General features: G+C 72.7%; 166 protein-coding genes, 5 tRNA genes, 1 rRNA gene, 1 pseudogene and 1 riboswitch. Of the genes and pseudogenes, 121 read left to right on the plus strand and 52 right to left on the minus strand.

The genetic code is table 11. From position 1 onward, the window contains the following. Positions 1 to 745 precede the first annotated feature (745 nt). The 7 genes from AB0L29_RS08860 to AB0L29_RS08890 all read left to right on the plus strand — a co-directional run bounded on the left by AB0L29_RS08860 (position 746) and on the right by AB0L29_RS08890 (position 2,703). The gene (locus AB0L29_RS08860; RefSeq protein WP_365824849.1) at positions 746 to 1,477 is read left to right on the plus strand and encodes an HAD family hydrolase; all 732 of its coding nucleotides are present in this window, start codon (positions 746 to 748) and stop codon (positions 1,475 to 1,477) included. A gap of 94 nt (positions 1,478 to 1,571) precedes the next feature. Beyond that, a tRNA-Gln gene (locus tag AB0L29_RS08865) sits at positions 1,572 to 1,643 on the plus strand. 40 nt (positions 1,644 to 1,683) lie between these two features. Further along, a tRNA-Glu gene (locus tag AB0L29_RS08870) sits at positions 1,684 to 1,756 on the plus strand. 41 nt (positions 1,757 to 1,797) lie between these two features. Further along, positions 1,798 to 1,870 (plus strand) — tRNA-Glu (locus tag AB0L29_RS08875). A 21-nt stretch (positions 1,871 to 1,891) separates the two neighbouring features. Continuing rightward, positions 1,892 to 1,963 (plus strand) — tRNA-Gln (locus tag AB0L29_RS08880). A 28-nt stretch (positions 1,964 to 1,991) separates the two neighbouring features. Then, positions 1,992 to 2,064, plus strand: a tRNA-Glu gene (locus tag AB0L29_RS08885). Between the two features lie 156 nt (positions 2,065 to 2,220). After that, positions 2,221 to 2,703, plus strand: a complete 483-nt coding sequence (locus tag AB0L29_RS08890) for a DUF4188 domain-containing protein (protein WP_365825157.1) — start codon at positions 2,221 to 2,223, stop codon at positions 2,701 to 2,703. 107 nt (positions 2,704 to 2,810) lie between these two features. On the opposite strand, the gene ndgR is transcribed toward AB0L29_RS08890, so the two are convergent. Beyond that, positions 2,811 to 3,527 carry an IclR family transcriptional regulator NdgR gene (gene ndgR / locus AB0L29_RS08895; protein WP_023546516.1) on the minus strand — a complete coding sequence of 239 codons (717 nt, stop codon included), beginning with the start codon at positions 3,525 to 3,527 and terminating at the stop codon, positions 2,811 to 2,813. Between the two features lie 198 nt (positions 3,528 to 3,725). On the opposite strand from ndgR, the gene leuC reads away from it, so the two are divergent. The 4 genes from leuC to AB0L29_RS08915 all read left to right on the plus strand — a co-directional run bounded on the left by leuC (position 3,726) and on the right by AB0L29_RS08915 (position 7,045). Continuing rightward, on the plus strand, positions 3,726 to 5,156 hold the full coding sequence (gene leuC, locus AB0L29_RS08900) for a 3-isopropylmalate dehydratase large subunit (protein WP_365824851.1): 1,431 nt from the start codon (positions 3,726 to 3,728) through the stop codon (positions 5,154 to 5,156). A 6-nt stretch (positions 5,157 to 5,162) separates the two neighbouring features. Beyond that, positions 5,163 to 5,756: a 3-isopropylmalate dehydratase small subunit gene (gene leuD / locus AB0L29_RS08905; RefSeq protein WP_365824853.1), complete on the plus strand. Its 594-nt coding sequence runs from the start codon at positions 5,163 to 5,165 to the stop codon at positions 5,754 to 5,756. A gap of 278 nt (positions 5,757 to 6,034) precedes the next feature. Continuing rightward, a complete protein-coding gene (locus AB0L29_RS08910; protein ID WP_365824855.1) occupies positions 6,035 to 6,265 on the plus strand; it encodes a hypothetical protein in 231 nt (76 codons plus the stop codon). Between the two features lie 135 nt (positions 6,266 to 6,400). Continuing rightward, on the plus strand, positions 6,401 to 7,045 hold the full coding sequence (locus tag AB0L29_RS08915) for an HU family DNA-binding protein (RefSeq protein WP_365824857.1): 645 nt from the start codon (positions 6,401 to 6,403) through the stop codon (positions 7,043 to 7,045). An 84-nt stretch (positions 7,046 to 7,129) separates the two neighbouring features. On the opposite strand, the gene AB0L29_RS08920 is transcribed toward AB0L29_RS08915, so the two are convergent. Both AB0L29_RS08920 and cofC read right to left on the minus strand, forming a co-directional pair. Then, complete coding sequence (locus AB0L29_RS08920; RefSeq protein WP_365824859.1) at positions 7,130 to 7,333, minus strand: hypothetical protein; 204 nt, start codon at positions 7,331 to 7,333, stop codon at positions 7,130 to 7,132. 9 nt (positions 7,334 to 7,342) lie between these two features. Continuing rightward, positions 7,343 to 7,981 carry a 2-phospho-L-lactate guanylyltransferase gene (gene cofC / locus AB0L29_RS08925; protein ID WP_365824861.1) on the minus strand — a complete coding sequence of 213 codons (639 nt, stop codon included), beginning with the start codon at positions 7,979 to 7,981 and terminating at the stop codon, positions 7,343 to 7,345. Positions 7,982 to 8,137: 156 nt separating this feature from the next. Here cofC and AB0L29_RS08930 point away from each other — a divergent pair, with 156 nt between their 5' ends. From AB0L29_RS08930 to AB0L29_RS08940, 3 genes are read left to right on the plus strand one after another with little or no spacing between them, the layout of a single operon-like run. Then, a complete protein-coding gene (locus tag AB0L29_RS08930; protein WP_365824863.1) occupies positions 8,138 to 8,914 on the plus strand; it encodes a lysophospholipid acyltransferase family protein in 777 nt (258 codons plus the stop codon). Then, positions 8,911 to 9,921, plus strand: a complete 1,011-nt coding sequence (locus AB0L29_RS08935) for an NAD(P)H-dependent glycerol-3-phosphate dehydrogenase (RefSeq protein ID WP_365824865.1) — start codon at positions 8,911 to 8,913, stop codon at positions 9,919 to 9,921. The genes AB0L29_RS08930 and AB0L29_RS08935 overlap by 4 nt, the downstream gene beginning before the upstream one ends. Positions 9,922 to 9,980: 59 nt before the next feature. Further along, complete coding sequence (locus tag AB0L29_RS08940; RefSeq protein ID WP_365824867.1) at positions 9,981 to 11,138, plus strand: D-alanine--D-alanine ligase family protein; 1,158 nt, start codon at positions 9,981 to 9,983, stop codon at positions 11,136 to 11,138. A gap of 7 nt (positions 11,139 to 11,145) precedes the next feature. Here AB0L29_RS08940 and AB0L29_RS08945 read toward each other — a convergent pair whose 3' ends face one another. Continuing rightward, entirely contained in the window at positions 11,146 to 11,655 is a 510-nt protein-coding gene (locus AB0L29_RS08945) for a DUF3515 domain-containing protein (RefSeq protein WP_365824869.1), read from the minus strand. A gap of 20 nt (positions 11,656 to 11,675) precedes the next feature. Further along, on the minus strand, positions 11,676 to 11,909 hold the full coding sequence (locus AB0L29_RS08950) for an Lrp/AsnC ligand binding domain-containing protein (protein WP_324937439.1): 234 nt from the start codon (positions 11,907 to 11,909) through the stop codon (positions 11,676 to 11,678). A 206-nt stretch (positions 11,910 to 12,115) separates the two neighbouring features. Here AB0L29_RS08950 and AB0L29_RS08955 point away from each other — a divergent pair, with 206 nt between their 5' ends. Both AB0L29_RS08955 and thiD read left to right on the plus strand, forming a co-directional pair. Beyond that, positions 12,116 to 13,081: a thiamine-phosphate kinase gene (locus AB0L29_RS08955; protein WP_365824871.1), complete on the plus strand. Its 966-nt coding sequence runs from the start codon at positions 12,116 to 12,118 to the stop codon at positions 13,079 to 13,081. Further along, positions 13,078 to 13,890 carry a bifunctional hydroxymethylpyrimidine kinase/phosphomethylpyrimidine kinase gene (gene thiD / locus AB0L29_RS08960; RefSeq protein ID WP_365824873.1) on the plus strand — a complete coding sequence of 271 codons (813 nt, stop codon included), beginning with the start codon at positions 13,078 to 13,080 and terminating at the stop codon, positions 13,888 to 13,890. Before AB0L29_RS08955 ends, thiD begins: the two co-directional genes overlap by 4 nt. 143 nt (positions 13,891 to 14,033) lie before the next feature. Here the strand turns inward: thiD and rpmB are convergent, their stop codons facing one another. Then, complete coding sequence (rpmB, locus tag AB0L29_RS08965) at positions 14,034 to 14,219, minus strand: 50S ribosomal protein L28 (protein WP_004924906.1); 186 nt, start codon at positions 14,217 to 14,219, stop codon at positions 14,034 to 14,036. A gap of 269 nt (positions 14,220 to 14,488) precedes the next feature. Here rpmB and AB0L29_RS08970 point away from each other — a divergent pair, with 269 nt between their 5' ends. Next, a complete protein-coding gene (locus AB0L29_RS08970) occupies positions 14,489 to 16,315 on the plus strand; it encodes a DAK2 domain-containing protein (protein WP_365824875.1) in 1,827 nt (608 codons plus the stop codon). Between the two features lie 31 nt (positions 16,316 to 16,346). Here the strand turns inward: AB0L29_RS08970 and AB0L29_RS08975 are convergent, their stop codons facing one another. After that, complete coding sequence (locus AB0L29_RS08975) at positions 16,347 to 19,400, minus strand: tetratricopeptide repeat protein (protein WP_365824877.1); 3,054 nt, start codon at positions 19,398 to 19,400, stop codon at positions 16,347 to 16,349. Further along, positions 19,397 to 21,235: an HSP90 family protein gene (locus tag AB0L29_RS08980; RefSeq protein ID WP_365824879.1), complete on the minus strand. Its 1,839-nt coding sequence runs from the start codon at positions 21,233 to 21,235 to the stop codon at positions 19,397 to 19,399. The genes AB0L29_RS08975 and AB0L29_RS08980 overlap by 4 nt, the downstream gene beginning before the upstream one ends. A 189-nt stretch (positions 21,236 to 21,424) precedes the next feature. On the opposite strand from AB0L29_RS08980, the gene recG reads away from it, so the two are divergent. The 8 genes from recG to mutM all read left to right on the plus strand — a co-directional run bounded on the left by recG (position 21,425) and on the right by mutM (position 28,817). Beyond that, positions 21,425 to 23,662 (plus strand): ATP-dependent DNA helicase RecG, encoded by a 2,238-nt coding sequence (gene recG, locus AB0L29_RS08985; protein WP_365824881.1) that lies wholly within the window; start codon positions 21,425 to 21,427, stop codon positions 23,660 to 23,662. A 50-nt stretch (positions 23,663 to 23,712) separates the two neighbouring features. Next, positions 23,713 to 24,300, plus strand: coding sequence for a 16S rRNA (guanine(966)-N(2))-methyltransferase RsmD (rsmD, locus tag AB0L29_RS08990; RefSeq protein WP_365824883.1), 588 nt, complete (start codon positions 23,713 to 23,715; stop codon positions 24,298 to 24,300). Between the two features lie 26 nt (positions 24,301 to 24,326). Further along, on the plus strand, positions 24,327 to 24,806 hold the full coding sequence (gene coaD / locus AB0L29_RS08995; protein ID WP_365825159.1) for a pantetheine-phosphate adenylyltransferase: 480 nt from the start codon (positions 24,327 to 24,329) through the stop codon (positions 24,804 to 24,806). 120 nt (positions 24,807 to 24,926) lie between these two features. Then, positions 24,927 to 25,979: an ATP synthase F0 subunit B gene (locus tag AB0L29_RS09000; protein ID WP_365824885.1), complete on the plus strand. Its 1,053-nt coding sequence runs from the start codon at positions 24,927 to 24,929 to the stop codon at positions 25,977 to 25,979. A gap of 134 nt (positions 25,980 to 26,113) precedes the next feature. Beyond that, the gene (locus AB0L29_RS09005) at positions 26,114 to 26,758 is read left to right on the plus strand and encodes a YceD family protein (protein WP_365824887.1); all 645 of its coding nucleotides are present in this window, start codon (positions 26,114 to 26,116) and stop codon (positions 26,756 to 26,758) included. 2 nt (positions 26,759 to 26,760) lie between these two features. Continuing rightward, entirely contained in the window at positions 26,761 to 26,934 is a 174-nt protein-coding gene (gene rpmF / locus AB0L29_RS09010; RefSeq protein WP_003951102.1) for a 50S ribosomal protein L32, read from the plus strand. A gap of 19 nt (positions 26,935 to 26,953) precedes the next feature. Then, positions 26,954 to 27,760, plus strand: coding sequence for a ribonuclease III (gene rnc / locus AB0L29_RS09015; protein WP_365824889.1), 807 nt, complete (start codon positions 26,954 to 26,956; stop codon positions 27,758 to 27,760). Positions 27,761 to 27,956: 196 nt separating this feature from the next. After that, complete coding sequence (gene mutM, locus AB0L29_RS09020) at positions 27,957 to 28,817, plus strand: bifunctional DNA-formamidopyrimidine glycosylase/DNA-(apurinic or apyrimidinic site) lyase (RefSeq protein WP_365824891.1); 861 nt, start codon at positions 27,957 to 27,959, stop codon at positions 28,815 to 28,817. Here the strand turns inward: mutM and AB0L29_RS09025 are convergent. Next, positions 28,807 to 29,217, minus strand: a complete 411-nt coding sequence (locus tag AB0L29_RS09025) for a helix-turn-helix domain-containing protein (protein ID WP_365824893.1) — start codon at positions 29,215 to 29,217, stop codon at positions 28,807 to 28,809. The genes mutM and AB0L29_RS09025 overlap by 11 nt on opposite strands. 148 nt (positions 29,218 to 29,365) lie before the next feature. Between AB0L29_RS09025 and AB0L29_RS09030 the strand changes: the two genes are divergently transcribed. Next, positions 29,366 to 29,950, plus strand: coding sequence for a flavodoxin family protein (locus AB0L29_RS09030; RefSeq protein ID WP_365824895.1), 585 nt, complete (start codon positions 29,366 to 29,368; stop codon positions 29,948 to 29,950). A 69-nt stretch (positions 29,951 to 30,019) separates the two neighbouring features. Here AB0L29_RS09030 and AB0L29_RS09035 read toward each other — a convergent pair whose 3' ends face one another. Then, entirely contained in the window at positions 30,020 to 31,303 is a 1,284-nt protein-coding gene (locus tag AB0L29_RS09035) for a CAP domain-containing protein (RefSeq protein ID WP_365824897.1), read from the minus strand. A gap of 161 nt (positions 31,304 to 31,464) precedes the next feature. Between AB0L29_RS09035 and AB0L29_RS09040 the strand changes: the two genes are divergently transcribed. The 5 genes from AB0L29_RS09040 (at position 31,465) to ftsY (ending at position 39,263) form a co-directional block, all read left to right on the plus strand. After that, a complete protein-coding gene (locus AB0L29_RS09040; protein WP_365824899.1) occupies positions 31,465 to 31,746 on the plus strand; it encodes an acylphosphatase in 282 nt (93 codons plus the stop codon). Between the two features lie 366 nt (positions 31,747 to 32,112). Further along, complete coding sequence (locus AB0L29_RS09045) at positions 32,113 to 32,316, plus strand: hypothetical protein (protein ID WP_365824901.1); 204 nt, start codon at positions 32,113 to 32,115, stop codon at positions 32,314 to 32,316. Between the two features lie 207 nt (positions 32,317 to 32,523). After that, entirely contained in the window at positions 32,524 to 36,078 is a 3,555-nt protein-coding gene (gene smc / locus AB0L29_RS09050) for a chromosome segregation protein SMC (protein WP_365824903.1), read from the plus strand. Between the two features lie 235 nt (positions 36,079 to 36,313). Further along, on the plus strand, positions 36,314 to 37,732 hold the full coding sequence (locus tag AB0L29_RS09055) for a sugar porter family MFS transporter (RefSeq protein WP_365824905.1): 1,419 nt from the start codon (positions 36,314 to 36,316) through the stop codon (positions 37,730 to 37,732). Positions 37,733 to 38,057: 325 nt separating this feature from the next. Then, positions 38,058 to 39,263 carry a signal recognition particle-docking protein FtsY gene (gene ftsY / locus AB0L29_RS09060; protein WP_365824907.1) on the plus strand — a complete coding sequence of 402 codons (1,206 nt, stop codon included), beginning with the start codon at positions 38,058 to 38,060 and terminating at the stop codon, positions 39,261 to 39,263. A gap of 80 nt (positions 39,264 to 39,343) precedes the next feature. Here ftsY and AB0L29_RS09065 read toward each other — a convergent pair whose 3' ends face one another. After that, a complete protein-coding gene (locus AB0L29_RS09065) occupies positions 39,344 to 40,009 on the minus strand; it encodes a bifunctional DNA primase/polymerase (protein WP_365824909.1) in 666 nt (221 codons plus the stop codon). Between the two features lie 458 nt (positions 40,010 to 40,467). Between AB0L29_RS09065 and AB0L29_RS09070 the strand changes: the two genes are divergently transcribed. The 5 genes from AB0L29_RS09070 (at position 40,468) to ffh (ending at position 48,152) form a co-directional block, all read left to right on the plus strand. Further along, the gene (locus AB0L29_RS09070; protein ID WP_365824911.1) at positions 40,468 to 41,967 is read left to right on the plus strand and encodes a hypothetical protein; all 1,500 of its coding nucleotides are present in this window, start codon (positions 40,468 to 40,470) and stop codon (positions 41,965 to 41,967) included. A gap of 336 nt (positions 41,968 to 42,303) precedes the next feature. After that, a complete protein-coding gene (locus tag AB0L29_RS09075) occupies positions 42,304 to 43,644 on the plus strand; it encodes an ammonium transporter (protein ID WP_365824913.1) in 1,341 nt (446 codons plus the stop codon). Next, entirely contained in the window at positions 43,641 to 43,979 is a 339-nt protein-coding gene (locus tag AB0L29_RS09080; RefSeq protein WP_030231663.1) for a P-II family nitrogen regulator, read from the plus strand. The genes AB0L29_RS09075 and AB0L29_RS09080 overlap by 4 nt, the downstream gene beginning before the upstream one ends. A 29-nt stretch (positions 43,980 to 44,008) precedes the next feature. Beyond that, positions 44,009 to 46,513, plus strand: coding sequence for a [protein-PII] uridylyltransferase (locus AB0L29_RS09085; RefSeq protein WP_365824915.1), 2,505 nt, complete (start codon positions 44,009 to 44,011; stop codon positions 46,511 to 46,513). Positions 46,514 to 46,595: 82 nt separating this feature from the next. Continuing rightward, entirely contained in the window at positions 46,596 to 48,152 is a 1,557-nt protein-coding gene (gene ffh / locus AB0L29_RS09090; RefSeq protein WP_365824917.1) for a signal recognition particle protein, read from the plus strand. Between the two features lie 171 nt (positions 48,153 to 48,323). Here the strand turns inward: ffh and AB0L29_RS09095 are convergent, their stop codons facing one another. Further along, positions 48,324 to 49,178: a methyltransferase domain-containing protein gene (locus AB0L29_RS09095; protein ID WP_365824918.1), complete on the minus strand. Its 855-nt coding sequence runs from the start codon at positions 49,176 to 49,178 to the stop codon at positions 48,324 to 48,326. Positions 49,179 to 50,747: 1,569 nt separating this feature from the next. Here AB0L29_RS09095 and AB0L29_RS09100 point away from each other — a divergent pair. From AB0L29_RS09100 to AB0L29_RS09180, 17 genes are all read left to right on the plus strand, one after another. Continuing rightward, positions 50,748 to 51,350, plus strand: coding sequence for a hypothetical protein (locus tag AB0L29_RS09100; protein WP_365824920.1), 603 nt, complete (start codon positions 50,748 to 50,750; stop codon positions 51,348 to 51,350). A gap of 380 nt (positions 51,351 to 51,730) precedes the next feature. Continuing rightward, entirely contained in the window at positions 51,731 to 52,150 is a 420-nt protein-coding gene (rpsP, locus tag AB0L29_RS09105) for a 30S ribosomal protein S16 (protein ID WP_365824922.1), read from the plus strand. Positions 52,151 to 52,152: 2 nt separating this feature from the next. After that, positions 52,153 to 52,392 carry an RNA-binding protein gene (locus tag AB0L29_RS09110; protein WP_005479813.1) on the plus strand — a complete coding sequence of 80 codons (240 nt, stop codon included), beginning with the start codon at positions 52,153 to 52,155 and terminating at the stop codon, positions 52,390 to 52,392. A 109-nt stretch (positions 52,393 to 52,501) separates the two neighbouring features. After that, complete coding sequence (gene rimM / locus AB0L29_RS09115; protein WP_365824924.1) at positions 52,502 to 53,053, plus strand: ribosome maturation factor RimM; 552 nt, start codon at positions 52,502 to 52,504, stop codon at positions 53,051 to 53,053. Next, positions 53,053 to 53,886, plus strand: coding sequence for a tRNA (guanosine(37)-N1)-methyltransferase TrmD (gene trmD / locus AB0L29_RS09120; RefSeq protein ID WP_365824926.1), 834 nt, complete (start codon positions 53,053 to 53,055; stop codon positions 53,884 to 53,886). Before rimM ends, trmD begins: the two co-directional genes overlap by 1 nt. A 133-nt stretch (positions 53,887 to 54,019) precedes the next feature. Beyond that, positions 54,020 to 54,370: a 50S ribosomal protein L19 gene (rplS, locus tag AB0L29_RS09125; protein ID WP_365824928.1), complete on the plus strand. Its 351-nt coding sequence runs from the start codon at positions 54,020 to 54,022 to the stop codon at positions 54,368 to 54,370. A 60-nt stretch (positions 54,371 to 54,430) separates the two neighbouring features. Further along, positions 54,431 to 55,150 carry a signal peptidase I gene (gene lepB, locus AB0L29_RS09130; RefSeq protein ID WP_365824929.1) on the plus strand — a complete coding sequence of 240 codons (720 nt, stop codon included), beginning with the start codon at positions 54,431 to 54,433 and terminating at the stop codon, positions 55,148 to 55,150. Next, positions 55,143 to 56,234, plus strand: a complete 1,092-nt coding sequence (lepB, locus tag AB0L29_RS09135; protein WP_365824931.1) for a signal peptidase I — start codon at positions 55,143 to 55,145, stop codon at positions 56,232 to 56,234. Before lepB (AB0L29_RS09130) ends, lepB (AB0L29_RS09135) begins: the two co-directional genes overlap by 8 nt. Continuing rightward, positions 56,122 to 57,099, plus strand: a complete 978-nt coding sequence (gene lepB, locus AB0L29_RS09140) for a signal peptidase I (protein ID WP_365824933.1) — start codon at positions 56,122 to 56,124, stop codon at positions 57,097 to 57,099. The genes lepB (AB0L29_RS09135) and lepB (AB0L29_RS09140) overlap by 113 nt, the downstream gene beginning before the upstream one ends. 106 nt (positions 57,100 to 57,205) lie before the next feature. Then, positions 57,206 to 57,982, plus strand: coding sequence for a signal peptidase I (gene lepB / locus AB0L29_RS09145; protein ID WP_365824935.1), 777 nt, complete (start codon positions 57,206 to 57,208; stop codon positions 57,980 to 57,982). Further along, positions 57,972 to 58,496: an NUDIX hydrolase gene (locus AB0L29_RS09150; protein ID WP_365824937.1), complete on the plus strand. Its 525-nt coding sequence runs from the start codon at positions 57,972 to 57,974 to the stop codon at positions 58,494 to 58,496. Before lepB (AB0L29_RS09145) ends, AB0L29_RS09150 begins: the two co-directional genes overlap by 11 nt. 56 nt (positions 58,497 to 58,552) lie before the next feature. Beyond that, entirely contained in the window at positions 58,553 to 58,861 is a 309-nt protein-coding gene (locus AB0L29_RS09155; RefSeq protein ID WP_003965949.1) for a DUF2469 domain-containing protein, read from the plus strand. A gap of 223 nt (positions 58,862 to 59,084) precedes the next feature. Further along, positions 59,085 to 59,447, plus strand: a complete 363-nt coding sequence (locus tag AB0L29_RS09160) for a YraN family protein (protein ID WP_365824939.1) — start codon at positions 59,085 to 59,087, stop codon at positions 59,445 to 59,447. Between the two features lies 1 nt (position 59,448). Further along, positions 59,449 to 61,074 (plus strand): YifB family Mg chelatase-like AAA ATPase, encoded by a 1,626-nt coding sequence (locus AB0L29_RS09165; protein ID WP_365824940.1) that lies wholly within the window; start codon positions 59,449 to 59,451, stop codon positions 61,072 to 61,074. Next, on the plus strand, positions 61,071 to 62,231 hold the full coding sequence (gene dprA / locus AB0L29_RS09170) for a DNA-processing protein DprA (protein WP_365824942.1): 1,161 nt from the start codon (positions 61,071 to 61,073) through the stop codon (positions 62,229 to 62,231). The genes AB0L29_RS09165 and dprA overlap by 4 nt, the downstream gene beginning before the upstream one ends. A 272-nt stretch (positions 62,232 to 62,503) precedes the next feature. Continuing rightward, positions 62,504 to 63,346 carry an RNA polymerase sigma factor WhiG gene (gene whiG, locus AB0L29_RS09175; protein ID WP_365824944.1) on the plus strand — a complete coding sequence of 281 codons (843 nt, stop codon included), beginning with the start codon at positions 62,504 to 62,506 and terminating at the stop codon, positions 63,344 to 63,346. A gap of 81 nt (positions 63,347 to 63,427) precedes the next feature. Beyond that, positions 63,428 to 63,985: a helix-turn-helix domain-containing protein gene (locus AB0L29_RS09180; protein WP_365825161.1), complete on the plus strand. Its 558-nt coding sequence runs from the start codon at positions 63,428 to 63,430 to the stop codon at positions 63,983 to 63,985. A 250-nt stretch (positions 63,986 to 64,235) separates the two neighbouring features. On the opposite strand, the gene AB0L29_RS09185 is transcribed toward AB0L29_RS09180, so the two are convergent. Beyond that, the gene (locus AB0L29_RS09185) at positions 64,236 to 64,904 is read right to left on the minus strand and encodes a M23 family metallopeptidase (protein WP_365824946.1); all 669 of its coding nucleotides are present in this window, start codon (positions 64,902 to 64,904) and stop codon (positions 64,236 to 64,238) included. Positions 64,905 to 65,178: 274 nt separating this feature from the next. Between AB0L29_RS09185 and rpsB the strand changes: the two genes are divergently transcribed. The 11 genes from rpsB to AB0L29_RS09240 all read left to right on the plus strand — a co-directional run bounded on the left by rpsB (position 65,179) and on the right by AB0L29_RS09240 (position 76,702). Further along, positions 65,179 to 66,066 (plus strand): 30S ribosomal protein S2, encoded by an 888-nt coding sequence (gene rpsB, locus AB0L29_RS09190; protein ID WP_365824948.1) that lies wholly within the window; start codon positions 65,179 to 65,181, stop codon positions 66,064 to 66,066. Positions 66,067 to 66,222: 156 nt separating this feature from the next. After that, complete coding sequence (gene tsf, locus AB0L29_RS09195; RefSeq protein ID WP_365824950.1) at positions 66,223 to 67,059, plus strand: translation elongation factor Ts; 837 nt, start codon at positions 66,223 to 66,225, stop codon at positions 67,057 to 67,059. 190 nt (positions 67,060 to 67,249) lie between these two features. Then, on the plus strand, positions 67,250 to 68,008 hold the full coding sequence (pyrH, locus tag AB0L29_RS09200; RefSeq protein WP_365824951.1) for a UMP kinase: 759 nt from the start codon (positions 67,250 to 67,252) through the stop codon (positions 68,006 to 68,008). A gap of 213 nt (positions 68,009 to 68,221) precedes the next feature. Beyond that, complete coding sequence (frr, locus tag AB0L29_RS09205; RefSeq protein WP_044388432.1) at positions 68,222 to 68,779, plus strand: ribosome recycling factor; 558 nt, start codon at positions 68,222 to 68,224, stop codon at positions 68,777 to 68,779. Further along, entirely contained in the window at positions 68,779 to 69,927 is a 1,149-nt protein-coding gene (locus tag AB0L29_RS09210) for a phosphatidate cytidylyltransferase (protein ID WP_365824953.1), read from the plus strand. Before frr ends, AB0L29_RS09210 begins: the two co-directional genes overlap by 1 nt. A 166-nt stretch (positions 69,928 to 70,093) precedes the next feature. After that, the gene (locus AB0L29_RS09215) at positions 70,094 to 70,666 is read left to right on the plus strand and encodes a GNAT family N-acetyltransferase (RefSeq protein ID WP_365824955.1); all 573 of its coding nucleotides are present in this window, start codon (positions 70,094 to 70,096) and stop codon (positions 70,664 to 70,666) included. Positions 70,667 to 70,725: 59 nt separating this feature from the next. Further along, on the plus strand, positions 70,726 to 71,832 hold the full coding sequence (gene rlmN / locus AB0L29_RS09220; RefSeq protein WP_365824956.1) for a 23S rRNA (adenine(2503)-C(2))-methyltransferase RlmN: 1,107 nt from the start codon (positions 70,726 to 70,728) through the stop codon (positions 71,830 to 71,832). Positions 71,833 to 71,867: 35 nt separating this feature from the next. Then, positions 71,868 to 71,973, plus strand: a riboswitch (TPP riboswitch). A gap of 80 nt (positions 71,974 to 72,053) precedes the next feature. Then, positions 72,054 to 73,142 (plus strand): thiamine ABC transporter substrate-binding protein, encoded by a 1,089-nt coding sequence (locus AB0L29_RS09225; RefSeq protein WP_365824958.1) that lies wholly within the window; start codon positions 72,054 to 72,056, stop codon positions 73,140 to 73,142. Beyond that, positions 73,118 to 74,788, plus strand: a complete 1,671-nt coding sequence (locus tag AB0L29_RS09230) for an iron ABC transporter permease (protein ID WP_365824960.1) — start codon at positions 73,118 to 73,120, stop codon at positions 74,786 to 74,788. The genes AB0L29_RS09225 and AB0L29_RS09230 overlap by 25 nt, the downstream gene beginning before the upstream one ends. Further along, on the plus strand, positions 74,788 to 75,822 hold the full coding sequence (locus tag AB0L29_RS09235; RefSeq protein WP_365824962.1) for an ABC transporter ATP-binding protein: 1,035 nt from the start codon (positions 74,788 to 74,790) through the stop codon (positions 75,820 to 75,822). Before AB0L29_RS09230 ends, AB0L29_RS09235 begins: the two co-directional genes overlap by 1 nt. 82 nt (positions 75,823 to 75,904) lie before the next feature. Beyond that, positions 75,905 to 76,702, plus strand: a complete 798-nt coding sequence (locus AB0L29_RS09240) for a maleylpyruvate isomerase family mycothiol-dependent enzyme (RefSeq protein ID WP_365824964.1) — start codon at positions 75,905 to 75,907, stop codon at positions 76,700 to 76,702. A 60-nt stretch (positions 76,703 to 76,762) separates the two neighbouring features. Here AB0L29_RS09240 and AB0L29_RS09245 read toward each other — a convergent pair whose 3' ends face one another. The 7 genes from AB0L29_RS09245 to AB0L29_RS09275 all read right to left on the minus strand — a co-directional run bounded on the left by AB0L29_RS09245 (position 76,763) and on the right by AB0L29_RS09275 (position 83,579). Further along, positions 76,763 to 77,518, minus strand: a complete 756-nt coding sequence (locus tag AB0L29_RS09245) for an LAETG motif-containing sortase-dependent surface protein (protein WP_365824966.1) — start codon at positions 77,516 to 77,518, stop codon at positions 76,763 to 76,765. 146 nt (positions 77,519 to 77,664) lie between these two features. Next, positions 77,665 to 78,786, minus strand: a complete 1,122-nt coding sequence (locus tag AB0L29_RS09250; RefSeq protein ID WP_365824968.1) for a Rossmann fold nucleotide-binding protein — start codon at positions 78,784 to 78,786, stop codon at positions 77,665 to 77,667. A 25-nt stretch (positions 78,787 to 78,811) separates the two neighbouring features. Beyond that, positions 78,812 to 79,228: a VOC family protein gene (locus tag AB0L29_RS09255; protein WP_365824970.1), complete on the minus strand. Its 417-nt coding sequence runs from the start codon at positions 79,226 to 79,228 to the stop codon at positions 78,812 to 78,814. 96 nt (positions 79,229 to 79,324) lie between these two features. After that, positions 79,325 to 80,725: a hypothetical protein gene (locus tag AB0L29_RS09260; RefSeq protein ID WP_365824972.1), complete on the minus strand. Its 1,401-nt coding sequence runs from the start codon at positions 80,723 to 80,725 to the stop codon at positions 79,325 to 79,327. Beyond that, positions 80,707 to 81,456, minus strand: a complete 750-nt coding sequence (locus AB0L29_RS09265; protein WP_365824974.1) for an ATP-binding cassette domain-containing protein — start codon at positions 81,454 to 81,456, stop codon at positions 80,707 to 80,709. Before AB0L29_RS09265 ends, AB0L29_RS09260 begins: the two co-directional genes overlap by 19 nt. A 228-nt stretch (positions 81,457 to 81,684) precedes the next feature. After that, the gene (locus AB0L29_RS09270) at positions 81,685 to 83,058 is read right to left on the minus strand and encodes an aspartate aminotransferase family protein (protein ID WP_365824976.1); all 1,374 of its coding nucleotides are present in this window, start codon (positions 83,056 to 83,058) and stop codon (positions 81,685 to 81,687) included. Positions 83,059 to 83,060: 2 nt separating this feature from the next. Then, positions 83,061 to 83,579 carry an Lrp/AsnC family transcriptional regulator gene (locus tag AB0L29_RS09275; RefSeq protein ID WP_365824978.1) on the minus strand — a complete coding sequence of 173 codons (519 nt, stop codon included), beginning with the start codon at positions 83,577 to 83,579 and terminating at the stop codon, positions 83,061 to 83,063. Between the two features lie 182 nt (positions 83,580 to 83,761). Between AB0L29_RS09275 and AB0L29_RS09280 the strand changes: the two genes are divergently transcribed. The 4 genes from AB0L29_RS09280 (at position 83,762) to AB0L29_RS09295 (ending at position 87,991) form a co-directional block, all read left to right on the plus strand. Further along, a complete protein-coding gene (locus AB0L29_RS09280) occupies positions 83,762 to 85,201 on the plus strand; it encodes a gamma-aminobutyraldehyde dehydrogenase (RefSeq protein WP_365824980.1) in 1,440 nt (479 codons plus the stop codon). Between the two features lie 221 nt (positions 85,202 to 85,422). After that, positions 85,423 to 86,388, plus strand: a complete 966-nt coding sequence (locus tag AB0L29_RS09285; protein ID WP_365824982.1) for a hypothetical protein — start codon at positions 85,423 to 85,425, stop codon at positions 86,386 to 86,388. A 54-nt stretch (positions 86,389 to 86,442) separates the two neighbouring features. Then, a complete protein-coding gene (locus AB0L29_RS09290; protein ID WP_365824984.1) occupies positions 86,443 to 87,150 on the plus strand; it encodes a hypothetical protein in 708 nt (235 codons plus the stop codon). After that, positions 87,122 to 87,991, plus strand: coding sequence for an inositol monophosphatase (locus tag AB0L29_RS09295; protein WP_365824986.1), 870 nt, complete (start codon positions 87,122 to 87,124; stop codon positions 87,989 to 87,991). Before AB0L29_RS09290 ends, AB0L29_RS09295 begins: the two co-directional genes overlap by 29 nt. A 35-nt stretch (positions 87,992 to 88,026) precedes the next feature. Here the strand turns inward: AB0L29_RS09295 and AB0L29_RS09300 are convergent, their stop codons facing one another. Next, positions 88,027 to 89,424 carry an SLC13 family permease gene (locus AB0L29_RS09300; RefSeq protein ID WP_365824988.1) on the minus strand — a complete coding sequence of 466 codons (1,398 nt, stop codon included), beginning with the start codon at positions 89,422 to 89,424 and terminating at the stop codon, positions 88,027 to 88,029. A gap of 136 nt (positions 89,425 to 89,560) precedes the next feature. On the opposite strand from AB0L29_RS09300, the gene AB0L29_RS09305 reads away from it, so the two are divergent. Then, entirely contained in the window at positions 89,561 to 95,407 is a 5,847-nt protein-coding gene (locus AB0L29_RS09305) for a TIR domain-containing protein (protein ID WP_365824990.1), read from the plus strand. Positions 95,408 to 95,797: 390 nt separating this feature from the next. Here AB0L29_RS09305 and AB0L29_RS09310 read toward each other — a convergent pair whose 3' ends face one another. Both AB0L29_RS09310 and AB0L29_RS09315 read right to left on the minus strand, forming a co-directional pair. Further along, a complete protein-coding gene (locus tag AB0L29_RS09310; RefSeq protein ID WP_365824992.1) occupies positions 95,798 to 96,514 on the minus strand; it encodes a glycerophosphodiester phosphodiesterase in 717 nt (238 codons plus the stop codon). Positions 96,515 to 96,524: 10 nt separating this feature from the next. Continuing rightward, complete coding sequence (locus tag AB0L29_RS09315) at positions 96,525 to 97,646, minus strand: adenosine deaminase (protein ID WP_365825163.1); 1,122 nt, start codon at positions 97,644 to 97,646, stop codon at positions 96,525 to 96,527. 431 nt (positions 97,647 to 98,077) lie between these two features. Here AB0L29_RS09315 and AB0L29_RS09320 point away from each other — a divergent pair, with 431 nt between their 5' ends. Then, complete coding sequence (locus tag AB0L29_RS09320) at positions 98,078 to 98,659, plus strand: DUF4190 domain-containing protein (protein WP_365824994.1); 582 nt, start codon at positions 98,078 to 98,080, stop codon at positions 98,657 to 98,659. Between the two features lie 95 nt (positions 98,660 to 98,754). On the opposite strand, the gene AB0L29_RS09325 is transcribed toward AB0L29_RS09320, so the two are convergent. Then, entirely contained in the window at positions 98,755 to 99,324 is a 570-nt protein-coding gene (locus AB0L29_RS09325) for an NADAR family protein (RefSeq protein ID WP_365824996.1), read from the minus strand. Positions 99,325 to 99,525: 201 nt separating this feature from the next. On the opposite strand from AB0L29_RS09325, the gene AB0L29_RS09330 reads away from it, so the two are divergent. The 6 genes from AB0L29_RS09330 to AB0L29_RS09355 all read left to right on the plus strand — a co-directional run bounded on the left by AB0L29_RS09330 (position 99,526) and on the right by AB0L29_RS09355 (position 106,731). Beyond that, positions 99,526 to 101,061, plus strand: coding sequence for a gamma-aminobutyraldehyde dehydrogenase (locus AB0L29_RS09330; protein ID WP_365824998.1), 1,536 nt, complete (start codon positions 99,526 to 99,528; stop codon positions 101,059 to 101,061). A gap of 70 nt (positions 101,062 to 101,131) precedes the next feature. Beyond that, positions 101,132 to 102,379 (plus strand): spermidine/putrescine ABC transporter substrate-binding protein, encoded by a 1,248-nt coding sequence (locus AB0L29_RS09335; protein ID WP_365825000.1) that lies wholly within the window; start codon positions 101,132 to 101,134, stop codon positions 102,377 to 102,379. Between the two features lie 5 nt (positions 102,380 to 102,384). Continuing rightward, positions 102,385 to 103,551 carry an ABC transporter ATP-binding protein gene (locus tag AB0L29_RS09340; protein WP_365825002.1) on the plus strand — a complete coding sequence of 389 codons (1,167 nt, stop codon included), beginning with the start codon at positions 102,385 to 102,387 and terminating at the stop codon, positions 103,549 to 103,551. Then, entirely contained in the window at positions 103,551 to 104,480 is a 930-nt protein-coding gene (locus tag AB0L29_RS09345) for an ABC transporter permease (protein WP_365825004.1), read from the plus strand. The genes AB0L29_RS09340 and AB0L29_RS09345 overlap by 1 nt, the downstream gene beginning before the upstream one ends. Continuing rightward, complete coding sequence (locus AB0L29_RS09350) at positions 104,481 to 105,281, plus strand: ABC transporter permease (protein ID WP_365825006.1); 801 nt, start codon at positions 104,481 to 104,483, stop codon at positions 105,279 to 105,281. 22 nt (positions 105,282 to 105,303) lie between these two features. Beyond that, a complete protein-coding gene (locus AB0L29_RS09355; RefSeq protein ID WP_365825008.1) occupies positions 105,304 to 106,731 on the plus strand; it encodes an FAD-dependent oxidoreductase in 1,428 nt (475 codons plus the stop codon). A 31-nt stretch (positions 106,732 to 106,762) separates the two neighbouring features. On the opposite strand, the gene AB0L29_RS09360 is transcribed toward AB0L29_RS09355, so the two are convergent. After that, positions 106,763 to 107,506: a phosphatase PAP2 family protein gene (locus AB0L29_RS09360; RefSeq protein WP_365825010.1), complete on the minus strand. Its 744-nt coding sequence runs from the start codon at positions 107,504 to 107,506 to the stop codon at positions 106,763 to 106,765. Positions 107,507 to 107,916: 410 nt separating this feature from the next. Next, a complete protein-coding gene (gene gabT / locus AB0L29_RS09365) occupies positions 107,917 to 109,251 on the minus strand; it encodes a 4-aminobutyrate--2-oxoglutarate transaminase (protein ID WP_365825012.1) in 1,335 nt (444 codons plus the stop codon). A 284-nt stretch (positions 109,252 to 109,535) separates the two neighbouring features. Between gabT and AB0L29_RS09370 the strand changes: the two genes are divergently transcribed. The 3 genes from AB0L29_RS09370 (at position 109,536) to AB0L29_RS09380 (ending at position 115,329) form a co-directional block, all read left to right on the plus strand. Then, positions 109,536 to 111,953 carry an ATP/GTP-binding protein gene (locus AB0L29_RS09370; protein WP_365825014.1) on the plus strand — a complete coding sequence of 806 codons (2,418 nt, stop codon included), beginning with the start codon at positions 109,536 to 109,538 and terminating at the stop codon, positions 111,951 to 111,953. Positions 111,954 to 112,075: 122 nt separating this feature from the next. Continuing rightward, complete coding sequence (locus AB0L29_RS09375) at positions 112,076 to 113,743, plus strand: PucR family transcriptional regulator (protein ID WP_365825016.1); 1,668 nt, start codon at positions 112,076 to 112,078, stop codon at positions 113,741 to 113,743. Positions 113,744 to 113,883: 140 nt separating this feature from the next. Then, a complete protein-coding gene (locus AB0L29_RS09380; RefSeq protein WP_365825018.1) occupies positions 113,884 to 115,329 on the plus strand; it encodes an aldehyde dehydrogenase family protein in 1,446 nt (481 codons plus the stop codon). A 79-nt stretch (positions 115,330 to 115,408) separates the two neighbouring features. Here AB0L29_RS09380 and AB0L29_RS09385 read toward each other — a convergent pair whose 3' ends face one another. After that, positions 115,409 to 118,243, minus strand: a complete 2,835-nt coding sequence (locus AB0L29_RS09385; protein ID WP_365825020.1) for a glycoside hydrolase family 3 C-terminal domain-containing protein — start codon at positions 118,241 to 118,243, stop codon at positions 115,409 to 115,411. A gap of 373 nt (positions 118,244 to 118,616) precedes the next feature. Between AB0L29_RS09385 and AB0L29_RS09390 the strand changes: the two genes are divergently transcribed. The 7 genes from AB0L29_RS09390 to AB0L29_RS09420 are packed head-to-tail and all read left to right on the plus strand — an operon-like array spanning position 118,617 to position 127,552. After that, positions 118,617 to 120,311 carry an extracellular solute-binding protein gene (locus AB0L29_RS09390; protein WP_365825022.1) on the plus strand — a complete coding sequence of 565 codons (1,695 nt, stop codon included), beginning with the start codon at positions 118,617 to 118,619 and terminating at the stop codon, positions 120,309 to 120,311. Positions 120,312 to 120,337: 26 nt separating this feature from the next. Beyond that, positions 120,338 to 121,378 (plus strand): ABC transporter permease subunit, encoded by a 1,041-nt coding sequence (locus AB0L29_RS09395; RefSeq protein WP_365825024.1) that lies wholly within the window; start codon positions 120,338 to 120,340, stop codon positions 121,376 to 121,378. After that, positions 121,375 to 122,310: a carbohydrate ABC transporter permease gene (locus AB0L29_RS09400; RefSeq protein ID WP_365825026.1), complete on the plus strand. Its 936-nt coding sequence runs from the start codon at positions 121,375 to 121,377 to the stop codon at positions 122,308 to 122,310. Before AB0L29_RS09395 ends, AB0L29_RS09400 begins: the two co-directional genes overlap by 4 nt. A gap of 46 nt (positions 122,311 to 122,356) precedes the next feature. Then, positions 122,357 to 122,623: a hypothetical protein gene (locus AB0L29_RS09405; protein WP_365825028.1), complete on the plus strand. Its 267-nt coding sequence runs from the start codon at positions 122,357 to 122,359 to the stop codon at positions 122,621 to 122,623. Continuing rightward, entirely contained in the window at positions 122,623 to 124,590 is a 1,968-nt protein-coding gene (locus AB0L29_RS09410; RefSeq protein ID WP_365825030.1) for a beta-galactosidase, read from the plus strand. The genes AB0L29_RS09405 and AB0L29_RS09410 overlap by 1 nt, the downstream gene beginning before the upstream one ends. Beyond that, positions 124,587 to 126,803 carry a glycoside hydrolase N-terminal domain-containing protein gene (locus AB0L29_RS09415; RefSeq protein WP_365825032.1) on the plus strand — a complete coding sequence of 739 codons (2,217 nt, stop codon included), beginning with the start codon at positions 124,587 to 124,589 and terminating at the stop codon, positions 126,801 to 126,803. Before AB0L29_RS09410 ends, AB0L29_RS09415 begins: the two co-directional genes overlap by 4 nt. 35 nt (positions 126,804 to 126,838) lie before the next feature. Continuing rightward, a complete protein-coding gene (locus AB0L29_RS09420) occupies positions 126,839 to 127,552 on the plus strand; it encodes a hypothetical protein (RefSeq protein ID WP_365825034.1) in 714 nt (237 codons plus the stop codon). 89 nt (positions 127,553 to 127,641) lie between these two features. Here AB0L29_RS09420 and AB0L29_RS09425 read toward each other — a convergent pair whose 3' ends face one another. The 3 genes from AB0L29_RS09425 to AB0L29_RS09435 form a co-directional block, all read right to left on the minus strand. Then, a complete protein-coding gene (locus tag AB0L29_RS09425) occupies positions 127,642 to 128,190 on the minus strand; it encodes a TetR/AcrR family transcriptional regulator (protein WP_365825036.1) in 549 nt (182 codons plus the stop codon). 99 nt (positions 128,191 to 128,289) lie between these two features. Beyond that, entirely contained in the window at positions 128,290 to 129,702 is a 1,413-nt protein-coding gene (locus tag AB0L29_RS09430; protein WP_365825038.1) for an MFS transporter, read from the minus strand. A 26-nt stretch (positions 129,703 to 129,728) separates the two neighbouring features. After that, on the minus strand, positions 129,729 to 130,643 hold the full coding sequence (locus tag AB0L29_RS09435) for a fumarylacetoacetate hydrolase family protein (RefSeq protein WP_365825040.1): 915 nt from the start codon (positions 130,641 to 130,643) through the stop codon (positions 129,729 to 129,731). A gap of 509 nt (positions 130,644 to 131,152) precedes the next feature. Between AB0L29_RS09435 and AB0L29_RS09440 the strand changes: the two are divergent. Continuing rightward, a pseudogene (locus tag AB0L29_RS09440) lies at positions 131,153 to 131,407 on the plus strand (nitroreductase family protein); the annotation flags it as partial. Between the two features lie 310 nt (positions 131,408 to 131,717). Here the strand turns inward: AB0L29_RS09440 and AB0L29_RS09445 are convergent. Then, a complete protein-coding gene (locus AB0L29_RS09445) occupies positions 131,718 to 133,769 on the minus strand; it encodes a TIM-barrel domain-containing protein (RefSeq protein ID WP_365825042.1) in 2,052 nt (683 codons plus the stop codon). 78 nt (positions 133,770 to 133,847) lie between these two features. Further along, positions 133,848 to 134,861, minus strand: a complete 1,014-nt coding sequence (locus AB0L29_RS09450; RefSeq protein ID WP_365825044.1) for a LacI family DNA-binding transcriptional regulator — start codon at positions 134,859 to 134,861, stop codon at positions 133,848 to 133,850. 386 nt (positions 134,862 to 135,247) lie between these two features. Between AB0L29_RS09450 and AB0L29_RS09455 the strand changes: the two genes are divergently transcribed. The 3 genes from AB0L29_RS09455 to AB0L29_RS09465 all read left to right on the plus strand — a co-directional run bounded on the left by AB0L29_RS09455 (position 135,248) and on the right by AB0L29_RS09465 (position 139,840). Then, positions 135,248 to 137,188: an acyl-CoA dehydrogenase family protein gene (locus AB0L29_RS09455; RefSeq protein ID WP_365825046.1), complete on the plus strand. Its 1,941-nt coding sequence runs from the start codon at positions 135,248 to 135,250 to the stop codon at positions 137,186 to 137,188. A 94-nt stretch (positions 137,189 to 137,282) separates the two neighbouring features. Then, the gene (gene dxr / locus AB0L29_RS09460) at positions 137,283 to 138,539 is read left to right on the plus strand and encodes a 1-deoxy-D-xylulose-5-phosphate reductoisomerase (protein ID WP_365825048.1); all 1,257 of its coding nucleotides are present in this window, start codon (positions 137,283 to 137,285) and stop codon (positions 138,537 to 138,539) included. Between the two features lie 8 nt (positions 138,540 to 138,547). Then, positions 138,548 to 139,840, plus strand: coding sequence for a site-2 protease family protein (locus AB0L29_RS09465; protein ID WP_365825165.1), 1,293 nt, complete (start codon positions 138,548 to 138,550; stop codon positions 139,838 to 139,840). A 96-nt stretch (positions 139,841 to 139,936) separates the two neighbouring features. On the opposite strand, the gene AB0L29_RS09470 is transcribed toward AB0L29_RS09465, so the two are convergent. Beyond that, positions 139,937 to 140,329 carry a hypothetical protein gene (locus AB0L29_RS09470; protein ID WP_365825050.1) on the minus strand — a complete coding sequence of 131 codons (393 nt, stop codon included), beginning with the start codon at positions 140,327 to 140,329 and terminating at the stop codon, positions 139,937 to 139,939. A gap of 154 nt (positions 140,330 to 140,483) precedes the next feature. Here AB0L29_RS09470 and AB0L29_RS09475 point away from each other — a divergent pair, with 154 nt between their 5' ends. The 5 genes from AB0L29_RS09475 to AB0L29_RS09495 all read left to right on the plus strand — a co-directional run bounded on the left by AB0L29_RS09475 (position 140,484) and on the right by AB0L29_RS09495 (position 145,555). Then, the gene (locus AB0L29_RS09475) at positions 140,484 to 140,777 is read left to right on the plus strand and encodes a hypothetical protein (protein WP_365825052.1); all 294 of its coding nucleotides are present in this window, start codon (positions 140,484 to 140,486) and stop codon (positions 140,775 to 140,777) included. 245 nt (positions 140,778 to 141,022) lie between these two features. Next, entirely contained in the window at positions 141,023 to 142,180 is a 1,158-nt protein-coding gene (ispG, locus tag AB0L29_RS09480; RefSeq protein WP_365825054.1) for a flavodoxin-dependent (E)-4-hydroxy-3-methylbut-2-enyl-diphosphate synthase, read from the plus strand. A 120-nt stretch (positions 142,181 to 142,300) separates the two neighbouring features. Next, positions 142,301 to 143,149, plus strand: a complete 849-nt coding sequence (locus AB0L29_RS09485; protein ID WP_365825056.1) for a GNAT family N-acetyltransferase — start codon at positions 142,301 to 142,303, stop codon at positions 143,147 to 143,149. 98 nt (positions 143,150 to 143,247) lie between these two features. After that, complete coding sequence (locus AB0L29_RS09490; RefSeq protein ID WP_365825058.1) at positions 143,248 to 143,814, plus strand: GNAT family N-acetyltransferase; 567 nt, start codon at positions 143,248 to 143,250, stop codon at positions 143,812 to 143,814. Positions 143,815 to 143,854: 40 nt separating this feature from the next. Continuing rightward, complete coding sequence (locus AB0L29_RS09495; protein ID WP_365825060.1) at positions 143,855 to 145,555, plus strand: proline--tRNA ligase; 1,701 nt, start codon at positions 143,855 to 143,857, stop codon at positions 145,553 to 145,555. Positions 145,556 to 145,592: 37 nt separating this feature from the next. Here the strand turns inward: AB0L29_RS09495 and AB0L29_RS09500 are convergent, their stop codons facing one another. The 3 genes from AB0L29_RS09500 to AB0L29_RS09510 all read right to left on the minus strand — a co-directional run bounded on the left by AB0L29_RS09500 (position 145,593) and on the right by AB0L29_RS09510 (position 147,585). Further along, positions 145,593 to 146,504, minus strand: coding sequence for an aminoglycoside phosphotransferase family protein (locus AB0L29_RS09500; RefSeq protein ID WP_365825062.1), 912 nt, complete (start codon positions 146,502 to 146,504; stop codon positions 145,593 to 145,595). Between the two features lie 68 nt (positions 146,505 to 146,572). Further along, positions 146,573 to 147,040 (minus strand): ferritin-like domain-containing protein, encoded by a 468-nt coding sequence (locus AB0L29_RS09505; RefSeq protein ID WP_365825064.1) that lies wholly within the window; start codon positions 147,038 to 147,040, stop codon positions 146,573 to 146,575. After that, a complete protein-coding gene (locus AB0L29_RS09510; protein WP_365825066.1) occupies positions 147,037 to 147,585 on the minus strand; it encodes a hypothetical protein in 549 nt (182 codons plus the stop codon). The genes AB0L29_RS09505 and AB0L29_RS09510 overlap by 4 nt, the downstream gene beginning before the upstream one ends. 203 nt (positions 147,586 to 147,788) lie before the next feature. Between AB0L29_RS09510 and rimP the strand changes: the two genes are divergently transcribed. The 9 genes from rimP to AB0L29_RS09555 all read left to right on the plus strand — a co-directional run bounded on the left by rimP (position 147,789) and on the right by AB0L29_RS09555 (position 159,832). Continuing rightward, positions 147,789 to 148,286 (plus strand): ribosome maturation factor RimP, encoded by a 498-nt coding sequence (gene rimP / locus AB0L29_RS09515; RefSeq protein WP_365825068.1) that lies wholly within the window; start codon positions 147,789 to 147,791, stop codon positions 148,284 to 148,286. A 30-nt stretch (positions 148,287 to 148,316) separates the two neighbouring features. Beyond that, a complete protein-coding gene (nusA, locus tag AB0L29_RS09520) occupies positions 148,317 to 149,303 on the plus strand; it encodes a transcription termination factor NusA (protein ID WP_365825070.1) in 987 nt (328 codons plus the stop codon). 158 nt (positions 149,304 to 149,461) lie between these two features. Then, positions 149,462 to 149,758, plus strand: coding sequence for a YlxR family protein (locus AB0L29_RS09525; RefSeq protein ID WP_365825072.1), 297 nt, complete (start codon positions 149,462 to 149,464; stop codon positions 149,756 to 149,758). A gap of 163 nt (positions 149,759 to 149,921) precedes the next feature. Continuing rightward, positions 149,922 to 152,957: a translation initiation factor IF-2 gene (gene infB, locus AB0L29_RS09530; RefSeq protein WP_365825074.1), complete on the plus strand. Its 3,036-nt coding sequence runs from the start codon at positions 149,922 to 149,924 to the stop codon at positions 152,955 to 152,957. A gap of 204 nt (positions 152,958 to 153,161) precedes the next feature. Then, entirely contained in the window at positions 153,162 to 153,455 is a 294-nt protein-coding gene (locus AB0L29_RS09535; RefSeq protein WP_365825076.1) for a DUF503 domain-containing protein, read from the plus strand. Between the two features lie 39 nt (positions 153,456 to 153,494). Beyond that, entirely contained in the window at positions 153,495 to 153,944 is a 450-nt protein-coding gene (gene rbfA / locus AB0L29_RS09540) for a 30S ribosome-binding factor RbfA (protein ID WP_365825078.1), read from the plus strand. Then, positions 153,941 to 154,846: a tRNA pseudouridine(55) synthase TruB gene (gene truB / locus AB0L29_RS09545; RefSeq protein WP_365825080.1), complete on the plus strand. Its 906-nt coding sequence runs from the start codon at positions 153,941 to 153,943 to the stop codon at positions 154,844 to 154,846. Before rbfA ends, truB begins: the two co-directional genes overlap by 4 nt. Positions 154,847 to 155,280: 434 nt before the next feature. Beyond that, entirely contained in the window at positions 155,281 to 158,727 is a 3,447-nt protein-coding gene (locus AB0L29_RS09550; RefSeq protein ID WP_365825082.1) for a trypsin-like peptidase domain-containing protein, read from the plus strand. A 142-nt stretch (positions 158,728 to 158,869) separates the two neighbouring features. Beyond that, positions 158,870 to 159,832, plus strand: coding sequence for a bifunctional riboflavin kinase/FAD synthetase (locus AB0L29_RS09555; protein WP_365825084.1), 963 nt, complete (start codon positions 158,870 to 158,872; stop codon positions 159,830 to 159,832). A gap of 4 nt (positions 159,833 to 159,836) precedes the next feature. On the opposite strand, the gene AB0L29_RS09560 is transcribed toward AB0L29_RS09555, so the two are convergent. From AB0L29_RS09560 to eccE, 8 genes are all read right to left on the minus strand, one after another. Beyond that, positions 159,837 to 160,826: an ABC transporter ATP-binding protein gene (locus AB0L29_RS09560; RefSeq protein ID WP_365825086.1), complete on the minus strand. Its 990-nt coding sequence runs from the start codon at positions 160,824 to 160,826 to the stop codon at positions 159,837 to 159,839. Beyond that, a complete protein-coding gene (locus tag AB0L29_RS09565) occupies positions 160,823 to 161,815 on the minus strand; it encodes an ABC transporter ATP-binding protein (RefSeq protein WP_365825088.1) in 993 nt (330 codons plus the stop codon). Before AB0L29_RS09565 ends, AB0L29_RS09560 begins: the two co-directional genes overlap by 4 nt. Next, positions 161,812 to 162,723 carry an ABC transporter permease gene (locus tag AB0L29_RS09570; RefSeq protein ID WP_365825090.1) on the minus strand — a complete coding sequence of 304 codons (912 nt, stop codon included), beginning with the start codon at positions 162,721 to 162,723 and terminating at the stop codon, positions 161,812 to 161,814. Before AB0L29_RS09570 ends, AB0L29_RS09565 begins: the two co-directional genes overlap by 4 nt. Next, positions 162,720 to 163,757, minus strand: a complete 1,038-nt coding sequence (locus AB0L29_RS09575) for an ABC transporter permease (RefSeq protein WP_365825092.1) — start codon at positions 163,755 to 163,757, stop codon at positions 162,720 to 162,722. Before AB0L29_RS09575 ends, AB0L29_RS09570 begins: the two co-directional genes overlap by 4 nt. Positions 163,758 to 163,769: 12 nt before the next feature. Beyond that, positions 163,770 to 165,623, minus strand: a complete 1,854-nt coding sequence (locus AB0L29_RS09580; protein WP_365825094.1) for an ABC transporter substrate-binding protein — start codon at positions 165,621 to 165,623, stop codon at positions 163,770 to 163,772. 321 nt (positions 165,624 to 165,944) lie between these two features. Beyond that, complete coding sequence (locus AB0L29_RS09585; RefSeq protein ID WP_365825096.1) at positions 165,945 to 169,286, minus strand: SCO5717 family growth-regulating ATPase; 3,342 nt, start codon at positions 169,284 to 169,286, stop codon at positions 165,945 to 165,947. A gap of 480 nt (positions 169,287 to 169,766) precedes the next feature. Further along, positions 169,767 to 170,546, minus strand: coding sequence for a hypothetical protein (locus AB0L29_RS09590; protein ID WP_365825098.1), 780 nt, complete (start codon positions 170,544 to 170,546; stop codon positions 169,767 to 169,769). Continuing rightward, positions 170,546 to 171,949 carry a type VII secretion protein EccE gene (gene eccE / locus AB0L29_RS09595; protein WP_365825100.1) on the minus strand — a complete coding sequence of 468 codons (1,404 nt, stop codon included), beginning with the start codon at positions 171,947 to 171,949 and terminating at the stop codon, positions 170,546 to 170,548. The genes AB0L29_RS09590 and eccE overlap by 1 nt, the downstream gene beginning before the upstream one ends. 219 nt (positions 171,950 to 172,168) lie before the next feature. On the opposite strand from eccE, the gene eccB reads away from it, so the two are divergent. Both eccB and mycP read left to right on the plus strand, forming a co-directional pair. Then, a complete protein-coding gene (eccB, locus tag AB0L29_RS09600) occupies positions 172,169 to 173,698 on the plus strand; it encodes a type VII secretion protein EccB (RefSeq protein ID WP_365825102.1) in 1,530 nt (509 codons plus the stop codon). A gap of 29 nt (positions 173,699 to 173,727) precedes the next feature. Next, positions 173,728 to 174,996 (plus strand): type VII secretion-associated serine protease mycosin, encoded by a 1,269-nt coding sequence (gene mycP / locus AB0L29_RS09605; RefSeq protein WP_365825104.1) that lies wholly within the window; start codon positions 173,728 to 173,730, stop codon positions 174,994 to 174,996. Between the two features lie 59 nt (positions 174,997 to 175,055). On the opposite strand, the gene AB0L29_RS09610 is transcribed toward mycP, so the two are convergent. The 4 genes from AB0L29_RS09610 to AB0L29_RS09625 form a co-directional block, all read right to left on the minus strand. Beyond that, positions 175,056 to 175,577 carry a hypothetical protein gene (locus tag AB0L29_RS09610; RefSeq protein WP_365825106.1) on the minus strand — a complete coding sequence of 174 codons (522 nt, stop codon included), beginning with the start codon at positions 175,575 to 175,577 and terminating at the stop codon, positions 175,056 to 175,058. Between the two features lie 1,093 nt (positions 175,578 to 176,670). Next, entirely contained in the window at positions 176,671 to 177,291 is a 621-nt protein-coding gene (locus AB0L29_RS09615) for a hypothetical protein (protein ID WP_365825108.1), read from the minus strand. 4 nt (positions 177,292 to 177,295) lie between these two features. Then, the gene (locus AB0L29_RS09620; protein ID WP_365825110.1) at positions 177,296 to 179,608 is read right to left on the minus strand and encodes a hypothetical protein; all 2,313 of its coding nucleotides are present in this window, start codon (positions 179,606 to 179,608) and stop codon (positions 177,296 to 177,298) included. A 105-nt stretch (positions 179,609 to 179,713) separates the two neighbouring features. Further along, on the minus strand, positions 179,714 to 180,235 hold the full coding sequence (locus AB0L29_RS09625; protein WP_365825112.1) for a hypothetical protein: 522 nt from the start codon (positions 180,233 to 180,235) through the stop codon (positions 179,714 to 179,716). A 607-nt stretch (positions 180,236 to 180,842) separates the two neighbouring features. On the opposite strand from AB0L29_RS09625, the gene AB0L29_RS09630 reads away from it, so the two are divergent. The 5 genes from AB0L29_RS09630 to AB0L29_RS09650 all read left to right on the plus strand — a co-directional run bounded on the left by AB0L29_RS09630 (position 180,843) and on the right by AB0L29_RS09650 (position 185,285). After that, positions 180,843 to 181,286 (plus strand): hypothetical protein, encoded by a 444-nt coding sequence (locus tag AB0L29_RS09630; RefSeq protein WP_365825114.1) that lies wholly within the window; start codon positions 180,843 to 180,845, stop codon positions 181,284 to 181,286. A 2-nt stretch (positions 181,287 to 181,288) separates the two neighbouring features. After that, on the plus strand, positions 181,289 to 183,073 hold the full coding sequence (locus AB0L29_RS09635; protein WP_365825116.1) for a hypothetical protein: 1,785 nt from the start codon (positions 181,289 to 181,291) through the stop codon (positions 183,071 to 183,073). A 72-nt stretch (positions 183,074 to 183,145) separates the two neighbouring features. Beyond that, the gene (locus tag AB0L29_RS09640) at positions 183,146 to 184,408 is read left to right on the plus strand and encodes a S8 family serine peptidase (RefSeq protein ID WP_365825167.1); all 1,263 of its coding nucleotides are present in this window, start codon (positions 183,146 to 183,148) and stop codon (positions 184,406 to 184,408) included. Between the two features lie 140 nt (positions 184,409 to 184,548). Further along, positions 184,549 to 184,896 (plus strand): WXG100 family type VII secretion target, encoded by a 348-nt coding sequence (locus AB0L29_RS09645; protein WP_365825118.1) that lies wholly within the window; start codon positions 184,549 to 184,551, stop codon positions 184,894 to 184,896. A gap of 89 nt (positions 184,897 to 184,985) precedes the next feature. Next, positions 184,986 to 185,285 carry a WXG100 family type VII secretion target gene (locus AB0L29_RS09650; RefSeq protein WP_365825119.1) on the plus strand — a complete coding sequence of 100 codons (300 nt, stop codon included), beginning with the start codon at positions 184,986 to 184,988 and terminating at the stop codon, positions 185,283 to 185,285. Between the two features lie 173 nt (positions 185,286 to 185,458). On the opposite strand, the gene eccCa is transcribed toward AB0L29_RS09650, so the two are convergent. Beyond that, entirely contained in the window at positions 185,459 to 189,433 is a 3,975-nt protein-coding gene (gene eccCa / locus AB0L29_RS09655) for a type VII secretion protein EccCa (protein ID WP_365825121.1), read from the minus strand. 314 nt (positions 189,434 to 189,747) lie between these two features. Between eccCa and eccD the strand changes: the two genes are divergently transcribed. After that, positions 189,748 to 191,250, plus strand: a complete 1,503-nt coding sequence (gene eccD / locus AB0L29_RS09660) for a type VII secretion integral membrane protein EccD (RefSeq protein WP_365825123.1) — start codon at positions 189,748 to 189,750, stop codon at positions 191,248 to 191,250. A gap of 88 nt (positions 191,251 to 191,338) precedes the next feature. On the opposite strand, the gene AB0L29_RS09665 is transcribed toward eccD, so the two are convergent. Next, complete coding sequence (locus AB0L29_RS09665) at positions 191,339 to 191,632, minus strand: DUF397 domain-containing protein (RefSeq protein ID WP_365825125.1); 294 nt, start codon at positions 191,630 to 191,632, stop codon at positions 191,339 to 191,341. Positions 191,633 to 191,913: 281 nt separating this feature from the next. On the opposite strand from AB0L29_RS09665, the gene rpsO reads away from it, so the two are divergent. The 5 genes from rpsO to AB0L29_RS09690 all read left to right on the plus strand — a co-directional run bounded on the left by rpsO (position 191,914) and on the right by AB0L29_RS09690 (position 197,424). Then, positions 191,914 to 192,201 carry a 30S ribosomal protein S15 gene (gene rpsO / locus AB0L29_RS09670; protein ID WP_003997419.1) on the plus strand — a complete coding sequence of 96 codons (288 nt, stop codon included), beginning with the start codon at positions 191,914 to 191,916 and terminating at the stop codon, positions 192,199 to 192,201. Between the two features lie 382 nt (positions 192,202 to 192,583). Next, complete coding sequence (locus AB0L29_RS09675) at positions 192,584 to 194,803, plus strand: polyribonucleotide nucleotidyltransferase (RefSeq protein ID WP_365825127.1); 2,220 nt, start codon at positions 192,584 to 192,586, stop codon at positions 194,801 to 194,803. Next, positions 194,800 to 196,179 carry a pitrilysin family protein gene (locus AB0L29_RS09680; RefSeq protein ID WP_365825129.1) on the plus strand — a complete coding sequence of 460 codons (1,380 nt, stop codon included), beginning with the start codon at positions 194,800 to 194,802 and terminating at the stop codon, positions 196,177 to 196,179. The genes AB0L29_RS09675 and AB0L29_RS09680 overlap by 4 nt, the downstream gene beginning before the upstream one ends. A gap of 25 nt (positions 196,180 to 196,204) precedes the next feature. After that, on the plus strand, positions 196,205 to 196,957 hold the full coding sequence (gene dapB, locus AB0L29_RS09685; RefSeq protein WP_365825131.1) for a 4-hydroxy-tetrahydrodipicolinate reductase: 753 nt from the start codon (positions 196,205 to 196,207) through the stop codon (positions 196,955 to 196,957). 14 nt (positions 196,958 to 196,971) lie between these two features. Continuing rightward, complete coding sequence (locus AB0L29_RS09690) at positions 196,972 to 197,424, plus strand: hypothetical protein (RefSeq protein WP_365825133.1); 453 nt, start codon at positions 196,972 to 196,974, stop codon at positions 197,422 to 197,424. A gap of 72 nt (positions 197,425 to 197,496) precedes the next feature. Here AB0L29_RS09690 and AB0L29_RS09695 read toward each other — a convergent pair whose 3' ends face one another. Together AB0L29_RS09695 and AB0L29_RS09700 are read right to left on the minus strand one after the other, a co-directional pair. Further along, on the minus strand, positions 197,497 to 198,051 hold the full coding sequence (locus AB0L29_RS09695; protein ID WP_365825135.1) for a hypothetical protein: 555 nt from the start codon (positions 198,049 to 198,051) through the stop codon (positions 197,497 to 197,499). Between the two features lie 110 nt (positions 198,052 to 198,161). Next, positions 198,162 to 198,392 carry a hypothetical protein gene (locus AB0L29_RS09700; RefSeq protein WP_365825137.1) on the minus strand — a complete coding sequence of 77 codons (231 nt, stop codon included), beginning with the start codon at positions 198,390 to 198,392 and terminating at the stop codon, positions 198,162 to 198,164. Between the two features lie 175 nt (positions 198,393 to 198,567). Here AB0L29_RS09700 and thyX point away from each other — a divergent pair, with 175 nt between their 5' ends. The 4 genes from thyX to AB0L29_RS09720 form a co-directional block, all read left to right on the plus strand. Further along, positions 198,568 to 199,308 carry an FAD-dependent thymidylate synthase gene (thyX, locus tag AB0L29_RS09705; RefSeq protein WP_365825139.1) on the plus strand — a complete coding sequence of 247 codons (741 nt, stop codon included), beginning with the start codon at positions 198,568 to 198,570 and terminating at the stop codon, positions 199,306 to 199,308. Between the two features lie 209 nt (positions 199,309 to 199,517). Next, complete coding sequence (dapA, locus tag AB0L29_RS09710) at positions 199,518 to 200,417, plus strand: 4-hydroxy-tetrahydrodipicolinate synthase (protein ID WP_365825141.1); 900 nt, start codon at positions 199,518 to 199,520, stop codon at positions 200,415 to 200,417. Between the two features lie 154 nt (positions 200,418 to 200,571). Then, positions 200,572 to 202,257, plus strand: coding sequence for a ribonuclease J (locus AB0L29_RS09715; RefSeq protein WP_365825143.1), 1,686 nt, complete (start codon positions 200,572 to 200,574; stop codon positions 202,255 to 202,257). A gap of 500 nt (positions 202,258 to 202,757) precedes the next feature. Continuing rightward, positions 202,758 to 202,828: ribosomal RNA gene (locus tag AB0L29_RS09720) — 16S ribosomal RNA — on the plus strand; the annotation flags it as partial.

Here is a 202,828-nt window from a genome sequence, read left to right on the forward strand (position 1 = left end):
CCGGCAGACCCCCCCCCCCCGCGCCCCCCCCCCCCCGGGGCGCCCCCCCCCCCCCGCCCCCCGGGCCCGCCCCCCCGCGCTGTTCCGGGGGAGGGGACCGCGACCCGTTCACGAGGACTCGCGGCCGTGGCCCCCGGCGGGGCGACGGCCCTGTCGTGCGCCGTGCCGGCCACGCCGGTCCGGACGGCCTGGCCGCCGGCGCGGCCGGCACCAGGGGCACCGGCGCGGCCGCCCGGAAGCACCACTCCACCGGCGCCACGGCCACGGTCACCCTCCCCGAGGGCCACACCCACAAGGCCGGCGGCGGGCCGGAGCGCGGTCACCCAGAACGCCGCGGGCCGCCCTGCGCGCCGCCGCCGACGGCACCACCCGGAACCCGCCCGTCACCGGCCTGCCGCCCGGCGCCGGACCCACCGGCACCGCCGGCACCGCCGGCGCCGGTGTCACCCGGCGGCCCGGTCCGCCGCGTCGCCGTCGTGCACCGCCCGGCCGGCCCGGCCGATCCCGCACCGCCGCCGGGACGGTCGTGCGCGCCCCCGGCGGCGCCTCCACGGCCGCCGCCGTCCGAGCCTCCTGGAACGGCCCGCGGGGCGACGGCCGCCGGGCCGCCGGCGCCTCCACCCGGAAGCCGGCCGCCGAGCCCCGCGACGGTCACGGTCCCGGCGCGGCCCCGGCCCGGCCCCCGACCGGCACGAGCGCCGTGAACCGGCCCCCGGACCGGGCGCCGCCGGGATACCGTCGGGCCATGAGCATTCGCGCCGTGGTCTGGGACGTCGACGACACCCTCTTCGACTACACCACCGCGGACCGCGCGGGCATGCGCGCGCACCTGGCGGCCGAGGGCCTGCTCGACGCGTACGGCACCGCCGAGCAGGCCCTCGCGTTGTGGAGGGAGGCCACCCACCGGCACTGGGCCCGGTTCTCGGCGGGGGAGACGACCTTCGAGGGGCAGCGCCGCGACCGCGTCCGCACCTTCCTGGAGGCACGGCTGAGCGACGACGAGGCCGACGCCTGGTTCCGGCGCTACGTCGCCCACTACGAGGCCGCCTGGGCCCTCTTCCCCGACGTCCTGCCCGTCCTGGACGCCCTGGCCGCCAGCCACCGGCACGCGGTGCTGTCCAACTCCAGCCTCACCGTCCAGGACCGCAAGCTGCGCGTCCTCGGTGTCCACGACCGCTTCGAGACCATCCTGTGCGCCGCCGAGCTCGGCGTCTCCAAGCCCGAGGCCGGGGCGTTCCTGGCGGCCTGCGAGGCACTGGGGCTGCCGCCGCACCAGGTCGCGTACGTCGGCGACCACCCGGAGATCGACGGCCGCGGCGCCGCCGACGCCGGACTGCTGTCCGTCTGGATCGACCGCACCACCGCGTACGCGGACGGTGACCCGGCCGGCGGCCCGCACCGCATCGCGTCCCTCGCCGAACTGCCCTCCCTGCTCGGCTCCGATACTCGTTTTGGAGCCCCGTCCACCTTCGGGTAATGTTCTTCCTGCGCCGCCGGGGAGCGGGCCGCAAGGCCGGAGAACCCCCAAGCGCAGAACTAGAACAAGATCCCCTTTGGGGCTTGCGTTCCAGTGGCCTATGGTGTAATTGGCAGCACGACTGATTCTGGTTCAGTTAGTCTTGGTTCGAGTCCAGGTAGGCCAGCTCGCAGAGCTCATCTGCAACCCGCGGATCACATCCGCAAGCCCCCGTTGTGTAGCGGCCTAGCACGCTGCCCTCTCAAGGCAGTAGCGCCGGTTCGAATCCGGTCGGGGGTACTGGTTCCGAAGGGATCGACGATCCCGTCGGGACTGCTAGGGCCCCCGTTGTGTAGCGGCCTAGCACGCCGCCCTCTCAAGGCGGTAGCGCCGGTTCGAATCCGGTCGGGGGTACTGACTGGTCTAAACCATCATTGGTCTATGGTGTAATTGGCAGCACGACTGATTCTGGTTCAGTTAGTCTTGGTTCGAGTCCAGGTAGACCAGCTCGGATCTGCGGAAACGCAAGATCCACGCCCCCGTTGTGTAGCGGCCTAGCACGCCGCCCTCTCAAGGCGGTAGCGCCGGTTCGAATCCGGTCGGGGGTACATCGATGAAGGGCCCTCCCCTCGGGGAGGGCCCTTCGGCGTGTTCGGGCGAGTGCGCGTTCCCGGATCCTGTTGCGCCCTCCGTTGGGGAGTGGCACTATCCAATAAGGATAGTGACGCTATCCAAAAAGTTTCGGCGTGGAGGCGGAGGACGTCATGGGCAAGCCGATCGAAGGGCGCACGACTGCCGCGGGCGAGGGCGAGATCGTCGTCTTCCTCATCGGGATGCGCATCAACAGCTTCGCGGCACTGCGGAGTTGGGTGCCCGTGGCCAGGGCCATGGGACCGATGATCAGGGAGCTCTCCCGCGACGAGGACAGCGGGCTGCTGGGCCACCAGTTCCTGCTGGGCTTCCCGAGGGTGTTCTACCTGGTGCAGTACTGGGAATCCCACGACAAGCTCTTCGCGTACGCCTCGGCGCCGGACAGGGCGCACCGCCCGGCCTGGGCCGCCTTCAACCGGCGGCTGCGCGAGGGGAGGGGCAGGGTCGGCTTCTGGCACGAGACGTACGTCGTGCCGGCCGGGGCCCACGAGTCGGTGTACGTGAACATGCCCGAGTTCGGGCTGGGGCGGGCCACCGGAGTCGTGCCGGTGGGACGCCGCGGGGAACGTGCGGCCGATCGGCTCAGGATGAAGTGACCGGCACGGCGCGAGGCGGGCCCGGGGCGGGGACGCGCCCGGGGGCGGGACCGCCGCGGCGTTGAGGCGGCCGGCCCCCGGAGGCGTCGGACGGTGCGGCGCGGCGGTCAGCCCGAGCGGCGCAGGGCCTCGGAGAGGCGCGCGGCGGCGTCGATGACCGCCTGGGCGTGCATACGGCCCGGGTGGCGCGTCAGGCGTTCGATCGGACCGGAGACCGAGACGGCGGCCACCACGCGGTTGGAGGGGCCGCGCACGGGTGCGGAGACGGACGCGACGCCCGGCTCGCGCTCGCCGATCGACTGGGCCCAGCCGCGCCGCCGGACGCCCGAGAGGGCCGTCGCCGTGAAACGGGCGCCCTGCAGACCGCGGTGCAGCCGCTCGGGCTCCTCCCAGGCCAGCAGGATCTGCGCGGAGGAACCGGCCTTCATCGTCAGCGTCGAGCCGACCGGGACCGTGTCCCGCAGACCGGACAGGCGCTCCGCCGCGGCGACGCAGATGCGCATGTCGCCCTGGCGGCGGTAGAGCTGCGCGCTCTCGCCCGTGACGTCCCGGAGGTGGGTGAGCACCGGGCCGGCCGTCGCGAGCAGGCGGTCCTCGCCCGCCGCCGCGGCCAGCTCCGCCAGGCGCGGGCCGAGGATGAACCGGCCCTGCATGTCGCGCGCCACCATGCGGTGGTGCTCCAGGGCCACGGCCAGACGGTGGGCCGTGGGTCGTGCCAGTCCGGTGGCGCCGACCAGTCCCGCGAGGGTGGCCGGACCCGATTCCAGAGCGCTCAGGACGAGTGCCGCCTTGTCCAGAACGCCGACGCCGCTACTGTTGTCCATGAAACGATACTTGCGTCTCACTCTGTGAAACGCAAGTTCAATTTTCCGTGGAACGCGCCACCCTGGAAGACACGAAGTCACAGCGGCCCGTGACGTAAGGGCCTGGCGGCGGATGCCCGGAAACAAGGGGCGCGGGCGCCGCCTCCCCAAGATCTCTAGTTGGGTCGGCGCACGTCTTCGCCGGCCGGAGGGAAAGCGATGGGTAGGACACTCGCGGAGAAGGTCTGGGACGACCATGTCGTCCGGCGCGCCGAGGGCGAGCCCGACCTCCTCTACATCGATCTGCACCTGCTGCACGAGGTGACCAGCCCGCAGGCCTTCGACGGCCTTCGCAAGAGCGGCCGGAAGGTCCGCCGCCTCGACCTCACCATCGCCACCGAGGACCACAACACCCCCACCCTCGACATCGACAAGCCCATCGCCGACCCGGTCTCCCGGGCCCAGCTGGAGACCCTGCGCAAGAACTGCGCCGAGTTCGGTGTCCGGCTGCACCCGCTGGGCGACGTCGAGCAGGGCGTCGTCCACGTCGTCGGCCCGCAGCTGGGCCTGACCCAGCCCGGCACCACCGTCGTCTGCGGCGACTCCCACACCTCCACGCACGGCGCCTTCGGCGCGCTGGCGTTCGGCATCGGCACCTCCCAGGTCGAGCACGTGCTGGCCACCCAGACGCTGCCGATGACCCGCCCGAAGACCATGGCGATCACGGTCAACGGCGAACTGCCCGAGGGCGTCACGGCCAAGGACCTCATCCTGGCGATCATCGCGAGGATCGGCACGGGCGGCGGCCAGGGCTACGTCCTGGAGTACCGCGGCGAGGCCATCGAGAAGCTCTCGATGGAGGCCCGGATGACCATCTGCAACATGTCGATCGAGGCCGGCGCCCGCGCGGGCATGATCGCTCCCGACGAGACGACCTTCGCCTACCTCAAGGGCCGCCCGCACGCCCCCGAGGGCGCCGACTGGGACGCGGCGGTCGCGTACTGGAAGACGCTGAGGACCGACGACGACGCCGAGTTCGACGCCGAGGTGGTCATCGAGGCCGCCGAGCTGTCGCCGTTCGTCACCTGGGGGACCAACCCGGGGCAGGGCGCACCGCTTTCGGCGTCCGTCCCCGACCCCGCTTCGTACGAAGACGCTTCGGAGCGCCTCGCCGCCGAAAAGGCCCTGGAGTACATGGGGTTGGAGGCCGGGCAGCCGCTGCGCTCCATCAAGGTGGACACCGTCTTCGTAGGCTCCTGCACCAACGGCCGCATCGAGGACCTGCGCAACGCCGCCGAGATCCTGCGCGGCCGCAAAGTCGCCGACGGCGTACGGATGCTGGTCGTCCCGGGCTCCGCGCGGGTGGGCCTGCAGGCCGTCTCCGAGGGCCTGGACGTGGTCTTCAAGGAGGCCGGCGCCGAGTGGCGGCACGCGGGCTGCTCGATGTGCCTGGGCATGAACCCCGACCAGCTCGCCCCGGGGGAGCGCTCCGCGTCCACCTCCAACCGCAACTTCGAGGGCCGGCAGGGCAAGGGCGGCCGTACCCACCTGGTGTCTCCGCAGGTCGCGGCGGCCACCGCGGTCCTCGGCCACCTCGCCTCCCCGGCCGACCTGGCCGACGCCGACACCCGTACGCCCGCTGGAGTCTGATCAGTCATGGAAGCATTCACCACGCACACCGGCCGGGCCGTCCCGCTGCGCCGCAGCAACGTCGACACCGACCAGATCATCCCCGCCCACTGGCTCAAGAAGGTCACGCGGGACGGGTTCGAGGACGGGCTGTTCGAGGCCTGGCGCAAGGACCCGGAGTTCGTGCTCAACCGGCCCGAGCGGCAGGGCGCGACCGTCCTGGTCGCCGGCCCCGACTTCGGCACCGGCTCCTCCCGCGAGCACGCCGTGTGGGCGCTGCAGAACTACGGCTTCAAGACCGTGATCTCCTCACGCTTCGCGGACATCTTCCGCGGCAACTCGCTCAAGAACGGGCTGCTCACGGTGGTCCTGGAGCAGAAGATCGTGGACGCGCTGTGGGAGCTCACCGAGCGGGACCCGCAGACCGAGATCACCGTCGACCTGGTCGCCCGCGAGGTGCGCGCCGAGGGCGTCACCGCCTCCTTCGAGCTGGACGAGAACTCCCGCTGGCGGCTGCTGAACGGCCTCGACGACATCTCGATCACCCTGCGGAACGAGGACGACATCGCCACCTACGAGGCCCGCCGCCCGTCCTTCAAGCCGCGGACCCTCCCGGTCTGACCCGCGGCACGGTCCCGGGCAGCCGGACAGGTCGAGTTTCGGCCACCCAACATCCCCCGCCGTACCCCCGATCGTCCCCGATCGGGGGTACGGCCGTATTCGCACCCGGACGGCCCTGCGCACCGCCCCGCTGACGCTCAACTTCCCACGTTACGGCGGTGGTTGCCGGGGTAGGCGAGGAGTGCAGCCGTGGCTTCCACCGGTGCCCGGACGGCTGCCGAAGGCGGCAGTTGCACCCTGCGCAGGCGACAACTTGCCCTAGATGGCACAATCTGTGCATGGAACACGACGGCCAACTCGAGCTCTATGCGGCGGTCGCGGTCCGGCTCAAGGAAGCGCACGCGAAGGTGCGCGCACTGCAAGTCCCGGAGGGCGTACGGATGGCGCTGACCCGGAAGCTGCTGGTCATTACGGCCGCGGCCAAACACGATCTTGTCGGTGCGGCAAGGCGGCTGGAGCGGTTCACCGCGGACCTCGACGAGGGGCTTCTCCCCGGCGAGGAACGCTGAGCGGTCCGAGGCGGCCGAGCCTGCTGCGGCACAAGGGTGATAAGCCCGTTTCGTGTTTGATTTGCGGTATATATCTGCCTAACGTGCGAAAAGCTTGAACAGTTTCGTTCTGGCGATGTCTCCGAAGGGGAAGACGTGAACAAGGCGCAGCTCGTAGAAGCGATTGCCGACAAGATGGGCGGCCGCCAGCAGGCCGCCGATGCTGTCGACCATGTACTGGACGCCATCGTCCGCGCGGTCGTCGCGGGTGAACGGGTCTCGGTCACCGGCTTCGGTTCCTTCGAGAAGGTCGACCGTCCGGCCCGCTACGCCCGCAATCCCCAGACGGGCGAGCGGGTTCGGGTCAAGAAGACCTCGGTTCCCCGCTTCCGCGCGGGTCAGGGCTTCAAGGACCTGGTCAGCGGCTCGAAGAAGCTCCCGAAGGGCGACATCGCGGTCAAGAAGGCGCCCAAGGGCAGCCTGTCCGGCGCGCCGGCCACCATCTCCAAGTCCGTGGGCAAGAAGGCCGCGGCCAAGAAGACGGCGGGTGCGGCGAAGACGACGACGGCGAAGAAGACGACGGCCAAGAAGGCGACCACCAAGACGGCCGCCGCCAAGAAGACCACGGCGAAGAAGGCGCCCGCCAAGAAGACCACGGCGACCGCCAAGACCACCGCCGCGAAGAAGACCACCACCGCCAAGAAGGCCCCGGCGAAGAAGGCGACGGCCAAGAAGGCGCCCGCCAAGAAGACGGCGGCGCGCAGCACCGCCAAGAAGACCACCGCCGCCCGCAAGAAGTAAGGGCAGGCCGCAGGGGCACCCACACGCCGGGCCGGACTCCGCCGCGGAGTCCGGCCCGCGGCGTGTCCGCGGTGCCCAGGGCGTTCAGAGTGTCTGAAGGGTCACGAGAGTGATCCGCAGGCCGTCCCGCGGGCCCTCCACCTCGATGCGCACCCGCTGTCCCGGCCTGAGCAGCCGCAGGCCCCCCGCGTCGAACGCCGCCGCGTCGAAGGGCACCGGGGTGCCGTCGTCCAGCAGCACCTGCCCGCTGCGGCTTTCGGGGTCGTACGTGTAAGCGGTCGCCTGCATGGCGGCAGCCTACTGCCCGGGTGCCGCCAGCCGCGCGGCGACCGCGGCCGTGCGGGGACCCACGCCCAGGGCGAGCGCGGCGCGCAGGTCGTCGCCGGTGTCCACGTCCTGGCGTACGGAATCCACGCCGGCGAGGCACAGTTCCACGGCACCGGAGGCGCGGTGGCGGGCCCGGGAACCGGGGCCGAAAGCGGGGAGCAACGCCCGGCCCGGGGCGGCGGCCAGCAGCGTCGTGCCGATTGCGGCCGCATCCGGAAGAAATGCCCGGGGGAATTCCGCGGCCGCGTCCAGTACTCGTGACAATTCCAGCGGGCGCAATGCCGGCAGATCTGCGTTCAGGGCCGCCAGGGGACTTTCGGGACGGGCGGACCGCACGACCGCCGCCGCGTGGGCGAGAGCGGCGTTCAGGCCGCCGCCCGGCTCGTCGGGGACGATCCGGGCGCCCAGGGCGGCCAGCTCCCGGCCGGCCCGCGGGTCGTCCGTGACGACCACCACATCCTTCACCGCGGGGCACGCCAGCGCGGCGCCCGCCGTGTCCAGTGCGAACGCGAGCGCCAGGCCCGGCCGCAGCCCGTCGTCCGCGGTGTCCGAGAGCCTGCTCTTGGCCTTCGCCAGCGGCTTCAGGGGTACGACCAAGGTCCACAGCACGAGCGTCCCGTCCCTCTCTTGTCGCGGCCATTGTCACCCCGGTCATCGGGGAGGCGTCGTGCCGGGGCGTACCGTGTCCTCGACAGACCGGCGGCCCGGGGCGACACTTGTGCGGCTCCCCTGGCCCCGTTCCAGGCCCTAGAGGAAGGTGTCCGCGTGCCCCGCCGCAGAATCGGCTTCTGGTACCGCTTCGCCGCGGTGATCTGCAAACCGCCGCTGGTGGTTCTGCTCAAGCGGGACTGGCGTGGAATGGAGCACATTCCGGCTGAGGGGGGATTCATCACCGTGGTGAACCACAATTCCCACATCGATCCCCTCGCGTACGGGCACTTCCAGTACAACACCGGCCGCGTCCCGCGATTCCTCGCCAAGAGCGGGCTTTTCGGGAAGGGATTCGTCGGTGCCGCGATGCGCGGCACCGGGCAGATCCCCGTCTACCGCGAGAGCACGGACGCGCTCAGCGCCTTCCGCGCCGCCATCGACGCCGTGCAGCGCGGCGAGTGCGTGGCCTTCTATCCCGAGGGCACCCTCACCCGCGACCCCGACGGCTGGCCCATGACCGGCAAGACCGGTGCCGCGCGGGTCGCCCTGGAGACCAAGTGCCCGGTGATCCCCGTCGCCCAGTGGGGCGCCAACGAGGTGCTGCCGCCGTACGCCAGGAAACCGCGCCTCTTCCCGCGCAAGACCCACCGCGTCCTGGCCGGGCCGCCGGTGGACCTCTCCCGCTTCTACGACCGGGAGATGACCCCGGAGCTGCTCAAGGAGGCGACCGAGGTCATCATGGCGGCGATCACCCGCCAGCTGGAGCTGATCCGCGGCGAGCGGGCGCCCGCCACTCCCTACGATCCGCGCCGGGAGCGGATCGAGCAGCGGCGCCGGACTCAGGCGCAGACGCAGGGCGGGCGCGTGCGGGAAAAGGGGCTGGGCAAGTGAGCAAGCCGGTCAAGGCGGCCGTCTTCGGCACCGGATCGTGGGGCACGGCGTTCGGCATGGTCCTCGCCGACGCGGGGTGCGAGGTCGTGCTGTGGGGCCGCCGCCCCGAACTCGCCGAGGCGGTCAACTCCACCCGGACCAACCCCGACTACCTGCCCGGCGTCGAACTCCCGGAGAGCGTGCGGGCCACCACCGACGCCGCCGAGGCCGCCGACGGCGCCGACTTCACCGTCCTCGCGGTCCCCTCGCAGACGCTGCGCGGCAACCTCGCCGACTGGACGCCGCTGCTCGCCCCCGACACGGTCCTGGTGTCGCTGATGAAGGGCATCGAACTCGGCTCCGCGATGCGGATGAGCGAGGTCGTCGACGACGTCGCCAAGGTCGGCCGGGACCGGATCGCCGTGGTCACCGGGCCCAACCTGGCCCGGGAGATCGCCGCCCGCATGCCGGCCGCCGCCGTGGTCGCCTGCACCGACGAGACCGTCGCCCAGCGCCTCCAGGCCGCCTGCCACACGCCCTACTTCCGTCCGTACACCAACACGGACGTGGTGGGCTGCGAGCTCGGCGGAGCGGTGAAGAACGTGATCGGGCTGGCCGTCGGCATCGCGGACGGCATGGGGCTCGGCGACAACGCCAAGGGCTCGCTCATCACGCGCGGGCTCGCCGAGACCACCCGGCTCGGTGTCGCCCTCGGCGCCGACCCGCTGACCTTCTCCGGACTCGCCGGCCTGGGCGACCTGGTGGCCACCTGTTCCTCGCCGCTGTCGCGCAACCACACCTTCGGCACCAACCTCGGCAAGGGCATGACCCTGCAGGAGACCATCGCGGTCACCAGGCAGACCGCCGAGGGCGTCAAGTCCTGCGAGTCGGTGCTCGATCTGGCCCGCCGGCACGGCGTCGACATGCCGATCACCGAGACGGTCGTCGGCATCGTGCACGAGGGCAAGCCTCCGGTGGTGGCCCTGAAGGAGCTGATGTCGCGCAGCGCGAAGCCGGAACGACGCTGAGCGACGCGAGGCGGCGGGCGCTGTCTCCGCGCCCTACCACCGGGTACTCTCATCGCGATATGAGCACCGAGAACCTCCCCCAGAGTCCCGAGCAGCCGTCTCGCAAGCCGCGTGTGGCCGTCGTGTTCGGTGGACGCAGCTCCGAACACGGGATCTCCGTGGTCACCGCCGGCGCCGTTCTGCGGGCCATCGACCGGACGAAGTACGACGTCCTGCCGATCGGCATCACCCAGGACGGCCGCTGGGCGCTCACCGCCGACGAGCCCGGGCGCATGGCGATCGTCGACCGCAGGCAGCCCAGCGTCGAGCAGCTCGCCGAGTCGACCGAGGGCGGCGTGGTGCTCCCCGTCGAGCCCGGCAACCGCGAAGTCGTCTACAGCGAACCCGGTTCGGTGCCCAAGGCGCTCGGCGAGGTCGACGTGGTCTTCCCGGTGCTGCACGGCCCGTACGGCGAGGACGGCACCCTGCAGGGACTCCTGGAGCTCTCCGGCGTCCCGTACGTGGGTTCGGGTGTGCTCTCCTCGGCCGTCGGCCAGGACAAGGAGTACATGAAGCGGGTGTTCACCTCGTTCGGGCTCAAGGTGGGTCCCTACGTGGTGATCCGGCCGCGGGAGTGGGAGCGCGACGAGTCCGCCGCCCGCAGGAAGATCGTCGACTTCGCCGGCGAGCACGGCTGGCCGCTGTTCGTGAAGCCCGCGCGCGCGGGCTCGTCGATCGGCATCACCAAGGTCGACGACCTCTCCGGCCTGGACGAGGCGATCGCCGAGGCCCGGCGGCACGACCCGAAGATCCTCGTGGAGGCCGCGCTGCGCGGTCGCGAGATCGAGTGCGGCGTGCTGGAGTTCGAGGACGGCCCGCGGGCCTCCGTGCCGGCCGAGATCCCGCCGCCCGAGGCGCACGCGTACTACGACTTCGAGGCCAAGTACATCGACTCCACCCCCGGCGTCGTGCCCGCCCCGCTGACCGAGGAGGAGACCGCCGAGGTCCAGCGGCTCGCCGTGGAGGCGTTCGAGGCGGCCTCCTGCGAGGGCCTGGTGCGGGCGGACTTCTTCCTCACCGAGGACGGCGAGTTCGTGATCAACGAGATCAACACGATGCCCGGCTTCACGCCCATCTCGATGTACCCGCAGATGTGGCAGGCGAGCGGGATCAGCTACCCCGAGCTGGTGGACCGCCTGGTGCAGGCGGCGCTGCGCCGCTCGACCGGCCTGCGCTGAAGCACGCTCAGGAGGCGATCCCCTCGGGGATCGCCTCCTTGACGGCCGGGGCGAGGTCGATCAGGACGCCGCTGGTGTCCTGACCCCTGGGCACGTGCACCTCGACGTACGCCTCACGGTTGGCGGTGGTGAAGCGGAACGCGCCGTCGTCCTGCCTCTCCATCAGCCAGTCGACGCCGTCGACGCCCCCGGGGAGCGCGTCCGGGTCGCGCCCGTCGGCCACCTCGGGGTCGGCCATCTTCGGCGGCCGTGCGACACCGCACCGCAGTATGATCGCCGGGCTGCCCCAGCCCGCGGTCAGCGCGGACGCGGGCTCGGGGTCGTCGCGGCTCTCACCGTCCACCTTCGCCGGCAGTGCCTTGTCCAGGTTCCGGCACAGCTTCGTGGCCTTCGCGTCCGGGCTGGGAACCGCCGCCGACCCGGTGCCGTCTGCTGAGGAGCAGCCCGCGGCGGCGATCAGCAGGGCGAGCGGGGGCAGGCCGAGGGTGAAACGGTGCCGGTGACGGAAGGAGTTCACCGGCACAGCGTAGACGGGGGCTACAGATGCACGACCGGGCAGGTCAGGGTGCGGGTGATGCCGTCCACTTGCTGGACCTTGGCGACCACCATGCGGCCCAGGTCGTCGACGGTGTCGGCCTCGGCCCGCACGATCACGTCGTACGGCCCCGTCACGTCCTCGGCCTGGATCACTCCAGGGATCTTGCTGATCGTCTCCGCGACGGTCGACGCCTTGCCGACCTCCGTCTGGATCAGGATGTACGCCTGTACCACGGAACCTCCAGGGCGGCCACGAGGATCATGTGGGGAAAAGGAACGCCACGGTATCGCGTCGCCGCTCGCCGCGGGGAGACCTGCGGGAACCGGGTCTTGCGCGCCGGGGTGGAGGCACGGCAGATATGGACGGTCACTTCGACCGTAGCGAGGGCGCAAGGGACTCGCGACCGGGCACGGACAGGGACAGAAGGGGAGAAAGGGCAATGAAGGGCACTGTTGGTGAGCTCGGGGAGTTCGGGCTCATCAGGGAGCTCACCTCCCGTCTCACCACCACCCCGGCGGTCCGGGTCGGCCCCGGCGACGACGCCGCGGTGGTGGCCGCGCCCGACCGCAGGGTCGTGGCCAGCACCGACATCCTCGTGGAGGGGCGGCACTTCCGCCGCGACTGGTCCACCGCCTACGACGTGGGCCGCAAGGCCGCCGCGCAGAACCTCGCGGACATCGCCGCCATGGGAGCCGTGCCGACCGCGCTGCTGCTCGGTCTGGTCGTGCCCGCCGAACTGCCGGTGACCTGGCCGACCGAGCTGATGGACGGTCTGCGCGACGAGTGCCAGGTCGCGGGCGCCGCCGTGGTCGGCGGCGACGTGGTGCGCGGCGACACCATCACGGTGTCGATCACCGCGCTCGGCGACCTGCGCAACCAGGAGCCCGTGACGCGGGCCGGAGCGCAGCCCGGCGACCTCGTCGCGGTGACCGGCTGGCTGGGCTGGTCGGCCGCCGGGTACGCGGTGCTGTCGCGCGGGTTCCGCTCGCCGCGGGCGTTCGTCGAGGCACACCGGCGCCCCGAGCCGCCGTACCACGCGGGGCCGGCCGCCGCCGCGCTCGGCGCGACCGCGATGTGCGACGTCAGCGACGGGCTGATCGCGGACCTCGGGCACATCGCCGAGGCCAGCAAGGTGCGCATCGACATCCGCTCCGGGGCGGTCGACATCCCCTCCCAGATGAACGACATCGGGCAGGCCGTCGGCGTCGACCCCATGCAGTGGGTGCTGACCGGGGGAGAGGACCACGCGATCGTGGCGACCTTCCCGCCGGACGTGAAGCTGCCCGCCCGCTGGAAGGTCATCGGCGAGGTCCTCAACCCCTCGGCACTGCCCCAGGTCACCGTCGACGGGGCGCCGTGGACGACCCAGGGCGGCTGGGACCACTTCGGGGACATCGAGTCGTGAGCGCCGCGAACGTGCCGCCGCCGCGGGTGCTGACGGTCGCGGGCTCCGACTCCGGCGGGGGCGCGGGCATCCAGGCCGACCTGAAGACCATGCTCGCGCTCGGCGTGCACGGCATGAGCGTGGTCACGGCGGTGACCGCGCAGAACTCCGTGGGCGTGCAGGGCGTCTGGGAACTGCCGGTGGAGGCGGTGCGGGCCCAGTACCGCAGCGTCGTCGACGACATCGGCGTCCAGGCGGTCAAGACCGGGATGCTCGCCTCGGCGGAACTCGTCGAGGCGGTGGCCGAGTTGATCGCCGGGACGGACGCGCCGGCGGTGGTCGACCCGGTGGGGGTGTCCAAGCACGGGGACGCGCTGCTGGCGGCCTCGGCGCTGGACGCCGTGCGGACGAGGCTGCTGCCGGTCGCCACGGTCGCCACGCCGAACCTCGACGAGGTGACCCAGCTCACCGGGGTGCGCGTCGGGTCGGAGCGGGACCTGCGGCGGGCGGCGGCCGCCGTGCTGGCGTACGGGCCCCGATGGGTGGTGATCAAGGGCGGGCACCTGTCGGGCGCGGCCGTGGACCTGCTCACCGACGGGTCCGAGGAGCACTGGCTGCGGGCGCCGAGGCACGACAACCGGCACACCCACGGCACGGGCTGCACGCTCGCCTCGGCGATCGCCTCCCAGCTCGCGAAGGGGCGGTCCGTGCCCGAGGCGGTGGCGGCGGCCAAGGAGTACGTCACCGGGGCGATCGCGGCCGGGTTCGCCCTCGGCGGCGGGATCGGGCCGGTGGACCACGGGTGGGCGCTCGGCGGGGACGCCCGCTGAGCCGGCCCGGCGGTGCCGCGCCCGGGCACGGCAGAGAGCCGGCCCACCGTGAGGTGGACCGGCTCAGTGCAGCGAACCAGCAGAGGCCGCGCGTGAGGGGGCTCCCCCTGGCTCGAGTGAAGTCGAGAGCTGGGGGATGAGCGTCAGCGCGAGACCTTGCCGGCCTTGATGCACGAGGTGCAAGCGTTCACGCGCTTCGGCGTCCCGCCGACCACGGTACGCACGCGCTGGATGTTCGGGTTCCAGCGACGGGGCGTACGGCGGTGCGAGTGCGAGATGTTGTTGCCGAAGCCCGGCCCCTTGCCGCAGACGTCGCAGTTGGCAGCCACGGGTCACTCCAAAGACTTCAGATGCACTTACGGTTAATCCCGGCATGCCGGGATCGAGATCCTAGGGCTCCAGGAGCCGGCAGGGATCTGAGTGGCGCTGCCAGGGGGAAAGGCCCGACCAGGATCGGGCAACCGGAGCAGCATACAACGACTGCGCCCGTGCAACGAAACTACCACGGCGGCCCGGGGCCCGGCCTCGGCCCTCTTCCGCCGGGCACCGCCCCGGGGTCTACGCTGCGTGCCACGTCCAGCAGCTCAGGGAGGCGCAGGTGGCGCAGGTGCCGCAGACATTCTTCGATGCTCTCGCGGTGCGCGCCTGGTGCGGTCTCGCGCTCGAGGCGCTGGGGCGGGCGCGCGAGGAGATCGACGCGATCAACGTCTATCCCGTGGCCGACGGGGACACCGGAACGAACCTGTACCTGACCGTCGAGTCGGCGGTCGGCGCGGTCGAGGCGGTCTTCGCGGGGCACGGGGCCGGTCCCGGCGACGCCGGGGGGCCCACGCTCGCCGAGGCCGCGCGGGCGATGGCGCACGGGGCGCTGATCGGCGCCCGCGGGAACTCCGGGACGATCCTGGCGCAGCTGCTGCGCGGGATGGCGCAGGTGCTCGCCGCCGAGGAGGGGACGGTCCGCGCCGACGCCCGGGGCCTGCGGCTCGCCCTGCGGCACGCCGCCGACTCCGCCCGGCAGGCCGTGGCCCACCCCGTCGAGGGCACGGTCCTCACGGTCGCCTCGGCCGCCGCCGACGCGGCCGGCGGCGTCGAGGGCGACTGCGGGGCGGTCGCCCGGGCGGCCTACGAGGGGGCGTGCACGGCCCTCGCCGCGACACCGGGGCAGCTGGCCGTCCTGGAGCGGGCCGGGGTGGTCGACGCCGGCGGCCGGGGCCTGGTCGCGGTGCTCGCGGCACTGGTGGAGACGTTCACGGGGGAGGTTCCCAGGGCGGTGGCGAGGGGGCCGGTCGCCGGGGAGCACGCGCGCGTGGCCCCCGGGGACGGGGCGGCCGGGCACGGGCACGCGCGCGCGAAGGCCCCCGGGCGGGCGGGGCCGGACACTCTCGTGGGACTCCCCGCCCCGGCGGCACCCCCTGCCCCCGTGGCGTGCGCCGGCGGGGCCGGCCCCGCCGGCGGCCTCGGCGAGGGCGCCGAAGCCGTGCCCGCGCCGGCCGGCCACGGCGGTCCGGCCTTCGAGGTGATCTACCTGCTGGAGGCCGGGGACGCCGCCGTCGCGCGCCTGCGGGAGCGGCTCGACGCCCTCGGGGACTCGCTGGTCGTGGTCGGCGGCGACGGGCTGTGGAACGTCCACGTGCACGTCGACGACGCCGGTGCCGCCGTCGAGGCGGGCGTCGAGGCCGGGCGGCCGTACCGGATCCGGATCACGCACTTCGGCGCCGGCGACGTGCACACCGCCGGCGCCGGGCGGTCGCCCCGGGAACGCGTCCAGCGGGCCGTCGTGGCCGTGGTGCCCGGCGAGGGCCTGGCCGGGCTGTACACCGAGGCCGGCGCGACCACGGTGCTGGCGCGGCCGGGGGAGCCGCCCGCGAGCGGGGAGCTCGTGGAGGCCGTGCGGCGGGCGCACGCGCGCGAGGTCGTGCTGCTGCCCAACGACGCCGAACTGCGCCACACCGCCGCCGCGGCGGCCGAGCAGGCCCGCGCGGAGGGCATCCGCGTGGCCCTCATCCCGACCCGCTCCGCGGTGCAGGGGATCGCGGCGCTCGCCGTGCACGAGCCGGAGCGGCGCTTCGACGAGGACGTCGTGTCGATGACCTCGGCGGCGGGCGCCACCCGCTACGCCGAGGTCACCGTCGCGGAACGGCAGTCCTGGACCATGGCCGGCATCTGCCAGGCCGGCGACGTCCTCGGGCTCGTCGACGGCGACGTGGCCGTGATCGGCTCGGACGTCACGGCCACCGCCGAGACCGTCGTGGACCGCATGCTCGCGGCCGGCGGCGAGATGGTCACCCTGGTCCTCGGCGACGAGGCGCCCGACTCCGTCGCCGAGCACCTGCAGGCCCGGGTCCGCGAGAGGTACCTCGCCGTCGACACGGTGGTCTACCGGGGCGGACGGCAGGGAGCGCTGCTGCTCATCGGGGTCGAGTAGCCGCCGCGTAACCTCAGTCCGCCGCGTAACCTCAGTCCGCCGGGTCCGCCGGGTCCGCCGGGTCCGCCGGGTCCGCCGGGTCCGCCGGGTCCGCCGGGTCCGGCGCGTCTGGTGCGTCCGTCGTCTCCGACACGAGGTGGAGCAGCTGTTCCGCCTCCGCCCGCCGGGCCCGTACCGCCTCGCCGCCGTCGGGGCCGTCGTACGCCTCGCAGGCCGCCAGTACGCCGCGCGCGCGTGCCGCCGCCTCGGCCGGGCGGCCCAGGTCGGCCTCCAGCCGGCCCGCGGCGAGCTCCGCGCCGGTGCGGCCGGGCAGGGCGGCGTCCCCGAGGGAGGCGAACACCCCGGCCGCCCGCACCGCCTGCGACAGGGCCTCCTCCAGCACGGCACGGACCGCGGCGTCCCCGGCGTCCCGCGCCCCCTGCGCCCTCCCGGCGGCGGAGTGGGCCAGCAGGTCGCCGAACTGCCGGTGGGTGTGGCCCAGTTCGGCGACGAGCCGCCGCCGGGACTCCTCCCCGGCCGCCGGGTCCGGTGCCGAGGCCAGCGCCGCCTCGCACTCCCGCACCGCGTCCGCCATCAGGCCGCGGGCCCGGTCCGGGCCGTCCTCCAGGCGCAGCACCAGCCACGCGCGCGCACGCAGGGAGCGGACCAGGCCGTGGACGTCGCCGAGCTCGCGCCACAGGTCGCCCGCGCGCGCGTACGCCCGCTCCGCCTCCTCGGCCAGCCCCGCCTCCCCGAGGGACTCACCGGCGAGGTGGGCGAGGGTCGCGTGGTCCTGCTGCTCGGGCCAGTGCCGGGCGATCTCGGCGGCCTGCAGACGCCGTTCGGCGGCCGCCCGGTGCTCGCCGAGCTCGCTCAGGCAGTCGCCGAGCCACCACTGCGCCTGGACGATCGCGCCGTCGCCGTGCGTCTCGGCCGTCAGGTCGGGCAGCACCGACTCCAGGACCTCCGCGGCCTCGGCCCACCGCCCCTGCCGCAGCAGGAACCCGCCGAGCTGGTGCCGCGCCCAGGCGCCCAGGACCGCCCCCTCGCCGGCCTCGTCGGCCCAGTGCGCCGCCTCCAGGGCGTGCCCGGCGGCCTCCCCGGCCGCTCCCCGCCCGCCGAGCACCTCGGCGAGCTGCAGGTGCAGCTGGGCCCGTCCGGCCGGCTCCACGTGCGGCCCGCCGTGCTCCAGGGCCGCCCTCAGGGCCCGCTCCGCCTCGGCCATGTCGCCGAGGTGGTGGGCGAGGGAGGCCAGCCGGGCCTCGTACTCCACCGCGAACCACGGCAGCCCCGCCTCGACGAACTCGGCCGCGGCCCGCGCGAACAGCCGCGCCGCCTCCGCCAGGTCCCCGCCGCGGCCCGCCAGCTCGGCGAGCATCGCCCGCGCCTCCGCGGCCCGCGCGGCGAGCCGCACGTCCTCCCCGGTGCGCTCCCCGACGAGCGCGAGCACCTCCCGGGCGGCGGCCTGTGCGTCGGCCTGTGCGCCGGCCAGGCCCTGTTCCCGCCCGGGCTCCTCGCACGCGTGCACCCGACGCATCAGGATCCGCGCCCGCGCCATCACCACGGACGCCGTCTGCAGGACCTGTGTGCCGCCCCGCGCGTACAGCGCGAGGACCGTGTCGTAGGGCTCGGCGACCGCGGCCAGCGCCTCGTCCACGTCCCCCGCCAGGGCGCGTGCGTACGCCGCACGCGCGCGTGCCGCCAGCGCCTCCCCCGGGTCGCCCGCCTCCGCGTACAGCGCGGCGGCCCGCTCGAAGAGCCCGGCTCCCCCGGGGCCCAGGCCCATCGCCTCGTGGTCGGCGATCTCCGCCCGGTCGCGCGGGTCCAGCCGGGTGTCCCGCGCGGCCCGGGCGACCGCCGCCCACGCCTCCACGGCGTGCGGCTGAAGGGTGTCCGACAGCCGCCGCGCCTCGGCGAGCAGCGCCGGCAGATCCGCCTCCCCGGCGGGCGCGGCCACCGGGGGAGCCGCCACCGGAGCGGCCGGGGCCGGACGCGCCGACCGCACCCCCAGCGGCAGCCGTTCCACCAGCGGCCGCCGGTCCATGCGCGCGCGTGCCCGCTCGCCGACGTACGGGGTGCCGTTGCGCTCGTCGAAGCGCGCGGCGAGCGCGAGGGCCTCCGCACGCGCGTGCGCGGCGAGTTCGCGCGCGGTCCACGCCCGCCCGGCCGGCCCCGGCACCTGCCGCCCGCCGAGCCCGAGACCGGTCAGGCGGTCCATGAGCAGGGCCACCACGCACAGGAAGTCCAGCTTGCTGCGCGGATCCCCGTCGTCCGTGAAGTACGCCGGCCGCTCGGCGAGCAGTTCCAGGCCGCGTGCCTCGTTGCCGGTCAGCGCGCAGAACTCCACGTGGTCCGCGTACGCGCCGCGCATGCTCTCCATGGCCCGTACGAGCCGGAAGCCCCGCAGGTGGTTGGCGCGCGCCTCGTCCGGGCGGCCCAGCCGCAGCAGCGGCACCAGGGAGGAGGCGAGCACGGTGTGCGGTTCGTGGGCGCAGGTGAACTCGCCCTCCAGCACCGGCCGCCACAGGTCGAGCGCCTCGGCGTCCCGGCCCCGCTGCGACTGCCACCAGCCCTGTCCGTGCAGCTCGCACGCGTGGCAGTCGGCCATGCCGTCGCGTTCCGCGGCCAGCCACGCGGCGTACGCCCGCTCGGCGCGCCCGACGTCCCCGATGTGCGCGGCCACGCTGAACTCCGCGCTGCGCACGGCTCGCTCGGAGTACCCGGCGAGCCGGTAGCGGTGCTCCATCTCACCGAGCCACTTCTCGATGGAGGCGAGCGGGACGTGCGGCTGGCCGAGCATGCCGGCCGACACCCACTTGAAGACCCAGTGCAGGGAGTGGGTCTCGTACTCGTCGAAGTCCTCGGGGCGTTCGTCCCACATGCGCAGCAGCCGCGCGAACGGGACGAACATCTTGTCCTTCTCGGAGCTGTAGTTGTAGACCTTCAGCTGGTGTCCGAGCGCCTCGATCACGGCGAGCGGGATGTTCAGCCTCTCGGCCTCGGCGAGCAGCCGCTCCGCGCGCGCGTTGCGGGCCGGTCCCTCCGGTTGCTCGGAGTTCTCCGCCATCGCCCGGCGGAGCGCGTCGAAGTCCGTGATCTCACTCATCGGTGACCGTCCTCGCGGTGCGTGGCCCATTCCAGCAGGCCGATGAAGGCGCGGTTCAGCAGCGCCGAGTCGGCGGGCCGCAGCGGCCGCTGCGCCATCAGCAGGGCCTGCCCGTACAGGGACTCGGCGGCGGTGCCGATCAGCTCCGCGTCGGGCAGCGCGCTGATCCGCCGTACCAGCGGGTTGAGGTGGTTGAGCACCAGACGTGCGCGCGGGGCGCTGCCGCGCAGCGAGCCCAGGATGCCCGCCCACAGGTCGTCGGCCTGCGCCTCGGCCTCGGCCCGGGCCTGTTCGTGCCGGGCCTGACGGTCGTCCAGGTGCAGCGCGGGCACGGACAGCGGGTGGAAGGCCCGCAGGACGACGTCGCAGCCCAGCGGGTCCAGCCTGGCCCGCGCGGCCGCCAGGAAGCCCGACAGGGCCAGTTCCTCGGCCGGGTCGACGGCGTCCAGGTGCGCGGTCACGGTGTCCGCGTCCAGCTCGGCGACGACCGTGCCCGGCCGCACCGACGGCAGCGCCTCGACCAGTTCGCCGTCGTAGGTGTAGCCGCCGTTGACCACCCCGATGCCCTGCGCGGACGCGATCGGCGCGACCTGGCGGTACTCCTCCACGGTCCGCGTGAAGTGCACCACCGGGTGGCGCTGCGCGAACTCCTCCAGCGACAGCCGCCCGTCGGTCGTCTCGAACGGCAGCCACGGCAGCATCGTGCGCAGCATCTCCCGGTCGTGCCGGGCCAGGGACTTCACGCCCAGGTGGTGCACCGACAGGAAGGCCGAGAGCCGTTCCGGATCACCGGCCGCCAGCCCCGTCAGCCAGGCGCGGATCCTTTCGCCCAGCACCTCCCGCACGCCGGCCAGCGTCTCGTCCTCGTACAGCGACTCGCGCGAGGCGGTGGGCCGCAGGCTGTCGGTGTCGAGCACGCAGCGCACGAAGAACGCCCAGTCGGGCAGCAGCTGTTCGGCCCGCTCGGTCAGCAGCATGCCCTTCAGGTGCACGCGGTGGCCCGCGCGCTGGGCCGGGCTGACCGCCGACGGCAGCACGTAGGCGACCCCGCGTACGCCGGCCAGCGGCACCGACAGGTCGATGGTGTCCAGCGGCGTGAACCCGAACAGGTCGTGGCAGTGCCGGGCGAGGGCCGCCCGGCGGGCGGCGGGGCCCGGGTACGGGCGGTCCCAGGGCGCGGGCAGGTCGGTGACCGCCTCGTCGCCCACCCGCACGTCGTACGGCAGCAGCGAGCCGAAGTCCCGCGCCAGCGCCAGCACGCGCCCGGCCTCCAGCCACTCGGCGGCACCCGCGCGCGCCACGAGGTGGACGGTGGTGCCCGGTTCGGGCCGCTCGGCCTGCGGCAGCGTGCGCACGGTGTAGGAGCCGTCGTCGCGGGCCGTCCACTCCACGGGCGGAGCGCCGGGGGTACGGGCGCTGCGGCTGACGACCCGGATCCGCTCCGCCACGACGAAACAGGCCAGCAGGCCGATGCCGAACTGCCCGAGGAAGCCGGAGCGGGCCTCCTGCAGGCCCTCGGCGCGCTTGGAGCTGCGCCCGATGGTGGCGAGCAGGTCGTGCACGTCCGCCTCGGTGAGCCCCACGCCGGTGTCCTCCACCCGCAGGGCGCCGTCCCGCGCGTGCAGCCGCACGCGGGCCGGGGCGCCGGGCTCCTCGGCGCGGCGGGCGGTGATGGCGTCCACGGCGTTCTGCAGCAGCTCGCGCAGGTACACCTTCGGGCTGGAGTAGAGGTGATGGGAGAGCAGGTCCACCAGACCGCGCAGGTCGACCTGGAACGTATGAGGGGACTGGGGCGGCTGGGGCGCCTGGGATGACTGTGAGATCTGGGAATCCATCGTCGCAGCGCCGGTGGGGGGACTCGCGACGGCGCGGGGTCGGGCGGTCCCGGTGAGGCGGTGACCGCGAGGGATGGCCGGAGCGCGTCATCCTAGGGCCCGAAGGAGCCGTCCGACCAGGGGTTTCCCCAGACGTGTGCGCCGTCTTCCGCCCGGCCGGCCACGGCGTTGTCAGTGCCGTGGTGTGCAATGGATCTCGTGCCCGCACTGCGAGAACCACTGGAACAACCCCTGAAGTCGGTGCTCGGCCCCGCCACCGCGAAGGTGATGGCCGAGCACCTCGGCCTGCGCACCGTCGGCGACCTCCTCCACCACTACCCGCGCAGATACGAGGAGCGCGGCCAGCTCACCCACCTCGCCGACCTCCCCATGGACGAGCACGTCACGGTGGTCGCCCAGGTCGCCGACGCCCGCCTGCACACCTTCGCCTCCGCCAAGGCCCCGCGCGGCAAGGGCCAGCGCCTGGAGGTGACCATCACGGACGGCAGCGGCCGGCTCCAGCTCGTCTTCTTCGGCGCCGGCGTCCACAAGCCCCACAAGGAGCTCCTGCCGGGCACCCGCGCGATGTTCGCCGGCAAGGTCTCCGTCTTCAACCGCCGCCTCCAACTCGCCCATCCGGCCTACGAGTTGCTGCGCGGCGACGGTGACGGGGGGGAGGAGACCGTCGAGACCTGGGCGGGCGCCCTGATCCCCCTCTACCCCGCCACCGCCAAGCTGGAGTCCTGGAAGATCGGCAAGGCCGTCCAGACGGTCCTGCCCAGCGCCCGCGAGGCCCTCGACCCGCTGCCGCCCGCCCTGCGCGAGGGCCGGGGCCTGATCCCCCTGCCCGAGGCCCTGCTCAAGATCCACCGCCCGCACACCAAGGCGGACATCGCCGACGCCCGCGCCCGCCTCAAATGGGACGAGGCCTTCGTCCTCCAGGTCGCCCTGGCCCGCCGCCGGCACGCCGACGCCCAGCTCCCGGCCGTCCCCCGCCGGCCCCGCCCCGACGGCCTCCTCACCGCCTTCGACGCCCGCCTCCCCTTCACCCTGACCGAGGGCCAGCAGAAGGTCTCCCGGGAGATCTTCGACGACCTGGCCACCGAGCACCCGATGCACCGGCTGCTCCAGGGAGAGGTGGGCTCGGGCAAGACGCTGGTCGCCCTGCGCGCCATGCTCGCCGTCGTCGACTCGGGCGGCCAGGCCGCGATGCTCGCGCCCACCGAGGTGCTCGCCCAGCAGCACCACCGGTCGGTCGTCGAGATGATGGGGGAGCTGGCCGAGGGCGGGATGCTCGGCGGGGCCGAGCAGGCCACGAAGGTCGTCCTGCTGACCGGCTCGATGGGCGCCGCCGCCCGCCGCCAGGCCCTGCTCGATCTGGCCACCGGCGAGGCGGGCATCGTCATCGGCACGCACGCGCTGATCGAGGACAAGGTGCAGTTCCACGACCTGGGCCTGGTCGTGGTGGACGAGCAGCACCGGTTCGGCGTCGAGCAGCGCGACGCCCTGCGCGGCAAGGGCAAGCAGCCGCCGCACCTGCTGGTCATGACCGCCACGCCCATTCCGCGCACGGTCGCCATGACCGTCTTCGGCGACCTGGAGACCTCCGTCCTGGACCAGCTCCCGGCCGGGCGTTCGCCCATCGCCAGCCATGTCGTCCCCGCCGCCGACAAGCCCCACTTCCTGTCCCGGGCCTGGGAGCGGGTCCGGGAGGAGGTGGCCGGCGGGCACCAGGCGTACGTCGTCTGCCCCCGCATCGGCGACGAGGAGGACGAGCCCGGGAAGGCGGGCCGGAAGAAGCCCCCCGCCTCCCCGGAGGACACGGCCGACAAGCGCCCGCCGCTCGCCGTCCTGGACGTGGCCGACCAGCTCGCGAAGGGGCCGCTGAAGGGACTGAGGGTCGAGGTCCTGCACGGCCGGATGCAGCCCGACGACAAGGACGCGGTGATGCGCCGCTTCGCCGCCGGCGAGACCGACGTCCTGGTCGCCACGACCGTCATCGAGGTCGGCGTCAACGTCCCCAACGCCACCGTCATGGTGATCATGGACGCCGACCGCTTCGGCGTCTCCCAGCTGCACCAGCTGCGCGGCCGGGTCGGCCGCGGTTCGGCCCCCGGCCTGTGCCTGCTGGTCACCGAGATGCCGGAGGCGAGCCCCGCCCGTCAGCGCCTGAACGCGGTCGCCGCCACCCTCGACGGCTTCGAGCTCTCCCGCATCGACCTCGAGCAGCGCCGCGAGGGCGACGTCCTCGGCCAGGCCCAGTCCGGCACCCGCTCCTCCCTGCGCATGCTCGCCGTCATCGAGGACGAGGAGATCATCGGCGAGGCCCGCGAGGAGGCCACCCGGCTCGTCGCGGCCGACCCGGACCTGGAGCACCTGCCCGGCCTGCGCACCGCGCTGGACGCCCTGCTGGACGAGGAGAGGGAGCGGTACCTGGAGAAGGGCTGACAGACTGGGAACGGCCACCACCCGCGCACACCGACAAGGACCAACAGGACATGACCCGCGTGATCGCCGGCCGGGCCGGCGGACGCCGCCTGGCCGTCCCGCCGGGGCACGGCACCCGCCCCACCTCCGACCGCGCGCGCGAGGGCCTGTTCTCCACCTGGCAGTCCCTGCTGGGCGGCCCCCTGGACGGCGAGCGCGTCCTCGACCTGTACGCCGGGTCCGGCGCCGTCGGCCTGGAGGCCCTGTCCCGCGGCGCGGGCCACACCCTGCTCGTGGAGGCCGACGCCCGGGCCGTGCGCACGGTCCGGGAGAACGTGAAGGCCCTCGGCCTGCCCGGCGCCGAGGTCAGGTCGGGCAAAGCGGAACAGATCATCCGTACGTCGTCGCCGCCCCGGCCGTACGACATCGTCTTCCTCGACCCCCCGTACGCCGTGTCCGACGGCGATCTTCGCGAGATTCTGCTCACACTCCGCTCGCAGGGGTGGCTCGCGGAGGAAGCCCTCGTCACCGTGGAGCGCAGCACCAGAGGCGGCGAATTCCGGTGGCCGGAGGGTTTCGAGGCGCTCAGGGCCCGTCGCTACGGCGAGGGAACGTTTTGGTACGGTCGCGCCGCCTCTACGTGCGAAGACGCACGATGACCGGACCGGAGAGCGAGGGATCACAAGTGCGCCGCGCCGTCTGTCCCGGGTCGTTCGACCCGATCACCAACGGACATCTCGACATCATCGCCCGCGCCTCCAGGCTCTACGACGAGGTCTACGTCGCGGTGATGATCAACCAGGCCAAGAAGGGCCTGTTCGGGATCGACGAGCGGATCGACCTGATCCGCCGGGTCACCGCCGAGTACGCCAACGTGCGGGTCGAGGCCTTCCACGGCCTGCTGGTCGACTTCTGCAAGCAGCGCGACATCCCCGCCATCGTCAAGGGCCTGCGCGCGGTCAGCGACTTCGACTACGAGCTGCAGATGGCCCAGATGAACAACGGCCTCTCCGGCGTCGAGACCCTCTTCATACCCACCAACCCCACCTACAGCTTCCTGTCCTCCTCCCTGGTCAAGGAGGTCGCCACCTGGGGCGGCGACGTCTCCCACCTGGTGCCGGAGGAGGTCCTCCAGGCCCTCGGCGCCAAGCTGCGCAAGGGCTGACGCGGCGCCGCCGGACCCCCGCGGTCCGACGGACCCTCACCCGCTGTCCCGCGGACGCCCCAGGGCCGTACAGTCGTCCCGTCCGTCTCCATCACAGCTGTAGAGAGTGGCGAGCACACGGTGGACGTGCAGAAGAAGCTCGACGAGATCGTCACCCTGGTCTCCGGGGCCCGGTCGATGCCCATGTCGGCCTCGTGCGTGGTCAACCGCGCGGAACTGCTCTCGATGCTTCAGGAGCTGCGGGCGGCGCTGCCCGACTCCCTCGCCCGGGCCCAGGAGCTGATCGGCGACCGCGAGCAACTGGTCGAGCAGGCCCGCCAGGAGGCCGAGCGGATCATCAAGGACGCGCACGCCGAGCGGGGCTCCCTGATCTCCGACACCGAGATCGCCCGCCGCTCCCAGGCCGAGGCCGACCGGATCCTCGCCGAGGCCCGCCAGGAGGCCGAGGAGATCCGCGCCGAGGCGGACGACTACGTCGACTCCAAGCTCGCCAACTTCGAGGTCGTCCTCACCAAGACCCTCGGCTCGGTCGGCCGGGGCCGCGAGAAGCTGCTCGGCACGGGCCCCGGCCTGGACGAGAACGGCTACGAGGACGAGGACGCCCCCGAGCGCAGCCACGACCCGCAGACCCTGCGCCGCACCGCCGACGAGTACGTCGACGCCAAGCTCGGCGCCTTCGAGGCGGTCCTCGCCAAGACCCTGGAGGCGGTCGGCCGCGGCCGGCAGAAGCTGCACGGCCGGATCGCCACCGACGACCTCGGCGCGCTGGCCGCCGACACCAGCACCCTCCAGCACTCCAGCGACGCGGACTACCTGGCCGGCCTGGCCGCCGTCGCGGACACCCCGGCCCAGCAGCCCCCGCAGCCCGCCCAGCAGCCCGCCGCGGCCTACGGCTACCAGCAGCAGGACCCGTACGGCGGCTACCAGCAGCAGGCCTACGGCCAGCAGGACCCGTACGCCTACCAGCAGGCCGACCCCTACGCCTACCACGGTTACGACGCCCAGCAGGCCGCGTACGACCCGAACCAGGCCCAGCAGGCGCCACAGGGCGACCAGGGGAACCAGGGGCACCAAGGACACCAGAACCACGCCCTCGACGAGACCAGCCTCTTCGACACCAGCATGATCAGCGCCGAGCAGCTGCGGGCCTACGAACAGGGACGCGGCCAGTAGACCGGCGCCGGATTGGGCCGTGAGCGAAAGGTCCAGTATCCTGGCTCTTCGGTCGCGCGTACGTCCGCGATCAACGCTGCCCCGGAACACCGGAGGGCGGCGTCCCCCGTGAGCTCGGAAGATCGAAAGCAGGAATGGCCCTGAACGCCCGCCTCGACCACCGCAACCCCCTCGTGTTCGACACGCACGAGCTGGGCCGGCGGCCTGGTGCGCTGCAGCGCCTGACCCGCACGGTCGACGCCCCCCGGGACCTCGGTATCCAGGGAGTCATCGGAGTGCCGGAAGGCGCCCCGGTGGAGCTCGAACTCCGCCTCGAGTCGGTCATGGAGGGGGTGCTCGTCACAGGCACCGCCCGTGCACGGGCCGAGGGGGAGTGCGTAAGGTGTCTGGAGCCGCTGGAGCTGGAGCTCGAAGCGGACTTCCAGGAGATGTTCTCGTACCCTGACGCCGACGACCGGGGCCGCCCCAAGGCGGAGCCGGCCGACGACGCCGAGGAAGACGAGGACAGGCTCTTCATCGAGGACGGCCTGTTCGACCTCGAACCCGTGCTGCGTGATGCGGTGGTGCTCGCACTGCCGATGCAGCCGGTGTGCCGGGAAGACTGCCCCGGCCTGTGCGCCGAGTGCGGAGCACGGCTGGCGGACGACCCGGACCACCACCATGACGCCGTCGACATCCGTTGGGCGGCTTTGCAGGGACTCGCCGACACCATGTCGGACGGCGAGAAGGACGAGATGAGCGGCGCCGAAGCGGGCGTCGACGAGAAGCAGGAGAAGTAGCCGTGGCTGTTCCGAAGCGGAAGATGTCGCGCAGCAACACGCGCCACCGCCGGTCGCAGTGGAAGGCTGCGGTCCCCACCCTGGTTGCGTGCGAGCGCTGCCACGAGCCCAAGCAGCAGCACATCGCGTGCCCGTCGTGCGGCACCTACAACAAGCGCCAGGTCCTCGAGGTCTGAGCGGCTGGTGAGAGGCACTGTGTCCACGCCGAAGAAAAACTCTGCGGACAACCAGGCCTCGTCCCACACGCTTCTGGAAGGGCGGCTCGGCTACAAGGTCGAGTCCGCCCTTCTGGTGCGAGCACTCACCCACCGTTCGTACGCGTACGAGAACGGCGGTCTGCCCACCAACGAACGGCTGGAGTTCCTCGGGGACTCCGTGCTCGGCCTGGTGGTCACGGACACGCTGTACCGCACCCACCCCGACCTGCCCGAGGGCCAGCTGGCCAAGCTGCGGGCCGCGGTGGTCAACTCGCGTGCGCTCGCGGAGGTGGGCCGCAGCCTCGACCTGGGCTCCTTCATCCGGCTGGGCCGCGGTGAAGAGGGCACGGGCGGGCGGGACAAGGCGTCCATCCTCGCCGACACCCTGGAAGCGGTGATCGGCGCGGTCTATCTCGACCAGGGCCTGGACTCGGCGGCGGAGCTGGTGCACCGCCTGTTCGACCCCCTGATCGAGAAGTCCTCCAACCTCGGTGCCGGCCTGGACTGGAAGACGTCCCTCCAGGAACTCACCGCGACCGAAGGGCTCGGTGTCCCCGAGTACCTGGTCACGGAGACCGGCCCCGACCACGAGAAGACCTTCACTGCTGCCGCCCGCGTCGGAGGCGTCTCGTACGGCACCGGCACCGGCCGCAGCAAGAAGGAGGCGGAGCAGCAGGCCGCCGAGTCCGCGTGGCGGTCCATCCGGGCCGCGGCGGACGAGCGCGCGAAGGCGGCGGCGGTGCAGCTCACCGCGGTCGTCGAACCCGCCGACGGGGAGGCCGGCGCCCCGTCGGCCTCCGCCTGACGAGCACCGGCAGGCGCCGCCCCGCACCGCGGTGAGCGGCGCCGGGGTGCGCGACCGCGCAGCCGTGCGCGGACCCGTGCCGGCGCGCACGGACCAACAGAGCACCCGAGCGCCCGCCCCTGCCCGGGGCCGGGCGCCCGGCTCGCACACCGGTCACCGGTCCCTCACCGTCACCGGTCCGTCTCCGGGGGAGCCCATGCCCGAGTTGCCCGAGGTCGAGGTCGTACGGCGCGGCCTGGAGCGGTGGGTCGCCCACCGGACCGTCGCCGAGGCCGAGGTGCTGCACCCGCGGGCGGTGCGCCGTCACCCGGCCGGTGCCGACGACTTCGCGCAGCGGCTCAAGGGGCATCGCATCGGCACGCCCAGCCGCCGCGGCAAGTACCTGTGGCTACCGCTGGAGGACACCGGCCAGGCGGTCCTGGCCCACCTCGGCATGAGCGGCCAGCTGCTCGTCCGGCCGCACGAGGCGCCCGACGAGAAGCACCTGAGGATCCGGGTGCGCTTCGCGGACGACCTGGGGACCGAGCTGCGCTTCGTCGACCAGCGCACCTTCGGCGGCCTGTCGCTGCACGACACCGGCCCCGAGGGCCTGCCCGACGTCATCGCGCACATCGCCCGCGACCCGCTCGACGAGCTCTTCGACGACGATGCCTTCCACCGGGCCCTGCGCCGCCGGCGCAGCACCGTCAAGCGGGCCCTGCTGGACCAGTCGCTGATCAGCGGCGTCGGCAACATCTACGCGGACGAGGCGCTGTGGCGCGCCCGCATCCACTACGAACGCCCCACGGCCACTTTCACGCGCCCCCGCACCCTCCAGCTCCTCGGCCACGTACGGGACGTGATGAACGCCGCCCTCACGGCGGGCGGCACCAGCTTCGACAGCCTCTACGTCAACGTCAACGGCGAGTCGGGCTACTTCGACCGCTCGCTCGACGCCTACGGCCGGGAGGGCCTGCCCTGCCGGCGCTGCGGCACGCCGATGCGGCGGCGGCCCTGGATGAACCGGTCCAGCTACTTCTGCCCGAAGTGCCAGCGGCCGCCCCGCCTCACGCCCTGAGGCCCTCGGCCCGGCCGGCGTCGTAGCGCTCCCGCGCCGCCAGGACGTCGTCCATGCTGCCCTCCAGGAAGTGGATGAGGGACAGCAGGCGCCGCGCGACCTCGTGGCCGAGCGGGGTCAGTTCGTAGTCCACGCGGGGCGGGTTGGTCGGCTGCGCCTCGCGGTGCACCAGGCCGTCGCGCTCCAGCGCGTGCAGCGTCTGGGACAGCATCTTCTCGCTCACGCCGTCCACCCGGCGGCGCAGTTCGTTGAACCGGAGCGAGCCCTCGTGCAGGGCGCCGAGCGTGAGCGCGCCCCAGCGGCCCGTGACGTGCTCCAGCGTGCCGCGCGAGGGACAGCTCTTGGCGAACACGTTGTACGGGAGGTTCTGCTCCTCGGTGCGCTCCTGCGTGACGCTCATGTCCCCAGCGTACGCGAGCACAGCACTAACCGACAGGTTGCACTAACCAAAAGTTAGTGCTTTCCTTTCGTTGGTTCCGGTGGAGGGCTGCCCCACCGAGCCGTCCCGTGCCGTTTTGCCCCGTCAAGCCTGCTGAGGAGCGTCCATCGTGACCACCCCCGTCGTCTCCATCGCCTACCACTCCGGCTTCGGACACACCGCCGTCCTCGCCGAGGCCGTCCGCTCCGGCGCCGCCGACGCCGGTGCCGAGGTGCATCTGATCGAGGTCGACGAGATCACCGAGGAGCAGTGGGCGATCCTCGACGGCTCGGACGCCGTCGTGTTCGGCTCGCCGACCTACATGGGCACGGCGTCCGGCGCCTTCCACGTCTTCGCGGAGGCGACCTCCAAGCGCTGGGCCGCGCAGGCGTGGCAGGACAAGCTGGCCGCCGGCTTCACCAACTCCGCGTCCAAGAGCGGCGACAAGCTGCACACCCTGCAGTTCTTCCAGATCCTCGCCGCGCAGCTCGGCATGCACTGGATCAACCTCGGCCTGCTGCCCGGCTGGAACAGCAGCACCGGATCCGAGCACGACCTCAACCGCCTCGGCGTCTTCGCCGGCGCCGCCGCCCAGACCAACGCCGACGAGGGCCCGGAGGCCGTCCACAAGGCCGACATCGCCACGGCCGAGCACCTGGGGCGCCGGGTGGCGCAGACGGCCCGGGTCTTCCTCCGCGGCCGGACCGCCGCCTGAGGACCACCGGGGTCCGTCCGGCGCCCCCCGGCCCACCTCACGGGCGGACCGGGGGCTTGCCGGGCGGCCCTAGTAGCCGAAGTTCTGGGTCCACCACGGGCCGCCCGACCCGAAGTGGACGCCCACGCCCAGCGTCTTGAAGTCGCAGTTGAGGATGTTGGCCCGGTGCCCCGGGCTGTTCATCCAGGCATCCATCACGGCCTGGGCGTCCGCCTGGCCCCGGGCTATGTTCTCGCCGCCGAGGCCGGTTATCCCCGCCTTCTCCGCCCGGTCCCAGGGCGTCGCGCCGTCGGGGTCGGTGTGGTCGAAGAAGCCGCGCGCGGCCATGTCCTCGCTGAAGTCCTGCGCCAGCCCGGTGAGCGCGCTGCTCGCGGCCACCGGGCTGCAGCCCACCTTGGCCCGCTCCTCGTTCACCAGCCTGAGCACCTCGGCGCCGGCGACGGCCTCCGCGGAGGTGAGCTCCGGGGAGCCGGGCGTCCGCGGCTTCTTCGAGGCCTCGCGCGTCGGCGAGGACGTCCGCGGCTGCTCCGGCGTCGCCTTCGGCTTCCTGCTCGCGGTGGCCGCCGGCTTCTTCCTCTCCTTCTCCTTCTCCGGCGTCGCGGTCGGCGCGGCCGGCGAGGACGAGGACGAGGGGGAGGACGGGGAGGAGGGCGCGGGCGAGGTGGAGCGCTCGGTGCCGGGGCCGGCCGGAGCGCTGCCGTACTGGTCCTCGGCGCTGCCCGACGTGCCGCCCAGCTCGGCCGGCGCGTTCGTCGGCAGGGTCCCGGCCTGCACGTTGTCGCTGCCGCTGCTGCCGCCGAGCTTGTAGTTGTCGAGGCCGGGCACGGCGCCCGTGGCGACCGCGACCGTCCCCAGGGCGACCGCGGCGGAGACGCCCAGCAGCCCGGTGCGCACCGGCGTCGCGGCCTTCTTCTTCCGGCGCCGGTGCGCACCCGCGCGCCGGGCCCCGCCGTCGGGCGCGAAGCCGTCAGCGGTGAAGTCGGTGGAGGTGAAGTCGGTGGCGGTGAAGTCGGTGGAGGTGAAGCCCTCGACGACGAAGTCGTCGGTGGTGAAGCCCTCGGTCCTGAAGCTGTCGCCCGGCAGGACGGCGGTGTCGGCGGCCGGGGAGCGGCCCCCGCCCGCGAGGTGGCCACCCGTACCGTCCTCCGGCGCGAAGAGGTAGGCCTCGCTCTTCGCGTAGGTCTCGGCGTACGCCTCGGGGTTCAGATAGGGCGCGATGCCCATCGTGGGGCGGTCACCGGCGTACGAGCCCAGCAGGTCGTGGCTCCCGGGCGAAGAGCTGTCGGCTTGGGTGACCCCCGTGGCGCGGCCCGTGGCGGCGCGGCCGGCGTCGGAGCGTCGGTGGCGTCCCATGTCCTGGCCTTCCTCGTTCTCGCGGTCGACTCGTTCTGGCGATCAACACAGAACTCACACGAACGAGTGAGTTTCATATGAGATTCATTGGGTCCGGACGGTACCGCATGTCGTGAGGGGAGGATGGGCCCGAGGGGACATTGACCGGTTAGGTTGCCCCCATGAGCGAGGAAGTGCGACTGGTCGCCTGGGTGCGAGGACGTGTCCAAGGTGTGGGTTTCCGCTGGTTCACGCGGGCCAAGGCCCTGGAGATCGGCGGCCTGAGTGGTTTTGCTCTCAATTTGGGCGACGGGCGGGTCCAGGTGGTCGCGGAGGGCCCGCGCGAGGACTGCGAAGCCCTTCTGAAATGGCTCCAGGGCGGCGACACGCCCGGACACGTGGACGGCGTCACCGAGATCTGGGACACACCGCGCGGCGGCTACGACGGCTTCTCGATCCGCTGACGGCGCTCCCCGGGCGGCCCCCGGATCCGCCGCGGACGGCCGCCCGGAACGGAAACGTCCTGGTGATTGCCGAGAACCGCTTGCCCTGACGGGCTCCGCGCGCAAGGATGATCGCCACGCCCCGAGGCCCCGCAGGAGTCGCACCGCCGCCCTTTCCGGCCGCGTGCCCCCGGCTCGCCCACCCGTACGGGGTGTGATCGTGTTGACCGTCAAACTTTTTGGTGAGACGCTGAAAACCCGCGCACCTTAGCTGTTTGGCATGGCTGAACGGCAGCACAACTCCAGGCCTGCCAAGCAACCGCGGGTGCACATCCCTCACGACCCACACCGCTTCGGTCGGTCACTCATTGTGGAGGACCATCCATCATGGCAAAGGCGCTTCTCGGTTACGTCGGCGGCTCCGACCCTCGACTCCTCGCCGAGATGCGACGGCTCCAGCAGCGCGTCCAGGACCTGGAATCCGAGCTCGTACGGATCCAGGCGGAGAAGGACGCCCTGCAGGCTGCCGCTTCTCACGACAGGATCATGGAGAGCGTTGACGCACACGAGGCGGAGCCTGCGCTCACCTGATCACTGCACCGCTCCACAACAGCACAGCAGTGGTCGGGTTGCCCGTCACAACCGCCACGTTGAAGTGCAAGGGACGCCTCGGCGTCCCTTCTTTCTTTCCCCCGCGCATCTTTTCACCGTCTTCAACGTCTGGTCTGCCCTGGGTGTTCAACGGCGAAACCGCACGTTCATGGAGTGAGACATTCCCGGGAGGTAGAGTCCAGCGGCGTGCACCTCAAGGCCCTGACCCTTCGGGGGTTCAAGTCGTTCGCCTCGGCCACCACGCTCCGGTTCGAGCCCGGGATCACGTGCGTCGTCGGACCGAACGGCTCGGGCAAGTCCAACGTCGTGGACGCGCTCAGCTGGGTCATGGGCGAGCAGGGCGCCAAGTCGCTGCGCGGCGGCAAGATGGAGGACGTCATCTTCGCCGGCACCACCGGCCGCCCGCCGCTGGGCCGCGCCGAGGTGTCGCTGACCATCGACAACTCCGACGGGGCGCTGCCCATCGAGTACTCCGAGGTCACCATCACGCGGATCATGTTCCGCAACGGCGGCAGCGAGTACCAGATCAACGGCGACACCTGCCGCCTGCTCGACATCCAGGAACTGCTCTCCGACTCCGGCATCGGCCGCGAGATGCACGTCATCGTCGGCCAGGGCCAGCTCGACTCCGTCCTGCACGCCGACCCCATGGGCCGCCGCGCCTTCATCGAGGAGGCGGCCGGCGTCCTCAAGCACCGCAAGCGCAAGGAGAAGGCGCTGCGCAAGCTCGACGCGATGCAGGCCAACCTCGCGCGTGTGCAGGACCTGACCGACGAGCTCAGACGGCAGCTCAAGCCCTTGGGACGCCAGGCCGCGGTCGCGCGCCGGGCCGCCGTCATCCAGGCCGACCTGCGCGACGCCCGGCTGCGCCTGCTCGCCGACGACCTGGTACGGCTGCGGGAGGCACTGAAGGCCGAGGTCGCCGACGAGGCCGCCCTCAAGGCCCGCAAGGAGGCCGCCGAGGAGGAGCTGACGAAGGCGCTCCGGCGCGAGGCCCTGCTGGAGGACGAGGTCCGGCGGCTCACACCGCGTCTGAAGCGCGCCCAGCAGACCTGGTACGAGCTCTCCCAGCTCGCCGAGCGGGTGCGCGGCACGATCTCGCTGGCCGACGCGCGCGTGAAGAGCGCCACCTCCGCACCGGTGGAGGAGCGGCGCGGGCGCGACCCCGAGGACCTGGAGCGCGAGGCCGCCCGCGTCCGCGAGCAGGAGGCCGAACTGGAGGCCGCCCTGGAGGCGGCCCGGCGCGCCCTGGACGACACGGTCGCCCACCGCGCCGAACTGGAGCGCGAGCTCGCCCAGGAGGAACGGCGCCTGAGGGACGCGGCCCGCGCCATCGCCGACCGCCGCGAGGGCCTGGCCCGGCTGACGGGCCAGGTCGGGGCGGCCAGGTCCCGTGCCGCCGCCGCCCAGGCCGAGATCGAGCGGCTGGCCGCGGCCCGGGACGAGGCCCGGGAACGGGCCGCGGCCGCCCAGGAGGAGTACGAGGCCCTCGAGGCGGAGGTCGACGGACTCGACGCCGGCGACCGGGAGCTCGCCGAGCGGCACGAGGCGGCCAAGCGGCAGCTCGCCGAGGCCGAGGCCGCCCTCACCGCCGCCCGCGAGGCGGCCACCGCGGCCGAGCGCAGGCGGGCCGCCACCCAGGCCCGGCACGACGCCCTGGCCCTGGGCCTGCGCCGCAAGGACGGCACCGGCGCCCTGCTCGCGGCGCAGGACCGTCTCCCCGGCCTGCTCGGCCCGGCCGCCGAGCTGCTCACCGTGACCCCCGGGTACGAGGCCGCCCTGGCCGCCGCCTTCGGGGCCGCCGCCGACGCCCTCGCCGTGCGCACCCCCTCCGCGGCCGCCGACGCCATCCGCCTGCTGCGCAAGCGGGACGCCGGCCGCGCCGCCCTGCTGGTCACCGGCGCCCCCGGCGACGTACCGCACGAACCGCCCGCCGACGGGCCGCCGTACGCCGCCGACCTGGTGCGCGGCCCCGCCGAGCTCCTGCCCGCCGTGCGGCGGCTGCTGCGCGGGATCGTGGTCGTCGCCACCCTGGAGGACGCCGAGGACCTGGTGCACGCGCGGCCCGACCTGACCGCCGTCACCGTCGAGGGCGATGTGCTCGGGCCGCACTTCGCGCAGGGCGGGTCGGCCGGCGCGCCGAGCCTGCTGGAGGTGCAGGCATCCGTGGACGAGGCCGCCGCCGAGCTGGAGGAGCTGGCCGTGCGGTGCGAGGAGCTGGCCGAGGCCCAGCACCGGGCCGCCGAGCGGCGCGGGGAGTGCGCCGCGCTCGTCGAGGAACTGGGGGAGCGGCGCCGGGCCGCGGACCGGGAGAAGTCGGCCGTCGCCCAGCAGCTCGGCCGGCTCGCCGGGCAGGCGCGTGGTGCAGCCGGGGAGGCCGAGCGGTCCGCGGCCGCCGCCGCGCGGGCGCAGGAGGCCCTGGACAAGGCCCTGGCGGAGGCCGAGGAACTGGCCGAGCGGCTCGCCGTCGCCGAGGAGATGCCGATCGAGGAGGAGCCCGACACCTCGGTGCGCGACCGGCTCGCCGCGGACGGCGCCAACGCCCGGCAGACCGAGATGGAGGCCCGTCTCCAGGTCCGTACGCACGAGGAACGCGTCAAAGGGCTGGCCGGACGGGCCGACTCGCTGGACCGGGCCGCCCGCGCGGAGCGCGAGGCACGCGCGCGTGCCGAGCAGCGGCGCGCCCGGCTGCGGCACGAGGCGGCCGTGGCGGAAGCCGTCGCCTCCGGTGCGCGCCAGCTGCTCGCGCACGTCGAGGTCTCCCTCGCGCGGGCCGACGCGGAGCGCACCGCGGCCGAGGCCGCCAAGGCGCGCCGTGAGCAGGAGCTCGCCCGGGCCCGCGCCGAGGGGCGCGACCTGAAGGCCGAACTCGACAAGCTGACGGACTCGGTGCACCGCGGGGAGGTGCTCGGCGCCGAGAAGCGGCTGCGGATCGAACAGCTGGAGACGAAGGCGCTGGAGGAGCTGGGCGTCGAACCGGCGGGGCTGGTGGCGGAGTACGGTCCGCACCAGCCCGTGCCGCCCTCGCCCCCCGCCGAGGGCGAACAGCTGCCGGAGGACCCGCAGCACCCGCGCAACCGGCCCAGGCCCTTCGTCCGGGCCGAGCAGGAGAAGCGGCTCAAGGCCGCCGAACGCGCCTACCAGCAGCTCGGCAAGGTCAACCCGCTGGCCCTGGAGGAGTTCGCCGCGCTCGAGGAACGCCACCAGTTCCTCAGCGAGCAGCTGGAGGACCTGAGGAAGACCCGTGCCGACCTGCTCCAGGTCGTCAAGGAGGTCGACGAGCGCGTCGAGCAGGTCTTCACCGAGGCCTACCGGGACACGGCCCGGGAGTTCGAGGGCGTGTTCTCGCGCCTGTTCCCGGGCGGCGAGGGGCGGCTGGTCCTGACCGACCCCGACAACATGCTCACCACGGGCGTGGACGTCGAGGCGCGTCCGCCGGGCAAGAAGGTCAAGCGGCTGTCGCTGCTGTCGGGCGGGGAGCGGTCGCTGACCGCCGTCGCGCTGCTCGTGTCGATCTTCAAGGCGCGGCCGAGCCCGTTCTACGTCATGGACGAGGTCGAGGCCGCGCTCGACGACACCAACCTCCAGCGGCTCATCCGGATCATGCAGGAGCTGCGGGAGACCTCGCAGCTGATCGTGATCACCCACCAGAAGCGCACGATGGAGGTCGCCGACGCGCTCTACGGCGTCTCCATGCAGGGCGACGGTGTGTCCAAGGTCATCAGCCAGCGCCTGCGCTGACGGGGTATCCGACAGGCGTGGTCTGCACCTGTCATGAGCTGCGAGGCTCTAGATCACTTCAACTCTTGAACACGGTGTCGACACGCTTCGTTCAAATTTCACAGCAGCCCCCCTATTGACTTCGAAACTTGAAGGCATAGTCTCTGCAACGTTGCTTTTACCTTCAGGTACCTTTCAGGCGCCTGGAAGGGCTGACCCCCATCCGGCAGCGTTGCCGGTGGCCCGAGGAGTACACGTGACCAGCACAGCGCAGGCACCCAAGTCCGGAGCCGGGACGGCTCATCCCGAACATCTCGGGCACGTCATCTTCATCGCGGCCGCGGCCGCGATGGGCGGTTTCCTCTTCGGCTACGACAGCTCCGTGATCAACGGCGCCGTCGAGGCCATCCGCGACCGCTACGACATCGGCTCGGCGGCCCTCGCGCAGGTCATCGCCATCGCCCTGATCGGCTGCGCCGTCGGCGCCGCGACCGCCGGCCGCATAGCCGACCGCATCGGCCGCATCCGGTGCATGCAGATCGCCGCGGTCCTCTTCACCATCAGCGCCGTCGGCTCCGCGCTGCCCTTCTCGCTGTACGACCTCGCCTTCTGGCGCGTCGTCGGCGGCTTCGCCATCGGCATGGCCTCCGTGATCGGCCCGGCCTACATCGCCGAGGTCGCCCCGCCCGCCTACCGCGGCCGGCTCGGCTCCTTCCAGCAGGCCGCGATCGTCGTCGGCATCGCGGTCTCGCAGCTGGTCAACTGGGGCATCCTGAACGCCGCCGACGGCGACCAGCGCGGCGAGCTCATGGGCCTGGAGGCCTGGCAGCTCATGCTCGGCGTGATGGTCGTCCCCGCCGTCCTCTACGGCCTGCTCTCCTTCGCCATCCCCGAGTCCCCGCGCTACCTGATCTCCGTCGGCAAGCACGAGCGCGCCCGCGAGATCCTCGCCGAGGTCGAGGGCAAGGACGTCGAGCTGGACTCCCGCGTCGCCGAGATCGAGCTCGCCATGAGGAGCGAGCACAAGTCGAGCTTCAAGGACCTGCTCGGCGGCTCCTTCTTCTTCAAGCCGATCGTCTGGATCGGTATCGGCCTGTCGGTCTTCCAGCAGTTCGTCGGCATCAACGTCGCGTTCTACTACTCCTCGACGCTGTGGCAGTCGGTCGGCGTCGACCCCACCGACTCGTTCTTCTACTCCTTCACCACGTCGATCATCAACATCGTCGGCACCGTGATCGCGATGATCTTCGTCGACCGCATCGGCCGCCGTCCGCTGGCGATCATCGGCTCGGTCGGCATGGTGGCCGGCCTCGCGCTGGAGGCCTGGGCGTTCTCCTTCGACCTCGTCGACGGCAAGCTCCCGGAGACCCAGGGCTGGATCGCCCTGATCGCCGCCCACGTGTTCGTCCTCTTCTTCGCCCTGTCCTGGGGCGTGGTCGTCTGGGTCATGCTCGGCGAGATGTTCCCGAACCGGATCCGTGCCGCCGCCCTGGGCGTGGCCGCCGCCGCGCAGTGGATCGCCAACTGGGCGATCACCGCGAGCTTCCCGTCGCTGGCCGACTGGAACCTCTCCGTCACCTACGTGATCTACACGGCCTTCGCCGCGCTCTCCATCCCCTTCGTCCTGAAGTTCGTGAAGGAGACGAAGGGCAAGGCCCTGGAGGAGATGGGCTGATCCCGCCCCGCGAACTCGGGGAGGAGGGCCAAGTCCCCGCTGCCCCTCTCCCCGTAACCCCGCCGCCGCCCCGGCTCGGCCACTGCCCGAGCCGGGGCGGCGGCGCGTGCACGCCCGGGCACCGGACGGACGCCGGGCGTGCCGGGAGCGGCGCGGGGCGCGACGGGGCCGGGACGTGCCAGGACGACGGGCCGGGGACGCGGCCCCGTGACCGGGGCGGTGCGCGCGGGCCTCGCCGGCCTGATGTGCCCCGGGCCGTCGGATGACGGTGTGTCAGACCGCCGTAGGGGTGTCGGCGCACCCCATGGCTGATACTGGACGGGTTATGGACATCGTCATCCTTGCTGTAGTCATCGCCGTGGTCGTGATCGGCGCGCTCGGCGGGCTCCTGGTCGGCACTCGGCGCAGGAAGCACCTGCCCCCGCCGCCCCCCGCCGCGCCCGACATCACCGCCCCTCCGACCGAGCCGCACGTCGGCGACGAGGCCGAGACGCCGCGGGACGAACCCCGGCGCACCATCGAGGAGGTGGACCTCCCGGGCGGGGGCACCGCTCCCGTCGTGGTGGAGGAGCCGCCCACCGTCGAGGCTCCCGGGATCGAGATCCCGGAGCCCACCGCGGGGCGCCTGGTACGCCTGCGCGCCCGCCTCTCCCGCTCGCAGAACGCCCTCGGCAAGGGCCTGCTCACCCTGCTGTCGCGCGAGCACCTCGACGAGGACACCTGGGAGGAGGTCGAGGACACGCTGCTCACCGCCGACGTCGGCGTGCAGCCCACCCAGGAGCTGGTCGAGCGGCTGCGCGCGCGCGTGAAGGTGCTCGGCACCCGCAGCCCCGAGGAACTGCGCGGACTGCTGCGCGAGGAACTGGTCGCACTGGTCGATCCCGGGATGGACCGCACCGTCAGGACCGAACCGGAGGGCCGCAAGCCGGGCATCGTGATGGTCGTCGGCGTCAACGGGACCGGCAAGACCACCACCACCGGCAAGCTCGCCCGCGTCCTGGTGGCCGACGGCAACACCGTCGTCCTCGGCGCCGCCGACACCTTCCGCGCCGCCGCGGCCGACCAGCTCCAGACCTGGGGCGAACGCGTCGGCGCCCACACCGTGCGCGGACCGGAGGGGGGCGACCCGGCCTCCGTCGCTTTCGACGCGGTCAAGGAGGGCAAGGAGATGGGCGCGGACGTCGTGCTCATCGACACCGCCGGCCGCCTGCACACCAAGACCGGCCTCATGGACGAGCTCGGCAAGGTCAAGCGCGTGGTGGAGAAGCACGCCCCGCTGGACGAGGTGCTGCTCGTCCTCGACGCCACCACCGGTCAGAACGGCCTGGTCCAGGCCCGGGTCTTCGCCGAGGTCGTCGACATCACCGGCATCGTGCTCACCAAGCTGGACGGCACCGCCAAGGGCGGCATCGTGGTCGCCGTGCAGCGCGAGCTGGGCGTGCCGGTGAAGCTGGTCGGACTCGGCGAGGGGGCGGACGACCTGGCGCCGTTCGAGCCGGAGGCGTTCGTGGACGCGCTGATCGGAGACTGACCCACGGACATGCGTACGCGGTCGCGGGAAGCGCCCGCCCCCAGGCGGAACGGGGCGGGCGCTTCTGCGTGGACGTACGGTCAGGCGCGCGACCGGTGGGCGAGGTACGCCAGCGTCCCGAGGACCAGCCGTGCCTGCGGCGGCCGGGAGGCCGAGTCCAGCGCGGGGGAGCGCAGCCAGCGCACCGGGCCGAGGCCGCCCCGGTCGGACGGCGGTGCCGTGATGTACGTCCCCGGGCCGAGGCCGCGCAGGTCGAGGGAGGCCGGGTCGTCCCAGCCCATGCGGTAGAGCAGCCCGGGCAGGCCGGCGGCGGAGCCGGGGGCGACGAAGAAGTGGGCGCGGCCGTCCGGGGTCGCGGCGACCGGGCCGAGGGGCAGGCCCATGCGCTCCAGGCGGACCAGGGCGAGACGCCCGGCGGGCTCGGCCACCTCGATCACGTCGAACGCCCGGCCGACCGGCAACATCACCGCCGCGCCCGGGAACGCGCCCCAGGCCTCGGTCACCTCGTCCAGGGTCGCCCCGGCGGGGACCTCCGGCGCGAAGCCCAGCGGATGCGCCCCCGGCGACCGGCAGTCGCGGCGGCCGCAGGAGCAGGCGCCGGCCTCGGCCCGCGCGCCCGGCACCACGTCCCAGCCCCACAGCCCGGTGTACTCGGCCACGACGGTGCCGTCCGAGGAGCGGCCGCGACGGCGCGAGCCGGGCCGGATGTCGCGGATGCCCCGACTGATGCCGATCGTGAAGCCCATGCCCCCTCCAACGGGTCCGCCGCACCGGCGGTTACGCAGCGGACGCGGAACGTGACTCTCTGTTCTTGTCTTCCTGTTTCCCGTTCCCCGTACCACCCCACTCGGGCAGCGCCTGGAAGCGTGCGGGGTGGTGCGACTGACGGTGCGCGCCCCCGGGCGCACCGCTGCATCCGCTCCCGGATGTATGTGTCAAGTGAATCGCGAGAAGGCCACTGTGAGTTCATTCGAAGGGGTGGCGAATGGTGGCGATTGTGAAATCGCCATGGCTGGACGGGTGATCGCGGGGTTACTCTGTGTGCACGCACCCTGGGGGGCACATGCGGGCATGGGTATGCCGGAGGCAAGTCGCCTTTCCGTTCGAAGGGTGGCAACCGCCGGACGGGCGGCCGGCGAAACCGGCATTCTGATAGGGCTTGGCGCACTCAGCGACAAGCGGTCTCGGGGATGGGGGCGTTCCAGTGAGCGGCAACAGCGGAAGCGGAACGAGCGCTGGACACGCCGCGCACACCGACAAGCGCCCGAACGAGCTGCTCGGCTCGTGGTTCGTCCGCAGCGGCTGGTCCAAGGGCGAGCTGGCCCGCCAGGTCAACCGCAGGGCGCGCCAGCTGGGCGCCAACCACATCTCCACGGACACCTCGCGCGTGCGCCGCTGGCTGGACGGCGAGAACCCGCGCGAGCCGATCCCCAGGATCCTGTCCGAGCTGTTCTCCGAACGCTTCGGCGTCGTGGTGTCCGTGGAGGACCTGGGACTGCGCACCGCCCGGCAGTCACCCTCCGTGACCGGCGTCGACCTGCCCTGGACGGGCCCGCAGACCGTGGCCCTGCTCAGCGAGTTCTCGCGCAGCGACCTGATGCTGGCGCGGCGCGGCTTCCTCGGGAGCTCGCTGACGCTGGCCGCGGGCCCGGCCCTCATCGAACCCATGCAGCGCTGGCTCGTCCCCTCGCCCCCCGCCCCCCGGCCGGAGCCCGAGCCCGCGCCCTCCGCCTCGGGCCGGATCCGCGGCCGGCTCTCCCAGCCGGAGCTGGAGCTGCTGGAGTCCACCACCGAGATGTTCCGCCAGTGGGACGCCCAGTGCGGCGGCGGCCTGCGCCGCAAGGCGGTCGTCGGCCAGCTGCACGAGGTGACGGACCTCCTCCAGGAATCCCAGCCGGAGGCCACCGCCCGCCGGTTGTACAAGGTCGCCGCCGAGCTCGCCGAACTGGCCGGCTGGATGTCCTACGACGTCGGGCTGCAGCCCACCGCGCAGAAGTACTTCGTCCTCGCGCTGCACGCCGCCAAGGAGGCGGGGGACCGGCCGCTCGGCTCGTACATCCTCTCCAGCATGAGCCGGCAGATGATCCACCTCGGGCGCCCCGACGACGCCCTGGAGCTGATCCACCTCGCGCAGTACGGCAGCCGGGACTGCGCGAGCCCGCGCACTCAGTCGATGCTGTATGCGATGGAGGCCCGCGCCTACGCCAACATGGGGCAGCCCGGCAGGTGCAAGCGGGCGGTCCGGATGGCCGAGGACACCTTCGCCGAGGCCGACGAGTGGGACGAGCCGGACCCCGACTGGATCCGCTTCTTCTCCGAGGCCGAGCTGTACGGGGAGAACTCCCACTCCTTCCGCGACCTCGCCTACGTCGCCGGCCGCAGCCCCACGTACGCCTCCCTGGCCGAGCCCTTGATGCAGCGGGCGGTGGAGCTGTTCGCGCAGGACGACGAGCACCAGCGGTCCTACGCGCTGAACCTGATCGGCATGGCCACCGTGCACCTGCTGCAGCGCGAGCCCCGGCAGGGCACGGCCTTCGTCGCGCAGGCCATGCAGGTCGCCAAGAAGGTCCGCTCCGAACGCGTCAACACCCGTATCCGAAAGACGGTCGACACGGCCGTACGCGACTTCGGCGGGATCGCCGAGGTCGTCGACCTCACCGAGCGGCTCGCCGCCGAGCTGCCCGAGGCCGCCGAAGCGGTCTGACACCCCGCGGGACGCCTCCGAGCCCCGGCCGCGGCCGGCCCTCCCGAACTGCCCGACTCGGCTCCCCCAGCCAGGTCACCGGAGGGCCGGCCGCGGTCGGCCCGTGCGCTCCGCGGCCCCCGGCGCCGAGGGCCGCGCCACGACGGCGATCCGGCTGACGGACATCTCGCAGTTCATCGACCCGTAACACGCACGGCGCCTTCGTCACGGCCGCGAAACAACGAGGGGCTTCCACCGAAACCGCGCTGCGCCAATCTCGTGGCGCATAACCGGCCACCCCTCCATCCCGCCCAGGCTTCGCCCGCACGGGGCCGTACCAACGACGAGGAGACGCCGATGGCACCAGCCATCACGCTTGCCGCGGAGACGGAGCTCTCCGCCGCCAACACAGGCTTCATGCTCATCTGTTCCGCCCTGGTGATGCTCATGACCCCGGGCCTGGCCTTCTTCTACGGAGGCATGGTCCGCGTCAAGAGCACGCTGAACATGCTGATGATGAGTTTCATCAGCCTGGGGATCGTCACCGTCCTGTGGGTGCTGTACGGCTTCTCCCTCGCCTTCGGCACGGACTCCGGCAGCCTCGTCGGATGGAACTCCGACTGGGTGGGCCTCAGCGGCATCGGCCTGACCGAGCTGTGGGACGGCTACACCATCCCGGTCTTCGTCTTCCTGGTCTTCCAGCTCATGTTCGCGGTCATCACGCCCGCCCTGATCAGCGGTGCCCTCGCGGACCGCGTGAAGTTCAGCGCCTGGGCGCTGTTCGTGGCGCTGTGGGCCACGGTCGTCTACTTCCCGGTCGCGCACTGGGTCTGGGGCGAGGGCGGGTGGGCCTTCGAGCTGGGCGTGATCGACTTCGCCGGCGGCACGGCGGTGCACATCAACGCCGGTGCCGCGGCGCTCGGCGTGATCCTGGTCATCGGCAAGCGCGTCGGTTTCAAGAAGGACCCGATGCGTCCGCACAGCCTGCCGCTGGTCATGCTCGGCGCCGGCCTGCTGTGGTTCGGCTGGTTCGGCTTCAACGCCGGCTCCTGGCTCGGCAACGACGACGGCGTCGGCGCGCTGATGTTCGTCAACACGCAGGTCGCCACCGCCGCCGCCGTACTGGGCTGGCTCGCCTACGAGAAGATCCGCCACGGCGCGTTCACCACGCTGGGCGCCGCCTCCGGCGCGGTCGCGGGCCTGGTCGCCATCACCCCGGCCGGCGGCGCGGTCTCCCCGCTCGGCGCGATCGCCGTCGGCGTCGTCGCCGGCGTGCTGTGCGCCATGGCCGTCGGCCTGAAGTACAGGCTGAACTACGACGACTCCCTCGACGTGGTCGGCGTCCACCTCGTCGGCGGCATCCTCGGCTCCCTGCTCATCGGCTTCTTCGCCACCGGCAAGGGCCAGTCCGACGTGGCGGGCCTGTTCTACGGCGGCGGCCTGGACCAGTTCTGGAAGCAGTGCGCCGGCGTCTTCGGCGTCCTCGCCTACTCCCTGGTCGTCTCCGCGGTCCTCGCCTTCCTCCTCGACCGGACCATCGGCATGCGGGTCTCCGAGGACGACGAGGTCACCGGCATCGACCAGGCCGAGCACGCCGAGACCGCATACGACTTCAGCGGCGCCGGCGGCGGTGCCGCCCGCACGACCGCCGCCCCGGCCCCCGTCGTCGCCGCAGAGAGCAGGAAGGTGGACGCATGAAGCTCATCACCGCCGTCGTGAAGCCGCACCGGCTCGACGAGATCAAGGAGGCCCTGCAGGCCTTCGGAGTACACGGCCTGACGGTCACCGAGGCCAGCGGCTACGGCCGTCAGCGGGGCCACACCGAGGTCTACCGCGGTGCCGAGTACACCGTCGACCTCGTCCCCAAGATCCGCATCGAGGTGCTGGTCGAGGACGACGACGCCGAGCAGCTGATCGACGTCGTCGTCAAGGCGGCCCGCACCGGCAAGATCGGTGACGGCAAGGTCTGGTCGATCCCGGTCGAGACGGCCGTACGGGTCAGGACCGGCGAGCGCGGTCCGGACGCGCTCTGACGACGGCAGGACGAGACGGGAGTCGCCGGGTGGCGGGTACGGACGTGCACGACGGAGCAGAGGAATCGGGACCCGGCGGCTACGCGGCGGCCCGGCTGCGCCTCCTCGGTGAGGGGGCGCGGTCCGGGCCGCCGCGCCGTGCGGCCCTCGCCGGACTGACGGACCAGTGGCTCTCCGGCCTGTTCACCGCGGGCGCCGAAGGGCTGCGCGGGGTCTCCCTGGTCGCCGTCGGCGGCTACGGCCGCGGCGAGCTGTCCCCGCGCAGCGACCTGGACCTGCTCCTGCTGCACGACGGCAGTGACGGCAAGGCGGTCGCCGCGCTGGCCGACCGGCTCTGGTACCCCGTGTGGGACCTCGGCCTCGCCCTCGACCACTCGGTGCGCACGCCCTCGGAGGCGCGCAGGACCGCCGCCGAGGACCTCAAGGTCCAGCTCGGCCTGCTGGACGCCCGGCACCTCGCAGGCGACCTCGGCCTCACGGCCGGCCTGCGGACCGCCGTGCTGGCCGACTGGCGCAACCAGGCGCCCAGACGCCTCCCCGAGCTCCAGCAGCTGTGCGCCGAACGGGCCGAGCGCCAGGGCGAGGTGCAGTACCTGCTGGAGCCGGACCTGAAGGAGGCGCGCGGGGGGCTCCGGGACCTCACCGCCCTGCGCGCCGTCGCCGCCTCCTGGCTGGCCGACGCCCCGCGCGAGGGCCTGGCCGACGCCCGGCGCCGGCTCCTCGACGTGCGCGACGCGCTGCACCTGGCGACCGGGCGGGCCACCGACCGGCTCGCGCTCCAGGAGCAGGACCAGGTGGCCGCCGGGCTCGGCCTGCTGGACGCCGACACGCTGCTGCGACAGGTCTACGAGGCGGCACGGGTCGTCTCGTACGCCAGTGACGTCACCTGGCGCGAGGTGGGGCGCGTGCTGCGGTCGCGCGCGGTGCGGCCACGACTGCGCAGACTGGTGGGGGAGCGAAGCGACTTCCTCAGAAGGGCGGTGGGGGGCGACGGGAGGGCACTGGGCGGCGGGAAGCCGGCCGCCGAGCGCTCCCCGCTGGCCGAGGGGGTGGTGGAGCAGGACGGCGAGGTGGTGCTCGCCCGTACCGCACGCCCCGAACGCGACCCCGTGCTCCCGCTGCGCGCCGCGGCCGCCGCCGCGCAGGCCGGGCTCCCGCTCTCCCCGCACGCCGTACGCCGCATGGCGGCCACCGCGCGCCCCCTGCCCACGCCCTGGCCCGCCGAGGCGCGCGAGCAACTGGTCACCCTGCTCGGCTCCGGCCGCCCGACCGTCGAGGTCTGGGAGGCGCTGGAGGCCGAGGGCCTGATCACCCGGCTCCTGCCCGACTGGGAGCGGGTCCGCTGCCGCCCGCAGCGCAACGCCGTGCACGTCTGGACGGTGGACCGCCACCTGATCGAGACGGCGGTCCGCGCCTCGGAGTTCACCCGCCGCGTCAGCCGCCCCGACCTGCTGCTGGTCGCCGCGCTGCTGCACGACATCGGCAAGGGCTGGCCCGGCGACCACTCGGTCGCGGGCGAGATCATCGCCAAGGACGTGGCCGCCCGCATCGGCTTCGACCACCACGACGTGGCGGTGATCGCCACCGTCGTACGCCACCACCTGCTGCTCGTCGAGACGGCCACCCGGCGCGACCTGGAGGACCCGGCCACCGTGCGCCTGGTCGCCGAGGCCGTCGGCTCCCAGGGCGCCCTGGAGCTGCTGCACGCCCTGACCGAGGCGGACGCCCTGGCCACCGGCCCGGCCGCCTGGTCCTCCTGGCGCGGCTCGCTCGTCGCCGACCTGGTCGGACGGGTCTCGGCGGTGCTCGCCGGCGTCCGGCCGGCGGACCCCGGCTCCGCCGCGCCGACGGCCGGGCAGGAACGGCTCGCCCTCGAGGCCGTCGCCACCGGCGGGCCGGTGCTGGCGCTGCGCGCGCAGCCCGGTTCCGCCCAGGAGCCCGGCGAGACGCCGGGAGACCCCGAGCCGCTCGGTGTGGAGCTGCTGATCGCCGTCCCCGACCAGCCGGGCGTGCTGCCCGCGGTGGCCGGCGTCCTGGCCGTGCACCGGCTGACCGTGCGGACCGCCGAGCTGCGGTCGCTGGACCTGCCGGACGGCGTCGAGGGCTCGGTCCTGCTGCTGGACTGGCGGGTCGCCGCCGAGTACGGCTCCCTGCCGCAGGCCGCCCGGCTGCGCGCGGACCTGGTGCGGGCGCTGGACGGCTCCCTGGACATCGCGGGCCGTCTGGCCGAGCGGGACGCCGCCCACCCGCGCCGCCGGGGCGTGGTCGCGCCGCCGCCGCGCGTGACGGTCGCCTCCGCCGCGTCCCGGCTGGCCACGGTGATCGAGGTGCGCGCCCAGGACGCGCCGGGACTGCTGTTCCGTATCGGCCGGGCGCTGGAGGACGCGGGCGTACGGGTGCGCAGCGCCCACGTCTCGACCCTGGGCGCCAACGCCGTGGACGCCTTCTACGTGACCGGACCGGAGGGCGCGCCCCTGCCGGGCGAGGAGGCCGTGTCGGTGGCGCGGAAACTGGAGGAGGCCCTGCGCGGGTGAGGGGACCCCGGCGACTCGTCCCGCCGGGATACCCTGGAGGGCGATTCCCCAGCAGCCACCGACCCCGAGGACCGCGAGCGCCGTGTTCGACACTCTCTCCGATCGCCTGTCAGCGACTTTCAGGAACCTGCGCGGCAAGGGACGGCTCTCCGAGGCGGACATCGACGCCACGGCGCGCGAGATCCGTATCGCGCTTCTCGAGGCGGACGTGGCCCTGCCGGTCGTCCGCGCGTTCATCAAGAACGTCAAGGAGCGCGCCCTCGGCGCCGAGGTCTCCCGGGCCCTGAACCCCGCCCAGCAGGTCCTCAAGATCGTCAACGAGGAACTGATCACCATCCTCGGCGGCGAGACCCGGCGCCTGCGCTTCGCCAAGCAGCCGCCGACCGTGATCATGCTGGCCGGTCTGCAGGGCGCCGGCAAGACCACCCTGGCGGGCAAGCTCGGCAAGTGGCTCAAGGAGCAGGGCCACTCGCCGCTGCTGGTCGCCTGCGACCTCCAGCGCCCGAACGCCGTGAACCAGCTCAGCGTGGTCGCCGAGCGCGCGGGCGTCGCCGTCTACGCGCCCGAGCCGGGCAACGGCGTGGGCGACCCGGTCAAGGTGGCCGAGGACTCCGTCGAGTTCGCCAAGTCCAAGCTCCACGACATCGTGATCGTGGACACCGCCGGCCGCCTCGGCATCGACGCCGAGCTGATGCGGCAGGCCGCGGACATCCGGGACGCCGTCTCGCCGGACGAGATCCTCTTCGTCGTCGACGCGATGATCGGCCAGGACGCGGTCAACACCGCCGAGGCCTTCCGCGACGGCGTCGGCTTCGACGGCGTGGTGCTCTCCAAGCTCGACGGTGACGCCCGCGGTGGCGCGGCCCTGTCGATCGCCTCGGTGACCGGCAAGCCGATCATGTTCGCGTCGAACGGTGAGAAGCTCGAGGACTTCGACGCCTTCCACCCCGACCGGATGGCCTCCCGCATCCTCGACATGGGCGACCTGCTCACCCTGATCGAGCAGGCGGAGAAGACGTTCAGCCAGGAAGAGGCCGAGAAGATGGCCTCCAAGCTGGCGTCGAAGAAGGGCCAGGACTTCACCCTGGACGACTTCCTGGCCCAGATGGAGCAGGTCAGGAAGATGGGCTCCATCTCCAAGCTGCTCGGCATGCTCCCGGGCATGGGCCAGATCAAGGACCAGATCCAGAACCTCGACGAGCGTGACGTCGACCGCACGGCCGCCATCATCAAGTCGATGACCCCGGCCGAGCGCCAGGACCCGACGATCATCAACGGCTCCCGGCGGGCCCGTATCGCCCGCGGCTCCGGTGTCGAGGTCAGCGCGGTGAAGGGCCTGGTCGAGCGGTTCTTCGAGGCCCGCAAGATGATGTCCCGGATGGCCCAGGGCGGCATGCCGGGGATGCCTGGCATGCCGGGCATGCCGGGCATGGGTGGCGGTCCCGGCCGGGCGAAGAAGAAGCAGAAGCAGGCCAAGGGCAAGCAGCGCTCCGGCAACCCGATGAAGCGCAAGCAGCAGGAGCAGGAGGCCGCGGCGCGCCGCGCCGCCGGCGCGCAGGGCGGGGGCGCCTTCGGCCTGCCGCAGCAGGGCGGCAAGGACTTCGAACTCCCGGACGAGTTCAAGAAGTTCATGGGCTGACGGCCCGTCGCGCACATCACCGGGGGCACCCCTGACGCGTTCGCGCGAGGGGTGCCCTCAACCGTGCGGGCACGTCACGCGGACGACCGCCGGTCCCCTGCTCCGGCGTTTGCCACCGCCCTCACGGGCTCGGTGCCGGCCCCGGCTTCCCGCGCCGGGACGTCCGGGCCGTCACGGTGTCCGGGCGATCAGGTACCGGAACACGTTCGGCATCCACACGGTCCCGTCCCGCCGCTGGTACGGGTGCAGCGCCTCGGCCAGCTCCTTGTCGACCTGCACCTGGTCCGTCGCCGTGATCGCCGCGTCGAACAGCCCCGTCGACCTCAGCCCCCGGACCGCGCTGTCGACGTCGGCGTACCCGAAGGGGCACGCCACCCGCCCGGAGCCGTCCGGACGCAGACCGGCCCGCTGGGCGACCTCCTCCAGGTCGTCGCGCAGGGCGACACGCCAGCCGGCCGTGCCGCGCACCGGCTCCGTCAGCTTGGACGCCACCCGCAGCACGGACGCCGTGGCGCACCGTTCCGGCGGGCCCCACCCGGCCAGCACCACGGGCGCCCCGCGCTCGGCGAGCGGCGTCGCCTCCGTGAGCAGCTCGCCCAGCCCCTCCGCGTCGCCCGCCAGGCACCCGATCGGCTCGAAGGCGGTCACCAGCGTGTACGCGGGCGCGTCCGTGCCGTCCGCCGCCCCGGGCGAGCCGTCCACCAGCCGGGCCCGCGCACGCGCGCGCATGTCCCACGCCTCGGGCTGCAGCCGCTGCCGCGCGAGATCCAGCCGTTCCGCGGAGGTGTCGACACCCGTGACGGCGGCGCCCCGGGAGGTGGCCATCAGCAGGGCCAGTCCGGACCCGCAGCCGAGGCCGAGCAGCCGCGTGGCAGGGCCCACTTCCAGTCGCTCGTAGACGGCCTCGTAGAGCGGTACGAGCATCCGCTCCTGGATCTCGGACCAGTCACGCGCGCGTGCACGCAGGTTCACGCGGGGTGCCGTCCCCGTGTGAGGCCGGTGCTGCCGCACGAGCGTAGGTGTCATAGGTAAGCGCCCCAATCCGACGAGAGTTTGCCGCTGTCCTCGATTCCTGGCCCCCGTACAGTGCGCTCGCACTCCCCGTATGCCAGGAAACTCCGCACTCGACCCGGCGTCCAGTGGAAAGCGGCCTCTGCTCGGTAATCGCATGTGCCGGTGGCGAGATTTCACATTCCGGCAACCCGGCCCCGTGCGATCGCGTCACGGCAAAGGCGTCCGCCCTCGTCCCGCGGGCGCCGATTTCCCCCGCCGCGGTCAAGAGCTGACCGGCGGGGCGGTGGGAAATGCGTCCGTGCCCGTTCCCGCGGACGGCGGAGTTCCTCCGGCAGGAGGGGCACACCGCGCACGCCACCCATGGGGACACCCGGAACCATGGCGCGTACATCCACCCTCCACGAGGAGGAGCGGGCCGGCTCCATGGCCGACGTCCTGGGAATCGGCGTGACGCCGGGGAGTCGGGAAGGGGGGACGGCGAACGAACGCTCCGCCGGCGCCGCCGGCACGCTCACGCTCGAAGCGATGACGAGCGGCGGCGGGCGACGGCGGGGCCCTCGGACGGGCACCGGCCACGAGCGCGGCCGGAACCCCGCCGGGACCTTTCCGACCCGGTACCCGACCCGATACCCGACCCGGTACCCGTCCAGGGACGGCCGCCGGGAGTGCGCCCGGCAGGCCTCCTGGGACTCCTCCACGCGCGTGGCGGATGGCCTGAACGTGCCGCACGGTGGTGACCGTGGGTTGCGCGTCCCGCCGCGCCTCGCGCCGGCCCGGGCGGTGCACCTCGCCGTCAAGGGCGACGACGCGGTTCCGGCCAAGGTCCACGGGCTCGGCGATCACCTGAGGGCGGCTGGCCTCCGCGGCCGCGCCGACGACCGCACCGGCACCCCCTCCGGCCGCCGCGCCGTCGGCCGGGAGCCCGGGGGCGTCCCGCCCGCGCCGGGGCCGGGCCCCGTGACCTGGAGCGCGGCACCGCCCTGCCGGCCCGCCGCGTTCCGGGCGGCAGGGAGCCGGTCCCCCCGGACTCCCTCGTGCCGCCGCTCCCCGCGATCGCGTGGAGGATCGGACGCTGCCGCTGCGCCGGTCCCGCGAGCGCCGCGAGTCCCGCACGTCCGGCGCGCCGACGGCCGAGGGGCCGGTCGAGGCCGCCGCCGGCGGCGGCCGGGCACGCGTCCCGCGGGCGGTGCCCGGCGAGGAGGGCGAGGCCAGGCCGGCCGGGTGCGCGGTGACCGTACGGCGTCCGGCCGCCGAGGGCGGGGCGGTGCCGGACGCCGACGACGCGCCGGGTAACGTCACTGCCGTCGCGCGCGCTCACCGACGTACGAGCCGGGCGCGGGAGAGCGGCCGAAACGCCCCTTGCGCGAGCGCGGGCCGCACGCGCCCCGGAGCACGGACACGGCCTACGCGCCGGGGCGTACGTCAGGCTACGTACCGGCTTGGTACGAGCTGTGCGGCTTCTCCGCAGATCAGCGCACCCGCCCTCGTCGGGAGGCATCAGCGCCAACTGACGGGTACGTGCAAATTATTTGGGATGCCCCGGAATAGGAACACAGCGGCACCCCGGCTCGTTGTCATTACGTGAGCACGACACCACCTGTTCTCGCCGCAGAGCTGGCGCAGGCGTGGGCCGACATTCAGCGGTACCACCCCGAGCTGCCCGATCTTGCCGCGCCCGAGTCACTGATCGGAGAGTCCTCGTCCGCCTGCGGGCACGAGCTCTCCTTCGAACGACTGCTTCACGAGGCAGTCCACGGCATCGCCGCCGCGCGCGGAGTACGCGACACCTCCCGCGCCGGCCGGTACCACAACCGCAGATTCCTCGCGATCGCCGAGGAGCTGGGCCTGGACCACCCCGAGGAACCGCATCCCAGCAGCGGCTTCTCCCTGGTCACGCTCACGCCCGAGGCGAAGCGCCGCTACCGCCCGACCATCGAGCGCCTGCAGCGCGCCCTGAAGGCCCACTCCGCCGCGACCTCGTCGGACACGGCCCGCACCTTCCGCGGCCCCGCCGCCCGGCACGGTTCCTCCGGCGGCGGTGTCCGCGTGAAGGCGGTCTGCGACTGCGGACGCAACGTCCGGGTCGTCCCGTCGGTCCTGGCCCAGGCCCCGATCGTGTGCGGCGGCTGCGGCAAGCCGTTCCGCATCCCGGAGGCCGTGGGAGCGGGGGCCGTGGCGAGCTGACCCTCCCGCGCCTTCGGACACCGGCATCTCGTGGGTGCCGGTCGAACGCGGGCTCCGGGGTGCCGCTCGGCGGGGGGACGGCGGGCAGCCGAAGCCGTCCGTCCGCGAGCGGCGTCCCGCGACGCAGGCGCGCACCCGGCGCGCCGTCACGTCGGCGCCGGGTGCCGGTCAAGCGCGCCCTCACCCTCTCGCCCCACCCCCTCACCGCACCCTCGGCCGAGGCGACCCGCCGGGTATGGCACAATGGCTAGCTGTACTCGACAGCCGCACAGGACCCCTCTCTCCTCCGGCTGACGCGTCCATCGGGCACTCGGGTACCGCAACCCCACGCGGCCGTCTCGCCGTGCCCAACCACGTCAAATCCAGGAGATCCCACTCCCGTGGCAGTCAAGATCAAGCTGAAGCGTCTGGGCAAGATCCGTTCGCCTCACTACCGCATCGTCGTCGCCGACTCCCGTACCCGCCGTGACGGCCGGGCCATCGAGGAGATCGGCAAGTACCACCCGACGTACAACCCGTCGGTCATCGAGGTCGACGCCGAGCGCGTGGCGTACTGGCTCTCCGTCGGCGCTCAGCCGACCGAGCCCGTGCTCGCGATCCTGAAGAAGACCGGCGACTGGCAGAAGTTCAAGGGCGAGCCCGCCCCGGCTCCGCTGCTGACGCAGGCCGAGAAGCCCGCGCGTCCGTCGTTCGAGGCTCTCGCCGGCGAGGACGAGGGCAAGGGTGAGGCGATCACCCCGAAGAAGAAGGCCGAGAAGAAGGACGAGGCCGACGCCGAGTCCGAGTCGACCGAGGCCTGAGCATGCTCGAGGAGGCTCTCGAGCACCTCGTGAAGGGCATCGTCGACAACCCTGACGATGTGCAGGTCGCCTCGCGCGACCTGCGCCGTGGACGTGTGCTCGAGGTCCGGGTCCACCCCGACGATCTCGGCAAGGTGATCGGTCGCAACGGCCGTACCGCACGCGCTCTGCGCACCGTCGTGGGCGCCATCGGCGGCCGCGGCGTCCGTGTCGACCTCGTCGACGTGGACCACGTCCGCTGACGTTCGCAGCACCGGCTCGGGCCGGGGAGGGCCACTGGGCCGTCCCCGGCCCGCAGTCGTATGAGCCGCCCGGCGGCTCGGAGTCGTTCCGACAGGAGAACCAAGCACAGTGCAGCTGGTAGTCGCTCGCATCGGCCGCGCCCACGGCATCAAGGGCGAGGTCACCGTCGAGGTGCGCACCGACGAGCCGGAGCTCCGGCTCGCCCCCGGCGCCGTCCTGGCCACCGACCCGGCCTCGGCCGGACCGCTGACCATCGAGGCGGGCCGGGTCCACAGCGGCCGCCTCCTGCTGCGCTTCGAGGGCGTGCGCGACCGCACCGCCGCCGAGGCCCTGCGCAACACCCTCCTCATCGCCGAGGTCGACCCCGACGAGCTCCCCGAGGGCGAGGACGAGTACTACGACCACCAGCTGATCGACCTCGACGTCGTGACCGGCGACGGGGTCGAGGTCGGCCGGATCACCGAGGTCTCGCACCTGCCCCACCAGGACCTCTTCGTGGTCGAGCGCCCCGACGGCACCGAGGTGCTCGTCCCGTTCGTCCAGGAGATCGTCACCGAGATCGACCTGGAGGAGCAGCGGGCCGTCATCGACCCGCCGCCGGGCCTGATCGACGACCGCGCGGAGATCGCCTCCCCCCGGGACTCCGAGGAAGAGGCGTAATGCGGCTCGACGTCGTCACGATCTTCCCCGAGTACCTCGAACCGCTGAACGTCTCCCTCGTCGGCAAGGCACGCGCGCGCGGACAGCTGCACGTGCACGTGCACGACCTGCGCGCCTGGACGTACGACCGCCACCACACGGTCGACGACACCCCCTACGGCGGTGGCCCCGGCATGGTCATGAAGACCGAGCCCTGGGGGGACGCGCTCGACTCCGTCCTGGCGGACGGGTACGAGACCGGCTCCCACGGACCGGCCCTCATCGTGCCCACCCCCAGCGGACGCCCCTTCACCCAGGAACTCGCCGTCCACCTCTCCGAGCGTCCCTGGCTGATCTTCACGCCCGCCCGCTACGAGGGCATCGACCGGCGCGTCGTCGACGAGTACGCGACCCGCATGCCGGTGTACGAGGTCTCCATCGGCGACTACGTCCTGGCTGGCGGCGAGGCGGCCGTCCTGGTCGTCACGGAGGCCGTGGCGCGGCTGCTGCCCGGCGTCCTCGGCAACGCCGAGTCCCACCGCGACGACTCCTTCGCCCCCGGCGCCATGGCCAACCTCCTGGAGGGCCCCGTCTACACCAAGCCGCCCCTGTGGCGCGGACGGGACATCCCGGAGGTGCTGCTCAGCGGCCACCACGGGCGGATCGCCCGCTGGCGCCGCGACGAGGCCCTGCGGCGCACCACGGCCAACCGGCCCGACCTCATCGAGCGCTGCGACCCCAAGGCCTTCGACAAGAAGGACCGCGAGATGCTGTCCGTCCTGGGCTGGGAACCGGACCCGCAGGGGGAGCCCCACGGCCGATTTTGGCGCAGGGTCGAGGGCGTGGAAGAATAGGCCGCTGTTGTGCGCCGTCCGGCGTGCGCCCCTGCCGCAGGGGGAGAAGACGCCCGCCCCGACGCGCACCGTTGTGATCCGAACCTCTAGTTCCCGTTGATGACCTGCGGCATCAGCGAAGAAAGCAGACGAAATGTCTCACCTGCTCGACTCCGTCGACGCCGCGTCGCTGCGCAGCGACGTCCCGGACTTCCGTCCCGGCGACACCGTCAACGTCCACGTCCGCGTCATCGAGGGCAACCGCTCCCGTGTGCAGCAGTTCAAGGGCGTAGTCATCCGCCGCCAGGGCTCCGGCGTGCGCGAGACCTTCACGGTCCGCAAGGTCTCCTTCTCCGTCGGCGTCGAGCGCACCTTCCCGGTGCACACCCCGATCGTGGAGAAGATCGAGCTCGTCACCCGGGGTGACGTCCGCCGCGCCAAGCTGTACTACCTGCGCGAGCTGCGCGGCAAGGCGGCGAAGATCAAGGAGAAGCGCGAGAACTGAGCGCTTCCCGGGGAACGCCGTCCCCGGGTCCACAGCCGGGCCGGATAGCATCTGGCTCCGATGGACACCGAAGCACAGCCGACGGAGCGCGACCGCTCCTCCCGCCCTTCCGACTCCGGGGAGACCTCCCCGAAGACGCCGGGGCCGGAGGGACGGTCGCGTTTCGCGTTGGTGCCGCGGATCACGCGCTGGCTGCCGGGCGGGCGGATCACCCTCGCCGCGCTGGTCTTCCTGGTCTTCCTGCTGCTGCTCAACACGTTCGTGCTGCGCCCCTTCCAGATTCCCAGCGGATCCATGGAGCAGGGATTGAGGATCGGGGACCGCGTTCTCGTAAACAAGTTGGCGTACCGTTTCGGTGCCGACCCGCGGCGCGGCGACATCGTCGTGTTCGACGGCACCGGGTACTTCGGGCACGCCGACTACATCAAGCGCGTTGTCGGGGTGGGGGGAGACCACGTGGTCTGCTGCGACAAGGAGGGGAGGCTCCAGGTGAACGGCCGGTCGGTCGACGAGTCGGCCTTCCTGTATCCCGGTGACCGCCCGTCCGCGGTGCGCTTCGACGTCGTCGTGCCGGACGGCACCCTGTTCGTCCTCGGCGACCACCGCGGCGACTCCAGCGACTCCCGCGACCACCTCGGCTCCCCCGGCGGCGGCATGATCCCGGTCGGCGAGGTCGTCGGACGCGCCGACTGGATCGTCTGGCCCCTCTCCCACGCCACCCGCCTGCAGCGTCCCGACGCCTACGCGCGCGTGCCCGCCGTGGGGGGCGCCCATGGGTAGCCGCGGCAAACCGCGCGGGATCCCCGCGAGCCCCGCCGAGAACCTGCTGCCCACCGGTGCCCGGCGGGCAGCAGGCTCCGTCAGCGGCCGTACCCGCGCCGAGCGGCGCAAGCTCCAGCGCAAGGTCAAGCGCAGGCGCAGGCGCAGCGTGGTCAAGGAGATACCCCTCCTGATCGGCGTCGCCGTCCTCATCGCGCTCGTGCTGAAGACGTTCCTCGTCCAGGCCTTCGTCATCCCGTCCGGGTCCATGGAGCAGACGATCCGGATCGGCGACCGGGTCCTGGTCGACAAGCTCACCCCGTGGTTCGGCTCCAAGCCGCAGCGCGGGGACGTCGTCGTCTTCAAGGACCCCGGAGGCTGGCTCAAGGACGAGCAGACCACCACCCCGAAGAACGACCCCGTCGTCGTCAAACAGGTCAAGGAAGGGCTCACCTTCATCGGCCTGCTGCCCTCCGACAACGAGAAGGACCTCATCAAGCGGGTCGTCGGCGTCGGCGGCGACCGGGTCAGGTGCTGCGACGCGCAGGGCCGCGTGACCGTCAACGGCATCCCGCTGGACGAGGACTACCTGTACCCCGGCAACGCCCCCTCCAGCACGCAGTTCGACGTCACCGTCCCCCGGGGCCGGCTGTGGGTGATGGGCGACCACCGTTCCAATTCCGCCGACTCCCGTTCCCACCAGGACACCGACTACGGCGGCACGGTCTCCGAGGACGAGGTGGTGGGGCGGGCCATGCTCATCGCCTGGCCGCTGAACCACTGGAGCACCCTGGAGGAGCCGGAAACGTACGCGGCGGTGTCCGACGCGGCCGCCGGGTCGACCGCCGCCCCCCACCCGTCGCATAGGGTTGCCTCCGACGATCCGAACGGAATGATCCAGCTCCCGAGCCCTGCGGAACTCCCGCTCGTTATGGGAGTGGTGGGCCTGCGCCGTGTGTGGGGCGGGCGGCGGCACAGAGTAAGGAGTTGGCGTGGGGGATGTGGCGGTCGGCGCACGGTCCGGACACGACGGGGAGGAACACCGCGGTGGTCCCGCGGAATCCGCCGTCCCGGCCGCGGACAGCGCCGTGACCTCCGGGAGTGACTCCGGGGCAGTCGAGGACGGCACGGTGACGGGCGAGCAGAGCAGGACCGAGGACGGGGGACCGGGCGGCACGCCTCCCCGCCAGAGGAAGCAGCGCTCCTTCTGGAAGGAACTGCCCATCCTGATCGGTATCGCGCTGGTGCTGGCGCTGCTGATCAAGACGTTCCTGGTGCAGGCGTTCTCCATCCCCTCCGACTCGATGCAGAACACCCTCCAGCAGGGCGACCGCGTCCTGGTCGACAAGCTCACCCCCTGGTTCGGCTCCGAGCCCGAGCGCGGCGAGGTCGTCGTCTTCCACGACCCCGACAAGTGGCTGGCGGGCCAGCCCACGGCCGACCCCAACGCGCTGCAGGCGTTCCTCAGCTGGATCGGGCTCATGCCGTCCGTGGAGGAGAAGGACCTCATCAAGCGCGTCGTCGGCGTCGGCGGCGACACCGTCGAGTGCAGGGACACCGGCCCGCTGAGGGTCAACGGCAAGGCGCTCGACGAGCCCTACGTCTACCCGGGCAACACGCCGTGCAGCATGGACGACCAGGGCGGCCAGTTCAAGGTCAAGGTCCCCGAGGGCTACATCTGGGTCATGGGGGACCACCGGCAGAACTCCCGGGACTCGCGCTACAACCGCGCGGACAAGCACAACGGCATGGTCCCGGTGAAGGACGTCGTCGGCCGCGCCATCGTCATCGCCTGGCCGGTCAACCGCTGGGACACCCTGCCGGTGCCGGACACCTTCGACCAGCCGGGACTGGGCGAGCAGTCCGCGGCCGCCGCGCTGCCGGCCGCCCCCGGCGCGCTCGCCCTGGCCGGCGTCGTACCGGTGGCCCTGTGGCGCCGTCGGCGGACCGCGGTCGCCGGGACCCGCTGAGGCCCGCCGGGCGCGGCACGGCCCCGACGAGCCCTCGTGACGCCGCGCCCTCGGCCGCGGTGGAAGGGCTGACCGGGCCGGGTACCGCCGGGTAGGGTGCGGATCCATGGGTGGTGAGAGCACGACGCGTCCGGCTCCGCGCGGCGGCGGTACGCATCAGGGCCCGGTGGGCAGCCGGGCCGGGCAGCGGCTGTCCGGGCTGGCCGTGGCGCTGGGACTGGTGCTGTTCCTCGGCGGATTCGCCTGGGCAGCGGTGGTCTACCGGCCGTACACCGTGCCGACCGGCTCGATGTCCCCGACGATCGACGCCGGCGCCCGGGTGCTGGCGCAGCGCGTCGACGGCGCCGAGGTGCGCCGGGGCGACGTCGTCGTCTTCAAGGACGCCACCTGGGCCGACATGCCGATGATCAAGCGGGTGGTCGCCGTCGGCGGCGACACCGTCTCCTGCTGCCGGGACGGCAGGCTGAAGGTCTCCGGCAAGGAGATCGACGAACCGTACCTGCCCCGGGGCGAGGCCGCCGAGTCCGGCGGCTTCCCGACCGTGACCGTTCCCGAGGGACGGCTGTTCCTGCTGGGTGACGAGCGCGGCAGCTCCGTGGACTCCACCGCCCACCTCACCGACGCCGCCGACGGCACCGTGGCGCGCGGCGCCGTGGAGGCCCGGGTCGACGCCGTCGTGTGGCCCATGAACGGCACGCTGCAGCGCCCCACCGGCTTCGAGAAGCTCGGCGCCCTCTCCCCGTCCGGCCCGCTGCGCACGATCGTCGCCCTGGTGGTCGCCGGCGCCGTGCTCGTGCTCGGCGGAGCCGCGTACGGCCCGATCGCCAAGCGTGCGGGTGCGGGGCGCGGCCGGACGGACGCGGAGCCCGCCGGTGTCCGCTGAGGCCGTGCCGACGGGGCAGGACGCGTACGTGGGCGGGCTGCGCAAGGTCGCCCGGGTCGTCCTGCTCGACCCGCGGGACCGCATCCTGCTGCTGCACGGGCACGAGCCGGACGATCCGTCCGACGACTGGTGGTTCACGCCCGGCGGCGGTGTCGAGGGCGACGAGACCCGTGAACAGGCCGCCCTGCGGGAACTCGCCGAGGAGACCGGCATCACCGAGGTCGAGCTCGGGCCGGTGCTGTGGCGGCGGAGGTGCTCCTTCCCGTTCGCGGGCCGCCGCTGGGACCAGGACGAGTGGTACTACCTGGCCCGTACGGACCGCACGGCGATCCGGGCCACCGCGCTGACCGAGCTGGAGCGGCGCAGTGTCGCCGGAGCGCGCTGGTGGACGTGTCGGGAACTGACCCGGGCACATGAGACGGTGTATCCGACCAGACTCGCCGGGCTGCTGCGCACGCTGCTCGACGAAGGTCCTCCGGCCAGGCCGGTGACCCTCGACCCGGAAATCGTCTAAGGGCTCACGGGACTGGCGCACAATGGTGGGATCGCACGGCTGAAGGGGAACATGCCATGAGCGCCGAGGACCTCGAGAAGTACGAGACCGAGATGGAGCTCAAGCTCTACCGGGAGTACCGCGATGTCGTCGGTCTGTTCAAATACGTGATCGAGACCGAGCGGCGCTTCTACCTGACCAACGACTACGAGATGCAGGTGCACTCGGTCCAGGGCGAGGTGTTCTTCGAGGTGTCGATGGCGGACGCCTGGGTGTGGGACATGTACCGGCCGGCGCGCTTCGTGAAGCAGGTCCGCGTCCTGACGTTCAAGGACGTGAACATCGAGGAGCTCAACAAGAGCGATCTGGAGTTGCCGGGCGGCTGACGCGCCCGGGCGGCCGGTGCTTCCGGCCGGTCGGCACTCCGGGGCGGGCGGTGTCCCGGGCGGAGGTGTCCCGGGTGGGTGGCGCTCCCGCGTCGCCGATCAGTGCGGGCCGCTGACGTTCACGCGCACGGGCGACGGCGTTGTCCACAGGGCCGGAGTTGTCCACCAAGATCCAACAGTTCGCCGGGCCGCCCGCATCGTTGGCGCCGGAGGTGGTGCCGACATGAACGCACGACGTGCACTCGGCAGGTACGGCGAGAGCGTGGCCGCGCGGCGGCTGGCCGCGGACGGCATGGCGGTTCTGGAGCGCAACTGGCGCTGCGGCCGGGCGGGCGAGATCGACATCGTGGCGCGGGACGGCGACGTCCTCGTCGTCTGCGAGGTCAAGACCCGCAGGACGGGTTCCTTCGAGCACCCGATGGCCGCGGTGACCCCGGACAAGGCGCGGCGGCTGCGCGATCTCGCCGAGCGCTGGATCCAGACCCACGGGGGAGCGCCGCCCGGCGGCGTCCGCATCGACCTGGTCGGCGTGCTGCTGCCGGCGCGCGGCGGGCCCGTCGTGGAGCACGTGCGGGGGGTGGCCTGAGATGGGGTTCGCGCGTACCTGCTCGGTGACGCTGGTGGGCGTCGAAGGCGTGGTGGTCGAGGTGCAGGCCGACCTCGAACCGGGCGTCGCGGCCTTCACGCTGGTGGGCCTGCCCGACAAGAGCCTGACGGAGAGCCGGGACCGGGTGCGGGCCGCGGTGGTCAATTCCGGCGCCGCCTGGCCCCAGAAGAAACTGACGGTGGGCCTGAGCCCGGCGTCCGTGCCCAAGAGCGGCAGCGGCTTCGACCTCGCCGTCGCGGCGGCCGTCCTCGGGGCGGCCGAGCGCATCGATCCCCGGGTGCTCGCCGACATCGTGATGATCGGGGAGCTGGGGCTGGACGGGCGGGTCCGGCCGGTGCGCGGAGTCCTGCCGGCGGTGCTGGCGGCGGCGGACGCCGGGTACGAGCAGGTCGTCGTGCCCGAGTGCGCCGCCGCCGAGGCCTGCCTCGTGCCCGGGGTGTCGGTGCTGGGTGTGCGCAGCCTGCGCCAGCTGATCGCCGTCCTCGCGGACGAACCCGTGCCCGAGGAGGACCCGGACGAGCAGGGACGCCCCGATCCGCTCCTCGCCGGCCTGCGGATGCCCGGCGCGGGCACGGCCACCGGCATGCGGAGTGTCGGCGCGGCCCAGCACGACCACGGCCACGACCTGGCGGACGTCGTGGGCCAGGCCTCGGCGCGCACGGCGGTGGAGGTCGCCGCGGCGGGCGGGCACCACCTGTTCCTGGAAGGGCCGCCCGGCGCCGGCAAGACGATGCTCGCGGAGCGGCTGCCCGCCCTCCTGCCCCGGCTCGGCCGGCAGGAGTCGCTGGAGGTCACGGCGGTGCACTCGGTGGCGGGCCTGCTGCCCGCGGGCAAACCCCTGATCGATGTCGCTCCCTACTGCGCCCCGCACCACTCGGCCACGATGCAGGCGCTCGTCGGCGGCGGCCCCGGCACCGCACGCCCCGGAGCCGTGTCACTGTCCCACCGCGGGGTCCTCTTTTTGGACGAGACGCCGGAGTTCAGCGGCCGGGCGCTGGACGCCCTGCGCCAGCCGCTGGAGGCGGGGCACGTCGTGATCGCGCGCAGCGCGGGTGTCGTGCGCTTCCCGGCGAAGTTCCTGATGGTGCTCGCGGCCAACCCCTGCCCGTGCGGACGCTTCTCCCTGAGGGACGCCCTGTGCGAGTGCCCGCCCTCGGCGATCCGCCGTTACCAGGCGAGGCTGTCCGGCCCGCTGCTCGACCGGGTCGACCTCCGCGTCGAGGTGGACCGCGTCACGCGCAGCGAACTGACCGCCTGCGGCGCGCGGGGCGAGTCCACCGCGGTGGTCGCCGACCGGGTGCGGGCGGCTCGCGAACGGGCCGCGGCACGCCTCGCCGGCACCCCGTGGCGCACCAACAGCGAGGTCCCCGGCCGGGAGCTGCGCAGCCGCTGGTCCGCCGCGCCCGGTGCCATGGACGAGGCCGAGCGCAGCCTGGAGCGGGGCGTGCTCACCGCCCGCGGGCTCGACCGCGTCCTGCGCGTCGCCTGGACCGTCGCCGACCTCGCCGGTCACGACCGGCCCGACGCGGCGGACGTCGCCCTGGCCCTGCAACTGCGCACCGGGGTGCCGCGAGGCGTCCCCCTGGCCGTCGGGGCGCCGAGGTGAGCGCCGTGGGCGAACCGGACGGGGAGCTGCTCGCCCGGGTCTTCCTCACCCGGGTCGTCGAGCCCGGTGACCAGGCCGGCGGGCGGTGGGTGCGGGAGTTCGGGGTACGGGAGGTGGTCCGGCGGCTGCGGGAGGGCGACCGGCCCCTGCCGGGGGTGAGCGGCAGACGGTGGGCGGGGCTGCGGGCGAGGGCCGAGCAGGCCGAGCCGGGCAGGGACCTCGCTGCCGCCCGGGAGGCCGGAGTGCGGTTCGTGGTTCCGGGGGACGCCGAGTGGCCGGGGCAGCTCGACGATCTGGGAGACGCCCGGCCCCTGGGGCTGTGGGTGCGCGGCCTGCCCAGTCTGCGGATGTGGGCGCTGCGGTCGGTGGCCGTCGTGGGAGCGCGGGCCTGCACCGAGTACGGGGCGCACATGGCGGCCACCCTCGCCGGCGGACTCGCCGAACAGGGATGGGTCGTCGTCTCCGGCGGTGCCTACGGCGTCGACGGCGCCGCCCACCGCGGCGCCCTGGGCGCGGGCGGGGCCACCGTCGCCGTCCTGGCCTGCGGCGTCGACCGGCCCTATCCGCGCGGCCACACCGAGCTGATCGCCAGGATCGCCGAGCAGGGTCTGGTGATCGGCGAGCTGCCGCCCGGGGAGCACCCGACGCCGAGCCGGTTCATCCTCCGCAACCGGGTCATCGCCGCACTCACCAGAGGCACCGTGGTCGTCGAGGCGGCCCACCGCAGCGGCTCGCTCGTCACGGCGCGCGCGGCGCAGCGACTGGGCCGTCACACGATGGGAGTACCCGGCCCGGCCACCAGCGGCCTGTCCGCGGGCGTGCACGAACTGCTCCGCGCGGAGGCGCACCTGGTCACCGATGCCGCGGACGTCGTCGAACTGGTCGGCGAGATCGGAGAGCTCGCCCCGGAGCGCCGCGGACCGGTGCTGCCGCGGGACCTGCTGGCACCCGCCACCCGGCAGGTGCTCGCCGCTCTGCCGGCCCGCCGGGCGGCCCCGGCGACGGAGATCGCGCGCTGTGCGCAGACCTCGGCGGACGACGCGATCGCCAGACTGTACGAACTCAGGGCACTCGGTTACGTCGAACGACACGGCGACGGCTGGAAGTTGACACGCCAGGCGGTGATCTCGGCCCGAGGCGCTCGCGGCCGGTGCTGACCGAGCGTGTTCGGCCGTACGGGGGAATCCCGACACGCCCTGGCAATTTGCCCAATTGGGGTGTTCATGCGATCACGCTGAGCTACCGGAGCGACCCGGTGGGGCGTGCCACGGAACGTATCTGCGTACGCCCCGACCCTCGTTCCTCGCGCACCGCGACACCTCAGTCACGCTACGCTCACGAGGATCCCGACACGGACAGGCAATCCCGACATCGGACAGACGGCCCACCCGGGCACCCCACTCCACGGCAGAACGGCACAAGGCGACGAATGCCCCAGCACACCTCCGGGTCCGACCGGGCGGCGATCCCCCCAGCCGCCCGCGACGGTGGCAGCGTGCGGCCGCCCGCCCCCTCGACGCTCGACGAGCTGTGGCGGTCGTACAAGGCGACGGGGGACGAGCGGCTGCGGGAGCAGCTGATCCTGCACTACTCGCCGCTCGTGAAGTACGTCGCGGGCCGGGTCAGCGTGGGCCTGCCGCCCAACGTCGAGCAGGCGGACTTCGTCTCCTCCGGGGTGTTCGGGCTGATCGACGCCATCGAGAAGTTCGACCCCGGCCGGGAGATCAAGTTCGAGACGTACGCGATCACCCGGATCCGGGGCGCGATGATCGACGAGCTGCGCGCGCTGGACTGGATCCCGAGGTCGGTGCGGCAGAAGGCGCGGAACGTGGAGCGGGCGTACGCCACTTTGGAGGCGCGGCTGCGGCGGACGCCGACGGAGAGCGAGGTCGCAGCCGAGATGGGCATCGCGATCGACGAACTCCACGCTGTTTTCAGCCAGTTGTCGCTGGCGAACGTCGTGGCCCTGGAGGAGCTGCTGCACGGCGGGGGCGAGGGCGGCGAGGGCCTGAGCTTCATGGACACGCTGGAGGACACCACGGCCGACAACCCGGTCGAGGTGGCCGAGGACCGGGAGCTGCGGCGCTTCCTGGCACGGGCCATCAACACGCTGCCCGAGCGGGAGAAGACCGTCGTCACGCTGTACTACTACGAAGGGCTCACCCTCGCCGAGATCGGGAACGTGCTCGGCGTGACCGAGAGCCGGGTCAGCCAGATCCACACCAAGTCCGTGCTGCAGCTGCGGGCGAAACTGGCGAGCTTCGGCCGCTGACCCGGGGAAGCGCGCAGTGACTCCCGTCGGCGGTGGCGCGTCCGTAAAGTGGTCGGCGTGCCAAGGATTCGAGCGGCCTCCGTGGCCGAGCACCGGTCGATGCAGCGTGCCGCCCTGCTGGACGCGGCACGCTCCCTGCTGTCCGAGGGCGGGACGGAGGCGCTGACCTTTCCGGCTCTCGCCGAGCGGACGGGCCTCGCGCGATCGTCCGTGTACGAGTACTTCCGGTCACGCGCGGCGGTGGTCGAGGAGCTCTGCGAGGTCGACTTCCCCGTCTGGGCCGCGGAGGTGGCGGCGGCGATGGCCGCGGCGGACGGGCCCGAGGCCGAGGTCGAGGCGTACGTGCGCAAGCAGCTGGAGCTCGTCGGGGACCGGCGGCACCGGGCCGTGGTGGCCATTTCGGCCAGTGAGCTCGACGCGGGGGCCCGGGAGAAGATCCGGGCGGCGCACGGCGGGCTCGTCACGATGATCGTCGAGGCGCTGCGCGAGCTGGGGCACGCGGAGCCCCGGCTGGCCGCGATGCTGCTCCAGGGCGTGGTCGACGCGGCGGTGCGGCGCATCGAGCTGGGAGCGGCCGAGGAGCCCTCGGTGATCGCGGAGGCGGCGGTCGGCATGGCCCTGCGGGGTGTGCGGGGCTGACGCCGGCCGGGAGCGGACCGGGTCGGGCGTACGCGCTCCGGCGCTGCGGACGCGGCCCGGACACTGCCCGTGCCCGGCCGTGCCGTGCCGGGCCCGGGATGCCTCCCGGGCCGTTGAGACCCTGAGAAGGCACGGACCGTGGCGGCGGCGGGCAAGGCGCGCCTGCCCGCCGCCGCTCGCACGGAGGCGGCACGCGTGCCCGCGGCTCCGCTCCGGGGAGGCACGCGTGTCCGCACCCCGCGAGCCACGGCTACGAGGGCGGCGGAACACCCAGGACCGGCAGCAGCCTCGACGGACCCCCGCGCAGCAGCCACGGCGGCAGCACCGAGAGGGGGTCCAGGTAGGTCTCGCCCCTGAGGAGGCCCCAGTGCACGCACGGGGCCGTGCAGTGGGAGCCGGCCGGCTGGACCGTGCCGAGCACTTCGCCCGGCCCCACCTCCTCGCCCTCCGCCACCGACGCCGTCACCGGTTCGTACGTGGTACGCAGGGGCGGCTCGCCCGTTCCGGCCAGTTCCACCGAGACGACCCCTCTGCCCGCCACCCGGCCCGCGAAGGAGATCCGGCCCGCCGCCACCGCCCGTACCGGCGCGCCGGGCGGTGCCGCCAGGTCCACGCCCCGGTGGCCCCGGCCGTAGACCGTCGCCGGGGGCTCCCAGCCGCGCAGGACCGGAGGGCGCGTACCGACGGGCCAGGCCCGCCCGACGGCCGGCACCCCCGCGTTCGGCACCCCCGCGCCCGGCGCCCCTGTGCCTGGCACCCCGGAGTCCGCGTCCGGCCCCCCGGAGTCCGCGCCCGGCGTGACCGGGCCGGCCGCGCCGGAGAAGGACAGGGGCGGAGGCGGGGCCAGCAGGGCCGTCACCGTCAGGGCCGACAGCAGCACCAGCCGCGTACACACCCGCGCACATCGCTTCGCTCGCATGCGGACAGCGTCCCCGCGTCCCGCGATCCCGGCCGGTGGCTGTGGACCGGTGTCCGGTTGTGGACAACGGCGTCACCCGGGGCCCCGCGGGTCCCGTACACTTCTGGTGGCGACCCGGGCCACCGGGTCGACTTCGCACGCCCCGATATGGCCACCGGAAACGGTCCGTATCAGCGCCCCTCGGTCCTTCGTGGCAACGGCGCACTGCGGGCGTCAGGCGCGGGAGCCGTCCGGCACCCGCGGCACAACCGAGAAACACGAGGAGAGTACGGCCATGGCCGTCGTCACGATGCGGGAGCTGCTGGAGAGCGGCGTCCACTTCGGTCACCAGACCCGCCGTTGGAACCCGAAGATGAAGCGCTTCATCTTCACCGAGCGCAACGGCATCTACATCATCGACCTGCTCCAGTCGCTGTCGTACATCGACCGCGCCTACGAGTTCGTCAAGGAGACCGTCGCCCACGGCGGCACGGTCATGTTCGTCGGCACGAAGAAGCAGGCGCAGGAGGCCATCGCCGAGCAGGCCACCCGCGTCGGCATGCCCTACGTCAACCAGCGCTGGCTGGGCGGCATGCTCACCAACTTCTCGACCGTCTACAAGCGTCTGCAGCGCCTGAAGGAGCTGGAGCAGATCGACTTCGAGGACGTCGCGTCCTCCGGTCTGACCAAGAAGGAGCTCCTGGTCCTCTCGCGTGAGAAGGCCAAGCTGGAGAAGACCCTCGGCGGTATCCGCGAGATGCAGAAGGTGCCCAGCGCCGTCTGGATCGTGGACACCAAGAAGGAGCACATCGCGGTCGGCGAGGCCCGGAAGCTCAACATCCCGGTCGTCGCCATCCTCGACACCAACTGCGACCCCGACGAGGTCGACTACAAGATCCCGGGCAACGACGACGCGATCCGCTCCGTCACCCTGCTCACCCGCGTGATCGCCGACGCCGTCGCCGAGGGCCTGATGGCCCGCTCCGGTGTCGCCGAGGCCGGCAAGGGCGACAAGGCCGCGGGCGAGCCGCTCGCCGAGTGGGAGCGCGACCTGCTCGAGGGTGAGAAGAAGGCGGACTCCGAGGAAGCCGCTCCGGCTGCCGAGGCTCCGGCCGCCGAGGCCCCGGCTGCCGAGGCCGCCCCCGCCGAGGGCGAGAAGGCCGCCGAGGGCGAGCAGGCCTGACCGTCAGCGTCAGCGTTGACGGCGGGAGCGGATGACATGAAATCCGCTCCCGCCGTTCACCCGTAGGTCGGCGGCAGGACAGCGACCTCCGTCCCCATGGAGGCCGCACCCCGCAGATCTTCGATCCTCCAGACTTCGAGAAAGATTCACAGACTCATGGCGAACTACACCGCCGCCGACGTCAAGAAGCTCCGCGAGCTCACCGGCGCCGGCATGATGGACTGCAAGAAGGCGCTGGACGAGGCCGAGGGCAACGTCGAGAAGGCCGTCGAGGCGCTGCGCATCAAGGGCCAGAAGGGCGTCGCCAAGCGCGAGGGCCGCTCCGCCGAGAACGGCGCCGTGGTCTCGATCATCGCCGACGACAACTCCTCCGGTGTCCTCGTCGAGCTGAAGTGCGAGACGGACTTCGTCGCCAAGGGCGACAAGTTCCAGGCCGTCGCCAAGGCCATCGCCGAGCACGTCGCCAAGACCTCCCCGGCCGACATCGAGGCCCTGCTCGCCTCCGAGATCGAGCCCGGCAAGACCGTCCAGGCGTTCGTGGACGAGGCCAACGCCAACCTCGGCGAGAAGATCGTCCTGGACCGCTTCGCGCAGTTCGCCGACGGCTTCGTGACGGCGTACATGCACCGCACGATGCCCGACCTGCCCCCGCAGATCGGTGTCCTCGTCGAGCTGGACAAGCCGAACGCCGAGGTCGCCAAGGGCGTCGCCCAGCACATCGCCGCCTTCGCGCCGAAGTACCTCTCCAAGGAGGACGTCCCGGCCGAGGTCGTCGAGGCCGAGCGCCGCATCGCCGAGGAGACCACCCGCGCCGAGGGCAAGCCCGAGGCCGCCCTGCCGAAGATCGTCGAGGGCCGCCTCAACGGCTTCTTCAAGGACGCCACGCTGCTGGGCCAGCCGTACGCGCTCGACAACAAGAAGTCCGTCCAGAAGGTGCTGGACGAGGCCGGTGTCACCCTGAAGCGCTTCACGCGCATCAAGGTCGGCATCTGAGTCCGGACCCCGACGGGCGCGCGACCCCGATAGGGTCGACGGCAGTCGTCCGGGTACCCGGTCACGCACACGCGCGTGCCCGACGACAGCAGATCTGACGAGGAGGCCATTGCCGCATGGGATGCGAACCACGCCCCACCGGCAATGGCCTTCTTCGTATGTGCAACACGTGAAAGAGGCGGGAACCCCCATGACCACCAAGGCCCAGAAGAGCGACGACGGCAAAGTACCCGGCCGGTTTCTGCTGAAGCTGTCCGGAGAGGCCTTCTCCGGCGGTGGGGGCCTGGGCGTCGACCCCGACGTGGTGCACGCCATCGCGCGCGAGATCGCGGCCGTGGTCCGCGACGGCGCGCAGATCGCCGTCGTCATCGGCGGCGGCAACTTCTTCCGCGGTGCCGAACTGCAGCTGCGCGGCATGGACCGGGCCCGCTCCGACTACATGGGCATGCTCGGCACCGTGATGAACTGCCTCGCCCTGCAGGACTTCCTGGAGAAGGAGGGCGTGGACTGCCGGGTGCAGACCGCCATCACCATGGGGCAGGTCGCCGAGCCGTACATCCCGCTGCGTGCCGTACGGCACCTGGAGAAGGGCCGCGTGGTCATCTTCGGTGCCGGCATGGGCATGCCGTACTTCTCCACCGACACCACCGCCGCCCAGCGCGCCCTGGAGATCGACGCCGAAGCGCTGCTGATGGGCAAGAACGGTGTCGACGGGGTCTACGACTCCGACCCCAAGACCAACCCCGACGCCGTGAAGTTCGACCACCTCGGCTACGGCGAGGTCATCACGCGCGACCTGAGGGTCGCCGACGCCACGGCCATCACGCTGTGCCGCGACAACAAGCTCCCGATCGTCGTCTTCGAGCTTCTGGCGGAGGGCAATATCGCGCGCGCCGTCAAGGGTGAGAAGATCGGCACGCTGGTGGGTGACCAGGGCAGCCGGGACTGACCGGATGAACCATCCCGTCCCCCGGACACCCCTCCACGGGACGCCCGTCCACCGGACGCCACCTGTCCGGGGGACGGACGGGACGGAGCCGGGCCGGGGGATGGACAATGTCCTGCCGGTCGGGAACCGTGCAGGAAGAAGACGCGACGCAGCCGGCCGCCGCCCCGACGAGGAACCGCAGCCGGGCCTACTCAAGACACGCAGGAGCAAGTGGTGATCGAAGAGACCCTCCTCGAGGCCGAGGAGAAGATGGAGAAGGCCGTCGTGGTCGCCAAGGAGGACTTCGCCGCGATCCGCACCGGCCGTGCGCACCCCGCGATGTTCAACAAGATCGTGGCCGACTACTACGGCGCGCCGACGCCGATCAACCAGCTGGCCTCGTTCTCCGTGCCCGAGCCGCGCATGGCCGTGGTGACCCCCTTCGACAAGAGCGCGCTGCGCAACATCGAGCAGGCGATCCGCGACTCCGACCTGGGCGTCAACCCGAGCAACGACGGCAACATCATCCGGGTGGTGTTCCCCGAGCTGACCGAGGAGCGCCGCCGCGAGTACATCAAGGTCGCCAAGGGCAAGGGCGAGGACGCCAAGGTCTCGATCCGCTCCGTGCGCCGCAAGGCCAAGGACGCCATCGACAAGCTGGTCAAGGACGGCGAGGTCGGCGAGGACGAGGGCCGCCGTGCGGAGAAGGAGCTCGACGACACCACCGCGAAGTACGTCGCCCAGGTGGACGAGCTCCTGAAGCACAAGGAAGCGGAGCTGCTCGAGGTCTGATGAACGACTCTTCCTGGGGCGCGCCGCCATACACCGGGTACTGGGGGCCCACCGGGCAGGGACCTGCCCAGGGGGCCGTCCCCCCGGCGGGTCCCGCCTACGATGCGCGTGACGCGCAGCAGACTCGCCCCATGCCCATCGTGCCCGACGTACCCGATCACGGCGGAGACCAGGATGACGACCGGGGGGCCGCTCGGCTGAGCGGCCCGCTGTTCCGGGACGAGGCGTTCCGCGACCACACGTCACAGGCACACCCTTACGGGGAGGTGCCGCACAAGCAGGATCCGGAGCCCATGCCCGACGCCCCGCAGCCGGCACCCCGGCCGCAGAAGAAGAGCGCGGGACGCGATCTGAGTGCCGCGATAGGGGTCGGGGTCGGGCTGGGCGTGGTGATCGTCGCGTCGCTCTTCGTCGTCAAGGCCGTCTTCGTCGGCGTGGTCGCGGTCGCCGTCGTGGTGGGCCTGTGGGAACTGACCAAGCGGCTGGAGGAGCGCAAGGGCATCCGGGCGCCCCTGGTGCCGCTCGCGCTCGGCGGCGCCGCGATGGTCGTCGCCGGGTACGTGCGGGGTGCCGAGGGCGCGTGGGTCGCCATGGCGCTCACCGCGCTGGCCGTGCTGGTCTGGCGGATGACGCAACCGCCCGAGGACTACCTCAAGGACGTCACGGCGGGTGTCTTCGCGGCGTTCTACGTGCCGTTCCTGGCCACGTTCGTCGCGATGATGCTGGCGGCCGGGGACGGGCCGTGGCGGGTGCTGACGTTCCTGGTGCTCACGGTGGTCAGCGACACCGGTGCGTACGCCGTCGGCTGGCGGTTCGGCAAGCGCAAGCTCGCCCCCCGTATCAGTCCCGGCAAGACCCGCGAGGGCCTGCTCGGCGCGGTGGCGTTCGCGATGGCGGCCGGCGCGCTGTGCATGCACTTCCTGATCGACGGCGGTGCCTGGTGGCAGGGCCTGCTGCTCGGTCTCGCGGTCGCCGCCAGCGCCACGCTGGGCGACCTCGGCGAGTCCATGATCAAGCGGGACCTGGGCATCAAGGACATGGGCTCGCTGCTTCCCGGCCACGGCGGGATCATGGACCGGCTGGACTCGCTGCTGCCCACCGCGCCCGTGGTGTGGCTGCTGTTCGTGCTCTTCGTCGGATCCGGGTGAGCCGGACGCTCCGCTGAGCCCCCGCCCCTTCGCCGGGCGGGGGCTCGCTGCCGTCTTCGGTGCGCTCGCGTTCCCGGCCCCGCTCCCCGCCGACCGCCAGGAGCCGGCCGCCCGGCGGTCCCGGGGAGCGGCGGACCGGCCGGGCACACCGTGACATCGTGGTGCCATGACCCTCGACGTCCGCCCGGCCACGGTCTTCGACGACGTCCGCACCGTGCTCGGCCCCAAATCGCCCGGAGCCAACGTCTGCTGGTGCCTGAGCTACCGGCTCCCCTCCAAGCTCAACAACGAACTGCGGGGACCGGCCCGCGGCGCGTACGTCGCCGGGCTGTGCCGCGCCGACCCGCCTCCGGGCGTGCTCGCCTACGAAGACGGCGAACCGGTGGGCTGGGCCGCGGTGGCACCGCGCTCGGACACCTCCTTCGCCCGCAACCGGAAGATCCCGCACGTCGACGACCTGCCGGTCTGGTCGCTGTGGTGCATCCGGGTACGCCCCGGCCACCGGAAGAAGGGGATCTCGCACGCCCTCATCGCCGGCGCGGTCGAGTTCGCGCGTGCCCACGGCGCACCGGCGGTCGAGGCGTACCCCCTCGACAACGGCGACGCCAGGGTCGACCTGACGATGGCCTACGCCGGGATCCGGAGGAACTTCGAGCGGGCCGGGTTCGTCCACGTCGCGGACACCACCTCGGTGCTGGCCGGCCATCCCCGGGTCCTGATGCGGCTCGACCTGCGCTGACGGGCCCCGGTCCCCGGGCCCCCGGGTCACGGCGTTCGATCTGCGACACTGGTTGAGCCATGCCTAAGCCCGGAGAACTCACTTTCGTCGCCCCGCGCGGAGCCAAGAAGCCGCCGCGGCACCTCGCCGACCTCACGCCCGCCGAACGCAAGGAGGCGGTCGCCGCGATCGGTGAGAAGCCGTTCCGCGCCAGACAGCTCTCGCAGCACTACTTCGCGCGGTACGCGCACGAACCGGAGCAGTGGACCGACATCCCCGCCGGTTCACGCGCCCGGCTCCAGGAGGCGCTGCTGCCGGAGCTCATGACGGTCGTGCGCCACCTGTCGACCGACCAGGGCACCACGCGCAAGACGCTGTGGCGGCTGTTCGACGGGACGCTCGTCGAGTCGGTGCTGATGCGCTACCCGGACCGGGTGACGATGTGCATCAGCTCGCAGGCGGGATGCGGGATGAACTGCCCGTTCTGCGCCACCGGGCAGGCGGGTCTGGACCGGAACCTGTCCACCGCCGAGATCGTGCACCAGATCGTGGACGGCATGCGGGCCCTCAGGGACGGCGAGGTGCCGGGCGGGCCGGCGCGGCTGTCCAACATCGTCTTCATGGGCATGGGCGAGCCGCTCGCCAACTACAACCGGGTGGTGGGCGCGATCCGGCGCCTGACCGACCCCGAGCCCGACGGGCTGGGCCTGTCCCAGCGCGGGATCACCGTGTCGACCGTCGGTCTCGTCCCGGCCGTCCACCGGTTCGCCGACGAGGGCTTCAAGTGCCGCCTCGCCATCTCGCTGCACGCCCCCGACGACGAGCTGCGCGACACCCTCGTCCCGGTGAACACGCGGTGGAAGGTGCGCGAGGTGCTCGACGCCGGGTTCGAGTACGCCGCCAAGTCCGGGCGGCGGCTGTCCATCGAGTACGCGCTGATCCGGGACATCAACGACCAGGCCTGGCGCGGTGACCGGCTCGGGCGGCTGCTCAAGGGCAGGCCGGTGCACGTCAACCTCATTCCGCTGAACCCGACGCCCGGGTCGAAGTGGACCGCGTCCCGGCCCGAGGACGAGAAGGCGTTCGTGGAGGCCATCGCCGCCCACGGTGTGCCGGTGACGATCCGGGACACCCGTGGTCAGGAGATCGACGGGGCCTGCGGTCAGCTCGCCGCGAGCGAGCGGTAACCTGACCACCGTAAAACCCGCGTAAGAACATCTGCATATTCCGACAGGGGAGCGCCACAGCGCTGAGAGTGCGGCACCGGCCGCAGACCCTCCGAACCTCGCCCAGGTCATTCTGGGTAGGGAGATCGGTCATCACTCGAGCTGTTGCGCCCTGCCCGGGACTCCTGCCAGGGGTCCCGGGCAGGGCCGCGTCTCTTCCTGGTCACTCCAGGAGGAATGAAGTGGGCATCACCAAGAAGCGGTTCACGGCCGTGGTCGTCGCGCTGGGCATGACCGGCGCCCTGGCCGCGTGCGGGTCGTCGGAGGGGGACCGGGAGTCGTCCGGCGACTCCCGGACCGTGACCCTCGTCAGCCACGACTCGTGGGCCGCCTCCAAGGACGTCGTCGCCGCGTTCGAGAAGCAGTCCGGCTACCGGGTCAGGGTCCTTGAGACCGGCGACGCCGGACAGACCGTGAACAAGGCGATCCTGACCAAGGACAACCCGCAGGGCGACGTCCTCTTCGGCGTCGACAACACCCTGCTGTCCCGTGCGCTCGACAACGGGCTGTTCCAGCCGTACGAGGCGAAGGGCTCCGAGAGGATCGAGCCCCGGTACCGGGTCGGCGGGGACGAGCACCGGGTCACACCCGTCGACACCGGCGACATCTGCGTCAACTACGACAAGAAGTACTTCGCCGACCGCGAGCTGGACCCGCCGCGGACCTTCGACGACCTGGTCGAGCCCGAGTACAGGAACCTCCTGGTCACCGAGAACGCCGCCGCCTCCTCACCCGGCCTCGGCTTCCTGCTCGGCACGGCCGCGGAGTACGGCGACGACGGCTGGCCGGACTACTGGAAGAAGCTCAAGGCCAACGGCCTGAAGGTCGTCGACAGCTGGGAGCAGGCCTACAACGAGGAGTTCTCCGGCTCCAGCGGAGGCAGGAAGGCCAAGGGCGACCGGCCGCTCGTCGTGTCGTACGCCTCCTCGCCGCCGGCCGAGGTCGTCTTCGCCGACCCCAGGCCGGGCGAGGCCCCGACCGGGGTGGCCGAGGGCACCTGCTTCCGCCAGGTCGAGTACGCCGGACTGCTCGCCAACGCCAGGAACGCCGAGGGCGGCAAGGCGCTCCTCGACTTCCTGATCAGCAGGCGGTTCCAGGAGGACATGCCGCTCAACATGTTCGTCTACCCGGTCACCGGGGACGCCCGGGTGCCGGCGGAGTTCACCGAGTACGGACCGCAGGCCGAGGACCCCGAGACGCTGGACCCGGACAAGATCGCCGACAAGCGTGACGAGTGGGTCAAGTCGTGGACGTCGCTCGTACTGAAGTAGCCGTCCGCAAGGACCGGCGCGGGAACGCGGCGCGGCTCGGGCTGATGGCCGTGCCCGTCGCGTTCTTCGCGGTCTTCTTCGCCTACCCCGTCGCCGCCATCGTCGCGCGCGGCCTGAGCACCGACGGGGCCTGGCACCCCGGCCGGATCGCGCAGGTGCTGGCGCAGTCCGACGTCCGGCAGGTGCTGTGGTTCACCACCTGGCAGGCGCTCGTGTCCACCGCGCTCACGCTGCTGGTCGCGCTCCCCGGCGCGTACGTCTTCGCGCGCTTCGACTTCCCGGGGAAGCAGGCCCTGCGGGCGGTCGTGACCGTGCCGTTCGTGCTGCCGACGGTCGTGGTCGGGACGGCGTTCCTGGCGCTCGTCGGGCGCGGCGGCCTCCTGGACGAACTGTGGGGGGTCCGGCTCGACACCACCGTGTGGGCGATCCTGCTCGCGCACGTCTTCTTCAACTACGCGGTCGTCGTACGGACGGTCGGCGGGCTGTGGGCGCAGCTCGACCCGCGGCAGGAGGAGGCCGCGCGGGTGCTCGGCGCGTCGCGGTTCACGGCGTGGCGCACGGTCACCCTGCCCGCGCTCACGCCCGCCGTGGCCGCCGCCGCGCTCATGGTCTTCCTGTTCACCTTCACCTCCTTCGGCGTGGTGCAGATCCTGGGCGGTCCCGTCTTCTCGACCCTGGAGGTCGAGATCTACCGGCAGACCACCGACGTCTTCGACCTGTCCACGGCGGCCGTGCTGACGATGATCCAGTTCGTGGCGGTGAGCGCGATCCTCGCCCTGCACGCCTGGACCGTACGGCGCCGGGAGACCGCGCTGCGGCTGGTGGACGCGTCCGTGACCGCGCGCCGGCCGCGCGGGGCCGGGCAGTGGGCGCTGCTGGCCGGGGTGCTCCTCACCGTCGCCGTGCTGCTCCTGCTGCCGCTGGCGGTCCTGGTCCAGCGATCGCTGGACGCGCCCGGCTTCGGGTACTACCGGGCGCTGACCCGGGAGGAGGGCGGGATGTTCCTCGTCCCGCCGATCGACGCGATCGGCACCTCGCTCCGGTACGCCGTCGCCGCCACCGCCCTCGCCGTGCTGATCGGCGGGCTCGCCGCGGCCGCGCTCACCCGGCGGGACGCGGGGCGCATCGTGCGCGGCTTCGACGCGCTGCTGATGCTGCCGCTCGGGGTGTCCGCGGTGACCGTCGGCTTCGGCTTCCTGATCGCGCTGGACGAACCCCCGCTGGACCTGCGCGGTTCCTGGATCCTGGTGCCGCTCGCGCAGGCGCTGGTCGGTGTCCCCTTCGTGGTGCGGACCCTGCTGCCGGTGCTGAGGGCGGTGGACGTACGGCTGCGGGAGGCGGCGGCCGTGCTCGGGGCGTCGCCCTGGCGGGTGTGGCGCGAGGTGGACCTGCCCCTGGTGCGGCGGGCGCTGCTGGTCGCGGCCGGGTTCGCCTTCGCGGTGTCGCTCGGGGAGTTCGGGGCGACGGTGTTCATCGCCCGGTCCGAGGACCCGACGCTGCCGGTCGCCGTGGCGCGGCTGCTCGGGCGGCCCGGTGAGCTCAACTACGGGCAGGCGATGGCCCTGTCGACGATTCTGATGATCGTGTGCGCGGTGGCGCTGCTGGTGCTGGAGCGGCTGCGGACCGACCGGACCGGGGAGTTCTGATGCTGCTGAGCCTGCAGGCCGCGACCGTCCGCTTCGGGGGGCGGGCCGTTCTCGACGCCGTCGACCTCCAGGTCGCCGAACACGAGGTCGTGTGCGTGCTCGGGCCCAGCGGCAGCGGCAAGTCGACGCTGCTGCGGGCGGTCGCCGGGCTGCAGCCCCTGGACTCCGGGCGGGTGCTGCTCGGCGGACGCGACCAGGCGGGGGTGCCCGCGCACCGGCGCGGGGTCGGCCTGATGTTCCAGGACCACCAGCTCTTCCCGCAGCGGGACGTGGGCGGCAACGTCGCCTTCGGGCTGCGCATGCACGGGGCGTCCCGGGCCGAACAGGACGTCCGGGTGAGGGAGCTGCTGGAGCTCGTCGGACTGCCGGGGGCGGCCGGCAGGGCCGTGGCGTCGCTGTCCGGCGGGGAGCAGCAGCGGGTGGCGCTGGCCCGGGCGCTGGCCCCAGGCCCCCGGCTGCTGATGCTCGACGAGCCGCTCGGCCAGCTCGACCGGTCGCTCAGGGAGCGGCTGGTGGTCGAGCTGCGGGAGCTGTTCGGCCGGCTGGGCACCACCGTGCTCGCCGTGACCCACGACCAGGGCGAGGCCTTCGCGCTCGCCGACCGGGTGGTGGTGATGCGGGACGGGCGGATCGCGCAGTCCGGCACGCCGCTCGACGTCTGGCAGCGGCCGGCCGACGCGTTCGTGGCCCGGTTCCTCGGCTTCGGCAACGTCGTCGAGGCCGTGGTCGGGGACGGAGCCGCGGTGACGCCGTGGGGCAAGGTCCCCGTGCCGCAGGACGCCCCGCAGGGCACGCGGACGCTGCTCGTACGGCCCGCCGGGGTCCGCCTGGTGCCCGCCGACGCGGGCCTGCGCTGCAGGGTGACGGCACGCACCTTCCGGGGCACCCACGTCGCCGTCCACCTCCAGCCCGAGGACGCCCCGCGCCTGGAGGCGGCGTGCGCGCTGCGGTCGGCGCCGGAGGTCGGGGACGAGGTCGGGGTGGAGTTCGACGCGGCCGACGTCGTGGTGCTCGGCGGATCCGCGCGGCCCTGAGCGTCCTGTGCGTCCTGTGCGGCCGGCCCGGGCCGTGGAAAAGGGCGGGCGCGGCCGGAACGCCCGCTCGTAGGGTGACCGCATGACGCTGCTCGAACATGACCGCTACTGCGACGAGATCGCCCACCAGGTGGGGCAGTTGAGGGCCGTGGTGACCTCCGGCGCCGACCTGTCCGCCACGGTGCCGACCTGCCCCGACTGGTCCCTGGAGGACCTCGTGCGGCACACCGGCGGCGCCCTGCGCTGGGTGGAGCTGCTGGTGCGCACGCGGGCCGGGGAGGAGATTCCCGTGGAGCGGGTGCCGGGACGCGCGGGTCCAAAGGCCCGGGGCGACGCCGCCGCGCTGGACGCGTGGCTGGCGGAGTCCGGCGTGGCGGTCGTCGCCGCGCTCAAGGAGGCCGGGCCCGACGCGAAGGTGTGGAGCTGGGCCGGGATCCCCACCGCCGGGTTCTGGGCCCGCCGGATGACGCACGAGATCACCGTGCACCGCGCGGACGCCGCGCTCGCCGCCGGGCTGCCCTACGGGGTCGCGCCCGAGGTCGCCGCCGACGCGCTCGACGAGTGGCTGCAGATCGTGGAGTTCGTCCAGCGCACGGTGCCCGGCCACGCGGCGCGGGAGCTGCGCGGTGCCGGCCGCAGCATCCACCTGCACGCCACCGACACCGCGGCCGGCCTGAACGCCGAGTGGCTGATCGAGCTCACCGAGGACGGTGTCGCCTGGCGCCGCGGGCACGAGAGGGCGACGGTCGCGCTGCGCGGCCCGCTCACCTCCGTCCTGCTCGCCTTCTACCGCCGGCTGCCGCTGGACGCGCCGGAGCTGCAGGTGCTCGGCGAGCGGGAGTTGCTGGAGTTCTGGCTGGAGCGGGCGACGTTCGGGTGAACGGCGCGGTGGCCCGCCTCCGTGGACGGAGGCGGGCCACCGGGGTGGTGTCCGAGGGGGTCAGCGGTCGCTGCTCGCCCCGCGGCGGCGCATGCCGAAGAAGACAGCACCTCCGCCGACCAGGACCAGGACGGCCGCGATGCCGGCGATGACGCCGGTGTTGGAGTCGGCGCCGGTCTCGGCGAGGTGGGAGTCGCCGACCGCGGGCGAGGGGGCGTTGCTGGAGGTGCCCGCGGGAGCGGTGCTCTCGCTCCGCGAGGGCTCCGAGGGCTCCGAGGGCTCCGAGGGCTCAGAGGGCTCCGACGACGGGGCCGGGACGCCGGGGGTTTCCCCGGCGGGGGCCGAGGCGGAGTCCGACGGGGCCGGCGTGGCCGGGGGCTCCTCCTGCTTCTTCCCGCAGGCCGTGGCCGGGGTGACCAGGTTCGGCTTGATGTCCTCGTTGACGTAGCCCGCGGCCTTGACGTGGATGCGGTACTCGGCGTTCGGCTTCCAGTCCTCCTCGAAGGTGATGGTGGTGCCTTCGCGCGAGCCCTTGACCACCTGCTCGCCGACCTTCTTCACGTCGGCGCCGTTGTTCTCGAGGAACACCGAGACGGTGGCCGGGATGCCGGACGGGTCCACGTCGGTGACGGTGATGACGCCCTTGCCGCCGTCGCACTTCGCCTCGGCCGAGAACTCGCTGATGTCGCAGGCCAGTGCGGTGCCGGCGGCACCGAACGCGAGCGCGGCCGAGGCGGAGACGACGCCGAGGACGCGCACGGCACGGGCGACGGTACGGTGCGATGCCGTACGGCGGGATATGGACAGAACTGCCACGTTTGTCCTTTACAGAATGCGCAAATGCGGGGGGTGGAGGGAGCGCCGGCATGGCATTGGCGCTCCCGAGAGCTCACAGGTCTATAAGCGCAGCATAAGCAGTGTCAACGCGAGGGCGGACAGCGGGCGTTGGCTTTACCGGTTTATTAACCGCCCAGATGTTTCAACGCCTCCGGGACCTCCTCGATCCGGTCCACCAGCGCGATGCGCGCCTGCATCGACCGCCCCCGCGCGAGCGACTGCAGCAGCGGCCAGGCCGGCAGCCTCCGCGTCCAGTGCGCGCGGTCCACGAGCACCATGGGCGTGGGCTCGCCCCGGGACTCGTAGTAGTTCGGCGTCGCGTTGTCGAAGACCTCCTGGACGGTGCCGGCCGCGCCCGGCAGGAAGACCACGCCCGCGTTGCAGCGGGCCAGCAGGCCGTCCTCGCGGGTGGCGTTGGCGAAGTACTTGGCGATGTGCGAGGCGAAGGGGTTCGGCGGCTCGTGGCCGTAGAACCAGGTCGGGATGCCCACGGAGGGGCCGCCCTTCGGCCAGCGGGCGCGCACCTCGAACGCGGCGCCCGCCCAGTCGGTGACCGACGGGACGAACGAGGGGGCCTTGGCGAGGAGCGGCAGGGCCTCCGCCAGCATCCCGTCGGCGAACGGCGCCGCGTACGCACCGAGGTTCGCCGCCTCCATCGCGCCCGGGCCGCCGCCGGTGGCGACCGTGAGACCGGCGCGGGCCAGTTCCCGGCCGAGCCGCGCCGCACCGGCGTACTCCGGCGTGCCGCGCTCCATCGCGTGGCCGCCCATCACGCCCACCACCCGCGCGCCCGCGAGGAGTTCGTCGAGCGCGTCCGACATGGAGTCGTCGTGGACCGCGCGCAGCATCGAGGCGTAGACGTCCCCGTCCGCCCTGGTCCGCCGGAACCAGGCGTAGGCACGGGCGTCGGGCGTGGCCTCGTAGCCGTCCGCCAGCGAGGCGAAGAGCTCGTCGGGGGAGTAGAGCAGGCCCCGGTACGGGTCGAACGGCAGGTCCGGGACCGGGGGGAAGACCAGGGCGCCGTCCGCGCGGATCTTCGCGGCGGCCTCCTCGCGCATCCGGCAGCCGAGGAAGACGGCACCCGCCGTGTCCGTGCCGAGCAGCTCGCGCGTACGGTCCGTCAGGTCGACGGCCTGCACACGGAATCCGGCGAGGGTGCCGCGCGCCGCGACGGTCGCGTCGAACTCCTCGAGCGTCTCGATCTCACGGTCGTCGCGGTGGGCCGCATGGGCGGGCATCGTCTGCACCCGCCCATGCTAGGCACAGCGGCCCTCAGCCCTCGACGGCCGCCGGGTCCATCCACACGACCTCCCAGGTGTGGCCGTCGAGGTCGTCGAAGGCGCGGCCGTACATGAAGTCCATCTCCTGGACCCTGTCCGAGGCGGTGCCGCCGGCGGCGACCGCCTTCTCGACCAGCTCGTCCACCTTCTCGCGGCTCTTGGCGCTCAGACACAGCAGCACCTCGCTGGTCCTCGTGGCGTCCGCGATCTCCTTGTTCGTGAAGGTCGAGTAGAACGGCTTGGTCAGCAGCATGGCGACGATGGTGTCGCTGATCACGACGGAGGCGGCGTTGTCGTCGCTGAACTGCGGGTTGATCGTGTAGCCGAGCTCCGTGAAGAACTTCTTCGACGCGTCGAGGTCGTTCACGGGCAGGTTCACGAAGATCATCTGCTGGTACGTCGAGGTCATCGGCGTCTCTCCCATCGTGTGCGTGGTGTTCGATGGGGTAGACCGGGCGCCGCGGCCGGACTCATCGGCCGCCGCGGACTTTTTTCCCACGGCTCCTCAGCGGGTCAGCGGCAGGGCCGCCAGCTCGGCGACGGCCAGGGTGAGCGGGCCGAACAGGGCGAGCAGCGCGCCCGCGCGCACGGCGGCGACCCCGCGCAGCATCCCGGCGGGCGCCCCGAGGCGCAGCAGGGCGGCCGTGGTGTCGGCACGGGTCTGCCTGGCCTCCACGGCGGCGGTGAGCAGCGTGGCCAGGGTGCAGCCGGCGACGAGGAGCACGCCGAGGACGGTGAGCGGACCGAGGGACAGGCGGCCCGCGTCGTTCAGCGAGGCCATGGCGTACACGGCCGAGGCCACGGCGCAGACGATGCCCAGGGGACGGCCGATGCGGCCGGCCTCCGCCATGAGGACGCGGCCGGCGAGGAGCCGGAGGGCGCCGGGGCGTACGGACTGCAGGAGGAGCCCGCACAGGTGGGTGAGGCCGGGACCGGCCAGGGCCAGGCCGAGGACGGCGAGGGTCCAGCCGACGAGGACGCCGGGCCGGCCGGCGGGCGGGGTGACGCCGGCCCGGCTCGCGTAGGTCTCCACGGCGAGGCCCACGGCCAGTACGGCGACGCCCCAGGGCAGATTGGCGGGGGCGTCGGTGCAGACGCCGTGGCCGGCCGGCGGACCCGGCGCCGCCGACGGGGCGCCGCCCGCGTGACCGAGTGCCGGCGGGGCGCCGCCCTTCTGCGGGGCGGGGGCCGTCCCCGCGTCAGGACCGGCCGCCGCTCCGTGGTCCGGTGCGGGCGCGGCGCCGTGAGGTGCCCGCGTCCCGGCAGCCGTGCGCGCCTCGCCCCGCAGCTGCGCGCCGAAGCGGCCGTACGCCCCGAACGTCTGCCGCGCCACCGCGAAGCGGTACGCCCCGAAGCGGCCGAACCCGCGGACCGGGCCGTGGGCCGGCGAGGGGCCCGTCCCCTTCGGGCGCAGGGCCACCGCCACCGCCCCCGACGCGGTCGCCGGCACCACCGCCAGCAGGGTCAGGGCCGCCGGCAGCGGCAGGGGCTGGTCCGCGGCGAGGAAGTCGGCGGCGCCGCCGAAGGGCGTGCCCGCCAGGCCGCCGCGCAGGTGGACGAAGAACAGCAGGGCCAGCGCCGAGCCCAGGGAGCAGTACAGGGCCGTCGTCGCCGCGGAGAGGGCCATCAGGCGGGCCGGGCCCAGGCCGATGGCGGACAGGCCGGGGCGCGGCCGGGTGCCCGGGTCCGTGCGGGCCACCGCCACCGCGAAGTGGATCGTGGCGGCCAGCGGCACGGTGCACCAGGCCAGCCGCAGGAGGGAGGTGCCGGGGGAGGCGGGGTGGCCCATCGTGTAGCCGAGGGTGCCGAGCAGGAGGAACCCCGTGCCCGCCGAGGCCGCCGCGACCAGGAGGCGGCGCAGCCGGACGGCGGGGTGGGCGCTGCGGGTCAGACGGAGAGCGACCACGCGGTCCGGCCCTCCGTCCCTGCGGTGTCGGGGACCGGCGGCAGGTGCACGGTCTTCACGCACCGTCCGTCCAGCAGCGCCACCGTGCGGTCGGCGAGCGCGGCGGTCCCCGGGTCGTGGGTGGCCAGGACGACCGTGATGCCGTGCGAGCGGGCCGCCGTCGTCAGCGTGCGCAGGACGTGCGCGCGGTCCGCGCGGTGCAGGGGGGCCGTCGGCTCGTCGGCGAACAGGACCGAGGGGGCGGGGGCCAGGGCGCGGGCGATGCAGACCCGCTGCCGCTGCGCCTGGGTCAGCTCGTGCGGGCGCCTGCGGGCCCGGTCGCCGACGTCGAGGCGTTCCAGCCACTCCAGGGCGGCCTTCTTGGCGCGGCGCCGGCCGGTGCCGCGCAGCATCAGGGGGAGGGCGGCGTTCTCCCAGACGTCGAGCTCCGGGACGAGCGCGGGGACCGGGTCGATCCAGCCGAAGCGGTCGCGGCGCAGCCGTTCCCGGGCCAGGGGGCCCATGGTGTGGACGGGGGCGCTGTTGAACCAGACCTCGCCGCGCCGGACGGGCAGCAGGCCGGCCAGGCAGTGCAGCAGCGTCGTCTTGCCGCTGCCGCGCGGGCCGCCGACGGCGAGGATCTCGCCCTCCCGGACGCCGAGCGACACGCCGCTGAGCGCGGGCGTGCCGTCGTCGTGCTGGAAGTGCAGGGCACGTGCCCGGAGCACGTCGTTGTCCGGCGGGGCCACCATGCGTACACCTCGGTTCGGATCGAGAATTGCCGTGCGGAATGCCGTTTGGACTCCGCGCAGTCCCCCGTGCGGGGGAACGAAGGCAGGACCGATCGGTCACTGGCACGCTAGGCAGGCAGGGGCGGGAGGCCGGACAGCACGCGGCCCCGGGCGCCCGTTTCTCACTCGAACGGGCGGCACCGGGGCCGTGGATGATCATTCCTACGGAAGATCACAGCCGTGTGCGGCTCACAGCTTCGTCCACGCCTCCGACAGCGTGGCGCGCAGGATCTGCTCGATCTCGTCGAACGTCCCCTGGTCGGAGATCAGCGGCGGGGCGAGCTGGACGACCGGGTCGCCGCGGTCGTCGGCGCGGCAGTACAGGCCGTTCTCGAACAGCTTCTTGGACAGGAAGCCGTACAGGACGCGCTCGGTCTCGTCCGCGTCGAAGGACTCCTTGGTGTCCTTGTCCTTGACCAGCTCGATGCCGTAGAAGAAGCCGTTGCCGCGGACGTCGCCGACGATCGGCAGGTCGTGCAACTTCTCCAGGGTGGCGCGGAAGGCGCCCTCGTTGTCGAGGACGTGCCGGTTGAGGCCCTCGCGCTCGAACAGGTCGAGGTTGGCCAGGCCCACCGCGGCGGAGACCGGGTGGCCGCCGAAGGTGTAGCCGTGCAGGAAGGTGTTGTCGCCCTGGTAGAAGGGCTCGGCGATGCGGTCGGAGACGACGCACGCGCCGATGGGGGAGTAGCCCGAGGTCATGCCCTTGGCACAGGTGATCATGTCCGGGACGTAGCCGAACTTGTCGCAGCCGAACATGGTGCCCAGGCGGCCGAAGGCGCAGATGACCTCGTCGGAGACGAGCAGCACGTCGTGCCGGTCGCAGATCTCGCGCACGCGCTGGAAGTAGCCGGGCGGGGGCGGGAAGCAGCCGCCCGCGTTCTGCACCGGCTCCAGGAAGACCGCGGCGACCGTGTCCGGGCCCTCGAAGAGGATCTGCTGCTCGATCTGGTCGGCGGCCCAGCGGCCGAAGGCCTCCGGGTCGTCGCCGTGGACCGGGGCGCGGTAGATGTTGGTGTTGGGGACCTTGTGCGCGCCCGGCACGAGCGGCTCGAAGGGGGCCTTCAGGGCGGGCAGGCCGGTGATGGACAGGGCGCCCTGCGGGGTGCCGTGGTAGGCGACCGCGCGGGATATGACCTTGTGCTTGGTGGGCTTGCCGACCAGCTTGAAGTACTGCTTGGCGAGCTTCCAGGCGGTCTCGACGGCCTCGCCGCCGCCGGTGGTGAAGAAGACCTTGTTCAGGTCGCCCGGCGCGTGGTGGGCCAGGCGCTCGGCCAGCTCGACGGCCTTGGGGTGGGCGTAGGACCAGACCGGGAAGAACGCCAGCTCCTGCGCCTGCTTGAAGGCGGTCTCGGCGAGCTCGGTCCGGCCGTGCCCGGCCTGCACCACGAACAGACCGGCCAGACCGTCGAGGTAGCGCTTGCCCCTGTCGTCGTAGATGTGGGTGCCCTCGCCCCGGACGATGGTGGGGACGGGGGAGCTCTCGTACGAGGACATGCGGGTGAAGTGCATCCACAGGTGGTCGTACGCGGTCCGGCTGAGGTCCTTCGGGCTGTCGGTGCTCACGGTTATCGGGTTCCCCACATGTAGGTCTGCTTCTTGAGCTTGAGGTAGACGAAGCTCTCGGTGGAGCGCACTCCGGGGACGGCCCGGATGCGTTTGCTGATGACGTCCAGGAGGTGGTCGTCGTCCTCGCAGACGATCTCCACCATCAGGTCGAAGGAGCCTGCGGTCATCACCACGTACTCGCACTCGGACATGGCGGCCAGCGCGTCGGCGACGGACTCCACGTCGCCCTCGACGTTGACGCCGACCATCGCCTGCCGGCGGAAGCCCACCGTGAGCGGGTCCGTGACGGCGACGATCTGCATGACGCCCTGGTCGAGCAGCTTCTGGACGCGCTGGCGCACGGCGGCCTCGGACAGGCCGACGGCCTTGCCGATGGCGGCGTACGGCCGGCGGCCGTCCTCCTGGAGCTGCTCGATGATGGCGAGGGAGACGGCGTCCAGCTGGGGGGAGCTGCCGTTCCTGGACTCGCGGGAGCCCTTCTGGTCTGCGCTTCGACTGGCCACGAGGTCACTGTGCACGAGGTCTCGACAGTTTCGCAAGCCTTGATCAATGAAATCCGTTGTTTACGGCATCACAGCTTGCGGATTTCGCAGAAGCGGCCGGTCCGGGGGTGTTGAAAACGTCGGGGCACCGATTAGGGTGGGTGTCTCAGAGGTTGGACACCTTGGACACCCCACCAGGAACACCAGGAGGGCCTGCAGTGAGCACCGAGCTGCGTCGTCTGCGCAACTACATCGGCGGTGAGTTCCGTGACGCCGCCGACGGACGGACCACCGAGGTGGTCAACCCCGCGACCGGCGAGGCGTACGCGACCGCTCCGCTGTCCGGGCAGGCGGACGTGGACGCCGCCATGGCGGCCGCCGCCGAGGCCTTCCCCGGCTGGCGCGACACCACCCCCGCCGAGCGGCAGAAGGCCCTGCTGAAGATCGCCGACGCGTTCGAGGAGCGCGCCGAGGAGCTCATCGCGGCCGAGGTGGAGAACACGGGCAAGCCCGTCGGGCTGACCCGCTCCGAGGAGATCCCGCCGATGATCGACCAGATCCGCTTCTTCGCGGGCGCGGCGCGGATGCTGGAGGGCCGTTCGGCCGGTGAGTACATGGAGGGGATGACCTCCATCGTCCGCCGCGAGCCGGTCGGCGTCTGCGCCCAGGTCGCGCCGTGGAACTACCCGATGATGATGGCCGTGTGGAAGTTCGCCCCGGCGATCGCCGCGGGCAACACGGTCGTGCTGAAGCCGTCGGACACCACCCCGGCCTCCACCGTCCTGATCGCCGAGATCCTCGGCTCGATCCTGCCCAAGGGCGTCTTCAACGTCATCTGCGGCGACCGCGAGACCGGTCGCATGATGGTCGAGCACCCCGTCCCGGCGATGGCCTCCATCACCGGCTCCGTGCGCGCCGGCATCCAGGTCGCCGAGGCCGCCTCCAAGGACGTCAAGCGCGTCCACCTGGAGCTGGGCGGCAAGGCGCCGGTCGTCGTCTTCGAGGACACCGACATCGCCAAGGCCGTCGAGGACATCTCGGTCGCCGGCTTCTTCAACGCCGGCCAGGACTGCACGGCCGCCTGCCGCGTCCTCGTCCACGAGGCCATCCACGACGAGTTCGTCTCCGCCCTGGCCAAGGCCGCGGCCGACACCAAGACCGGCATGCCCGACGACGAGGACGTGCTCTTCGGCCCGCTGAACAACCCCAACCAGCTCAAGCAGGTCGAGGGCTTCATCGAGCGGCTGCCCGCGCACGCGCGCGTGGAGGCCGGCGGCAAGCGCGTCGGCGACCGGGGCTACTTCTACGCGCCGACCGTCGTCTCCGGTGTCAGGCAGGACGACGAGATCATCCAGCAGGAGGTCTTCGGCCCGGTCATCACCGTGCAGTCCTTCTCGGACGAGGACCAGGCGGTGGAGTGGGCCAACGGCGTCGAGTACGCCCTCGCCTCCTCGGTGTGGACCAAGGACCACTCCCGCGCCATGCGGATGTCCAAGAAGCTCGACTTCGGCTGCGTGTGGATCAACACCCACATCCCGCTGGTCGCCGAGATGCCCCACGGCGGCTTCAAGAAGTCCGGCTACGGCAAGGACCTGTCCGGCTACGGCTTCGAGGACTACACGCGGATCAAGCACGTCATGACGTCGCTGGACGGGTGAGCGCGCCGCACGCGGAGCCGGACGCCCCGGGCGCCGTTCGCCCGTGAGCCGTCCGGGCCGAGCGCGGGCCCCGACGGCCCGTCACCGCCCCCGCACCCACCGGTGGGTGCGGGGGCGGCGTGCGTCCGGCCCGTGATTCCTTTCCGCGAAGGCCGGTTGACGCATGGCTGCCGGAGCGCCGTCGCTCCTACCATGGAGGCCGCCGTCGGGGAGGGGGGGACGTGACGCGCAGCACACCGCAGCCGCCGGGGCGTCGGCTGGAGGACCGGCTCGCGTGGGCGGTCAGGAACGCGGACGGCGTCGTCGCCATCGCCGTCGCCCTGGTCATCGGCCTCCTGGACGTCTTCGACGAGGACTTCAAGCCGAACATCGTCTCCGGTGCCACCCTGCTGGTCCTGGCCGCGCTGGTCTACGGATCGCTGACCGAGCGCCGGCGGCGGATGGCCGACATCCGCTCCGCGACCGAGGGGACGAGCCGGGCGATCGAGGACCTGGCCATGGTGCGCACGCTGTCCGGCGCGGAGGTGGGCCTCGCGCACGAGCAGGCGCGACGGACCACCGCCCGCTGGGTGTTCAAGGGCGGCACCGGCACCTACCTGCGCGCCGTCACCCTGCCCGAGTGCGTCCTGGAGGCGCAGCGGCAGCGCCGCTCCCTCAGCATGAAGATCGACATCATCAACCCGGCCGACGAGCGGGTCTGCGAGGCCTACGCGCGCTTCCGGCGCACCTTCGGCGACCGCCCCGGGGGCGGCGGGTTCCCGGAGTGGACCACCGAGCGCACCCGCAAGGAGTCGTACGCCACCGTGGTGGCCGCCGTCTGGCACCGGCAGCGGCTGGACACCCTGGAGATCGACGTGCACCTGTCCTCCGTGGCACCGGCCCTGCGCTTCGACCTGTCCGACAGCTGCCTGATCATCACCCAGGACGATCCCCGCCGGGTGGCCCTGTACGTGGAGCGGGGCCGTCCGCTGTACGACTACTACGTGACCGAGCTGCACCAGAGCCGGGAACAGGCCGTCAGACTCGTTCTGCGGGAGGCCACCCCGCTGAGCGACGAGCCGACCGTGGACGAGGTCAGACGTCTGCTCGACCGGCTCGGCCTGCCGCTGCCGGCGAGTTTCACCGACCGCGATGTCGGCGACATCATCGACAAGGCGCTGCGCGCGGAGGATCCCTACCGCAGGTGAGCGCGGAGGGTTCCCGCCGCGGGTGAGCGGCGCACCGTCAGCCGAGGGGGAGCGATGGACTACCCGGCCCTGGAACGGGCCGCCCGGCGGGGAGCCGCCGCCGAGCTGATGCGCCACGCCGCATCCGAGCTGGAGCACGTCGTCTCGGGCCGCCGCGCCCTGCGCGCGGTGCGCCATCCACTGGGATTCGTCTGCCTGCCGCTCCTGCGCGACGGCGCGCGGGGAGTCTGCGTCCATGTGTTCGGGGGACTCGGGGAGGCCGGGGGACCGGCGGACGCCGGGCCGCCCGGCACGCCGGATCCCTCACCGGACGCGTCCCAGGTGCATGCGCACAGCTGGGAGCTGACCAGCACGGTGCTCTACGGGCGGCTGGACAACCGGCGCATGCGGGTCCACGAGGAGCGCGACGAACCCACCCACCGCGTCTTCGAGGTGCACAGCGACCCGTCGGGCGTGGACGAACTGCGGCCCACCGAACGGCTGGTGCGCTGCCGGCCGGGCGCCGAGCAGACGAGCGCCCGGGGCCAGACGTACGCCCTGCCGGCGGGCGAGTTCCACACCACCGTGGTGCCCGGCGGCCGCCCGACGGCCACCCTCGTGCTGGGACGGACCCTGCCCGGCCGGGCAGACCTCTCGCTGGGGCCGCTGCAGGCCCCGGGCCGCCGGGTCGTGCGCAGGACGTGCGACCCGGCCCGGACCGCCCGGATCGCGCGGGCCGCCCTCAGGAGGATCCATGAGCCCGAACCCGAACCACCTGCCTGACCCGTCGGACGGCTTCGCCCGCGAGCACCGCACGGCGGTGGCCGCCGCCGAGGAGGCCGGGGCGCTGCTGCGCTCCCGCATCCCGGACGGCTTCGCCGTCCGGCCCAAGGGCGGACTCGGCGACGTCGTCACCGACCTGGACCTGACGGCCGAACACCTCGTGGTGACCCGGATCCGGGAGCGCTTCCCGCACGACCGGATCCTCGCCGAGGAGTCCGGGGAACACCCCGGCGACGGCGGCGGCCGCACCTGGCTGGTGGACCCGCTCGACGGCAGCAACAACGTCGTGATCGGACTGCCCATCTACGGGGTGGGTGTCGCCCTGTGCGTCGACGACGCGCCCGTGGTCGGCGTGGTGCACGACCCGGTGACCGACCGCACCTGGTCGGCGCTGCTCGGCGGCGGCGCGCACGGGCCGGGCGGACGGCTCACCGGGGCCGCCGCCGGCCGTCCGCTCCCACCGGCGGGACCGCTGCTGGCCTGGACCCAGGGACACGCAGTGCGCCGCGACGACCCCGCGGCCCGCGCGCTCAGGCACACCCTGGAGATCCGCTCCCGGCGGCTGCTCCAGCTGTGGGCGCCGCTGCTGGCCTGGGCCATGCTGGCCCGCGGGGACATCGACGGCTTCGTCGGCTACCGCGCCGAGGCCATCGACCTGCCGGCCGGGGCGCTGCTGGCCCGCGAGGCCGGGGCGGCCGTGCGGCACCTGGACGGCCGTGAGTTCGGCGGCGGTTTCACCGGGCCCGACACCGAGCGCTCCTTCGTCGCGGGGCGGCCGGAGATCCTGCCGTACCTGCTGGACCTGGTGGCGGAGACCGCCGCCGCGCCGGTTCGGCCGTAGGGTCCGCCCACCCGCGGGAGCGGGCGGCCGGGCGGCTACCGGGTCAGCGCCAGCGCCGCCACCGACGCCGCCACGGCGGCCAGGGCCAGCACCGCGCCCGTCCCCATCAGCCGCCCCACCGGCACCCGCACCCCGTACGCGTGGCACCGCTCGTACCACAGCAGGGTCGCCAGCGAGGCCCACGGCGTCACCACCGGTCCCACGTTGGTGCCGATGAGCAGCGCGAGCAGCTGGTCGTGGTTGCCGGCCGGGACGGCCGCCTCGCCGGCCAGGTAGACGGGCAGGTTGTTCAGGACGTTCGACAGGCCCCCGCCGACCGCCGCCGCCCGGACCAGGCCCCAGACACCGCCGTCGGAGCCGACCGCGCCGGCCAGGACGTCGTGCAGGCCGTGGGCGTTGACCGTCTCCACGACCAGGAACATCCCGGGCACCATCACCAGCAGCCGCCACGGGACCAGGGACGGCCGCAGCTCCTCGCGGCGGCGCACCGCGAAGGCCGCCACGGCGACGGCCGCGGCGGCCGCGGACGCCATCCACAGCTCCACGTCGGCGACCAGGATCGCGAGCAGGAAGCCGCCGCAGGCGAACCCGCAGGCCCGGAAGAGCACCGGATCGACGGGCCGGTGCACCCCGGGCGGCCGGTAGCGGCCGGCGTTCCCGTCCCGGCGGGCCCGCGCCCCGGCGTCCCCCGCCCGCACGTCCTCGGCGCGGGCCGCCCCGGGCCCGCCGACGGGGACGCGGGCACGGCCCGGGGCGCCGGCGCCGGTACGGCCGGACCCGTCCGTGCCGGCGGGACCGGACCGGCCCGAACCGTCCGCTTCCGCGTCCCCCGCTTCCGTGTCCCCCGCCCCGGCGTCCCCCGCCCGCTTCCCGCGCCGCCAGTAGAACGCCCACAGGCAGGCCATGGTCACCGCGACGGCGGCGAGCTGCGGTGCCCACATGCGCCCGGCCAGTCCCAGGGGGGACAGCGCGACCCGGCCCGCGGCCAGCAGGTTCGTCAGGTTGGACACCGGCAGCAGCAGGCTCGCCGTGTTGGCCAGCCACACGGTGGTCATCGCCAGCGGCACGGCCGCGATGCCGACGCGGGAGGCGAGCGCCAGCATCACCGGGGTCAGCAGGACGGCGGTGGTGTCCAGGTTCAGGGCGATCGTGGTGACGGAGGCGAAGGCCACGCACAGCAGGAACAGGGCCGGATAGCTGCCCCGCCCGGCCCGTGCCACACGGGCCGCCACCACGTCGAACACCTCGGCCCTGCTGGTCAGTTCGGCCAGCACGATCACCGTGCCCAGGAAGGCCAGCAGCGGGGCGATCCGGGTCATCGCGTCGGCCGCCGGCTCCGTGGGCAGCAGCCCCGAGGCCAGGCACAGCAGCCCGGTCGCCGACAGGCCGATCGCCACCCGGTCCAGCACATGCAGACGCAGAAAGAGACGCACGGATGGAAGGGTCGCACATCCGTGCCCCACCGGGACCGGGCACGACCGGCGACGGCCGTTTCCGGCAGCCGGTTCACGCCACAGGGGTGACCGGAAAACAGCCCGTATCGGGCGGCTTCCACGGCATCATGGAGGGATGGTGGCTCGTCAGGTCCCGGGGGAGACCGGGCCATTGGACTTCTTCGTCAGTTACTCGCCGGCGGACGAACGCTGGGCGTCGTGGATCGCCTGGACCCTGGAGGAGGCCGGGTACCGCACGGTCCTGCAGGCCTGGGACTTCGTGCCGGGCACCAACTTCGTGGACTTCATGGACCGCGGGGTCAGCGAGTCCGCCGCCGTCATCGCCGTCCTGTCCCGCAACTACGAGCGCTCCCGGTACGGCCGGATGGAGTGGCAGGCCGCCCTGCGCGCCGACCCCGACGCCCCGGAGCGCCGGCTGCTCACCGTACGCGTCGAGGACATCCCCGTCGAAGGCCTGCTGGCCACCATCACCTACGTCGACCTCGTGCCGGTCACCGACCCGGGGGCCGCCCGCGACCTGCTCCTCACCCGGGTCCGCCAAGCCCTGGACGGCCGCGCCCGGCCCAGCCTGCGCCCCGACTACCCGGGCGGGGACGGCCACCCGGGGCACCCGGCCCCGGCGGTGCCGGCCACGCCGCCCTCCCCGAGACCCCTCGGCCGCCCCGGCTGGGCCGGGCGTCGCAGGCCCGCCACGGCGCCGGTCTACCCGCGCGTCTCCCCGGACGCCCGGACGCGCGAGGCGGTCACCGTGCTCCACCTGGCCGGGCCCGCCTTCGGCCGCGGCCAGGACCCCGCCGACGCGCAGGCCGCGCTCTGGGGCGACCTGCTCGAACTCACCGACGCCGGGGCGCCCGCCCCCGACCTGCTGGTGGTCACCGGCGACCTGACCGCCTCCGGCGGCCCCCGGGAGTTCGAACAGGCCCTGGCCTTCCTCACCGGGCTGCGGGCGCTGCTCGGCCTCGAACCGCACCGGGTCGCCGTCGTCCCCGGCGGCCGGGACGTCAACCAGGCCGCCTGCCGGGCCTACTTCAGCACCTGCGAGGCCGACGAGATGCCGCCCCGGCCGCCGTACTGGCCGAAGTGGCGGCACTTCGCCCGGCTCTTCCAGGAGCTCTACCAGGGCCTCGACGCGGTCTTCGACAGCGACCAGCCGTGGACCCTCTTCCCCGTGCCCGAACTGCACACCGTGGTGGCGGGCCTGAACTCCTCGATGGCCCACAGCCACCGCCTCGACGACCAGTACGGCATGGTCGGCCCCGAGCAGGCCGCCTGGTTCGCCCAGGCGCTGCGCCCGTACGAGGAGGAGGGGTGGCTGCGCATCGGCGCCCTGCGCCACGCGCCCGGGGCGGGCCGGGCCGGTGCGCCGCGCGGCGGTGCGCCGGACCCGGCCGGCCCGCTGCGCGACGGCGAGGTGCTGGCCCGGCTGACCGCGCCCCGGCTCCATCTGCTGCTGCACGGCCCGGCCGGCCCCGGCGCGCCGCCGGCCCTGGACACCGCGTCCGGTGAGGTGCCGCTCCTGGGCGCCGCCGGACCGGGCCGGCACCAGCTGCTCCGCGTCGGCCGCGACGGCCTGACGGCCTGGCAGGCCCCGGGCGAGCCGCGGCGGCGCCGGGCCGAGTGGCGGCGCGCCCACCGGGCGTTCGGACCGGCCCCCTCCGCGGACGGCCCGCCGCCGGACGGCACGGGACCGGACGGTGCGGCCGGACCCGAGCCGGAGCCGCGCGCGGTGCGCTCCCCGGCCGAGGTCCTGCTCGACCGGGTCGCGGAGGTCTGCCGCACCCGCCACGAGGGCGCCCAGATCCGTCCGGTGACCGGCCCGGTGCCGCAACTGCTGGTCACCTGGACCGAGTCGGGCTTCGTCCGGCAGCAGCGGGTGGCCGTGCACACCGGCACCCCGACCGCGCAGGACGTCGAGCGGTTCGTGGCCCTCGTGCACGCCGCGGACGCCGAGACCGAGGCCGAACTCGTCCACGACGGCCCGCCGCCCGCCCGCGAGCTGCGCGACCAGGCCCGCCGCCGGGGCGTGAGGGTGCGCAGCTTCACCGAGTTCCAGGGCCTGCTCGACCTGCGCGGGTACGTCGCCGCGCAGAGCGAGCGGCTGCGCACCGACCCCCGCTACCCGCCCGGCATGTACCTGCCGCAGCGGTACCGGGAGGTGGAGCGCCTCGGCGCCGAGGACCGCGACGGCCTGGTCGACGACATGCTCCGGCTCCTCGACTCCGACCAGGGCCGGTTCCTGCTGCTGCTCGGCGACTTCGGGCACGGCAAGACCTTCGCGCTGCACGAGCTGGCCCGCCGCATCCCGGCCGAACTGCCGCACCTGGTGCCGCTGCTGGTGGAACTGCACGCCCTGGACCGGGCCTACTCCTTCGAAGGCCTGGTCGCCGCCCACCTGGCCGCCCACGGCGTCGACAACATCGACCTGCGCGCCTTCCGGTACATGCTCCACCAGGGCCGGATCGTGCTGCTCTTCGACGGCTTCGACGAGCTGGTCAACCAGGTCAGCTACGACCGCGCCGCCGAACGCCTCCAGGTGCTGCTGGACTCCGCGGTGGACAGCGCCAAGATCGTGGTCAGCAGCCGCACCCAGCACTTCCGCTCCCAGGACCAGGTGCTGACGGCCCTCGGCGAACGCGTCGGCCTGCTCCCGCAGCGCCGGGTGCTGGCCCTCCAGGAGTTCACCCCCCGCCAGATCCGCGCCTACCTGGTCAACCGCTACGACGGCGACGAACGCGCCGCCGACCGCCGCCTGCGGCTGCTGGACGCCATCCCCGACCTGCTCGCCCTGTGCCGCAACCCCCGGCTGCTGGGCTTCGTCGCCGACCTCGACGACGACCAGCTGCGCGCGGTCGCCGGAGCCGGCCGGGCGCTCAGCCCCGCCGGGCTCTACCAGGAGGTGCTCACCGCCTGGCTGTGCTTCGAGGAGCAGCGCGGCGCCGGCGGCCCCGGCCGCGCCCCCGGACTCGACCTGGACCAGTTGTGGAACGCGGTCACCGTGCTCGCCCTGCGGCTGTGGGAGAGCGGCCAGGACGCGCTGCGGCTCGACGAGCTCACCGACATCGCCGAGACCCTGACCGGGCTCGCGGACAGCCGGCTGTCGGTGCCGCAGACCGCGCACGCCATCGGCTCGGGCAGCCTGCTGGTGCGCAGCGAGGAGGGCGTCTTCCGGTTCATCCACGGCTCGGTGGTGGAGTGGCTGATCGCCCGCGAGTGCGCCCTGCGGCTGGCCCGGGGGGACGCGGCGCTGCTGACGAGACGCCAGCTGAGCCAGCTCGCGGTGGAGTTCCTCTGCGACCTCGCCGACCACCGGCTCTGCCAGGAGTGGGCCGAGCGGGCGCTGGGCGACACCGCCGCCGACGCCCCGGAGCCGGTCCTGCGGGGCGAGGAGGTCGCCCGCGCCAACGCCGTGAGGATCCTCACCCGGCTGCGGGTGCCCGCCCACACCGACCTGCGCGGCGCCTCCCTGGCCGGGGAGGACCTGTCCTACCGCGACTTCTCCGGCGTCGACCTCACCCGCGCCGACCTCACCGACGCCCGCCTGGTCGGCGCCAACCTCTCCGGCGCCGTGCTGCGCCACGCCCGGCTGACCGGCGCCCGGCTCGACGGCGCCGACCTGACCGGCGCCGACCTGCGCGGCGCCGACTTCAGGCGGGCCCGGCTGATCCGCGCCGACCTCACCGGGGCCCGGGTCGAGGGCAGCGCGTGGCGGCGGGCGGCGCTCGTCGGCGCCACCACCGGGCCCGGCCTGCCGGACGCCCCCGAACTGGCCACGGCCGCGATCGCCCCGGGCATGGCGGTCGACTCCGGTTTCCGGCCCTCCGCGGTCGGGGTGCCGTACGGCTACGACATGCGCACCAGTCGGCTCCCCGAGCCCATCTCCTACAGCCCGGACGGCGAACTCCTCGCCGTGGGCAGCGAGGACGGCGGCGTACTGGTCTGCGACGCCGCCTCCGGCACACCTCTGCGCACCCTGCAGGGCCACACCGGCCGGGTCTACGCGGTCAAGTTCCGCGACCGGGTCCTGGCCACCGGCAGCGCCGACGGCACCGTACGGCTGTGGGACCCGGTCTCCGGGCGCTGCCGGCACCGGCTGGAGATCCACCCGGCCGGGGTCTGGCCGGTCGTCCTGAACGCCGCCGGCACGCTGCTGGCCACCGGCGACGCCGACGGCGTGGTCACCGTGTGGGACACGGCCTCCGGCACCCCGCTGCACCGGCTGCCCGGTCACGCGGCGCCCGTCTACACGGTGGCCTTCGCGCCGGACGACACCGTCCTCGTCACCGGTGACGCCTCCGCCGCCGTACGGCTGTGGGACCTCGCCGACGGGCGGCGGCCGGACGACCTGCCGGGCCACCGCGGCGCGGTGTTCCGGGCCCGGTTCAGTCCCGACGGGACGCTGCTGGCCACCGGCGACATGGGCGACGGACGGGCCGGCACGGTCCGGGTGTGGGACCTCGCCGGCCGCCGGGTGCTGCACACGTTCACCGGTCACGCCGGCCGCGTCTACACCCTGGACTTCCACCCCGGCGGCCGGTTCCTGGTCAGCGGCGACACCGAGGGGGAGGTGCGGCTGTGGGACCTGGCCGCAGGCAGCCCCGCCGGACTGCTCGGCGGCTGCCGCGGTGCCGTGTACCAGGTGCTGTTCGACCCCGACGGGATGCTGCTCGCCGCCGGGGACAGCTCGGGGGTCGTCCGGCTGTGGCGCATGGCCCCGGAGGGCGATCCGGTCGCCGTGCCGCTGAACCGGCAGCCCCCGGAGCACCGCGGCTCGGTGTGGGTGTGCAAGTTCCGCCCGCACGGCGACGGCGGCGTCCCGGACACCGGCGCGCTGCTGGTGACCGGCGGCAACGACGGTGTCGTACGGCTGTGGGACCCGGCCGGCGGCCAGGGCCGGCGCATCCTGCGCGGTCACGGCCGGCGGATCGGCACCCTGTCGTTCAGCGCCGACGGCTCGATGCTGGCGGCCGGCGGCAACGACGGGGTCGTCCGCCTGTGGGACCCCGCCTCAGGGCGCCGGCTGCGGGAACTGGCCGGCCGCAGCGACCGCCTGGTCTCGGCGGTGTTCAGCCCCGTGGGCCCGCTGCTGGCCACGGCGAGCAGCGACGGCGACATGTACCTGTGGAACGCCGTCACCGGCGAGTACCAGCGCGAGATGGACGCCGAGACCGAGCACGTGTGGGCCGAGGCGTTCAGCCCCGACGGCGAACTGCTGGCCACCGCCAACGACGACGACACCGTACGGCTGTGGTACCGGGACACCGGGGCCCACGTCGCCACCGTCGCCGAGCACTACGGCCGGGTCCGCTCGATCGCCTTCCGGGCCGACGGCGCGGTCCTGGCCACCGGCTGCGACGACCGCAGGGTGCGGATCTGGGACGTGGCCGCCCGGCGCGTCACCGCCGTCCTCGACGGGCACACCGACCGGGTGTACGCGGTGGCCTTCGGGTCGGACGGCTCCTGGCTGGCCAGCGCCTCGTGGGACGGCCGGGCCGTCATCTGGCGGGACGGGGCGGCCCTGCACCGGCTGACCGGCCACACCGGCCGGCTGTGGACCGCCGCGGCGCACCCGCTGCGCCCCCTGCTCGCGACCGCCGGCGACGACCGCACGATCCGCCTGTGGGATCCGCACACCGGCCGTGAGACCGCCGCCCTGACCGGCCACACCGGCCGTGTCCTGGCGGTCGCCTTCAGCCCCGACGGCTCCCTGCTGGCCAGCGGCGGCGAGGACGGCACGGTACGGCTGTGGAACGTCCCCGCCGACGCCCCGGCCACGCTGCGCGCCACCCTGATCGGGATGCCGGGCGGCTGGGCCGCGCTGTCCCCGGCCGGCGGCTACAAGTACGAGGGCGACGTCACGGGCGAGTTCTGGCACGCGATCGGCATGTGCCGCTTCGAACCCGGCGAGCTCGACGGCCACCTGCCGGGGGTGCGGCAGGTGGCCGCGGACGAGCCGCTGGAGTGAACACGGGGGGGCGGCGGCGCCCGTCCGGCGACCGGCCCCCCGCTTTCGGGCGCGTTCGAACGCGGGCGTGCGCCGCCGCCGTGGGCGACGGAGCCGCCCTGCCGAGGGGCGCCCGCGCACGGCCGGTCCTCTTCGCCGTCGGCCCGGTGACCGGCGGCGCCGCGGCCTTCCCCCTCGGCCACGGCGTGATCCCCTTCCGGCGGAGGGCGGCCGACACGTCCTTCGGGGTGTGCGGCGTGGTCCCGCTGTACGTCGCAGGGCACGGACCGTCCGGCACCGGTGGTCCGAGGACCGTCGCGCGGTACGCCGGCCGCGCCGCCGACCGGACTGCGGATGGGCGAGGGGGCGGACGCACAGGTGATCGCGCCCCCACGCGCGTACTTCCGGGGCCTAGCCGGCGCGGGTCCCGCCGGCGGCGGCGTCCCGCAGGGCGCACAGCGTGTCGATGCGGTTGGTGGTGATCGAGTCCACGCCCAGGGCCAGCAGGCGGCGCATCGAGCGGCGGGTGTCCGGGGTCCAGACCGACAGCAGGTGGCCGCCGGCGTGGACGCGGTCCGCCAGCGGCCGGCTCACCAGGCCGAAGCGGTAGTTGAGCCAGCGCGGGCGGACCGCCTCCAGCAGGACGGGCCGGGGCGGTGCCTGCGTCGTCCAGGTCAGGGCGATCTCGGCGGCCGGGTCGGCGGCGCGCACGGCGAGCATGGCGGGGGCGCCCGCGCAGTAGTACACGCGGTCCCGCGCCCCGCACTCCCGTACGGTGTCCACGACCCGGCGGGCCGCCCGCACGTCGGGCGCACCCGGCAGGTCCAGCATCACCCGGTGGCCGTCGGTCGCGGCCAGCGCCTCCGCCAGGGCCGGCACCCGGCCGCCGGTCAGCCGGCGCACCTCCTCCCACGACAGCGACGACAGCGGACGGTCGTGCTCCCACAGCCGCTTCAGCGTCTCGTCGTGCAGCAGCACCGGCACGCCGTCCCGGGTGAGCCGCACGTCGACCTCGACGGCGTCCGCGCCCCGGGCGAGCGCGGAACGCAGCGAGGCGACCGTGTTCTCGCGGACGCGGTAGGGGTCGCCGCGGTGGGCCACGGCGGTCACGTTCTGCGGGGCGTTCACGGCGGGCGGGTCAGGAGGCGAGCCGGGACGCGGTGTAGGCGTCGATCTCGGCGGCCAGCCGCGCCTTGCCGGGCGCGTCGAGGAAGGACGCCTCGACGGCGTTCTTCGCGAGGTCGGCCAGGCCCCGCTCGTCGAGGCCGAGGAGGCGGGCGGCGACCGCGTACTCGTTGTTCAGGTCGGTGCCGAACATCGGCGGGTCGTCGGAGTTGACGGTCACCAGGACCCCGGCCCGCACGAACTCCGCGATCGGGTGCTCCTCGAGCGTGCGGACCGCGCGGGTGGCGATGTTGGAGGTCGGGCACACCTCCAGCGGGATGCGGTGCTCGGCGAGGTGCGCCAGCAGCTTCGGGTCCTGCGCGGAGCTGGTGCCGTGGCCGATGCGCTCGGCGCGCAGGTGGGTGAGGGCGTCCCACACCGTCTCCGGACCCGTCGTCTCGCCGGCGTGCGGCACGGAGCGCAGGCCGGCGTCGATCGCCCGGTCGAAGTACGGCTTGAACTGCGGTCGCGGCACGCCGATCTCGGGCCCGCCGAGCCCGAAGGAGACCAGGCCCTCGGGCCGCAGCCGGTCGTCGGTGGCCAGCCGGGTGGTCTCCTCGGCGGCCTCGAGACCGGCCTCGCCGGGGATGTCGAAGCACCAGCGCAGGACGGTCCCGAACTCGGCCTCGGCCGCCTTGCGGGCGTCCTCGATGGCGTCCATGAAGGCGCGCTCGTCGATGCCGCGGTGGGTCGAGGAGAACGGGGTGACGGTCAGCTCGGCGTAGCGCACCTGCTGCCGGGCCAGGTCGCGGGCCACCTCGTACGTCAGCAGCCGCACGTCCTCCGGGGTGCGGATGAGGTCGACGACGGACAGGTACACCTCGACGAAGTGGGCGAAGTCGGTGAAGGTGAAGTAGTCGGCCAGCGCCTCGGGGTCCGTGGGGACCCTGGAGTCGGGGTGGCGGGCGGCGAGTTCGGCGACGATGCGGGGGGAGGCGGAGCCGACGTGGTGCACGTGCAGTTCGGCCTTGGGCAGTCCGGCGATGAAGGCGCGCAGGTCGCGGGCGGTTCCGGCGGCGTGCGTGGTGGGACGGTCGGTCAAGGTTCCTCCCCGGGAACGGCGTCCTGGGCCGGGGCGCGGCGGGACGCGGATGATCGGCTGATCGGTGACTCGGGGATCATCGTAGGCCGGGGGCGCACCGGCGTGGGGAGGGCCGTAGCATGACGGAACGTTCGACGGAGGGGGACCCGCGTATGTCCGACGACGCGCAGACGCCGGACGCGCCGGGAGACGGCGCGCAGCGGCCGACCGGAGCGCGGGGCGACGCTCCTGGTGCGGGCGGTTCCGGGGCCCCCGGTGTCCCGGGCACCTCCGGTGCTCCTGGCGCTTCTGGTGCCTTTGGGGTCTCCGGTGCTTCCGAGGGTTCCGGCGCTCCTGGTGTTTCCCCCGCCCCCGGCCGGCCCGCCGCCGGGCCCGGCCCGTGGGCGCCGCCGGCGCACGACGCCCGGGCCGGCCGCGCCGGAGCCGACGGCCCCGGGCACACCCTGGCGTCGGGCGAGCTCCCGGCCTGGCCGTCCCCGCCGTCGGTGCACGACCAGCAGACGGTCACCTCGATGCCGGCGATGGGCGACGCGGGCACCCCGCCCCCGGCACCGGCCTCCAGGCCGCCGGCCGCCCCGCCGCCGGCGCGGCCGTGGGCCGGCCCGTCCGCCCCGCCCGCCCCCGCGAACGGCCCGGCCGACCCCTTCGCCGCCCCGGCCGGGCCCCCGCCCGCCCCGTGGGGCGAGCCGGTCCCACCGCCGCCCGTCGCCCCCGACGGACCCGGCCGGCTGCCCTACGGCCCCCCGGGCGGCTACGGCCACCCGCCGGCGGCCCGGCCGGGCCACGGCGGGCAGGGCCCCTACGGCTGGCCCGGCGCGCCGGTGCCGAGCAACGGGCCGGGCACCGCCGCACTCGTGCTCGGCATCATCGCGGCCGCCGGCTTCTGCCTGTGGCCGCTGGCCGTCGTGCTGGGCGTCCTGGCCGTGGTCCTCGGCGTGATCGGCCGGAAGAAGGCCGCGCGCGGCGAGGCCACGAACCCGGGCCACGCCCTGGCCGGGATCATCTGCGGAGCCGTGGGCCTGGTCGTGGCCGCCGGCTTCGGCGTGCTGGTCCTCACCGCCTCCTGAACGCCCGCGGCCCCGGTGGGACCCGGCGGACGGGGAAGGACCCGGCCGCCCCGGCCGCCCCGGCCATCACCGTCACGACGCGCGCCTTCCGCCCCTCAGCGCCCGCGCAACCGCTCCCGCGCCTCCATCAGCGCGAAACCCAGCAGGTTCGAACCCCGCCACCGCCGCGGATCCGCCGCGGCCTCGTCGTGCGCGGCCAGGCCGATGCCCCACACGCGGTCCACCGGGCTCGCCTCGACCAGCACCCGCGTGCCCGTGCCGAGCAGGAACGCCCGCAGGTCCGCGTGCGCGGCGAACTTGTGGACGCTGCCCTCCACGACGATCCGGAAGCGCTCCCGCTCCCACGCCGCCTCGTCGAAGCCGCGCACCAGCCGCCCGGCCTCCTTGGCCGACGAGGGATGGTCCGCCGCCAGCACCCGCCGCTCGGCCTCCGCGTCGCCGAACAGCCGGGCCTTCTCGGCCATCATCCAGTGCTCGGCGGTCGCGTAGGTCAGGCCGTCCACCGTGAACGGCGACGGCCACCACTGGCTGAGGCAGCTCGCCCCGACCCGGCCGTCCGGCCGCGGCCGGTGCCCCCAGAAGTGCAGATACTTGACTGTGGTCCCCGCGCGGACCTCGTCGACCAGCGCCTCACGCGACCTGATCGCCCCCGTGATCTCTGCCATGCGCGCGAGTCTGGCACGTACCCCTGACACTCCGTCCCGCTTTTCGCAGCCCACTCGCCCCCCTGCTCGACAGATTCCGTCGCGTAACCAAAAGGCAACAACGGAATCACTTGTTGGAGTCCGCCTCCTCTGTCAGGATCGGCACTCAAATCGAGCTTGAGCTACGCCGGCCCCCGTCACGGGGACGCGGAGGAGAGCGACATGCACAACCCGGGCAACGCCACCCCGGAACGATTTCCGGCCCAGGACCGCCTCGCGGAGGGCGCGCAGTACATCGCGGGCCGTTCGACGAAGGGCACCTCCGGCCGGACGCACACGGTCGTCGACCCGGCGACCGGCGAGGACGTCTACACGTATGAGCTGGCCGGCACCGCCGACGTCGACGCGGCGGTCGCCGCCGCGCGCGAGGCCTTCCCCGGCTGGGCGGCGGCCACCCCCGGCGAGCGGTCCGACGCCCTGCACCGCTTCGCCGCCGTGCTGGCCGAGCGCGCCGAGGACTTCGCGCGCGCCGAGTCCTTCCAGTGCGGCAAGCCGCTGAAGCTGACCCGGGAGTTCGACGTCCCCGGGACCGTCGACAACACCGCCTTCTTCGCGGGCGCCGCCCGGCACCTGCAGGGGCAGTCCGCCGGCGAGTACTCCGGCGACCACACGTCGTACGTGCGCCGCGAGCCGATCGGCGTCGTCGGCTCCGTCGCGCCCTGGAACTACCCCTTGCAGATGGCGGCCTGGAAGATCCTCCCGGCGATCGCCGCGGGCAACACCGTCGTGCTCAAGCCCGCCGAGCTCACACCGCTGACCTCCCTCCTCTTCGCCCGGGCCGCCACCGACGCCGGGATACCGGACGGGGTGGTCAACATCGTCACCGGCACCGGGAAGGAGGCCGGCGAGCACCTCGTCGGCCACCCCGACGTGGCCATGACGTCCTTCACCGGCTCCACCGCCGTCGGCAGGCGCGTCGCCGCGATCGCCACCGCCACCGTCAAGCGCCTCCACCTGGAGCTCGGCGGCAAGGCACCCTTCGTGGTCTTCGACGACGCCGACCTGGAGGCGGCCGTGCACGGCGCGGTCGCGGGCGCGCTCGTCAACACCGGCCAGGACTGCACGGCGGCCACGCGCGCCTACGTGCAGCGGCCGCTGTACGAGGCGTTCGTCGAGCGGACGGCCGCGCTCATGGAGACCGTCCGGCTCGGCGACCCCTTCGCGCCGGGCACCGACCTCGGCCCGCTGGTCTCGCACGCCCAGCGCGACCGGGTGGCCGGCTTCGTCGACCGGGCGCGTGCGTACGCGCGCGTGGTGACCGGCGGCGAGGCGCCGGGGGGAGAGCTCGCCAAGGGCGCCTACTACCGGCCCACCCTCATCGCCGGCGCGCCCCAGGACAGCGAGGTCGTGCAGTGCGAGATCTTCGGGCCGGTCCTGGCCGTGCTGCCCTTCGGCACCGACGACGAGGGGATCGCGCTGGCCAACGACACGCCCTACGGCCTGGCCGCCTCCGCCTGGAGCCGGGACGTCTACCGGGCGAACCGCGCCACCCGTGAGATCCGGGCCGGGTGCGTGTGGATCAACGACCACATCCCGATCATCAGCGAGATGCCGCACGGCGGCTACCGGGCGTCCGGCTTCGGCAAGGACATGTCCTCCTACTCCTTCGAGGAGTACACGCAGGTCAAGCACGTCATGTTCGACAATACGGCGGTCGCCGCGAAGGACTGGCACCGCACGATCTTCGGGGACCGATAGTCAGACAGGAGCACGGTCGCCCGACCCGCGGCCGACCACCTCCGAAACCTCCCGAAAGGGCACCACGAGCATGGAGCAGTACGAGCCCGACCGCCTGTCACCGGCCCAGGTGGCCGCCATGCGGCGCAGTTTCCGCAACGGCCGGGCCGCCCTCACCCGCCGTTCCCTGCTGCGCGCCTCCGCCGGCGGCGCGCTCGCGGCCGGCGGGCTCGGGACGCTGAGCGCCTGCGGCATCCCCCCGGCGGGCAGGACGCAGGGCGGCACGACGAGCGAGGACCACTCGGCGAAGGAGAAGACCGTCAGCTTCTCCAACTGGACCGAGTACATGGACGTCGACGACAGCGGCAAGCACCACCCGACGCTGGAGGCGTTCACCGAGCGGACCGGCATCGAGGTCAGGTACACCGAGGACATCAACGACAACAACGAGTTCTTCGGCAAGATCAAGCCGCAGCTCGCCGCGGGCCAGGACACCGGCCGCGACCTGATCGTCCTCACCGACTGGCTGGCCGGACGGCTCATCCGGCTGGGCTGGGTGCAGAAACTGGACCCCTCGAACCTGCCGCACGCCTTCACCAACCTGTCGCCGCAGTTCCGCAACCCCGACTGGGACCCGGGCCGCGCCTACTCCTACCCCTGGCAGGGCATCTCCACCGTCATCGCCTACAACAAGAAGGCCCTGGACGGCGTCGAGGTGACATCGGTCTCCGACCTGCTCGACAACCCCAGGCTGAAGGGACGCGTCGGCTTCCTGACCGAGATGCGCGACACGGTCGGCATGACCCTGCTCGACATGGGCAAGGACCCGGCGGACTTCACCGACGACGACTACGACGCGGCGATCGCCCGGCTGCAAAGGGCCGTCGACAAGGGCCAGATCCGCCGCTTCACCGGCAACGACTACACCTCCGACCTCACCAAGGGCGACTTCGCGGCCTGCCTGGCCTGGGCCGGCGACGTCGTCCAGCTCAAGGCGGACAGCCCCGACGTGGACTTCCTCGTCCCGGACAGCGGCTACCTGACGTCCAGCGACAACCTGCTGATCCCCAACAAGGCCCGTCACAAGACGAACGCCGAGCGGCTCATCGACTACTACTTCGAGCCGAGGGCCGCCGCCGAGCTCGCCGCCTACATCAACTACGTCTGTCCCGTCGACGGCGTGAAGGAGGAACTGGCGAAGATCGACGAGGAGGCGGCGGACAACCCGCTGATCCTCCCCGACCGGGCCATGCAGGCCAAGTCCCGTGCCTTCCGCTCCCTGAGCTCGAAGGAAGAGACGGCCTATGAAGAGAAGTTCGCGAAGCTCACCGGGGCGTGACGACGATGAAGACGACGACAGACCACGGCGGCGCCGTCCGCCTCGCCGGGATCAGCAAGACCTACGGCTCCTTCACCGCCGTGCATCCCCTCGACCTGACCGTGCCCGAGGGCTCCTTCTTCGCCCTGCTCGGCGCCTCGGGCTGCGGCAAGACCACCACCCTGCGCATGATCGCCGGCCTGGAGGAACCCACCACCGGCACCGTGTCGCTGGGCGAGCAGGACGTGACGGCCCTGCCGCCCTACAAGCGCCCGGTGAACACGGTCTTCCAGTCCTACGCCCTCTTCCCGCACCTCGACATCTTCGAGAACGTCGCCTTCGGCCTGCGCCGGCGCGGCATCAGGAGCGTGAAGAAGCAGGTCGAGGAGATGCTGGAGCTCGTCCAGCTCGGCGAGCAGGCCCGCAAGAAGCCGCACCAGCTCTCCGGCGGCCAGCAGCAGCGCGTCGCCGTGGCCCGCGCGCTGATCAACCACCCCAGGGTGCTCCTGCTCGACGAGCCGCTCGGCGCCCTGGACCTGAAACTGCGCCGCCGGATGCAGCTGGAGCTCAAACGCATCCAGACCGAGGTCGGCATCACGTTCGTGCACGTCACGCACGACCAGGAGGAGGCCATGACCATGGCCGACACGGTCGCCGTGATGAACGCGGGCCGCGTCGAACAGCTCGGCTCGCCCAGCGACCTGTACGAGAACCCGCGCACCACCTTCGTCGCCAACTTCCTCGGCACCTCCAACTTCATCGAGGCCGAGGTCGACTCCGGGAGCGGCGACGAGATCGTGCTGAAGGCGGGCGGCGGCAAACTGGTCCTTCCCCGGGCCCGGTGCTCCGTGCCCACGACGGCCGGCGGCAGGGTGCTGGCCGGCGTCCGCCCGGAGAAGATCTCCCTCACCCACGCCGACGACGCGGGCGGGATCCCGGCCGGCCGCAACCGCATCACCGGCCGGATCGCCGACTCCAGCTTCACCGGCGTCTCCACGCAGTACGTCGTCGACAGCCCGGTCTGCGCGGACTTCGAGGTCTACGCCCAGAACATCGACCGCGACCCGCGGCTGGTGCCCGGCGCCGAGGTGGTCCTGCACTGGAACCCGGCGCACACCTTCGGTCTCGACGCGGCGCAGTCCCCGCTCGCCGGGACGGCCGGCGCCGCGGGCACCGAGGAAGAGGTCGCCTGATGGCCACGCTCACCGAGGCGCCCCCGCCCCTGACACCCGTCGCGCCGAAGGCCGGCAAACCGCGCGGGCGGGGCCGCCGGACGCCGTACTGGCTGCTGCTGCCCGGCATCCTGTGGCTGCTGGTCTTCTTCGCGCTGCCGATGGTCTACCAGGCCTCCACGTCCGTGCAGACGGGCTCCCTGGAGGAGGGCTACGAGGTCACCTGGCACGTCGCCACGTACTGGAACGCGCTGAGCGGGTACTGGCCGCAGTTCGTCCGCTCGGTGCTCTACGCGGGCACCGCGACCGCGCTGTGCCTGCTGCTCGGCTACCCGCTGGCGTACCTGATCGCCTTCCGCGCCGGCCGCTGGCGCAACCTGATCATGATCCTGGTGATCGCGCCGTTCTTCACCAGCTTCCTGATCCGCACCCTGGCCTGGAAGACGATCCTCGCCGACGGCGGCCCGGTCGTCGGCGCCCTGAACACGCTGCACGTCCTGGACGTCACCAGCTGGCTGGGCCTGACCGCCGGCGACCGGGTGCTGGCCACCCCGCTGGCGGTCATCTGCGGCCTGACGTACAACTTCCTGCCGTTCATGATCCTGCCGCTGTACACCTCGCTGGAGCGGATCGACCCGCGCCTGCACGAGGCGGCGGGCGACCTGTACGCGCGGCCCTGGACCACCTTCCGCAAGGTCACCTTCCCGCTGTCGACGCCGGGCGTGGTCTCCGGCACGCTGCTGACCTTCATCCCGGCCGCGGGCGACTACGTCAACGCCGACCTGCTCGGCTCCGCCGACACCCGCATGGTCGGCAACGTCATCCAGACCCAGTTCCTGCGGGTCCTGGACTACCCGACGGCCGCGGCCCTCTCCTTCATCCTGATGGCCGCGATCCTGCTCGTGGTCACCCTCTACATCCGCAGGTCCGGCACGGAGGATCTGGTCTGAATGCCTTTCGTCGACTGGCTCAAGCGCCGGCTCGTGGTCATCGCGGGACTGCTGACGCTCGCCTATCTGCTCCTGCCCAACGTCGTCGTGACGCTGTTCTCCTTCAACCGGCCCGAGGGGCGCTTCAACTACGAGTGGCAGCGGTTCTCCCTGGACGCCTGGAAGGACCCGTGCGGGGTGTCCGGGCTGTGCGGTTCGCTGTCGCTCAGCCTCCGGATCGCGTTCTGGGCGACGCTCGGCGCCACCGTCCTCGGCACGATGATCGCGTTCGCCCTGGCCCGCTACCGCTTCCGGGCGCGCGGCGCCGTCAACTCGCTGATCTTCCTGCCGATGGCGATGCCCGAGGTCGTCATGGCCGCCTCGCTGCTCACCCTGTTCCTCAACATGGGCGCCCGGCTGGGCTTCTGGACGGTCCTGATCGCGCACATCATGTTCTGCCTGAGCTTCGTGGTGACGGCGGTCAAGGCGCGCGTGATGTCGATGGACCCGAGGCTGGAGCAGGCCGCGCAGGACCTGTACGCCGGCCCGTTCCAGACCTTCGTCCGGGTCACGCTGCCGATCGCCGCCCCCGGCATCGCGGCGGGCGCGCTGCTGGCCTTCGCGCTCTCCTTCGACGACTTCATCATCACGAACTTCAACGCGGGCTCGGCCGTCACCTTCCCGATGTTCGTGTGGGGATCGGCGCAGCGCGGCACGCCCGTGCAGATCAACGTCGTCGGGACGGCCATGTTCGTCGTCGCCGTCCTGCTCGTCCTGGCCTCCATGGCCGTCGGCAACCGCAGAAACAAACAGAAGGCGTAAGCCCTTGTAGGGAGTTGAAATCATGGCCCCGAGCGCCATGAGCAGTGCGAACAACTGGACCGAATCCCTTTCCGAGGCCCAGCCGGTCCCGTACTGGCTGGACGACCCCGGCAGGCCCCGCCCCGAACCCGCCCTCACCGCCTCCGAGACCTGCGACCTGCTGGTCGTCGGCGGCGGCTACAGCGGACTGTGGACCGCGCTGATCGCCAAGGAGCGCGACCCGCAGCGGGACGTGGTGCTGGTGGAGGGCCGCGAGGCGGGCTGGGCCGCCTCGGGCCGCAACGGCGGCTTCTGCGCCGCCTCTCTCACCCACGGCCTGCCCAACGGCCTGACCCGCTGGCCGGACGAGATCCACAAGCTCCAGGAGCTGGGCGCCCGCAACCTCGACGAGATCGAGGCGGCGGTCGCCCGCCATTCCATCGACTGCGACTTCGAACGCACCGGCGGGATCGACGTCGCCACCGAGACGTACCAGGCGTGGGAACTGCGCGACCGGTACGAGGAGACGGCCCGCCGGGGCCTGGCCGACGGCGTCGAGTTCCTGGACGCCGACGCGGTACGGGAGCAGGTGGACTCCCCGACCTTCCGGGCGGGCCTGTGGGACCGCCGGGGCGTGGCCATGCTCAACCCCGCCCGGCTCGCCTGGGGCCTGAAACGGGCGTGCCTGGACCTCGGCGTCCGCGTCTACGAGCACACCCCCGCGCTCACCCTGGAGCCGTACGGCGCCGGGATGGCCGTACGCACCCCCTACGGCCGGGTCCGGGCCCGCCGGGTGGCCCTCGGCACGAACGTCTTCCCGAACCTGGTCCGACGGGTCCGCCCGTACACCGTCCCGGTCTACGACTACGCCCTGATGACCGAGCCGCTCACGGCCGGCCGGCTGGCGTCGATCGGCTGGCGGAACCGGCAGGGGCTCGGGGACAGCGCCAACCGGTTCCACTACTTCCGCCTGTCCGCGGACAACCGCATCCTGTGGGGCGGCTACGACGCGGTCTACCCGTACGGCGGCCGGGTGCGCGCCGAGTACGACGACCGCCCGGAGACCTACGCCAAGCTCGCCGGGCACTTCTTCACCTGCTTCCCGCAGCTGGAGGGCGTCCGCTTCACGCACGCCTGGGGCGGGGCGATCGACACCTGCTCGCGCTTCTCGGCGTTCTTCGGCACGGCGCACCGGGGGAGGGTGGCGTACGCGGCCGGGTACACCGGTCTCGGCGTCGGCGCCACCCGCTTCGGCGCCGAGGTGATGCTGGACCTGCTGGCGGGGGAGCGCACGGAGCGCACCTCGCTGGAGATGGTCCGCAGGAAGCCGCTGCCCTTCCCGCCGGAGCCGTTCGCCTGGACGGGCATCGCGCTCACCAAGTGGTCGCTGGCGCGGGCGGACGCGCACGGCGGCCGGCGCAACCTGTGGCTGCGGGCGATGGACCGGCTGGGCCTGGGCTTCGACAGCTGACCCGGCGGAACGCGGGCGGATGCGGCCCGGTTCACCCGGACGGGGTGCCCGGACCCGCGCCGTGCCCGCCCGGAGCCCTCCCTCCCCCCGGCGACGCGGGCGGGTCGGCCGGGACCGGTCCGGGGCCGGGAGTCCCGGCGGACGTCCGACGGCCGCTCGGACCGACGGCCCTGGCGAACAGGGTGAGCAGCACCGCGGACAGGCACCAGCCGGCCACGACGTCCAGCGGCCAGTGGTAGCCGTGGCGGACGAGCCCGAAACCGGTCCCGAGGCTGACGACGACCCAGGCGGCGACGAGGGCGCGGCGGGCGAGGGCGCCGCGCAGCCAGGGAAGGAGGACGAGCGCCGCGGCGCCGTAGGCGACGGCGGCGGTGACCGTGTGCCCGGAGGGGTAGTAACCGGTGCCGGGGGGCACGGCCGGGGTGCCGGGGCGGTCGGTCAGTTCCTTGAGGGGCACCACCAGGGCCGGGACCAGGGCCGTCACCAGCGCCGCCGCGACGGACGGCAGCCACCAGCGGTCCACACCGGTGGCGCGGGCGCGCCGGGCGGCGTACACCAGGGCGGCCGTGAGGACCGGGATTGCGACCGGGACGTTCCCCAGGTCGGAGAGGACCCCGGAGAGGCGGTCGGGGTGGAGCAGGGCGCGGCTGACGCGCGCGTCCGCGCGCAGCAGCGGGCCGCCGGCGACGACCTGCCAGGTCGTCAGGGCGAAGAGCAGGGACGGGATCCCGAGGAGCGGGACGAGGGCGGCCGGTCGCCCCGAAGCTGTCGACATGGCGCACAGCTTCTCAGCGGGAAGCGGGAAGCGGAAAAGAAGGAAGGAGGCCGGCCGCCCCGGAACAAGGGGGGATGGTTCCGGGGCGGCCGGCCGGACCGGAACGTCGCGCGCCCCGGGGGGTCTGGGGCGGGCGACCGTCCGATCGTGAGGAGATTCCAGAGCCTCGGGCTCCGGTTGTGTGCGCGAGGGCACGACCAGGTCGCGGCTGGGGAGGCCCCGGCCCGGCGCCGCCCACAGTCCCCTGTGGGCGGGGTGTATCTCTCATCTGGGTAGAACGTACGACAGGGGATGCGGCCGCGACAGGGCGAAAGGGCTCCTGTCATGCACCTCGCACACGTTCTTCACACGCCCTGCCGCTCGCCGCCCCGGCCGCCCGGCCGGGGCGGCTCACCTGCCCCGATGGCGGCTCAGATGCGCGCGAACGCCTGCTCGATGATGTCCAGGCCCTCGTTCAGCAGGTCCTCGCCGATGACCAGCGGGGGCAGGAAGCGCAGCACGTTGCCGTAGGTGCCACAGGTCAGGACCAGCAGGCCCTCCTGGTGGCAGGCCTTGGCGAGCGCGGCGGTCGCCTCCGGGTTCGGCTCCTTGGTCGCGCGGTCCTTGACCAGCTCGATGGCGATCATGGCGCCACGGCCGCGGACGTCGCCGATGATGTCGAACTTGTCCTGCATCGCGGTCAGGCGGGCCTTCATGGTGGCCTCGATCGCCTTCGCCCGCGCGTTGAGGTCGAGCTCCTTCATCGTCTCGATCGCGCCGAGCGCACCCGCGCAGGCGACCGGGTTGCCGCCGTAGGTGCCGCCCAGGCCGCCCGCGTGCGCGGCGTCCATGATCTCGGCGCGGCCGGTCACGGCGGCCAGCGGCAGACCGCCGGCGATGCCCTTGGCGGTGGTGATCAGGTCCGGGACGATGCCCTCGTCCTCGCAGGCGAACCACTGGCCGGTGCGGCAGAAGCCGGACTGGATCTCGTCCGCGACGAAGACGATGCCGTGGTCGGACGCGAACTGGCGGATGGCCGGGAGGAAGCCCTTGGCCGGCTCGATGAAGCCGCCCTCGCCGAGCACCGGCTCGATGATGATCGCGGCGATGTTCTCCGCGCCGACCTGCTTGGACATCTGGTCGATGGCCTGGGCGGCGGCCTCGGGACCGGCGTTGTGAGGACCGGTCGGCCAGCGGTAGCCGTACGCCACCGGCACGCGGTACACCTCGGGCGCGAACGGGCCGAAGCCGTGCTTGTACGGCATGTTCTTCGCCGTCAGGGCCATGGTGAGGTTCGTGCGGCCGTGGTAGCCGTGGTCGAAGACGACCACCGCCTGGCGCCTGGTGTAGGCGCGGGCGATCTTCACGGCGTTCTCGACGGCCTCGGCACCGCTGTTGAACAGCGCCGACTTCTTGGCGTGGTCGCCCGGGGTCAGCTCGGCCAGCGCCTCGGCGACGGCGACGTACCCCTCGTACGGCGTGACCATGAAACAGGTGTGGGTGAAGTCGGCGAGCTGGGCGGTCGCCCGGCGCACGACGGCCTCCGCGGAGGCGCCGACGCTCGTCACGGCGATGCCGGAGCCGAAGTCGATCAGACGGTTGCCGTCGACGTCCTCGATGATGCCGCCGCCCGCGCGCGCCGTGAAGACGGGCAGCACGGAGCCCACGCCCTGCGCGACCGCGGCGGTGCGGCGGGCCTGCAGCTCCTGCGACTTCGGGCCGGGGATGGCGGTGACGACGCGGCGCTCCTGCGGAAGTGCGGTCATGCGGGGCTCCTGGGGATTGCTGGGTTCTCCGTAGGCGGTCTCACGGACGCTCGCCTTCTTTTCTCGCAGGCTAGGACGGGCGCCGGGGGACGGGCATGCTCCATGTGGGCGTTGTCGGGGAGCCCGGTTGTCCGCGGTGGACATAGCGGCCCCGGCGGGCGGATCGGGGACGAGGTGCCCGCGCCACGGCCGCGCCCGGCCGCGCCACCGGTGAACTCCCCCCGCCCGGGCGTTAGATTGGCCCGGCGATGGTGGACGCGGCGGCCGGTCAGGGGGCAGGGGCGATGGACAGCGACGGGACGCGGGACGCGCGCGGCACGCATGCGGACCCCGTGCCGCGTCCGGCGGGGCCGCCGGACGCGCCGGCGGTACCCCCGCGGCCGAGCCGGGCACCGGGTGCGCCACCTGTTCCCGAGCAGGCTCCCCCGTCCTCGTCCGCCGTCGCCGCCTGGCTCGACGCGGCGAGGTCGGCCGCCCGGCCCGGGATCTGGCGGTACGGCTACCGTCCGCCGAAGGACGCCCCGCAGCGGCTTGCTCCGGTGACGGTCGCCGGCATGCTGGTCCCGCTCGTCCTGGCGGTCGGGGCGTGGTCGTTCTGGAGGCGCGGCTACGTCCCGTACAAGAGCGTCCCGCTGCGGATGTTCACGCCGGACGACTGGTGGTGGGGCGGCACGACGGCCACGCCCAAGCCGGTCGAGGGACGGACCGTGACGCTCCCGGGGTACGACGCCCTGATGGTGTACGACGGCGTCTTCTTCGCCGCGCTCGTCCTCGCGGTGGCCGTGCTCGGCAGCTGGCGGACCATCGTCCGCCACTACGTGAGCCGCCTGCGCCAGCCGGTGCGCGCCCTGGCCGCCGCCGTCCTCGCCCTCGTCGCCCTCGCCCTCGTCTTCCCCGAAGCCTTCCCCGGCGTCGGATGGTCCCCGGTGCCGGTCGTCGATCCGCTGCTCTCCCTGACCGTGCTGGTCACGGACAGCTACGACCTGATGGCCTCCACCCTCTTCACGAACACGCTGTACGCGGCCGTCGCGCTGCTCGTGGTGTGGCCGTTCGCCCGCCTCGGCGCCTGGTGGCCGTACGCGAGGGAACGGCTCGCGCCCCGCCGGGAGGACACCGCCCCCGGCACCCCCGTGCCCGACCGTCCCCGCTCCCAGTGGCCCGCCCTGCGCGACGCCGGCCAGCACGAGGCCGCCGAGCTGCTCACCGCCGAGGTCACCGGCGGCCGTATGAACGACGTCGACTGCGTCCGCATCGAGCACGCCTTCGACGCCGCCCGGCGCAGCGCCACGCTGGACGCCTTCCGCGGCACCGTCCTGCGCCAGGGCGGCGCGGCCTGGACGCACCCCTCCGGCGCCCGGGACCTGCCCCGCCGGACCGCCCGCCACGACCTGCTCGCCGGCCAGGTGCGCATCGGCCGCTGGGTGGCGACCGAGCGCGCCCCGCGGCCGTACCACGACGCCGGGGCGGCCCTCGGCCCGGACGTGCTCGGCACCTCGCTGCTCGCCATCGGCCCCTCCGGGTCCGGCAAGACCCGCACCCTCGTCGAGCCGGTGACCGAGGCGCTCGCGCTGCAGGCGCTCACCGGGCGCTGCGCCGTCGTCGCCGTCTCCGCTGCCGGGAGCCCGCTCGGCGCGGACGACGCCTTCGACGTGATCGTGCGGATCGGTGATCCGTCCTCGGTGCACGACCTCGACCCGTACGCCGAGTCCGGCGATCCGGACGAGGCGGCCGGGATCCTCGCCGAGGCGCTGGTGGGCGATCTCGACACGGTCGGCACGCAGGGTGCCGCCACCGCACTGGCGCAGCTGCTCGGCCCCTTCCGGGCGGTGCACGGGCGGTTCCCCTCGCTGCCGGAGCTGCACGAGCTGCTGGAGGGAGAGGAGCGGACGCTGGTCCCGCTGCGGGAGGCGCTCGCCGCGAGCGGGAACGACCTCATGCGCCGCGAGCTCGAGGCACGCGTCCGGCAGACGGGCACGCCGGGCGACGCGGGCCGGGCCCTGGCCGACCGGCTGGCGCTGCTGAACCGGCCGGTGTTCGCGGACTTCTTCGGCGGGGGCGGCCCGGGCCGGCCGTTCTCCCTGCGGGCGGTCGCCCACCACCCCCTGCGGGTGCGCGTCGACCTGCCCGAGCGCGGCCACGAGGAGGCCTGCCGGCTGATCACCCGGCTGGTCCTCGCGCAGTTCCACGCCGTCGTCCGGGAGGGCCGGCGTGCGCACTTCGCCTGCCTGGTCCTGGACGACGCGACGGGCACGGTCACCGCGGAGTCGGTGCGCCGCATCCAGCGGCTGCGGTCGCAGAACGCGGGCGTGCTGCTCACCCTGCGCACCATCGCCGACGTCCCCGAGGCGCTGCACGGACCGCTCTACGGGGCGGTGGGCTGCCGCATGGCCTACTGCGGCGTCACGACGTGGGACGGCAGCCGGTTCGCGCAGAGCTGGGGCACCGAGTGGGTGGAGACGACGGAGGTCGCCAAGCACACGGTCTTCGCCGACCAGCCGATGACCCGGGCCTTCCACGCGCTGCGCAAGCTGGTGACGGGCAAGGCGGTGACGACGGACGCGGTGACCGTGCGGCAGGTCGAGCGGGAGCGGTGGTCGGCCTCCGAGCTCGCGCACGCGGTGCCGCCGGGGCACGCGGTGCTGTCGCTGACCACGGTGCGGGGCGAGCACGCGCCGCCGCTGCTGGTGGACCTGCGGGGCTGAGGCCTTCCCCCGCGCGAGGGCAGCGGGATCGTACGGTGAGGCAGAATCGACACAGGCCGTTCATACGCCGCGGCCAAAAGATCGCAGTGATCACACAGCCCTGACGCAGACCTGAAGGCCCCATGCCCCCGACGCTCGCCTCGCTCGTCCACCACTCCGCGCTCAAACTCACCGTGCGCGCGGGCGAGGACCGCCTCGACGTGCCCGTGCGCTGGGCGCACGTCAGCGAGCTCGCCGACCCCGTGCCCTACATGGAGGGCGGGGAGCTGCTGCTGATCACCGCGCTCAAACTGGACGCGGAGGACCCCGAGGCGATGCGCCGGTACGTGCGGCGGCTGGTCGGCGCCGGCGTCGTCGGACTCGGCTTCGCGGTCGGCGTCAACTACGAGGAGGTCCCCGAGGCCCTGGTCGACGCGGCCGAGGAGGAGGGGCTGCCGCTGCTGGAGGTGCCGCGCCGCACCCCGTTCCTCGCCATCAGCAAGGCCGTGTCCGCGGCGATCGCCGCGGACCAGTACCGGGCCGTGACGGCCGGGTTCGCGGCGCAGCGCGAGCTGACCAGGCAGGCGCTGACCGACGGGCCGGAGGGGCTGCTCGCCGCCCTCGCCGCGCAGGTCGACGGCTGGGCCGCGCTCTACGACGCCTCCGGCGCCGTCGTCGCCGCCGCACCGGAGTGGGCCGGGCGGCGGGCCGCGCGGCTCACGGCGGACGTGCGGCGGCTGCGGGAGCGGCCCGCGCCCGCCTCGGCGGTGGTGGGCGGGCCGGACCACGAGGACCGGGTCGAGCTGCACTCCCTGGGCACCGGGCGGCGCCCGCGCGCCGCGCTCGCCGTGGGCACGGCCGCCGCCCTCGGCACCGCCGAGCGGTACGCCGTCCACGCGGCCATCGCCCTGCTGACGCTCACCACCGAACGCTCCCGGTCCCTGCAGGCGGCCGAGCAGCGGGTCGGCACGGCGGTGCTGCGCATGCTGCTGGCCGGGGAGCCGGACCACGCCCGCGCGGTCGCCGGTGACCTGTACGGCGACCTGCTGGACGCGCCGTTCCGGATGATCGTCGCGGAGTCGGTGCCGGCGTCGGCCGCGCTGGCCCAGACCGACGCCCAGGCGCGCAGGCCCGCGGCGAAGCCCGCGTCGGCCGCCGCGCTGGCCGCCGCCGACACCCACGGGGACCCCCTGGGGACCCTCGCCGACGTCGTGGAGTCCGCGGCGGCCCGGGCGGGCGAGGCGGTGCTCGTGGTGCCGGAGGGCGAGCGGCTGGTGGTGCTGGCCGCGGACGGGGGCGCGGCCGTCGCCGCCTGCGGGGACTATGCGGCGGCGCGGGAGGCGGCACGGACCGGCACGGTGCCGGAGCAGGCCGCGGGCGAGGGCGAACTCGTCGCCGGACTGTCCGCGCCCGCCGGGCCCACCGCCGCCGCCACCGCGTACAGGCAGGCCGAGCAGGCGCTGTCGGTGGCGCGGCGGCGCGGGCGCGTGCTCGTGGAGCACGAGCAGCTGGCGGCCGGGTCGGTGCTGCCGCTGCTGGCGGACGACGCGGTGCGGGCGTTCGCCGACGGGCTGCTGCGGGCGCTGCGCGAGCACGACGCGACGGGGCGCGGGGATCTGGTCGCCTCGCTGCGGGCGTGGCTGTCCCGGCACGGGCAGTGGGACGCGGCGGCGGCCGACCTCGGAGTGCACCGGCACACGCTCCGCTACCGCATGCGGCGGGTCGAGGAGATCCTCGGGCGGTCGCTGGACGACCCGGACGTGCGCATGGAGCTGTGGCTGGCGCTGAAGGCGACGTCCACGGACCAGTAGGACGGCCGGGCACGCCAATCCGGCGCACGCCCGCCCCCCACTGTGACACCCCGGACAAACACCCCCCGGCCGGTGCCGCCCTACCGTGGACCCAGCAGGCCAAGCAACCATCTCCAACGCGGAAGGGCCGGGACTCGTACATGACTTCCACCTACGCCTTCTGGCTCGCCGGCCGCCAGGCCACCGGCGAGGACAGCTTCGACGTCACCTCCCCGTGGGACGGCCGTGTCGTCGGCAGCGTCAGCGTGCCCACGGACGCACAGGTCGAGGAGGCCGTGGCCGCCGCGTACGCCGTGCGGGACGAGTTCGCCGCCACCCCGGCGCACGTGCGCGCCGCCGCCCTCGACCACGTCAGCAGGCGCCTCGCCGAGCGCACCGAGGAGATCGCCCGGCTGATCTCCGCCGAGAACGGCAAGCCGGTCAAGTGGGCCCGCGGCGAGGTCGGGCGGGCCGTGTCCGTCTTCCGGTTCGCGGCCGAGGAGGCCCGGCGGTTCAACGGCGGCGAGGCCCAGCGCCTCGACACCGACCTCGGCGGCCAGGGGCGGCTCGCCCTCACCCGGCGCTTCCCGAAGGGCGTCGTGCTCGGCATCGCGCCCTTCAACTTCCCGCTCAACCTGTGCGCCCACAAGGTCGCCCCGGCCATCGCCGCCGGCGCGCCCATCATCCTCAAGCCCGCCCCGGCGACCCCGCTGTCCGGACTGGTCATCGGCGAGCTCCTCGCCGAGACCGAGCTTCCGGCCGGTTCCTGGAGCATCCTGCCGGTCCCCAACGACCGCATGCCCGCCCTCGTCCAGGACGAGCGCCTGCCGGTCATCTCCTTCACCGGCTCCGAGAAGGTCGGCTACGCGATCATGGACTCGGTGCCGCGCAAGCACTGCACCCTGGAGCTGGGCGGCAACGGCGCGGCCGTCGTCCTCGCCGACTGGGCGAGCGACGAGGACCTCGACTGGGCGGCGAACCGCATCGCCACCTTCTCCAACTACCAGGGCGGCCAGTCCTGCATCTCGGTGCAGCGCGTGATCGCCGACGCCTCGGTGTACGACCGCCTGCTGCCGCGCATCGTCGCCGCCGTCGAGGCCCAGGTCACCGGCGACCCCACCGACGACGCCACCGACGTCGGCCCGCTGATCAGCGAGGACGCCGCGCAGCGCGTCGAGGCGTGGGTCCAGGAGGCCGTCGGGGCCGGGGCCACCCTGCTCACCGGCGGCAAGCGGGACGGCGCCTCGTACGCGCCGACCGTGCTGACCGACGTGCCGGCCGACGTCACGATCTCCTGCGAGGAGGTCTTCGGTCCCGTCCTGACCGTGCAGAAGGTGGACGGCGAGGCCGAGGCCTTCGCAGCCGTCAACGACTCCAAGTACGGCCTGCAGGCGGGTGTGTTCACCCACGACCTGCAGACCGCCTTCCGCGCCCACCGCGCCCTGGAGGTCGGCGGCGTGGTCATCGGCGACGTGCCGTCCTACCGCGCCGACCAGATGCCGTACGGCGGCGCCAAGCAGTCCGGTGTGGGCCGTGAGGGCGTGCGGTTCGCGATGGAGGACTACACCTACGAGCGGGTGCTGGTCCTGACGGGTCTCGCCCTCTGACGGCACCCGCGGACCAACGGCCGGAGCCCGTCTGTGCGGGGGCTCCGGCCGTTGCCGTGCGCCGGCCCCGTGCGGACCCTCAGCCGGAGAAGCCGACGTGCGCGAGCCGCACCGGACCGCGCAGCCTCAGGTACACGTCGTGCACACCGCCGGCGGCGAACCCGGCGGTGACGGACGTGTAGGCGTACGGGTCCGGCGTGGCGGTGTCGAGCGTCAGCGTCGCCGCCGCCGGGCCGCCGTCCAGGGACACCTCCACGCTGCCCCTGCCCGCGAGTCCGGCCGTGACCCGGGTGACGCCGGGGCCGAAGTCGCAGTCCCGGAAGAGCAGTTCCCCGCTGCCGTCCGCCACGGGCGTCACCGCGTCGCCCGACACCTTCGTGCGGTCCACGATCCGCGTACCGCTCTGCTCGTCGAAGCCGGCCGCCTCCAGGCCGCGTCCGGCCACCGGGCGCGGCGCACCGGGCTCCCCGTCCAGCGTGAGGGTCGTGCGGAGGCGGACGTCCTCGCTGGAGGCGCCCACGAGCAGCTCGTACGGGCCCGGCTCCCGGCGCCACCGGCCCCGCGCGACGTCCCAGAACGCGAAGACGTCCAGGGGGAGTTCGAAGGAGAGCCCGGCCCGCTCGCCGGGGGCGAGGGTGACGCGGCGGTGTCCGGCCAGCTCGCGGCGCGGGCGCGGGACCGACGGGGCGACGGCCCGCGTGTAGAGCTGGGCCACCTCGTCCGCGGTGACGCCACCGGTGTTGGTGACCGTGAAGGAGACCTCCACCGCCGTGTCGCCGGTGCGGGCCGTCAGGCCGCCGTAGGAGAACGACGAGTACGACAGGCCGTGCCCGAAGGGGAACAGCGGGGCGCCCTCGAAGTACAGGTACGTCTGGCGGCCGCCGATGACGTCGTAGTCGAGCAGGCCGGGCAGGTCGGCGTCGTCGGCGTACCAGGTCTGCGGCAGACGCCCGGCGGGGGAGACGTCGCCGGCCAGCACGCGGGCCAGGGCGGTGCCCGCCGCCTGCCCGCCGTGCGCGGTCCACAGCACGGCCGGCAGGCCCGCGGTGTCCACCGCGTACGGGTAGGAGGAGACCAGCGCCAGCACCGTGTCCGGGTTGGCGGCGCGGGCCGCGCGCAGCAGCCGCTCCTGGTGCCCGGGCAGGCGCAGGGTCGTGCGGTCCTGGGTCTCGCGGCCGTTGATGTGCGGGTCGTTGCCCGCGACCACCACGACCACGTCGGCGCGGGCCGCGGCCCGCGCCACCGCGTCCTCGCCGCGCTCGGTCACGACCAGCTCGAAGACCTCCGCGGCCGCCTCGCCGGAGGCGGCAACCTTCACGCCGTCGGCGGCGACCGTGACGTGCCGCCCCGTCCCGGTGTGCCTGAGGAGGTGACCGTTCCCGTGCGGTTCGAGACGGAACGTCTCCTGCACGACCCAGCCGCCGGGCTGGTCGGCGGAGGCGCGCAGGCAGCCGTCCTCGGCGACCGAGAGGTAGCGGCCGTCGGGCGCGCGCAGGGTCAGCACGCCCTCGCCCCAGTCGGCCAGCGCGAGTTCGGTGCCGACGGCGTCGGCGGTGAGCGGGGGCAGGTCGGTGCGGCCCGCGAGCAGGGCCGGGTCCAGGGCGCCCTCGGCGCCGCGCACCGCCTCGGGGGCGTCCCCGGCCTCCGGCACGCGCAGGAACGTCCCCGCGCGGGTCTTGAGCAGGACGCGGTCCACGCCCTCGGCGAAGTCCACCCGCTGCGCGCCGAACCGCTCGTAGAGCCCCTCCAGCGGGGTCGAGCGGCGCAGGAACGCGCCGCTGTACCAGTCGAGCTTGCACTCGTCGGCGAGCAGCCCGACGACGGCGATCCGGGCGCCGTCGGCCAGGGGCAGCACGCCGTCGTTCTTCAGCAGGACGACCGCCTGCTCGGCGGCCCGCTGCGCGAGGGCGCGGTGCCCGGGCGTGTCGAACGCGCCGGGATCGGCGTGGCCGTCGAACTCGCCGAGCCGGAAGCGGACGGAGAGCTGGCGGCGCACGGCCGCGTCGACGTCGGCCTCGGTCAGCAGGCCCCGCTCCAGCGCCCCGGTGACCCGTTCGACGGTCCTCGAGGAGTCGGTGCCGTGGTCGGTGAAGCTGTCGACGCCCGCCCGCAGCGCCGCCGCGATCGCCTCCTCGTGGGTGTCGTAGTAGTGCTCGGAGTCCACCAGGTTGGACGGCGCGCCGGCGTCCGAGCAGACCAGCAGCTCCTGGTCGGTCCAGGTGCGCAGGTGCTCGCGCAGATAGGGCGAGACGTGGTTCGGGCGGCCGTTGACCAGGTTGTACGCCGGCATCACCCCGGCCACCGCGCCCGCCTCCACGGTCGCGCGGAAGGCTCGCAGGTCGTACTCGTGCAGTACGCGCGGGCGGACCGAGCTCGACGTGGTGTCCCGGTCGGTCTCGTTGTTGTGGGCGAGCCAGTGCTTCAGCACCGGCGCCGTGCGCCAGTACACCGGGTGGTCGCCGCGCAGGCCGCGGGTGTAGGCGGTGGCGATGGCCGAGGTGAGTCCCGGGTCCTCCGAGTAGCCCTCCTCGTTGCGGCCCCACAGCGGGTGGCGCAGCAGGTTCACCACCGGCGCCCAGACGTTGAGTCCCACGCGCTCGTCCCGGGCCCGCATCGCGCGGGCCTCCCGGGACACCGCCTCGCCGACGCTCCGGACCAGGTCGGGGTTCCAGGTGGCGCCCAGCCCCACGGCCTGCGGGAACACCGTCGCCGGGCCCATCCAGGCCACCCCGTGCAGGGCCTCCTGGCCGGTGCGGAAGGCGGCGACGCCGAGCCGTTCGACGGCGGGCGCGAACTGGTGGAGGAACCCGGCCTTCTCGTCGAGGGTGAGCCGCGACACGAGGTCGTCGATGCGCTTCGCGAACGGCAGGCGCCGGTCGCGGAAAGGCGGGGCGGGCGGCGTGGATGCGGTCACTGTGGGGTTCCCCTCGCGATGGAACGGCGCGACGCTTTCGAAGCGCTTCGATGCTCATTCGGCCCGCGCCGGGTGTCAAGACACCCCGGCGCGACAACTCCGTCGTCTCGCCCGTGTTTCAAGCAACACAGGAGCCGGTGCGCGATCCGGCGCACCGCGGAGGAATCTTGGGATCGACCCTTGTGCGCCCCTGAGTGTTCACTTAACCTCGCAGCAACATCGAAGCGCTTCGATTACGAGGTCGGCCGCCGGGAGGACGCGCAGTTCTCGGCACGCGTCGACAGGACCGCTTCAGCTCGGCCAGTTCCACTCGAGACACCGCAGCCGACGGCCCACCGCCGGGTGTCCTGGTGCGCCACGAAGGGTTGACGCAATGACGCCGAACGCCGCCTCCGCCTCCTTTGGGCCCAGCCGCAGAAGCTTCCTCGCCTCCACGGCGGTCGTCACCGCAGCGGTGGCCGGAGGGACGCCGCTGCTCGCCGCCTGCGGCGGCTCGGACGGCGGCTCGCGCGAGGGCACCACCGCGGGGAAGAAGGCCGAGAAGCTGCTGCCGGCGTACGTGGCCGGCAACGTGGTGACGCCGGACGTCGCCTCGAAGAACGGCTCCGCCGTCGGCTTCACCCGCGGGGTGGACCTCGCCGAGCTGAAGACCTCGGTGCCGAAGAGGCTCGGCAGGGGCGGCCGGGTCACCGTCATGTCGCCGTTCTGGGGCTCGCCGCCCAAGAGCGGCAACGCCTACTACCGGGCGATGAACGACCTCATCGGCGTGGACGTCCGCTGGCAGAACCAGGACGGCAACACCTACGACCAGAAGCTCGGCGCGGTCCTCGCCTCCAGCGACGTCCCCGACGTGGTGGTGGTCCCCGGCTGGAACATGGGCGGGAGGATCCCCAGCGCCATCATCGGCAAGTTCGCCGACCTCGGGCCCTACCTGTCCGGCGACGAGGTGAAGGAGTACCCGAACCTCGCGGCGATCCCGACGGACGCCTGGCGGCGCTCCCTCTTCGGCGGCAAGCTGCGCGGCCTGCCGATGCCGTCGTCGTACGTGCCCAACATCGTGCCCTTCTACCGCAAGGACGTCTTCGACGAGGAGGGGTACGAAGTCCCGCGGTCGGCGGACGAGTTCATGGCGCTGGCCAAGGAGATCACCAACGCCAGGGCCAAGCGGTGGGCGTGCGGCGACATGAAGTGGACCGCCTTCAACGTCTTCGGGGTGATGTCCGGCAGCGAGAAGGCGCTCGGCTGGAACCTCGTCGACGGCAGGCTCCTCTACCGCGCGGAGACCGAGGAGTACCTCGAGGCGCTGGAGTGGACCCGCAAGCTGTTCGCCGCCGGGGTGGTCCACCCCGACGCCCGGCTCGGCAAGAGCCAGGCCACCGACCCGAGCGCCAAGTTCGCGGCCGGCGAGTTCCTGATCTACAACAACGACATCTCCAGCTGGTGGGGGCAGCAGGCCGCCCAGGCCGCGCACAACCCCGACTTCCGCATCTGGGGCATGGACATCTTCGGCCACGACGGCGGCGACCCGGCGCTCTTCGCCACGAACCCGGCGAACATCTTCGCCTTCGTCAACAAGGACGCCTCCGAGGCCGTCGTCCGCGACGTGCTCGCCGTCGCCAACGTGACCGCGGCCCCGTACGGCACCAAGGAGTACATGCTCACCAACTACGGGGTGGAGGGCACCCACTACACGGTGAAGGACGGCGTGCCCACCAAGAACGACAAGGGCAACATCGAGGTCGTCAACGCCTACGTCATGGTCGCCGGCCCCGCCCCGACCATCGCGCGCCCCGACTTCCCGGAGATCGGCGAGGGCGCCGTGCGGTGGCAGCAGCGGATGGGCGCCTTCACCAGGAAGACCGCCTTCTACGGCATGCAGGTCACCGAACCCGCCCGCCACACCAACCTCTCCAACAACTTCGAGCAGCTGGAGGACGACATCATCCGCGGCCGCAAGAAGGTCGCCGACATGCAGCAGGCCGTGTCCGACTGGAGGAGCAGAGGCGGCGACCGGCTGCGCGACTGGTACAAGAAGCTGCTCGACGAGAACGGCTCCGCGGCCGGCTGACCGCACACCGAGGCAAGGAGACGGCCGTGTCCCACAGCACGGTGCCTCGGAGCGGGGCCGAGGCGAAGACCAAGACGGCGGCGCACGACCCGGAGCCGTCCGGCGGCGCCACCGCACCCGGGCGAGGACGCCCCCCGGGGAAGCCGGGCCTGCGCACCAGGTTCCGGCGCGACCGCGTCCTGCTGCTGATGACGCTCCCGGCACTCGTCCTGGTCCTGCTCTTCCACTACGTACCGATCCTGGGCAACGTCGTCGCCTTCCAGGAGTACGACCCCTACATCAGCTCCAACGGCGTCGTCTCCATGCTGCACAGCCCCTGGGTGGGCGCGGAGAACTTCCGGCGGCTCCTGGAGGACCCGGACTTCTGGAACGCCGTGCGGAACACGCTGGTGCTGTTCTTCCTCCAGCTGGTGCTGTACTTCCCCATCCCGATCCTGCTCGCGCTGCTCATCAACAGCGTGGTCAGGCCCCGGGTGCGGGCGGTGGCGCAGGCCGTCCTGTACCTGCCGCACTTCTTCTCCTGGGTGCTGGTCGTCGCCGTCTTCCAGCAGCTGTTCGGCGGCGCCGGGATCCTCTCCCAGCTGCTGCGGGAGAACGGGTACGACGGACTGGACGTCATGACCGACCCGGACACCTTCGCGTTCCTGGTCACCGCGCAGTCGGTGTGGAAGGACGCCGGGTGGGGGATCATCGTCTTCCTCGCCGCGCTCGCCTCGGTCAGCCCGGACCTGTACGAGGCCGCCGCGATGGACGGCGCCGGGCGCCGGCGCCGCATGTGGCACGTCACCCTGCCCGCGCTGCGGCCGGTGATCGCCCTGCTGCTGGTGCTGCGCGTCGGTGACGCCCTCACCGTCGGCTTCGAGCAGATCCTGCTGCAACGCGACGCCGTGGGGCCGGGCGCCTCGGAGGTGCTGGACACCTTCGTGTGGTGGAACGGCGTGCGCAACCAGGACTTCGGCTACGCGGCCGCCGCCGGACTGGTCAAGGGTGTGGTCAGCCTCGGCCTGGTCCTCGCCGCGAACAAGGTGGCCCATCTCATGGGCGAGCAGGGGGTGTACAAGAAGTGACCGCCGTGACCGACGAACCGGTGAACCGGTCCCGCTGGTGGCAGAGCCCGCCCCGGCCCACGTGGGAGGAGCCGCCCACCCGGGCCGACCTGGCCGGCAAGGGCGTCGTGCTCGCCCTCGCCTGCCTGGCGGTCCTCTTCCCGCTGTGGATCGTGGTGGTCACCAGCCTGTCCAGCCGCAGGACCATCGACGAGGCCGGCGGACTGGTGGTGGTCCCGCAGGACATCACCTTCATCGCCTACCGGGAACTGCTCGGCGGCGGCCAGGTCACCCGCGCGGCGGTCATCAGCGTCCTCGTCACGCTGACCGGCACGCTGTTCTCGATGACCGTGTCCGTCCTGTGCGCCTACGGCCTCTCGCGCTCCGGCTCGCTCGGCCACCGCTGGATCCTGATGACCCTGCTGGCGACCATGTTCTTCAGCGCCGGCCTCATCCCGACCTACCTGCTGGTGCAGACCCTCGGCCTGACGGACACCTACCTCGCGCTGATCCTGCCCAGCGCGGTGAGCGTGTTCAACATCCTGGTGCTGCGCGGGTTCTTCATGGGCATCTCGCCCGAGCTCGTCGACAGCGCCCGCATCGACGGCGCCGGCGACCTGCGCATCCTCTGGCAGATCGTGGTGCCGCTGTCCCGCGCGGTCATCGCGGTGATCACGCTGTTCTACGCCGTCGGGTACTGGAGCGCCTGGTTCAACGCCTCCCTCTACCTGAACGACCAGGACATGATGCCGCTGCAGAACGTCATGATCCAGCTCGTGCAGAAGCAGGAGGCACCGGTGGGACTGGGCCAGGCCATCAAGACGGGCCGGCTGTCCGGACTGGCCGTGCAGATGGCCGTGATGGTGCTGGCCCTGCTGCCCGTCGCCGTGCTGTCGCCCTTCATCCAGAAGCACTTCAGGAAGGGGATGCTGACGGGCGCGGTCAAGGGCTGACGCCCCGGGCAGGTCCCCCGTCCTTCCTCGCGGAACGAGGTATGTCATGCGCACGTCTTATCTTGGTCGCCGTCCCGGCTTCGGCAGGGCCGCCGACGGCGCCGCCCGCCCGGCGCTCCACCAGGCCGGCTCCACGCAGGACGCCACCGCCGTCCACCGCCTCGGCGGCGGGCCGCGGACCTGGGCGCGGACCGGCGACGGCCGCCACCGGCGGGGCCGGACCGGCGGGGCGACCGCCGGCGGCCCGCGCGTGCACGGCCGCGTCCGCCCCGCCACCGGCGGGCGCGGCACCCGGTACGGGGAGCCCGTCTGATGCCGGGCCTCGACGACGCCGCCCGCGGCCGGATCCTCTACGGCGGCGACTACAACCCCGAGCAGTGGCCCGAGGAGACCTGGCACGAGGACGTCCGGCTGATGAAGGACGCCCGGGTCAACTCCGTCACCGTCGGCGTCTTCTCCTGGTCGGAACTGGAACCGGAGCCCGGCGCCCGCGAGTTCGGCTGGCTGGACCGGCTGATGGACCTGCTGCACGACCACGGCATCGGCGTGGTCCTGGCCACCCCCACCGCCGCCCCGCCCCCCTGGATGGGCCGGCTGCACCCCGACACCCTGCCCCGCACCGAGGACGGCCGCACCGAGTGGTGGGGCGGACGCCAGCACTTCTCGCACTCCAGCGCCACCTACCGCCGCTACGCCGCCGCCATCACCGAGGACCTCGCCGCCCGCTACGGCGGCCACCCGGCCCTGACGATGTGGCACATCAACAACGAGTACTGCACCGCCGACCACGGCGACGAGGCCGCCACCGCCTTCCGCCGCTGGCTGCGGCAGCGGTACGGCACCCTCGACGCCCTCAACACCGCCTGGGGCACCGCCTTCTGGAGCCAGGGCTACGACACCTGGGACGGCATCCTGCCGCCGCGCCTGGCCCACTACCTGCGCAACCCCGCCCAGCTCCTGGACTTCCGGCGCTTCACCTCCGACATGCTCCTGGAGTGCTACACCGCCGAACGCGACATCGTGCGCCGGCACACCCCGCACCTGCCGGTCACCACCAACTTCATGCCGCTGTGGTTCGGCCAGGACGCCTGGCGCTGGGCCGAGGAGGAGGACGTCGTCTCCGTCGACCTCTACCCCGACCCGCGCGACCCGCTCGGCGCCCAGAGCGGCGCCCTCGTCCAGGACATGACCCGCTCCCAGGCGCGCGGGCCCTGGATGCTGATGGAGCAGGCCGCCGGCCCGGTCAACTGGCGGGGCGTGAACCACCCCAAGCCGCGCGGCCTGAACCGCCTGTGGTCCCTGCAGGCCGTGGCCCGGGGCGCGGACGCCGTCTGCTACTTCCAGTGGCGCCAGTCCCGCCAGGGCGCGGAGAAGTTCCACTCCGGCATGGTCGGCCACGCGGGGGAGCGGGGCCGCACCTTCCAGGAGGTCAAGGAGCTCGGCGCCGACCTGGCCAGGATCGCCCCGCACGTCACGGGCCGGCACAGCCCGGCGGACATCGCCGTCCTGCACGACTGGCACTCCTGGTGGGCCGGCGCCCAGGACGCCCGCCCGTCCCGCGAGGTCGACTACCCCGACGTCCTGCGCGCCTGGCACCGCGCCCTGTGGCAGGCCCACCTCACCACCGACTTCGCCCACCCCGAGCACGACCTGTCCGCGTACCGGCTGGTCGTCGTGCCGCAGCTCTACCTGCTCACCGACACGGCGATCGAGAACCTCCTCGGTCACGTACGGCGGGGCGGCACGCTCGTCTCCGGCTTCCTGACCGGCGTCGCCGACGCGGACGACCGGGTGCGGTCCGGCGGCATGGACGCCCGGCTGCGCGCGCTGTTCGGCATCCGCACGCTGCACGAGTGGTGGCCGCTGGAGGCGGGGGAGACCGTGGCCTGCGAGGGTTTCGACGGCACCCTGTGGTCGGAGGAGCTGGAGGCCGACGGCACCGCCGACGAGACGGTCCCGTACCGGGGCGGAGAGCTCGACGGGCTGCCCGCCGTCCTGCGCAGCGGCCGGGTCTGGTACCTCTCGACGCTTCCGGAGCCGCGGGCGCTGCGCGACCTGCTGGCCCGGATCGCGGCCGGCGCCGGCATCCGCCCGGTGCTCGACGGCCTCCCGGACCAGGTCGAGGCCGTCCGACGCGGTGACCTGCTGTTCCTGCTCCACCACGGCCGCGAGCCGGTGACCGTCGACGTCCCCGGAAGCCACCGCGACCTGCTGACGGGGACGGCCGTCACCGACCGGATCACCCTCGGCCGCCACGGCGCGGCGGTGCTGCGGCCATGACCGGCGACCCGGCCGACGGCCCCGTGCACGGCACCTGGGAACCGGAGCCGGCCGCCCGCTGGGAGGACGCCTTCCTGAGCGGCAACGGCCACCACGGGGCCCTCGTGTCCGGCGATCCGGACGACGACCGGGTCATCGTCACCCACCACACCCTGGTCCGCCCCAACGGCGGCGAGCACGCCCGCCCACCGCGGCTGGCCGCCGGGCTCCCGGAGATCCAGCGGCGGCTGCTCGGCGGCGACAGCGCCGCCGCCGAGGACTTCACCGACGGCCGCCCGCTGCAGTGGGTGCAGCCCTTCCACCCGGCCTTCCGGATCCGGCTGCGCAGGCCGGCCGGCGGCACGGGCACCTACCGGCGCTCGCTCGACTTCACCACCGGCGTGGCCCAGGCGACCCACGGCGAGTGGGCCAGCCGGGTCTTCGTCTCCCGCGCCGACGACGTGATCGTCCAGCACGTCACCGAACCGGGCCCCGCCCTCGACGTCCGTCTGGACCACCGGCTCCCCGGCGCCCCCGACGGACTGGCCGTCCGGCACGGCGCCGTCCTCACCCCCGAGGGCGCCCTGCTCAGCCTGCGCGCCCGCTACCCGGGCGGCGGCCGCGCGTACACCGGCGTCACCCTGGTCGCCGTCACGGGCGGCACGACCACGCTCGCGCCCCCGGGCCTGCACATCGAGCGGGCGCGGTCCGTGCTGCTCCTGACCCGGGTGCGGCGCCACGAGGGCGAGCCGGACGCGGCCGCACAGGGCCGCGCCCTGCGCGGCCTGCTCGGCGAGGGGCGGTCCGCCTACGACGACCTCCTCGACCGCCACCTGGCCCTGCACCGCACCGCCTACCGGCGCGTCACCCTCGACCTCGCCGCCGCTCCGGCCGACCGCGCCCTGCCCGGCTCCGGACTGCTGCGGCGCCCGGGCAGCACCGCCCTGCTGGAGCGGCTCTTCGCCGCCGGCCGCTACCACCTGCTGTGCGCCGCCGGCCTCAACCCGCCCCGCCTGACCGGCCTGTGGACCGGCGACTGGGACACGGCCTGGTCCGGCGCGTTCACCCACGACGCCAACCTCAACCTCCAGACCGCCTCCGCGGCGGCCGCCGCCCTCCCCGAGGTCACCGAGGCCCTCGCCTCGTACGTCCAGCGCCAGCTGCCGCACTGGCGGGACAACGCCCGCGCGGTCTTCGGCACCCGGGGTGCCGTCGCACCCGCCCACAGCGACGGCGAGTCGGGCCACTCCTACCACTTCAGCCGCGAGTATCCGCTCCACCTGTGGACCGCCGGCGCCGACTGGCTGCTCAAGCCGCTCGTCGACCACGACGAGACGCGCGGCGCCCGCGACCCGCGCACCGCCGCCGCGCTGGCCGAGACCGCCCGCTTCTACGAGGACTTCCTCACCCACACCGACGAGGACGGCCACTGGGTGCTCGTCCCCTCCTACTCGCCCGAGAACCGGCCCGCCAACGCGAGCTGGGGCGCCCTCAACGCGGCCATGGACCTCTCCGCGGCCCGCCACGCCCTGCTGACGGCGGCCGACTACCACCCGGACACCCCGGACGCGGCCCGCTGGCGGGCCCTCGCCGACCGGCTCCCGCCCCACCGGATCAACGAGGACGGCGCGCTCGCCGAGTGGGCCTGGCCGGGCCTGGCGGACTCCTACCACCACCGGCACCTCAGCCACCTCTACGGCGTCTGGCCGCTGGAGGAGATCACCCCCTACGACACCCCGGACCTCGCGGCCGCCGCCCACCGCGCGCTCGCCCTGCGCGGCACCGAGAACGACTCGGCGCACGGCCACCTCCACCACGCCCTGGTCGCGGCCCGGCTGCGGGACCCCGAACGCGTCGCCCACGCCCTCGGCCGGGTCCTCGGCGGCGGCTTCTTCCACGCCTCCCTGATGAGCACGCACTACCCGCGCCTGGACGTCTACAACGCCGACGCCGCGCACACCCTGCCCGCGGTGCTCGTCGAGATGCTCGTGCAGTCGACCCCCGACCGGCTGGTCCTGCTGCCCGCGCTGCCGCGGACCTGCCCGAACGGCCGGCTGCGCGGCATCCGCACGCGGTTCGGCGCCGAACTCGACCTCACCTGGTCCCCCGACGGCGCACGGGCCGTCCTCAGACCGGGCCGCACCCACCGCATCGAACTCAGGACTTCCTCCGGTGCCGAGCCGCTCGACCTGGTCGCCGGAGAAGACCACGTCCTCCGCCTGGAGGCGTGGTGACTCCCCGCAATCCCCCTACCCATGGAAGGGACACCATGGCAGCACGCACCCTGAGCACGATCGGCAAGGCCCTGCTGGCCCCGGCCCTCGCGCTGGGCGCCACCGTCGGCCTCGCCTCCGCCCCCGCCCACGCGGCCGTCTGGAACTCCTGCGACCAGTGGGGCAACACGTCCCTGAACGGCTACACCCTCTACAACAACATCTGGGGCTCCGGCGCCGGCAGCCAGTGCGTCTGGGCCAACTCCGGCACCAACTGGGGCGTATGGGCCGACCACCCCAACACCGGCGGCATCAAGTCCTACCCCAACGCCAAGAAGGTGGTCAACAAGACGATCACCTCGCTGACCTCGCTCACCAGCAGCTACAACGTCACCGTCCCGTCGTCCGGCGCGTACAACACGTCCTACGACATCTGGGACACCGACTACGACTACGAGATCATGCTCTGGGTCAACCACAACGGAGCGGTGGGCCCGCTCGGCACCTCCCAGGGCTCGGTCGCCCTCGGCGGCCACACCTGGAACGTGTACAAGGGCAACAACGGGGCCAACGAGGTCTTCTCGTTCCTGCGGACCTCCGACTCCAGCTCCGGCAGCGTCGACATCCTGCCGATCCTGAAGTGGATCAAGGACACCAAGGGCTGGATGGGCAACGAGACCATCGGCGACGTGCAGTTCGGCTACGAGATCACCTCGTCGTCCGGCGGCCTGGACTTCACCACCAACAACCTGACCGTCAGCAGCGGCTGAGCCGGGAGAAGGGAGAAGGGAGAGGGGGGGAGGGGGGAGGGGGGAGCTGACGGGTCCGAAGCCTGCGGACCGGGGCCGGTTCGTACGTGCTAACGCAGGCCGCGGATGAGCAGGTCGATCAGCCGCTCGTAGATGTCGTGCGAGCCGGACACCTGTCCGATCCCCCCCAGCTCCAGGTGGACCGCGCCGTGGATGGCGGTCCACACCATCTGCGCGGCCTCTGCCGAGCTGGCGAACCGCTTGAGCGACTCGCGGCCGAGGAGACCCTCGACGAGCTCGATCAGGACCTCGAACACCGCATGGCCGTACACCGACGCTTCGGAGCCCGTCTGGGCGAGGGGCCCGCCGCCCCCGAAGACGAGCGCATAGCGCTGTGGGTGTGCCAGCGCGAACTGCCGGTATGCGAGGCATCCCCGGCGGAAACGCTCCTCCGCATCCAGCGACCGGTCCACCGAGACCGCGCGCCAGAGGTCCTCAAGGGCCCGGACCGCCAGCGCGAGCAGCAGACCTTCCTTGCTGCCGAACCGGTTGTACACGCCCATGGGTGCGACGTCGGCCTCGCGGGCGACCGCGCGAACGGTGACGGCGGCCAGGCCTTCGCGGTCGAGCACGCTCTGGGCCGCTTCCAGCAGGGCCACGTGAACCTGGTCGCTCGCCGTACGGCGCCTGGCCGGCGACCCTGCGCTGGCACCCATCAGTTCCGCGCCTCCTGTCGGCTGCCCGCTGCGCATGCCACGTCACGTCCCGTCCGGGACGCCCGCTCCTGCGTGACCGGCGATCGATTCCTCGTGCGTGTACCGACGCAGCGTAAACCACAGCAGGACGACGGCGAGAGCGGCGATGGCGCCGACCGCCGCGACGATGGTGAACTGCGCGGAGTCCGGTTGCGGCACGATCTCGTCCTCGCTGTCGCTCGAGACGAAGCCGGAGAGTGCGAGCAGCGCGGCGTAGACACCGGCCGCGGCGCTGGAGGCCATCGTCTCCGCGGCGTTGGCGGCGCCCGTCACGATGCCGGCCTGGCGAAGTCCCGAACGGCTGGACTCGTTGGCCACCGCGTCCGCCAGCATGGCCTGGGGCAGCATGGAGGTGCCCGCGAACCCGATGCCCATGACGATCATGGCCACCACGGCGGTGAGCAGCCGGATGTCCTCGGCCACGAAGTACAGCGGGACGAGCCCGAGACTGCCGGCAGCGAACAGCACGCCTGCCGCACGAAGCGCCGCGACCTTCCCCCGGCGGGTGGCCACCCGTGCCCACCAGGGCATGGTGGCCATGAGGGGGGTCACCAGCGCGACGAACAGCACGGCCACCGCCGCCTCCGAGCCGACGACGTGGTCGGCGATGTACGGTGCCGCGGTCAGTCCGATCGCGGCGGCGATCTCGCACAACATGATGAGCAGCAGGGTCGTACGCAGCGGCCGGCTGGCCTTCAGCAGGCCGAACAGTTCTTTCAGGCCGACGGACCTGACGGTCTTCGTGTCGGCCGTGGACCGCCGCGCCCCGAAGAAGACCGAGACCGCGACGGCGACGGTCATGAGCCCGGCCATGCACAGGGCCATGGCGCGGTAGCCGTCGACTCCGTCGCCGAAGGCCTCCACCAGCACCGGGGCGAGACCGCCGGAGATCAGGATGCCGACCGCGACGAACGCGGTGCGCCACGAGATCATCGCCGTCCGCGCGCGGCCGGTGCCGCCCACCTCCGCCGGGAGAGAGGACCAGGGGACGATGTAGGCAGCGAAACAGAGGCTGCCCAGGGCGAAGACGGCGCCGACCCACAGCGCGGCGGCGTCACCGGTCACCGGCGCCCAGAACAACAGCACGAACGCCGTCGGGAAGAGGATCCCTCCCAGGGCCATCCACGGGCGCCGCGGTCCCCAGCGGCTCCGGGTCCGGTCCGACAGCCGGCCGGCGAACGGATTCGTCACGACGTCGAGCAGCCGCGGCACGACCACCACGATGCCCGCCAGGCCCGCTGCGACCCCCAGGGTGTCGGTGAGGTAGTAGAGCAGCATGAGGCCCGGAACGGTGATGAAGATCCCCGTGGCGATCGAGCCCGCCCCGAAGGAGGCCTGTTCCACGGTGGACGGCGGGCCCTTCACGGGGACACGGGCGGCTGGTGCGGAGGTGAACGGGGTGGTCCGGCTGGGCATCACGAGCTCCTTCGTCGTTCGTGTGTCTAGGCGATGTCGTGCTCGATGACGCCGACGCCCTCGATCTCGAGCCGCAGGGTGTCTCCGGGGGCGATCCACTTGCCGATCTCCATGCCGCACCCGTTCACGTACGTGCCCGTCGCGAACAGCTCGCCCGGATAGAGCCGCTCGCCCGCCGAGGAGTGCGCGAGCATCTCGCCCAGCGTCCAGTTCGGGGAAGTGGCGTCCGGTCGTGCGATGACCCGGCCGTTCAGTGACACGCTCGAGGGCAGCGTCGTCCACCGGTCCAGGACGTCGGCGGCCTCGACCGCGGTGCTGGACAGCGAGGACATGAAGTGCTTGCTCTTCTGCGGCCCGAAGTTGCTGCTCATCTCGGGGATCTGCACGTTCCTGACGCTGAAGTCGCAGAGCACCGCGAACGCGCCGATCGCCTTGACCGCTTCCTCCGGCGTCGCGTTGAAGAGCGGCGCACGCAGCACGAAGGCCAGCTCCAGCTCGTAGTCGAACGCGGTGCTGTAGGGCGGCGCGCTCACCGTGGTGCCGCTGGGGACGAAGGTCGAGGCGTTGCTCATGTAGTAGATCGGCTTGCGGTACCACAGCGGCTTGGGCCGAAACGCCGGAAAGGGCTTGCGCGTGACGAACTCGACGCCCTTCGCGAACCGCCCGAGCCCGGGGCGGAACCGGCGAGCCCATCCCCGAGCGGCATTGATGTTGTGCTGCTCGAAGATCATGAAGTCGCGGAACGAGAGAGGCTGGAACGGCAGTACGACCGAGCCCGCGTCCGCGCCGTGCCCGGCGGCCTGTTTCGCCTCCCACGCCTCGGTGAACGGCGACACATAGCCCAGCGCGGCCGCCGTCGACTCCGTCCACTCCTCGTCGGGTCCGCCGCGCACCTCCACCGCGATCCTGCCCGTCTCCGTCATACGCCTGCGGAACTGCACGACTCCTCCTGGATGCGCCGGTACTGCCTATAGAACATCGTTATATAGAACAGCGTGCCATACGGTTGCGTCATGGGCAACCGCCGGTTTCGCCGCTTCCGGAGCCGGTGGAGGGGCGGTCGTCGTACGGGGCGGACGCCGGTCCGGCCGAATGGCCGGACCCGTCTGCCTGGGTCCGGTGGTGCATGGTCCGGCCCGAGTGGTCCGTCCCGTCCCGGTATGCCCGGCAGGTGGTGCCCTCCTTGCCGTGGCGCGCGGCGGCCGGGCCGTGCGCCACGGTCGTCGAGCCCGGACCTGCGTTCGCGTCGCGCCTTCTGTCGGATTCATCGTCCGGGCATGAACACGGAGTGATCACGGTGCGACCGGATCGACGGGCGGCCGGGGGCGTTCTCGCGGTGGTGGTCTCGTTGGCCGTGGGGGAGTGTCCGCGCTCGTCGGCGACCACGTGGGGCGGCGGCAGCGGCGGAGCGTGGAGCAGGCGGCCCGCCACGTCGCGGAGGAACGACCGCGAGGAACTCCCCGGGTTGCTGCCGCACTTGCCGCAGATCAAGGCCGTGTACGACGCCGACCGCCCGGTCCGCGGACGTTCCGCCCTGATCAACGGCGCCCTGCGGACTGCGTACTTCACCGTGGGCGTCCGGGCCGCCGGCCCGGCCGCGGGTCCGATGTCCGGGTTTGGTCCGGCCGACGTCCAGGAGGAGTTCCTCGACGACGACCACCCACCGTTCATGGCTGTCGGCATCGGCAAGGACCAGGGTGACTGAGCGCCGACGGCGCAGGCGGTCCCTGTGGTGATCAGGACACCGGGCCCACAGCCCGGAGACACCGTCGGACTGGACGATCGACGAGTTACGGCGTCCACCGTTCCCCGGGTCACCGGTTCCTCGGGTCACCGGTTCCCGGCCGGACGGTTCCGGCAATGGGCGACGGAGCACTGTGCCGCCTTCCGCCGGGACCGCGTCCTCACCGCTGTGGTGCAGGCCGGGTGAGACGGCCGCCCGTGCCTTGGACGTCGTCTCGTCCGGGAAGAAGGCGACGGGGGGCCGGTCCCCGCGGGACCGGCCCCCGCGCGTCTCATTCCGCGATCGGCAGCCGCGCCCCGTCCCGCAGGAACAGCGGGATGCGGTCCAGCGGCGCGTCCACCGTCACGCCGCGCCCGCCCTCGTACGCCTCACCCGTCCACGCGTCCGTCCAGCGCGCCCCCGCCGGAAGGTAGGCCGTCCGGGCGGTGGCACCGGCCGTCAGCACCGGGGCGACCAGCAGGTCCGGTCCGAACAGGTAGGCGTCGTCGACCGACCAGGCCGCCCGGTCTCGGGGGAACTCCAGGAACAGCGGCCGCATGACGGGCAGCCCCTCCTCGTGGGCCGCGCGCATGACGTCCAGGACGTACGGCCGCAGGCGCTCGCGCAGCCGCAGGTACCGCTCCAGGATCGCGCCGGCCTCCTCGCCGTAGGACCACACCTCGTTGGGGCCGCCGGTCATCTCCGGGCCCAGCGGCATGCCCGGGTCGCGGAAGCCGTGCAGGCGCATCAGCGGGGACAGCGCGCCGAACTGGAACCAGCGGACCATCACCTCGCGGTACGCCGGGTCGTCCGGGTCGCCGCCGTGGAAGCCGCCGATGTCGGTGTTCCACCACGGGATGCCCGACAGGGCCGTGTTGAGGCCGGCGGCGATCTGGCGGCGCAGGGTCGCGAAGTCGGTGCCGATGTCACCGGACCACAGGGCGGCGCCGTAGCGCTGGCTGCCCGCCCACGCCGAGCGGTTCAGCGTGATCACCTCGCTCTCGCCGCAGGCGCGCAGGCCCTCGTGGAAGGTGCGGGAGTTCTCGGCCGGATAGAGGTTGCCGACCTCCAGGCCCGGGCCCGCCCAGTAGCGCAGGTTCTCGGAGAAGCCGGGCTTCAGCTCCGGTTCGCAGGCGTCCAGCCAGAAGGCCGTGATGCCGTACGGGTCGAGGTAGTTCTCCCTCACCTTCGACCACACGAACTCCCGGGCCTCGGGGTTGGTGGCGTCGTAGAACGCCACCTGGACGGTGGACGCCACCTCCTTGTCGGGCCAGTCGGCGTGCGCCGTCGGGCCGTACTGGGTGCCGATGAAGTAGCCGCGCTGCTCCATCACGGAGTGGTTCTCCGACAGCGGGGAGACCGACGGCCAGACGGAGACCACGAGCTTGACGCCGAGCTCGTCCAGCTCGCGCACCATCGCCGCCGGGTCCGGCCACTCCCGGGGGTCGAACCTCCACTCGCCCAGGTGCGTCCAGTGGAAGAAGTCGCAGACGATGGCGGAGATCGGCAGCCCGCGCCGCTTGTACTCCCGGGCCACGGCGAGCAGCTCGTCCTGGGTGCGGTAGCGCAGCTTGCACTGCCAGAAGCCCGCCGCCCACTCGGGCAGCATCGGGCTGCGGCCGGTCACCGCGCTGTAGCGGCGCTGCGCGTCGGCCGGGTCGCCCGCGGTGATCCAGTAGTCGATCTGCCGGGCCGAGTCGGCCACCCACCGGGTGCCGTTGTGGGCCAGCTCCACGCGGCCGATCGCCGGGTTGTTCCACAGCAGGGTGTAGCCGCGGCTGGAGGTGAGCACCGGGATGCCGACCTCGGCGTTGCGCTGGACCAGGTCGACGACCAGGCCCTTCTGGTCGAGCCGGCCGTGCTGGTGCTGGCCGAGGCCGTACAGCCGCTCGTCGTCGTAGGCGGCGAAGCGCTGCTCCAGGCGGTGGTGGCCGTTGCCGACGGCGGTGTACAGGCGCGGGCCGGGCCACCAGAAGTGGGCGCGCTCCTCGGCCAGCAGCTCGCCGCCGTCCTCGGTGCGGGTGAACCGGATCATGCCCTCCGCGTCGACCTCGACGGTGAGCGCGCCGACGGTCAGCCGCCCCCGCCCGTCCCCGGTCCTCACCGCGGCGGGCGTCGGGGGAGCCTCGTCCGGCAGCGCGCCCGGCAGCCCCCGCAGGACCGGGCCGCCGAGCCGGGCCCGCACCCGGACCGCGTCCGGCCCCCACGGTTCGACCCGTACGGTCTCCTGGCGGCCGCTCCACTCCAGCGCCCCGTCCCGCTCGCGGAACGTGCCGACGGTCGGGGACGACTGCGCCAGGCTGACGGTGCCGTGCGGCGGCTGTTTCTCGGCAGGCTGAGTCACGAGGGGTCTCCTGGGGGAGTGCGGACAGGGAGGTGCCGCGGTGGGGCGGACGGCTTGCCGACCCGGGACGGAGGAGACCTACGCCCGGCCGGGCGCGGGTCCCGAGCTCGCCCGCACCGTCAGCTCGGGCGCGATCAGCACGACCTCGTCGCTGCCGCGCCCGCCGAGCTTGGCGACCAGGTGTTCCACGGCGTGCCGGCCCATCTCCTGCGCGGGGATGGCGACCGACGTCAGCCGCACCGAGGCCTGGGTGGCGACCTGGTCGGGGCAGACCGCGACCACCGACACGTCCTCGGGCACGGCCCGGCCCTGCTGCCGCAGCAGGGCGAGCAGCGGCTCGACCGCCGACTCGTTCTGCACGACGAACCCGGTGGTGCCCGGGCGTTCGTCGAAGATCCGGGCGAGCGTCGCGGCCATCGCGTCGTACCCGCCCTCGCACGGCCGGTGCAGCAGCCGCACGCCCAGCTCCCTCGAACGGGACCTGAGCCCGTCCAGGGTGCGCTCGGCGAACCCGGTGTGCCGCTCGTAGACCGCGGGGGCCTCGCCGATGACGGCGACGTCCCGGTGCCCCAGCGTCGCCAGGTGCTCCACGCACAGCGCGCCCGTCGCCCTGAAGTCCAGATCGACGCAGGTCAGGCCGGTGGTGTCGGCGGGCAGCCCGATGAGTACCGACGGCTCGCCCGTCGCCCTCAGCAACGGCAGACGCCCGTCGTCGAGTTCGACGTCCATCAGGATCATCCCGTCGGCGAGCCCGCTGCCGGTGACCCGGCGCACCGCGTCGGGCCCCTCCTCGCCGGTGAGCAGCAGCACGTCGTACCCGTGCGTGCGGGCCGTGGTGGCCACCGCGATGGCGATCTCCATCATCACCGGCACGTACATGTCCGTGCGCAGCGGGACCATCAGCGCGATGATGTTCGACCGGCTGCTCGCCAGGGCCCGGGCCCCGGCGTTGGGGTGGTACCCGAGCTCGCGGATGCTCTGCTCGACCCGCTGCCGGGTCGTCGCCGAGATGGACCGCTTGCCGCTGAGGACATAGCTCACCGTGCTCGCCGAGACTCCGGCGTGCTGGGCGACCTCGGCAAGGGTGACCATCCAGCTCTCCAAGCTTTGTGAAGCGCTTCGACAATGCGCGTCATCGATAACGGTGGGTGAGGGTGGTTCCGACAGTAGCTCCAGCGGGGGTGGGTGTCCATAGGTTGTCGAAGCGCTTCGATAACGAATTCCCGGCGGAGCCCATCGGTCCGGCCGCGCCCACCTTGTCGCATTCCCGACCGCCCTCACCAGGCCCGCCCCGGCGCGAGCCGCCGCGTACCCGGCCGGCATCGGCCGGATGGCCGCACGAGGGGTGGCCGGGCCGCCCGGAATCGGGTACATACGATCGAGTAGCACCGGTCGGTAGCGTACGTCCGCATGACACCCCGAAGGATCATGTGAGGCGTACACCCTCATACATCCCGATTAGCGGCGAGGTGAGCCTCATGTCCGCAGTGCCCGAGTCTCCGTCCCGACCCACCGTCACCGAACGTGAGGCCCGCCAGGTCGCCGAGGCCGCCCGGGAACAGGACTGGCGCAAGCCCAGCTTCGCCAAGGAACTGTTCCTCGGGCGCCTCAGGCTCGACCTCATCCACCCCCACCCGCTGCCGGCCGACGAGGACGCCCAGCGCGGCGAGGAGTTCCTCGCCAAGCTCCGCGACTTCTGCGAGACCAAGGTCGACGGCGCCCTCATCGAACGCGAGGGCCGGATCCCGGACGCCGTGATCGACGGGCTCAAGGAGCTCGGCGCGCTCGGCATGAAGATCGACACCAAGTACGGCGGCCTCGGCCTGAAACAGGTCTACTACAACAAGGCCCTCACCCTGGCCGGCTCGGCCAGCCCGGCGATCGGCGTGCTGCTGTCGGCGCACCAGTCGATCGGGGTGCCGCAGCCGCTGAAGCTGTTCGGCACGCAGGAGCAGAAGGAGCGGTTCCTGCCGCGCTGCGCCCGCACCGACATCAGCGCCTTCCTGCTGACCGAGCCCGACGTCGGCTCCGACCCCGCCCGCCTCGCCATGACCGCCGTACCCGACGGCGACGACTACGTCCTCGACGGGGTGAAGCTGTGGACCACCAACGGCGTGGTCGCCGACCTGCTCGTGGTCATGGCCCGGGTACCGCGGAGCGAGGGCCACCGGGGCGGCATCACCGCCTTCGTCGTGGAGACCAACTCGCCCGGCATCACCGTGGAGAACCGCAACGCCTTCATGGGCCTGCGCGGCATCGAGAACGGTGTCACCCGCTTCCACCGGGTCCGCGTGCCCGCCGCCCACCGCATCGGCGAGGAGGGCCAGGGCCTCAAGATTGCGCTGACCACGCTGAACACCGGGCGGCTGTCCCTGCCCGCGTCCTGCGTCGCGGCCGGCAAGTGGTGCCTGAAGATCGCCCGGGAGTGGTCGGCGGCGCGCGAGCAGTGGGGCAAGCCGATCGCCCACCACGAGGCGGTCGGATCGAAGATCTCCTTCATCGCGGCCACCACCTTCGCCCTGGAGGCCGTCTCCACCCTGTCGTCCCAGATGGCCGACGAGGACCGCAACGACATCCGCATCGAGGGCGCCCTCGCCAAGCTGTACGCCTCCGAGATGGCCTGGAGGATCGCCGACGAGCTGGTCCAGATCCGCGGCGGCCGCGGCTTCGAGACCGCCGAGTCCCTGCGGGCGCGCGGCGAGCGGGCGGTGCCCGCCGAGCAGGTCCTGCGCGACCTGCGCATCAACCGGATCTTCGAGGGCTCCACCGAGATCATGCACCTGCTGATCGCCCGCGAGGCCGTCGACGCCCACCTGTCGGTCGCCGGCGACCTCATCGACCCGGACAAGTCCCTGTCGGACAAGGCGAGGGCGGGCGCGGGCGCGGGCGTCTTCTACGCCAAGTGGCTCCCCCGGCTGATCGCGGGACCGGGCCAGCTCCCCGGCGCGTTCGGCGAGTTCAAGCACGAGGTGGACCTCTCCGGCCACCTGCGCTACGTCGAGCGCACCGCCCGCAGACTGGCCCGCTCCACCTTCTACGGCATGTCGCGCTGGCAGGGCCGCATGGAGACCAAGCAGGGCTTCCTCGGCCGGATCGTCGACATCGGCGCCGAACTGTTCGCGATGAGCGCGTCCTGCGTGCGCGCCGACCTCCTGCGCCGCCAGGGCGATCACGGCCGCGAGGCCTACCAGCTCGCCGACGTCTTCTGCCGCCAGGCCCGCATCCGGATCGAGGAGCTGTTCAACCGCCTGTGGACCAACACCGACGACCTGGACCGCACGGTCGTCAAGGGGGTGCTGTCCGGCACGTACGAGTGGCTGGAGCGGGGCGTCATCGACCCCTCGGGCGACGGCCCGTGGATCGCGGACGCGACGCCCGGACCGTCCCGTCGGGAGAACGTGCACCGGCCGGTCCGGTGACCGGCGCCACAAGGGGCGCGGGTCCGTGCGGCGCGCGCCCCCGTGAGCGGGACGCGCTGTCCTCGCAGGGGCCCGCTCCGGCCACAATGGGGGGATGAGCGACTCTCCAGCCCCCCTCGCCGACCCGCACCTCGTGTACGACCCCGTGGCGGGAGACGGCCCGAAGGACGTGGTGATCCTCGGCTCCACCGGGTCGGTCGGCACCCAGGCCATCGACCTCGTGCTGCGCAACCCGGACCGCTTCCGGGTCACCGGCCTGTCCGCGAACGGCGGCCGGGTCGCCCTCCTCGCCGAGCAGGCCCACCGGCTGCGGGTGCGGACCGTGGCGGTGGCCCGCGAGGACGTCGTACCGGCCCTGCGCGACGCGCTCGGCTCCTGGTACGGGCCCGGGGAGCCGCTGCCCGAGATCCTCGCCGGGCCGGAGGCGGCCACCCAGCTGGCCGCCTCCGACTGCCACACGGTGCTCAACGGCATCACCGGCTCCATCGGCCTCGCCCCCACCCTGGCCGCCCTGGAGGCGGGCCGCACCCTCGCGCTCGCCAACAAGGAGTCGCTCATCGTGGGCGGCCCGCTGGTCAAGGCCCTGGCCAAGCCCGGGCAGATCATCCCGGTCGACTCCGAGCACGCCGCCCTCTTCCAGGCGCTGGCCGCCGGCACCCGCGCGGACGTCCGCAAGCTGATCGTCACCGCCTCCGGCGGCCCCTTCCGCGGCCGCACCCGGGAGGAGCTGGCGCACGTCACCGTCGAGGACGCCCTCGCCCACCCCACCTGGGCGATGGGCCCGGTGATCACGATCAACTCAGCCACCCTCGTCAACAAGGGCCTGGAGGTCATCGAGGCGCACCTGCTGTACGACATTCCCTTCGATCGCATTGAGGTGGTCGTGCACCCGCAGTCGTATGTCCACTCGATGATTGAGTTCACGGATGGATCGACACTGGCCCAGGCGACCCCGCCCGACATGCGCGGGCCCATCGCCATCGGCCTCGGCTGGCCCGAACGCGTCCCCGGCGCCGCCCCCACGTTCGACTGGAGCAAGGCCTCGACCTGGGAGTTCCTCCCGCTCGACAACGAGGCCTTCCCCTCGGTGAACCTCGCCCGGCACGTCGGCGAACTCGCGGGCACGGCCCCGGCGGTGTTCAATGCGGCCAACGAGGAGTGCGTGGAGGCGTTCCGCCGGGGGACGCTGCCGTATCTCGGGATCATCGAGACCGTCACGCGAGTGGTCGAGGAACACGGCACACCGCGTACGGGAACCTCACTGACCGTGTCGGACGTCCTCGAAGCGGAGACCTGGGCGCGCACCCGGGCCCGGGAACTGGCGGCACAGACGGCGGAGGCCCGTGCATGACGACCCTGATGTTCATCCTCGGCATAGTCGTCTTCGCCGTCGGCCTGCTGTTCTCGATCGCCTGGCACGAGCTGGGGCACCTGTCCACCGCCAAGATGTTCGGCATCCGCGTGCCGCAGTACATGGTCGGCTTCGGCCCGACGATCTGGTCGCGCAAGAAGGGCGAGACCGAGTACGGCGTCAAGGCGATCCCGTTCGGCGGCTACATCCGCATGATCGGCATGTTCCCGCCCGGCCCCGACGGCCGGCTGGAGGCACGCTCCACCTCCCCGTGGCGCGGCATGATAGAGGACGCCCGCTCCGCCGCCTTCGAGGAGCTCAGGCCCGGCGACGAGACCCGCCTGTTCTACACGCGCGCCCCGTGGAAGCGGGTCGTCGTGATGTTCGCGGGCCCGTTCATGAACCTGATCCTGGCGGTGGCGCTGTTCCTCACCGTCCTGATGGGCTTCGGCATCGCCCAGCAGACCACCACCGTCGCCTCCGTCTCCCGGTGCGTCATCGCGCAGAGCGAGAACCGCGACGACTGCGAGGCGTCCGACCCGGCCAGCCCGGCCGCCGCGGCGGGCCTCAAGGCGGGCGACCGGATCGTCTCCTTCGACGGCGTCGGCACCGACAGCTGGAACCAGCTCTCCGACCTCATCCGCGCCAACCCCGGCAAGGAGGTGCCGATCGTCGTCGACCGCGAGGGCCGGCAGGTGACCCTGCACGCGAAGATCGCCACCAATCAGGTCGCGAAGAAGGACTCCGGCGGACGGATCGTCGAAGGCGAGTACGTCACCGCCGGCTTCCTCGGCTTCAGCGCCGCCACCGGGGTGGTCAAACAGGACTTCGGGGAGTCCCTGACCTGGATGGGCGACCGGATCGGCGAGGCCGTCGACTCCCTCGCCGCCCTGCCCGGCAAGGTCCCCGCCCTGTGGGACGCGGCCTTCGGCGACGGCCCGCGCGAGCCGGACTCCCCGATGGGCGTGGTCGGCGCGGCCCGGGTCGGCGGCGAGATCGCCACCCTGGACATCCCCGCGACCCAGCAGCTGGCGATGTTCGTCATGCTCGTCGCCGGCTTCAACCTCTCCCTGTTCCTGTTCAACATGCTCCCGCTGCTGCCGCTCGACGGCGGCCACATCGCGGGCGCCCTGTGGGAGTCGCTGCGCCGCAACACGGCGAAGCTGCTGCGCCGGCCGGACCCGGGCCCGTTCGACGTGGCGAAGCTGATGCCCGTCGCGTACGTGGTCGCCGGCATCTTCATCTGCTTCACCCTGCTCGTGCTGGTCGCGGACGTGGTCAATCCGGTGCGCATCTCCTGACGGCCACCCGGCCACCGCCCGTGGTGGCGCGGGAGCGGACCGGCTCCGCCCGGCCCGCTCCCGCGGCATCCGGCCGCCTTCCGGCACGCCGGAGGATCAGCAGGACTCCTCGACGTACAGCAGCGTCCGCCCGTCCGGTGCGCAGAACTCGTGGGCCTGGCAGACCGGCTCGGGGGAGTCGAGCCGGTCCTTGAGGCCGGCCCACTCGGCCGCACGGTCGCCGGCCGGTACGGACCGCAGCACCTCACCGGCCCTCTCACCGACGATCACCGTGTCGGCGGTGCGCATCAGACGCCTGGCCAGCCGGGGGCCGAGCGGGCCACGGCGCCGCGTCCAGCGGCAGCCCTCCCCGTCCACCAGCTCTCCCGAACCGGCCGGGGAGAGCCCGGTGAGGCCGTCGGAGCACTCGCCGCACGCCTCGGCCCCGGAGGCAGTCACCGAGGCCACCACGTCGGCGAAGCCCGTGGCGGGCGGTCGTCGTTTCGGCATGACGGCAGTCTCGCAGGCGCCGTCCGCCGGATCACCGCGGAACGCGCGCACGGTACCGTCGCACCGGATCCGGGTGACTGCGGCGTCCTCCTCGGCGTCGGGGTGCCGGACGCGTCCCGGGTCCTCCCGGCGGATGTGTTCGGAGGAACCACTGGTGCGGAACGACATGACGGGGTTCGTGCGTCCGGGGGCCCTGGGCGTGGCCCTCGCGGTGCTCGACGACGGCAGCGGCGACTGCGACCCCAACGACGAAGTGCTCGTCGCCGCCCCGACCTGGGTGGCCGCCGCGCGGCTGATGCGCGAGCGGGGCTATCGGCGCGTTCCGAGGCGGGCCGGCCGGCTGAAGCCGGCACCGGACGCGGTGGCCCTCGCGACGAGCACACCCGGAGTCGTGTACCGGCGGAAATGGGCTTCCGGGGACGCCTGGCAGCCGGTCCCCGCCGAGTGAGCCGCGGACCCCGGCGGGGGCACGGCCCACCCGCGCCGGACGGGAGGCGCCCGGGAGCGGGAGGAGCGGCGCCCCTGAGCCGCCGCGGGGCCCGCCCGCCGGGCGGACGGCGGGAGTCCGGCGACCGGCCCGGCGGCCTTGAGGGCGTCGTGTGCCGCCGTTCACGTCCGTGCCGTAACCTCAAGGGTCGGAGCCCGCTGCCTACGGGACCGGATCTTGATCCACGACATGGGGTTGCACAGCAGATGACTGCGATTTCTCTCGGCATGCCGTCCGTTCCGACCAAGCTGGCCGAGCGCCGGAGGAGCCGGCAGATCCAGGTCGGGTCCGTGGCGGTCGGCGGAGACGCCCCCGTCTCGGTGCAGTCGATGACCACGACCCGCACGTCCGACATCGGCGCCACGCTCCAGCAGATCGCGGAACTGACCGCCTCGGGCTGCCAGATCGTGCGCGTGGCCTGCCCGACGCAGGACGACGCCGACGCCCTGCCGGTGATCGCGAAGAAGTCGCAGATCCCGGTGATCGCCGACATCCACTTCCAGCCCAAGTACGTCTTCGCCGCGATCGAGGCGGGCTGCGCGGCGGTCCGTGTGAACCCCGGCAACATCAAGCAGTTCGACGACAAGGTCAAGGAGATCGCCAAGGCGGCGCGGGACCACGGCACCCCCATCCGCATCGGCGTCAACGCCGGCTCCCTGGACAGGCGGCTGCTGCAGAAGTACGGCAAGGCCACCCCCGAGGCCCTCGTCGAATCGGCGCTGTGGGAGGCGTCCCTGTTCGAGGAGCACGACTTCCGGGACATCAAGATCTCCGTCAAGCACAACGACCCGGTCGTGATGATCGAGGCCTACCGGCAGCTCGCCGAGCAGTGCGACTACCCGCTGCACCTGGGGGTCACGGAGGCGGGCCCGGCCTTCCAGGGCACCATCAAGTCGGCGGTGGCCTTCGGCGCGCTGCTCTCCCAGGGCATCGGCGACACCATCCGCGTCTCGCTGTCGGCGCCGCCCGCCGAGGAGGTCAAGGTCGGCATCCAGATCCTGGAGTCGCTGAACCTGCGCCAGCGCGGCCTGGAGATCGTCTCCTGCCCCTCCTGCGGGCGGGCCCAGGTCGACGTCTACAAGCTCGCCGAGGAGGTCACCGCCGGCCTGACCGGCATGGAGGTGCCCCTGCGCGTCGCCGTCATGGGCTGCGTCGTCAACGGCCCCGGCGAGGCCCGCGAGGCCGACCTCGGCGTCGCCTCCGGCAACGGCAAGGGCCAGATCTTCGTCAAGGGCGAGGTCATCAAGACCGTCCCCGAGTCCAAGATCGTGGAAACCCTGATCGAGGAGGCCATGAAGCTGGCCGAGCAGATGGAGAAGGACGGCGTGGCCTCCGGCGAGCCCGAGGTGTCGGTCGCGGGCTGACCGTGCCCACCGGCCGCAGCCGTCCCACCTGCCCTGCCGTGCCGCCCGAGGGGCGGCGCGGCACATGGCCGGCAGGTACAGTGCGGAGATCAGCCGACCCCAGTGTGTGAGGCCCCGCACGTGTTGACGCAGACCACCTCACGGGTCCTCGAACCGAGCGACCTGGACGCCGCGCTCGCCGTCCTCGACCGCGAGCCGGTCGCGAACGCCTTCGTCACCTCCCGCGTGCAGGTCGCGGGCCTGGACCCCTGGCGGCTCGGCGGCGAGATGTGGGGCTGGTACGAGGACGGCATGCTGACGTCCCTGTGCTACGCCGGCGCCAACCTGGTCCCCATCTGCGCCACCCCCCGGGCCGTCCGCGCCTTCGCCGACCGCGCCCGCCGCGCCGGCCGCCGCTGCTCCTCCATCGTCGGCCCCGCCGAGGCCACCGCCGAACTGTGGCGCCTGCTGGAACCGCACTGGGGCCCGGCCCGCGAGGTCCGCCGCCACCAGCCGCTGATGGTCGCCGACCGCATGCCCGACGACATCGCCCCCGACCCCTACGTCCGCCGCGTCCGCAAGGACGAGATGGAGACGGTCATGCCGGCGTGCGTGGCGATGTTCACCGAGGAGGTCGGCGTCTCCCCGCTCGCCGGCGACGGCGGCCTGCTGTACCAGGCGAGGGTCGCCGAACTCGTCGGCTCCGGCCGCTCCTTCGCCCGCTTCGGCACCGACGGCACGGTCGTCTTCAAGGCCGAGATCGGCGCCGCGACGGACCGCGTCTGCCAGATCCAGGGCGTGTGGGTGGCCCCCGAGTACCGGGGGAGGGGCCTGGCGGCCCCGGGCATGGCGGCGGTGCTGCGCTACGCGCTCGCGGACGTGGCGCCCGTGGTGAGCCTGTACGTGAACGACTTCAACACGGCGGCGCGCAGGACGTACCGGCGCGTGGGTTTCCAGGAGGCCGGCGCGTTCATGAGCGTCCTGTTCTGACCCGCCCCGGCGGGCCCGGGCCGCGCCCGCCCCGCGCCCGCACGACGAGCTCCGCTCCCCGGCGCTATCCGGCGGAGCGCGCGGGTAAGCTCCCCGCCATGGACCTCGTCATCGGCCCCCTGGACCTCCCCGCACACGTCGACGAGGCCCTGGCGGTCCAGGCGGTGGCCTTCGGCCTCGGTCCCGACGAGGTCGCCGTGCGCCGCCAGATCGTCCTGCGCCACATGACCTACCCGGGCGCCCGCGCACTCGGCGCCACCACCCGGGAGGGACGCCTGGTGGGCTTCGTGTACGGCATGCCCAACGACCGCGCCCACTGGTGGTCCACGGTGGTGGAGCCCTACCTGCGCGCCCAGGGCCACGAGGACTGGCTCGACGGCTCCTTCGTGATCACCGAGCTGCACGTCCACCCCGGCTACCAGCAGCGCGGCATCGGCCGCTCCCTGATCACCACGATCACCGACGACGCCACCGAGCCCCGGTCGATCCTCTCCGCGATCGACGTCGAGAGCCCCGCCCGCGCCCTGTACCGCTCGCTGGGCTACCAGGACCTCGCCCGCCGGGTGCTCTTCCCCAGCGCCACCATGCCGTACGCCGTGATGGGCGCCCCGCTGCCCCTGCGCCGCCGCCCAATCGATTTCCACCGTCCCGTACCGCCCGGCTAACCTCCTGCCATCACCCACACGCAGCAGGAGCAGAGGAACCATGGCGAACGCACCGGTCCAGCGCATGTCCCAGTTGATGGCGAAGACGTTGCGCGACGACCCGGCGGACGCCGAGGTCCTCAGCCACAAGCTCCTCGTCCGCGCCGGCTACGTGCGCCGCACCGCCGCCGGCATCTGGTCCTGGCTGCCGCTCGGCAAGAAGGTCCTCGCCAACGTGGAGCGCATCGTCCGCGAGGAGATGGACGCCATCGGCGCCCAGGAGGTGCTGCTCCCCGCCCTGCTGCCGCGTGAGCCGTACGAGGCGACCGGCCGCTGGGACGAGTACGGCCAGGAGCTGTTCCGCCTGAAGGACCGCAAGGGCGGCGACTACCTCCTCGGCCCCACCCACGAGGAGATCTTCACCCTGCTGGTGAAGGACCAGGCGTCCTCCTACAAGGACCTGCCGGTGATCCTCTACCAGATCCAGACCAAGTTCCGGGACGAGGCCCGGCCCCGCGCGGGCATCCTGCGCGGCCGCGAGTTCCTGATGAAGGACTCCTACTCCTTCGACCTCGCCGACGAGGGCCTCGCCGAGTCGTACGCCCTGCACCGCCAGGCCTACCAGCGCGTCTTCGAGCGCCTCGGCCTGGACTACCGCATCTGCGCCGCGACCGCCGGCGCGATGGGCGGCTCCAAGTCGGAGGAGTTCCTGGCCCCGGCCGAGGCCGGCGAGGACACCTTCGCGGACTGCCCGAACTGCGACTTCGCCGCCAACACCGAGGCCGTCACGTACGAGCTCCAGCCGGTGGACGCCTCCGGCGTCCCGGCCGCGCAGGACATCCCGACCCCCGGCACCCCGACCATCGAGACCCTCGCCGCCTCCCTCGGCGTCCCGGCCTCGGCCACGCTGAAGAACCTCCTCGTCAAGGTGGACGGCGAGATCGTCGCGATCGGCGTCCCCGGCGACCGCGAGGTCGACATGGACAAGGTCGAGGCCCACTTCGCCCCGGCCGCCGTCGAACTCGTCACCGCCGAGGACTTCGAGGGCCGCCCGGACCTGGTCCGCGGCTACGTCGGCCCGCAGGGCCTGGGCAAGGTGAAGTACGTCGCCGACCCGCGCGTGGCCCCGGGCACGGTGTGGATCACGGGCGCCAACAAGCCGGACACGCACACGAAGAACGTCGTCGCCGGGCGCGACTTCGAGGTGGACCGGTACGTCGACGTCGTGGTCGTCCAGGAGGGCGACCCCTGCCCGAAGTGCGGCACCGGCCTGAAGCTGGACCGCGCCATCGAGATCGGCCACATCTTCCAGCTCGGCCGCAAGTACACCGACGCCCTCAAGCTCGACGTCCTCGGCCAGAACGGCAAGCCGGTCCGCGTCACCATGGGCTCCTACGGCATCGGCGTCTCCCGCGCGGTCGCGGCCCTCGCCGAGCAGACCGCCGACGACAAGGGCCTCGTCTGGCCCAAGGAGGTCGCCCCGGCCGACGTCCACGTCGTCGCCGCGGGCAAGGCCCTCCAGACCGAACTGGCCCTGGACGTCTGCGAGAAGCTGTCCGCCGCCGGCCTGCGCGTCCTGGTGGACGACCGGGCCGGGGTCTCGCCGGGCGTGAAGTTCACGGACGCCGAGCTGATCGGCGTACCGCAGATCCTGGTGGCCGGGCGGCGCGCCGGCGAGGGCGTGGTGGAGCTGAAGGACCGCCGCACCGGGGAGCGCGAGGAGCTGACGGTCGAGGAGGCGGTCGCGCGCCTCACGGCGTAGGGCGGCGGGGCCGGGCGCTCCGGCGCGGCCGGGGCGCTCAGAGCCAGCCCGCGAACTCCAGCAGCAGCTCCGCGTCCCGCGCCCGCCCGACCCGCCGGGCCCGCACGCCCGACTCCACGGCCCGGAACAGCGTCCAGCCGCGCAGCCGTTCCTGGTCCACGTCCAGCAACTCCGCGAGCCGCTTGATCCGCCGCCGGGTCGTCGCGGCGCCCGACGGCTGCGCGATCAGGTCCTCCACGCGGTCGCGGACCAGGCGGGCCAGGTCGAAGGCGCACTCGCCGACCACCGGGTCGGGCCCCACGGCCAGCCACGGCATCCGCTCCCCGGCGAGCACCTTGCTCTGCCGGAACGTGCCGTGCAGCAGCCGGTGCTCGGGCGGCGCGGCCAGCAGCTCCTCGCGCGCCGCGAGCGCCTCGTCCACCAGGGCCGCCACCTCGGGGTCGGCGTCGGCGCTCGCCCGCATCGCCTCGGCCTGCCGCCCGGTGCGCTCGGCCACGGACTCGAAGGGATGGGCCGCGTCGCCGGCGGGGGGCTCCACCCACAGCCGGCGCAGCGTCCCCGCCGCCTCCAGCAGCGCCTTCGCCTCCGGCAGCGAGCGCACCGACACGTCCGGACGCAGCCGTTCCAGCAGCAGCGCGCCCTCGGCGGACGGGGGAGACTCCAGCAGCTGCACGGCGCCCCGGCCGCCCCAGTGCTCCAGCGCGGCCCGCTCGCTGCCGGGACGGGCCCGGGGCGGAGCCAGCTTGAGCACGGCCGGCGTGCCGTCGGCCCGCCGCACCAGCACCACCAGACTGCTGCGCCCGCCGGGCACCTGCACCCGCTCGACGGTCAACTCGCGCAGGGCGACGGCCTGCCGGGCCAGGCGGGGCAGCTGCTCCAGCCAGGCGTCACCCTCCGGTGCCGTCTCACCGAGCGACCTGACCAGACGCTGCGGCGGTTCGAAAGCCATGCGCGAGTCGTTCCCTTCGTACTGTCCGCGGTCCGCGCCGTCGGCCGTGCGCCGCCGGCCCGCCCGCCTCACGGGCTCGGCGCCGCCGCTCCCGACGGGGCACCGGCCGCCCGCTCGGCGAGCCCAGGGAAGGCTACGCTCCCGCCGCGCCAGCGCACCGCCCGCACCGCCGCCTCCCGCAGCGCCTCGGCGGCCATGGCCCGCCGGCCGCCCGTGCAGGCGCGCACCAGATCGGAGTACACCCCGGCGACCCGGTCCTCCAGCACGGCGGCCAGCCGGACGGCGGCGGCCGGGTCCGCCACCGGGAAGGGCAGCGCGTACCCGGCGGCCGCGGCGACCGGCTTGCCGCCCAGGTCCCGCACCTCGCGCCCCAGCGCGTCCCGCCGGGCCCGGTGCGCGTCGTACGCCGCCCGGACCTGCGCGCGCCTGCCGTCGTCGATGCGGCCACCGACGACGCCGTACCCGTAGACCGCCGCGTGCTCGGCGGCCAGGACCGCCTGCAGCGCCCTCAGTTCCCGGTCCTTCGCCTTGCTCACCCGTCGCCCTCCGTCAGCAGGTACACGTGTGCCGCCCCGGCCGCGGCCACCGAGGCCAGCAGCCGCGCCAGTTCGCCCGGTGCCTCCAGCAACGCCCCGGCCCGCCGGTCGGCGAGATCCCGCTCGGCGGCGGCCAGGGCGGCCAGGGCACCCTTCTCGTCGCCCGGCACGGCGGCCGGCGGGGAGGCGGAAGGCGCGGCCGGAGCGGAGCCCGGCGCGGACGCCGAGGCGGACGCGGAGGGCGACGCCGCCGCGGTCCCCCCGAAGGCCTCCGCGTGCCGGAGGACCTCCTCGCGCAGCGGCCGCAGCCGCCGCGCCAGCCCCGGATGCGCGGCGATCACCGCGTCGTAGCGCTCGGCCAGCGCCGCGCTCTCGCGCGCCGCACGCGCGCGCGTCCGGTCGGCGGCCGAGGGACGGCCGCCCGTGCCGTCCGGGTCCTCGGGACCGGCGGAGCAGCCCGCCAGGACGGCGGCCGCCGGGGCGGCGGCGAGCAGACTCCTTCTGCGCGGCCCCGGGCGGGTGCGCGGCGATGGGGGGAACGGCACGGCAGGCGTCCTCGGGGGCTCGTACGAAAAGAAGCGGCTGGAAGGGCTGCACGCCCGTGATCACGGTACCCGGGCCCCCGCGCGGCGCCCGTCAGCGGCACCGCGCACGACCGGATGGACGGCATCACCCCTTGTGACCGGATACCCTTTGACCAGACACGCGACCATCCCACAACAGCACACGCGGCCGAGGAGTCACCCGGATGAGCACCACCCAGAGCGAGAGGCTGCGAGAACTGCTCGAACCCCTCGTCAGCTCCCAGGGCCTGGATCTCGAAGAGATCGCCGTGGACTCGGTCGGACGCAAGCGTGTGCTGCGCGTCGTCGTCGACTCCGACTCCGGGGCGGACCTGGACCGGATCGCCGATGTGAGCCGCGCGCTCTCGGCGAAGCTCGACGAGACGGACGCGATGGGCGAGGGCGAGTACACCCTCGAGGTCGGCACCCCGGGCGCGGAGCGCCCCCTCACCGAGCACCGGCACTACGTGCGAGCCGTCGGCCGGCTGGCGAAGTTCCAGCTGACCGAGGGCGGGGAGCTGGTCGCCAGGATCCTGAAGGCCGACGACGACGGCGTCGACCTCGAGGTGCCCGGGGTCAAGGGCCGCAAGGCCACCGCGCGCAGACTCGCCTTCGACGACATCGCCAGGGCACGCGTCCAGGTCGAGTTCAACCGCAAGGACAACGAGAAGCCCGCCGAGTAGGGCCGTCACGAAGGAAGAGGAGGCGTAGCCGTGGACATCGACATGAGTGCCCTGCGGGGCTTGGTACGGGAGAAAGAGATCTCCTTCGACCTGCTGGTCGAGGCGATCGAGTCGGCCCTCCTCATCGCCTACCACCGCACCGAGGGAAGCCGCCGGCACGCGCGCGTGGAGCTCGACCGGAAGACCGGACACGTCACCGTGTGGGCGAAGGAGGACCCCGAGGACGTGGCGGAGGGGCAGGAGCCCCGCGAGTTCGACGACACCCCCTCCGGCTTCGGCCGCATCGCCGCCACCACGGCCAAGCAGGTCATCCTGCAGCGCCTGCGCGACGCCGAGGACGACGCGACGCTCGGCGAGTACGCCGGCCGCGAGGGCGACATCGTCACCGGCGTGGTCCAGCAGGGCCGCGACCCGAAGAACGTGCTCGTCGACATCGGCAGGCTGGAAGCGATCCTGCCGGTGCAGGAGCAGGTGCCGGGCGAGCAGTACCCGCACGGCACGCGCCTGCGGTCGTACGTCGTGCGGGTGGCCAAGGGCGTGCGCGGACCGTCCGTGACGCTGTCGCGCACCCACCCCAACCTGGTGAAGAAGCTCTTCGCCCTGGAGGTGCCGGAGATCGCCGACGGGTCCGTGGAGATCGCCGCGATCGCCCGTGAGGCCGGCCACCGCACGAAGATCGCCGTCCGGTCCACCCGGTCGGGTCTGAACGCCAAGGGCGCCTGCATCGGCCCGATGGGCGGCCGGGTGCGCAACGTGATGGCCGAGCTGAACGGCGAGAAGATCGACATCGTGGACTGGTCGGACGACCCGGCCGAGATGGTCGCGAACGCGCTGTCACCCGCTCGGGTGTCCAAGGTGGAGGTCGTGGACATGGGCGCGCGCTCCGCGCGCGTGACCGTGCCGGACTACCAACTGTCGCTGGCGATCGGCAAGGAGGGGCAGAACGCCCGGCTCGCCGCCCGTCTGACCGGCTGGCGCATCGACATCCGCCCGGACACCGAGCAGAGCGGGGAATAGCCGCCCGGCGGGCTGGGAAGCCGTTCAGGAGTGAGCCCGGGAGCGACCTGCGGGGGATCGGGGAATGGATCCAGGCCGCAGGGCGTTCAGATCACGACAACAGCCGTTCGATTCTTGCCCCACAGGGGCGAGGTCGGTGCGGGGAGGTAGACTTAGCAGTGTCTGACCGGACGCGTGCCCGCGCATGCCCTGAGCGCACCTGTGTGGGGTGCCGGGAGCGAGCGGCCAAGGTCGAACTGCTGCGCATCGTGGCGATCGAGGACGCCTGCGTCCCCGATCCTCGCGGTACGCTGCCCGGCCGGGGTGCGTACGTGCACCCCGCCCCGGTCTGTCTCGACCAGGCGGTACGCCGCCGGGCGTTCCCGCGGGCGCTGCGTGCCCCGGGACCGCTCGACGTAAAGGCGTTGCGCCGGTACGTCGAGCAGGCGGAAGGTTGCCGGACAGCGGCTCGCTGAGCCGGCAACACCGTAAGAACGTGCCGCACGGATCCCCGTGCGGTCTAGGTACCTCGCGAGTCGAAAGCAGGTCGAGATTGCGATGAGCACTCGATGAGTACGCGATGAGTACGCCCATGAACTAGCGACGGTCCGGACGCAACCCGGACCTCAAAGGAGCGAAGTGGCTAAGGTCCGGGTCTACGAACTCGCCAAGGAGTTCGGTGTCGAGAGCAAGGTCGTCATGGCCAAGCTCCAGGAACTCGGTGAATTCGTCCGTTCGGCGTCTTCGACGATCGAAGCGCCCGTAGTACGCAAGCTGACCGACGCCTTCCAGCAGGGCGGTGGCAACGGCAGGTCCGCCGCCAAGCCCGCCCCCCGGAAGGCCGCCCCCAAGCCCGCCCCCGCGCCCTCTCCGGCGCAGGCGGCACGTCCGGCGGCCCCGAAGCCGCCGGCCGCACCCAAGCCCCCGACGGCGCAGCAGCCCGCTGCCCCGTCCTCTTCCGCGCCGGCTCCCGGTCCGCGTCCGACGCCGGGTCCCAAGCCCGCGCCGCGCCCGGCCCCGGCCGCGCCCGAGTTCACCGCGCCGCCGTCGGCCCCGGCTCCGGCTCCGTCCGGCCCGAAGCCCGGCGCGCGTCCCGGCGCCCCCAAGCCCGGTGCCCGTCCCGGCGGCGGCCAGGGCCAGCAGGGCCAGCGTCCCGCCGCGCAGGGCGGTCAGCGTCCCGGCGCTCCCGCGCCGCGTCCCGGCGCCCGTCCGGCCGGTCCGCGCCCGGGCAACAACCCCTTCACCTCCGGTGGCTCTACCGGCATGGCGCGCCCGCAGGCGCCCCGTCCGCAGGGCTCGCGTCCGGGCGGTCCCGGTGCCCCCGGCGCCGGTCCCCGTCCGCAGGCCCCCGGCGGCCAGGGCGGCGGTCCGCGTCCGCAGGCTCCGGGCGGTCCGCGCCCGACCCCGGGCTCGATGCCGCGTCCGCAGGGCGGTCCCCGTCCCGGCGGCGGCCCCGCAGGCCCGCGTCCGAACCCCGGCATGATGCCGCAGCGTCCCGCTGCCGGCCCGCGTCCCGGCCCCGGCGGCCGCGGTCCGGGCGGTGCGGGCCGTCCCGGCGGCGCCGGTCGTCCCGGCGGTGGCGGCGGCTTCGCCGGCCGTCCCGGCGGCGGCGCCGGCGCGGGTCGTCCCGGTGGCGGCGGCGGCTTCGCCGGCCGTCCCGGTGGCGGCGGCGGTGGCGGCGGCTTCGGTGGCGGCGGCGGCCGTCCCGGCTTCGGCGGTCGTCCCGGTGGTCCGGGCGGTCGCGGTGGCACGCAGGGCGCCTTCGGCCGTCCCGGCGGTCCCGCGCGTCGCGGTCGCAAGTCGAAGCGGCAGCGCCGTCAGGAGTACGAGGCCATGCAGGCCCCGTCGGTCGGCGGCGTGATGCTGCCCCGCGGCAACGGCGAGACCATTCGCCTGTCGCGCGGTGCGTCGCTCACCGACTTCGCGGAGAAGATCAACGCCAACCCGGCGTCGCTCGTCGCGGTGATGATGAACCTCGGCGAGATGGTCACGGCCACGCAGTCCGTCTCCGACGAGACGCTGCAGCTCCTGGCCGACGAGATGAACTACACGGTTCAGATCGTCAGCCCGGAGGAGGAGGACCGCGAGCTCCTCGAGTCCTTCGACATCGAGTTCGGCGAGGACGAGGGCGGCGAGGAGGACCTGGTGGTCCGTCCGCCGGTCGTCACCGTGATGGGTCACGTCGACCACGGCAAGACCCGCCTGCTCGACGCCATCCGCAAGACGAACGTCATCGCGGGCGAGGCCGGCGGCATCACCCAGCACATCGGTGCCTACCAGGTCACGACCGAGGTCAACGAAGAGGATCGCAAGATCACCTTCATCGACACCCCGGGTCACGAGGCGTTCACCGCCATGCGTGCCCGTGGTGCGAAGTCGACCGACATCGCGATCCTGGTCGTCGCGGCCAACGACGGCGTCATGCCGCAGACGGTCGAGGCGCTGAACCACGCCAAGGCGGCCGACGTGCCGATCGTGGTGGCGGTCAACAAGATCGACGTCGAGGGCGCCGACCCGACCAAGGTGCGCGGTCAGCTGACCGAGTACGGCCTGGTGGCCGAGGAGTACGGCGGCGACACCATGTTCGTCGACATCTCCGCCAAGCAGGGTCTGCACATCGACGAGCTGCTGGAAGCGGTCATCCTGACCGCCGACGCCTCGCTCGACCTGCGTGCCAACCCGAACCAGGACGCGCAGGGCATCGCGATCGAGTCCCGCCTGGACCGCGGCCGCGGTGCCGTGGCCACCGTCCTCGTCCAGCGAGGCACGCTGCGGGTCGGCGACACGATGGTCGTGGGCGACGCCTACGGCCGCGTGCGCGCCATGCTCGACGACAACGGCAACAACGTCGCCGAGGCGGGTCCGTCGACGCCGGTCCAGGTCCTGGGCCTGACCAACGTCCCGGGCGCCGGCGACAACTTCATCGTGGTCGACGAGGACCGTACGGCCCGTCAGATCGCGGAGAAGCGCGCCGCCCGCGAGCGCAACGCGGCCTTCGCCAAGCGCACGCGCCGCGTGTCCCTGGAGGATCTGGACAAGGTGCTGAAGGCCGGCGAGGTCCAGCAGCTGAACCTGATCATCAAGGGCGACGCCTCCGGTTCGGTCGAGGCCCTGGAGTCCTCCCTGCTCCAGCTCGACGTCGGCGAGGAGGTCGACATCCGCGTCCTGCACCGTGGCGTGGGTGCCGTCACCGAGTCGGACATCGACCTGGCGATGGGCTCCGACGCCATCGTGATCGGCTTCAACGTGCGCGCCGCCGGGCGTGCGCAGCAGATGGCCGAGCGCGAGGGTGTGGACGTCCGGTACTACTCGGTCATCTACCAGGCGATCGAGGAGATCGAGGCGGCCCTCAAGGGCATGCTCAAGCCGGAGTACGAGGAGGTCGAGCTCGGTACGGCGGAGATCCGCGAGGTCTTCCGGTCGTCCAAGCTGGGCAACATCGCGGGTGTGCTCATCCGCTCCGGCGAGGTGCGCCGCAACAGCAAGGCCCGCCTCATCCGCGACGGCAAGGTCATCGCGGAGAACCTCAACATCGAGGGTCTGCGTCGCTTCAAGGACGACGTCACCGAGATCCGCGAGGGCTTCGAGGGTGGTATCAACCTCGGAAACTTCAACGACATCAAGGTCGACGACGTCATCGCGACGTACGAGATGCGCGAGAAGCCGCGGGCCTGACGGCCCACGGCGCGTGCCGGCCGGCGGGACTTCGGTCCCGCCGGCCGGCGCGGCGTGTTCCCGCGGGCCGGCGGCCGCGGCGGTGGGCGGCGGGCCGAAACCCGATCGAGTCACCGGCGCGTTCGTTGTACCGTTCTTGATGTCCCCGCCCATCCGGATGACGGGGTCATCGATCCCGTACCGGCGGGTGAACCGGTTGCACACATGTATGTGGGGACGCTGTCCTTCGACCTCCTCCTCGGCGACGTGCGGTCGCTGAAGGAGAAGCGCTCCGTCGTCCGCCCGATCGTCGCCGAGCTCCAGCGGAAGTACGCGGTGAGCGCGGCCGAGGTGGACCACATGGACCTCCACCGGCGGGCCGGCCTCGGCCTCGCCGCGGTGTCCGCCGACGCGGGGCACCTGACCGACGTGCTCGACCGGTGCGAACGGCTGGTCGCCTCACGCCCCGAAGTGGAACTGCTGTCGGTCAGACGGCGCTTCCACGGCGAAGACGACTGACCACAGAACCAAGATCAGGAAAGAACGGGAGACGGACCAGTGGCCGACAACGCGCGGGCTAAGAGGCTGGCGGACCTCATCCGAGAGGTGGTGGCCCAGAAGCTGCAGCGCGGGATCAAGGACCCGCGGCTCGGCTCGCACGTCACCATCACGGACACCCGGGTGACGGGCGATCTGCGGGAGGCGACCGTCTTCTACACCGTGTACGGGGACGAGGAGGAGCGGGCGGCCGCGGCGGCGGGCCTGGAGAGCGCCAAGGGCGTCCTGCGCTCCGAGGTCGGGCGCGCGGCGGGCGTGAAGTTCACGCCGACCCTGACGTTCGTGATGGACGCCCTCCCGGACACCGCGCGCACCATCGAGGACCTCCTCGACAAGGCGCGCCAGTCCGACGCCAAGGTGCGCGAGGCGTCCGCGGGCGCCACGTACGCCGGCGACGCCGACCCGTACCGCAAGCCGGGCGACGACGAGACGGACGACACCGCCGAATGACCCAGAAGCACACCACGCCCGACGGCCTCGTCATCGTCGACAAGCCGTCGGGCTTCACTTCGCACGACGTCGTCGCCAAGATGCGCGGCATCGCGCGGACGCGGCGCGTCGGACACGCCGGGACGCTGGACCCGATGGCGACCGGCGTCCTCGTCCTCGGCGTCGAGAAGGCGACCAAGCTCCTCGGCCACCTCGCGCTGACCGAGAAGGAGTACCTGGGCACCGTCCGGCTCGGGCAGAACACGCTCACCGACGACGCCGAGGGGGAGATCACCTCCTCCACCGACGCCTCCAAGGTGACCCGCGAGGCCATCGACGCGGCCGTCGCCAAGCTGACCGGCGACATCATGCAGGTGCCCTCCAAGGTCAGCGCCATCAAGATCAACGGCGTGCGGTCGTACAAGCGGGCCCGGGAGGGCGAGGAGTTCGACATCCCCGCCCGGCCCGTCACCGTCTCGTCCTTCGGCGTGCACGACGTCCGGGACGCCGTCGCCGAGGACGGCACGGCCGTGCTCGACCTGGTCGTGTCGGTGGTCTGCTCGTCCGGCACGTACATCCGCGCCCTCGCCCGCGACCTGGGCGCCGACCTCGGCGTCGGCGGTCACCTGACCGCCCTGCGCCGCACCCGCGTCGGGCCGTACAGGCTGGAGGCCGCGAAGACGCTGGAGGAGCTCCAGCGGGAGCTGGCCGTGATGCCGATCGCCGAGGCGGCCGCGGCCGCGTTCCCGCGCTGGGACGTCGACGCACGGCGGGCCCGGCTGCTCACCAACGGCGTGCGCCTGGAGATGCCCGACGAGTACGCGGGTTCCGGACCCGTGGCCGTCTTCGGGCCCGAGGGCCGCTTCCTCGCCCTGGTCGAGCACCACCGGGGCAAGGCCAGGAGCGTGGCCGTCTTCACCTGACGGGCGACCGCGGGCGGCCGCCCGGGGAGCGGCGGATCACGGGGTGCTCCACTGCCGCCGCTCCACGGTCCCCCCTCGGTTCCCCCACCCCTGGGGTCTGTCGTCGGACTCCCGTCGTCCGCCCGGAGGGCGGGCCCCGCGGCGTCAGGTGCGTGTTCTCGGCGTGCCGGGCGCCGGCCCGCGTACTGGATATGTACCCGGGTCTGCGCCCGGTGCGGCGAGAGTGCGTGCAGGGCGTCGTGGGGCAGGCGGGAGTTCGACGACAGACCCTGGGGTCTGTCCAGCCGGTTCCGTCCATTCACCCGACCGTGCGGGCGCTCGGAGTGAACCGGGGGAGCGGAAGGGGGCGCGTTCCCGGCTCGGTCTGTCCCGCTGATCATCGGGCCCCTACCGTCGGACGCGAGGGCACGGATGCACGGCGGGGAGGTGCGACGATGGCGTCGCCGAACCGGTCCCGGGAGACACCCGGCAGCGCGCGGGAGTCCCAGGACCCGCCCGACGAGGCGCTGGTGCGCATCCACGACCCCGCGGGCCGCCTCCGCGGCACCGGATTCGTCGCCGACCACCACGGCACGGTGCTCACCGGTCACGAAGCCGTCGACGGCCTGCCCCGGCTGGTGGTGCGCGCCGGGGACCGCGCGTGCGCCGTGACCGCCGACGCGGTCACGGCCCTGCCCGCCCTCGGCCTCGCCCTGATCCGCACCGACGGCCTCGGGGTCCGTCCGCTTCCGGTCACCGTCCGCACCGGGGCCGGGACGGGCACCTACGTGCGGATCGCCGCCGGCTGCTGGCGCGAGGCGCGCGTGCTCGGCGCGACCACCGTGACCTACACGGCCACGGACCGTTCCCACACCGTCGCCGGCGCGCTGGAGCTGGCGATCGGCACGGCGGGGCGCGACGCGCTGCGGCAGGGCGGCGGGGCGGCCGGCGGCCCGGTGCTCGACGCCGCGACCGGCGCCGTCGTCGGCGTCCTCGGCACCGCGCTGCGCTCCGGCCACCGCGACGTCGGCTTCGCCGTACCGCTGCCGCCCCCGGCTCTCGCGCGGGCCGGGGGGAGCCCGGCCGCCGGGGACGACCCGCTCGCCGGACTGCTCGCCGAGAACGCGGCGACGGTTCCCGCGTACGGCGCCGACCTCAACCTCGCCGGCCTTCTGGAGCTCACCGCCGCCTCGGCCGGGCAGGGCGGCCCGCCGGGCCCGCCCGCGGCCGAGCCGGTCGAACGGGCCGCGGTCGCGGCGGAGTTCGCCGCGTTCGCGCACGGGCCCGCGGCCGTCCTCGGGCTCGTCGGGGCGCCCGGCAGCGGCCGTACGACGGAACTGGCGGTGCTCGCCGCCCGCCGCGCCCGGAGCGGGCACCCCACCCTGTGGCTGCGCGGCGCCGATCTGCAAGGCGGCGACGGGTCGGTGGCGGACGCGGCGCGCCGGGCGCTGGAGCGGGCCGCCCGCGTCGTGGCCACCTCCCGCGCCCCGCTGCCCGCCGGCCTGGGCGACACCACCCCCGAACGCCTCGCCGGTCTCGCCCGCCGCCTCGGCCGCCCTTTGCTGATCCTCCTCGACGGCCCCGAGGAGATGCCGCCCGTGCTCGCCCGCCGCCTCGCCGGATGGAGCGGCGGCACGGCGCGCTGGCTGCGGGAGACGGGGACGCGGCTGGTGGTGGCGTGCCGGGCGGAGTACTGGGAGGACGCGGGGGCCCGGTTCCCGGCGGAGCTGCTGCACGCCGGCGACCGGAGCGCGGCCCCCGACGGCCTTCCCCCGTGCGTGCGCCTCGACGACTTCACCGACGCGGAGGCCCGCCGGGCCCGCCACCGCTACGGCGTCCCGGAGGGCGCCCTCACCGGGGACGACGCCCGGCACCCGCTCACCCTGGGGCTGCTCGCCGGCGTCCGGGCCGCCCTGGGCGACGCCCCCGCGGCCCGTGTCGACCGCCACGACGTCCTCGCCGCCCACCTGGACCTGATGTGCCTGCGCGTCGCGGTCCGCCTCGCCGCCGGCAGCGGGCTGCGCGGCACCGCCGTACGCCGGCTGGCCGCGAAGGTGTCCGGGCAGGTCCACGAGGCCGCCCGGCGCAGTCTCGGCCCGGGTCAGGGGGAGCTGGACCGGGAGTCGTTCGAGGCGGTCTTCCCGCCGGGGCCCGCCCCGGCGCGGCTCGGCGGCGGCACCGGCTGGGCGTCCGCCGTCCTCGCCGAGGGCCTGCTCGTCCCCGCCGGGGCCGGCTACCGCTTCGCCCACGAGGAACTCGCCGACTGGATCCAGGGCCTGCACCTCGACCTGGACGAGGCCCTGCGCGCCCTGGTCCACCGCCCACCGGACGCCGCCCACCCCGTCCCGGTCCCGCACCACCGCATCGGCCCCGTCGTCGAGGCCCTGCTGCTCCTGGCCCGGCAGCACGGCACCGGACCGCTCGCCTCCCGCCTGGCGGACCTGGTGCACGCCCTGGACGCAGGCCCGCACTCCTGGTGGGCCGCGCGGCTGCTCGCCCGCACCCTGACACGGGTGCCCGACGGGACGCCGTACCTCGCGGTGCTGGGACTGCTCGCCGACCGGGTCGTGGCCTGGCGGCGGCAGCGGCGGACGGTACCGGGGGAGTTCGGGCCCGCCTTCTGGACCGCCCTGCCGGTGGCCGAGGACGCGCGTCTGGCGCTGCTGCGCCGCCTGGTCCTGGCCGACGGGCCGCCGTGCGAGACCGGCCCGCGCTACCTGGACGCCGTCGCGCGGCTCCTCGCCGCCGGCTCCGGCGCCGTGCAGCGCCACCTCGTCCGCTGGTTCGACGACGAGCGGCCGCTGCCCGCCACCCCGCACGCCACCGTGGCGACGGCCGCGCAGGCGCTGCTGTACACGCACCGGCACCGGGCCCTGGACGGCCTGGCGGAGGCGCTCGCCGACAGCGGGCACCGGCGGGCCGGCCAGCTGCTCGCCGTACTGGCCGAGGAGGAGCCGTCCGCGCTGTGCCGGGCCGTCGGCCGGTGGGCGCGCGACGAACGGCCGGCCCGGCGGGCGGCGGCCGTGACGTACGGGCTGCGCGTCGCCCCGCACGCCGGTGCCGAGGCCGACCGCGCCCTGCTGCGCCACGCCGCCCTGGCCCTGCTGGCCCGCCCCGCCGACCACGCCCTGCACGGCGGGGCGCTCGCCCTCCTGGTGCGGGATCCGCGCACCCGCGCCCGCCACCTCCCGCGGGCGCTGGAGCGCTTCGCGGCGGGCGACCCGCACCTGACGCCCGAGACGGTGGCCGACGCCCTCGCCGGCCACCCGGAGGCGGTCCTCGACGCCTTCCGGGCGCGGCTGGGCCGGCCGGACGCGGAGCGGGCCCTGCGGGCCCTGGCCGACGCCACCACGCCCGGCCTCGCCGGGCGGGTCGCCGGCCTCGTGGCGGAGGCGGCGGAGCGGCGGCCGGAGCTCGCCGGGCACCTGGCCGCGTACGTAGGCCGGCGCCTGGACCAGGGCCCCTGCGCCCGGGCCGTGCTCGCCCCGCTGGTCACCGGGCTGCTGGACGCCGGTGCGGAACAGGTCCGTGCCGCGCTCGCCGGTGTGCTCGCCGGCCCCGGCGGCCCGGACTCCCGCCCGCTGCGCCACGACCTGCGCGAGGCCCTGCTGGCCCGCGAGCGGGAGCCCGCCGTCCTGGACGCCCTCCTGCGCGCCGCGTCCCGCACCGGCGGCGACGACCTGCGCGGCCTCGTCCACCGCGTCGGCCTCCGGCTCGTGCGCACCCCGCAGGGCGCCGCCCTCTTCGAGCGCTGCCTGACCGACCTGGGCCGGGACGTCCCCGGCTTCGCCGCCCGGGTGACCGGCTGGCTGGCCGAGGCCCCGCGGGAGTGGGCGGCGCTGGTGGGACCCGGCGCGCGCCGGGCGCTGGCGGGCCTGGCGGGGGCCGGTGTGCCCGTCTGAACCGGGCGCCGGGCCCACGGCCGCGCGTCGCGCCGGTCACGGGGCGGACGCCGATGCGGGGCGGGCCCGCCCGGCATGGCACCCTTAGAGCTGCGCAAGAGGCATACACACGAGGCAGACACGGGTGCGAGGAGCGGTCACAGTGCAGCGCTGGCGTGGCTTGGAGGACATCCCCCAGGACTGGGGGCGCAGCGTCGTCACCATCGGCTCCTACGACGGAGTGCACCGCGGGCACCAGCTGATCATCCGGCGCGCCGTGGACCGCGCCCGTGAACTGGGCGTTCCCGCCGTGGCCGTCACCTTCGACCCGCACCCCAGCGAGGTCGTCCGCCCCGGCAGCCACCCGCCGCTGCTCGCCCCGCACCACCGCCGCGCCGAGCTCATGGCCGAGCTGGGTGTGGACGCGGTCCTCGTCCTGCCCTTCACGGCCGAGTTCTCGAAGCTCTCCCCGGCCGACTTCGTCGTCAAGGTCCTGGTCGACAAGCTGCACGCCAAGGCCGTCGTCGAGGGCCCCAACTTCCGCTTCGGGCACCGGGCCGCGGGCACCGTGGAGTTCCTGGCCGAGCAGGGCCGGACCTACGACTTCGAGGTCGAGGTCGTCGACCTGTACCTCACCGGCGACGCGGGCGGCGGGCAGCCCTTCTCCTCGACGCTGATCCGGCGCCTGGTCGCCGAGGGCGACGTCGGGGGAGCCGCCGAGATCCTCGGCCGCCCGCACCGCGTGGAGGGCGTCGTCGTGCGCGGCGCCCAGCGCGGCCGCGAACTCGGCTTCCCGACGGCCAACGTCGAGACGCTGCCGCACACCGCCGTCCCGGCCGACGGCGTCTACGCCGGCTGGCTGCACGCCCAGGGCGAGGCGATGCCGGCCGCCATCTCCGTCGGCACCAACCCGCAGTTCGACGGCACCGAGCGCACGGTGGAGGCGTACGCCATCGACCGGGTGGGGCTGGAGCTGTACGGCCTGCACGTGGCGGTCGACTTCCTGGCCTTCGTGCGCGGGCAGGCCAGGTTCGACACCCTCGGGGCGCTGCTGGAGCAGATGGCCGAGGACGTCAAGCGGTGCCGGGAGCTGGTGGCCCTCGCCGAGGCCGGGAAGAAGGCGTAGCCGCTCAGGCCTCCTTCGCGCGCGCCCAGTGGCACGCCACCTGGGCCGGCCCGCTCCCGTGGAGGATCCCCGGGTCCCGGTCGCGGCAGGCTCCGGCGACGCCCGCCCGCCGGGCCTCGCCGCTCGCCAGGACCGGGCAACGGGCGTGGAAACGGCAGCCGGAGGGGATCCGGGAGGGGTCCGGGGGCTCGCCCGCGAGGACGACCGGGTCGCCCGGGGCCTCGGGAAGCACCGACAGCAGGGCCTGCGTGTACGGGTGCCGGGGTGCCGTCAGCACCTGCTCCACCGCGCCCGTCTCCACGATCCGGCCCAGGTACATCACGGCCACCCGGTCGGCGATGTTCCAGGCCAGCCCCAGGTCGTGGGTGACCACCAGCGCGGACAGGCCGAGGTCGGCGCGCAGCCGCAGCAGCAGGGCCAGGATCTCGCCGCGCACCGAGGCGTCCAGGGAGGCCACCGGCTCGTCCGCGACGAGGAGTTCCGGCTGCAGGACGAGCGCCCCCGCGATGACCACGCGCTGGCGCTGCCCGCCGGACAGTTCGTGCGGGTAGCGCAGGAAGAAGCGTTCCGGGGGGCGCAGTCCGGCCCGGGCGAGGGCCGCGGCGACCGCCGCCCGCTCGTCGGCGCCGCACCTGTGGACGCGCAGCCCCTCGGCGACCGCGTCGTACACCGTGTGCCGCGGGTTGAGCGCCCCGTTCGGGTCCTGCAGCACCAGCTGGACGCGCCTGCGGTACGCCTTCAGGGCCCGGCCGGAGTACTCCAGGGGCCGCCCGCCGAACACGACACGGCCCCGGGCCGGTCCGACCAGGCCGAGCAGGGCGCGGGCCAGGGTCGTCTTGCCGCAGCCCGACTCGCCGACCAGGGCGACGATCTCGCCCGCGCGGACGTCGAGGTCGACGCCGTCCACCGCGCGGACGAGGGGCGCGCCGCGCCGGCCGGGAAACGTGACGTGCAGGCCCTGGGCGCTGAGCAGCGCAGCGGGGGACGTCGTCATGGTGTGCCGGGCCTCGCTTCCTCGAAGGGCTCCGCCGCCGGGCCGGTCACCCGCACGCACGCCGCCCGCCGTCCGGCTCCCGCCGCCCGCAGCTCCTGGTCCCGCGTCGCGCACGACTCCAGGACCACCGGGCAGCGCGGATGGAACGCGCAGCCGGACGGCAGCGCCGCCGGGTCGGGCGGGTCGCCCGCCAGACCGCGCGGCGCGAACCGGGACGCGGGGTCGCCGATGCGCGGGAAAGCGGCCGACAGGGCCCTGGCGTACGGGTGCCGGGCGTCCTCGTACACCTGCCGGGCCGGGCCCTCCTCCACCACCCGGCCCGCGTACATCACCGCCAGCCGGTCGCAGGTGGCGGCGAGGACCGCGAGATCGTGACTGATCATGATCAGGCCCAGGTCCCGCTCGGCGACGAGCCGTTCGATCAGCCGCAGGATCTGCGCCTGGACCATCACGTCGAGCGCCGTGGTCGGCTCGTCCGCGACGATCAGGCGCGGCTCGCAGGCCAGCGCCATGGCGATCATGACGCGCTGGCGCTGGCCGCCGGACAGCTCGTGCGGGTGGGCGTCCGCCCGGGCCGCTGGGAGACCGACCTGTTCCAGCAGCTCGCCGGTCCTCCTGCGCGCCCCGGCCGGGGTCGCCCCGTGGTGCAGCAGGATCGGCTCGGCGATCTGGTCGCCGACGCGGCGGACGGGGTTCAGGGAGTGCATCGCGCCCTGGAAGACGAGGGAGACCCCGGCCCAGCGGACCGCCCGGAGCCGGCCCCACCGCATGGTCAGGACGTCCTCGCCGTCGAGCAGGACCTCGCCGGTGATCCGGGTGCCGGCCGGCAGCAGCCGCAGCAGCGCCAGCGCGAGCGTGGACTTGCCGCAGCCCGACTCCCCGGCCAGCCCCAGCGTCCGGCCCGCCTCCAGCCGCAGGTCCACCCCGCGGACGGCGGCCGCCCCGCCCGCGTACGTCACCGTCAGGCCCCTGACGTCGAGCAGGCTCACCGGGCCACCCCCAGCCTGGGGTTGAGGACGGACTCCACGGCCCGCCCGCACAGGGTGAACGCCAGCGCCACCGCGGCCACGGCGATCCCCGGCGGCACGAGGTACCACCAGTGCCCGGCGCTGACCGCGCCCGCCTCCCGCGCGTCCTGGAGCAGCCCGCCCCACGACACCACCGTCGGATCGCCGAGCCCGAGGAAGGCGAGGGTCGCCTCCGTGAGGACGGCCGAGGAGACGATCAGGGTCGTCTGGGCCAGCACCAGCGGCATGACGTTGGGCAGGACGTGCCGGGACATGACGTGCCAGTGCCCGCCGCCGAGCGCCCTGGCGCGTTCGACGTACGGCCGGGTCTCCACCGCCAGCGTCTGCGCGCGCACCAGCCGGGCCGTCGTCGGCCAGGTCGTCACGCCGATCGCCACGATCGTCGTGGTCAGCGAGCGGGACATCACGGTGGCCAGGGCGATCGCCAGCACCAGCGTCGGCATCACCAGGAACCAGTCGGTGATCCGCATCGCCACGGTCGCGTACCAGCCCCGGAAGTGCCCGGCCGTGACGCCGATCAGCGTGCCGATCGCCACCGACAGCACGGCGGCGAGCAGGCCGACCAGCAGCGAGACCCGCGCGCCCCACACCACCAGGCCGAGCAGGTCCCGGCCGAACCGGTCGGTGCCGAAGGGGAACTCGGCGCCCGGGCTCTGCAGCGGGCGGCCGGGCGCGTCGGTCACGCCGGCGACGCCGGAGCCGACGAGCAGCGGCGCGGCGAGCGCGACCAGCGCGGACAGGGCGAGGGCGGCCAGGCCGGCGACCCCCGCCCGGTGGGCTCGGTAGCGCCGCCACAGGCGCGCGGCCGAGGCGCGCCGCCGCTGCCGTGCCAGGGCCCGCGGGCCCGCTGTCGTTCCGGTCGTCGTCATCGGCCCACCCGGGGATCGAGCATCGGATAGATCAGGTCGGCGAGCGTGTTCATCACGATCACCGCGGCGGCGAACACCAGGAACAGCCCCTGCACCAGCGGCAGGTCGGGCACGCTCAGCGCCTGGTAGAACAGCCCGCCGAGCCCCGGCCAGGAGAAGACGGTCTCCACCAGGATCACGCCCGCGACCGTCCGCCCGAGGTTGATGAAGACCAGCGTCACGGTCGGCAGCAGCGCGTTCGGCACGGCGTGCCGGCGGCGTACGAGGTCGTCGCGCAGCCCCTTGGCCCGCGCGGTCGTCAGATAGTCGCTGCCCATCTCGTCCAGCAGCGCCGACCGCGTGACCAGCAGCGTCTGCCCGTACTCCACCGCCACCAGCGTCACCACCGGCAGGACCAGGTGATGGGCCACGTCCAGGACGTACGCCGCGCCCTCCTCGCCGCCCGACTCCATGCCGCCGGTGGGGAACAGGCCGGGGACCGGCCCGGCGCCCACCGACAGCGTCACGATCAGCAGCAGCCCGAGCCAGAAGGAGGGAAGGGAGTACAGCGTCAGCGCGAGACCGGTGTGGAGCCGGTCGCCGAGCCGGCCGTGCCGCCACGCCGACCGGGTGCCCAGGACGATGCCCAGGGTCGTGTACAGGACGAAGGCGGTGCCGGTGAGCAGCAGCGTGTTCGGCAGCGCCTCGGTGATCTTGTCGACGACGGGCGCGCGGAACTGGTACGACGTCCCGAGGTCGCCGGTGAGCGCCTTGCCGCAGTAGTCGGCGAACTGCCGCCACAACGGCAGATCGAGTCCGAACTCCCTTCGGTAGGAGGCCAGTTGTGCCTCCGACACCGGGCGGCCGCCGGTCATGGTCCGCACCGGGTCGCCGGGGATCAGCCGGAAGAGGAAGAAGCCGGTGACCAGGACGGCGAGCAGGGACACGGCGGCCCCGGCCACCTTGCCCGCCACGTACCGCGGGTACGCGGTGCCGCCGCCCCGCGCCCGGGGCCCGGCCTTCCCGGCCGGTGCGGGTGTCGCGTCGGCGGTCACGGGCGCGGCCGCCTACTCACGGTCCTCGGCGGTGCTCCGCCGCCGCACCGCAACGAACGCCCCGAGCCCCGCCAGGACGGCGGCACCCGCGACGACGCCGACGACGACGCCCGTCGACGACGGACCGCCGGCGGCGGCGCCGGAGTCCGCCGGAACCGCCGACCACCAGCTCCAGTAGCCGTCCTGTCCGTAGATGTTGCCCGCCTTCGCGGGCATGGTGGTGATCGACGCGATCCGGTCCGTCCGGTAGGCCTCGACCGCGTTCGGGTACGCCATGACGTTCATGTAGCCGAGGTCGTACAGGCGCGACTGCATCCGTTTGACGATCCGGGCCCGCTCGGCGGGGTCGTACTCGGCGAGCTGCTGCGCGTAGAGCTCGTCGTAGCGCCTGTCGCAGATGAAGTTGTCGGTGGCCCCGGTGTCCCCGGGGGTCGCCGGGAGGGCCGCGCAGGTGTGGATGGACAGCACGAAGTCCGGGTCGGGGTTGACGGACCAGCCGTCGAAGGCCAGGTCGTACTCGCCGGCGAGCCACGGATCGGTCACGTTGTCCCGGCAGTCGAGCCTGACCCCGATGCCGAGCTCGCCCCACCACTCCCGCAGGTAGGTGCCGACCGCCTTGTCGTTCGGGTCGGTGGCGTGGCACAGCACGCGGTAGGTGATCGGCCTGCCGTCCTCGCCGACGCGCCTGCCGTCGCGGTTCCTCCGGTAGCCCGCCTCGTCGAGCAGCCGGGCCGCCTTCGCCGGGTCGTACGCCAGTTCCTGGCCCGGGGACGGCTTCCAGAAGTACCGCGGGAAGCGTGGGGGGAGGTAGCCCTGGCCCTCGACGGCGTGGCCCTGGAACACCTTGTCGACGACGGCCTCGCGGTCGACCGCCGTGAACAGGGCGTGCCGCACGCGCCGGTCCTGCAGGGAGGGGTGACCGTCGCCGAACCTCTGGCCGTTCCTCGCCCGGGCGCCCGGATTGACGGCCAGGGCGTAGAAGCGGCGGCCGGGGGCGTCGTTGACGTGGATGTTCTTCTCGCCCTTCAGGGAGGCCGCCTGAGCGGGGGTCAGGGACGGCGACCCGGCGACGAAGGACACCTCGCCCTTGCGCAGCGCCGACACCGCCGCGTCCTGGTCCTTGTAGTAGCGGAAGACCAGCTCGTCGAAGTTCGGGGCACCGCGCCAGAAGTCCTTGTTCGCCTTCAGGTGCACGTAGCTGTCGGCCTTGTAGCCGGTGAGCACGAACGGCCCGTTGCCGACCACGGGGAAGGACTTGTCGTTGTTGAACGCGGAGAAGTCGGTGACCTTCTCCCAGATGTGCCTGGGCACGATCGGCACGTCGAGCGCGGTCATCGTGGCCTGCGGTTTCCTGAGCTCGATGACCAGCCGGGTGGGGCTCGGCGCGGTGACCTTGCGGAAGTTGCCGACGAAGCTGCCGTTGGCGGTGGCCGCGCCCTCGTCGGTCATCATCTTGGTGAACGTCCACGCCGCGTCCCCGGCGGTGACCCGCCTGCCGTCCGACCACCTCGAGTCGGAGCGGATCGTGTACGTCCAGGTCAGCTTGTCCGGGGACGACCGCCACCCGGTGGCCAGGCCCGGGACGACGCGGTTGTCCTCGGGGTCGTAGTTGGTCAGGTACTCGTACGTCAGCCGGTGAATGCTCGTACTGAGCAGCCGGACCGCCAGGAACGGGCTGAGCGAGTCGACGCTCTGCGCCACCGCGACGGTCAGCACCTTCCTGCCGTCGTCGGCCGCCCGGGCCTGCCGGGGCGCGGGGTCGAGCGGAGTGGCGAGTCCGGCGGTGAGGGCGAGCGCGGCCGTACCGGCCGCGGCGGCGCGCCGGATGCCGCGCGGGTGGGGACGTGGCTGATCGCTGATGTCCATGGTCGCTGACCTCGCGTCATCGCTCGGACGGGCAGGACGGGTTGATCAGGTGGATGAAGAGTGTGTCTAGCAGCGGCGATCCGTGCCGTCAACGGCGCGTGAACCCCGTGTGGCCTGCGAAAACAGCGAGTCCGTGAGTATTTTCCGACCATTGGTCGAAACCGGTGCCGCCCTCCTGGCCAGGGCGTGACGGCGGAATCCGCCCCCGGGCACGCCACGGCCCGCGCCGGACAAGGGCGGCGCGGGCCGGAAGAGGGTATCGGCCCGGTCGGCCCCCGGAAGGGGCCGACCGGGTGACGGACGGCGGCGGCCCGCGTCGCCTTACGGCTGCGCGGGCGGGGGTGGCGGGGTCCGGCCGTCCGGCTGCCCGGGCTGGGGATAGCCGTAGCCGGGCTGCGGGGGAGCGGCCGGGGGCTGGCCCGGCTGCGGGTGGGGCTGGGCCGGCGCCTGCGGGTGGGGCTGGGGCTGCGCGGGGGGTTGGGCGTACGGCTGGCCCGGCTGGGCGTACGGCTGGCCCGGCTGTCCCGGCTGGGCGTAGGGCCCGCCGGGGGTGTACGGCTGTCCCGGTTGCGGCTGTGCCTGGGGCTGCTGCGGGTACGGGCCCGGCTGCGCCGGGAACTGCTGCCCGGGAACCGGCTGCTGTCCGGGGAAGGGCTGCCCGGGGAAGGGCTGGCCCGGCAGCGGCGGGGCGGCGACCGGCGGCGGGTTGCCGTCCGAGGTCCACAGACCGTGCGACTGCTGGTGCCGGGTGAAGTCCTCGGCGACCATCGCGGCCAGGTTGAAGTACGCCTCCCGCACCTTCGGCCGCATCATGTCGAGGTCGACCTCCGCGCCGGCGGCCAGGTGCTCGTCGAAGGGCACGACGACGACGCCCCGGCAGCGGGTCTCGAAGTGCGCCACGATGTCCTCGACCTTGATCATCTTGCCGGTCTCGCGGACACCGGAGATGACGGTGATCGAACGCGCGACCAGGTCGGCGTACCCGTGCGCGGACAGCCAGTCCAGCGTCGTACTGGCGCTGGAGGCACCGTCCACGGACGGGGTGGAGATGATGATGAGCTGGTCGGCGAGGTCCAGCACACCGCGCATGGCGCTGTAGAGCAGACCGGTGCCCGAGTCGGTCAGGATGATCGGGTACTGCCTGCCCAGCACGTCGATCGCGCGCCGGTAGTCCTCGTCGTTGAAGGTCGTGGACACGGCCGGGTCGACGTCGTTGGCGATGATCTCCAGACCGGAGGGCGCCTGCGAGGTGAACCGCCGGATGTCCATGTACGAGTTGAGGTGCGGGATCGCCTGGACCAGGTCGCGGATCGTGGCCCCGGTCTCGCGGCGCACACGGCGGCCGAGCGTACCGGCGTCCGGGTTGGCGTCGATCGCGAGGATCTTGTCCTGCCGCTCGGTGGCGAGCGTGGAGCCGAGCGCGGTCGTGGTGGTCGTCTTGCCGACGCCGCCCTTGAGGCTGATCACGGCGATCCGGTAGCAGGACAGCACCGGCGTGCGGATCAGCTCCAGCTTGCGCTGCCGCTCCGCCTCCTCCTTCTTGCCGCCCAGCTTGAAGCGTGAGCCGCCGACCGGGCGGCTGCTCTTCGCCTTCTGCTTCCTGCTGTTGAGCAGCCGGTCCGACGACAGCTCCACGGCCGCGGTGTAACCGAGCGGCGCGGCACCGGGGTTGGTCGGCTGCCGCTGGTCGTGCTGCATGGGCTGCGGCCAGGCGGCGCCGGTCCGGGGGTCGACCGGGGGCTGGGGGGCCTGGCCCGGCTGCGGGTAGCCGTAGCCGTAGCCGTGGTCGGGCTGCGGGGCCTGTCCGGGCTGGGGCTGCTGGGGCTGGTGGGGCTGATAGGGGGCCTGCGGGACGGCCGAGGGGGCCTGGCTCCCGGGCTGCGGCTGCCCCTGAGGCGGTACGCCGGGTTGCGGTTGCGGTTGCGGCTGGCCGCCCTGGGGCTGCGGGGCGGGAGGCTGCGGGAAGCCGTAACCGCCCTGGGCGGGGGGCGCGGCCGGGGCCGGGGCGCCGGGGTGGGGGAAGCCGTAGCCGCCCTGCGGGTCCGGTGCAGGGGCCGGTGCGCCGGCCGGCTGTCGGCCGGGGAAGGGCTGCTGGCCTGCCGGGGCCGGGGCGCCCGGGTGGGGGAAACCGTAGCCCGGCTGCGGGACGGGCCGGCCGGGCGCCTGGTGGTGCGGCGCGGGAGCGGCCGACGGGTTCCACGCGGCGGGCGCGGGCTGCGGCGCCTGGGGCTGGAAGGGCGGCTGCTGGGCGGGAGCGGACGGCTGGGCGGACGCCGCCGGATGCCCCTGCGGGGCCCCCTGCTGGGGCTGGGGCAGCGGCTGGGCGGGCAGGCTCGGGTCGGCGGGCCGCGGGGGTCCGTCCGGGGCCGCCTCCTGGGGCGGCTGCTGCGGTTGTGCGGGCCACTGGCTCGCGGGTGCCGGCGTGGCCGGCTGGTACGACGGCGGCAGCGGCGGCAGCCCGCCCTGCGGCGCCGGGGGAGTCCAGGCGGGCGGGATGCCGCCCGGGGCGGAGTCCTGGGCCGCGCCGGCCTGCGGGGCGGTGCCGCCGGGTGCGGTGCCTTCAGATGAGGTGCCTTCGGGCGCGGTGTCCGGCTGTCCGGCGTCCGCGGGCTCCGGGCCGGCGGATCCGGGGGCCGCGGACGACGCGCCCTGCGGCGCTGCGGCCTCCTCGGCCTCGGCGCCCTGAGGAACGGCGGGCGGAAGGGCGCCGGCCTGCGGCACGGCTTCCCCGGACTCCGCCTCCGCCGAGGCGGCGGCCTCCGGTGCGGTCACCGCGGACGCGCCGTGCTCGGAGACGACGCCGGGGGAGGCGGCGGCCTCGTCGGCGCCGGACGCGCCGTCCGCGTGCGCGGAGGCGCCGTGGTCCTCCGCCCCGGTGGAGTCGTGGTTCCCCGCCCCGGTGGAGCCGGACGCGTCCGCCGTGCCGGGGCGCCCGGGCTCGTCGGCCGGCCCGGCGACGGCCTCGTCGGTGTCCGGACCCTCGTCGGCGTCCCGCGCGTCGGAGGAGACTGCGCCCTCGGCCGATCCGGCGGCCTCCTCGGCGGCGGCGTGCTCGGCGTTCTCCCGCTTCAGGGAGATGGCGGAGATCAGCATGGTGGCACCGCTCTCCGGGTCCCCGTCGCCCGGCTCCGCCTCCTCGGATGCCGACGGGGCCGAGGGCGCCGGACCGGCCGGACCCTCCGGGGCGTCCGTAGCCCCTGTAGCCCCCATAGCCCTCGGAGTCCCCGGAGCCTCCGGCCGAAGCCCCTGCGGTTCGAAGCCGCTTCCCGCCGGCAGCCCGGGTACGGCGATCGGATCCCCGGCGGGCGGCGGGGGAGGCGTGAAGGCGGGTGCGGACGCGGGCGGCGGCGGAACCGCCCCCGGCGCCGGGGACGCCGGCGCATCCGACGAGGAGGGAGAAGGGACAGGCGCAGCGGGGAAGGGGGACCCGGAGGGCGCGGCGGGCGCGGAACCGGACCCGGCCGCGGCGTCCCCGGAGGGGGCGGAACCCGCCGGCCCCGACGCGCTCGCCCCCGAGCCGCCCGACGCGTTCTGCGTGTACCAGGCGGGCGGTGCGTAGTCGATGGTGAACTCGCCCGTCGCCTCGACTGCGGACTCCGCGTCGGGCTGGTCATCGCCGGGTGTCGCCCAGCCCCCGCGGATCCCGTCCCGATCGCTGCTCACAGTTCCTCCTGGTGTGGTCGAGCACCCTCATGCCGTACGGGGCGACCCTTGCTCGTCATCCGAAGTGGTCCGAAGTGGTCCGAAGTGGTCCGAAGTATGTGGAGTGTGCGGAGTGCGCGAGGTGGTGCGAAGCAGCCCGAAGCCGCTCCGGGCGGTCCGAAGCGGATCGGAGCAGTCCGAAGCCGTCCGGGGCCGTCCGGGGCCGTTTCGGGGTAATCCGCTCCACCGGCTTCCCCCGCTCTCCCCCGGGACGCCGACGCCCGGCCCACGGGTTCCGGCGTCGCGCCCGGTCCCAGCCTAATCACCACGGGCCCCGCACCGGCAGTCCCGCCCACCCCTCGTCGTCCGACGTTCACCGCGCACGCTGCGGCAAGAGCCCCACACCTTCGCCCTCGTGACGGAGCAAAACCGGCCATGGAGGGAACGCCGGCCTCCTCGGCAGTCGTTCGGCGGTCGTCCGGCAGTCGCAGGGCGCAGGCCTCAGTCCATCCGGCGCGGTGTACCCATCAAGCCGACCTCCGCGTCGGTCGGCTGGGTCGTCACGTACTGCCGGTCGCGTTCCGTGCACCACAGGGTGACGCCGTCGGGGAGCGCGGGCAGCGCCTCGTACTCGGCGCGGGGCAGTCCCATCACCCGCCCGATCTCCGCCGCCTCGTCCGGCGAGACGCGCTGGATGCCCACCAGCCGCGCCTGCCGCATCAACCGCGGTGCCACGGGGCTGAGATACGGAAGGAGCGTGAGCACCGACTGCCAGGGCGCCGACACCACCCGCCCGCGGGGCGGACGCATGCCGCAGTCCCGGATGACCAGGACCGGCCCCACCGCGGAGGCGCCCAGCGGCGGCACCCGGCCCACGTCGTGCACGGTCATGCCGGACTGGCCGCCGCCGACCGCCTGCACCACCTGCGCCCAGTGCCCCGCACGGCCGGTCTCCACGGCCACCCGCGCGCCCGTCGCCGCCGCGCGCAGCGCCATCACCTGCGCCGTCCACAGGCCGCCGATGAACAGGATGTCGAACGGCGTGGGACGGTTCACCCCGAGCACGGCGGGCTGCCCCTCGGCGTTCACGCCCACCACCACGCCGTCGTCGCCGATGGGCAGCGCGAGCGCGTCGAGCTGCGCCGGGGACAGCACGTGCCGCGGGTGCCGGGGGCCCAGCAGCCCGAACCCCGCGCGCAGGCGCTCACCGAAACCGGCCCGGGTGCCCCGCGACGCGGCGGCGGACGCCCCCGCGGACGCGGACGAGGTGGTCGTGGCCATCAGCGGGCACCTCCGAGCGGCAGGGTGGCGAGCATTCCGGGCAGTTGCTCACGGTCCAGTCGTACGATCCCGGTCCGGGCCTGGCGCGCGGCCTGCTCCAGGTGGCGGCGGGCCTCGGCCAGCTCCGTGCTGCTGCGGCCGGTGACCCGAAGGTGCCCCGTGACCATCACGTCCCGCTGCCCGCCGCGCGCCAGGGTCAGGCTGAACGTCGTCGCCAGCGCGGGAACCGCGGTCAACTGCGCGACCAGCTGCGGCAGTCCGATCCCGGAGCCACCGCCGAGCTGGGGCCAGCGGCGCACCCAGTACGTGGTGTGCCTGCGGTTGTCGCAGCGCCAGCTGCGGCTGGACTCCTCGGTCCGCCGCCGGGGCGCGTCGCCCTGCCCGGCCTGGGCGGTCACCATCGGATTGGCGCCCGCCGAGGTGGCGATGGCGGCCGCCAGCTCCTCCTCCGTCAGCAGACTCGTCCGGAACCCGGCGCCCGTCAGCCGGCTCGCCAGGTGGTCCGCGGACCGCACCAGGCACTTCTGCGCGCCCAGGACACCGCCCCCGCGCGCGGCCACCGCCTCCGGGCACAGTTCGGGATCGAGTTTCAGCGCGATCCACATGATCCGGACCGCCGGGGAGACCGTCTGGGCCTGCACCTGCGAGTAGTTGGTCACCACGACCGACTGCTGGGGCAGGTGCGGCGCGGGGGCGGGCTGCGTGTGCACCACGATCTGCGCCGACTCCAGGCGGATGCCGTCCACGTCGAGCGCGTCCCGCACGAGGGCCAGGGGCAGCGGCCTGAGACTGCGCTCGGCGCGCAACGCGCCCGCGTCGGCCTCGACCTGCAGGACGACGGTGAGGAAGCCGCCGTCACCGACCATGCCCACCGGCCGCCGGTCCCGGTCGTCGCCGCGGCTGTGGCTGTACGTCCGCAGGTTCGGGTCGCACTCCACGGCGGGCGCGAGACCGGAGTCGACGCCGTGCGGAGCGGGAGCGTTGGCGGCACTGCGCCGACGGGCCCGCAGCGCCAGCAGACTGCCCAGCCACTCCGGCAGGGAACGCCCCCGGCGCCGTACGACGGCGAGCACCACGAGCACCGCGGCGACGACACCCGCCGGCACCAGCGCGAACGGGCCGACGGCCCAACCGCACACCACGAGCGCGGCCGCCAGCTCCAGCATCACCAGCCGCTGCACCGCGAACGAGCCTCCACGCCCCGAGCGCGCCTGCAGGTGGAGCGTGACGGGACCGCGGGAGGCGGAGGCCGCGTCGGTCCGCCCGCCCGGCGCCGCGCGGACCGCGGACGCGGCGGACGTGTCCGGCCCGGCGGGCGAGGAGCCGCCGTGACCGGACCGGTTCGGGCCACCCCGTCGCGTCCCCGATTGCGATCGCGACCGGGCCCGTGGTGCGGAAGCCATCACGTCAAAACTCCCCCGAACTCTCCCGAAATCCGCTGCACGCAGGAACCGACCAGGTCCGAGCACCCTACCCGTGCCACACGCACGGCTGCGCAACAGGCATAGTAGGGGCCGGGTCTGACAGCCGGGGTTCTGGCGGCAACCGGGGTCAGCGGGGCGGACCTTCACCAGCCCTCCACTGGTCCTCCATGGCTTCGCACGGGGAGAGAACGAACACAGATGGCATCACGGCGCGATGAACTGAACGCCTACACCTTCGCGAAGCGCCGCACCCTCGCGTCCTTCCTGCAGCCCTCCTCCTCGGGCTCGGAGGAAGGCGCCCCCAAACCGCTGGGCGCGGTCGTCCCCGGCGTCGTCGTCGGCGTGGTCGTCCTCGCGGTGTTCGGCGCGATCGGCCTGTTCAGCCCCACCGCCCCCAAGGGCTGGGACGAGCCGGGGGAACACGTGATCGTCGCCAGCGACTCCACCACGCGGTACGTCGTGCTGAAGACGGACGGGAAGAAGCAGCTGCACCCGGTCCTCAACATGGCGTCCGCGAAGCTCCTCCTGAACCCCGACAACAACAGCGTCATCACGGTCGACGAGAAGGTCCTGGACAGCGGCAAGCCGCCGCACGGCGCCACCATCGGCATCCCCTACGCCCCCGACCGCCTGCCCTCCGACTCCGAGGCGGAGAAGCCCAAGCGGTGGGCGGTCTGCGAGCGCCCGGGCGCCGGCGGCCGGGCCATCCAGAAGGCCGCGTTCGTCCTCGCCGAGAAGGAGTGGTCCCGCACCGAGGGCCGCGACAGGCTCTCCCGCGGCGACCTGATGTACGTCGTGGGCCCGGACCGCAGGGCGCAGTACGTCGTGGACTCGCGCGGTTTCGCGTACCCGCTGGCCGACCCCGATGACAAGGAACTGCTCAAGGCCCTCGACACCCGGGGCCGCGCTCCGCAGCGCGTCTCCCAGGAGTGGCTCGACACCCTCCACAAGGGCGACCCGATCTCCATCCCGGAGATCTCGGGCACGCCGGGCGAGAAGGCGGGCGCCTCCGACATGCTCCGGCAGTACGACAAGGTCGGCATGGTCATCAAGGCGTACGACGGCAGCCGCATGCAGTACTACGTCGTCCTGCGCGGTGGCGTGGCCCGCATCTCCGAGTTCACCGCCACGCTCCTGCTCAACAGCGGCGACCTGGTCGGCGTCGGGCAGGCCGGCGAGGCGCAGCAGGTCAGCCCGGGCGCGGTTGTCGACAGCACGAGCTTCGACGGCGAGAAGGAGCACTGGCCGACGTACCGGCCGAGGACGGTCAACGACGGCACCGGCGCCACCGCCGGCCGCAGCACCCTGTGCAACGTCCTGCGCTCGGTCGACCCCGACGACGGGACGACCACGCTGTCCACCTGGGCCGGCACCGACTTCCCCGCGCAGCTGCCCACCGGCTCCTCCAGCGCGTACGTCACCCCGGGCTCCGGCCAGCTCTACCGCCAGTTCCAGGGCACCGAGACCAAGGCGGGCGGAGTCTTCCTGGTCACCGACACGGGCCTGCGCTACGCCCTGCAGTCCAACAACGACAGCACCACGGACGACCAGGGCATCGGCACCTCGGACAAGCAGCGCGAACAGGAACGCAACGAGGCCAGGATCGCCCAGACCCGCCTCGGCTACGAGAAGGTGGCCCCGTCGCCCGTCCCGGTGGAGTGGTCGACGTTCCTGCCGACCGGCCCGCGCCTGTCGGAGGCGGCGGCGCGCCAGCCGCAGGGTTCGTGACCGCGATGGGTTCCCAGGAGAGCACGACCATGGTGAAGGAAAGCCGCTCCGGGCGCCGGAGCCGAGGCGGCACGCCGCCCCGCACGACGGCGGCCGTGCTCGCCACGACCGCCCTCACGACGACGCTGCTCGCCCTCCCGGCCCCCGAGGCCCGGGCGGACGGCTACGCCGGGCAGTGCACGTTCCCCTCGAAGAAGTACGAGGGGCGCCCCTGGGCCCTGCAGCGGGTCAACCTCGACGAACTGTGGGCCGAGACCAAGGGCGAGGGCGTCCGGGTCGCGGTGATCGACACGGGCGTCGACATCAAGAACCCCCAGCTCCGCGACGCCGTCGACGCCTCGAAGGGCAGGAACTACCTGCCGTCCGAGAACGCCGAGGGCGAGAAGATCGAGCGCGGCAACGCCCAGGGCACCACCGACACCGTCGGCCACGGCACCCGCGTCGCCGGCATCATCGCCGCCCGCCCCGCCAAGGGGACGGGCTTCGTGGGTCTCGCCCCCGAGGCCACGATCATCCCCATCAAGCAGAACGACGCGGAGGGCAACGGCACGGCCCTCACCCTCGCGACGTCCATCCGTTACGCGGTCCAGGCCGGCGCCGACGTCATCAACATCTCCCAGGACACGGCGAACGCCGTCGAACCCGCCCCGAGCCTCCGGCAGGCCGTCGACCACGCCCTGGACCGGAACGTCGTGGTCGTCGCCTCGGCCGGCAACGACGGCCTCGGCGGCAACGTCAAGGTCACCTACCCGGCTTCGTACGAGGGCGTCCTCGCGGTGGCCGCCTCCGACCGCAACAACGAACGCGCTGCCTTCTCCCAGTCCGGCGAGTTCGTGGGCGTGGCGGCCCCGGGCGTCGACATGATCTCCACGGTCCCCGGAAACGGCCACTGCTCCGACAACGGCACCAGCTTCTCGGCCCCCTACGTGGCCGGGGTGGCGGCCCTGCTGAAGGCCAAGTACCCCAAGTGGACGGCCCGCCAGATCGTCGCCCAGATCGAACAGACCGCGGAACGCTCGATCCCCGGCCACGACCGCCTGGTCGGCTGGGGCGTGGTCGACCCGGTCAAGGCCCTCACGGACGTCGACCCCGCCAACCCCGTGGAGTCCCCGACCGCCGAGGAAGGCGTCTCCCGGGCCGAGGCCCCCTCCGTCGCCCCCGTCCACTTCGGCGAGACGGCCGACGAACGCAACACCCGCCTCGGCACGTACGTGGTCGTCGGCGGCCTGGTCCTGGTCGCGGGCCTGGGCGGCACAGCGGTGGCACTACGAGACGCACGACGCAGACGCGCCGGCTAGAAAGGGCAGTGCTGAAAACAGAGAGGTGAAAATCCTGTCAAGTTTTCACCTCCAGCGATTCACCGGCACATCTTCGATTTTTCAACGGCCAGGCTGTATTCCTTCACCAACTTCCGGACGGCCTCTGCGCCGTCCACTCCGTCCATGAAGACCTGCACGGCGGCAAAAAGGTTCTGGCCGCGATGGTCCTGACTGACGCACCGCGTTTCCTTCACAGCGCCAGTGCCGGTGTGGAGGTCGCCGTCGTCATCCGTCAGCTTCGCATTCTCCAACTGCGGGATTCCTCGGGCCACGTCCGCAACAGTGTTTCCCTGCCTCCACCATTCCTGGCTCAGCATGAGTGCCGCCTCACCGTCGATGTTCACCTGGCAGCGGTGCCTGCTGGGCACCGGATTATTCTGCTGAACCTCGATGTTCTTCCCCGGCGGCAGAAGTTCCGAAACCAGAGCCCTGTCCAATGAGACGCCGCACAGTGAATGGGGGACGTCATATTCCTTCGTGCCCTCGGACTTGGAGCATCCGACCATTATCCCGAAAAGCGCGACGGCCGTGGACGCCGTCGTAAAGTGCCGAGCAATCAAGTGGAATATCTTTTCTCGTGATGCGTAAACGCGTCGAACGGCTGAACGATGCGGTACGAGACGCGAACCAATCCCTGATCAAATTTTCGAAACAACTTCCAAGCTGCCCAGTCCACCACACCGCTGAGGATCCTGCGGGCGCTTCTGGCAGGAAAGCGTTGATCGGACACCGGTAAGTTTCAAGAGGGTGTGACCGATCTTCAGCTGTGCTCACATCGCGGCCCCACTCCCGTTTTTTCTTGCCCTGCGCCCCACCCGCTCGTCGACCTGGACGTCCAGTGCGGCAAATTGTTACTGGTCTCCCGCTCTGCACTCGGTCGACTGTTGTACTTCATGCGTGAAAGATCTAATAAGATGCTTCATCGCGTTGGCGTCCTTATGCTTTGAACCTTGGGCTTGCACGGCTGTGTACAGTTCCTGCTTATACCGAGTGTCCACACAGTCACGGGTCTTCCCAAAGGCTTCATTGTCCGAATAAAGGAACCTTCCTCCATCCGCCGAGTTTTCAGGAAAATGAAGGGACTGCCCGGATGCGAAGTAAGCAGTCGTTCTTCCTTTTTCCAGCCATGCTTGTGTGGTCGTGACAACGAGCTTGTTGTCGATGACTACTTCACAGCGCTTCATGCCGGACCTCGACTTCTCTCGAATGCTGATCTCACTTCCGCCCGAAAGGAATGGAATAAGGTTATCTCTGCCCATGGTGACGCCACATAGGGCACGTGGGACTGTGTAATCTCGTTCATTGTCTTCACCGCAGCCCGTGAGCATCGCAAGGAGGGCTGTCGTCGCTAGTGCGCCGACGAAACCACGGACTTTGGAAGGCCGACTGCAGTAGTTCATCTAATGCTTTCCGAAAACAGGCGCATCAGTAATCCGTCACGGTTTAAGGAGTTTACCCCTTTGGAATGTGTCAGGTATTGACGCAGCCTTGACGTGCGAATTAATTATCGTCATCCCGGCGCCCTAGACATTTGGAAGCCCATAGGGTCGACCTGATTGTCGCAGAAGGGCTTGTCATGCCGACCATCGTGCACTTTCAGCCGGTCATCGCTGCCGAATTGCTCTGCATAGCGCGGGTGAGCGCCATGCCAATTCAATTCTTCATATTGAGCGGCAGGTCGCAGCGGGCTTCGGCATGCGCGTAGGAGGCGGCGTTGGTGGCCAGCGTGATCAGCCCATTCCTCAGCGCTGAATCAGCGGCATTTCCATGCTTCTTCAGCCGCACGATTACGCTGAGGTGACGGTTGGCGCCGTGCGAGGTGCAAGGAAGATAGATGGCAGCGACCCTGCTTGAAGCAACGCCGTTATCGCCGACCGCGAAGGGTTTGAGTGCTGCTGCGGATTCGAACTGGGCTACTGCTTCCTCCATCCAACTGCCCGCTCGGTCATATTCCAGCATCTCCGTCCCCGCAAAGAGCAGCTGCTCATTATCGCCGCGGACGAAGCACGAGGTCTGGTATGAGTCGTCCAGCTCGTCGGTGCGGGGATCTCTCGTATCCTCGCGGAACGAGTAGGAAGACTTGTCGGGTAGTACCTCGTCCAAGGCAGAGACGGTCGCCGATCCGGCACCGAGTGACGGACACACATCCTCCGCCCGGATCAATCCGCTTCTTTTGAACGGCGGCAGGTCAAAAGAAAAGGCGATGCCGGCGGCCAGAGCCAAGGCCAGAGCCAGCCCGGCCATCAGCAGAATCTTGGGGCGGGTGGTTTTCACTGTGTCACTCCTCCGTGTCCAGCTGCCGAGGGACGCCCTCACCGTCGAGGTAGTCGTGAATCTTCGTGCGAGCACTGTCGAATCCGGCCTCTGCAGAGGTTCCCACGGATGCCTCGATGAGCGGATACCGGTGACCGGCCTTATCGCCGGCCTTCCGGGCGGCCTCTTCGACCATCGTGTATGTGGAGTCGCGGGTGTCCTCGAAGCTTGAACCGTTGCGGTAGACGACTTCGTCGGTACTGTCCTTCATGGATCCCTCGGTGATGGCACCGATGATCTCGTCGGCAGCTGTGCCTGCTGCGTCGCCGACGATGACACCCGCAGGACCCGTCAGTGATGCCGTCCCCAAACCGACCCCGATACCGACTGCAGTTCCTCCCCAAGTGCCTGCAGCTTCAAGGGCGGCATTGTAATCGGCGTCCTTGGCCCCACCTTCGATTTCCGCTTCGTACGCACGGCCGGCCCCGATGATTCCTTCAATCTGACCAGCAGTCTTCGCGATCTGATCGATTCCCTGCTTGAGGTTCTGATTCTGTGGATAATTGGAGTCGGCGACATAAGCATCCGGATGCTGGAAGTGGTACTGCATCAGATGCGTCGTATAGCTGTGCTGACCCAAATTTACTGCTGCGTATCCCTCGGGGTTGCGGCCGACTGCGTAAAGGAAGCGTGTGATGTCCTTGTCGCTTGGGTTTGCTGCTGTACCCGCAACGGGGAAAAGTTCCTTTTCTCCGGCATTTCCTGCATGCAATTGGCGGTGAATATCCGCCATATACTCAGCGGCTATCTGTCCCATGCTGTCCGACATGTAGCCGCTGTCGGTCAGGCGTGACGGCTTCTCGGACACCGAGTGGACGATACTTTCCATGAGGTTGGCTTGGGCGGCGTTGTGAGCAGGTGTGTCGTCCGTTGGCCGCTCCCCTGCCGGGTGCCCCGTGGTAGCCGCTTCCAGGGCCAGTGCCAGGTTGTTCCTACCTGTGTGGAGGTCGTCTCCCTTGGAGTTCGTCTCCTGCGGCCACTCCCGCTCCTCGAACAGGTACTGGAAGTTGGATAGAGGGACCTTCCCCTTCTTGCCGTCGTCGTCCGTGTCCCGTTCGAAGGGGTTGTTCGGGTCGTCCTTGGAGATGAACTGCTGGTTGAAGAAGTCGGTGGCCGCGTCGGGGCTGTTGGACAGGCCCTTCAGGTAGCCGGTGAGCGGGTCGGCTCCGCTGTCGTCGCCGATCCTGTTCAGCTGCGGCGTCGCAGGGGAGCTGTGCCAGAACGGGTTGGCGTGTTCGCCGTTTCCGGTCAGTTTGCGTTCGGTGGCCATGAGCTTGGTGCCGTAGTCCTTGAGGAACCGGTCGTCGTAGTCGCCGGTCCGCATCAAGTTGCTCATGACCTGGAAGCCCATGGGGCCGCCCTGGTGGCCGTAGACGGGCTTGTCGCCGATGTCGATCATCGCGCGTTTCCAGTCGGCCATCGCCGTCGAGTCGCTCTGCGTCGCGTTGGCCAGCGTCATGCCCAGGCGTCGTTGCAGATCGTCGTACTGCTCCAGGCGCTCGCGTCGCAGCTCGTAGTCGCTCCGGTAAGGGTCGTTGACTCCGGTCCAGAACTCCAGTGTCTTCTGCGGCCCGAGCGCCGTGGCGAACCGTTCGGCGAACAGTTCGTCGCCTGCGTACTTCTTCAGCCCGGCGTTGAGCGCGTCGAAGTCCTTGACCGTCAGGTCCTTCGGATCCTTCTTGGCGAGCGCGGCCAGTTCGTCGGCCCTCTCGAGTGCTTCGGCCGCGCTGTCCCGATCGGTGTAATGGGCTTCGGAGAAGCCCATCTTGCTCTGGTCGGCGATGGCTTTCAGGACGGTACTGGCGGAATTGTCGCTCTCGGTCGCCTTGTCCAGGATTCTCTGGACCTCGTCACGGAGCGCGGTGATGTCGGCCTTGTTGTCCTGGTCCTGCTGTCCGCGCGCTTCGGGCGGAACGTTCGTGGTGACGGTGAAGCCGCCTTCGTGGCCGATGACCGTGAGGTTCTTCTTGCGGCCGCCCTCGAGGGCGTCGAGAAGCTGCCGGTGGTACTTCTTCAGCTCCCCCGCCGTGTCGCTGAGGATCTTGTAGATGCTCCTGGCCTGGGTGTGGGCGTCCGCGAACTCGCCGGCCGTCTTGCCGACGAACTCCTTGGACACCTTGGCGTTCACACCGGCCCACTCGGCCTTGACGGCTGCCTGGTGCAGGTGGTCCTCGGCGTCCTTCTTCAGGTCCTCGAGATTCCTGACGAGCGTCGACCAGTCCGTGACGGCGTCGTCGAGCAGCTTGAAGTCGGCGTCGCGCAGAGCGTCGAAATCCATGAGGCGGGGTCCTTGGAAGATGGCGAGAAAGAACCGGAGGGTGTGGTGGCCGTGCGTCAGTGAGCGTCAAGGGGCGCGAGGAGGCCCGCCCGCGCTCACGCTGCGCTACTCCTCTTTTGTCCCCTTGCTCTGCTCGCCGTAGATCTTGTTCTTCTTGCCCGGTGCCCCCACCCGCTCGTCGAAGCCGGCGTCCAGCGCGGCGATACTGCTCATCCGCCGCTGGATGTAGCCCTCGTCGCCGACGTGCAGCTTCTTGGTGACGCGCATGTGGTTCGAGATGTGCGCGCACGCGTCCATCAGGGACTTGAGCTGCTCTTCCCACCGGTTCGAGACGTGCTCGAGGCCTGCCCCGAGCGCGAAGCCCTGCTTCGACAAGTCGGCCGCTGCCAGGTCACTGCTGGGAACGGCGACGCGGGCCTCGCCCCACAGCCGGTCGTAGAGCTCGTGCGCGGCCTTCCCGATCTTCGTGAGGCCGTCGTTCGACACCTTGAGATCGCCGTACTTGCCCGGCAGGCTCGGGCCCCCCGAACCGGCGCCTCCGTCCAGTTGGTTCAACTGCATGTGGGTCGAGCCCTGCTGCCGCTGCAGCGCCTCGGCCTTGAGCTGTTCCCACTCGTCCCATGCCATGGACGGTTACCTCCCCGTGTGCGGGACCGCCGGTCGCCCGTACCGGTCGGACGCCGCGTCGTGGTGCCCGGACTCCGGCACAAGTTATCAACCGGTTACGTGCGGTCATCTGAGTGCAGTCCGAAGTGGGCCGATTGCGGACGTGAAGGTTCTGCGCAGATCAGACGGGTTGTCGGTGCGGGGGAAGGGCGGAGACCCACCGGTCGAAGAGGCGGATCGTGCGGTACCCGGCACACCTCGGAGGGCTCGCGGTGCTCCTGCTCTCCTCCACTCGTTCGTGTGGCGCACCCGGACCGTGCCCGGGTTGCTCAACGGGTCGTCAAATGGTGTCGCGCAGCCGCAGTGACGCGGTGCACGATGGGTAGGCTCCACGGGAGCCGCTCCTCGTGGGCCGCGGCGCCGGGCGCAGGCAACGGCTGAACCTGCCGAATCGCGGCATACGAGCGGGCTTTGTAACTGGGTTAGCACACACCACGGTTGGCCCTGTCGTACCCGTTGACTACAGTGGTGATCGCGTAGTGATGTATGGCTCGCTTTGCGATCGTGCGGGCGGGCGGTCAGTCGGTCACGGCCGATGGGTGTACGGGGAAAACGGGGAGGGAGCGACATGCTTCCGGCAGACATGGTGGGGGGCGTGTCCGCCAGCAGGGCAGCCAACCTTGAGGTCACTGGCGAGGCACTGAGCACCTTCGTGAAGCGGGTGGACGCCGTCCTCCGCACTCTCGAGGGTTCTGCCGGCAATCCGACGCGGGTCGGCGCCCAGACGATCAAGCCGTCGTCCCTGAGCAGCGGGAGCAGGCCCTTCCCCGAGGCGCAGGGTCTGTACACGCAGTACAACCGGGTGCACGAGGAGCTCACCTCGCTCTCCAGGACGCTGCACCTCCAGATCGAGGCGATCGCCATCGCCGTCAAGGGCGCGCACGTCGGCTTCGACAACCTCGAAGAGGAACAGCGCCGCCGCTTCTACTCGATCCAGACGCAGATCAAGCTGCTCGAGGACGCCAAGGGCAAGGCCCGGGGCGAAGAGCGTCACACCACCGGGAGCCTGTGACGATGACGGACAAGAAGCACGAGGCGGACCTGGAGCGGGTCTCCCAGCAGAACTCCCTCACCGACCTGACCCGCCGGGTCGACGAGATGCCGAACGCCGGGCTTTTCAACCGGCTGGTGCACTCGGCGGTCGAGGCGGCGGTCGACGGCACGCCGTACGAGCAGGCCACCCACGGTCGTACCAGCTTCGAGAACTTCGACCTGAACGACATGGTCGACATGGTCGAGCAGACGAACCCGGAGGACCTGGAGTCCTCCGGCAAGGCACTGTGGGACGCGCGCGACGCCATCCAGGAGGCGGCGAGGGAACTCAAGGGGCGCATCGACAACGTCCACTGGGTCGGCGAGTCGGGCGAAGCCTTCCGCACATGGGGCCGCTCGCTGGTCACCAGCACGGAAAAGCTGAGCGAGTTCGCCGGGGGAGCGGGCGACCAGATCACCGCCGCCGCGGTGGGGCTGGCCTCCGTGCGCAAGGCCATGCCGTCGAAGGACCCGCACAACCGGAAGCGCCCCGGGACGTACTCCGAGGCTGAGAAGACCACCAAGCCGGAGGACTACGCCGACGCCGTCCGCGTGGAGAAGGACCGCCAAGAGGCGATCAACCAGATGAACCGGTTGTCGTCCTACTACGCGGTCTCGGAAGAACAGCTGAAGGTGCTCGAGCCGCCGGTGTTCAAGCCGATGCCGGACGTAGGGGTTCCGAAGCCGTCAGCAACTTTCCGGGAGGGCGATCCCTCAACCGCTGAAAGTTCCCGGACGGAAAGAGCCGCAGGCGTCGCAAGCGGCCATCCGACGGTCGCATCTGTGGCGCATGGCGGCTCGCACACCGTGGATGGCATCCAGGCACCTCCAGAGGAGGGTGCGAGGCGCGTTCCTGACCCCGACATTCCCGGTGTCTCGGTGGGAACGACCATCGACAGTGTCGGCACGCTGCCGCCCTCGACAACACCTGCGACGGGCCATACTCCGCCGACCACGGCTGTCCCCACCACGGGCGGCGGTGGCACGACCAACGCGTTCGGTGGCGGTTACGGTGCTCCGCTTCCCAACGTTGTTACGGGCAAGGGTCTGGGGGGAGTCGGCGGTGTCCGGACTCCTGCTTCGGCCCAGGGCCGAGCCGGCATGACCGGCACGGGAAATGCGAGTCCCGTACGGCCTGTGGTGCAAGGACCTGTGAACCAGGTGGGTCGCACGACAACGGGTGGCCAAACGGTCGCCAAGGGCGTTACTTCCGGCTCGAAGTCGTTCCCCATGGGGCCGGGACCGGGTGTCAGCGGCGGTACGCCGCGAGCCGGTGGTGCAGCGGCGCCTCGGACGGCTGGTGGCCCGGCCACTGGCGCAGGTCGTTCGAACGGCGTCGTCGGAGGACGCCCGACTGCGACTGGTGCTGTTCCCGGGAAGAGCGGGCCGCGAATCCCACGTGGCACGGTCATCGGCGCCGAGGCAGCGGTCGGCTCACGGACCTCGGCCGGCCAGCCGGAACAGCGTGGTGTCTTCGGCGGACCCGGATCCACCGCGAGGCCCGGTGCGAATCCGGGCACAACTCGTGGTGGCTCGACACCCCCGAGCGCCGTCACCGGTAATCCGGCCACACGCAACTCCGCTGCAACAGCCGAGCGGAACGGCATGACGCGTGGAGGCACCGGTCTCGTACGCGGACCCGGCGGCGGGAAGCCGGGCGACAGGCGTGATGGCGAAAGGTCCTCGCGTCCCGACCATGTAGCGGAAGACCAAGAGACGCACCTGCCCACCAAGCCGCGGCGCGATGTGCCGCCGGTCGTCAACTGAGCGCTAGCGAGGACGTAGAACACCATGAAGTCGGGGACCAGTCGACGGGCCGAGCGGGCAACCGGGCGACGCGTGCGTGCTGCGGGTGCCGTCGTGGGCGCCCTGGCTGCCGTGAGCGTCGGATTCGCTCCCGGCGCCGTGGCGCTCGATGCCAGGTCCGAGCAGTGGTACCTGGGACCGATGCAGGCCGAGAAGATGTGGAAGGTCAGCACGGGAGAGGGCGTCAAGGTAGCCGTCATCGATTCCGGAGTGAACCCTGATACGGCATCGCTCAAAGGTCAGGTCCTGACTGACGAAGTTCCCAAGAAGGTCGCCTACGGCGCCACACGGGACTACACCGGCCACGGAACGACCATGGCGGAGCTGATTGCCGGCACGGGCACAGGCGGCGGCTTGCAGGGACTGGCCCCCGGGGCGAAGATCGTGCCGTACCGCATCGAAGCTCAAGGGCTGCCAGAGGCAGAGAAAGCCAAGACGCCTGGGGCTGCGGAGGCGATCAGAGCGGCCGCAGACACCGATGCGAAGATCATCAGCATGTCTTTCGGCAGCCCGTATGCGGACCCTGAGGAGGAAGCCGCAATCAAGTACGCGGCCTCCAAGGGGAAGCTGCTGATCGCCGCCGTAGGGAACGACGGGGAGAAGGACGGCCCGGAGGGCGAGATCATCGGCTACCCGGCCGCCTTCCCCTACGTCCTGGGCGTGTCTGCGATGGACGCGGCCAACAACATCCCGAAATTCGCCTCCTCGGGGTACTACGTCGACTTGGTGGCTCCGGGACAGGACATCCCGGGTTACTGCAAGCCGGACTTCAGCGACTACTGCCCCGGCCGAAGGGGCACGAGCCACGCGACCGCCATCGCTTCCGCCGCCGCCGCCCTCATCTGGTCCGCCCATCCGGACTGGACGGCGAACCAGGTCACGCGTGCCCTGATCGACACGGCGGGGCGCAAGTGGCCGAAGGACGACCCGGCCAAGGACGCGGGGTACGGGACCATCCGCCCGCGCTCGGTCCTGGCCGACCCCGACTACGATCCCGGTCCCGCGTACTCCGACCCGCTCGCGAAGTGGAACAAGGTGGACGGGGAGAAGCTGGTGACGGAGATCCGGCCTTCCTCCTCGGATTCCTCGGAGTCCCCGTCTGCATCAGCCTCGTCACAGGCTTCGGACAACACTTCTGGGGACGGGACCGCGGCGGCAGGATCTGAACCGCAGGCATCCGTCGACTCCTCGGGTGACGACGACAACACCCTGTGGATCGCGCTCGGCGCCGCCGCAGCCGTGATCGTGCTCGGAGGCGGCGCCTTCGCCGTCCTGCGAGCGCGACGCGCCAGGTGACGTCGTGACGTCGGCGTCGTCGGCCGTCCGAGCTCCGCACTGCTCGGGCTCGGACCGGACGTGGTAAGCGTGCTCACCGCTGCAGGGCGTTGAGCCGAGACAGTTGGACCAGTAACGGAGACAGGGAGGGCAGGCTGACCATGGCCGGCAACCAGAAGCTCGAAGATGCAGCAGTAATCAAGCTCCAGAAGCAGATGTACGAGAAGTACGAGAACATCCGCAAGCGGGTGCACCGGCTTCAGGGCGTGATCGACGGCCTCGAGGGCCAGTGGCACGGCATCGGTCGTGCCGCGTTCGACACGAAGCAGTACGAGATCAACACGTCCATGCAGAACATCGGCAACATCCTGGGCGATGTCATCGAGGCCATGACGACCGCGCGCAACATCAAGGACACCAAGGAAGACGAGGTGCGCGCCGCGGTCAACAAGATCAACGTCAACGACGGTGCCCCCACCGTCCAGGCGTCTCCTCTCAGCTCGTACTGAGACGGGCGGACTTCACGGCGTCGGTGCGCCGCCACTTGGGTCACCGGCACACTCAGCAGGTACAGACGAGCGAAACGAGGTAGACAGGGATGAGCCGTAACTCCGAGGGCCTGCAAGTTACTTACAACGGGCTCGACGTCGCGGCGACCAACATCGCCAACGAGGCGAAGCAGTTGGAGGCCGACCTGCAGGAGCTGCGCCAGCTGGTCGTGAACAGCCTGCAGTACTGGGAGGGTGAGGCGCAGAGCACCTTCACGGAGAAGCTGCGGCGCTGGGACAAGGAAGCCAGCGACATCCACCAGGCGCTGACGGGCATCGGCCACGTCGTGGGTACCTCCGGCGGCACCTACATGGAAGGTGACAAGAAGGCGGCCAGCTACCTGCAGTAAGGGCTGCCGGACACAGCCGGTACAGAGATCCAGGGTGGGCGTGCGCGGGAGACGCCCACCCTGTTCTGTGCGCCCGGGAAGTGGCACACAGGCGAGGGGTGTCCCACCGGCCCCGGCAAGGCGAAGCGGGCAGGGCCGTTCACGGCCCTGCCCGCTTCGCACACGGTGTCACGTCACCCGTTCTGGTCCGGCACCAGCCCCACCTGGACCAGCGGCTTCCCCCGCCGGCGCGACACGAACACGCCCCGCCCCGGCGGCATCGGCCGCGGGCGTACCCCGCCCAGCAGGTCGCCCTCGGCCGGGTCACCGCTGAGGACGACGCCCTGGGCGCCGAGCTCCTTCATGCGCTGCATGAACGGCTCGTAGCCGGCCCGGCCCGCGCCCGCGGTGGAGCGGGCGATGATGAAGCGGACGCCGACGTCGCGGGCGAAGGGCAGCAGCTCGGTCAGACCCGCCAGCGGGTTGCCGCTCGACGTGGCCACGAGGTCGAAGTCGTCGATGACGATGTAGACGGTCGGGCCGTGCCACCAGCTGCGGTCGCGCAGCTGTTCCGGCGTGACGTCGGCGGTCGGCGTACGGCGCTGCATCAGGTCGGCGAGCGCGTCCATGTGGTGCTGCATCTGGTTCGACATCGGGACGTACTCCGCCAGGTGCGAGGACGGGGTCACGCCCAGCAGGGAACGGCGGTTGTCGATGACGAACAGCTTGCACGTGTTGCCGTCGTAGCGCTCGGTGAGGCGCTGGATGAGCAGCTTCAGCAGGTTCGACTTGCCGGACTCGCTCTCGCCGAAGACGAGGAAGAACGGGTCCTGCTCGAAGTCCACGAACACCGGCTCGAGGTTGTCCTCGTCCAGCGCGAAGGCGACGCCCCGCTTGGGGAAGCGGTCGCCGGGGGGCAGCTGGTGCGCCGGGAACTCCCTGGGCAGCAGACGCACCGCCGGGGCGCCCGGCTGCTGCCAGTGCCGGGTGACCTCGGCCGTGAGCGCCTGGGTCGCCTCGGCCAGGTCCGTGTCGGAGGACAGGCCGTCGATGCGCGGGACCGCCGCCATGAAGTGCTGCCGCTGCGGCGTCTGGCCGCGGCCGGGTACGCCCGTGGGCACGTTGGCCGCGACCTTCCGGTCGAACTCGGAGTCCATGGGATCGCCGAGGCGCAGCTCGAGGCGGTTCATCAGGTGGTCCTTGAGGTTGGAGCGGACCTCCATGGACCGGGATGCGGTGAGGACGACGTGGATGCCGTAGCCCAGGCCGCGCGCCGCGATGTCCAGGACGATCGGTTCCAGCGTGTCGTAGTCCGTGCGGAAGTTGCCCCAGCCGTCGATGATCAGGAAGACGTCGCCCCAGGGCTGGTCGGCCACCGAGATGTCGCCCCGCGCGCGCCGGGCGCGGAACTCCGCGATCGAGGAGATGCCCGCGGTGCGGAAGTACTCCTCGCGGCGGGTCATCACGCCGTACACCTCGGCCGTCGTCCGCCGTACCTTCTCGGGGTCGAGGCGGGAGGCCACGCCGCCCACGTGTGGCAGGCCGGCCACGGCCGACAGACCGCCGCCACCGAAGTCCAGGGCGTAGAACTGCACTTCGTGCGGGGTGTGCGTGAGCGCGAAGGATGCGACGATCGAGCGCAGCAGTGTCGACTTGCCCGACTGCGGGCCGCCCAGGATCTGCATGTGACCGGCCGCGCCGCCGAAGTCCACCCACAGCGGGTCGCGGCGCTGCTCGTACGGCTTGTCGACGAGGCCGACGGGGATCACGAGCCGGCCGGCTCCCTCGTAGCCGGGCTGGGTCAGGCCGCGGCCGGGCACCGGGGCGAGGCCGGGCAGCAGCGTGTCGAGCGACGGCGGGCTGTCCAGCGGCGGCAGCCACACCTGGTGGGCGGCCGGGCCCTGTGCCTCCAGGCGGCGCACGATCACGTCGAGCACCGTGTCGGCGAGCGCGTCGTCCGTCTCGTCGCGCCCCTCCTCCCGACGCTGCTGCGGCACCGCCACGTACTGCACCGGGACCTGGGAGGCGGTGAACAGCACGGGCCTGCGGTCGACCGGCAGCGGCCCGCCGAACGACGTCGCCTGCTGCGCGCTCGAGCGGTACACGCCCGAGACGTACGCGGCCTTGAAGCGCACCATTTCGTCCGTGCCGAACTTCAGGAAGCCGGAGCCGGGGACGTTCGGCAGCTCGTAGGCGTCCGGGACGCCGAGCGCGGCGCGCGACTCGGCCGCCGAGAAGGTGCGCAGACCGATCCGGTACGACAGGTAGGTCTCGAGCCCGCGCAGGCGGCCTTCCTCCAGGCGCTGCGAAGCGAGCAGCAGGTGCACGCCCAGCGAACGGCCGATACGGCCGATCTGCACGAACATCTCGATGAAGTCCGGCTTGGCGGTGAGCAGTTCGCTGAACTCGTCGATCACCAGGACGAGTGACGGGATCGGCTGCAGCGGGGCACCCGCCGCGCGCGCCTTCTCGTAGGCGTGGATGTTGGCGTAGTTGCCCGCGTCGCGGAGCATCTCCTGGCGGCGGTTGAGCTCACCGCGGATCGAGTCGCCCATGCGGTCGACGAGCGTCAGGTCGTCCGCGAGGTTGGTGATCACGGCGGCCACGTGGGGCAGTTGCGCCATGCCCGCGAAGGTGGCACCGCCCTTGAAGTCCGCCAGCACGAAGTTGAGGGTCTCGGAGGAGTGGGTCACGGCGAGGCCGAGGACCAGCGTGCGCAGCAGCTCCGACTTTCCGGAACCGGTCGCGCCCACGCACAGGCCGTGCGGGCCCATGCCTTCCTGCGCCGCCTCCTTCAGGTCGAGCATGACGGGCCTGCCGTCCTCACCGACGCCGATCGGCACGCGCAGCCGTTCGGACTGCGAGCGCGGGCGCCAGGTCCGCTTGGGGTCCACCGAGGCCGCGTCGCCGAGGTTCAGCAGGTCCGTGAACTCGAGGTTCGCCAGGAGGGGTTCGTCGTCGTCCCCGCCCGACGCCATGCGCAGCGGCGCGAGCTGCCGGGCCAGGGCCTCGGCGGCTTCGTAGGAGAGCACGTCGGGGGTGCCCTCGTAGACCATGCCGTGTGCCGACTCCAGACGCAGTTCCCCGGGCTGCACCACGATGGAGAGGTCACCGCGCCCGCCGGACAGGTGGCCGGGCACGATCTCCAGGACGGTCACGCCCTGCAGGCCCTCCGGGCTCGCCAGCAGGGACGCCGGCGACAGCGACACGCCGTCGAGCACGACCACCAGGTGCGGCTGCTCGGGCACCGGCGGACCGTCCGGGTGGAAGCGCGGACGGCCCTGGAGGCGGGTGGCGAGCAGGTCCTCCAGCTCCGCCGGGTCGGCCGCGATCAGCCGCATGCTGCCCGCGCCGTCCGCCGCGCCCCGGGCCTGGACGTGCGGCAGCCACTTGGCCCACTCCCACTCGTGCGCCGCGTCGCGTCCGGTGGCGACGGCGACGACCAGGTCCTCGGGGGAGTGCAGCGAGGCGAGGGAGGCGGTGACGGCGCGGGCCGTGCCGCGCACGGTGAGGGGATCGCCGCTGAGGGTGACGTGGTAGAAGGCGCGCAGTGAGACCGCCATGGGCAGGTTCTCCAGGGTGCTGTGCGTGGCCACGAAGCGCTGCACGGCGCCCGCGGTCAACGGCTCCAGCTGGTCCACCGCGCCGGTCTCCGGCGGCACCAGGGGAGTGGCCAGGGCCTGCGGGCCCAGACCCACGCGCACCTGCCCGAAGTCCTCGTCGCCGGTGCGCCGTTCCCACACCCGGCTGCCCTCGGCGACCAGCGCCCAGAGTTGCTCCGGTGAAGGGTGCAGGAAGTACTGTGCGTCGCGCTGGGCCCTGGCCGTCTCCTGGGCGGCACGCCGGGTCTGGGACAGGTAGCGCAGGTAGTCGCGGCGCAGGTCGGCCAGCTGGCCCTGGTTGCCGCGGCGGTAGCGGACCAGCATCGCGATGCCCATCGCGATCGTGGACGCCACCATCACCATGCCCATGATCTTCATGAAGGGCTGGGCCTGCGGGTTGAAGAAGAACACCACGGAGCCGCCCATGCCCAGCATGGGCAGGAGCTGCATCAAGGCGCCTTCCTGCTGCCCGCGCGGAAGTTCCGGCGGTGGTTGCAGCACGACCTCGGCCGTGGGCACGTCCTTCGGCAGTGCCCGCGGCGGGCGCTTGACGACGATGTGGCTCACTTCGCACCAATTCCCTTGCCGCACCGATCCGTTCCGTCCGCCGCCCCGTGCCCGGCGAACGTCGATCGTGAACCGCGATCCTACTGACAACCACGGACAACGGCGGGCGGTAGGGTGCCCGTGAGACATGTGAGCAGGTGCGAATCGGCCGGGGGAAAACCGGCAATGTGCAACGTTCGGTACGGCGCTTCCCGCCTGCCGGGACGCCGGTCGGCCGCGGCAGGCGGTGGCGCGGCACGACGAACACAGGATCCTTACAGGACGGGCGAGGCGACGACACGCCCGCCCGCCTCACCGACGAGGGGGAACAGCAGGTGAGTACGACGGCCTCCGCGCCGGCCGGCACGACCGGCGGACCGGGCACCGGAGCCCCTTCCGGGTTCGGCTTCTGCCGGGTCACCATAGTGGCGCCCGACAGCCGCATCGACGTGGCGCTGCCCGACGACGTACCGGTCGCCGACCTGTACCCGGAGATCCTGAGGTTCTCCCGGCAGAGCCCCGAGGAGGGGGCCCCGGTCGGCTACCACCTCGTACGCCGGGACGGCACCGTCCTGGACAGCGCCCGCTCCTTCGCGGCCCAGCGCATCCTGGACGGGGAACTCCTCACGCTGCGGCCGTTCTCCGAGTCGCTGCCGCCCGCGGTCCACGACGACGTCTCCGAGGCGGTGGCCTCCGCCGTCACCCGTGACCGCACCCTGTGGAACGGCGAACTCACGCGCGTGGCCGGGCTCGTCGCGGGCGGCACGCTGCCCGTGCTGCTCGCCTTCGTGGCCTGGAGCTCCCAGATCCGTCACGACATGCACGGCCTCCAGGGCATCCTCGCCGCGGTCGCCGGGGTCCTGCTGACGACCTTCGCGTGCGTCCGCGCGCGCGTGTACGCCGATCGCGGCTCCGCGGTCGCCCTGGGACTCGGCGCCCTCCCGAACGTCGCCGTCGCCGGCTCGGGCCTGGTGCCGCTCGCCGAGGGACAGGGCATCGGGCGGCTCCAGTTCCTCCTCGCCTGCGCGGCGGTCCTGGTCGCCTCCGTCGTGCTGACCCTCGTCTCGCCGGGTGGCGACAGCCCCTTCGTGGCCTTCGTCTTCGCCTCCACGATCGGCCTGCTCACCACCTTCATCGCGATGCTGGCGGATTTCAGCCCCCTGGAGACGGCCGCGGTCTGCGCCCCCCTCTCGGTGTGCGCCCTGGCCTTCCTGCCGGGCCTGTCCATGCGCTTCGCCCGGCTGCCCATCGGCTTCGAACCGCCGAACCCCGCGCGCGGCTACGCGACCGACGAGCCGGTCACCCAGGAGCCCGTCGACACCGAGCGCATCGCCGCCCAGGTGCGCCGCGGCCACGAACTGCTCGTGGGGCTGGTCGGCGGCTGCGCGCTCGTCTCGGTGGGCGCGGCGATCGTCCTCGGCTTCTCCAGCAACGTCTGGGCGCAGCTTCTCGCCCTGGCCACCGGCGTCGCGATGCTGATGCGGGCCCATCTGTTCCGCTACACCGCCCAGGTCGGCGCCACGCTGGCCGCCGGTCTGGCGTGCCTGGTCTTCCTCGGCCTCGGACTCGCCCTGAACCCTCCGGCGGGGTACTGGCGCGACGCGCTGCAGGGCGACGCCACCGCCCTGGACATCCGCAGCGTATGGCTGGCGGCGGCGGTCGCCGCGACCGCCACCCTGGTCACCGCGATCGGCCTGATCGTCCCGCGCCGCGGCGTCACGCCCTTCTGGGGCCGCTTCATGGAGATCGCCGAGGCCTTCGTCCTCCTGACCCTGGTACCCCTGGCGCTCGCCGTGTTCGACGTGTACGCGGCGGCCCGGTCGATGACCGGCAACTGACCGACGGACCCGGGAAGCGCGGCGTCGCGGAGGGCCTTCGCCGGAACGACGGACGGGCGGCACGCACGCGTGCCGCCCGTCCGTCGCCTCATCCGGAGGCGGACTCCCCGTCGTGCGGCGCGGGCTCCAGGTCGAACTCGCCGTCCCGCGCGCCCAGCACGAACGCCCGCCACTCCGCCTCCGTGTAGCGCAGCACCGTGTCCGGGTCGAGGGACGACCGCATGGCCACGGCCCCGCCGGGGAGGTAGGCGATCTCGACCCGCTCCTCGTGCTCCTCGGTCCCGGGCGCGCAGTGCCACTCGACGCCGGAGATGTCGAGGGCGTACAACTCGTCCCGCTCCCGCTCCTTGCGCGCCTTGATCTCCTCTGCCGTCTCCGCCATGGCCGCAGCGACCCCCTTTTTCATCGACTTCTCCGACGGACGGACCGTCCGAGCGCTCACCCTAGTGGCCCTCTGCCTCCCCTCCGGGCGGTTCGCGGACCGAGGCGGAGGCGCCCTCCGCTGCCTGGTACCCTGAGTGACGGCCGTTTGTGTACGCACCTCCGGAGCCCATCGTTCTGGAGGCCGCGCCCAGCGGATCCCCGCCTCCCGAGTTGCGGAAGTTCCCCCGAGAAGTGGACCGGGGGCACTCGGTGGCCACTCACAGACCATGAGGAGTACGCGTGTCGCTCGACGCCGCCACGAAGAAGCAGATCATCGCCGAGTTCGGTACCAAGGAGGGTGACACCGGCTCCCCCGAGGTCCAGGTCGCTCTGCTGTCCCGTCGGATCTCCGACCTGACCGAGCACCTCAAGACCCACAAGCACGACCACCACTCCCGCCGCGGTCTGCTGATCCTGGTCGGTCAGCGCCGCCGGCTGCTGCAGTACCTCGCCAAGAAGGACATCCAGCGCTTCCGTGCGCTGGTCGACCGCCTCGGCATCCGCCGCGGTGCGGCGGGCGCCAAGTAAGACGCCGTGAAGGGAGCGGTTCCCTGGAGAAAGGGGGCCGCTCCCTTTGCTGTACGTGCGCAGTGTCACCGCGGCTTTGTAGTGTGGTAGCACAACGCAGTGAGCACGGCTCAGCGTGATGACCAGGCCCGTTCCGGGTATGCGTCACCACGGACGTCGGACGACGAACGTCGCACGACGGAAGAACCACGGAAGCAACGAGAAAGAACGAGGAGAAGCGCACCTCGCCGCCGCCGGTCCTCGGTAGTGGCCCCCGGGCGAACGAGTCCCGGGAGCTTCGATCGAAGACCGGCCCGCACCAGACGGAGCGCTTCTCCGCCACCGTCCCCCTGCCACACGGGCAAGGAGGGACGAAAGACGACAAGTAACGGAGAAAACGCTAGTGGAGAACGAGACCCACTACGCCGAGGCCGTCATCGACAACGGCACCTTCGGCACCCGCACCATCCGCTTCGAGACGGGCCGCCTGGCCAAGCAGGCCGCCGGCTCCGCCGTGGCGTACCTGGACGACGACACCATGGTGCTGTCGGCCACCACCGCCTCCAAGAACCCCAAGGACCAGCTCGACTTCTTCCCGCTGACGGTCGACGTCGAGGAGCGGATGTACGCCGCCGGCAAGATCCCCGGCAGCTTCTTCCGCCGTGAGGGCCGCCCCTCCGAGGACGCGATCCTCACCTGCCGCCTCATCGACCGCCCGCTGCGCCCGTCCTTCAAGAAGGGCCTGCGCAACGAGATCCAGGTCGTCGCCACGATCATGGCGCTCAACCCCGACCACCTGTACGACGTCGTGGCGATCAACGCCGCGTCCGCGTCCACGCAGCTGGCCGGCCTGCCCTTCTCCGGCCCGATCGGCGGCGTCCGCGTCGCGCTGATCCGCGGCCAGTGGGTGGCCTTCCCGACCCACACCGAGCTCGAGGACGCCGTCTTCGACATGGTCGTCGCGGGCCGCGTCCTGGAGGACGGCGACGTCGCGATCATGATGGTCGAGGCCGAGGCCACCGAGAAGACGATCAAGCTGATCGAGGGCGGCGCCGAGGCGCCCACCGAGGAGGTCGTCGCCGCCGGTCTGGAAGCCGCGAAGCCCTTCATCAAGGTGCTGTGCAGGGCCCAGTCGGACCTCGCGTCCAAGGCCGCCAAGCCCACCGCCGAGTTCCCGATCTTCCTGGACTACCAGGACGACGTGTTCGAGGCGCTGACCGCCGCCGTCCGCCCCGAGCTCGCCCAGGCGCTCACCATCGCCGGCAAGCAGGAGCGCGAGGCGGAGCTGGACCGCGTCAAGCAGCTCGCCGCCGAGAAGCTCCTGCCGGAGTTCGAGGGCCGCGAGAAGGAGATCTCCGCCGCCTACCGCTCGCTCACCAAGCAGCTGGTCCGCGAGCGCGTGATCAAGGAGAAGAAGCGCATCGACGGCCGCGGGCTGACGGACATCCGCACCCTGGCCGCCGAGGTCGAGGCCATCCCGCGGGTCCACGGCTCCGCCGTGTTCGAGCGTGGCGAGACCCAGATCCTGGGCGTCACCACCCTCAACATGCTCCGCATGGAGCAGCAGCTGGACACCCTCTCCCCGGTGACCCGCAAGCGCTACATGCACAACTACAACTTCCCGCCGTACTCCACCGGCGAGACCGGCCGCGTCGGCTCCCCCAAGCGCCGCGAGATCGGCCACGGCGCCCTCGCCGAGCGCGCCCTGATCCCGGTCCTGCCGACGCGCGAGGAGTTCCCCTACGCGATCCGCCAGGTCTCCGAGGCGCTCAGCTCGAACGGCTCGACCTCCATGGGCTCGGTCTGCGCCTCCACCATGTCGCTGCTGAACGCCGGTGTGCCGCTCAAGGCCCCGGTCGCCGGTATCGCCATGGGCCTGATCTCGCAGGAGATCGAGGGCGAGACGCACTACGTCACCCTCACCGACATCCTCGGTGCCGAGGACGCCTTCGGCGACATGGACTTCAAGGTCGCCGGCACCAAGGACTTCGTGACCGCCCTCCAGCTCGACACCAAGCTGGACGGCATCCCGGCCTCCGTCCTGGCCGCGGCCCTCAAGCAGGCCCGCGACGCCCGCCTCCACATCCTCGACGTGATGATGGAAGCGATCGACACGCCGGACGAGATGTCCCCGAACGCGCCGCGGATCATCACCGTGAAGATCCCGGTCGACAAGATCGGTGAGGTCATCGGCCCCAAGGGCAAGATGATCAACCAGATCCAGGAGGACACGGGCGCCGAGATCACCATCGAGGACGACGGCACGATCTACATCGGTGCCGCCGACGGCCCCTCGGCGGAGGCCGCCCGTACGGCGATCAACTCCATCGCCAACCCGACCATGCCCGAGGTCGGCGAGCGCTACCTCGGCACGGTCGTCAAGACGACCACCTTCGGTGCGTTCGTCTCCCTGCTGCCCGGCAAGGACGGTCTGCTGCACATCTCGCAGATCCGCAAGCTGGCCGGCGGCAAGCGCGTGGAGAACGTCGAGGACGTGCTCGGCGTGGGCCAGAAGGTCCAGGTCGAGATCGCCGAGATCGACTCCCGAGGCAAGCTCTCCCTCGTTCCCGTGATCGAGGGCGAGGAAGGCGACGAGGACAAGAAGGACGACGCCGACCAGTGACGTCCCCCGGCTCGAAGGCGACGGCCCGCACCTCCTCGGAGGAGCGGGCCGTCGCCCGTACCCAAACCCTGATCGAGGGCACCGGCGGCATCGGCACGGTCCGCAGGACCACCCTCCCCGGTGGCCTGCGCATCGTCACCGAGACGCTGCCCTCGGTCCGCTCCGCCACCTTCGGCATCTGGGCGCACGTCGGCTCCCGCGACGAGACCCCGGCCCTGAACGGTGCCACGCACTACCTGGAGCACCTGCTCTTCAAGGGCACCACCCGCAGGTCCGCCCTGGACATCTCCTCCGCCATCGACGCGGTCGGCGGCGAGATGAACGCGTTCACGGCGAAGGAGTACACGTGCTACTACGCGCGCGTGCTCGACACCGACCTGCCGCTCGCCATCGACGTCGTCTGCGACATGCTGACGGGCTCCCTCATCCTGGAGGAGGACGTCGACGTCGAGCGCGGCGCCATCCTCGAAGAGATCGCGATGACCGAGGACGACCCGGGCGACTGCGTGCACGACCTGTTCGCGCACACGATGTTCGGCGACACCCCCCTCGGCCGCCCGGTCCTGGGCACCGTCGACACCGTCAACGCCCTCACCGCCGACCGCATCCGCCGCTTCTACAGGAAGCACTACGACCCGACCCACCTCGTGGTCGCCTGCGCGGGCAACATCGACCACGGCGAGGTCGTGCGCCAGGTCCGCGCGGCCTTCGAGAAGGCGGGCGCCTTCAAGAACCCCGAAGCCGAGCCCGTCGCCCCGCGCGGCGGCAACCGGGCCCTGCGCACCGCGGGCCGCGTCGAGCTGGTCGACCGCAGGACCGAGCAGGCGCACATCGTCCTCGGCATGCCGGGCCTGGCCCGCACGGACGAACGCCGCTGGGCCCTCGGCGTGCTGAACACCGCCCTCGGCGGCGGCATGTCCTCCCGGCTCTTCCAGGAGGTCCGCGAAAAGCGCGGTCTGGCCTACAGCGTGTACTCGTACACCTCCGGCTTCGCCGACTGCGGCCTGTTCGGCGTGTACGCGGGCTGCCGCCCGAGCCAGGTGCACGACGTGCTGAAGATCTGCCGCGACGAACTCGACCACGTCGCCGAGCACGGTCTGACGGACGACGAGATAGGGCGGGCCATCGGCCAGCTCCAGGGCTCCACGGTCCTCGGCCTGGAGGACACGGGCGCGCTGATGAACCGCATCGGCAAGAGCGAGCTGTGCTGGGGCGAGCAGATGTCCGTCGACGACATGCTGGCCCGGATGGCCGCGGTCACCCCGGACGACGTCCGCTCGGTCGCCCGCGAGATCCTGGGGCGGCGGCCCTCGCTGTCGGTCATCGGCCCGCTGAAGGACAAGCAGGCGGCCCGTCTGCACGACGCCGTCGCCTAATCCCTCCGGTAAGGAAGCACAAGAGATGAGCAAGCTGCGCGTGGCGGTCCTGGGCGCCAGGGGCCGGATCGGTTCGGAGGCGGTACGAGCCGTCGAGGCCGCCGAGGACATGGAACTGGTCGCCGCCCTCGGCCGGGGCGACAAACTGGAGACCCTGGCCGAGACCGGCGCCGAGGTCGCCGTCGAGCTGACCACCCCCGCCTCGGTGATGGGCAACCTCGACTTCTGCGTACGCCACGGCATCCACGCGGTCGTCGGGACGACCGGCTGGACCGACGACCGCCTCGCGCAGCTGAAGGGCTGGCTGGCCCAGTCCCCGCAGACCGGTGTGCTCATCGCGCCGAACTTCTCCATCGGGGCCGTGCTGACCATGAAGTTCGCGCAGATCGCCGCGCCGTACTTCGAGTCCGTCGAGGTCGTCGAGCTGCACCACCCCAACAAGGTGGACGCCCCGTCCGGCACCGCCACGCGCACGGCCCAGCTCATCGCCGAGGCGCGCGCGAAGGCGGGCTCGGCCCCCGCTCCGGACGCCACGGTGACGGCGCTGGAGGGCGCGCGGGGCGCCAGCGTGGACGGGATCCCCGTCCACGCGGTCCGCCTGCGCGGCCTGCTCGCCCACCAGGAGGTGCTGCTGGGAGGCGAGGGCGAGACCCTCACCGTGCGGCACGACTCCCTGCACCACAGCAGCTTCATGCCGGGCATCCTGCTCGGCGTGCGCCGGGTGGTGACCACTGCGGGCCTCACCTTCGGCCTGGAGCACTTCCTGGACCTGAACTGAGTTCCTGATCCGTCATGCGCGCGAAGATCTCCTACGCCGTCACGGCCGCCGTCCTGGTCGTCTACTTCGTCCTGGTCGGCAGCCGCGGCGTCCTGCTCATCGAGACCGGCACCCCGCTGACCGTCACCTTCGGCATCGCGGTGCTGGTCCTGCCGGTCATCGGACTCTGGTTCCTGTGGAAGAACACCCAGTTCGTCCGCAAGGCCAACCAGCTCGCCGCCGAACTCGACGCCGAGGGCGGCCTGCCCGTCGACGAGCTCGAACGCACCCCCAGCGGCCGGATCGACCGCGACTCGGCCGACGAGGTCTTCGCCAGGCGCAAGGCCGAGACGGAAGCGGCCCCCGACGACTGGCGCAACTGGTTCCGCCTCGCCGTCGCCTACCACGACGCCCGCGACACCCCGCGCGCCCGCAGGGCCATGCAACGCGCGATCGCCCTGCACGACGGCAAACAGGCCGAGGTCTGAGCCGTACGCCGAAGGGGCCGGCCCGCACCGCCGCGGACCGGCCCCTTCGCGTCGCTCCCGGAAGCGGCGGGCTCAGCCGCGCCCGTTCTCCGCGGCCCACGCCTCCAGCGTGTCGGCCGCCCGGTCGAACGCCGCCGACCGCGCCAGGAAGTCCGCGTCGTGCGTGGTCAGCAGCGGCGGCAGGCCGTCGGCCGCACGCCCCCGCCGTACGAGGAGCAGCGCCTGTCCCTGCACCGTCCGCGGCAGTCCCAGCCAGCGCACCGGCCGCTGCACCGTACGCACGGACACGACCTCCTCCCAGGGCGCCGTCCGCGTGCTGAGGAAACTCACGTGCCGCAGCCCCCGGCCGCTGACCCACACGCCCACGCGCAGCAGGCGCAGGGCGCACACGATGACGGCCAGCGCGATGCCGAAGACCGCACCGGCCGACGACACCGAGGCCGTCGCCGCGATGATCACCGCTGCGAACAGCACGAACGAGGCGAGCAGCAGCGCGATCGCCGCCGCTCCCACCCGCCACGGCCCGGGACGGTAGGGGCGCCGCCAGCGGTCCCGGTCGTCGTGCGGCAGCGGGACATCCTCCGCGCTCTCGAAAGCGCGGTCGGCCGTCAGGAAGGGCAGGGGCACGACTGGTCCTCACTCGATCCGTGCAGGTGCTGTGCCCGGTGAGGCTACCGATCCGTGTCCCCGGTCACCACTGTCGGGGCCCGGATGAGTCAGTACCGCCCCGTGACGGCTCAGCGCCCGCCGGACGCCCGGGACTGCGGGGCCGGGTGATCGAGGGACAGCGCGGGCATCCCGAGGACCAGGGATCCCACGAGACCGGCGACGATGGTGAGGCCCAGCAGCCAGCGCCCGGCCAGCCGGCCGACGGACGCCCGCTCGCGGGGCGGGGGAGTGACGTTGCTGCGGAACCTGTCGGCTTCGGCGAGGAAGGCGAACGGGACGGGTTCGCGCCGACGGAGCATCGGGTCTGCGGCCCCCTTCCGGGACGGACGGAACACGGTCATCGGTAAGGACGAACGGCCTCCCCCGAAGGTGCCCTGTTTCACCGACTTCACAACGGCACGGGTCCGAACGCACCGTTTGGCGGGTCGTAGAGTGGCGGTCGTCAAGAGACGAGATGGGAAGGCCCTGCCAACCGTGACCGACACCCCCGCCGACGACCTCAAGCCCAGCTTCCGCAGCGACGTCACCGTCGAGCTGGTCAAGCACACCGCCTCCGACGCGGACGTCCTGTTCGCCGCCCGCGTATCGACGATCGGCGAGCAGTCCCTGGACGAGCTGAACAAGGACCCGGAGCGCTCCAAGGGCCTGATCAACTACCTGATGCGGGACCGGCACGGCAGCCCCTTCGAGCACAACTCGATGACCTTCTTCATCAGCGCCCCGATCTTCGTCTTCCGCGAGTTCATGCGGCACCGCGTGGGCTGGTCGTACAACGAGGAGTCCGGCCGCTACCGCGAGCTCCAGCCGGTCTTCTACGTCCCGGACGAGTCCCGCAAGCTGGTCCAGGAGGGCCGCCCGGGCAAGTACCGGTTCGTCGAGGGCACCGCGGCCCAGCAGGAACTGGTCGCCCGCGCCATGGAGGACTCCTACCGGCAGTCGTACGAGGCCTACCGGGAGATGCTCGCCGCCGGCGTCGCCCGCGAGGTCGCCCGCTCGGTCCTCCCCGTCGGCCTGTACTCCTCGATGTACGCCACCTGCAATGCCCGCTCCCTGATGCACTTCCTCGGTCTGCGCACCCAGCACGAGCTGGCCAAGGTCCCCTCCTTCCCGCAGCGGGAGATCGAGATGGTCGGCGAGAGGATGGAGGCCGAGTGGGCCAGGCTCATGCCGCTCACCTACGCCGCCTTCAACGCGAACGGACGGGTGGCGCCGTAGCGCAACTGCGTTCCCCCACGGGCACGGATGTACGTGTCAGCCGCAGGAAGTGTCCGTATTGCGGCATTTGGCGAAGTTCATCTAGCCTGATCAAACGGGTCCGGCACTGCTTGAACCCCCGAGCAGGCAGTGCCGGGCTCCCCCTTTGTCACGACTTGCCGCCCGCCCCGAGGGCAGACCCCTCCTGAGCAACGAGTAGCGTGTAACCCATGGCTCCGACCTCCACTCCGCAGACCCCCTTCGGGCGGGTCCTCACCGCCATGGTCACGCCCTTCACGGCGGACGGCGCACTCGATCTCGACGGCGCACAGCGGCTCGCCGCGCACCTGGTGGACGCAGGCAACGACGGCCTGATCGTCAACGGCACCACCGGCGAGTCCCCCACCACCAGCGACGCGGAGAAATCGGACCTCGTACGGGCGGTCCTGGAGGCGGTCGGCGACCGCGCCCACGTCGTGGCCGGCGTCGGCACCAACGACACCCACCACAGCATCGAGCTCGCCCGTGCGGCCGAGCGCGCCGGCGCACACGGCCTGCTGGTCGTCACGCCCTACTACAACAAGCCCCCGCAGGAGGGCCTCCGCCGTCACTTCTCGGCCATCGCCGACGCCACCGAGCTGCCGGTCATGCTCTACGACATCCCCGGCCGCAGCGGCGTCCCCATCAACACCGAGACGCTCGTCCGCCTCGCCGAGCACCCCCGGATCGTCGCCAACAAGGACGCCAAGGGCGACCTCGGCCGCGCCAGCTGGGCCATCGCCCGCTCCGGCCTCGCCTGGTACTCCGGCGACGACATGCTGAACCTGCCGCTGCTCTCGGTGGGCGCGGTCGGCTTCGTCTCGGTCGTCGGCCACCTGGTCACCCCCGAGCTGCGCGCCCTGGTCGACGCGTACACCTCGGGCGACGTCCAGAAGGCGACCGAGATCCACCAGAAGCTGCTCCCGGTCTACACGGGCGTGTTCCGCACCCAGGGCGTGATGACCACGAAGGCGGCGCTCGCCCTGCAGGGACTGCCCGCCGGACCGCTGCGCGCGCCCATGGTCGCGTGCACGCCGGAGGAGATCGAGCAGCTCAAGATCGATCTTGCCGCCGGCGGGGTACAGCTCTGACAACAGACTTCGCGCGACCGCTCGCGCACGCGGACTCCACAACTGAATAAGCAGGCCACCGGTGCCTGCGCCCCACATGACAACTGCTTCTGCACGAACGTCACGCGCGCCACGTGCCCTACCGGTACGTGGCGCGCGTGGTGAGGAGAGTCTTTTGAGTCATCCGCACCCTGAACTCGGCTCGCCCCCGCCGCTCCCCGAAGGCGGCCTGCGGGTCACCCCGCTCGGCGGCCTCGGCGAGATCGGCCGGAACATGACGGTCTTCGAGTACGGCGGCCGTCTGCTGATCGTCGACTGCGGAGTCCTCTTCCCCGAGGAGGAGCAGCCCGGAATCGACCTGATCCTGCCGGACTTCTCGTCCATCCGGGACCGCCTCGACGACATCGAGGGCATCGTCCTCACCCACGGCCACGAGGACCACATCGGCGGCGTCCCCTACCTGCTGCGCGAGAAGGCGGACATCCCGCTGATCGGCTCCAAGCTGACCCTCGCCCTCATCGAGGCCAAGCTCCAGGAGCACCGCATCCGCCCGTACACCCTGGAGGTGGCGGAGGGACACCGCGAGCGCATCGGCCCCTTCGACTGCGAGTTCGTCGCGGTCAACCACTCCATCCCCGACGCGCTGGCCGTCGCCATCCGCACCCCCGCGGGCATGGTGGTCCACACCGGCGACTTCAAGATGGACCAGCTCCCGCTGGACAACCGCCTCACGGACCTCCACGCGTTCGCGCGGCTGAGCGAGGAGGGCATCGACCTCCTCCTTTCCGACTCCACGAACGCCGAGGTCCCCGGCTTCACCCCGCACGAGCGGGACATCTCCAACGTCCTGCGCCAGGTGTTCGCCGGCGCCCGCAAGCGGATCATCGTGGCCAGCTTCGCCAGCCACGTCCACCGCATCCAGCAGATCCTGGACGCGGCGCACGAGTACGGCCGCCGGGTCGCCTTCGTGGGCCGTTCCATGGTCCGCAACATGGGCATCGCCCGCGACCTCGGCTACCTGAAGGTCCCGCCGGGCCTGGTCGTCGACGTCAAGACCCTCGACGACCTCCCCGACCATGAGGTGGTCCTCGTCTGCACGGGCTCGCAGGGCGAACCCATGGCGGCCCTGTCCCGCATGGCCAACCGGGACCACCAGATCCGCATCGTCGACGGCGACACGGTGATCCTGGCCTCGTCGCTGATCCCCGGCAACGAGAACGCGGTCTACCGCGTGATCAACGGCTTGACCCGCTGGGGCGCGAACGTCATCCACAAGGGCAACGCCAAGGTGCACGTCTCGGGCCACGCCTCGGCCGGCGAGCTGCTGTACTTCTACAACATCTGCCGCCCGAGGAACCTGATGCCGGTGCACGGCGAATGGCGCCACCTGCGCGCCAACGCCGAGCTGGGCGCCCTCACCGGCGTCCCGCACGACCGCATCGTCATCGCCGAGGACGGCGTGGCCGTCGACCTGATCGAGGGCAAGGCCAAGATCTCCGGCAAGGTCAAGGCGGGATACGTCTACGTCGACGGCCTCTCCGTCGGTGACGTCGGCGAGCCGGCGCTGAAGGACCGCAAGATCCTCGGCGACGAGGGCATCATCTCGGTCTTCGTGGTCATCGACTCGTCCACCGGCAAGATCACCGGTGGTCCGCACATCCAGGCCCGCGGCTCGGGCATCGAGGACTCCGCCTTCGGCGACGTGATCCCCAAGATCACGGAGTCGCTCGAGCGCTCGGCCCAGGACGGCGTCGTCGAACCCCACCAGCTCCAGCAGCTGGTGCGCCGCACGCTGGGCAAGTGGGTGTCGGACACGTACCGGCGCAGGCCGATGATCCTGCCCGTGGTGGTCGAGGTCTGACGGTCGTCGGACGCTCGTCCGAGCGAACCGGGAGCGGGGCGCCGCGATTTGCATCGCGGCGCCCCGCTCCAGTACGTTTACAACTCCGCTCGGACGGGAACCCGGCCACCTCGTGTGCCGGAGCGACCTCCGGAGGAGCGGGAATTCCGACTCAGAATCTCTGATAAAGTCGGAAGCGCCGGAAAGGGAAACGCGGAAGCGGGAACCTGGAAAGCACCGAGGAAATCGGATCGGAAAGATCTGGTAGAGTCGGAGACGCAAGACCGAAGGGAAGCGCCCGGAGGAAAGCCCGCGAGGGTGAGTACGAAGGAAGCGTCCGTTCCTTGAGAACTCAACAGCGTGCCAAAAGTCAACGCCAGATATGTTGATACCCCGTTCCCGGCCGGTCGGCCGGGGCGAGGTTCCTTTGAAGAAAACACAGCGAGGACGCTGTGAACGGCCGGGCCTATTCCGCTCGGCTGTTCCGCTCTCGTGATGTGTCACCCGATCACGGGTAAGCATTCACGGAGAGTTTGATCCTGGCTCAGGACGAACGCTGGCGGCGTGCTTAACACATGCAAGTCGAACGATG

This window comes from Streptomyces sp. NPDC052701 (genome assembly GCF_040678355.1).
Taxonomy (GTDB): domain Bacteria; phylum Actinomycetota; class Actinomycetes; order Streptomycetales; family Streptomycetaceae; genus Streptomyces.

Bases quoted from the DNA above. Each gene is read 5' to 3' on its own strand.
- mycP (WP_365825104.1), top strand. From the start codon at position 173,728: ATGGTGAAGGAAAGCCGCTCCGGGCGCCGGAGCCGAGGCGGCACGCCG.
- lepB (WP_365824929.1), top strand. From the start codon at position 54,431: ATGGACACCGAAGCACAGCCGACGGAGCGCGACCGCTCCTCCCGCCCT.
- AB0L29_RS09215 (WP_365824955.1), top strand. From the start codon at position 70,094: ATGACCCTCGACGTCCGCCCGGCCACGGTCTTCGACGACGTCCGCACC.
- AB0L29_RS08910 (WP_365824855.1), top strand. From the start codon at position 6,035: ATGGAACACGACGGCCAACTCGAGCTCTATGCGGCGGTCGCGGTCCGG.
- AB0L29_RS09345 (WP_365825004.1), top strand. From the start codon at position 103,551: ATGGCCACGCTCACCGAGGCGCCCCCGCCCCTGACACCCGTCGCGCCG.
- AB0L29_RS09080 (WP_030231663.1), top strand. From the start codon at position 43,641: ATGAAGCTCATCACCGCCGTCGTGAAGCCGCACCGGCTCGACGAGATC.
- recG (WP_365824881.1), top strand. From the start codon at position 21,425: ATGGATCTCGTGCCCGCACTGCGAGAACCACTGGAACAACCCCTGAAG.
- AB0L29_RS09255 (WP_365824970.1), bottom strand. From the start codon at position 79,228: ATGACCTCGACGTACCAGCAGATGATCTTCGTGAACCTGCCCGTGAAC.
- AB0L29_RS09665 (WP_365825125.1), bottom strand. From the start codon at position 191,632: ATGGCGGAGACGGCAGAGGAGATCAAGGCGCGCAAGGAGCGGGAGCGG.
- AB0L29_RS09580 (WP_365825094.1), bottom strand. From the start codon at position 165,623: ATGGACATCAGCGATCAGCCACGTCCCCACCCGCGCGGCATCCGGCGC.
- rimP (WP_365825068.1), top strand. From the start codon at position 147,789: ATGAGCACCACCCAGAGCGAGAGGCTGCGAGAACTGCTCGAACCCCTC.
- AB0L29_RS09075 (WP_365824913.1), top strand. From the start codon at position 42,304: ATGGCACCAGCCATCACGCTTGCCGCGGAGACGGAGCTCTCCGCCGCC.
- AB0L29_RS09360 (WP_365825010.1), bottom strand. From the start codon at position 107,506: ATGTCGACAGCTTCGGGGCGACCGGCCGCCCTCGTCCCGCTCCTCGGG.
- AB0L29_RS09690 (WP_365825133.1), top strand. From the start codon at position 196,972: ATGCGCGCGAAGATCTCCTACGCCGTCACGGCCGCCGTCCTGGTCGTC.
- dapA (WP_365825141.1), top strand. From the start codon at position 199,518: ATGGCTCCGACCTCCACTCCGCAGACCCCCTTCGGGCGGGTCCTCACC.
- AB0L29_RS09160 (WP_365824939.1), top strand. From the start codon at position 59,085: ATGAACGCACGACGTGCACTCGGCAGGTACGGCGAGAGCGTGGCCGCG.
- AB0L29_RS09165 (WP_365824940.1), top strand. From the start codon at position 59,449: ATGGGGTTCGCGCGTACCTGCTCGGTGACGCTGGTGGGCGTCGAAGGC.
- ftsY (WP_365824907.1), top strand. From the start codon at position 38,058: ATGGACATCGTCATCCTTGCTGTAGTCATCGCCGTGGTCGTGATCGGC.
- AB0L29_RS09550 (WP_365825082.1), top strand. From the start codon at position 155,281: ATGGCGTCGCCGAACCGGTCCCGGGAGACACCCGGCAGCGCGCGGGAG.
- mutM (WP_365824891.1), top strand. From the start codon at position 27,957: ATGCCCGAGTTGCCCGAGGTCGAGGTCGTACGGCGCGGCCTGGAGCGG.
- leuC (WP_365824851.1), top strand. From the start codon at position 3,726: ATGGGTAGGACACTCGCGGAGAAGGTCTGGGACGACCATGTCGTCCGG.
- whiG (WP_365824944.1), top strand. From the start codon at position 62,504: ATGCCCCAGCACACCTCCGGGTCCGACCGGGCGGCGATCCCCCCAGCC.
- pyrH (WP_365824951.1), top strand. From the start codon at position 67,250: ATGACCACCAAGGCCCAGAAGAGCGACGACGGCAAAGTACCCGGCCGG.
- AB0L29_RS09630 (WP_365825114.1), top strand. From the start codon at position 180,843: ATGCTTCCGGCAGACATGGTGGGGGGCGTGTCCGCCAGCAGGGCAGCC.
- AB0L29_RS09240 (WP_365824964.1), top strand. From the start codon at position 75,905: ATGACGCTGCTCGAACATGACCGCTACTGCGACGAGATCGCCCACCAG.
- lepB (WP_365824935.1), top strand. From the start codon at position 57,206: ATGGGTGGTGAGAGCACGACGCGTCCGGCTCCGCGCGGCGGCGGTACG.
- AB0L29_RS09410 (WP_365825030.1), top strand. From the start codon at position 122,623: ATGCCGGGCCTCGACGACGCCGCCCGCGGCCGGATCCTCTACGGCGGC.
- AB0L29_RS09470 (WP_365825050.1), bottom strand. From the start codon at position 140,329: ATGCCGAAACGACGACCGCCCGCCACGGGCTTCGCCGACGTGGTGGCC.
- AB0L29_RS09590 (WP_365825098.1), bottom strand. From the start codon at position 170,546: ATGGCCACGACCACCTCGTCCGCGTCCGCGGGGGCGTCCGCCGCCGCG.
- AB0L29_RS09635 (WP_365825116.1), top strand. From the start codon at position 181,289: ATGACGGACAAGAAGCACGAGGCGGACCTGGAGCGGGTCTCCCAGCAG.
- AB0L29_RS09430 (WP_365825038.1), bottom strand. From the start codon at position 129,702: ATGCCCAGCCGGACCACCCCGTTCACCTCCGCACCAGCCGCCCGTGTC.
- AB0L29_RS09375 (WP_365825016.1), top strand. From the start codon at position 112,076: ATGCCCCCGACGCTCGCCTCGCTCGTCCACCACTCCGCGCTCAAACTC.
- rplS (WP_365824928.1), top strand. From the start codon at position 54,020: ATGTCTCACCTGCTCGACTCCGTCGACGCCGCGTCGCTGCGCAGCGAC.
- eccE (WP_365825100.1), bottom strand. From the start codon at position 171,949: ATGGCTTCCGCACCACGGGCCCGGTCGCGATCGCAATCGGGGACGCGA.
- AB0L29_RS09265 (WP_365824974.1), bottom strand. From the start codon at position 81,456: ATGGTGGCCCCGCCGGACAACGACGTGCTCCGGGCACGTGCCCTGCAC.
- AB0L29_RS09645 (WP_365825118.1), top strand. From the start codon at position 184,549: ATGGCCGGCAACCAGAAGCTCGAAGATGCAGCAGTAATCAAGCTCCAG.
- AB0L29_RS08975 (WP_365824877.1), bottom strand. From the start codon at position 19,400: ATGAGTGAGATCACGGACTTCGACGCGCTCCGCCGGGCGATGGCGGAG.
- AB0L29_RS09045 (WP_365824901.1), top strand. From the start codon at position 32,113: ATGGCAAAGGCGCTTCTCGGTTACGTCGGCGGCTCCGACCCTCGACTC.
- AB0L29_RS09415 (WP_365825032.1), top strand. From the start codon at position 124,587: ATGACCGGCGACCCGGCCGACGGCCCCGTGCACGGCACCTGGGAACCG.
- AB0L29_RS09625 (WP_365825112.1), bottom strand. From the start codon at position 180,235: ATGGCATGGGACGAGTGGGAACAGCTCAAGGCCGAGGCGCTGCAGCGG.
- rlmN (WP_365824956.1), top strand. From the start codon at position 70,726: ATGCCTAAGCCCGGAGAACTCACTTTCGTCGCCCCGCGCGGAGCCAAG.
- AB0L29_RS09620 (WP_365825110.1), bottom strand. From the start codon at position 179,608: ATGGATTTCGACGCTCTGCGCGACGCCGACTTCAAGCTGCTCGACGAC.
- eccB (WP_365825102.1), top strand. From the start codon at position 172,169: ATGGCATCACGGCGCGATGAACTGAACGCCTACACCTTCGCGAAGCGC.
- AB0L29_RS09490 (WP_365825058.1), top strand. From the start codon at position 143,248: ATGGACCTCGTCATCGGCCCCCTGGACCTCCCCGCACACGTCGACGAG.
- AB0L29_RS09035 (WP_365824897.1), bottom strand. From the start codon at position 31,303: ATGGGACGCCACCGACGCTCCGACGCCGGCCGCGCCGCCACGGGCCGC.
- AB0L29_RS08890 (WP_365825157.1), top strand. From the start codon at position 2,221: ATGGGCAAGCCGATCGAAGGGCGCACGACTGCCGCGGGCGAGGGCGAG.
- tsf (WP_365824950.1), top strand. From the start codon at position 66,223: ATGGCGAACTACACCGCCGCCGACGTCAAGAAGCTCCGCGAGCTCACC.
- AB0L29_RS09325 (WP_365824996.1), bottom strand. From the start codon at position 99,324: ATGGCAGAGATCACGGGGGCGATCAGGTCGCGTGAGGCGCTGGTCGAC.
- gabT (WP_365825012.1), bottom strand. From the start codon at position 109,251: ATGACCGCACTTCCGCAGGAGCGCCGCGTCGTCACCGCCATCCCCGGC.
- AB0L29_RS09390 (WP_365825022.1), top strand. From the start codon at position 118,617: ATGACGCCGAACGCCGCCTCCGCCTCCTTTGGGCCCAGCCGCAGAAGC.
- AB0L29_RS09350 (WP_365825006.1), top strand. From the start codon at position 104,481: ATGCCTTTCGTCGACTGGCTCAAGCGCCGGCTCGTGGTCATCGCGGGA.
- dxr (WP_365825048.1), top strand. From the start codon at position 137,283: ATGAGCGACTCTCCAGCCCCCCTCGCCGACCCGCACCTCGTGTACGAC.
- AB0L29_RS09065 (WP_365824909.1), bottom strand. From the start codon at position 40,009: ATGGGCTTCACGATCGGCATCAGTCGGGGCATCCGCGACATCCGGCCC.
- AB0L29_RS09700 (WP_365825137.1), bottom strand. From the start codon at position 198,392: ATGCTCCGTCGGCGCGAACCCGTCCCGTTCGCCTTCCTCGCCGAAGCC.
- ispG (WP_365825054.1), top strand. From the start codon at position 141,023: ATGACTGCGATTTCTCTCGGCATGCCGTCCGTTCCGACCAAGCTGGCC.
- AB0L29_RS09340 (WP_365825002.1), top strand. From the start codon at position 102,385: ATGAAGACGACGACAGACCACGGCGGCGCCGTCCGCCTCGCCGGGATC.
- ndgR (WP_023546516.1), bottom strand. From the start codon at position 3,527: ATGGACAACAGTAGCGGCGTCGGCGTTCTGGACAAGGCGGCACTCGTC.
- rpsB (WP_365824948.1), top strand. From the start codon at position 65,179: ATGGCCGTCGTCACGATGCGGGAGCTGCTGGAGAGCGGCGTCCACTTC.
- AB0L29_RS08980 (WP_365824879.1), bottom strand. From the start codon at position 21,235: ATGGATTCCCAGATCTCACAGTCATCCCAGGCGCCCCAGCCGCCCCAG.
- AB0L29_RS09110 (WP_005479813.1), top strand. From the start codon at position 52,153: ATGCTCGAGGAGGCTCTCGAGCACCTCGTGAAGGGCATCGTCGACAAC.
- rsmD (WP_365824883.1), top strand. From the start codon at position 23,713: ATGACCCGCGTGATCGCCGGCCGGGCCGGCGGACGCCGCCTGGCCGTC.
- AB0L29_RS08955 (WP_365824871.1), top strand. From the start codon at position 12,116: ATGAAGGGCACTGTTGGTGAGCTCGGGGAGTTCGGGCTCATCAGGGAG.
- AB0L29_RS09495 (WP_365825060.1), top strand. From the start codon at position 143,855: ATGGCGAACGCACCGGTCCAGCGCATGTCCCAGTTGATGGCGAAGACG.
- AB0L29_RS09455 (WP_365825046.1), top strand. From the start codon at position 135,248: ATGTCCGCAGTGCCCGAGTCTCCGTCCCGACCCACCGTCACCGAACGT.
- leuD (WP_365824853.1), top strand. From the start codon at position 5,163: ATGGAAGCATTCACCACGCACACCGGCCGGGCCGTCCCGCTGCGCCGC.
- AB0L29_RS09235 (WP_365824962.1), top strand. From the start codon at position 74,788: ATGCTGCTGAGCCTGCAGGCCGCGACCGTCCGCTTCGGGGGGCGGGCC.
- AB0L29_RS09330 (WP_365824998.1), top strand. From the start codon at position 99,526: ATGCACAACCCGGGCAACGCCACCCCGGAACGATTTCCGGCCCAGGAC.
- AB0L29_RS09025 (WP_365824893.1), bottom strand. From the start codon at position 29,217: ATGAGCGTCACGCAGGAGCGCACCGAGGAGCAGAACCTCCCGTACAAC.
- AB0L29_RS09405 (WP_365825028.1), top strand. From the start codon at position 122,357: ATGCGCACGTCTTATCTTGGTCGCCGTCCCGGCTTCGGCAGGGCCGCC.
- AB0L29_RS09290 (WP_365824984.1), top strand. From the start codon at position 86,443: ATGGACTACCCGGCCCTGGAACGGGCCGCCCGGCGGGGAGCCGCCGCC.
- AB0L29_RS09185 (WP_365824946.1), bottom strand. From the start codon at position 64,904: ATGCGAGCGAAGCGATGTGCGCGGGTGTGTACGCGGCTGGTGCTGCTG.
- AB0L29_RS09650 (WP_365825119.1), top strand. From the start codon at position 184,986: ATGAGCCGTAACTCCGAGGGCCTGCAAGTTACTTACAACGGGCTCGAC.
- AB0L29_RS09560 (WP_365825086.1), bottom strand. From the start codon at position 160,826: ATGACGACGTCCCCCGCTGCGCTGCTCAGCGCCCAGGGCCTGCACGTC.
- AB0L29_RS09005 (WP_365824887.1), top strand. From the start codon at position 26,114: ATGGCCCTGAACGCCCGCCTCGACCACCGCAACCCCCTCGTGTTCGAC.
- AB0L29_RS09355 (WP_365825008.1), top strand. From the start codon at position 105,304: ATGGCCCCGAGCGCCATGAGCAGTGCGAACAACTGGACCGAATCCCTT.
- AB0L29_RS09210 (WP_365824953.1), top strand. From the start codon at position 68,779: ATGAACGACTCTTCCTGGGGCGCGCCGCCATACACCGGGTACTGGGGG.
- AB0L29_RS09535 (WP_365825076.1), top strand. From the start codon at position 153,162: ATGTATGTGGGGACGCTGTCCTTCGACCTCCTCCTCGGCGACGTGCGG.
- AB0L29_RS09040 (WP_365824899.1), top strand. From the start codon at position 31,465: ATGAGCGAGGAAGTGCGACTGGTCGCCTGGGTGCGAGGACGTGTCCAA.
- AB0L29_RS09370 (WP_365825014.1), top strand. From the start codon at position 109,536: ATGGACAGCGACGGGACGCGGGACGCGCGCGGCACGCATGCGGACCCC.
- dapB (WP_365825131.1), top strand. From the start codon at position 196,205: ATGAGCAAGCTGCGCGTGGCGGTCCTGGGCGCCAGGGGCCGGATCGGT.
- AB0L29_RS09155 (WP_003965949.1), top strand. From the start codon at position 58,553: ATGAGCGCCGAGGACCTCGAGAAGTACGAGACCGAGATGGAGCTCAAG.
- AB0L29_RS09570 (WP_365825090.1), bottom strand. From the start codon at position 162,723: ATGACGACGACCGGAACGACAGCGGGCCCGCGGGCCCTGGCACGGCAG.
- AB0L29_RS09465 (WP_365825165.1), top strand. From the start codon at position 138,548: ATGTTCATCCTCGGCATAGTCGTCTTCGCCGTCGGCCTGCTGTTCTCG.
- AB0L29_RS09295 (WP_365824986.1), top strand. From the start codon at position 87,122: ATGAGCCCGAACCCGAACCACCTGCCTGACCCGTCGGACGGCTTCGCC.
- AB0L29_RS09095 (WP_365824918.1), bottom strand. From the start codon at position 49,178: ATGACACCTACGCTCGTGCGGCAGCACCGGCCTCACACGGGGACGGCA.
- lepB (WP_365824931.1), top strand. From the start codon at position 55,143: ATGGGTAGCCGCGGCAAACCGCGCGGGATCCCCGCGAGCCCCGCCGAG.
- AB0L29_RS08940 (WP_365824867.1), top strand. From the start codon at position 9,981: ATGAGCACCGAGAACCTCCCCCAGAGTCCCGAGCAGCCGTCTCGCAAG.
- trmD (WP_365824926.1), top strand. From the start codon at position 53,053: ATGCGGCTCGACGTCGTCACGATCTTCCCCGAGTACCTCGAACCGCTG.
- AB0L29_RS09380 (WP_365825018.1), top strand. From the start codon at position 113,884: ATGACTTCCACCTACGCCTTCTGGCTCGCCGGCCGCCAGGCCACCGGC.
- AB0L29_RS08920 (WP_365824859.1), bottom strand. From the start codon at position 7,333: ATGCAGGCGACCGCTTACACGTACGACCCCGAAAGCCGCAGCGGGCAG.
- truB (WP_365825080.1), top strand. From the start codon at position 153,941: ATGACCCAGAAGCACACCACGCCCGACGGCCTCGTCATCGTCGACAAG.
- AB0L29_RS09450 (WP_365825044.1), bottom strand. From the start codon at position 134,861: ATGGTCACCCTTGCCGAGGTCGCCCAGCACGCCGGAGTCTCGGCGAGC.
- AB0L29_RS09420 (WP_365825034.1), top strand. From the start codon at position 126,839: ATGGCAGCACGCACCCTGAGCACGATCGGCAAGGCCCTGCTGGCCCCG.
- AB0L29_RS09335 (WP_365825000.1), top strand. From the start codon at position 101,132: ATGGAGCAGTACGAGCCCGACCGCCTGTCACCGGCCCAGGTGGCCGCC.
- AB0L29_RS09500 (WP_365825062.1), bottom strand. From the start codon at position 146,504: ATGGCTTTCGAACCGCCGCAGCGTCTGGTCAGGTCGCTCGGTGAGACG.
- AB0L29_RS09305 (WP_365824990.1), top strand. From the start codon at position 89,561: ATGGTGGCTCGTCAGGTCCCGGGGGAGACCGGGCCATTGGACTTCTTC.
- AB0L29_RS08860 (WP_365824849.1), top strand. From the start codon at position 746: ATGAGCATTCGCGCCGTGGTCTGGGACGTCGACGACACCCTCTTCGAC.